This window comes from Bifidobacterium indicum, assembly GCF_036987015.1.
Lineage (GTDB): Bacteria > Actinomycetota > Actinomycetes > Actinomycetales > Bifidobacteriaceae > Bombiscardovia > Bombiscardovia indica.
The window spans coordinates 803,217-1,033,902 of record NZ_BTXM01000001.1; the positions used below are offsets into that span (position 1 = coordinate 803,217).

General features: G+C 62.1%; 186 protein-coding genes, 4 tRNA genes, 3 pseudogenes and 2 riboswitches (2 of these 195 only partly in view). Of the genes and pseudogenes, 68 read left to right on the top strand and 125 right to left on the bottom strand.

Going from position 1 to position 230,686, the window contains the following annotated elements; all coding sequences use genetic code 11:
• The 4 genes and pseudogenes from AACP59_RS09585 to AACP59_RS03485 all read right to left on the bottom strand — a co-directional run.
• Nucleotides 1–423, bottom strand: a pseudogene (locus AACP59_RS09585) (ATP-binding cassette domain-containing protein) (its annotated part extends 501 nt beyond the left edge of the window); the annotation flags it as partial.
• A pseudogene (locus AACP59_RS09495) lies at nucleotides 397–1,005 on the bottom strand (ABC transporter ATP-binding protein); the annotation flags it as partial. The pseudogenes AACP59_RS09495 and AACP59_RS09585, both read right to left, overlap by 27 nt.
• Nucleotides 1,002–1,685 (bottom strand): ECF transporter S component, encoded by a 684-nt coding sequence (locus tag AACP59_RS03480; protein WP_339349874.1) that lies wholly within the window; start codon nucleotides 1,683–1,685, stop codon nucleotides 1,002–1,004. The pseudogene AACP59_RS09495 and the gene AACP59_RS03480, both read right to left, overlap by 4 nt.
• Before the next feature lie 185 nt (nucleotides 1,686–1,870).
• Entirely contained in the window at nucleotides 1,871–3,238 is a 1,368-nt protein-coding gene (locus AACP59_RS03485; RefSeq protein ID WP_339349875.1) for a dipeptidase, read from the bottom strand.
• A 53-nt stretch (nucleotides 3,239–3,291) separates the two neighbouring features.
• On the opposite strand from AACP59_RS03485, the gene AACP59_RS03490 reads away from it, so the two are divergent.
• From AACP59_RS03490 to AACP59_RS03510, 5 genes are all read left to right on the top strand, one after another.
• Entirely contained in the window at nucleotides 3,292–3,930 is a 639-nt protein-coding gene (locus AACP59_RS03490) for a DUF3043 domain-containing protein (protein WP_297316736.1), read from the top strand.
• Nucleotides 3,931–4,109: 179 nt separating this feature from the next.
• Nucleotides 4,110–5,597, top strand: a complete 1,488-nt coding sequence (locus tag AACP59_RS03495; RefSeq protein ID WP_339349877.1) for a dihydrolipoyl dehydrogenase family protein — start codon at nucleotides 4,110–4,112, stop codon at nucleotides 5,595–5,597.
• A gap of 37 nt (nucleotides 5,598–5,634) precedes the next feature.
• Nucleotides 5,635–6,366 (top strand): DUF4191 domain-containing protein, encoded by a 732-nt coding sequence (locus AACP59_RS03500; RefSeq protein WP_339349879.1) that lies wholly within the window; start codon nucleotides 5,635–5,637, stop codon nucleotides 6,364–6,366.
• A gap of 192 nt (nucleotides 6,367–6,558) precedes the next feature.
• Nucleotides 6,559–7,995: a type I glutamate--ammonia ligase gene (gene glnA / locus AACP59_RS03505; protein WP_339349880.1), complete on the top strand. Its 1,437-nt coding sequence runs from the start codon at nucleotides 6,559–6,561 to the stop codon at nucleotides 7,993–7,995.
• A 189-nt stretch (nucleotides 7,996–8,184) separates the two neighbouring features.
• Entirely contained in the window at nucleotides 8,185–9,483 is a 1,299-nt protein-coding gene (locus AACP59_RS03510; protein WP_339349882.1) for an MFS transporter, read from the top strand.
• Nucleotides 9,484–9,522: 39 nt separating this feature from the next.
• On the opposite strand, the gene AACP59_RS03515 is transcribed toward AACP59_RS03510, so the two are convergent.
• The 5 genes from AACP59_RS03515 to AACP59_RS03535 all read right to left on the bottom strand — a co-directional run bounded on the left by AACP59_RS03515 (nucleotide 9,523) and on the right by AACP59_RS03535 (nucleotide 19,191).
• Nucleotides 9,523–10,209, bottom strand: coding sequence for an ABC transporter ATP-binding protein (locus AACP59_RS03515; RefSeq protein ID WP_297317428.1), 687 nt, complete (start codon nucleotides 10,207–10,209; stop codon nucleotides 9,523–9,525).
• Between the two features lie 8 nt (nucleotides 10,210–10,217).
• On the bottom strand, nucleotides 10,218–11,591 hold the full coding sequence (locus tag AACP59_RS03520; protein WP_339349885.1) for an ABC transporter permease: 1,374 nt from the start codon (nucleotides 11,589–11,591) through the stop codon (nucleotides 10,218–10,220).
• A 232-nt stretch (nucleotides 11,592–11,823) separates the two neighbouring features.
• On the bottom strand, nucleotides 11,824–12,990 hold the full coding sequence (locus AACP59_RS03525) for an Mrp/NBP35 family ATP-binding protein (RefSeq protein ID WP_339351185.1): 1,167 nt from the start codon (nucleotides 12,988–12,990) through the stop codon (nucleotides 11,824–11,826).
• A gap of 104 nt (nucleotides 12,991–13,094) precedes the next feature.
• Nucleotides 13,095–15,680, bottom strand: coding sequence for an NAD-dependent DNA ligase LigA (gene ligA, locus AACP59_RS03530; RefSeq protein ID WP_339349887.1), 2,586 nt, complete (start codon nucleotides 15,678–15,680; stop codon nucleotides 13,095–13,097).
• Entirely contained in the window at nucleotides 15,673–19,191 is a 3,519-nt protein-coding gene (locus AACP59_RS03535) for a tetratricopeptide repeat protein (protein ID WP_339349889.1), read from the bottom strand. The genes ligA and AACP59_RS03535 overlap by 8 nt, the downstream gene beginning before the upstream one ends.
• 77 nt (nucleotides 19,192–19,268) lie before the next feature.
• Here AACP59_RS03535 and AACP59_RS03540 point away from each other — a divergent pair, with 77 nt between their 5' ends.
• Nucleotides 19,269–21,545 (top strand): hypothetical protein, encoded by a 2,277-nt coding sequence (locus AACP59_RS03540; RefSeq protein ID WP_339349891.1) that lies wholly within the window; start codon nucleotides 19,269–19,271, stop codon nucleotides 21,543–21,545.
• Between the two features lie 173 nt (nucleotides 21,546–21,718).
• Here the strand turns inward: AACP59_RS03540 and AACP59_RS03545 are convergent, their stop codons facing one another.
• From AACP59_RS03545 to ppgK, 4 genes are all read right to left on the bottom strand, one after another.
• Nucleotides 21,719–23,974, bottom strand: a complete 2,256-nt coding sequence (locus AACP59_RS03545) for an exo-alpha-(1->6)-L-arabinopyranosidase (protein WP_339349893.1) — start codon at nucleotides 23,972–23,974, stop codon at nucleotides 21,719–21,721.
• 72 nt (nucleotides 23,975–24,046) lie between these two features.
• A complete protein-coding gene (locus AACP59_RS03550; protein ID WP_339352921.1) occupies nucleotides 24,047–25,417 on the bottom strand; it encodes an MFS transporter in 1,371 nt (456 codons plus the stop codon).
• Between the two features lie 129 nt (nucleotides 25,418–25,546).
• A complete protein-coding gene (locus AACP59_RS03555) occupies nucleotides 25,547–26,719 on the bottom strand; it encodes a pyridoxal phosphate-dependent aminotransferase (protein WP_339349895.1) in 1,173 nt (390 codons plus the stop codon).
• 68 nt (nucleotides 26,720–26,787) lie between these two features.
• Nucleotides 26,788–27,558 (bottom strand): polyphosphate--glucose phosphotransferase, encoded by a 771-nt coding sequence (ppgK, locus tag AACP59_RS03560; protein WP_339349896.1) that lies wholly within the window; start codon nucleotides 27,556–27,558, stop codon nucleotides 26,788–26,790.
• Between the two features lie 181 nt (nucleotides 27,559–27,739).
• On the opposite strand from ppgK, the gene AACP59_RS03565 reads away from it, so the two are divergent.
• Together AACP59_RS03565 and AACP59_RS03570 are read left to right on the top strand one after the other, a co-directional pair.
• Nucleotides 27,740–28,519 (top strand): nitroreductase family protein, encoded by a 780-nt coding sequence (locus tag AACP59_RS03565; protein WP_339349898.1) that lies wholly within the window; start codon nucleotides 27,740–27,742, stop codon nucleotides 28,517–28,519.
• A gap of 63 nt (nucleotides 28,520–28,582) precedes the next feature.
• Nucleotides 28,583–29,350 (top strand): histidine phosphatase family protein, encoded by a 768-nt coding sequence (locus tag AACP59_RS03570; RefSeq protein ID WP_339349899.1) that lies wholly within the window; start codon nucleotides 28,583–28,585, stop codon nucleotides 29,348–29,350.
• Nucleotides 29,351–29,445: 95 nt separating this feature from the next.
• Here AACP59_RS03570 and AACP59_RS03575 read toward each other — a convergent pair whose 3' ends face one another.
• From AACP59_RS03575 to AACP59_RS03605, 7 genes are all read right to left on the bottom strand, one after another.
• Nucleotides 29,446–30,444 (bottom strand): glycosyltransferase, encoded by a 999-nt coding sequence (locus tag AACP59_RS03575; protein ID WP_339349900.1) that lies wholly within the window; start codon nucleotides 30,442–30,444, stop codon nucleotides 29,446–29,448.
• Nucleotides 30,445–30,534: 90 nt separating this feature from the next.
• Nucleotides 30,535–32,634: an FtsX-like permease family protein gene (locus tag AACP59_RS03580; RefSeq protein WP_339349901.1), complete on the bottom strand. Its 2,100-nt coding sequence runs from the start codon at nucleotides 32,632–32,634 to the stop codon at nucleotides 30,535–30,537.
• Nucleotides 32,631–33,368 carry an ABC transporter ATP-binding protein gene (locus AACP59_RS03585; RefSeq protein ID WP_297316230.1) on the bottom strand — a complete coding sequence of 246 codons (738 nt, stop codon included), beginning with the start codon at nucleotides 33,366–33,368 and terminating at the stop codon, nucleotides 32,631–32,633. Before AACP59_RS03585 ends, AACP59_RS03580 begins: the two co-directional genes overlap by 4 nt.
• Nucleotides 33,369–33,423: 55 nt before the next feature.
• A complete protein-coding gene (locus AACP59_RS03590; RefSeq protein WP_339349902.1) occupies nucleotides 33,424–34,668 on the bottom strand; it encodes a hypothetical protein in 1,245 nt (414 codons plus the stop codon).
• 223 nt (nucleotides 34,669–34,891) lie between these two features.
• Nucleotides 34,892–35,743, bottom strand: coding sequence for an ABC transporter ATP-binding protein (locus AACP59_RS03595; protein ID WP_339349904.1), 852 nt, complete (start codon nucleotides 35,741–35,743; stop codon nucleotides 34,892–34,894).
• Nucleotides 35,744–35,786: 43 nt separating this feature from the next.
• Nucleotides 35,787–36,674, bottom strand: a complete 888-nt coding sequence (locus AACP59_RS03600; protein WP_297316227.1) for a hypothetical protein — start codon at nucleotides 36,672–36,674, stop codon at nucleotides 35,787–35,789.
• Complete coding sequence (locus AACP59_RS03605; protein WP_339349905.1) at nucleotides 36,661–37,347, bottom strand: RNA polymerase sigma factor; 687 nt, start codon at nucleotides 37,345–37,347, stop codon at nucleotides 36,661–36,663. Before AACP59_RS03605 ends, AACP59_RS03600 begins: the two co-directional genes overlap by 14 nt.
• Nucleotides 37,348–37,641: 294 nt before the next feature.
• Nucleotides 37,642–37,776, top strand: a riboswitch (FMN riboswitch).
• Between the two features lie 4 nt (nucleotides 37,777–37,780).
• On the opposite strand from AACP59_RS03605, the gene AACP59_RS03610 reads away from it, so the two are divergent.
• Nucleotides 37,781–38,392 (top strand): ECF transporter S component, encoded by a 612-nt coding sequence (locus AACP59_RS03610; RefSeq protein WP_370465960.1) that lies wholly within the window; start codon nucleotides 37,781–37,783, stop codon nucleotides 38,390–38,392.
• A 48-nt stretch (nucleotides 38,393–38,440) separates the two neighbouring features.
• Nucleotides 38,441–40,909 (top strand): energy-coupling factor transporter ATPase, encoded by a 2,469-nt coding sequence (locus tag AACP59_RS03615; RefSeq protein WP_339352922.1) that lies wholly within the window; start codon nucleotides 38,441–38,443, stop codon nucleotides 40,907–40,909.
• A 188-nt stretch (nucleotides 40,910–41,097) separates the two neighbouring features.
• On the opposite strand, the gene AACP59_RS03620 is transcribed toward AACP59_RS03615, so the two are convergent.
• The 6 genes from AACP59_RS03620 to AACP59_RS03645 form a co-directional block, all read right to left on the bottom strand.
• Nucleotides 41,098–43,746, bottom strand: coding sequence for an ATP-dependent Clp protease ATP-binding subunit (locus AACP59_RS03620; protein WP_297316223.1), 2,649 nt, complete (start codon nucleotides 43,744–43,746; stop codon nucleotides 41,098–41,100).
• A gap of 136 nt (nucleotides 43,747–43,882) precedes the next feature.
• A complete protein-coding gene (locus tag AACP59_RS03625) occupies nucleotides 43,883–44,932 on the bottom strand; it encodes a DUF3027 domain-containing protein (RefSeq protein WP_339349911.1) in 1,050 nt (349 codons plus the stop codon).
• A gap of 71 nt (nucleotides 44,933–45,003) precedes the next feature.
• Nucleotides 45,004–45,393, bottom strand: coding sequence for a cold-shock protein (locus AACP59_RS03630; RefSeq protein ID WP_297316221.1), 390 nt, complete (start codon nucleotides 45,391–45,393; stop codon nucleotides 45,004–45,006).
• Nucleotides 45,394–45,490: 97 nt separating this feature from the next.
• The gene (locus tag AACP59_RS03635) at nucleotides 45,491–47,536 is read right to left on the bottom strand and encodes a sensor histidine kinase (protein ID WP_339349912.1); all 2,046 of its coding nucleotides are present in this window, start codon (nucleotides 47,534–47,536) and stop codon (nucleotides 45,491–45,493) included.
• A gap of 19 nt (nucleotides 47,537–47,555) precedes the next feature.
• Nucleotides 47,556–48,311 carry a response regulator transcription factor gene (locus AACP59_RS03640; RefSeq protein ID WP_297316219.1) on the bottom strand — a complete coding sequence of 252 codons (756 nt, stop codon included), beginning with the start codon at nucleotides 48,309–48,311 and terminating at the stop codon, nucleotides 47,556–47,558.
• 162 nt (nucleotides 48,312–48,473) lie between these two features.
• Complete coding sequence (locus AACP59_RS03645) at nucleotides 48,474–49,325, bottom strand: TPM domain-containing protein (RefSeq protein ID WP_339349913.1); 852 nt, start codon at nucleotides 49,323–49,325, stop codon at nucleotides 48,474–48,476.
• Between the two features lie 71 nt (nucleotides 49,326–49,396).
• On the opposite strand from AACP59_RS03645, the gene AACP59_RS03650 reads away from it, so the two are divergent.
• Entirely contained in the window at nucleotides 49,397–49,690 is a 294-nt protein-coding gene (locus tag AACP59_RS03650) for a WXG100 family type VII secretion target (RefSeq protein WP_339349914.1), read from the top strand.
• Nucleotides 49,691–49,895: 205 nt separating this feature from the next.
• Here AACP59_RS03650 and groL read toward each other — a convergent pair whose 3' ends face one another.
• From groL to AACP59_RS03665, 3 genes are all read right to left on the bottom strand, one after another.
• On the bottom strand, nucleotides 49,896–51,512 hold the full coding sequence (gene groL / locus AACP59_RS03655; protein ID WP_297316216.1) for a chaperonin GroEL: 1,617 nt from the start codon (nucleotides 51,510–51,512) through the stop codon (nucleotides 49,896–49,898).
• A gap of 363 nt (nucleotides 51,513–51,875) precedes the next feature.
• Complete coding sequence (locus AACP59_RS03660; RefSeq protein WP_297316215.1) at nucleotides 51,876–52,079, bottom strand: cold-shock protein; 204 nt, start codon at nucleotides 52,077–52,079, stop codon at nucleotides 51,876–51,878.
• A gap of 165 nt (nucleotides 52,080–52,244) precedes the next feature.
• Nucleotides 52,245–52,871, bottom strand: a complete 627-nt coding sequence (locus tag AACP59_RS03665) for a LytR C-terminal domain-containing protein (protein ID WP_339349916.1) — start codon at nucleotides 52,869–52,871, stop codon at nucleotides 52,245–52,247.
• Nucleotides 52,872–52,993: 122 nt separating this feature from the next.
• Between AACP59_RS03665 and AACP59_RS03670 the strand changes: the two genes are divergently transcribed.
• The 12 genes from AACP59_RS03670 to AACP59_RS03725 all read left to right on the top strand — a co-directional run bounded on the left by AACP59_RS03670 (nucleotide 52,994) and on the right by AACP59_RS03725 (nucleotide 65,492).
• Nucleotides 52,994–53,782, top strand: a complete 789-nt coding sequence (locus AACP59_RS03670) for a uracil-DNA glycosylase (protein ID WP_339349917.1) — start codon at nucleotides 52,994–52,996, stop codon at nucleotides 53,780–53,782.
• Between the two features lie 79 nt (nucleotides 53,783–53,861).
• Nucleotides 53,862–54,917 carry an AAA family ATPase gene (locus AACP59_RS03675; RefSeq protein WP_339349918.1) on the top strand — a complete coding sequence of 352 codons (1,056 nt, stop codon included), beginning with the start codon at nucleotides 53,862–53,864 and terminating at the stop codon, nucleotides 54,915–54,917.
• The gene (locus AACP59_RS03680) at nucleotides 54,914–55,891 is read left to right on the top strand and encodes a DUF58 domain-containing protein (protein WP_297316211.1); all 978 of its coding nucleotides are present in this window, start codon (nucleotides 54,914–54,916) and stop codon (nucleotides 55,889–55,891) included. Before AACP59_RS03675 ends, AACP59_RS03680 begins: the two co-directional genes overlap by 4 nt.
• Nucleotides 55,888–56,418 (top strand): hypothetical protein, encoded by a 531-nt coding sequence (locus AACP59_RS03685; RefSeq protein ID WP_339349920.1) that lies wholly within the window; start codon nucleotides 55,888–55,890, stop codon nucleotides 56,416–56,418. The genes AACP59_RS03680 and AACP59_RS03685 overlap by 4 nt, the downstream gene beginning before the upstream one ends.
• On the top strand, nucleotides 56,418–57,512 hold the full coding sequence (locus AACP59_RS03690) for a vWA domain-containing protein (RefSeq protein ID WP_297316209.1): 1,095 nt from the start codon (nucleotides 56,418–56,420) through the stop codon (nucleotides 57,510–57,512). Before AACP59_RS03685 ends, AACP59_RS03690 begins: the two co-directional genes overlap by 1 nt.
• A gap of 5 nt (nucleotides 57,513–57,517) precedes the next feature.
• A complete protein-coding gene (locus AACP59_RS03695) occupies nucleotides 57,518–58,558 on the top strand; it encodes a vWA domain-containing protein (protein ID WP_297316245.1) in 1,041 nt (346 codons plus the stop codon).
• Complete coding sequence (locus tag AACP59_RS03700) at nucleotides 58,555–59,139, top strand: DUF6466 family protein (protein ID WP_297316208.1); 585 nt, start codon at nucleotides 58,555–58,557, stop codon at nucleotides 59,137–59,139. Before AACP59_RS03695 ends, AACP59_RS03700 begins: the two co-directional genes overlap by 4 nt.
• 100 nt (nucleotides 59,140–59,239) lie before the next feature.
• Nucleotides 59,240–59,566 carry a hypothetical protein gene (locus AACP59_RS03705; RefSeq protein ID WP_297316207.1) on the top strand — a complete coding sequence of 109 codons (327 nt, stop codon included), beginning with the start codon at nucleotides 59,240–59,242 and terminating at the stop codon, nucleotides 59,564–59,566.
• Entirely contained in the window at nucleotides 59,563–60,984 is a 1,422-nt protein-coding gene (locus tag AACP59_RS03710; RefSeq protein ID WP_339349924.1) for an alpha/beta fold hydrolase, read from the top strand. Before AACP59_RS03705 ends, AACP59_RS03710 begins: the two co-directional genes overlap by 4 nt.
• Before the next feature lie 79 nt (nucleotides 60,985–61,063).
• Entirely contained in the window at nucleotides 61,064–62,509 is a 1,446-nt protein-coding gene (gene purB, locus AACP59_RS03715) for an adenylosuccinate lyase (RefSeq protein ID WP_339349926.1), read from the top strand.
• Nucleotides 62,510–62,511: 2 nt separating this feature from the next.
• On the top strand, nucleotides 62,512–64,980 hold the full coding sequence (locus AACP59_RS03720; protein WP_339349928.1) for a lysylphosphatidylglycerol synthase transmembrane domain-containing protein: 2,469 nt from the start codon (nucleotides 62,512–62,514) through the stop codon (nucleotides 64,978–64,980).
• A 224-nt stretch (nucleotides 64,981–65,204) separates the two neighbouring features.
• Nucleotides 65,205–65,492 (top strand): HU family DNA-binding protein, encoded by a 288-nt coding sequence (locus AACP59_RS03725; RefSeq protein WP_297316203.1) that lies wholly within the window; start codon nucleotides 65,205–65,207, stop codon nucleotides 65,490–65,492.
• Between the two features lie 108 nt (nucleotides 65,493–65,600).
• Here the strand turns inward: AACP59_RS03725 and AACP59_RS03730 are convergent, their stop codons facing one another.
• The 11 genes from AACP59_RS03730 to rpoZ form a co-directional block, all read right to left on the bottom strand.
• Complete coding sequence (locus AACP59_RS03730; protein ID WP_339349931.1) at nucleotides 65,601–67,022, bottom strand: proteasome accessory factor PafA2 family protein; 1,422 nt, start codon at nucleotides 67,020–67,022, stop codon at nucleotides 65,601–65,603.
• 3 nt (nucleotides 67,023–67,025) lie between these two features.
• The gene (locus AACP59_RS03735; protein WP_339349933.1) at nucleotides 67,026–67,229 is read right to left on the bottom strand and encodes a ubiquitin-like protein Pup; all 204 of its coding nucleotides are present in this window, start codon (nucleotides 67,227–67,229) and stop codon (nucleotides 67,026–67,028) included.
• 80 nt (nucleotides 67,230–67,309) lie between these two features.
• Entirely contained in the window at nucleotides 67,310–68,146 is an 837-nt protein-coding gene (locus AACP59_RS03740) for an inositol monophosphatase family protein (RefSeq protein WP_297316200.1), read from the bottom strand.
• Between the two features lie 76 nt (nucleotides 68,147–68,222).
• Complete coding sequence (gene dop, locus AACP59_RS03745; RefSeq protein WP_339349935.1) at nucleotides 68,223–69,818, bottom strand: depupylase/deamidase Dop; 1,596 nt, start codon at nucleotides 69,816–69,818, stop codon at nucleotides 68,223–68,225.
• The gene (arc, locus tag AACP59_RS03750; protein ID WP_370465961.1) at nucleotides 69,815–71,449 is read right to left on the bottom strand and encodes a proteasome ATPase; all 1,635 of its coding nucleotides are present in this window, start codon (nucleotides 71,447–71,449) and stop codon (nucleotides 69,815–69,817) included. Before arc ends, dop begins: the two co-directional genes overlap by 4 nt.
• Nucleotides 71,450–71,581: 132 nt before the next feature.
• Entirely contained in the window at nucleotides 71,582–72,553 is a 972-nt protein-coding gene (gene fmt, locus AACP59_RS03755) for a methionyl-tRNA formyltransferase (RefSeq protein WP_297316243.1), read from the bottom strand.
• Between the two features lie 73 nt (nucleotides 72,554–72,626).
• Entirely contained in the window at nucleotides 72,627–73,331 is a 705-nt protein-coding gene (locus AACP59_RS03760) for an HAD family hydrolase (RefSeq protein WP_339349936.1), read from the bottom strand.
• A 73-nt stretch (nucleotides 73,332–73,404) separates the two neighbouring features.
• A complete protein-coding gene (locus tag AACP59_RS03765) occupies nucleotides 73,405–75,708 on the bottom strand; it encodes a primosomal protein N' family DNA-binding protein (protein WP_339349937.1) in 2,304 nt (767 codons plus the stop codon).
• Nucleotides 75,705–75,935 (bottom strand): hypothetical protein, encoded by a 231-nt coding sequence (locus tag AACP59_RS03770; protein ID WP_339349938.1) that lies wholly within the window; start codon nucleotides 75,933–75,935, stop codon nucleotides 75,705–75,707. The genes AACP59_RS03765 and AACP59_RS03770 overlap by 4 nt, the downstream gene beginning before the upstream one ends.
• Nucleotides 75,936–75,977: 42 nt before the next feature.
• Nucleotides 75,978–77,198, bottom strand: a complete 1,221-nt coding sequence (metK, locus tag AACP59_RS03775; protein WP_339349939.1) for a methionine adenosyltransferase — start codon at nucleotides 77,196–77,198, stop codon at nucleotides 75,978–75,980.
• 99 nt (nucleotides 77,199–77,297) lie between these two features.
• Complete coding sequence (gene rpoZ, locus AACP59_RS03780) at nucleotides 77,298–77,582, bottom strand: DNA-directed RNA polymerase subunit omega (RefSeq protein WP_297316195.1); 285 nt, start codon at nucleotides 77,580–77,582, stop codon at nucleotides 77,298–77,300.
• 166 nt (nucleotides 77,583–77,748) lie between these two features.
• On the opposite strand from rpoZ, the gene ilvD reads away from it, so the two are divergent.
• Entirely contained in the window at nucleotides 77,749–79,608 is a 1,860-nt protein-coding gene (gene ilvD / locus AACP59_RS03785; protein ID WP_339349940.1) for a dihydroxy-acid dehydratase, read from the top strand.
• Between the two features lie 220 nt (nucleotides 79,609–79,828).
• Here ilvD and gmk read toward each other — a convergent pair whose 3' ends face one another.
• The 10 genes from gmk to AACP59_RS03835 all read right to left on the bottom strand — a co-directional run bounded on the left by gmk (nucleotide 79,829) and on the right by AACP59_RS03835 (nucleotide 92,159).
• On the bottom strand, nucleotides 79,829–80,470 hold the full coding sequence (gmk, locus tag AACP59_RS03790; protein WP_297316193.1) for a guanylate kinase: 642 nt from the start codon (nucleotides 80,468–80,470) through the stop codon (nucleotides 79,829–79,831).
• Between the two features lie 191 nt (nucleotides 80,471–80,661).
• On the bottom strand, nucleotides 80,662–84,042 hold the full coding sequence (carB, locus tag AACP59_RS03795) for a carbamoyl-phosphate synthase large subunit (RefSeq protein ID WP_297316192.1): 3,381 nt from the start codon (nucleotides 84,040–84,042) through the stop codon (nucleotides 80,662–80,664).
• A complete protein-coding gene (carA, locus tag AACP59_RS03800) occupies nucleotides 84,035–85,264 on the bottom strand; it encodes a glutamine-hydrolyzing carbamoyl-phosphate synthase small subunit (protein ID WP_297316191.1) in 1,230 nt (409 codons plus the stop codon). Before carA ends, carB begins: the two co-directional genes overlap by 8 nt.
• A gap of 274 nt (nucleotides 85,265–85,538) precedes the next feature.
• Nucleotides 85,539–86,228 (bottom strand): transcription antitermination factor NusB, encoded by a 690-nt coding sequence (gene nusB, locus AACP59_RS03805; RefSeq protein WP_339349942.1) that lies wholly within the window; start codon nucleotides 86,226–86,228, stop codon nucleotides 85,539–85,541.
• 15 nt (nucleotides 86,229–86,243) lie between these two features.
• The gene (efp, locus tag AACP59_RS03810) at nucleotides 86,244–86,807 is read right to left on the bottom strand and encodes an elongation factor P (RefSeq protein WP_297316189.1); all 564 of its coding nucleotides are present in this window, start codon (nucleotides 86,805–86,807) and stop codon (nucleotides 86,244–86,246) included.
• 281 nt (nucleotides 86,808–87,088) lie between these two features.
• Entirely contained in the window at nucleotides 87,089–88,288 is a 1,200-nt protein-coding gene (tuf, locus tag AACP59_RS03815) for an elongation factor Tu (RefSeq protein ID WP_297316188.1), read from the bottom strand.
• A gap of 194 nt (nucleotides 88,289–88,482) precedes the next feature.
• Nucleotides 88,483–90,609, bottom strand: coding sequence for an elongation factor G (gene fusA / locus AACP59_RS03820; protein ID WP_339349945.1), 2,127 nt, complete (start codon nucleotides 90,607–90,609; stop codon nucleotides 88,483–88,485).
• A 26-nt stretch (nucleotides 90,610–90,635) separates the two neighbouring features.
• Complete coding sequence (gene rpsG, locus AACP59_RS03825) at nucleotides 90,636–91,106, bottom strand: 30S ribosomal protein S7 (protein ID WP_297316186.1); 471 nt, start codon at nucleotides 91,104–91,106, stop codon at nucleotides 90,636–90,638.
• A gap of 3 nt (nucleotides 91,107–91,109) precedes the next feature.
• Entirely contained in the window at nucleotides 91,110–91,481 is a 372-nt protein-coding gene (gene rpsL, locus AACP59_RS03830; protein WP_033490416.1) for a 30S ribosomal protein S12, read from the bottom strand.
• A 324-nt stretch (nucleotides 91,482–91,805) separates the two neighbouring features.
• The gene (locus tag AACP59_RS03835) at nucleotides 91,806–92,159 is read right to left on the bottom strand and encodes a DUF488 domain-containing protein (RefSeq protein WP_339349949.1); all 354 of its coding nucleotides are present in this window, start codon (nucleotides 92,157–92,159) and stop codon (nucleotides 91,806–91,808) included.
• 169 nt (nucleotides 92,160–92,328) lie between these two features.
• Here AACP59_RS03835 and AACP59_RS03840 point away from each other — a divergent pair, with 169 nt between their 5' ends.
• From AACP59_RS03840 to AACP59_RS03855, 4 genes are all read left to right on the top strand, one after another.
• Entirely contained in the window at nucleotides 92,329–93,303 is a 975-nt protein-coding gene (locus AACP59_RS03840) for a YwiC-like family protein (RefSeq protein ID WP_339349951.1), read from the top strand.
• Between the two features lie 140 nt (nucleotides 93,304–93,443).
• Nucleotides 93,444–93,962: a DNA-deoxyinosine glycosylase gene (locus AACP59_RS03845; RefSeq protein ID WP_339349952.1), complete on the top strand. Its 519-nt coding sequence runs from the start codon at nucleotides 93,444–93,446 to the stop codon at nucleotides 93,960–93,962.
• 167 nt (nucleotides 93,963–94,129) lie between these two features.
• Nucleotides 94,130–94,205 (top strand) — tRNA-His (locus tag AACP59_RS03850).
• 339 nt (nucleotides 94,206–94,544) lie between these two features.
• On the top strand, nucleotides 94,545–95,798 hold the full coding sequence (locus AACP59_RS03855; protein ID WP_339349953.1) for a hypothetical protein: 1,254 nt from the start codon (nucleotides 94,545–94,547) through the stop codon (nucleotides 95,796–95,798).
• Nucleotides 95,799–96,275: 477 nt separating this feature from the next.
• Here AACP59_RS03855 and AACP59_RS03860 read toward each other — a convergent pair whose 3' ends face one another.
• Both AACP59_RS03860 and AACP59_RS03865 read right to left on the bottom strand, forming a co-directional pair.
• Nucleotides 96,276–96,728, bottom strand: coding sequence for a MarR family winged helix-turn-helix transcriptional regulator (locus AACP59_RS03860; RefSeq protein ID WP_339349954.1), 453 nt, complete (start codon nucleotides 96,726–96,728; stop codon nucleotides 96,276–96,278).
• Nucleotides 96,721–97,140, bottom strand: coding sequence for an SRPBCC family protein (locus AACP59_RS03865; protein ID WP_339349955.1), 420 nt, complete (start codon nucleotides 97,138–97,140; stop codon nucleotides 96,721–96,723). Before AACP59_RS03865 ends, AACP59_RS03860 begins: the two co-directional genes overlap by 8 nt.
• Before the next feature lie 300 nt (nucleotides 97,141–97,440).
• Between AACP59_RS03865 and AACP59_RS03870 the strand changes: the two genes are divergently transcribed.
• The 9 genes from AACP59_RS03870 (at nucleotide 97,441) to AACP59_RS03910 (ending at nucleotide 107,818) form a co-directional block, all read left to right on the top strand.
• The gene (locus tag AACP59_RS03870) at nucleotides 97,441–99,585 is read left to right on the top strand and encodes a KAP family P-loop NTPase fold protein (protein ID WP_339349956.1); all 2,145 of its coding nucleotides are present in this window, start codon (nucleotides 97,441–97,443) and stop codon (nucleotides 99,583–99,585) included.
• Nucleotides 99,586–100,154: 569 nt separating this feature from the next.
• Complete coding sequence (locus AACP59_RS03875) at nucleotides 100,155–100,559, top strand: hypothetical protein (protein WP_339349958.1); 405 nt, start codon at nucleotides 100,155–100,157, stop codon at nucleotides 100,557–100,559.
• A 509-nt stretch (nucleotides 100,560–101,068) separates the two neighbouring features.
• Nucleotides 101,069–101,911, top strand: coding sequence for a hypothetical protein (locus AACP59_RS03880; protein ID WP_339349960.1), 843 nt, complete (start codon nucleotides 101,069–101,071; stop codon nucleotides 101,909–101,911).
• 176 nt (nucleotides 101,912–102,087) lie between these two features.
• Nucleotides 102,088–103,296, top strand: coding sequence for an NAD(P) transhydrogenase subunit alpha (locus tag AACP59_RS03885; RefSeq protein WP_339349962.1), 1,209 nt, complete (start codon nucleotides 102,088–102,090; stop codon nucleotides 103,294–103,296).
• The gene (locus AACP59_RS03890; RefSeq protein WP_339349964.1) at nucleotides 103,293–103,622 is read left to right on the top strand and encodes an NAD(P) transhydrogenase subunit alpha part 2; all 330 of its coding nucleotides are present in this window, start codon (nucleotides 103,293–103,295) and stop codon (nucleotides 103,620–103,622) included. Before AACP59_RS03885 ends, AACP59_RS03890 begins: the two co-directional genes overlap by 4 nt.
• On the top strand, nucleotides 103,619–105,028 hold the full coding sequence (locus AACP59_RS03895) for an NAD(P)(+) transhydrogenase (Re/Si-specific) subunit beta (protein ID WP_339349966.1): 1,410 nt from the start codon (nucleotides 103,619–103,621) through the stop codon (nucleotides 105,026–105,028). The genes AACP59_RS03890 and AACP59_RS03895 overlap by 4 nt, the downstream gene beginning before the upstream one ends.
• Nucleotides 105,029–105,288: 260 nt before the next feature.
• Nucleotides 105,289–106,314 (top strand): threonine aldolase family protein, encoded by a 1,026-nt coding sequence (locus AACP59_RS03900; protein WP_339349968.1) that lies wholly within the window; start codon nucleotides 105,289–105,291, stop codon nucleotides 106,312–106,314.
• Nucleotides 106,315–106,570: 256 nt separating this feature from the next.
• Nucleotides 106,571–107,620 carry an NAD(P)-dependent alcohol dehydrogenase gene (locus AACP59_RS03905; RefSeq protein WP_297316967.1) on the top strand — a complete coding sequence of 350 codons (1,050 nt, stop codon included), beginning with the start codon at nucleotides 106,571–106,573 and terminating at the stop codon, nucleotides 107,618–107,620.
• 122 nt (nucleotides 107,621–107,742) lie between these two features.
• Nucleotides 107,743–107,818, top strand: a tRNA-Gly gene (locus AACP59_RS03910).
• 4 nt (nucleotides 107,819–107,822) lie between these two features.
• Here AACP59_RS03910 and AACP59_RS03915 read toward each other — a convergent pair.
• Entirely contained in the window at nucleotides 107,823–108,779 is a 957-nt protein-coding gene (locus tag AACP59_RS03915; protein WP_339352923.1) for a sensor histidine kinase, read from the bottom strand.
• Between the two features lie 11 nt (nucleotides 108,780–108,790).
• On the bottom strand, nucleotides 108,791–109,483 hold the full coding sequence (locus AACP59_RS03920; RefSeq protein WP_297316969.1) for a response regulator transcription factor: 693 nt from the start codon (nucleotides 109,481–109,483) through the stop codon (nucleotides 108,791–108,793).
• A gap of 154 nt (nucleotides 109,484–109,637) precedes the next feature.
• On the opposite strand from AACP59_RS03920, the gene AACP59_RS03925 reads away from it, so the two are divergent.
• The gene (locus AACP59_RS03925; RefSeq protein WP_297316970.1) at nucleotides 109,638–110,603 is read left to right on the top strand and encodes an ABC transporter ATP-binding protein; all 966 of its coding nucleotides are present in this window, start codon (nucleotides 109,638–109,640) and stop codon (nucleotides 110,601–110,603) included.
• A complete protein-coding gene (locus AACP59_RS03930) occupies nucleotides 110,596–111,372 on the top strand; it encodes an ABC-2 transporter permease family protein (RefSeq protein ID WP_297316971.1) in 777 nt (258 codons plus the stop codon). Before AACP59_RS03925 ends, AACP59_RS03930 begins: the two co-directional genes overlap by 8 nt.
• Nucleotides 111,373–111,517: 145 nt before the next feature.
• Here AACP59_RS03930 and AACP59_RS03935 read toward each other — a convergent pair whose 3' ends face one another.
• The 5 genes from AACP59_RS03935 to AACP59_RS03955 all read right to left on the bottom strand — a co-directional run bounded on the left by AACP59_RS03935 (nucleotide 111,518) and on the right by AACP59_RS03955 (nucleotide 116,454).
• On the bottom strand, nucleotides 111,518–112,720 hold the full coding sequence (locus AACP59_RS03935) for a glycosyltransferase (RefSeq protein ID WP_297316972.1): 1,203 nt from the start codon (nucleotides 112,718–112,720) through the stop codon (nucleotides 111,518–111,520).
• Nucleotides 112,721–112,909: 189 nt separating this feature from the next.
• Complete coding sequence (locus AACP59_RS03940) at nucleotides 112,910–113,773, bottom strand: MetQ/NlpA family ABC transporter substrate-binding protein (RefSeq protein ID WP_297316973.1); 864 nt, start codon at nucleotides 113,771–113,773, stop codon at nucleotides 112,910–112,912.
• A 47-nt stretch (nucleotides 113,774–113,820) separates the two neighbouring features.
• Nucleotides 113,821–114,699, bottom strand: coding sequence for a MetQ/NlpA family ABC transporter substrate-binding protein (locus tag AACP59_RS03945; protein WP_297316974.1), 879 nt, complete (start codon nucleotides 114,697–114,699; stop codon nucleotides 113,821–113,823).
• Nucleotides 114,700–114,724: 25 nt separating this feature from the next.
• Nucleotides 114,725–115,405, bottom strand: a complete 681-nt coding sequence (locus AACP59_RS03950; RefSeq protein WP_297316975.1) for a methionine ABC transporter permease — start codon at nucleotides 115,403–115,405, stop codon at nucleotides 114,725–114,727.
• Nucleotides 115,402–116,454 carry a methionine ABC transporter ATP-binding protein gene (locus tag AACP59_RS03955; RefSeq protein ID WP_297316976.1) on the bottom strand — a complete coding sequence of 351 codons (1,053 nt, stop codon included), beginning with the start codon at nucleotides 116,452–116,454 and terminating at the stop codon, nucleotides 115,402–115,404. The genes AACP59_RS03950 and AACP59_RS03955 overlap by 4 nt, the downstream gene beginning before the upstream one ends.
• A gap of 185 nt (nucleotides 116,455–116,639) precedes the next feature.
• Between AACP59_RS03955 and purT the strand changes: the two genes are divergently transcribed.
• The 6 genes from purT to purD all read left to right on the top strand — a co-directional run bounded on the left by purT (nucleotide 116,640) and on the right by purD (nucleotide 126,772).
• Nucleotides 116,640–117,926, top strand: a complete 1,287-nt coding sequence (purT, locus tag AACP59_RS03960; RefSeq protein WP_297316977.1) for a formate-dependent phosphoribosylglycinamide formyltransferase — start codon at nucleotides 116,640–116,642, stop codon at nucleotides 117,924–117,926.
• A 181-nt stretch (nucleotides 117,927–118,107) separates the two neighbouring features.
• Entirely contained in the window at nucleotides 118,108–118,857 is a 750-nt protein-coding gene (purC, locus tag AACP59_RS03965; RefSeq protein WP_339349976.1) for a phosphoribosylaminoimidazolesuccinocarboxamide synthase, read from the top strand.
• Nucleotides 118,858–118,972: 115 nt separating this feature from the next.
• Nucleotides 118,973–122,821, top strand: coding sequence for a phosphoribosylformylglycinamidine synthase (locus tag AACP59_RS03970; protein ID WP_339349977.1), 3,849 nt, complete (start codon nucleotides 118,973–118,975; stop codon nucleotides 122,819–122,821).
• Between the two features lie 53 nt (nucleotides 122,822–122,874).
• Entirely contained in the window at nucleotides 122,875–124,446 is a 1,572-nt protein-coding gene (gene purF / locus AACP59_RS03975) for an amidophosphoribosyltransferase (RefSeq protein ID WP_339349979.1), read from the top strand.
• Nucleotides 124,430–125,470, top strand: coding sequence for a phosphoribosylformylglycinamidine cyclo-ligase (gene purM / locus AACP59_RS03980; protein WP_339349980.1), 1,041 nt, complete (start codon nucleotides 124,430–124,432; stop codon nucleotides 125,468–125,470). The genes purF and purM overlap by 17 nt, the downstream gene beginning before the upstream one ends.
• A 27-nt stretch (nucleotides 125,471–125,497) precedes the next feature.
• On the top strand, nucleotides 125,498–126,772 hold the full coding sequence (gene purD / locus AACP59_RS03985) for a phosphoribosylamine--glycine ligase (protein WP_339349982.1): 1,275 nt from the start codon (nucleotides 125,498–125,500) through the stop codon (nucleotides 126,770–126,772).
• An 81-nt stretch (nucleotides 126,773–126,853) separates the two neighbouring features.
• On the opposite strand, the gene AACP59_RS03990 is transcribed toward purD, so the two are convergent.
• Both AACP59_RS03990 and AACP59_RS03995 read right to left on the bottom strand, forming a co-directional pair.
• Complete coding sequence (locus AACP59_RS03990; RefSeq protein ID WP_297316983.1) at nucleotides 126,854–129,064, bottom strand: LTA synthase family protein; 2,211 nt, start codon at nucleotides 129,062–129,064, stop codon at nucleotides 126,854–126,856.
• A 154-nt stretch (nucleotides 129,065–129,218) separates the two neighbouring features.
• On the bottom strand, nucleotides 129,219–130,127 hold the full coding sequence (locus AACP59_RS03995) for a metal ABC transporter solute-binding protein, Zn/Mn family (protein ID WP_339349984.1): 909 nt from the start codon (nucleotides 130,125–130,127) through the stop codon (nucleotides 129,219–129,221).
• Between the two features lie 330 nt (nucleotides 130,128–130,457).
• Here AACP59_RS03995 and AACP59_RS04000 point away from each other — a divergent pair, with 330 nt between their 5' ends.
• The gene (locus tag AACP59_RS04000; RefSeq protein ID WP_339349985.1) at nucleotides 130,458–131,846 is read left to right on the top strand and encodes an alpha/beta hydrolase; all 1,389 of its coding nucleotides are present in this window, start codon (nucleotides 130,458–130,460) and stop codon (nucleotides 131,844–131,846) included.
• A 67-nt stretch (nucleotides 131,847–131,913) separates the two neighbouring features.
• Nucleotides 131,914–134,607 (top strand): bifunctional lysylphosphatidylglycerol flippase/synthetase MprF, encoded by a 2,694-nt coding sequence (locus tag AACP59_RS04005; protein ID WP_297316986.1) that lies wholly within the window; start codon nucleotides 131,914–131,916, stop codon nucleotides 134,605–134,607.
• 9 nt (nucleotides 134,608–134,616) lie between these two features.
• Here AACP59_RS04005 and AACP59_RS04010 read toward each other — a convergent pair whose 3' ends face one another.
• The 3 genes from AACP59_RS04010 to purE all read right to left on the bottom strand — a co-directional run bounded on the left by AACP59_RS04010 (nucleotide 134,617) and on the right by purE (nucleotide 136,763).
• Nucleotides 134,617–135,024 carry a Fur family transcriptional regulator gene (locus AACP59_RS04010; RefSeq protein WP_297316987.1) on the bottom strand — a complete coding sequence of 136 codons (408 nt, stop codon included), beginning with the start codon at nucleotides 135,022–135,024 and terminating at the stop codon, nucleotides 134,617–134,619.
• Between the two features lie 67 nt (nucleotides 135,025–135,091).
• Entirely contained in the window at nucleotides 135,092–136,273 is a 1,182-nt protein-coding gene (gene purK / locus AACP59_RS04015) for a 5-(carboxyamino)imidazole ribonucleotide synthase (protein ID WP_297316988.1), read from the bottom strand.
• Nucleotides 136,257–136,763 carry a 5-(carboxyamino)imidazole ribonucleotide mutase gene (gene purE, locus AACP59_RS04020; RefSeq protein WP_339349987.1) on the bottom strand — a complete coding sequence of 169 codons (507 nt, stop codon included), beginning with the start codon at nucleotides 136,761–136,763 and terminating at the stop codon, nucleotides 136,257–136,259. Before purE ends, purK begins: the two co-directional genes overlap by 17 nt.
• A gap of 254 nt (nucleotides 136,764–137,017) precedes the next feature.
• On the opposite strand from purE, the gene AACP59_RS04025 reads away from it, so the two are divergent.
• The 3 genes from AACP59_RS04025 to AACP59_RS04035 all read left to right on the top strand — a co-directional run bounded on the left by AACP59_RS04025 (nucleotide 137,018) and on the right by AACP59_RS04035 (nucleotide 140,863).
• Nucleotides 137,018–138,967, top strand: coding sequence for a 1-deoxy-D-xylulose-5-phosphate synthase (locus tag AACP59_RS04025; RefSeq protein ID WP_339349988.1), 1,950 nt, complete (start codon nucleotides 137,018–137,020; stop codon nucleotides 138,965–138,967).
• 108 nt (nucleotides 138,968–139,075) lie between these two features.
• Nucleotides 139,076–139,152, top strand: a tRNA-Arg gene (locus AACP59_RS04030).
• A 433-nt stretch (nucleotides 139,153–139,585) separates the two neighbouring features.
• Nucleotides 139,586–140,863 (top strand): AbiH family protein, encoded by a 1,278-nt coding sequence (locus tag AACP59_RS04035; RefSeq protein ID WP_339349989.1) that lies wholly within the window; start codon nucleotides 139,586–139,588, stop codon nucleotides 140,861–140,863.
• Between the two features lie 50 nt (nucleotides 140,864–140,913).
• Here the strand turns inward: AACP59_RS04035 and AACP59_RS04040 are convergent, their stop codons facing one another.
• From AACP59_RS04040 to AACP59_RS04060, 5 genes are all read right to left on the bottom strand, one after another.
• Nucleotides 140,914–143,613, bottom strand: a complete 2,700-nt coding sequence (locus AACP59_RS04040) for a DUF8744 domain-containing protein (protein ID WP_339349991.1) — start codon at nucleotides 143,611–143,613, stop codon at nucleotides 140,914–140,916.
• An 896-nt stretch (nucleotides 143,614–144,509) separates the two neighbouring features.
• Entirely contained in the window at nucleotides 144,510–145,757 is a 1,248-nt protein-coding gene (locus tag AACP59_RS04045; protein ID WP_297317378.1) for an MFS transporter, read from the bottom strand.
• A gap of 32 nt (nucleotides 145,758–145,789) precedes the next feature.
• Nucleotides 145,790–146,971 carry an SLC13 family permease gene (locus AACP59_RS04050; RefSeq protein ID WP_339349992.1) on the bottom strand — a complete coding sequence of 394 codons (1,182 nt, stop codon included), beginning with the start codon at nucleotides 146,969–146,971 and terminating at the stop codon, nucleotides 145,790–145,792.
• Between the two features lie 201 nt (nucleotides 146,972–147,172).
• Nucleotides 147,173–147,865, bottom strand: a complete 693-nt coding sequence (locus AACP59_RS04055; RefSeq protein ID WP_339349993.1) for an HAD family hydrolase — start codon at nucleotides 147,863–147,865, stop codon at nucleotides 147,173–147,175.
• A gap of 154 nt (nucleotides 147,866–148,019) precedes the next feature.
• A complete protein-coding gene (locus tag AACP59_RS04060; protein WP_297317360.1) occupies nucleotides 148,020–148,244 on the bottom strand; it encodes a helix-turn-helix transcriptional regulator in 225 nt (74 codons plus the stop codon).
• A 309-nt stretch (nucleotides 148,245–148,553) separates the two neighbouring features.
• Between AACP59_RS04060 and AACP59_RS04065 the strand changes: the two genes are divergently transcribed.
• Entirely contained in the window at nucleotides 148,554–148,913 is a 360-nt protein-coding gene (locus tag AACP59_RS04065; protein WP_339349995.1) for an alpha/beta hydrolase family protein, read from the top strand.
• Nucleotides 148,910–150,472, top strand: a complete 1,563-nt coding sequence (locus AACP59_RS04070; protein ID WP_339349997.1) for an alpha/beta hydrolase — start codon at nucleotides 148,910–148,912, stop codon at nucleotides 150,470–150,472. The genes AACP59_RS04065 and AACP59_RS04070 overlap by 4 nt, the downstream gene beginning before the upstream one ends.
• Nucleotides 150,473–150,660: 188 nt before the next feature.
• On the opposite strand, the gene dnaG is transcribed toward AACP59_RS04070, so the two are convergent.
• The 7 genes from dnaG to AACP59_RS04105 all read right to left on the bottom strand — a co-directional run bounded on the left by dnaG (nucleotide 150,661) and on the right by AACP59_RS04105 (nucleotide 160,139).
• Nucleotides 150,661–152,757 carry a DNA primase gene (dnaG, locus tag AACP59_RS04075; protein WP_339349999.1) on the bottom strand — a complete coding sequence of 699 codons (2,097 nt, stop codon included), beginning with the start codon at nucleotides 152,755–152,757 and terminating at the stop codon, nucleotides 150,661–150,663.
• 76 nt (nucleotides 152,758–152,833) lie between these two features.
• On the bottom strand, nucleotides 152,834–154,117 hold the full coding sequence (locus tag AACP59_RS04080) for a deoxyguanosinetriphosphate triphosphohydrolase (protein WP_297317357.1): 1,284 nt from the start codon (nucleotides 154,115–154,117) through the stop codon (nucleotides 152,834–152,836).
• Between the two features lie 198 nt (nucleotides 154,118–154,315).
• Nucleotides 154,316–154,774 carry an Ohr family peroxiredoxin gene (locus tag AACP59_RS04085; protein ID WP_297317356.1) on the bottom strand — a complete coding sequence of 153 codons (459 nt, stop codon included), beginning with the start codon at nucleotides 154,772–154,774 and terminating at the stop codon, nucleotides 154,316–154,318.
• A gap of 203 nt (nucleotides 154,775–154,977) precedes the next feature.
• The gene (alr, locus tag AACP59_RS04090) at nucleotides 154,978–156,336 is read right to left on the bottom strand and encodes an alanine racemase (RefSeq protein WP_297317245.1); all 1,359 of its coding nucleotides are present in this window, start codon (nucleotides 156,334–156,336) and stop codon (nucleotides 154,978–154,980) included.
• Between the two features lie 189 nt (nucleotides 156,337–156,525).
• Nucleotides 156,526–157,179 carry an N-acetyltransferase gene (locus AACP59_RS04095; RefSeq protein ID WP_370465962.1) on the bottom strand — a complete coding sequence of 218 codons (654 nt, stop codon included), beginning with the start codon at nucleotides 157,177–157,179 and terminating at the stop codon, nucleotides 156,526–156,528.
• A gap of 327 nt (nucleotides 157,180–157,506) precedes the next feature.
• Nucleotides 157,507–157,989 (bottom strand): S-ribosylhomocysteine lyase, encoded by a 483-nt coding sequence (locus AACP59_RS04100; protein ID WP_297317243.1) that lies wholly within the window; start codon nucleotides 157,987–157,989, stop codon nucleotides 157,507–157,509.
• A gap of 113 nt (nucleotides 157,990–158,102) precedes the next feature.
• Entirely contained in the window at nucleotides 158,103–160,139 is a 2,037-nt protein-coding gene (locus AACP59_RS04105; RefSeq protein ID WP_339350000.1) for a RecQ family ATP-dependent DNA helicase, read from the bottom strand.
• A gap of 36 nt (nucleotides 160,140–160,175) precedes the next feature.
• Between AACP59_RS04105 and AACP59_RS04110 the strand changes: the two genes are divergently transcribed.
• Complete coding sequence (locus tag AACP59_RS04110) at nucleotides 160,176–160,766, top strand: hypothetical protein (protein WP_339352924.1); 591 nt, start codon at nucleotides 160,176–160,178, stop codon at nucleotides 160,764–160,766.
• Between the two features lie 36 nt (nucleotides 160,767–160,802).
• Here AACP59_RS04110 and AACP59_RS09500 read toward each other — a convergent pair whose 3' ends face one another.
• The 7 genes and pseudogenes from AACP59_RS09500 to AACP59_RS04140 form a co-directional block, all read right to left on the bottom strand.
• The gene (locus AACP59_RS09500) at nucleotides 160,803–161,126 is read right to left on the bottom strand and encodes an ATP-binding cassette domain-containing protein (protein ID WP_370465963.1); all 324 of its coding nucleotides are present in this window, start codon (nucleotides 161,124–161,126) and stop codon (nucleotides 160,803–160,805) included.
• On the bottom strand, nucleotides 161,089–161,466 hold the full coding sequence (locus tag AACP59_RS04115; RefSeq protein WP_339350003.1) for a GntR family transcriptional regulator: 378 nt from the start codon (nucleotides 161,464–161,466) through the stop codon (nucleotides 161,089–161,091). The genes AACP59_RS09500 and AACP59_RS04115 overlap by 38 nt, the downstream gene beginning before the upstream one ends.
• A gap of 283 nt (nucleotides 161,467–161,749) precedes the next feature.
• Nucleotides 161,750–162,655, bottom strand: coding sequence for an ATP-binding cassette domain-containing protein (locus AACP59_RS04120; RefSeq protein WP_339350004.1), 906 nt, complete (start codon nucleotides 162,653–162,655; stop codon nucleotides 161,750–161,752).
• Nucleotides 162,646–163,509, bottom strand: coding sequence for an ABC transporter ATP-binding protein (locus AACP59_RS04125; RefSeq protein WP_339350006.1), 864 nt, complete (start codon nucleotides 163,507–163,509; stop codon nucleotides 162,646–162,648). Before AACP59_RS04125 ends, AACP59_RS04120 begins: the two co-directional genes overlap by 10 nt.
• A 212-nt stretch (nucleotides 163,510–163,721) precedes the next feature.
• Nucleotides 163,722–164,543 (bottom strand): annotated as a pseudogene (locus AACP59_RS04130) (ABC transporter permease); the annotation flags it as partial.
• A 98-nt stretch (nucleotides 164,544–164,641) separates the two neighbouring features.
• The gene (locus tag AACP59_RS04135; protein WP_339350084.1) at nucleotides 164,642–165,619 is read right to left on the bottom strand and encodes an ABC transporter permease; all 978 of its coding nucleotides are present in this window, start codon (nucleotides 165,617–165,619) and stop codon (nucleotides 164,642–164,644) included.
• A 2-nt stretch (nucleotides 165,620–165,621) separates the two neighbouring features.
• Nucleotides 165,622–167,295, bottom strand: a complete 1,674-nt coding sequence (locus AACP59_RS04140) for an ABC transporter substrate-binding protein (RefSeq protein WP_297317237.1) — start codon at nucleotides 167,293–167,295, stop codon at nucleotides 165,622–165,624.
• Nucleotides 167,296–167,500: 205 nt separating this feature from the next.
• Between AACP59_RS04140 and AACP59_RS04145 the strand changes: the two genes are divergently transcribed.
• Nucleotides 167,501–168,271 carry a type III pantothenate kinase gene (locus tag AACP59_RS04145; protein WP_297317247.1) on the top strand — a complete coding sequence of 257 codons (771 nt, stop codon included), beginning with the start codon at nucleotides 167,501–167,503 and terminating at the stop codon, nucleotides 168,269–168,271.
• Here the strand turns inward: AACP59_RS04145 and AACP59_RS04150 are convergent.
• The 3 genes from AACP59_RS04150 to glmS all read right to left on the bottom strand — a co-directional run bounded on the left by AACP59_RS04150 (nucleotide 168,255) and on the right by glmS (nucleotide 173,168).
• The gene (locus AACP59_RS04150; RefSeq protein WP_339350008.1) at nucleotides 168,255–170,363 is read right to left on the bottom strand and encodes a beta-galactosidase; all 2,109 of its coding nucleotides are present in this window, start codon (nucleotides 170,361–170,363) and stop codon (nucleotides 168,255–168,257) included. The two genes, AACP59_RS04145 and AACP59_RS04150, sit on opposite strands and share 17 nt — an antisense overlap.
• Nucleotides 170,364–170,467: 104 nt before the next feature.
• Nucleotides 170,468–171,199 (bottom strand): pseudouridine synthase, encoded by a 732-nt coding sequence (locus AACP59_RS04155; RefSeq protein WP_339350085.1) that lies wholly within the window; start codon nucleotides 171,197–171,199, stop codon nucleotides 170,468–170,470.
• 76 nt (nucleotides 171,200–171,275) lie between these two features.
• Nucleotides 171,276–173,168: a glutamine--fructose-6-phosphate transaminase (isomerizing) gene (gene glmS / locus AACP59_RS04160; protein ID WP_339350010.1), complete on the bottom strand. Its 1,893-nt coding sequence runs from the start codon at nucleotides 173,166–173,168 to the stop codon at nucleotides 171,276–171,278.
• Between the two features lie 217 nt (nucleotides 173,169–173,385).
• Here glmS and AACP59_RS04165 point away from each other — a divergent pair, with 217 nt between their 5' ends.
• The 4 genes from AACP59_RS04165 to AACP59_RS04180 all read left to right on the top strand — a co-directional run bounded on the left by AACP59_RS04165 (nucleotide 173,386) and on the right by AACP59_RS04180 (nucleotide 177,620).
• On the top strand, nucleotides 173,386–174,453 hold the full coding sequence (locus AACP59_RS04165; protein WP_422614027.1) for an IS1595 family transposase: 1,068 nt from the start codon (nucleotides 173,386–173,388) through the stop codon (nucleotides 174,451–174,453).
• Nucleotides 174,411–174,593 carry a type II toxin-antitoxin system RelB/DinJ family antitoxin gene (locus AACP59_RS04170; protein WP_339350011.1) on the top strand — a complete coding sequence of 61 codons (183 nt, stop codon included), beginning with the start codon at nucleotides 174,411–174,413 and terminating at the stop codon, nucleotides 174,591–174,593. The genes AACP59_RS04165 and AACP59_RS04170 overlap by 43 nt, the downstream gene beginning before the upstream one ends.
• An 89-nt stretch (nucleotides 174,594–174,682) precedes the next feature.
• Nucleotides 174,683–176,578, top strand: a complete 1,896-nt coding sequence (locus AACP59_RS04175) for an HsdM family class I SAM-dependent methyltransferase (RefSeq protein WP_339350013.1) — start codon at nucleotides 174,683–174,685, stop codon at nucleotides 176,576–176,578.
• Nucleotides 176,568–177,620 carry a restriction endonuclease subunit S gene (locus tag AACP59_RS04180; protein WP_339350015.1) on the top strand — a complete coding sequence of 351 codons (1,053 nt, stop codon included), beginning with the start codon at nucleotides 176,568–176,570 and terminating at the stop codon, nucleotides 177,618–177,620. Before AACP59_RS04175 ends, AACP59_RS04180 begins: the two co-directional genes overlap by 11 nt.
• Nucleotides 177,621–177,795: 175 nt before the next feature.
• Here the strand turns inward: AACP59_RS04180 and AACP59_RS04185 are convergent, their stop codons facing one another.
• The 9 genes from AACP59_RS04185 to AACP59_RS04225 all read right to left on the bottom strand — a co-directional run bounded on the left by AACP59_RS04185 (nucleotide 177,796) and on the right by AACP59_RS04225 (nucleotide 187,367).
• Nucleotides 177,796–178,608 carry an amino acid ABC transporter ATP-binding protein gene (locus AACP59_RS04185; protein WP_370465964.1) on the bottom strand — a complete coding sequence of 271 codons (813 nt, stop codon included), beginning with the start codon at nucleotides 178,606–178,608 and terminating at the stop codon, nucleotides 177,796–177,798.
• Between the two features lie 56 nt (nucleotides 178,609–178,664).
• On the bottom strand, nucleotides 178,665–179,642 hold the full coding sequence (locus AACP59_RS04190) for an amino acid ABC transporter permease (RefSeq protein ID WP_297316875.1): 978 nt from the start codon (nucleotides 179,640–179,642) through the stop codon (nucleotides 178,665–178,667).
• Between the two features lie 171 nt (nucleotides 179,643–179,813).
• Nucleotides 179,814–180,758 (bottom strand): ABC transporter substrate-binding protein, encoded by a 945-nt coding sequence (locus tag AACP59_RS04195; protein WP_339350017.1) that lies wholly within the window; start codon nucleotides 180,756–180,758, stop codon nucleotides 179,814–179,816.
• Nucleotides 180,759–181,249: 491 nt separating this feature from the next.
• On the bottom strand, nucleotides 181,250–181,726 hold the full coding sequence (gene smpB / locus AACP59_RS04200; protein WP_297316877.1) for an SsrA-binding protein SmpB: 477 nt from the start codon (nucleotides 181,724–181,726) through the stop codon (nucleotides 181,250–181,252).
• Nucleotides 181,727–181,852: 126 nt separating this feature from the next.
• On the bottom strand, nucleotides 181,853–183,259 hold the full coding sequence (locus AACP59_RS04205) for a CHAP domain-containing protein (protein WP_370465965.1): 1,407 nt from the start codon (nucleotides 183,257–183,259) through the stop codon (nucleotides 181,853–181,855).
• Between the two features lie 92 nt (nucleotides 183,260–183,351).
• Nucleotides 183,352–184,275: a permease-like cell division protein FtsX gene (ftsX, locus tag AACP59_RS04210; protein ID WP_339350021.1), complete on the bottom strand. Its 924-nt coding sequence runs from the start codon at nucleotides 184,273–184,275 to the stop codon at nucleotides 183,352–183,354.
• Nucleotides 184,272–185,783, bottom strand: coding sequence for a cell division ATP-binding protein FtsE (gene ftsE / locus AACP59_RS04215; RefSeq protein WP_339350088.1), 1,512 nt, complete (start codon nucleotides 185,781–185,783; stop codon nucleotides 184,272–184,274). Before ftsE ends, ftsX begins: the two co-directional genes overlap by 4 nt.
• 127 nt (nucleotides 185,784–185,910) lie before the next feature.
• Complete coding sequence (prfB, locus tag AACP59_RS04220) at nucleotides 185,911–187,050, bottom strand: peptide chain release factor 2 (protein ID WP_297316880.1); 1,140 nt, start codon at nucleotides 187,048–187,050, stop codon at nucleotides 185,911–185,913.
• Between the two features lie 185 nt (nucleotides 187,051–187,235).
• Nucleotides 187,236–187,367: a hypothetical protein gene (locus AACP59_RS04225; RefSeq protein ID WP_297316881.1), complete on the bottom strand. Its 132-nt coding sequence runs from the start codon at nucleotides 187,365–187,367 to the stop codon at nucleotides 187,236–187,238.
• A gap of 128 nt (nucleotides 187,368–187,495) precedes the next feature.
• On the opposite strand from AACP59_RS04225, the gene dapD reads away from it, so the two are divergent.
• Entirely contained in the window at nucleotides 187,496–188,491 is a 996-nt protein-coding gene (gene dapD / locus AACP59_RS04230) for a 2,3,4,5-tetrahydropyridine-2,6-dicarboxylate N-succinyltransferase (RefSeq protein WP_339350023.1), read from the top strand.
• Between the two features lie 142 nt (nucleotides 188,492–188,633).
• Here dapD and AACP59_RS04235 read toward each other — a convergent pair whose 3' ends face one another.
• The 3 genes from AACP59_RS04235 to AACP59_RS04245 form a co-directional block, all read right to left on the bottom strand.
• On the bottom strand, nucleotides 188,634–189,926 hold the full coding sequence (locus AACP59_RS04235) for a citrate synthase (RefSeq protein WP_297316883.1): 1,293 nt from the start codon (nucleotides 189,924–189,926) through the stop codon (nucleotides 188,634–188,636).
• A 193-nt stretch (nucleotides 189,927–190,119) separates the two neighbouring features.
• The gene (gene map / locus AACP59_RS04240; RefSeq protein ID WP_297316884.1) at nucleotides 190,120–190,896 is read right to left on the bottom strand and encodes a type I methionyl aminopeptidase; all 777 of its coding nucleotides are present in this window, start codon (nucleotides 190,894–190,896) and stop codon (nucleotides 190,120–190,122) included.
• Nucleotides 190,897–191,034: 138 nt separating this feature from the next.
• Nucleotides 191,035–191,703 carry an HdeD family acid-resistance protein gene (locus tag AACP59_RS04245; protein WP_297316885.1) on the bottom strand — a complete coding sequence of 223 codons (669 nt, stop codon included), beginning with the start codon at nucleotides 191,701–191,703 and terminating at the stop codon, nucleotides 191,035–191,037.
• 201 nt (nucleotides 191,704–191,904) lie between these two features.
• Between AACP59_RS04245 and AACP59_RS04250 the strand changes: the two genes are divergently transcribed.
• Entirely contained in the window at nucleotides 191,905–193,998 is a 2,094-nt protein-coding gene (locus AACP59_RS04250) for a M13 family metallopeptidase (RefSeq protein WP_297316886.1), read from the top strand.
• A 71-nt stretch (nucleotides 193,999–194,069) separates the two neighbouring features.
• On the opposite strand, the gene AACP59_RS04255 is transcribed toward AACP59_RS04250, so the two are convergent.
• Nucleotides 194,070–194,630 carry a single-stranded DNA-binding protein gene (locus tag AACP59_RS04255; RefSeq protein ID WP_297316887.1) on the bottom strand — a complete coding sequence of 187 codons (561 nt, stop codon included), beginning with the start codon at nucleotides 194,628–194,630 and terminating at the stop codon, nucleotides 194,070–194,072.
• A 296-nt stretch (nucleotides 194,631–194,926) separates the two neighbouring features.
• On the opposite strand from AACP59_RS04255, the gene AACP59_RS04260 reads away from it, so the two are divergent.
• Nucleotides 194,927–195,781 (top strand): exodeoxyribonuclease III, encoded by an 855-nt coding sequence (locus AACP59_RS04260; protein ID WP_339350025.1) that lies wholly within the window; start codon nucleotides 194,927–194,929, stop codon nucleotides 195,779–195,781.
• A gap of 236 nt (nucleotides 195,782–196,017) precedes the next feature.
• Here AACP59_RS04260 and AACP59_RS04265 read toward each other — a convergent pair whose 3' ends face one another.
• Nucleotides 196,018–197,832, bottom strand: coding sequence for a proline--tRNA ligase (locus tag AACP59_RS04265; protein WP_339351132.1), 1,815 nt, complete (start codon nucleotides 197,830–197,832; stop codon nucleotides 196,018–196,020).
• Between the two features lie 426 nt (nucleotides 197,833–198,258).
• Here AACP59_RS04265 and AACP59_RS04270 point away from each other — a divergent pair, with 426 nt between their 5' ends.
• Both AACP59_RS04270 and AACP59_RS04275 read left to right on the top strand, forming a co-directional pair.
• Nucleotides 198,259–198,507, top strand: a complete 249-nt coding sequence (locus tag AACP59_RS04270; RefSeq protein WP_339350028.1) for a hypothetical protein — start codon at nucleotides 198,259–198,261, stop codon at nucleotides 198,505–198,507.
• Between the two features lie 19 nt (nucleotides 198,508–198,526).
• Entirely contained in the window at nucleotides 198,527–198,721 is a 195-nt protein-coding gene (locus AACP59_RS04275; RefSeq protein WP_339350029.1) for a hypothetical protein, read from the top strand.
• Between the two features lie 43 nt (nucleotides 198,722–198,764).
• Here AACP59_RS04275 and AACP59_RS04280 read toward each other — a convergent pair whose 3' ends face one another.
• The 9 genes from AACP59_RS04280 to rpmE form a co-directional block, all read right to left on the bottom strand.
• Entirely contained in the window at nucleotides 198,765–200,171 is a 1,407-nt protein-coding gene (locus tag AACP59_RS04280; protein ID WP_339350031.1) for an ATP-dependent DNA helicase, read from the bottom strand.
• Between the two features lie 63 nt (nucleotides 200,172–200,234).
• Nucleotides 200,235–200,936 carry an oligoribonuclease gene (gene orn / locus AACP59_RS04285; RefSeq protein WP_297316892.1) on the bottom strand — a complete coding sequence of 234 codons (702 nt, stop codon included), beginning with the start codon at nucleotides 200,934–200,936 and terminating at the stop codon, nucleotides 200,235–200,237.
• 139 nt (nucleotides 200,937–201,075) lie between these two features.
• Nucleotides 201,076–202,077: a zinc-binding dehydrogenase gene (locus tag AACP59_RS04290; protein ID WP_297316893.1), complete on the bottom strand. Its 1,002-nt coding sequence runs from the start codon at nucleotides 202,075–202,077 to the stop codon at nucleotides 201,076–201,078.
• A gap of 330 nt (nucleotides 202,078–202,407) precedes the next feature.
• Nucleotides 202,408–203,955, bottom strand: coding sequence for an IMP dehydrogenase (gene guaB / locus AACP59_RS04295; protein ID WP_339350032.1), 1,548 nt, complete (start codon nucleotides 203,953–203,955; stop codon nucleotides 202,408–202,410).
• Between the two features lie 37 nt (nucleotides 203,956–203,992).
• Nucleotides 203,993–205,171, bottom strand: a complete 1,179-nt coding sequence (locus AACP59_RS04300; protein ID WP_297316895.1) for an MraY family glycosyltransferase — start codon at nucleotides 205,169–205,171, stop codon at nucleotides 203,993–203,995.
• Entirely contained in the window at nucleotides 205,168–205,827 is a 660-nt protein-coding gene (locus AACP59_RS04305) for an L-threonylcarbamoyladenylate synthase (RefSeq protein WP_297316896.1), read from the bottom strand. The genes AACP59_RS04300 and AACP59_RS04305 overlap by 4 nt, the downstream gene beginning before the upstream one ends.
• An 88-nt stretch (nucleotides 205,828–205,915) precedes the next feature.
• Nucleotides 205,916–206,866: a peptide chain release factor N(5)-glutamine methyltransferase gene (prmC, locus tag AACP59_RS04310; protein ID WP_339350089.1), complete on the bottom strand. Its 951-nt coding sequence runs from the start codon at nucleotides 206,864–206,866 to the stop codon at nucleotides 205,916–205,918.
• A 20-nt stretch (nucleotides 206,867–206,886) separates the two neighbouring features.
• On the bottom strand, nucleotides 206,887–207,975 hold the full coding sequence (gene prfA / locus AACP59_RS04315; protein WP_297316897.1) for a peptide chain release factor 1: 1,089 nt from the start codon (nucleotides 207,973–207,975) through the stop codon (nucleotides 206,887–206,889).
• 93 nt (nucleotides 207,976–208,068) lie between these two features.
• On the bottom strand, nucleotides 208,069–208,281 hold the full coding sequence (rpmE, locus tag AACP59_RS04320; protein WP_297316898.1) for a 50S ribosomal protein L31: 213 nt from the start codon (nucleotides 208,279–208,281) through the stop codon (nucleotides 208,069–208,071).
• A 209-nt stretch (nucleotides 208,282–208,490) separates the two neighbouring features.
• Here rpmE and AACP59_RS04325 point away from each other — a divergent pair, with 209 nt between their 5' ends.
• Nucleotides 208,491–209,264 carry a (S)-acetoin forming diacetyl reductase gene (locus AACP59_RS04325; RefSeq protein WP_339350034.1) on the top strand — a complete coding sequence of 258 codons (774 nt, stop codon included), beginning with the start codon at nucleotides 208,491–208,493 and terminating at the stop codon, nucleotides 209,262–209,264.
• A 95-nt stretch (nucleotides 209,265–209,359) separates the two neighbouring features.
• On the opposite strand, the gene AACP59_RS04330 is transcribed toward AACP59_RS04325, so the two are convergent.
• Together AACP59_RS04330 and AACP59_RS04335 are read right to left on the bottom strand one after the other, a co-directional pair.
• Nucleotides 209,360–210,571, bottom strand: a complete 1,212-nt coding sequence (locus AACP59_RS04330; RefSeq protein WP_297316900.1) for a MalY/PatB family protein — start codon at nucleotides 210,569–210,571, stop codon at nucleotides 209,360–209,362.
• Between the two features lie 74 nt (nucleotides 210,572–210,645).
• A complete protein-coding gene (locus AACP59_RS04335) occupies nucleotides 210,646–212,070 on the bottom strand; it encodes an amino acid permease (protein WP_297316909.1) in 1,425 nt (474 codons plus the stop codon).
• Nucleotides 212,071–212,311: 241 nt separating this feature from the next.
• On the opposite strand from AACP59_RS04335, the gene AACP59_RS04340 reads away from it, so the two are divergent.
• The gene (locus tag AACP59_RS04340) at nucleotides 212,312–213,133 is read left to right on the top strand and encodes a helix-turn-helix transcriptional regulator (RefSeq protein WP_297316901.1); all 822 of its coding nucleotides are present in this window, start codon (nucleotides 212,312–212,314) and stop codon (nucleotides 213,131–213,133) included.
• A 483-nt stretch (nucleotides 213,134–213,616) separates the two neighbouring features.
• On the opposite strand, the gene AACP59_RS04345 is transcribed toward AACP59_RS04340, so the two are convergent.
• Nucleotides 213,617–214,165, bottom strand: coding sequence for a VOC family protein (locus AACP59_RS04345; protein ID WP_297316902.1), 549 nt, complete (start codon nucleotides 214,163–214,165; stop codon nucleotides 213,617–213,619).
• A 55-nt stretch (nucleotides 214,166–214,220) separates the two neighbouring features.
• Complete coding sequence (locus AACP59_RS04350; protein ID WP_339350036.1) at nucleotides 214,221–215,054, bottom strand: MerR family transcriptional regulator; 834 nt, start codon at nucleotides 215,052–215,054, stop codon at nucleotides 214,221–214,223.
• A gap of 144 nt (nucleotides 215,055–215,198) precedes the next feature.
• A riboswitch (guanidine-III (ykkC-III) riboswitch) is annotated at nucleotides 215,199–215,260 on the top strand.
• 34 nt (nucleotides 215,261–215,294) lie between these two features.
• On the opposite strand from AACP59_RS04350, the gene AACP59_RS04355 reads away from it, so the two are divergent.
• Nucleotides 215,295–215,975, top strand: coding sequence for an ACT domain-containing protein (locus AACP59_RS04355; protein WP_339350037.1), 681 nt, complete (start codon nucleotides 215,295–215,297; stop codon nucleotides 215,973–215,975).
• A 345-nt stretch (nucleotides 215,976–216,320) separates the two neighbouring features.
• On the opposite strand, the gene AACP59_RS04360 is transcribed toward AACP59_RS04355, so the two are convergent.
• Nucleotides 216,321–218,597 carry a DUF2207 family protein gene (locus AACP59_RS04360; protein WP_339350039.1) on the bottom strand — a complete coding sequence of 759 codons (2,277 nt, stop codon included), beginning with the start codon at nucleotides 218,595–218,597 and terminating at the stop codon, nucleotides 216,321–216,323.
• An 827-nt stretch (nucleotides 218,598–219,424) separates the two neighbouring features.
• Between AACP59_RS04360 and AACP59_RS04365 the strand changes: the two genes are divergently transcribed.
• Entirely contained in the window at nucleotides 219,425–219,682 is a 258-nt protein-coding gene (locus AACP59_RS04365; protein ID WP_339350041.1) for a hypothetical protein, read from the top strand.
• A gap of 201 nt (nucleotides 219,683–219,883) precedes the next feature.
• Here the strand turns inward: AACP59_RS04365 and AACP59_RS04370 are convergent.
• A tRNA-Ile gene (locus AACP59_RS04370) sits at nucleotides 219,884–219,996 on the bottom strand.
• 86 nt (nucleotides 219,997–220,082) lie between these two features.
• On the opposite strand from AACP59_RS04370, the gene AACP59_RS04375 reads away from it, so the two are divergent.
• Nucleotides 220,083–221,390 carry a tyrosine-type recombinase/integrase gene (locus AACP59_RS04375; protein WP_339351005.1) on the top strand — a complete coding sequence of 436 codons (1,308 nt, stop codon included), beginning with the start codon at nucleotides 220,083–220,085 and terminating at the stop codon, nucleotides 221,388–221,390.
• A 2-nt stretch (nucleotides 221,391–221,392) separates the two neighbouring features.
• Here the strand turns inward: AACP59_RS04375 and AACP59_RS04380 are convergent, their stop codons facing one another.
• The 10 genes from AACP59_RS04380 to AACP59_RS04425 form a co-directional block, all read right to left on the bottom strand.
• Nucleotides 221,393–221,659 carry a hypothetical protein gene (locus tag AACP59_RS04380; protein WP_339351004.1) on the bottom strand — a complete coding sequence of 89 codons (267 nt, stop codon included), beginning with the start codon at nucleotides 221,657–221,659 and terminating at the stop codon, nucleotides 221,393–221,395.
• A 147-nt stretch (nucleotides 221,660–221,806) separates the two neighbouring features.
• Nucleotides 221,807–222,487, bottom strand: coding sequence for a PIN domain-containing protein (locus AACP59_RS04385; protein ID WP_339351003.1), 681 nt, complete (start codon nucleotides 222,485–222,487; stop codon nucleotides 221,807–221,809).
• Between the two features lie 280 nt (nucleotides 222,488–222,767).
• Entirely contained in the window at nucleotides 222,768–223,007 is a 240-nt protein-coding gene (locus AACP59_RS04390) for a phage holin (RefSeq protein WP_339351002.1), read from the bottom strand.
• 13 nt (nucleotides 223,008–223,020) lie between these two features.
• The gene (locus tag AACP59_RS04395) at nucleotides 223,021–224,274 is read right to left on the bottom strand and encodes a GH25 family lysozyme (protein ID WP_339351000.1); all 1,254 of its coding nucleotides are present in this window, start codon (nucleotides 224,272–224,274) and stop codon (nucleotides 223,021–223,023) included.
• A 65-nt stretch (nucleotides 224,275–224,339) separates the two neighbouring features.
• Nucleotides 224,340–224,654, bottom strand: a complete 315-nt coding sequence (locus AACP59_RS04400) for a hypothetical protein (RefSeq protein ID WP_339350998.1) — start codon at nucleotides 224,652–224,654, stop codon at nucleotides 224,340–224,342.
• A gap of 3 nt (nucleotides 224,655–224,657) precedes the next feature.
• Complete coding sequence (locus AACP59_RS04405; RefSeq protein WP_339350997.1) at nucleotides 224,658–226,652, bottom strand: hypothetical protein; 1,995 nt, start codon at nucleotides 226,650–226,652, stop codon at nucleotides 224,658–224,660.
• Nucleotides 226,653–226,671: 19 nt separating this feature from the next.
• The gene (locus AACP59_RS04410) at nucleotides 226,672–227,883 is read right to left on the bottom strand and encodes a hypothetical protein (protein WP_339350996.1); all 1,212 of its coding nucleotides are present in this window, start codon (nucleotides 227,881–227,883) and stop codon (nucleotides 226,672–226,674) included.
• Nucleotides 227,880–228,797, bottom strand: a complete 918-nt coding sequence (locus AACP59_RS04415; protein WP_339350995.1) for a hypothetical protein — start codon at nucleotides 228,795–228,797, stop codon at nucleotides 227,880–227,882. The genes AACP59_RS04410 and AACP59_RS04415 overlap by 4 nt, the downstream gene beginning before the upstream one ends.
• A 14-nt stretch (nucleotides 228,798–228,811) precedes the next feature.
• The gene (locus AACP59_RS04420) at nucleotides 228,812–229,678 is read right to left on the bottom strand and encodes a hypothetical protein (RefSeq protein WP_339350993.1); all 867 of its coding nucleotides are present in this window, start codon (nucleotides 229,676–229,678) and stop codon (nucleotides 228,812–228,814) included.
• Nucleotides 229,675–230,686, bottom strand: partial view of a phage tail tape measure protein gene (locus AACP59_RS04425; RefSeq protein WP_339350991.1) — the end only. Its footprint extends 2,741 nt past the window's final position; only the last 1,012 of its 3,753 coding nucleotides appear in the window; the start codon falls outside the window, past its right edge; the stop codon is at nucleotides 229,675–229,677. Before AACP59_RS04425 ends, AACP59_RS04420 begins: the two co-directional genes overlap by 4 nt.

Here is a 230,686-nt window from a genome sequence, read left to right on the forward strand (position 1 = left end):
TTCATCCGTCTCCAGGATCGGGTCGCCAAGGCCGGAACCAGGGCCACCACCCGACCGGGCATGCGGGGAGATCGGTCCTACCTGATCCGCGGCACCCTTGTAGGGGTCGGGCACCCAGATGCCCAGGGACGCCAGATCCAGATCCCGGTCGGAGAAGACCTGGTCCGGGGTGCCATCGGCCATGATGACGGTCCGGCGGAAATCGCGCTTCCCTGTCCGGCCCTGGTCGGATTCCACAGGCCCCAGACCCAGGACGATGACCCTGTCGATCATGTCCATCCAGGGCTGTGCCCGGTGCTCCACCAGGACCATCGTGGAATCACGTCGATCAAGGACCTCACGGACCGCTCCGACGATTTGCCGCACCCCGTCCGGATCCAGGTTGGCGGTCGGTTCGTCCAGGAGAAGCAGGCCCGGCTCCATGGCCAGGGCTCCGGCCAGGGCCAGGCGCTGCATCTGACCTCCGCTCAGATGCATGGTGGACCGGGTCAGCTGCAGGTCCTGCAGACCCACTGCCCGTAAGGACTCGCGGACACGTTGCCAGATCTCCTCCCTGGGGACCCCCATGTTCTCCGGCCCGAAGGCGACGTTATCGCCGAGCCTCTGGAAGATCGCCTGGGCATCAGGGTCCTGCATGACCAGGCCCACCCGGCCACCGACCCCGCCGGCAGGGTGGCCGTCAATCAGTATCCTTCCCTGGGTCACCCCGCCGTCGGCGTCCTCCACTTCGACGATCTGCTCGTTCTGGCCCTCGGGGACGTCCAGCCCCTGGGCACCCATCTGTTCCCCAAGGAGCCCCGCGATGCCTTCCAGGATCGTCGACTTGCCGATGCCCGAGGCACCCAGCAGGAGGACCCGTTGCCCAGCGGGAATGGTCAGGGAGAGGTCACGGACCGCGAAGTGGCTCCGATAGGCATGACGGTACCCCCAGTGGACCAGGTCCAGCCCGGCCGGCCTGGTCAGGTCCGAATCATTCCCATATGGTGCTGGGTCGGTTTGTGTCACTCGACGGTTCCTTCTTCCTTGTCCGCCCTGGGGAGGCGTCCGGACTCGAACCGGTCAAGGGCACCGGTCCGGGCGATGGCCAGGTAGAGGTACCAGACCAGGACGCCTGCCAGGAGGGCGCCGGAGATCATGGTGGTCACCAGATAAACCAGTCCATAGGGGCCGGCCAGGCTGATGGCCTGGAGGTGGGTGCAGAAGGTGTAGAGCCAGCAGCCGAAACCGGCGGCCATCCCCGACAGGGTGACCGTGGGCAGGTTCCAGCGGCGGTACCGACAGAGGGCAAAGACCAGCTCGGCCATGGCGCCCTGGAGGAGGCCGATCAGGAAGACCTCGACAGGGACCCACTGGCTGCCCAGGAGGGACTCCAGGACAGCGGCGACCACCTCGGCATAGATGGCCGCCCCGGGGCGACGCACAATGACGATGGCCAGGGGGGCGGCGAAGAGATAGAGCCCGTTGAGGATGCCGGCCAGGCCTGGGATGATCCCGTCCAGGAGGGACCAGGGCACCGTGGTGACGATGGCCACCACCCAGTAGATGACCGCGCTGGCCACGCCGATGACCGATGCCACGGCGATGTCGACCACCCGCCAGCGGTTGGAATGATGGATGCGAATGGTCCCCTGAGCCCCGTCGGTCCTGCCTTCGGTACCCTTGGTTGGGGTTTGTTGCTGATTCATGATCTGTGCCTTTCCGTAGGCACACCCGTGGGTGTGCGTCCTGTTCAGGCACGGGCCGAGTGACATCCGTGCGCCGGCATTGCCCGGTAAACGTTCGTCCGGTTGAGGCTGAGCCTCCTCTCAGCCACACGCTGCTTTGCGGCATGCGGCCCCCGTGTCATCAGCCATCCTAGGACCTGCCTTGGTCAAGCCCCCAGGCGGTCCAGGAGGAGGGCTTCGGCGATGACATTGCGCTCGAGACCGTAGAGGGATATGGACTCGTTGGGACTGTGGGCATTGGCCTGGGGGTCCTCCGGGCCGGTGACCAGGACCTGGGCCCGGGGGAAGAGACGTTTGAGTTCGGGAATGAAGGGGATGGAACCACCCTCCCCCTTGTTGACCGGATCGCATCCGAAGGCCTGGCGCATGGACTCCTCGGCATCCCGGACCACACGGCTGTCCGGATCCATGGCCCATCCCATCCCGTTCTCCCCGTAGGAAACCTCGACCTGGGCACCCAGGGGGGCATGCGAGCGCAGGAAATCGGCCAGGGCCTTCTGTGCCTCCTCTGGGCGCTGGGTGGGGGCCGTCCTCAGGGAGATACGGAAGCGGGTGCTGTCGGCCAGGACGTTGAAGGATCCCTCGACCGGATGGGCGTCGAACCCGATGATCGATGCCGAGGGCTTGGTCCAGAGCCTGGATGCCAGGGAACCGGTGCCGGCCAGACGGTAGGAAGCCACCACCCCGGCGTCGCTGCGCACCTGGTCGGGGTCCAGGTCGCGTTGGAGGCCACCGATGGGTTGCCCGCCCTCGAGACCCGGGACCTCCAGCTCGCCCTGGTCGTTGTACATGGAGGCGATCAGCATGGCCGCCAGGGTGTTGGAATCCAGGATGGGGCCGCCGAACTGACCCGAATGGACCGGGTGCTCCAGGACCTTGACCGTGACGTCCAGATCGGAGTTGCCCCGCAGGGAGGTGGTCAGGCTGGGGATGCGGTCGGACCAGTTACCCGAATCGGCCACGATGATCAGGTCGGAGTCGAACTCCTCCCTATGGGCCTCGATGAAGGGGATGAAGCTGGGGGACCCCATCTCCTCCTCCCCTTCGATGAAGACCCTGATGTTGACCTTGAGGTCATCGCCCAGGGCATGAAGGGCTCCGGAATGGATGGCGATGCCGCCACCGTCGTCGGCCGAGCCGCGCCCGTAGAGCCTGTCGTCGCGCTCCACCCCGACGAAGGGGTCCGTGTCCCAGACGGTCGGATCGGGAACGGGCTGAACATCGTGGTGGGCGTAGAGGAGGACCGTGGGGGCTTCGGGGTCGACGATCCTGGAGCCGACCACCTCGTATGCACCCGGGGTGCCATCCCTGTTGGTGGATTGGACCACTTCGGCCTCGATGCCCACCCTGATCAGCTCCTCGGCCACGAATTCGGCAGAACGGCGCATGTGGTCACCGGTGATGCCCTTCGCGGAGACAGACCCCAGGGCGATCTTGTCCCTGAGCAGGTCGGTGATCCTGGTCCAGTCGGACCCCACCCTTCTGCCAATCTCCTCCAACCGTGGATCCGTCATGTCCAACCTCCTGAAAACGCTGATGAGTCTAGGCGTCACCGTAACCTGTTCGCATGACATGGAACCCCTTCACAGGCAAGGACAAGAAGGCCCAGGGCCAGGAATCAGACACCGGGGAGACCCGGGACCGTACCGAGGGCAAGGGGCGACCGACTCCCAAACGTAAGGTGGCGGAAGCCCAGACACTGCGCCCTCTGGTTCCCAAGGACCGCAAGGCCAGCCGCAAGGCCGCCAAGGCACGCATCCGGGCCAGGGAGGACGCCCAGTACGAGGCCATGAAAACGGGGGACGTGGTCCACATGCCCAAGGCGGAACGCCTGCCCTGGAGGGTCTACATCCGCGATTACGTGGATGCTCGGTTCAACCTGCTCGAGTGGTCCTTCCCGGCCATCATGGTCCTTATAGTGGGTATGTTTATATCCTTGTTCACCAGCTCCGTCACGAGCCCGGCCACCGCGACCACCATCAACCTGATCGTGACCATCGCCATCTACGTCTACATCATCATCGGCATCCTCGATACCTGGCTGATGTGGCGCAGGCTCAAGACCAAACTCATCGGGAAGTTCGGGGAGCGCTCCGTGGCCAGAGGGTCCCGTTCAGCCAGCTATGCCTGGCAGCGGGCCATGATGGTACGCCGTTGGCGGGTCCCCAAACCGACCTCACCCAAACGCGGCAACTGGCCAAAGTAGAACGGGACCGGCACACAACCGGCTGATTGCGGGGAATCACAGACCGCCCTCCCCGACCGGGGCCGGGCGGTTTTGATATTTCTCCGGGAACCGGGGCTAAGTGACCGGGTTGGCGGGAAGTGCCCACAGTGTGCAAACCACATGGCCCTGCACCGCCTTCCCCACTAGCATGGGCAACTATGAACCAAGCAGAAGATGGCATTGATTCCGTTTCGTCGGACCCTTTGAACAGTTCCAAACGTCAGTACGACGTCATCATCATCGGGTCAGGGCCAGGCGGGTATTCCGCGGCCCTGCGTTCTGCGGAGCTCGGGGCCCGGGTGGCCCTGATCGAGCGCGACCCCATACCGGGCGGAACCTGCCTGAACCGGGGGTGCATCCCGACCAAGGCCCTCCTGACCGCCACACAGGTCTTGGAGCAGGCGGCCCTGGGCGCATCCATGGGCATCCGGGTCCGGGCCCAGGGCATCGATTACCAGCGCCTGGCCGCCTACCAGGACGAGATGGTCGGAGCCATGACCGGCGGACTTGCCCAGCTCCTCGCCCAACGGAAGGTGGACCTGATCCGGGGAGAGGGGTCCATCGTCGGTGACGGCCTTGTTGCGGTCGAGACACCCGATGGTTCCACCCGCCGACTGACCACCTGCGACACGGTCCTGGCCATGGGCTCCAGGTCGCGCCCCCTGCCGGGCATCCCCTTCGGCAACCGGGTCATCGACTCCGACAGGGCCCTGCAGCTCAAGCCCTTCCCCAAACGCGTCCTGGTGGTCGGTGCAGGGGACGTGGCCCTGGAATTCGCCACCATCTGGCACCAGGCCGGTGCCGAGGTCACCTTGATGATCCGTCGCGACCGGGTCCTCTCCCACTGGGGGCGGCGGACCGGTCTGGTCATGACCCGGGAACTGAAACGTCAGGGCTTCATCATCATCCCCGGCTCCACCTGCAGGTCAATCTCCGATTCCGGCGCCGACAAACCCCTGACCGTCACCTACGGTCCCACCCAAGGCGAAGGGGATGCGGCACGGTTGGAGACCGACCTGGTCCTGGCCGCCATCGGCAGGGACCCCCAGACCGATCAGGACTGGATGAAGGGTCTGGGTATCGACACCGACGAATCCGGGCAGATTCTGACCGATTCCCAGGGCAGAACCAGCCGTGAACGCGTCTGGGCCCTGGGCGATATCACCCCGGGCCACCACCTGGCCCACCGGGCCTTCCAGCAGGGCATCACCCTGGCCGAGGCCGCGGCCGGCCTTGACCCCGAGCCGGTCAGGGAATCCACCATCCCCCAGGTGGTCTATTCGTCCCCCCAGGCGGCCTCGGTGGGCTACACCAGGCAGGAGGCCCAGGACGACCCCACCCTGAATCAGGTCGAGGAGACCATATACCCCATGCAGGCCAACTCGCGCATGCGGATGAGCGGGTACCAGGGCACCCTGAGCCTGGTCACGGCCTGCCCCTCCTCCGATCTGGACACCCGGATCGTTGTCGGCCTGGAGGTGGTCTCCCCCCAGGCCTCGGAGAACATCGCCGAAATTCAGCAGCTGGTGGGCAACCGGGTCCCCCTGGACCGGGCGGCGGGTCTGATCCATCCCCATCCGACCTTCAGCGAAGCCATAGGCGAAGCTCTGCTCAAAGCCGACGAACGACCCCTGAACATGCGGTAGACTGGTCAACCAGTGAATGTTTCCAAGTGAGGATGGTATGGCACAAGAGGATAGGGCCAAGAAGCCGAAAAAGAAGAAGGGCACGATTTCCCAGATCAGAAAGATCTTCCAATTCACCTATGCCGAGGACAAGGCCCTGCCCTGGCTCCTCCTGGGGGCCATCCTGGTGCCTACCGCGGTGGCCGTCACGGTCTGCTTCATCTTCCACGTCGGCTGGTTGAGCTGGATCCTCTTTGTCCTTCTGGGCATCATGGTGGGTCTCCTCCTGGCCACGATGACCCTGACCCGCCGCTCCGACAGGGTGGGCTATGCCAAGATGGAGGGCCGCCCAGGTGCGGCGGCCGCGGTACTGGGCAACATCTCCAGGGCCGGCTTCAGGTTCCCCCAGGACCCCGTCTGGATCGACGCCAAGACCAAGGACGCCATCTGGCGCGGCACCGGCCGTACCGGCGTCTACCTGGTTGGTGAGGGCGACTACGCCAGGGTGACCAAGGCCATGAGGCGCGAGGAGGAGAAGATCCGACGCATCACCCAGGGTTCCGACATTCCCATCTATATGATCAGTGTCGGTCAGGGCCCCAAGCAGGTGCCGTTGAACAAGCTGCAGCGAGAGGTCATCAGGAAGAAGGCCAGAATGACGTCCGACGAGCTGGCGATCCTGAACGAGCGTCTGATCACCCTCCAGAAGCGCCAGAGCGCACTGGGCATGCCAAAGGGCATCGACCCCACCAAGGTTCATGTCAGCCGCAAGGCCATGCGCGGCCGCTGACCGAGCCCATGCATCCACCCCCGACACCGACCCTCAGTGTTCAGTGTCGGGTTTTTCCGTATCAGAGCCTGTCACGCCGGTGTTACCGTTTCGCGGGTACGAAACAACCCCGTAACCTAAGTTGCGGATTGGCGAAAACTCGGGTCTCTTAGACTGTATGACTATAACGGATTTCATGAAAGGAGCAGTTCAGTGACAGAACTGAAGTCAAAGGCCGACTGTGAAGCTGTGATCAATCAGGAGGGCGTGGAGTACGTCTCCGTCAGGTTCACCGACCTGATCGGTGTCCAGCAACACTTCACCGTTCCCGCCAGCGAGTTCCTCAAGGACGCCTTCACGGACGGCATGGCCTTCGACGGCTCCTCCGTCCAGGGTTTCCAGGCCATCAACGAATCGGACATGAAGCTGATTCCTGATCCGGAAACCGCCTACCTGGATCCCTTCCGCAAGCACAAGACCCTGGATGTGGCCTTCTCGATCGTCGACCCGCTGACCGACGAGCCCTACTCCCGCGACCCCAGGCAGATCGCCTCCAAGGCCGAGGCCTACCTGAAGTCGACCGGCATCGCCGACACAGCCTCCTTCGCCCCCGAGGCGGAGTTCTTCATCTTCGACAAGGTGCGCTTCGAGAACAGCATGCAGCGGTCCTTCTACGAGGTCGACTCCATCGAGGCCCCCTGGAACTCGGGTGCCGAAATCGAGGACGACGGGTCCGAGAACATCGGCTTCAAGAACCGCGTAAAGAAAGGGTACTTCCCCGTTCCCCCGATTGACCACTACCAGGACCTGCGCGACGACATGGTCGCCAACCTGCAGAAGGTAGGTCTGATCCTGGAACGTGCCCACCACGAGGTGGGCGGAGCCGGTCAGCAGGAGATCAACTACCGGTTCAACACCCTCCTGCACGCCGGTGACGACCTGATGAAGTACAAGTACGTGGTCCACGAGACCGCGGCCCTGGCCGGCAAGGCGGCCACCTTCATGCCCAAGCCCATCGCCGGCGACAACGGGACCGGGATGCACTGCCACCAGTCCCTCTGGAAGGATGGCAAGCCCCTCTTCTACGACGAGAGGGGCTACGGCGGCCTCTCCGACATCGCCCGCTGGTATGTGGGCGGACTGATCAGGCACGCCTCCTCGGTCCTGGCCTTCACCAACCCCTCGATGAACTCCTACAAGCGGCTGGTCCCCGGCTACGAGGCCCCGGTCAATCTGGTCTATTCGGCCAGGAACCGTTCCGCCGCCATCCGCATCCCCCTGGCCGGCACCTCCCCCGCCGCCAAGCGCATCGAGTTCCGGGCGCCCGACCCCTCCTGCAACCCCTTCCTGGCCTTCTCGGCCCAGCTCATGGCCGGCCTGGACGGCATCCTCAACCACACCGAGCCCCCGGCACCCGTGGACAAGGACCTCTACGAGCTGCCCCCGGAGGAGCACGACCAGATCAAGCAGGTTCCCGGCTCCCTGGAGGAGGCCCTGAACGCCCTGGAGGAGGACCATGACTTCCTGAGTGAGGGCGACGTCTTCTCCGATGACCTGATCGAGACCTGGCTGGATCTGAAGCGGGGTGAACTCGACCAGGCCCGCCTGGCCCCCACCCCCCTGGAGTACGAACTCTACTTCCACATCTGAAACGCACCCGGGCCGACTGGACCCGGATGAGACCGACCCCCGGCGGAGACCCGCCGGGGGTCTTTGCCTTCCCCGGCGCAAGGACGCCCCCCCCCCCTGGCGCGCCCCGTCCAGCCCCTCCTGAATGCTTGACACGTAGTGGGGCTATGGAGCCGGTCACGACATGCACGCATACAATGGAGGTGGCCTGTGCTCTGGCTGCGGGAATTCATGAATCTACCCGTCTATCTGAGAACCATGTTGATGGTCGATATGGTGTGCAACTTCGGCATCGGCCTGGTCATGCCGATCGAACTCCTCTTCGCCACCCAGGCCCTGGGGGCCACCATGAGCGAGGCCACCCTCCTGGTCACCGTCAGCTCGATCGGCACCCTCATCTCCAACCCGATCATCGGATGGGTCTCAGACCGCCGGTCCTCCTGGCTGGCCATGCACACGGCCATGATCTTCTCCGTCATCGGCCCCCTGATCTTCGTTCTGGCCCACGACTACACCATGGGCGTGATCGGGGCCTTGATCTCCGGCCTGGGCATGGGAATGGAAACCTCCTGGGAGAGCATCCTGACGCAGATATCGACCAGCGATCAGCGACGGATCGTCTACGGCATCAACCAGGCCGAGCTCAACCTGGGCATCGGGCTGGGGGCCGCGGTCGGCGGACTCCTGGCGGCCGGCGGGCAGGACCACCTCTACCGGTGGGGATTCGGGGTGCGCGCCCTGGGCTTCGCCCTGGTCAGTCTCTCCCTCCTCCTGATCGAACGCCACTATGGCCTGCGGCGGCTGACCGCCCGTCTCAAGATCGAGGTCCAGGAGGAGGGAACGAAGGAAGCCCGCGCACGGAACGGCGACAAGAAGGAGGAGGCTGCACCAGGCGGTACCTGCGGCGGCAGCACCCGGTCCCTGACCTACATCGTGGCGATCATGGGACTGCTCTGTTGCGGAACCTTCTTCATGGATCTGTTCGGATACTCCCAGTTCGATGCGGGGTTGGTGACCACGCTGATTTCTAACCCCCACATCCCCCGGTGGTCACTCTCCGTGGTGGATGTGGTCAACACCTTCTCCGTGGTCATCATGAACGTCATCCTCCTGCCCAGGTTGAAGAACGTCAACCATGTCCGCCTCCTGCGCACGGTGCCGATCTTCTGGGCAGCCGCATGGGTCATCATCGTCCTGGGGCTTCGACTGTCGACCTCTGCCGGGGCCCTGGCCGCGGCCTCCCTGGGAATCATGATCTTCGGACTGGGTGAGGTACTGATGGGGATCTCCCAGCCCGTCGTGGTGGCCGAACTGGCGGGACCGGCCTACAGCGGTCGGCTCTTCGGCATGCTCAACACGGCCACATCCCTGGGATACATCGTGGGCCCCATGTTCGCCTCCTATGTGCTGAACGGGCGTGAGACCATCCCCCTCCTGTACATGTGCGCCATAGGACTGGTGGTCCTGAGCCTGCCCTGGTTCCTCTTCATCCCCTCCCGCAACCGATAGCTGCAGGGGCGGAACCAGGGCAGGCAGGGGACCCACGGCTCAGCCCGTGCCGCCGGCCGGGGCCTCGGCCCGTTTCAGGGTGCCCCAGTTCAGGTTCCACAACTCGTCGGCCCGCTTGGCCACGGACTTCGAGTGGGTGACCACAATCACGCACTTGTCGTCATTGTGGGCCAGATCCACCAGTATGTCCATGATCTTGGTGCGCGTTTCCCCGTCCAGGCTGCCGGTCGGCTCGTCGGCGATGATCACAACCGGATCGTGGGCCAGGGCACGGGCTATCCCCACACGCTGCTGCTCCCCTCCCGACAGGTTGGAGACCTGACGCCGGGCTGTCGTCCCGTCGATGCCCACCCGTTCGAGCAGGGCCAGAGCCGATTCGGTCTTTCGCCGATCCTTCACCCCGCTGATCTGCATGGACAGGACGATGTTCTCGACCGCGCTGGCCCTGTTGAGCAGGTTGTACCCCTGGAAGACCGTACCGATCTGCCTGGCGCGGTACCGGTCCCTGTCCATGTCGGCCAGGTCCGCACCCATGTAGAGCACCCGTCCGCCCGAGGCCGTGTCCAGCCCCGCCAGGAGGGAGAGGAGGGTGGTCTTACCCGCCCCTGACCTGCCCATAATGCAGGTCAGGTCACCCTTACGGAATCCTGCATTGATCCCGCCGAGGACCATCCTGCTCTGCTTGCTGTACCTGTAGGAGACGTTCTCCAAAGCAATGATGTCCATTGTTTTCCTCACTTCCCTTCCGAGAGGAGTTTTCTGGGCTGGCAACGATTGACCGAGACCATCCCCACCAAACCGGACAGGACCACCATGCCCATGGATACCCCGGAGATCTGGGCCAGGGTTGATGCGTCCATCCCCGGATTGATTGTGGCCGGTTTCAGATCCGGCTGGCTGGTGGGCTGCCCGGCCATGACGATGTTGGTCGGTCCACCGTTCCCATCCGTCTTCTCCGCCTGGGCGCTGGATTCCTGCTGCCCGGTCAGGAGGGAGTCGGCCAGGGGTTGGGCCGCGGCCGTGCCGATGCCCAATCCAAGGACCAGGCAGACGGCCACCATGGCGACTGTCTCGCTGATCAAGCCCAGGGAGACCTTCCACCCCTTCATCCCTACGGCACGCAGGACACCGATCTCATAGGCCCTGGAACGCATGGCCATCAGGCAGAGGAAGAGCAGGACCAACCCGCCAAGGACCAGGACCAGGGCCAGGAAAATGGTCGCCAGCCTGCGCAGGCTCTCCACCGGTGCCACCACCTTCCGGTAGGCTGCCTCATCGGTGCTGACCTTGAAATCGTCCGGCAGTCCCTTGGCCTTCAGCTCCTTGCGGAAGGCATCGAGCTGGTCCGGGTTCTTCAGGTAGAACCTGGGATCCAGGTAGCCCTGCTTGGCGAAGGCCGGCATCTTCTCGGCGGTCTGCCGGGAGGTGATGACCTCGTTGCCCCGGTTGAGCATGGGGGTCTTGAACTGCTGCTGGGCCTGGCCACTCATGACGGAATCGGAGTAGATGCCCGCAATGCGCAGAGGGAAGCCCTTGTCACTCGAATCCAGGCTGGTGAAGGTGACGGTGTCACCCACCTTGAGGTGGTTGAGTCTGGCCAGCTCCTGACTGATCAGGCAGTCATGGTCGCCCGAGTACCTGTGCCCCTCCACGATGTGGCGCTTGCCGTTGGCAAAGTCCTCGCTGATGGAGGGGTCGCTGTACCCCACCAGGCTGGATTTGGGCATCTCGGTCATGCCCGCCGGGCCGCCCATGGGGATCCCCTGGTCCTGGTCCTGCTCTTCATCGAGCATGGTCAGCCCCTTGACGTTTCCCGACATGTGGGCCGTATAGACGACCTTCCGGAGAAGCCGGGACCTGCCGAACTCCAGGTACTGGGCGGTGGTGGGTTGCCTGACCTTGCCCTGGGTGGCCTTGGCCATGTCCGGTGCCAGGGTCACCTTGGACCCGAACTGCCCGTGGTACCCCTGGATGAGGGAGCCCGAGGCATTCCTGATCAGCACGCCCATGGTGCAGATGACGATGATGGAGAGGGCAGTGCCGGCGAAAAGGAGGCCGCGCCCCCGGTACCTCCGGATATTCTTCATTGCATTGGTGATGATGTACAAATCAGGTCCCTTTCGGTAGGATCCGCTGCCCGTATTCGGCAGGTTCCGACGCTATATGAGAAGGGACTGGAATTTGCTTTAAGCAAACTGGACGTTTTCTGAGAGGTGGTCATTTTCAGCTCAAATTCAGGGATAATAAGAAATTCTCACCACTCCCGAGTGCCCAATAATCGAGCATGAGGACCTGCCGGCCGCATCACCCCGATACCTGCCGGGAAGTCGGCCAGACCGATTACACACCGCCACCCATGAGTGACCTGGCCAGGTTCACGAACCTCCTGGACAGGTCAGACCCGTCCAGGGACCCGTCCTCCTTGAGGACCACAGGCCGTCCCGACTCCCCTACCGTGCGCACCTCCGGCTGGAGGGGAAGCTGCTCCAGGAGGGGCACCTGGTACCCCAGGGCCTCGGTCAGCTGGTCGGAGACACGCTGACCGCCCCCCTCCCCGAAGATGTGCAGACGCTCGCCTTTGTGCTCATACCAGGACATGTTCTCCACCACGCCACGGACCCGGGTCGGGATCTGGAGTGCCACCAGGCCGGAACGGACAGCCACGTCGGATGCGGAGGGCTGGGGAGTGGTGACCACCACCAGCTCACTGTTGGGCAGGGCCTGGGCCACCGACAGGGCCATGTCTCCGGTGCCCGGCGCAAGATCGAGCAGGAGGACGTCAGGATCGCCCCACCATACGTCCGCTAGGAACTGTTCCAGGGAACGCTGCAGGCGGGGCCCCCTCCAGAGGATGGCCCGGTCGGCCCCGGCGAACATGCCGATGGAGATCAGTTTGACCCCCCAGGAGGTCACCGGCATCAGCATCCCGTTCAGGTTCGTGGGCTGGGTGTCCACCCCGAACAGACCCGGAAGGGAGAACCCGTATATGTCCGCATCGATCACGGCCGTGTCATAGCCCAGTGCGGCCAGGGTGGCCGCCAGGTTGACGGTGACCGACGACTTGCCCACTCCCCCCTTGCCCGAGGCGATGGCGAAGATGCGGGTCTTGACACCGGGCCTGTTGAAGGGGTTGCTTCGCCTGGCGGCCTTCAGATCGGCAACCAGGTTGTTCAGTTTCTCCTCGCTCATGGACGACACATCGATGTGCGAACTCAGCCGGGCCCGGGGGTAGGACGAGACCGCCCCGTTGATCTGGTTGGTGATGGTCTGGGAGAGCGGACACCCCTTGATGGTCAGCTCCACCCTGACCGTCACGTCATAGTCGGCATCGGCGTTGTCCCGACGCGGCACCACGACGATGTCGGTGATCATGCCCAGGTCGGTTATGGACCGGCCCAGCTCCGGATCGATCACCTTGCTCAGGCGCTCGAAGACCTCGCCCTTGATCCGACGGGGGAAATCCTCCCAATCCGTTTGGTCGTCCACCGCACTACCACCGTTTTCCATTCCAGACTGCTCTTGAACCATGCCGCCCACCATAGCCTGATACCAGTGCGCACTTCCAGACCGGGACTGGTCGGATATTGCGAAGAGCCGGTTCAATCCTTGTTCTACTCGCCCTGCCCCTCAGGATTTCCCGTGTCCAGAAGACGGTGGAAGGCCGCCTCGTCCAGGATGGGCAGACCCAGGCTCTCGGCCTTCTCGGCCTTGGATCCCGGATTGGCACCAATGACCACATAGGTGGTCTTCTTGCTGACCGACCCTGAGGCCTTGCCCCCGCGCTCGACGATGGCCTCCTTGGCCGAATCCCGGGAGAAGTCCTCCAGGCTGCCGGTGACCACGACGGTCATCCCCTTCAGGGCCTGGGGCTTGGTGCTGCGCTCCACGTGGGAGCCCACGCCATCTGCCTGCCAGGCATCCAGGATCCTGCCGCGCCAGTCACCCGGCCGGCGGGCACCGGCGAACCAGTCGGCTATCGAGGAGGCGATCTCAGGGCCCACCCCGTCCAGTTCGGAGAGCTCCTCCACCCCGGCATGCTCAACAGCATCCAGCGACGGGAAACGGGTGGCGATGGCCCGGGCCGAGGTCGGCCCGAGGTGCCGTATGGACAGGGCCACCAGGACCCTCCACAGGTCGGCATGCCTGGCCTTGTCGATCTCCTGGAGCATCTGCAGGGTGTTCCTGGAGGGTTCGGCATCGACCTTGCCCAGGGCCGCGTCCTGGGCCTGGGCCTCATGGTTGTTCATGGCCCGGTCGCCCTGGGCGGCCTGGTCACCCTTGGGAAGGTTGTAGAAGGCGGGCACCCGGTACCAGAGGCCGCTGCCACCGGCCCGGCGCTTCGTGGTGGTGCGGCCCTCCCTGCCCTCGACCTCCGTCTGCTCCATCAGGGGAACCTCGCGCCAGACGTAGACATGACGCAGGTCCTCCACCTTCAGATCGAAGAGGCCGGCCTCGCTGGTCAGGACGGGATCCTGCCGGGGCGGCAGCTCAAGGTCGGGGGCCGGTTGGTAGGGGGCCGCCTGGCCCCCCTGGTCCACCAGGACCTCACGCAGGCCGGGGGCGTAGACATCGACCGAGTCGGGACGGTTCTCGTCGGGATTGGTCAGGGCTATGGCGCTCTGCTCCCCCAGATGCTCGATATCCAGGGCCTTCCGGGAGGCCATGTGGATGACCCGCTCGGTCAGCTGGGCCGGGCAGGATTCCACGTTGGGACAGCGGATGTCCACGTCCCCCTCCTTGGCCGGGGCCAGGCGGGCACCGCAGCTGGGGCAGGTCTGGGGCATGACGAAGGGTTTCAGGTCCTTTTCCCGACCCTTCCGGGCCTCCATGACGGGGCCCACCAGCTCGGGAATCACGTCGCCAGCCTTGCGGACCACGACCGTGTCGCCGATCAGGATGCCCTTGCGCTTGACCTCCGAGGCGTTGTGGAGGGTGGTGCGTGAGACCGTGGATCCGGCCACGGTGACCGGGGTCAGGATGGCCACGGGGGTGATACGCCCGGTCCTGCCCACCTGGACGGTGATGTCCAGGAGCCGGGTGTTGACCTCCTCGGGCGGGTACTTGTAGGCGATGGCCCAACGGGGAGCACGGGAGGTGGCACCCAGCCTGCGTTGCAGGTCCCTGTCCTGGAGCTTGACCACGATCCCGTCCAGGGCGTGCTCGATGTCGTTGCGGTGCTGGCCATAGTGGTCGATCATGTCCAGGATCTGATCGAAGGAGGTGACGACCCTGTTGTGGGGGGAGACCGGAATCCCCCACTGCTGGTAGAGGTCATACGCCTGGGACTGGTCGATGACCTCGTCGTGGGACCCCTTGGGATGGGCCGACCCCCACCGCAGGGAACCCAGACCATGGGCGTAGAAGCTCAACCGGCGGCTGGCCGTGATACGTGGATCCTTCTGCCTGAGGGAGCCGGCGGCGGCATTGCGCGGATTGGCGAAGGGGGCCTTGCCCTCCTTCTCCTGCTGTTCGTTCAGGGCATTGAAGTCGTCGAACCGCATGAAGACCTCACCGCGGACCTCCACGAATTCGGGGATGTCCCTGGCCGGACCCGACAGGTTCTGCGGGATGGTCTGGATGGTCCTGACATTCAGGGTGATGTCCTCGCCGGTCACCCCGTCACCCCTGGTCAGCCCCTGCTCCAGTACCCCGTTATGGTAGAGGAGGTTGAGGGCCAGACCGTCGATCTTGACCTCACTGGTCATGGGAAGGGGCTTGCCCTCGGGCCAGTCCAGATCCTTACGGAGCCCGTCGTACCATTGCCGGAGCTCGGCGATGCTGAAGACGTCATCCAGGCTGAGCATCTGGGAGGGGTGGCGCACGGAGGTGAAGTCGTTGGAGAAGGTCCCGCCGACCCGGTGGGTGGGTGACTGGGGGGTGTCCAGGCTCGGGAAGCTCGATTCCAGCTCCTGGAGGCAGCGAATCCTGGCATCATAGGCCGCATCGGAGGAGACGGGGGCATCGTCGATGTAGTAGGCGATCTGGTCGGACTCCACCCAGGCGGCCAACCTGGACCAAAGACGCTGGGCCTGCTCGGCGCTCAGGGAGGCGGTATCCAGTTCACCCAGCCGCATGGCATCGGCGTCATCCGGTCGGAGGGATGATATCCAACGGTCGCTGCCTATCGCCGGTCGTTCTTCGGACGCGGCCCCCGCCTGTCTGCCGCCGGCTGTCTGTTCGTCTTCTTCGTCATGCATTGAGTGACCTCATGAATTGTGCCTGTACCACGTCAACACCTTCATTATCGTCATCGTTCATCCTCGCGGCCGCCATTGACAGGGTCCGGGCCGGGACGAACATGCCTCCATCCACGCAGACCCGTGCCGCATCGCGCACGATGGCGGCGACCTCGGTATGGGGCCAGACCGGCAGGCCGTGTTCGGCCAGGACCGCGCGGGCCGAGTCGAAATCCTCCGGCAGGACCATGCACTGGGAGTGCGCCCGGCCCCTCAGCTCGGCCAGCTCCCCCTTCAGGGCCGGGATCCTGTCGGGACTGATGTGCTCGCTCATGATATAGGCGGCCGCAGCCACGTCGAACTCATCACGCATCCATGAGGCATAGGCCAGGCGGTAGTAGGCGAAGGAGGCGTCATCCCTGTCCAGGGCCACCCGCAGGGCGTTCAAGGTGGCTGCCCGGGCCGAATCCCAGTCCTCCCGGTTGGCCAGGAGGACGGCCAGTTTCAGGTGGGAGAGCGGATACGCGGGGGCATATGCCACCATGGCGTTCAGATGCTGCAGGGCGGCCTGGTCCTCCTTGAGCTGGGAGAGGACATCGGCTATCTCCAGGTGGGCATAGAAGAGGTTGTCCGGAATCAGGAGGGTCTGCTCCCCCGGCGTGGCGAAAAGCCGGTTGTAGACCACACGTTCCGCATAGGAGTTGAAGTAGCGCGGCACGCGGTTGCCGGTCGAGAAGAAGGCATCCATCCGGTCGATGGCGGCCTGCTCCACCTGGATGGCCTGGGAGGTGGCTCCGGAGAAGAGGAGATCCCTGGCCTGGATCCTCTCCTTGTCGAGCCGGGAGGAGAGGGCGAAATCGAAGTCGGGAACCTTGGTCTCGTCGATCATGGCGGAGGCCACCAGGGGGGCCAGCTGGTCCAGCTCCGGATCGGCGATCTCCTTGATGATCCGCGTGGCCTCCTGGGCCTTGACGGCCGAGGACATGTGCTGGTTGCCACTGAGCTCGTGGAAGAGCCCCAGGGCCCGCTGCAGGAGGTCGGCCCGCTGGATGGACAGGCCCACGGCATGGTCGACCCCGAGGACCTGGGCCGCCTGGGGGGTGAAGTTGGTTTCGGAGAATTCGGGTTCCTCCTGGGAGGCCCGTGGCGAGAACCGCTCGTCCCGCATGTCGAAATCCGCATCGACCGGTGCCAGGCCCCCTTCGTGGGTGACCTCCATGGCCGCATCGAAGAAGCTGAAGACGGACTTGGGGTCGGTGATGCCCGACTGTCTGATCCGGGAGAGGAAGAGTTCCCGGCTGAAGGTGACGGTGACCAGGTTGCGGACCGTCGGATTGCTCTGGAGGGTGCTCATCGGATTCTGATCGGCGGCCTCATCCCGGGAATGGTCAGGCAAGACACCCGTGGGTGCCATGTCGGCGTCACCGTCAGAACCCTGGGTGGGGTTCTGGCTGGAGGGCCGGGCAAAGGCCGTCTCGTCCAGGTCCACCCCCTGGATCAGGTCCTTGAACTCCCTGTTGACCTCTCCCTCATCCTCGGTGTTGATGGGCCTATCGCCCTGGGAATCATCGGAGGTCTGCCCATGATCCTGGTCCTGCTGTGGCTCCTGGGCCTCATCGCCCTCTGCCGGAGGCTCCTCACCGGCCCGGGCGCGGGTTCCAGGGGCCCTCTCCTGGGGGGGCACGGCCTCGGAGACGATCGGATGGGTGGGGTCACCATGAACATCGCCATCCTTGGGATCCGCCTTGGACCCCGTGGACCCCATGTCACCGGACCGCATCCGCTCGAAGGCCTCCAGGGCCTGGCCCATCATGGCGCGGATGGCGGAGTTCTGCTCGTCCACCGCCTCCTCCAGGCCGATGGAATCGATCTGCAGGCTGACCTGACGGATGGAGGGATCCACGCCGAAGGCCAGAGCGGCCATGATCAGACCCACCCGTAGGTTGTAGTCGGCGCTCATGGCGGCCCTGTGGTCATCGTCCAGATTCACCCAGGCATGCCTGTCATCGTCATATCTGCTGGTGGGCATCATGGCCCGTCCGGCGGATGTGAAGGCGATGGCCACCTGCCCCTCCTCCAGGTTGGAACGGAACTCCACATCGAAGCGGAAGGGGAGACGAAGGCTGCGGATCAGCATGGAGAAGGTCTGTCGGTAGACCCACTCCGAGGAGGTGACCTGCCCATCCCCCTGGTCGGCCCGGACCGGAAGGGCCTGCGGAGCCTCCTGACGGACCTTGGCGGCGGTGGCCGCCGCCTTGGACAGAATGCCGTTCAGGGCCGTCCGCCCGTCATCGTGTACAGGGTCGAAGTCCCTGTCCAGGTCACCCGACCGCAACAGGGCCGCAATGGCCGGATCGTCCATGAGGGCCTGGTCCAGCCGGGCGGCCTGGACCCTGGTCACCGTGTCCTCGTTGGGATAGATGCCCAGGCTTGCATTACGCTCCAGCCAGGCGCTGACGGAGGCGAATCTGTTCAGATTCCCCTCGATCTGCAGGGCCCGGAGGGCGGCGGAGAACTCCAAGCCGTTGTCCCAGGTCAGGAAGTAGGCCCCGGAATAGGAGGAGGCATACAGGTGGAGGGGTTCGGCCCCGTGGACGGCCTCAAGTCCCGGAACCTCGTTCAGGGCGCCGGCCTCCCGCATCAGATCGGAGAAGAGATCCTCCAGACCCGATACACGCTGCCCGCTGGAACGGGCCCGAACCGTGTCCTGGACGCTGCGGCGGATGGCCCCCATGGGCGCCTCGCGGTTGAGGCGGTGGAAGATGTTCCCGGAGCCGAACCCGGTGAAGACCCCCTGGATGTGGGGCAGCAGGTATGCCGTGAAGAACGAGATGGCCACCGCATCCCGGTATTCCAGATTGAAGCGCAGGTCGGGAGGCAGCTGCGGACGGAGTTGTTCCAGGGTGTAGCAACCGTCATAACGGAGCCAGGAAGCCAACCAGCAGAGGTTTCCCCCCTGGTCCCTGCCCACGATGCCGCCCTGGAGGGCGTGGACGGCAGGGGCCTGCCGATCTCCTTCCCGGCGCCCGAAACGACTGCCGTAGGGCAGGGATATCTCCTGCTCCCTGCCCAGCATGAAGGCCGGTTCCTGGTTCTGCACGTCCATCTGCACCTGCTGACCGACGAAGACCCTACCGTGGTCGTCGGCCAGGGCAACCTGGACGAAGTGGGAACGATCCGTAAAGACCCCGAGCGAGAAGAACCTCCCCCTGGTCCTGGGCCATTGGACCCATCCCAGGGTCAATCCCTCGGGCACCCCTTGAATCTCGGGGAAAAGGTGGCGCTTGACCATGGGTCCCAATTGGTGGCTGCTCGAAGTCAGGAGATCATGCATGAAGGCTTCGTCGGGGCGCCCGCCGTTCTGAGCGTATGCCCGGGCGGCCTTCCTGACCGTAGCACTCAAGGGCTGGTTGTTATCCGGGTTTTCCCCGTCCAGGAAGTCCTCGACCTTCCCCGCCAGGGCCGACCACAGGGAACGTGCCTTCCTCGAAAAATCCCCCAGGCCGTCGGACTTGTTCACGCTCTTGGACATGTTCACAATTGTCCCAATTCATCCAGACATGTCGCTTATAGAATAAAGGGGTGATACGAACCCCCGTCATGCCCCGAATGCGGGCTCCAGGCCGCCTGGCCTTCTGCCTGGGCATCCTCCTGGTCCTGGCCATGGAGCTCGGTGTGTTCAACCTGGCCCACTGGCAGTCCATGGGGGCCGGCTCCCTGATAGGGGCCGGACAGGCCCAGGCGGATCCTGAGCTGGGACCGGGTCTGAAAGCCCTCCAGGGAGGGGGCCTGCTGGTAACGGACCCGGCCGGGGCTTGGATCCAGGTCGGCTCCCCCTCCCATCGGTCAGGGTTCATCCGGGTGGAGACGTCCAATCCGGCCGGGGGTGACAAACCAGACGAAATCCCAGAACGAATCCATGTCCGTCTGGATGCCCGGTACTCCCATCCAAGGGGGTGGGTCAGAGGTGGCAGCGGCCTGGTCGTGGACCGGCTGGACAGGACGCACTACCTGCGCAACTCGGCCCGTCCAACCCAGGAGGGGTCCTCCCTGACGGCCCTGCGCCTATGGATACAGGAACCGGAGGGATCCCGTCTGCCCATCGGGACCTTCACCCCTGACGTCCAAGTTCCCCTGAGCATCAACCCGGTCCGCCTGATTGCCATGGTGGCCCTGATCCTCATGATCGCCGCCTTCCTGCCCGGCTCCCGCCTCTGGCGGATACCGTTGGATGCAAAATCCGGGAGACAACGGCTGGCCCTGACCCTGGCCCTGACCCCCCTCCTGGCCTGGGCCGCCTGGTCCATACTGCACGAAATGGCGACCTTCGTGCCCGGCGACTTCCACCACCCCAACTCCTACGTCTATGACTTCAACCAGTACGACCATGTTGCCCAGGCCCTCCTCCAGGGCAGACCCTGGCTGAACATGGACCAGGCACCCGGCCTTGCCCAGGCGCACAACCCCTACGACATCGCCACCAGGAACGCCCTCCTGGCACAGGACCAGAAACCCATCTACTGGGACTATGTCTATTGGCAGGGGCACTGGTACTCGTACTTCGGGGTCCTCCCCGCCGTCCTGTTCTTCATGCCCTATCGGGCCCTGACCTCCCTCTTCCACCCCGGCGGGTACGCCTTGTCCACGGCTGCGGCGGCCTCCTTCCTGGTGACCCTGGCCACGGTCATGACGATTCTTATGGTCATCCGCCTCCTGGCCCGTCACTTCCCGGGAATCAGTCTGGCCACGACTGCCCTGGCCCTGGTGACGATCCTGACCGGATCGAACATGGCCCATCTCTGGTGCAGGAAGAACTTCTACACGCTGCCCTTCGACGCGGCCCTCCTGACCCTGATGACCGGGCTCTGGATCTGGCTGGGAGCGCGGAGGGTCCGGGCTGAGGGGGGGCACACCCGCATGTGGACCCTGGCGGACGGGGGTGCCTGGCTCCCTGATTCCCGGGATCAGGGTCGGGGTTGGCACCTGTCGAAATGGCGCATCTTCCTGGGTTCGCTCTGCGTGGCCGCCACCCTGGGATGCCGACCCACCTTCCTGGTGGCCGGGCTCCTGGCCATTCCCATATTCTCCCAGGAAATCAAGGCCATGACAGGCTCCCTCCGCCACGGTTCCGAGAAGACCGCGGACAGGGGAACCAGGCCCTCGGGTGGAACCCCGGCAGGCATATTGGGGGTCGCCCTCCTCCCCCTGCCCATCGTGGCAGCCCCACTGCTCTGGTACAACCACTGGCGGTTCGGGTCCATCCTGAACTTCGGCAACAGGTACCAGATGACCGTCGTGGACCTGACCCACTACCACCCCGATCTGGGCAGCCTGCCAGGGATCTTCGGCTACTACCTCTTCCAACCGCTGACCACCAGGACCGCATTCCCCTACCTGCAGAACTCCCCCGCGCCCTTGAGCATCTGGCATTACACCGAACCGGGCATCGGCGGCCTCCTGGTCATCGCACCGGTGATCCTGGTCTGTCTGACCCTCCTCTGCTCAGCCAGGGTGCGTCGGGACCTGAACGACCGCAACCTGTCGGGACTGGTCATCGTGCCCCTGCCTCTGGCTCTCATACTCATGGCCCTTGATTCCTATTTGGGTGGGTTCTCCGACCGGTACATGCTCGACTTCGCCTGGCTCCTGGCCCTGGTGTCGGTCCTGGTCCTGGCCACCCGTGACCGGCTCGGCCAGGGAATCCCGGACCGGCCTCAGAAGGATCCGGACGAGGGAGGCAGCAAGGCCGAGAGGGCTGTGTCAATCCTCCTGGTCCTGTCCTGCCTGGTATCGGTGGTCCTCATGGTGGGATATGCCCTGGTCCTCTTCTCCCACTTCGAGACCTCGCTGTTCACCACCATCGAGGTCTGGTTCACCCTCCTGTAAACAACCGAGGGACATCAGGATCGGCAACCGGCATCGACAGTGCGCGGACCAAACCGGATCGGAACGGCGAAAGCCGGGCCAGCAGCAATGAAGAGGGTCGGTGCCCACCATCCGAACAGTGGACGCCGACCCTTGCCGAATCGTCGGGAAATCAGCCCGGCAAGACCGTTGCCTTACTCATGGCCCTTGGAGGCCCCGATCAGCCCCTTCTGCTCAAGCGCCTGCTGATAGTCGGTTATCATGTCGGCAACCACGCGGCGTCCGTCCCCACCCGAGATGGTGATGACCGAGACCAGCGGCATGCTGTCGAAGAGCTTGGCCGTGTTGGGATCGTTGGGCATGGGGACCTTGCCCCCCTCGACATGGGACTTCATGATCGGCCCGCCGATGGGGTCCTCCCGCCATTCCTCCATGGTGGAGTCCGAGTTGAGCCTGATGAAGAGCCCGTCCCCGTCCAGGTCCACGTCCAGCCTGGCCACCAGGTCCCGGGAGGAGGTACCGACCTCGATCCCGTAGGTGCCGGCCTCGACGTGCCACCCGTCCATGGCGGTCGACCAGTAGGCGAAGTCACGCTGGTCCAGGTCCATCCTGACCTCCCGGGACTGACCGGCCTTGAGGAAGACCTTGGCAAAAGCCTTGAGCTCATGCGAAGGACGACCCACCTTGGAGGCGCAGGGAGCCACATAGACCTGAACGGTCTGGGCCCCGTCGACACGGGAGGTGTTGGCCACGGTCATGCTGACCTGTACGGCGTTGGGGCCGGTCTTCTCCAGGCGCACATCCGAAATCTCGAAGGTCGAGTAGGACAGACCGAAACCGAAGGGGAAGGCGACCCGCCTCTTGAAGGTGTCGTAGTAGCGGTAACCCACATAGACACCTTCACCGTAGCGGGAGTGCCCCTCCTCGCCCGGGAAGGAGGTGATCGTGGGGTTGTCCTCCAGGTGCTCGGGAATGGTCTCGGGCAGTCTGCCGGAGGGGTTGGCCTGGCCGGTCAGGATGTCGACGACGGCCTGGCCTCCGGCCTGGCCCAGGAGCCAGGACTCCAGAACGGCCTTGGCCTGGGGGATCCAGTCCGTCACGGAGACCACGGATCCATTGGATAGGACCACGATCACCTGGTCGTTGGCCTGGCCGACCGCCTTGAGGAGGTCGAGCTGCTTTGCGGGCAGGTCCATGCTGGTCCGGTCGAACCCTTCGGACTCCGCATCCTCGGGCAGACCGAGGAAGAGGACCACCTTGTCGGCACCGGCGGCGGCCTTGAGGGCCTGATCGGTCAGCGCGGCATCCTGGGGGGCGTCGTCCAGGGTGAACCCGGGAGCGAAGTCCACATCCATGCCGGTCTCCTTGAAGGAGTCCAGGGCCGTGGTGACCTTGGTGGGGGTGATGTGGGAGGAGCCACCACCCTGGTAGCGCGGGGTCCGCGCGAATTCACCGATCAGGGCGATCTTCTCGCCAGCCGAGAGGGGAAGGACCCCGTCCTCGTTCTTGAGCATGACGATGGATTCCTGGGCGGCCTGACGGGCCACCTGGTTGTGGGCCCCCACATCATAGCGGTAACCCTTCTGCGACATGGCCGGACGTGCTTTCGCGATCAGGTCCAGGACCCCCTGGGCCATCCTGTCCAGCTGGTCCTTGTCCAGGTTCCCCGCCTGGACGGCCTGAACCACCTCCTGGTCGCTGTCGGAGGGAGGCATCTCCAGATTCAGTCCGGCCCGCAGGGCGGCAGCCCTGTCGTGGACAGCACCCCAATCCGACATGACCAGTCCCTCATACCCCCACTCACCGCGCAGCACGTCGGTCAGAAGCCAGCGGTTCTCCGACCCATAGACCCCGTTGAGCTTGTTGTATGCGCACATGATGGTCCAGGGCTTGGCATGCTTGACCACATACTCGAAGGCAGGCAGGTAGATCTCTCGCAGGGTGCGCTGATCGACGTCCGAGCTGACCCTGAGCCGATCGGTCTCCTGGTTGTTGGCGGCGAAGTGCTTCAGGGAGGTGCCCACCCCCTTGGACTGGACCCCCTCGACCAGACCGGCGGCCTGGTGCCCGGCCAGGACCGGATCCTCCGAGTAGTACTCGAAGTTGCGGCCACCCAGGGGGCTGCGCTTGATGTTGATGCCAGGCCCCAGGATGACGGCAACCTCTTCCTGGATGCACTCCTCGCCCATGGCCTGGCCCACCCGGTAGGTCAGATCCGGATTCCAGGAGGAGGCCAGTCCGGCGGTCGGCGGGAAGCAGGTGGCGGGAACCGATCCGTAGACGTCCGACCCGGTTGCCTTGCGCAGTCCGTAAGGGCCGTCGGTGATCATGTACCCCTCGTAGCCCTGTTCTGGCACCCCCTGCAGGTGCCAGGAATCCGACCCCGAGGTCAGGGACGCCTCCTGCCTGAGGTCCAACTCGCCGGCCTTGATGTTTCTGTCTTGACTCATGGTATGTAATTCCTTCCTGTTATGGAAAAACATGACGCAAGCGGAACCCTTCACGGATTCAAGCTGCTTCGGTTACTTGACCTTGCGAATCATCATGATGAAGAAGGTCCCGACCAACAGGCAGACGATGGCCACGGGGAAAACCATCCGGTAGCCTCCGAACATGCCGATGACCAGGGTGGTGCAACCAGGGGCCAGGACCTGGCCGATCGTGTTGGCCAGGTTGAGGATGCCCAGGTCTTTGCCGGCCTCCTCGGCATTTGGCAGTACGTCGACATTCAGAGCCTGATCCACGGACATGTAGCAACCGTTGCCGATACCCGCCAAGGCCGCATAAATGAACATGCCTGTTGGGTTGGGCATGAAGAAGGGGAAGACCATACCGACGGCGATCACCACACAACTGACCGCCACGATGATCTTCCTCCTCTGAAGAAAGTCGGACAGTGGTCCTGACACGACAGCCGCCAATATGGTTGTGACCACGGAGATGAGAGCCATGACCTGGAGTGTGGAGGCAGCTGCGGAATCACTCAGATGACAGTACTTCTGCAGGATGTACAACTGGTATCCCGAAATCATGAAGCATCCGATGACAAAGGTGAACCGTCCCAGCAGGGCGAGATAGAAATCGCGAGCGTTTCTGGTCGGCGGAACGAAGGACCTCCCTACATCAGCCCAGGTACGCTCCACAACGGTATTGGCAGCCGAGCGCTCCCGGGGCCAGATCAGTACGGTCAGGATCCCCGAGAAGAGGAAGATGACCATGCCCACCAGCAGGCCCGCCTGGATTTTGTTGATGAAGAAGCTGCCGATGATGGTACCGAGCTCTTGGCCCACGATCATGCTGGCACCGTACAGCGCAGAATAGGTGCCTCTGATGGCCTCGGGAATCCTGTCCGAGAGGACAGCAACTGCGGGCGCAATCAGACAGTTGATGCCCACCTGGACGATGCACCATCCGAAGATGATCATGAACAGGGTGTGGGACTGCGTGACGACCAGGAATCCAACCGCCCCGATGATTCCACCCAGGACGATCCACGGCGTCCGTTTGCCGATCCGGAATCGTGACATGTCTGACAGGGCGCCAAAAACGATATTGGCCACCAGAGCGAAGACACAGCCGATGGAGTTCATCGTACCCAGGGCCGTTTCTGCGCTCACCCCATGCAGGGAGTTGAAGATCTGCGGCAGCAGAACACCGGAGCCCATCGTGAATGGGGCCGCCCACAGGAGGGAGACCATGATGAAGCCGACGGCAAAACGCACCTTTTCCGTCGTGTTCAAACGGCGTCCGCTGTCGGGGGCGAGGGAAACATCCATCGTCGGGGATGTCACGGCACCTGAGGCCTCCCCGGCCGTGGCCATGACAGCGATATCCTCATCCATCCGAGAACCGACACCATGCTGTGCCTGACTCTTGTGTTCATCATTTTCCATCTTCTACCCTCCTTGGTAGTGCAACCCTGCAGACTATGGCCCCATTGAGCCGAATCAACTTCCTTCCCTTCGAAAACCAAACACCAAAACCCACTTTATCCGTAATCTACAGTAATTCCGGGGCGATTATCATATCAAATCGTTCACAGCAGAAAGTAACGCACTGACCTTGTGTTGGAATTCCGGGAGTTCGGGCAGGAGTGACAATGCAAGATACCCGTTGGTCGGCATGTCGAAGAAGTATCCCGGTTGTCCTGTGAGCCCATACCGACGAATCAGATGAACGACCAGATCATCCTCCTCGATCACGGCCGGAAATCTCAGGAGGGTATTCCATCCGGCCTCGGCCCTCAGACAGGAGACGCAGGCGCTCTCCTCTGCCAGCATCGTCTTGAGGACGGTCAGATTCTCTCGTATCCTGGCAGCGACCCTGGCTGTCTGTCCGGGCACTTCCTGAAGCATGGAGGAAATGCCATCTGCGATGATCTGACTCATGGGCAGGTAATCGTCGGCAATCAGATCCAGACGTCGTCTGGCCTCAAGGACCTGGGGGGCGGGCCCGGAGACCTGGATCCAGCCAACCTTTGCCTGAGGTGCGGCAAGGATCTTGGAAAAACCATCCAGACCGAAGGTCAACACCTCATTGTCACCTGCCAACCTCTTCCTACCCGGTAGCGGGTCCAGCGGATAATCGAAGAATACCTCATCGGCGATGATGGCGATATCGTGCCTTGCGCAGAGATCCATCACCTCCTGCCGCTCCACAGGATGCAGATAGGATCCGGTGGGATTATTGGGATTAATCAGGACCAGAGCACGGATCCTGTCTGCTTCCGGCTCTTCGAGGGCCTCCCGGATGGTCGCCAGATCCAGGAACCAGGAACCGTCATACTCCAATCCATAGGGAAAAGCACGGACTGATTCCAGACCGGCGATGGACTCGATCAGAGGATAACCAGGGCGGGGTTCCAGAATGATGTCACCTGGATCACACAGCAGCTTCATCAACCATGAGTAGGCCTGTGAGGTGGACGAGAGTAAGTAGAGATCATCAGGGCCCACAAGGACCGACGACCCTCCTGCACGGTTGCGCTCCGTCAGGAAGGCGGCCAAAGACCGTCGGGCCTGGATGGGGCCTTGCGGTTCGGCACCATAGATACCAGGCAGAGATTCCGGCCCCAATCCGAATCTGGTCGGATTGGAGTCGTTCAATCTTCCTAACCTGATTCCCCGGTCCAGGGCCTCTGCCTGGGCTCGGGATATACGGTTGGGCTGTTCGGAACCGATACGATGGGAAAACATCCTGCCCTCCTGTTCGGATTCCTGGCCGTACCCGGTTCAATGCCCATGCGCCAAGGACCGGTTCAGACTCACCCGAGGTGCTTCTGCTGGAGGTCGGCCTGGTAGGCAGCGCCGACGATGCCGGCCTGGTTGCGCAGCTTGGCGGCCACGATGGGGGTATCGATCTTGATGTGGGGCAGGAACTTCTCGCTCATCCTGCTCACGCCGCCACCCACGACGAAGAAGTCGGGACTGAAATAATGCTCGAGCAGCCGGTAGTACTTGGTCAGACGACCGGCCCACTTCTTGTAGCTGAGCTTCTTCCGGTCACGGACCGAGGAGGCGGCATACTTCTCGGCGTCCTTTCCGTCCAGGATCAGGTGGCCCAGCTCACTGTTGGGAATGAGCACCCCGTTGTAGATGAGGGCCGTACCGATACCGGTGCCCAGGGTGGTGGCGATGACCAGTCCCTTCTGCCCCTTGGCTGCACCGTACTGGACCTCTGCCAGTCCGGCCGCATCCGCGTCGTTGACCACGCTGACGGGCCTTCCGCAGGCATCGGAAAGAACGTCCTGAACGTTGGTCCCCACCCAGGCCTGGTCCAGGTTGGCCATGAAACTCAGGGGCCGGTCGGGCTTGACCGGGGCCGGGAAAGCCACGCCCACGGGAACATCATCGGAAACCTCGAACCGGTCGAGGAGCTGCTTGACCACGGTGCCCACCGCCTCGGGGGTGGAATGCTCGGGAGTGAGGATTTTCTTCCGGGGCTCGGCAAAATCGCCGATGGTCAGATCGACCGGGGCAGCCTTGATGCCGGATCCACCGATATCCACTCCAAAAGCCTGCGCTGTATCAATCATTGCTGCTCCTTCGGTGCTGACTACATAGTTGATGACGAACCGGCACGTAGGAATTGTACCCCATGGCATGGCCGGATTCTCCCTGATTCGACCGGGTCGGTCAGGAAGGAGGAGGCTGGTGGGCAGGACCACCGGCCCTCGTCTACTCGTCTTGTTCATCCACGGGTGGGATAATGACACCATGACCGAACATACCCAACTCATCGACGCACTGAATGTGCGCATCACCACCCGTCACTACGACCCCTCCCCCATGGCCCCTGGCACCATCCGCCAGCTCTCCAGCACTCTGAACGCCATCAATATGCTGAGCGGATTGGACATCCAGCTGGTAACCGGGAAACCTGATGTTTTCGAGGCCGGCAACACGTCGGGTCACCTGTCCAATGCGGCCAACTACCTGGCCCTGGTTGGCCCCAAGGATGACCCGGAAAGTATGGAAAAAGCCGGCTTCTATGGCCAACGCCTGGTCCTGACCGCCACCCTGTACGGACTGGGGACCGGTTGGGTGGCCGGCAGTTGGAACAGGGAGGCCGCCCAAAGGCACTGTCGCGTCACGCCAAGCCAGGCCCTATATCTGGGCATCACCATCGGCTACTCTGCTTCAGAGGCCAACTACGGCAACCAGGAATTCGACCAGCTCTGCCGGCGTCAGGCAGAGCACAGGCCGTCCAAATCCTATGACGAACTGACCGCCCCCATGAGCGAGGACGACAGGGAGGCGGCCCCCGACTGGTTCAAGGCCGGGTTAGCCGCGGCAGCCAAGGCCCCCTCGGCCATGAACGGCCAGCCCGTCCTCTTCACCTTGGACCGGAAGACCGGCGATGCCGCCGCCAGCCTGGACAAGAACTCGGGGACGGGCTCCATCATCGACCTGGGCATCGCCAAGATGAACTTCCAGATCGGCGCCGGAGGCGGGACCTGGGTCTGGGGCGACGGAGGCCACTTCATCAGGTCCTGATCCTCCCGGCTCCACGCCCCGGATTGGAAGCCCTGGTAAGGGGCTCGTGTAGGGTGATGAACCATGACCAATGGCGCATTTTCAACAAGAATCGAACATCACCAGAACCCCCCGAGGAGGGTGACCCTTTTCCTGACCCGTCACGGCAGGACCACAGCCAACCGCATGCACCTGATGCAGGGCTGGTCCGACTTCCCACTGACCGGGGAAGGCAGGGAGGATGTCCGACAATTCGGCCGGGGTCTTCGGGGTATCCGCTTCGTTTCCGCCTGGTGCGGCAACCTGACCCGTCAGTATGACACCGCCCGTGAGGCCCTTGACGCTTCAGGACAGGGGGATCTCCCCATCCAAGTGGATCCCGATCTGCGTGAGGACAACTTCGGCAGCTTTGAGGGCCGTGACGAGGCCGAGACCATCAAGGCCGTCTGCTCCCATATGGGTTATGAGAACCATGACCAGGTGCGTCAGGCCACAGGCCGGTTGATTTCCGCCGCCATGCAGGACGCCTTCCATGAATTGGACCTGGAGAACCCCTTGGGCACCGACCTGGCCTCCGAGGACCGGGCCGAAACCACCGAACAGGTTCGTGTTCGCATGATGAGGGTCCTGACCAAGATCGCCGAAAACGCCGTCACCCTTGGTGGCGGAGAGGTGCTGGTGGTCAGCTCCGGCATGTGCCTCCAACAGTTCCTGGTCACCATGGGCGATGATATCGACGTCCCGGACATGGACAACACCGCGGTCACCAAGGTCACCTATGCCGATGGCAGGTTCAGCCTGGACGGCCCACTGGCCTCCATGGAGTACTTCCTTGCCGGAGCCGAGCGCTAGTCCTTGGGCTTCGAGCCGAATAAACCAAGAAACCGCCCCGCCGAAGCCACCGGAGATGATGATCGGCAGGGCGGTCCGCCATGTATGGGGATAATTCAGTTTTTCAAGGGTGCCATGGGCTTCCAGTCGGGATCATGGAGGAGCTTGCGTGAATCCACCCACCCCTGGATGATCTTGGGGATTCCCGTCATGATATGTCCACGGTCCACGGCCAGGAGTCGGATGATCTCCTTGGCGGCAGTGGCCAGGGTGCCCAGGGCGAAGACCAGGGGGCGGTAATCCCCGTGGGCCATAAAGTACCGGGCCATGTAACCCCGATTGCGCATGATGTGGTATCGGTTGACATCCGAGGTGGAGTTGAGCTGCCGGATTCCGCCCATGTCCCAGTTCCCGATCTCGCGGGTTCGGCGCATGACCACGTCCTCGACCTCGACGGCCCTGGTCACCTTGCTGGCCAGGTACCCATAGATCGTATCGTCCCAGTAGATGAAGAACCTGGGATCGGGCAGGCCTATCTTCTCCACCACCTGACGCGAAAAGAAGCCCCCCTCGAAGCACATGGTGTTCATGGGCCTGAAACCGGAGGAATCGAACGCGGAGGGGGCCACGGGATCCGGGATGCCCATGGGGACGATGAAATGATACTGCCAGTAGAAGGGGCCTCCATCGTAGTCCAGGCGCGATCCCTGGATGACCTGGAAGCGGTCGGTCCACTTGGCAAGCAGCTCAAGCCCCCGGGGCTCCACGGCCACATCGTCGTCCATGACCCAGAACCACCGGGCACCCAGCTGGTAGGCCTTGCCCACTCCGGCCGAGTACCCGCCGGCCCCGCCACCGTTGGTCTCCTGGGGGGCGTAGACGACACGATGTTCCTGACCGTCTCCGTCCACGACCGTGGTACCCCAGAGTCCGTCCACCTTATCGGAAAACTCGCTGACCAGCCGACGGGTCTGCTCCGAGTTTTCATTATCAACCACGACAATCCGCCAGGGGGCGACGGTCAGGTTGAGGATGGACCCAAAGAGGTTGGCCAGGAGCTCCTGCCGCTTGTAGGTCACGATGACCATGGCGGCCTTGTCTATCGATCGTTTCATGTCTCCATTGTGACACCCCGCCTGCCCGAGGAGCGAACCCGCTCGGAACTTGCACAGGATGCATGCCCGGGCCGGGTCATCCAGGCAATTTCAGGTCATATGATCGCTGGACGAGTTGCAGAGGACGGTGGTCAGGGTGGCCACAATCAGGAGGACAGCCGTCACCACGAGGAAGGGAAGGACCGGCACAGGGGTCAGGAAGGCCGACATTCCTGACCGCGTGAAGCCCAGAGCCAGGCAACCCTCTACCATGGCAACCGCCAAAAGGGCCATCACCGCCCCACCAACCACATCGGTCAGGGTCTCCATGACCGCCGACCAGACTATGGAGGCCCGAGAAACCCCGTTCTGATGGAGCCGACGATTCCGACCTCGTCGTTCCCCCGCCGCGATGGCGATGGATTGCATCATGAAGATCAAGGCGAGAACCGTTCCTCCGACCACCATGACGGTCAGGGCCACCTGCCCGGTAAGACCACGTTGAATGAAGTCATCAATGTACTCCTGCCTGGTCTGCACCTTGAGTCCGTCCAAGTTCTCATTACGCAGACGGGAGACGATGCGGTCCTTTCCGGCACGGTCTGAAGCAAGGATGGGCATCATCACGATTCCGTCTTCCCCAAGTCTGGGCAGGGCATCATCAACCGTCAGGAACAGTGGGGTGGAACTGAGCGGCGTCAGCTCGGGAATTCCCTGGGGAGGCTGCACCACAGCCACAATCCGGGCCTCATGCTCCCGGTCTTGACGGTCAAGGAGACGGACCCTGTCCCCCAGGGAATACCCTGAATCCTCGCTGACCGCGATCCGGCCCGGCCCCAGGTCGGACAGATTCCCCAAAACCCGAGTGAAACGGCTGATATCAGAATTCCTTTCCTGTGTCTGTTCGGAGGATTCCCAGACCACGATGGCGGATTGGTCTTCCGATCCACCCAACATCCAGTTCTGGAAATAGTAGGTGTTCGATGCCCGGACTCCCGCCATCCCCCTGATCAGGTCCGTCGGATCCTGATATCCATCACCCGCCTTGGTCGAGGAAACGATGACATCCGCCTTCAGCGGCTCCAGTTGCAGGACCGCACCCCCTATGGAACCTGCCTGCATGACTGCGACGAAGGAGATGAGAATGGTCAGAATCATCATGGCCGGCAGGGCGATGGCGGTCGAACCGGCACTCTCCCTGCGGGCGCGTTGACGGGCCAGAAGACCCGGACCTCCGGCGACCTTCGCAGGGATCAGGCCGATGATCGAGACGGACAGCGCCACCAGGAAGGGGGCACCCAGGTAGACCGTGGTGATGACCAGGATAACCTCCAGCATGCTCCGCATGTCCAGGGTCAGGGAGGGCAGGGGGGCGAACCCGACCACCAGTGTCAGGGCCAGAAGAACCAGGAAGGCCAGGGAGCGGATCCAGCCAATCCGACCGCCCCTGACCGTGGCCTCCTGCATCAGTTGGAGCGGGGAGGCCTTGGCCACCTTGCGCATGGCCATCCAGACACCCAGGAGACAGGTGCCCATCATCAGGATGAGGGTCTCCACCCCCACGGAGAATCGGATCCTCGGGGTAAAGACCATCCCCGCCTTGTCGAATTCCACAGAACCGGCATAGAACCGCCCGACAGGAAGGGTCAGGAGGGATCCGACCAGGCAACCCAGCAGGTTCGACACAGCCAGGGGGGCCGAAAACTCCAGAAGCCCCAAGGCTGTGATCCTTGAGCGGGAAGCGCCGTTCAACCGCATCATCCCGTACTCACGTCTCCGTTCCTGGACCAGGAAGGAAACCGAAGAGAGGACCAGGAAGACCGAAACCAGCAGGCAGCATGCGAGCGCCGGGATGGTCACAATGGAAATGCCCCGATAGGGAACCCGGGACAGGTACCGGTGGTAGGTGTTCAATCCGGTCAGATCACCCATGCCGTCCTCCGCCTTCCCGGCCCGATAGACCTGCATGGTCGACGAGGTCAGGAGCGATGCCAGGAAGGTGGTCAGGCCCATGACCAGGTAGGAAGACCGGTGTTCCCTGACCAGGGACCGCACCAGGGAAAAGAAGGTCGGTCCGCCACCCGAGGAGCGGCCATGAATCGATGCGTGTCCACCCCCTCCGGCCAGGAAGGCTCCGGAAGGGACGTCATGCCGGAAACCGCCAAACGGCTCGTCATGTCCGGCTTGGGGGCCGGCACCTGCCGGTCTCATCCTGTCACCACCTCATCCGTCAGTGTCATTCCGGTCAGGTGTGTGGCAATCTCTTCGGCCGTATACCCCTGGCAGACCGAGTGGACGGCGCCATCGACCAGGAAAACCACCCGCTGGGCCCGGGCGGCCACGTTGGGATCATGGGTCACCATGAGCACCGTTGCCCCCTCCTCCGCGATGGTCGAAAAGGCATCAAGGACCATCCCGGAACTTCGCGTATCCAATGCTCCGGTGGGTTCGTCGGCGAAGACCATGTCCGGTTGAAGGGCCAATGCCCTGGCAATGGCCACACGCTGCCGCTGGCCGCCGGATATGTCGGCGGGATACTGCCCTGCATACCCATCCAGGCCCAGGACCCGCAAGGCCTCCAGGGCCCGGGCGGAACCAATCCCCCGGCCACCGAAGAGCTGTGGCAGCATGACGTTCTGCAGGCAGGTGAAAGCCTCGACCAGGTTGTAGTCCTGGAAGATGAACCCGATATGGTCACGCCGCATCCGGGTCAGGGCCGAGTCCTTCATTCCGGCGATATCACGGCCCGCGATCTTGACCGATCCTTCCTGGACCGGCAAGAGTCCCGAGGCGCAGTAGAGCAGGGTGGATTTCCCGGCCCCGGATGGCCCCATGACCGCCGTCCAGGACCCTGCCGGACACTGCAGGTCGATCCGGTCTATTCCCGAGCTCCCCGCCCGGTAGTGGTAGGAGACCCTTTCCATCTTCAACGGTGGTTCAAACATGATGAATGTACCTTTCATTGTCGCCGCGGATACGGCAGGTTGTCGATGATCCATTTCAGAGGCCGATGGTTGATTGCCTGTGGATTCTTCGAGCCGAACACCAGCAGAGAAGGCCGGCCATGACGAAGAGACCCAGGCAGACAACGCATTCGATACCCGGAATGGGCAGGAACCGGCTCAGTGGATTGCCGATGCAGTACGGATCGACCAGGAGTCGGTCGATGGACCAGAAGGAGATTGCCACCACCAGGGGAACCGAAATCAGCACCAGACGGGTGTCGGTACGGCAGTGCATGGAAATCCAGATGACCAGAAGCGTGTCCGTCAGGGCCGATATGAGGCAGAGCGGGATGAACGCAGCCAGATATCCTCCCAGAGACCAGGTGAACCAGGGCAGTCTGCTCCCATCGAAAACGGGGAGGCCGTCGAGGCCATGGATCTTGGGGAGCCACATCAGGAAGGATCCCGCTGTCACCATGAGCATCATCAGGAGGGCGGCACCAACCAGGGTGACCACCTGCAGCCCGGGCAGGAGTCTACCGGTCCGTGTTGTCCATTGGGTCTGGCGAACCTTCCGGACCCGGTCCCTGGTCAGACGGGGAGCCGTGATGGCCAGGGCCGCCAGGAGGGGGACCAGATACATCGAAACACGGAAGTTGCTCTGGGTGTAGCTCAGGAGTCTGGGAGCGGCCAGACCCATGCCCGCCTTGCATTGTCCGGCCAGGTCATCGACCCGCCCCTCCACGGTTCCGGGCAGGATTGCCCTTCCCTGTCCGGCCCCTCCCCCACCTGTGGATCCTTGGCCCCCCTCCCTGCCCGTCTGGTTCACGGCCGCCAGTATCAGGGTATGACGATTACACCGCAGGTACGCATCCATGGCGTCATGGCAGTCGGCAAGCCGGCTGTAAGCAGGCTGGGATACTATGCGCTCCACCAATCTGCCTCTTGCGGGATCGGGGAGGGAGGGATCGGCCTGCTTCTCGCCCCGTACCGAGTCGACCAGCTCCCTGGCAGACGGGTAATCCACCACCCCCAGTTCACGGGCCTGGGGGTTAAGGGACTCCATCTCCCGGGAAACCATCGGCTCAAGTCCCCGGGCCTCCCCCTCCTTCTCGGCCATGAAGGCCCGGGTGGCCGTGGGGCCATGCTCCGCCACCTCATGCCGGGCATCCCCTGTGGGAACCTGGTCGTACATGGCCAGATTCAGACAGGCCACAAAGGCGAGGGACAGGACCAGGGTCATCCAGAAGGACGGCCCCAGAAGATGGCGCATCTCGTTTCTGACCGTCGTCCATCTCATCAGAGACACCCTCCCCAGGAAGGCGACAGCCTGGCCTCTCTTCGCGGCCCGTGCGCATCCGCACGCCCTCCTGGGTCCGCGAAGACGCGGGGGAAGTCATTCCCGAACGGGAACATGACCCATCCGCCCCGCCGGGCGGGTGCCGGACCTGTGGATGCCGGGGCGGGATTGCGGAGGAATCGGTTGGCATCCCCGTCATGGACTTCGAGGGACCGGAAGACCATCATGACCTCTCATCCCCGTAGACCACCAAAAAGGCATCCTCCAGGTTAGGTGTCATGACCTGTCCCTGATCCGGAGGCCAGGGTGAGTAGATTCTGAGGCTGGTCTCCCCGCCCTCGTGTTCCTCCTCCAGAAGGGCTTGGCCTTCTTCCAGGCGGTAGCCGGTGGGGACCAGGAATATTTTTCCCTCCAGCCTGCCGCTGATCCGGCCCGGCGAAAGGTTGCAGCGGACCCTCCCATCCTTGAGCATGATGACCCGATCGGCGATGGTCTCCAGATCGGAGACGATATGGGTGGATAGGATGATGATCCGATCCTGGGCCAAAGAATGAACGAGACCACGGAAACGGACCCGCTCCCCGGGGTCGAGTCCGGCCGTCGGCTCATCGAGGACGATCAGGTCGGGGTCGTTGATCATGGTCTGGGCCAACCCCACTCGCTGGATCATGCCGCCCGAGAAGGTCTTCATCCGTTGTCCCGCCCGGTCACCCAGCCCCACCATCTCCAGGAGGTCGGCCACCAGGGGTTTGGCCTGTCTGCGTCCGATCCCCTGGAGGGCGGCGATGTAGATCAGGAATTCCGTGGCACTGTAGTCCGGATAGAACCCGAACTTCTGGGGTAGGTATCCCAGCAGGCCGCGGTAATCCTCATCCATGGCCAGGATGTCCTGCCCCTGCCATGTGATGCTGCCCGAATCTGGATGGATCAGGGTGGCGATCATCTGCATCAGGGTGGTCTTGCCCGCGCCGTTGGGCGCCAGAAGCCCATGGACCCCCAGGTCGAAGGTCAGACTCAGATCGTCAATGACCCGATGGCCCCCGAAACTCTTCGATATATGGTCAAGGTTCAGCACGATGCCCTTTCCCCCTTCATCTTGCGGATAGGTAAACCGACCTTCATGCCATCACCGGCCTTCCAAGGTTTTCCACCCTTTTCTCCAGTCGGTCTCCGGTGCAGTATCGGTGCAGGACCACCAGGAAGACCGCCAGCAGGGTCAGGCCTGTCGCCAGACTGAGGATGGGTGGAATGGCCATCAGGTAGGGGGCGATTTCGGATCGCATCAGTTGGATGACCAGACCGGCGAGAATCCAGAGGGCGGGAACCAGGACCATTGCCGGAACGGTATGCAGATGCCCCTCCGCCCACATCTGCAGCAGGGAGAAGAGAAAAAGGGAGGAGAAGCAGATTCCCAGAATGATCATGGTCGGCAGTCCCGGATTGGCCGTCCGCACCAGGAGGACCGTGGCCAGGGAGGAGACCATCATGCTGACCATACCGAAGAGGAACATCCTCACCGTGGCTATCTGACGGAAGGACCACCTGCAGGTCCTGATCAGGTTCAGGGTATTCAGGTTGCGCTCCTTGACCACCACCAGGAAATGCACGACCAGGAAAAGGGCCGGGGAGCAGACGAAGACCGGTACGACCAGGCCGAAGAGCCTATCGGTCCTGTTGAGCCAGTGGGTCTGACTGACCCCGCCGATGATGGCCGCCCAAATCACGATGGAGGCGATCAGACCGATGAAGACGCAGTCCCAGAGTCCGAACAGGAGGTTCCGCAACCCCAGGGAACGGATCACGCCCACCAAGGTTCTGACCAGACCTGGCCTTTTCTCCAGACCCTTCCGCCTGATCATCCTGATGGACCGTTCCCGTTGCCCGTATTCCGCTTCGTCCCACACGGGCATTCGCTCCCCTGCGGCCACCGCGCCCGTATCCGGTTCGGCATCGGCCCCCCTCATGGCCATCAGGATGGGACGTACATCCGGTTCAAAGTCGTTCATGGCCAAATTCCTTTCTCAGCCCCTCTACGAGGCGGTAATAACGCGCTTTGACCGTTCCTTCGGGTTCTCCATTCATCCGGGCTATCCGGGCGAACCCATACCCTCCGTAGAGGTGCAGACGGAAGACCTCCTGGGTCTGGATCGGGGCGACGGAGACACGGTTCTCGATCCGCCGAACCAGATCCTCATCCAGGGCCCTGTCCGACGGATCGGTCGTCTCCGCAGCGAGCGGACCCCGTTCTTCCCAGGTATTCCGGCGGAACCGTCGACGACGGGCTCGCCAGTAGTCGATCACCTTGTAGGTGGCGATGCGATGGAGCCAGGTCCTGAAGCCGGACCTGCCCGGGTCGTAATTCCCCAACGACCGCAAGGCGGCGATGAAGGTCTCCTGGGTCAGGTTCATGGTCTCCTCACGCTCGCCCACCTGGACCCGGATGTAAGCGAGGATGTCATCGTAGTACTTCCGAACCAGGTCGTCGGCCGCCCGCGAGGAACGCGCTGCCAGAATCCTGCCGATCCACTCCTCATCCTCCTGTCGGGAATCGCCAAGGTCGGGATCATCCCCGTCCGCATTTGAGAAGGAAATGGACGGTGTGGGGATGTCGAGCGATTCCCCGGGCGACCCCGGGGCGGCATCGGCTGCAGGCAGCGGGTGCTCTTCCCTCGTCTCCATGGTCCGGCCTCCTTGCGGCATCCAGCATCTTTTACCATCTACATATTCGTCAGGGAGACTGCAATGGTTGCACAGGTCCGGTCGACCTCTCCGCCGGCGTGTCACCCGCAAGGCGGGACACCCGTGTTCGGTTCCTCCCTCCACGGCCCACCCGGCATGGTGCACTGCAGGCAGGAGTCGAAGGTTCGATGCCCTGCCGTTTGTTGCACCTCCCGCATTCGGCAGGCGGCATGGATCGGATGCGCCTTCATGACAGGGGTTTGACCTGCCCATGGACCGCTGCTAGATTGTAATCGTCAGTTTCAGGGAAGGTGAAAGTCCTTACTGGCGGTATCCGGTTGCATGCCGGGAGCCCGCGACCCGCCCAGGCGGTTGATATCGGTGAGAGTCCGAAGCCAACGGTTACAGTCCGGATGGAAGAAACGAGGCCCATATGGGCATGCTTTCGCATACCGAAAATCACCAGAACCAGGAAACCTCCGGGACGGAACCCTTTGACGCCCACTCCACGGCGGGCGGTGTCTCAGGTCGATGGTCGACCCGTCGCATCGCCATGTACGCCCTGTTCGTGGCCCTGACCATCGTCCTGAGTTATGTGTCCATCCCCATCTTCCCGGCCGCCCCCTTCCTGAAGTACGACCCTTCGGGAATCGTGGTCCTGGTCGCCGGGTTCGCTTTCGGCCCCATGGCGGCCGCCATCGTCGGGGTCCTGGGATTCCTCCCCCATATATTCGGCAATCCCTTCGGCGCCCTGATCGCCATCATTGTGGCCCTGGCCCTGGGCCTTCCGGCCTCCCTCATCTACAAGCGGATCCACTCCCGCAAGGGTGCCGTCATCGGCATCCTGGTCGGGGCCGTGACGGGACTGGTGGCCGCACTCCTCTGCAACCTGGTCATCACCCCGATTTACGCGCACATGGGCTTCCACCAGGTCCTGGGCATGATCATCCCCGTCCTTCTGCCCTTCAACCTGCTCAAGTTCACCATCCACGGCATAATCACCTTCCTGATATACAAGCCCATCTCGAACCTGGTCAAGGACTGAAACCCAAAGGACCGGGGCAGGATTATTCCCTTTGGAAATGGACAAGTTGTGAGCGAAGGTGCGATGAAAGCCGCTGACGGCAGAGAACCCCTGGCCGTCCTGGACAGGGTCTCCTTCAGCTATGACCAGGGCAGGACGTGGGCCCTTGACGAGGTCAGCCTGACGATCCGGCGCGGTCAGCAGACCTGCATCATCGGTGCCAACGGGTCGGGCAAGTCCACCCTGGCCCGGCTCCTGAGCGGGAGCCTGGCTCCGGATCGTGGGCGCATCGAACTGATGGGGCGGGTGGTCTTCGACTCGGCACGGCCGCCCGGTCAACGGGTTGATACCGAAGCCTACCGCCAGGCCAGGGAACACATTGGCATGGTCTTCCAAAGTCCGGAGGACCAGATAGTAACCACCGTCGCCGAGGATGATGTGGCCTTTGGACCGGAGAATCGGGGTATGTCCCGGCCCTGCATGCAGGCGGCCGTCAGCCAGGCCCTGCGGTATGTGAATCTGGCCGGTCGTCGCAGGTCCGACCCGACCAGGATGTCGGGAGGCCAGCAGCAACGGGTTGCCATCGCCGGGGCCCTGGCCATGCACCCGGACATGATGGTCATGGACGAGCCCGGTGCCATGCTGGATTCTGCAGGGCGCCGGAAAATTGCCACGATCATGGCCGACATGGCCGCCCATGGTAAGGCGGTGGTCAATATCACCCACCTCCTGGACGAAGCCAGGGCCGCCGATAGGGTGATTGTGCTCGACCGGGGCAGAATCGTCACCGTCGGGTCGCCGGAGGAGTCGCTGTCCCGCTTGCAGGAGGAACTGCACGGGGATATGTTCGATGCCGACATGCCTGTATCACATGGCGATGCCCCCAGGTCCGGTACCCCCGACACCTGGACGGATGCATCCGACAGTGGTCGGACCGGTTCCCCAGGCGGGGAGGAAGCGGCCGTAACAGCCAAGAACCTGTCTTTCAGCTTCGATAAGAAGCACCGTAACGTGGTTGACCACCTCGACCTCAGCCTGGAAGAGGGAAAGACCCTGGCGGTTCTCGGTCCCAATGGCTCTGGCAAGTCCACCCTGGCCCGGCTGATCTGCGCCCTGGTCTCCCCCAAGGAGGGTGACCTCTCCGTGGCCGGAATCACCCTGGCCGGCGAGGGAGCGGCCACCAGTCGCCGGGTGGCCAAGGAACGGCTGCGGATGCTGCGACACCGGGTGGGGTATGTGATGCAGAAACCCGAACACCAGCTCTTTGCCGAAACCGTCGCCCAGGATGTGGCCTACGGTCCCAGGAATCTCGGCTTCGACAAAGAGGATGTGACGCGCCGCGTCAACCGTGCCCTCTCCATGCTGGGACTGGGGGACCTGTCGGACAGGTCCCCCTTCGACCTTTCCGGAGGCCAGCAGCGCCTGGTCGCCATAGCAGGGGTCCTGGCCTCCTCTCCACGGATCCTGGTTCTGGACGAGGTCACGGCAAGCCTGGATGCCCGGGCCGCACAGACCATCGTAACCATGCTGGAAGGCCTGCACCAGCAGGGCGTGACCGTCATCCTCATCACCCACGACGAGGAGGAGGTATGCCGGCTCGCCGACCAGGCCATACTCATGGACCGGGGCCATCTGGTTTCCCGTGGCGGGGTGGATGAGGTGCTCCGGGATTACCGTGGACTTCAGACCCAGGGCGCTCCCATGGCAAGCGAAGAGACGACCGTTCCGGCTGATTCGGCGCTTTCGGCCACCGGGGGCGAAAACCAGGTGGGACGGCCCTCCCTGGTTGAGCGACTGGACCCGCGGGCCAAGATGGTCTGCTTCCTCATGCTCATGGTTACCTCCTTCTGCATCGGCACCGGACCTCAGCTGATTCTGGGCGCCCTGACCACCCTGGCCATCATCCTCGCCGCCCGGATCTCTCCCCTGAAACTGCTCAAATCGGTCAGTGGTCTCCTGGCCCTCATGGCGGTGGTCGCCCTCCTCAACCTCCTGGTGACCAGGGAGGGTACCATCCTGGCCCGATGGGGCCCCCTGATCGTCACCGACCAGGGACTCAGGACCGCCTTGGTCTACTCCTGCCGGTTCGGTCTGGTCCTCCTCCTGGGGGCCCTCCTCCTGATGACCACCACCCCGACCCGGATGACCGATGCCTTCGAATCCCTCCTCTCCCCCCTAAGCCGTCTGGGTATCCACACCAGCGAGATATCGCTGGTCCTCTCCCTGGCCCTGCGGTTCATCCCCACCCTGGTCGGTGAAATGCAGGCCATCCGGGAGGCCCAGGCGGCCAGGGGCGGCAGCGTCGAAAGCGGCAACCTGTCCAGCCGGACCCGCGCCATGGTGTCCATCGTGGTCCCGGTCTTCGCCGCCGCCCTCCGCCATGCCGACAACCTTGGACAGGCATTGGACGCCCGGGCCTACCGGGGGGGCCAGGGCCGCACACACTATCGGGAATCGCACCTGCAGGGCACCGACTATGGGTTCATGGGTCTGGTCGTGATCTACTTCGTCCTCCTTGTGGTCCTGATCGTCATCTGACCACAGGGGCCGGTGCTCCCTCTTGTCCGCAGACGTAGCGAAAGAAGCCGACGGCTTCCGGTGCCAAGGAGAAAACCAGGGTCTCCTATGCAAAAAGAGGGCAGAACCTTTCGGTTCCGCCCTCTTTGCCGACTCCTGCCCTTCCTTACGAATGCAGGGAAACCATGGTGGTCAGCAGATGGCTACCATCACTCCCGGGTCGGGCTCCCAACAGCATCATCACCCGAATCATCCGGGGAGTCCACGTCGGGCTGCTCGGTCCTCCGGGCACCGGCCTTGTCAGGGGTGTCAGGGGCCGAGGAAGCCAAGGGGGCTCCGACCAGTTCAGGCTCGTTCCGCTCGGAGCCGTCCTCGTCCTTGTCCTCGAAGGGCACACCCTGGAAAGTGAACTCGCCCAGGATACCCTCGCCTTCGGCATCGACTCGAACGGACTCGTTGTCCTTGAGTTCGCCCATGAGAATCTTCTCCGAGATGGCATCCTCGATGTCACGCTGGATGACACGACGCAGGGGCCTGGCTCCCAGGAGGGGATCGAAGCCCTTCTCAGCCAGAAGATCCTTGGCCTTGTCGCTCAGCTCCAGGGACATGTGACGCTCGAACAGGCGGTCATTGAGCTGGCTGACATCGAGATCCACGATCTGCCGGACCTGGGGCTCGGTCAGCTGCTGGAAGACGATGATGTCATCCAGACGGTTCAGGAACTCCGGTCGGAACTGCTGCTTGAGCTCGCTCGTCACCTGGTCCTTCATCCGCTGGTAGGAGGTCTCCGTATCACCCGATGCATTGAAGCCCGTGTTTGCGGACTTGGCGATGTCCCGAGTACCCAGGTTGGTGGTCAGGATGATGATGGTGTTCTTGAAGTCCACCGTCCGTCCCTGTCCATCGGTCAGATGTCCATCATCAAGGACCTGCAGGAGGGTGTTGAAGATGTCCGGGTGGGCCTTCTCGATCTCATCGAAAAGAACCACGGAGAAAGGCTTGCGGCGGACCTTCTCCGTCAGTTCGCCACCCTCCTCATATCCGACATACCCCGGAGGGGCCCCGAAGAGTCTGGAGGCCGCGTACTTCTCGGAGAACTCCGACATGTCGACGCGAATCAAGGCATCCTCATCATCAAAGAGGAACTGTGCCAGCGCCTTGGCCAGCTCGGTCTTGCCCACACCGGTGGGACCTGCGAAGATGAAGGAACCGGCAGGACGCTTGGGATCCTTCAATCCCACACGGGTACGACGAATGGAACGTGAGAGGGCGGAAACGGCCTCATCCTGACCGATGATCCGCTTATGCAGTTCCTTCTCCATGCCGAGAAGCTTCTTGGACTCCGCCTGGGTAAGCTTGAAGACCGGGATACCGGTGGTCGAGGAGACCACCTCGGCGATCACGTCCTCATCCACGACCATCTTGACGTCGGACTCCCCCTGACGCCAGGCCTCTTCCTTCTCCTTGCGCTCGGACTCCAGCTTCTCCTGCCTGTCGCGCAGTTCGGCCGCCTTCTCGAAGTCCTGGTCCTTGATGGCCTGGTCCTTCTGGGCCGACACCTTGTCGACCTTGACGTCCAGCTCCTTGAGTTCGGGCGGTGCGGTCAGACGCTTGATGCGCAGGCGGGCGCCCGCTTCATCGATCAGGTCGATGGCCTTGTCGGGCAGGTTCCTGTCCTGGATGTAACGGGCGGAAAGCTCCGCGGCCGACTGGAGGGCCTTGTCCGTGATGGTGACGTGATGATGGTGCTCATAGCGTCCACGCAGCCCTTTGAGGATCTCGATGGTCTGGGCAATCGTGGGCTCGGAGACCTGGATGGGCTGGAAGCGCCGCTCCAGGGCCGCGTCCTTCTCGATGTACTTGCGGTACTCGTCGGTGGTGGTGGCACCGATGGTCTGGAGTTCACCACGGGCCAGGAGGGGCTTGAGCATGTCGGAGGCACCCAGGGCGCCGTCTGCCGAACCGGCCCCGACGATGGTGTGGATCTCATCGATGAACAGAATGATGTCGCCGCGGGTCTTGATCTCCTTGAGGACCTTCTTCAGGCGCTCCTCGAAGTCGCCACGGTAACGCGAACCGGCCACCATGGACCCCAGGTCCAGCGAATAGACCTGCTTGCCCTTGAGCGTCTCGGGGACATCACCCTCATGGATCTTCTGGGCCAGGCCCTCGACCACGGCCGTCTTGCCCACGCCGGGCTCGCCGATCAGGACCGGGTTGTTCTTGGTGCGCCTGGACAGGACCACCATGACCCGTTCGATCTCATTGGAGCGTCCGATGACAGGGTCGAGCTTGCCCTCGGCCGCCTCCTGGGTCAGGTTGCGACCGAACTGGTCCAGGATGGCGGAACCCGTCTGGCCACCCTTGTTCTGGACGCCGCCGGCGTTGGCCAGGTCGCCCTTGCCGGCCTCTCCACCCTCATGGTTGCCGCGGATCATATCGATGGTGGCGGTACGCAGGTCGCCCAGATCCACACCCATCTTGATCAGGACCTGGGTGCCGACACCCTCGCCCTCACGGATAAGCCCCAGGAGGATGTGCTCGGTGCCAATGTAGGAGTGCCCCAGCTGCAGGGCCTCCCTCAGCGAGAGCTCCAGCACCTGCTTGGCGTGCGGCGTGAAGGGTATATGCCCATTGGGGGCGGCATTGCCCTTGCCGATCATCTCCTCGACCTGCTTGCGGGTTGCATCCAGTTCAACACCCTTGGATGCCAGGGCCTTGGCGGCAACGCCGTCGCCCTCCCGAATCAGGCCCAGCAGGAGGTGCTCTGTGCCGATGTAATTGTGCTGAAGGGTGCGGGCCTCTTCCTGTGCCAGCACAATCACCCGCCGCGCACGGTCGGTAAACCGTTCGAACATACTTGTCCTTCCCTTTGATCTGTACCTCACTCTACAGATTTGCGGTGACGTTTATTCACGGCCCGCCCTTGATTGCGCTCTGAACGCAAAACGTTGCAATATCAAGCCTTGGCAGGGTCTACCACACGGAGCCTCGTCAGTCCTGATCGAGGTCCGCCTCATCCTCATCGGAGGTCAGCTCCTCCATCAGCTCCACCTCGGGGCGTTCCTCCCAGGGCTTCTGACGGACCACGTCGATATGAAGGTCATCGAAGGCCGGCTGGGACTGGACCCAGAGATGGGTCTCCTCCTGGGGCTGGATCTCCGAGTGCTCACCACATCCATGGTCAAGGGAGACCACCCGGCCGTCATCGGGGCTCCATCGGTTGGCGCAGACCGCGAACATGGTGCCCAGTTCCCCCTTGAGGGGAACCATGAACCCGCAGGTCCCACAGGCGTTGCCCTTGGCCGTGCGGGTGGACAGGGACTTGGGACCGTGCTGCCCCTCGTACCAGCGCTTGGCGGTCGCCGCACGGGCCTCGGCGGTCATGACGTGGCGGCGGCTCAGGGCCAACTCGTCAACGACCTCATCCAGGTCCTCCTCCGAGGTCCGGGAATTCTCGTCCGCTTCCTGCTCCGATGCCGTATCCTGATCCGACCGGGCGGCATCGGACTCGTCTACAATCCGGAAGATGGCACCGGATTCCTGGTCGCCATCGCGTTCGTCCCCGGCATCGGACTCCCAACCAGCTTCCGACTCCGTATCCTGACCCGCAATCTCCTGCGAATCCGGTGCGGCCTCACCATCCGACGGCTTTTGCTTGGCCGGCTGGTCGACCTTCGGCGCCACATACCCCTTGACCAGGCGCGGATCATCGGGGTCGGTCCCCATGGCATCGGTCACGCTCAGGTCCGAAGGGAGAAGGCGGTCCTTCCATGGAATCCACCTGGGTGGCTGGAGGGCCTCAGCCGACGGGACCAGGGAGGACTCGTCGACGGTCCAGATCCCGGCATCCTGGTCATGGTAGAGGGTTACGGACCACTGCCAGCCCTCGTACCCCTTGATATGGGAGTCAAACCGGTAGTCGTACACCTCATCCTCAAGCTTGAGGCTGACGATGAAATCGCCCACCTCAGAACTCCTGGAGGCCACACTCAAGGCCACATTCCTAGCCAATTCCTCGGGATTGAGGTCCGCTTCTGCCATGTATCACACCTTCATAATCTGGTGGGTCCGGCATCGAGCCGGCCCCAGGTCCCTTGTCGCCCTGCCACGGTTCAGGCGGGCACGTCGAAGTCGTCCGCCACGGCCCTCAGGAGGGTGGCCAGCTTCTTCGACTCCGCCGGGGCGGGATAATGATGTCGCCGCAGACCGTTGCCCGCGGAATCCAGCAGCTTGATGAGATCCTCGACAATGGCTGCCATGTCATCCGGGGTGGGCCGGGTGGCCTTGACGATCGAGGGGGCGGAACCCACCAGTTTCAGGTCTAGAGCCTGGGGACCCTTGCGTCCTTCTGCAACGGAAAAGTCAACCTGGGCACCCTTGCGGATCGTGGAGACACCGGCGGGCAGTGCGGAAGCGGGCAGGAAGACGTCCTGACCCTGATCGTCCGTAATGAAACCGAACCCTCGATTGGCATCAAACCAACGCACTCTCCCACTGGGCATAAGTCTGGCACTTCCTCACTGGATGACTCCGGACCGTGTTACCGGCCTTGCTGCATACCCATCCAGTCTATCCCAATGGCCCGCGCAAGTGGGGCCATCACGTCAAAGGCGTATCGTCCCGGGCCGGAACGCCGGACCGGACCTGGGACTCAGACTGAGCAGAGGACTCAGACCGGGCCTGGGATTCAGACTGAGCAGGAGACTCAGGCCGAGTCGTAGCCTCAGGCCGGAATGGCCGGATCTGGGTGGGATGGGCCGACCCATTCGGTGCGGAATGCTCCTGCCCGACAAGGGTCTTCCCCGGAGACTCTGTGGTCTGCCGACCGACCCGGACCTGCCCCTGCGGGATGGCCATGGTGAAGGTCAATCCGCCACCGGGTGTCTCCTCCGCGCAGATCATGCCGTGATGGGCCTTGACGATGGATTGGACGATGGCCAGCCCCAGTCCCGTTCCTCCCTTTTCACGTGCCCTGGAGGGATCGGCTGTGTAGAAACGTTCAAACAGCCTGGCCCGAGCCTCCTTCGGTACCCCAGGGCCGTGGTCGACAAAGCGCAGAACAAGATAGGGTGTACCCAAATGGCTGTTCTGCGCCACTTGGACGGCATCCAGGAAGTGGGACATGGCCTTCTGGTCGGATCCCAACCTGGTCATGGCCTCCGGGGTGATGACCGCGTGGAGCAGCCCCATGGAGACCTGGACCGGGGAATCGGCCGGGGTATACCGGTGGATGTTCCCCACGATGTTGGTCACCACCTGACGCAGGCGGTTGGGGTCCCCTTGAATCTCGATTGCGGGCAGGGGACCTTCCTGAAGGGAGAGAACGGTGACCGACCCGACATGGTTGACGGGCCTGGACCAGGCGTGTCCCCTGCCTGCGGCCTTTCCCTGGGTATCCTGCAGCGGTTGGGACGAATCCGCGGACACCTCGGTGCCCACCATGATGGAACCGCAGGTGACCCGACGTTCCGGGTCCAGGGCGTGGAGGTCATCCATGGAATCCCTGACCAGCCCGGTCACGTCGACCAGCAGGGTGGTGTTGATCCCCCTCCCCTCGTCCAGCCTGGCCAGGGAAAGGAGATCGGAGACCAGGTCGGCCATGCGGCTGCTGGAATCCTCGATGTGCTTGATCGACTCGTCGGCCCGTTCCAGGGCCCCCGGATAGGCGCGCTGCATCCGGTACAGTTCGGCGTACCCGTGGATGGCGGCCAGGGGGGTCCTCAGTTCGTGGCTGGCATCGGAGACGAACCGTTTCATCTTCTCCGTGGTCTGCTTCTGTTCGTCGAAGGACTGCTCGATGCGTGCCAGCATGACGTTCAGGGAGGCGGCCAGGGAGCCGACCTCGGTGTTCTCCGGGAAACTGGGGATCCGCTGGTGGAGGTTGCCGGCGGCAACCATGGCAGCCGTCTTTTCTATCCGCTTCAGGGGAACCAGTGTGGATTGGATCAGGAGGGCCGATATGACCCCGCCAAGGAGGACCACGATCACGGAAATGACCAGGCAGAAGGTGGTCAGGGCATGGACGGCCTCATCCTGGTCGCTCATGGACAGGCCGATGTAGAGGACCCCGCTGATGTCGGAGTCGTCTATGTCGCTGTGGAGGCTCCACTGCATGGCCACGACCCGCCAGGAGGCCCGGGCCCGCTTAAGCGAATCCCGGTCGGGTGAGGATTTCCCATCCACCCGTACATAGGCGGGAACCGTGGTCGGCTGCCCCAGGGGAATGGACCCCATGGTACCGTCATCGGGCAGTTTGGGTCTGGAGATGGCCCCATTGAACTGCATGGGGTTCAGATCGTCCGAGATGATCCGCAACTGGTCATCGCGGATCTGCAGGAAGTAATCCGTCGGCCCAAGCCCACTCTTGCTCAGGTCCTCCTGCTTGAGGAGGGTTGCATTCCTGATGCCCAGTTTGGCCTGACGGATCAGCTGGGTATCGGTCTTTTTCATAAGGTAGTCATCGGCCATCTGGCAGATGGCCACCGAGATGCCTACCGTACCCACGATGAGGAGAATCAGCATGGAGGCCACCAGCTTGGTGCTCAGGGGGATGCCGGCCAGGGGCGAATTGGGATGCGCTTGTCCGCCACCCCGCTTTGTGTCCCCGGTTTTGGTGGATGACCCGTCATATGCCGATGCCGTCATGTCCTGCCGCCGTTCGGGCTCAGTCTCCGGCCTGGGATGATGCGGCGTTTCTGGGGCCGCGAATCATGTACCCGATGCCGCGCTTGGTCTCGATCAGGGGGGTTACCTTGCGGCTGTGGCCATCCTGGTCCTTGAACCTGATGCCGTCCACCTTCTTGCGCAGGTAGGAGATGTACGACTCGACGATGGCCGCATCCCCTCCCCAGTCATACTGCCAGACGTGGTCCAGGATCTGCGCCTTGCTCAGGACCCTGCCCTCGTTGTCCATCAGGTAACGCAGGAGCTTGTACTCGGTCGGACTCAGGTCGATGGACTGACCCGCCCGGGTCACATCGTGGGAGTCCTCATTGATTTCGAGGTCACCTACCCGAATCACGGGGTCATCCTCCTCATGCTCCCGGGTACGGCGGAGGATGGCCTTGATCCTGGCGACCACTTCCTCCAGGCTGAAAGGCTTGGTGACGTAGTCGTCCCCGCCCACGGTCAGCCCCATGACCTTGTCCTGGGTATCGTCCCGGGCGGTCAAAAAGAGGACCGGCGCATCGATCCCGTCCTGACGGATGCGGGAGGTGACCGTAAAGCCGTCGATATCAGGCAGCATCACGTCCAGGACGATAAGATCCGGCCTGGTCTTCTCGATGACCTGAATGGCCTGGGAACCCGAGGCTGCGGTAGCGACCTCGAACCCGGCGAAATGAAGTGAGGCCACCAGAAGATCCCTGATGGAGGGCTCGTCATCGACCACGACCAGTTGTGCTTCGGGTGTTTTGCTCATGTCCTAAGACTGCCGCCCTTTCCTGAATATTATCTGAGAGTCTACTGGGACCTCATGGAGATGTGTGGGAACCAAGCAGCCACCCGGCGATCCGGCGCCGGGTCCAGTCCCGACGTCGACCGCAGCCCCAAGGCAGGAGTGCCATCGACATGGATCCTCGATTCATGCAGTCTCAGCGCCCGGCTTATCGCCGGGGTCATCCCCGGCCACCGGACCCGACCTGGTTTCAGAATCCCTGCCGGTACTGCTCCCAGACCTCTTGCCGGTATCCGGGTCACCTGAATCGTCGGCTGCGCTCTCGGCCTTCCTGTTCTTCCGCCTCAGCCACCAGACGAGCCCGGCCATGGTAAGGGCCAGAACCACAACCACCACAGCAATCAGGACAATCAGGATGATTCGGCGATGCTGTTTGCGCTCCCTGTCGATCCGTGAGATACCGTCCATCAAGGCCTTGGCGGAACCGACCCAGTCCGGATTGCCGGCCTTGCTGATCGGCCCGAGGGCATCCTGGGAGAGCTGGTCGACGGTCTTCTGATCCTTCAGCCAGTCGTCGGAGTTGCTGGAGACGGCCACTACCATCTTGCCATCCTGGGAGGCGACTGCCAGGAGAACCGTATTGGGGGCTGGCTTCATGGACCTCAAAACCTGCTTGGCCCAGGCCTCGGGCTTCATTTTCTGATAGAAGCTAGGCAGATACAGAAGACGGACCGAAACACCGGTCTCCTCCTTGGTGGACTCGACGGCATCGGCGACCGACCCGGCGTCGGACCCCAGGAGATTCTGGGTATCGGTGATCTGGTCCGAGATGGTTCCCTCCTCGGAGGCCTGCCGGTCTTCCGCCGCGACGGCTTCAACACCGCCGGCCAGAGGGAAGACAAGCGCCACCAGGGTAAGGAGGGAGGTGACCAGACGGACCAACCCCTCCCTGCGACCACCCGGGAAACCCGTCATGGTGATAGTGCCACGTTCGACCACATGGCTCCGTGAAAGAAAACCGTCATGCTGAACTGCCATATGGTCCAGAGTAGTGGTTCTTCCCTGCCGTGTCGCGCAGGCATCACCACTTACCTACAGAAAGGACCATCATGCCACAGTTTCAAGTCGACTCGGAGGAGATTCAATCGGCCGCCGGGGCAGTCAGCTCATCTGTTGCCTCCATCCGCGACGCCGTGTCGGGTATGTACACCAATCTCGACAACCTGCAGGGGGTCTGGACGGGTGGCGCCGCCACGCAATTCGGAACGGTCGCCGAGCGGTGGAGAACCTCCCAGCAGCAGATGGAGGAGGCTCTGGAGGGTATCCAGTCGGCCCTTACCCAAGCGTCCACCCTTTACTCGGATACCGAGGACCAAGCCACCAGACTCTTCTCCGGCTCCTGACCGGGCGCAGGCCTGAACATAGCCCGGGATCCTCCCCGGCAGACCCCGTCACATCCCCCAGGGGCGCAAAGCAATCAGATCCTCTGCTGGGACACAATGTACAACAGACCGCCACTCCCCCGAACGGGGAAATGGCGGTCTGTGCATACAACCGGGATGAGAACCGGGTCCCGACACAGGTCAGGTCCGGCACATCACAGGGCTATCAGTAGCCCATGTCGGCCTGAGGCTGGGCAGCGGGTGCCGGGGGCTCAGGCTTGTTGGCGACAACAGCCTCGGTGGTCAGGAAGAGCCCGGCGATCGAGGCGGCGTTCTGCAGGGCGGAACGGGTCACCTTGACGGGGTCGGCCACACCGGCCTCCAGGAGGTCCTGGTACTCGTTGTTGGCCGCGTTGAAGCCCTGGCCAGCAGGCAGGGAACGAACCTTGTTGATGACAACGTCACCGGAGACACCGCTGTTCTCAGCGATCTGCTTGATGGGGGCTTCGATGGCGCGGAAGACGATGGAGGCACCAGTGGCCTCGTCATCCTCGAGCTTGACGGACTCCTCGGCCTTGGCAGCGGCCTGGACCAGGGCGACACCACCGCCGGGCAGCAGGCCCTCCTCTATTGCGGCCTTGGCGTTGCGGACGGCATCCTCGATGCGGTGCTTGCGCTCCTTGGCCTCGACCTCGGTGGCCGCGCCGACCTTGATGACGGCCACGCCACCGGCCAGCTTGGCAAGACGCTCCTGGAGCTTCTCGCGGTCATAGTCGGAATCGGTGTTCTCGATCTCGGCGCGGATCTGGGCCACGCGGGCGGAGACCTCGTCCTTGGAACCGCCACCCGAGACGATGGTGGTCTCATCCTTGGAGACGATGACCTTCTTGGCTGTACCCAGGACGCTCATATCGATGGAGTCCAGCTTCAGGCCCAGCTCATCGGAAACGACCTGTGCACCGGTCAGGATGGCCATATCCTGCAGCATGGCCTTGCGGCGATCGCCGAAGCCAGGGGCCTTGACGGCGCAGGAGTTGAAGGTGCCGCGGATCTTGTTGAGGATCAGGGTGGGCAGTGCCTCACCGTCGACGTCCTCAGCCACGATCAGCAGGGGCTTGCCGGTCTTCATGACCAGCTCGGCGATATGGACCACGTCCTGCTGGCTGGAGACCTTGCCCGAGGTCAGCAGAATGTACGGGTCATCCAGAACGGCGGACTGCTCATCGTTGTTGGTGACGAAGTAAGGGGCGATGTAGCCCTTGTCGAAGCGCATGCCCTCGGTGAACTCCAGGTCCAGGCCGAAGCGGTTGTTGTCCTCGACGGTGACCACGCCATCCTGGCCGACCTTGTCCAGGGCCTCGGCGATTTCGGCGCCGATCTCGGGATCTCCGGCGGATATGGTGGCTGTGGCAGCAATTTGGTCCTTGGTCTCAACGTCCTTGGACTGGGCGATCAGTTCCTTGACGATGGCGTCAGCGGCCTTCTCGATGCCGCGACGCAGGGCGATGGGGTTGGAGCCGGCGGCCACGTTCTTCAGACCCTCGTGGACCAGGGACTGGGCCAGGACCGTTGCGGTCGTGGTGCCGTCGCCTGCAACGTCATCGGTCTTCTTGGCGACTTCCTTGACCAGCTCGGCGCCGATGCGCTCGTAAGGATCCTCCAGGTCGATCTCCTTGGCGATGGAGACACCATCGTTGGTGATGGTCGGTGCCCCGTAGGACTTGTCCAGGACCACGTTGCGGCCCTTGGGCCCCAGAGTGACCTTGACCGTGTCGGCCAGCTTGTCCAGGCCGGCCAGCATTCCCTGACGAGCTTCCTCGTCATACTCAATGATTTTTGCCATCGTTGCTTCCTCCGTAATGGCTTGAGGTATATGACCCACCGTCGATGCGGAATGGGCGAAGCCGTCAGCTGCCTCGTTATCACTCCAACACCTCGAGTGCTAATTCAGCAGATTAGCACTCGAACCCCCAGAGTGCCAACATGGATGGGTAAATATGCTTCTGGCTAGAAACTTCAGCAAAGGGAATATTGGAATGGGGCGGCAGGAATCGGACAATTCCGCGGCCTGGCGCGGCAATATCAAGCAGACGCGCAGATTGCCGTCTGCGGCCCACGGATACGAGCGGATGGAAAGGACGGACCATGGCATAAAAAAGACCCCGGTCAGACCAGGGCCTTAGGAAAGACGAATTCAGAACGACAATCAGATCTTGGTGACCTCGGTTGCCTGAAGACCCTTGGGGCCCTGCTCAACCTGATATTCGACCTTATCTCCCTCATCAAGGGTCTTGAACCCATCCGACTGAATAGCCGAATAGTGAACGAAGACATCCTCCCCGCCATCGTCGGGGTTGATGAATCCGTAACCCTTGCCAGCGCTGAAGAATTTCACAGTGCCTTGTGCCATAACTAACTTCCTTAACATAGGTGCCGCGTCACAGCAGATACGAGACTGACCGTATCTGTCTGGTCGGCACGCCCAGTATATGACAACCAATGGAAGAAACGCCAATTCAAAATATCAGACTGTGAGACCCGTACCGCCCATCTATGGGTATTCGAGACAGGGCCACTACTGGACAAGGACGACCTCAATGGGGCTTCCGGCAGCGGCGGACTGCTCCACCTGGGCGATGCCGAGCTGGTTGGCCACATCCTGAGCGGTGGCCTTGTCGGCCTCATTCTGATACCGGACCACATTGGCGGCAGGCAGGTTCCCGGTCGGATTGCTGGCAGTGACAGCCCCATAGCCGGCATTGACCAGGACCTGGCGTTTGCTGGCCGCATATCCACTGGTTCGGGTGCCGTTGACGACCAGGACCTGGGTGTTCCTGTTGACCACCGGAGCCGGCGTGGGAGACGTTTGACTTGGCGTCTGGGCGGGCGGCGTGGACGGGGCCGTGGTGGCCTCGTTCCTCTCGCTCGGCGTGGATGTGGAGTCCTTGCTGGCGGAAGGCTTCCTGATGACCTGGGTGGTGGATGTCGGCTTCTGCTGCTGCCAGGGAAGGATCCCGCTGACACCGGCCCAAACACCGATACCACACACTACCGCGAGAAGAACCACAATCAGGTACGGCAGGGCCCGGACACCCAAGGACTTGGGACCACGATGCACACCGACCGGCCCTCTGGGAGGATTGTCGAATTCATCCTGGCCCTGGGGCGACTTGTCGGCCTGATCGACCTGATTGCTAGCCATAAAACACTCCTCTGCTCACCTGAACCCGGCACTATTATATGTAAAGCCTAGCGGGCAGTCAGGTCATGACCGGATGGAACCCGACCGGTCCTCACGATTCCCCGACGCGTTATAGTGGCCACATGAACACAGACCAGCCATTCCACTTCCCCTCGGGCGAGTCACGGTCAGGTTCGGAGACCACCCATCAGACCATCCCCCGGGAACAGGGGCACACCTCCCGCAAACCCCTGGCCGAACTGGTCGATCCAGGCTGGGCCACGGCACTGGCCCCGGTGGAACCGAACATCCACCGCATGGGTGATTTCCTGCGCCAGGAGCTGGCCCAAGGGCACCCCTACCTGCCCGCCAGCAAGAACATCCTCCGGGCCTTCACCATCCCCTTCGATTCCATCAAGGTCCTGATCGTCGGCCAGGACCCCTACCCCACCCCCGGCAACCCGGTCGGTCTCAGCTTCTGCGTGGATCCGGCAGTCAGCCCCATCCCGGGTTCCCTGCGCAACATCTACACGGAACTGAACGATGACCTGGGCCTGCCCACCCCCTCCAACGGTGACCTGACACCCTGGACCCGACGTGGTGTCATGCTCCTCAACAGGTGCCTGACCGTGCGCGTGGGCAAACCCGCCAGCCACCGCGGCAGGGGGTGGGAGGAGATCACCGACGAGGCCATCCGGGCCCTGAACGACCGGCAGGATGCACAAGGCCGACCCCTCCCCCTGGTGGCCATCCTCTGGGGACGGCAGGCGCAGAGCCTGGAGCCCCTGCTGACCAGGGCCGCCATCATCAAGTCCCCCCATCCCAGCCCCATGTCGGCCAGGTATGGTTTCTTCGGGTCCAAGCCTTTCTCCAAGGCCAACCAGGCCCTGGAAAGCATGGGGGCAGAGCCAATCGACTGGTCCCTGACCTGAGTCCGGCCCCTCCCCGGCAGGGGGCCATCCAAGGTGGCCTTCGCCCTCCTCGTCAGGAAAGACCATTACCATGGCACCTATGGCTTTATTCCCACCAAGACCAAGTGCACAGCAACCGGTCCAGCCCCATCGGGGCCAGGCCACGACCCTGGTCAGCAGCGACGACCTGCAACGTTCCCGACAGCTGGTCGACCGGATTCGAACCCGGTTCGCCAAAAACCTGGTTGGCCAGGAGGGACTGCGCGAGGCGCTGATCGTGACCCTGGTGGCCTCGGGGCACATCCTGATCGAGTCCGTGCCGGGCCTGGCCAAGACCACTGCCGCCCAGACCCTGGCCACATCGGTCTCAGGCAGCTTCAAGCGGGTCCAGTGCACCCCAGACCTGATGCCCTCCGACCTGGTGGGCACCCAGGTCTATGACTTCTCCAACCAACGTTTCTCCACCAAGCTGGGACCCATCCACGCCAACTTCGTCCTCCTTGACGAGATCAACCGCTCCAACGCCAAGACCCAGTCGGCCATGTTGGAGGCCATGGCGGAGGGGGCCACCACCATCGGCGGGCAGCGGATCGACCTTCCCCAGCCCTTCATGGTCATCGCCACCCAGAACCCCATCGAGGAGGAGGGCACCTACAACCTGCCCGAGGCCCAGATGGACAGGTTCATGCTCAAGGCCGTCATGACCTACCCGGACACGGACCAGGAAACCCGGATGCTCCAGCTCCTGGCCAGCCGGGGCACCGACATGCCCCTGGCCGACGACCAGGGCAGGCTGACCATCGCCGACGTGGAGTTCCTCCGTCGCAGCGCACGTCGGGTCCACGTGGCCGAGCCGATCATGCGGTATGCGGTCGATCTGGCGGCCACCAGCCGCGGCGACGGCCCCAAACCCATTCAGGGTCTTTCCTCACAGGTCCGTCTCGGTGCCAGCCCCAGGGCCTCGATCGCCCTGATTCGCATCGGTCAGGCCCACGCCCTGATCAGCGGCCGTGACTTCGTGGTTCCCGAAGACCTGAAAGGATTCGCCCACCAGGTCCTCCGCCACCGCATCCTGCTCACCTTCGAGGCCATGGCCGACGGGGTCAGCAGCGACGACATCGTCGATACAATCCTGGAAACGGTACCCGTACCATGATCCATGACCTTGGGCACCGGGACCCGGTCCGGAGGCGAATCGAAGCGCTGGGGTCCAGCATGAGCCTGCCGACCGTGCGCAAGGCCATGGGTATCCTCGAGGGAGAACACCCCTCGGTAATGCGGGGAAACGGCTACGACATCGCCGGAATCCGAACCTACGAACCCGGCGACGAGACCCGGCTGATCGACTGGAAATCCAGCGCCAAGACCGGTAGGCCCATGGTGGTCGACAAGGATCGACAGCTGACCAGCAAGGTCTGGCTCCTCCTCGACGTGGGACGCGAGATGACCGGAAACTGCCCCAGCGGGGAAGAGGCCATCCAGGTGGCGGCCAATGCCCTCTGCATGTTCGCAGCCCTCTCCCTGAGACGTTCCGACGAGGTCTGTCTGGTTTTGGCCGACAGTTCCACCATCACCCGCATACCCTGCCGCGGAGGATTCGCCCGGTTCGAACAGACCTTGGATCGTGCCGTCATGAACCGCCGGAGTGATTCCAGAAACATCGGGGCCCTCCTGGATTTTGCCCTCAAGATCCGGGATCGACACGCCCTCCTGGTCCTGGCCACGGACGAGACCGCCCTGCACGAGGACCATCTGGCCACGATTCGTCGACTGACCCAGACCCACCCACTGAGCCTGGCCTCGGTCCGCCTACTCAACCCTCTCCGTCCGGAGGAAGACCTGGGCCCCATCCTTGAGGCACAGTCGGGACGCAAGGTTCCGGCCTTCCTCCGGACCGAACGGACCGGCCAGGAAGTGGCGGTCCACCGTGGGTATGTGGCGGCGGCCCTGCGGCATGAACTGGCGCGGAGCGGTTCCACCCTGGTCCGTGCCGAATCCAGTCAGGCCATGTTCGAACAGTTCATCCACCTCCTGTCGATCACCCTCCCCACGGTTTCCGCCGGATATTCGGCCAGGCGTTCCGCGGCGGGTCCGACCACCGCTCCCATATCCGGGAGGTCGGGTCGGTGACAAGCATGCAGAACCAACCGATACTCGCCCAGCAGATGCAGCCGCTTCCCTTCATGGAGGAACCCAGGTGGCTTCTCAGCCTTACCCTGACCTGCATTTTCCTGACCGTCCTGACCATCGCCCTGGCCATCTTCCTACCCAGGTTCCACAGAAGGGGCCAGGACCAGAGGGGGAACCATACATCGGTCAGCCCCAAAAAAGACTGGCTGCGACAAATCGACCAGGTGGTGGCCGACCATGGGGACGGCAGACTGACCCGGGACCAGGCCATGAAGGACCTGGCGGGAATAGCCCGACGATTCGCCTCCCAGTCCTGGAACCAGGACATGAGCACGAAGACCCTGACCGAAATCAAGACCCAGCCCAGGACCAACAGCACCTCACAGGGCCTGGACCTCCTCCGTCAGACCATCGATGCCCTCTACCCCCCTGAATTCGCCTCTCCGGCAAGCGTTACCGCCAGCGACACCGTCGGCGTGGATGAGGCCGCCAACTGGGTGCGGTCCCTGATCGAAAGGTGGCGCTGATGAACATCGGTCGGGTGACCTGGCGTTGGCCCTGGATCATGGCCCTGGGCCTGGTTCTTGCAATAGGGGTGGTCCTGGCGGTCCTCTGGATGGAGGCCAGACGGAACCGGGCCAGGCAGTCCGGTCAAGACGAGCGATCCCGCATCGAGGTCTGGAGCCTGGATGAGGACCTCAACACCGAGGCCGGCATCCGTCTCTTCCACCAGTGGCGCAACCTGGGCCGGTTGGCCTGTCTCCTTCTGGTCCTGACCCTCCTGGCCGGCATCTGTCTGGCAGGGCGCCCCTCAACCGTAGATACGACCGAGGAAACCGGGCACAGCCGGGATATCGTCCTCTGCCTGGACGTCTCCGGATCCACCCTCCCCTACGACCGGGAGGTCCTGGTCTCCTACCTGGACCTGGTCGGAAGGTTCAAGGGGGAACGAATCGCCCTGAGCATCTTCAACTCCACATCACGGACCGTCTTCCCCCTGACCGACGACTACGACATGGTCACCAAGGAACTGCGCAGGGCCAACCGGATCCTCAAGGGGGTCCAGTCCCAGGACCAGATCGACAAGATGAGCGATAAACAGTACCAGGACATCAGCGATTGGCTGGAGGGCACCCAGAACCGGAAGGATGTCACCTCCCTGATCGGTGATGGTCTGGTCGGCTGTGCCGCCCTCCTGCCCGGCTTCACCACCAAGGAGTCAGGAAGGGGCGAGGAGGCCGAGGACCGCGCCGCCTCGGTGGTTCTGGCCACCGACAACGTAACCTCGGGCAAACCCACCTACACCCTGGAGGAGGCGCTCAAACTGACCGCCAGGACCGGGATTGCCGTGGATGGTCTCTACTCGGGCCCCAAGGAGAGCCTCTCGGACGAGAGCACCCAGGAGATGCGTCGCCTGATCGAATCGCATCAGGGCATCTTCCTGGTCCAGCAGAACGGTGACTCCATCGCCTCCCTGGTCCGGCAGATCGAGCGACGACACGGGGGCGACCCGGGTACCGTCAGACAGTCCAGCCTGGTGGACTCCCCCGGCTGGTGGGTCCTGGCCATGAGCCTGGCCCTGGGTGGATACCTGATTCTGGTCTGGAGGCTGAAGCGGTGAACATACTGAACGGTCTGACCCTGGACCCCTCCCTGGGATGGACGGGCGGGGGAATACTGACTGCCCTCCTCCTGCTCCTGGCCGCGGCCATCCCCATTACGCACCACCGCGCCAAGGGGCACACGGATGCGGGGACCCTGGCCACGGTTCGACGGACGGTCATGGTCCTGGTGCTGGCCCTCATGGTCCTGACCCCCAGCGTGGTCAGCCAGACCACCAACCGGGCCATCAACGCCACCGATGTCTATATCGCCGTCGACGTAACCGGCTCCATGGCCGTCAAGGACGCCGCCTACGGGGACCACAGCGACATCTCGCGCCTGGAGGCCGCCCGTCTGGCCGTGGACGACCTGACCAAGGCCTACCCCGATGCCTCCTTTGCGGCCCTCCGTTTCGGAATGTCGGGCACCCTGGACCTCCCCCTGACACCGGATGACCGGGCCATCGGAAACTGGAGCCGGGGTCTGCGGACCGAACCCACCTCCCAGTCTGCCGGGTCCAACCTGGACGCCCCCCTGGATCAGCTGGTCATCTCCATGAAGGAGACCAGGCAGCAGCATCCCGACGACCGGATCCTCCTCTACCTGATCACCGATGGCGAACAGACGAGCAGCCATCCGCGGCGGTCCTTCTCGACCCTGCGCGCCTACCTGGATGACGCCTTCGTGCTGGGAACCGGATCCGCGACGGGCGGCCGGATCCCCGTCAGCCAGGACACCCTGGAGGGCACTGAGGGCACCCACCCCGAGGGCGATGATCAATGGGTCAAGGACCCCCAGACCGGTCAGCCCGGCATCTCCACCATGGATCAGAAGAACCTGAAGGCCCTGGCCGACGAGATGAGCGGTTCGTTCGAACATCTTGACAAGGGCCGCACCCTTGATTCGGGAACCACGGCCAAGGCCTCGAAGCAATATCGGGTGACCACGGTGACCAAGATCCGCCGACACGTCACCCCGCTGATCTGGCCCCTGGCCCTGGTGGAGGTGATTCTCCTGATCTGGGAGCTGGCCGACTGGATCAGGACCTCAAGGAGGCTCCTATGAACTCGGCAGCGCACAATTCGTCAGAGACGACCGGAACGGAGACCGTGAGCGGGAAGAGGATGCTGGGAGCGAGAATAATCCTGGCCTTCCTGGGGCTGATCATGGCTCTGATCGCGGCCTGGGGCCTGACCAACATCAACGCCATCAGCACCTACAACCAAGCCACCCACTCCCTGAACACCAGCATCGCCGAGGCCAACCGGTCCGATGCCGACCCGGCCAAGATCAAGGCCATCCAGGAGCAGACCGACCAGCTCTTTCACCAGGCGGAATCCATGGGCCCGATTCTTCTGCCGGGTACCAGGCAGACCATACAGCAGAGCCGGGCCGTCAGCGACAGGCTGACCCGGCGGGCGACCAGACAGCTCCGCAGCCAGGAGGCCTCCAAGGGGGGCGCGGGGCGGTTCGCAGGCTCCCCGGGGCAATCCGGCACAGGCAAGCAGGGACAGCAGGGGCTGACCAAGGACCAACAGGAGAAGGTGGATGAAATCCTGAAGCAGAGCCAGCAGACCCACGATCCATCGGGGGGCACCCAGACCGACCATGCAAAGGAAGACCAGAAGACGGACAAACCCTGGTAGGTAAAGCAGACCGTCAAGGCAGGCCTGACCTCCGACGCACATTTGACCACATCCACCCCGGATGGTGCTCCTCTCCTTTCGGCCCTGGTGAGATGGGCATATGATCAATTCCCCCTTCATCCCACCCACCCTCTTCGGTCAGCCCGCGGGAGGGACGACCGGGGCGGACCTTGACCAGGCATCCACCTGCGACTGTCATCGGAGCGTGGCCCGTTGCTCCCGGATGATGACCGCACTGATCGACCAGACCGAACAGGTTCTCAATGATGCCCATGCCCTGATCGACCAGGCCGGGGCCATCGACTGGGAGGGCCAGTCCGCCCGGGCCTTCAGGGAGAATCTGATCCGGGCCTCCGACCTGGCCGATGACCAGGCATCTTCACTGATGCAGGCCAGACAGCTCCTGGATGAAGAGACCCGGCCATGATGCGGCAGGTGTCCTCGCAGGTCGGATCCAATGGATACACCCGGGTTCAACTCGAACAGCTGACCCGGATGGCCGACCAGCTCAACCAGTTCGCCACCAGCATCGCATCCCTCCAGGAGGGATGGAGCCTGACCAATTTAGGATTGGCGAGGAGCAGGAGCCTGACCCTGACCTGTCCCTCCCTGAACGGAAGCCGGGTCCAGGATGGCGGGCACGCGGTCTTCCCCTTCGACTTCGCCATCAGAACCTGCGATTCCCAATGCGATGACTGCCAGGACCTGACCACCCTCCTATCGGATCAGGCGGAAGCCCTGACCGGGGCCTATTCCCTATATTCCGAGGCGGAATCGCGCATGTCCGGCATACTGGCGACCGTTCTTGTCGGTCCGGTCAGATTCAACCCCCTGGAAAACATAAGGACCCTGGCGGTCATGACTCTCTGCACGTATCTGGGGGACTCCCTGGTCAAAGGCCACATGGTCAGTCTGGCGGAATTCCTGGAAACGACCTCACCCCTCCATCAGGACACGATCCTGGCCCTGTCTGAGCGACTCGTCCCCTTTTCCAGATCCCCCATAGGTCATTTCTCGGAGTGGCTGAGCCGGGCCATGCCCACTTCTCAACGCAGGTTGGAGGTGACCCCGGTCAGGCCGGGCGGTGACGGGTTGGAAAGCGCCCACTGCATTGACCAGGCCCTGGACAACCTGCAACGCCTGGGCTCCCGTGACCAGGGCTTCTCCTATGACACCATCGCCGTGCAGAAATACAGGGATGCTGATGGAGATATCCGTTGGGTGGTCTACATACCTGGAACTAGTTCCCACCCCGACTCGGCCATCGGCTGGGGGCAGAATCTCCAGCTCATGAGCGACAGGCCAGGCACCCGCACGCAGGCCGCCTCCACCCGCCTGGTGACCGAGGCGATGGGCATGGCCGGGGTGGCGCCTGTAGACCGGGTCAGTCTGGTCGGGCACTCCCAGGGCGGAATCGTGGCAGCCACCCTGGCCAGCGACATGGCGGACCGGTACCGATTCGAACATGTGGTGACGGCCGGCTCCCCCATCGGCAACCACCCCATAGCCCCGCTGACCTGGACCACCAGTGTTGAGATGCAGGAGGAGCTGGTCTCCAGCCTGGATGCCAGGGACAACACCGAGCGGGACCATCGGCTGACGGTCCGGGGCCGGGATGCAGGCACCACACCGGCCCAGGCGAACGCCCCCTACTCCAGGCAACCGGTCCCATTCACCAAGGGGACCGTGGAGTCGACCCACGGCATGAACTATCAGAGGGCGGCCTGGCAGAATGCCCTGGCCAAAGGGTCACCAAAAATCATCGAGCAGGATGAGCACTTCGCCCGGTCAACCCGTGGCGACCTGGTGGAGACCACCTACTATCAGGGCAGGTTACGGGATTGACGGATGACAGGTCAGGCCGGAGAACACGGGCCCGGGAGCGAATGTCGTCCGGTTGGCGGTTTCGCCTAGACTGGGGGGCATGAACCTGAGCCGAGTCACACCTGCCATTGCCCTCAATCCTCTGGATGGGCGTTACCGCATGCAGACCTCACCCTTGGTGGACCACCTCAGCGAGCCGGCCCTGAACCGCGAGCGCATGCGGGTCGAGGTCGAATGGATGATTCTCCTCGCCAATGGGTACCCCGACCAGGGCAACCAGCCCATCCTTCCGGGCATCGAACCCCTGACCGCCGATGAGCAGGCCTACCTGCGCGCCATCCCCGAGGATTTCGACGACCAGGGTATCGAGGACCTGGCGGAAATCGAAGCACGGACCCACCACGACGTCAAGGCGGTGGAATATTACCTGGACCGCCGACTGGAGAAGGCCGAGGGAAGCCTGGGCGCCGGTACGCAACTGCCCCGGTTGAAGGCGCTGGTCCATTTCGCCTGCACCAGCGAAGACATCAACAACCTCTCCTACGCCCGGTGCATCCGTGGCGCGGTCGAGCAGGTCTGGCTCCCTGCGGCCCAGGCCATTGTGGACCGTCTGGCCGAGATGGCCACCACCCATCGTGGCCTACCCATGCTGGCCCTGACCCATGGACAGCCGGCCACCCCCACCACCCTGGGCAAGGAGATGGCCGTCTATGTCCACCGGCTCAGCCGACAGCTGGACCGGGTCCGCCATCAGGAGTACCTGGGCAAGATCAACGGGGCCACCGGAACCTTCGGCGCCCACCTGGCCGCCGCCCCTGACGTGGATTGGGTCCGTCTCTCCAGGGAATTCGTCACCGGACGCATGGGACTGGTCTGGAATCCCCTGACGACCCAGATCGAATCCCATGACTGGCAGGCCGAGCTCTACTCGACCATCAGCCACACCGGACGGATTCTGCACAACCTTGCCGTTGATGTCTGGATGTACATCTCCCGGGGCGTCTTCGCCCAGGAACCGGTCAAAGGGGCCACCGGCTCCAGCACCATGCCCCACAAGGTCAATCCGATCCGTTTCGAGAACGCCGAGGCCAACCTGGAGATCTCCTGCGCCCTCCTGGACACCCTGGCAGCCACCCTGACCGAGACCAGGTGGCAGCGCGATCTGACCGATTCCACCACCCAGCGCAACATCGGTTCCGCCTTGGGATACAGCCTTTTGGCCCTGGATAACCTCAAGGGGGGCCTGGCGGCCATCCACCCCAACACCCAGGTCATGCAGGAGGAGCTGGACAACAACTGGGAGGTCCTGGGTGAACCCATCCAGACCGCCATGCGGGCCGCTGGCCTTGCCGGCCGGGCCGGGATGGAGGACCCCTATGAGCGGGTCAAAGAGCTGATGCGAGGCCACCGGATCGGCAGGGGGGATGTCGAGCGCTTCATCGACACCCTGGACCTGGATCCGGAAACGGCCCGGAGGCTCAAGTCCCTGACTCCGTCCTCCTACACCGGGGCCGCCGATACATTGGTGGACTTCGATCGCGACTGACCATGACCGAGGTTCCCAACCAAAAGCAGGAGAAGTCCGGGGAGGGCCAATCCCCGGTGACCGACGAACCCACCATCGTGGATACCCCACCCCAGCGGGTCCATGATGCCGAGGATCTGCTTCGGGCCCTGGCTTCGCTGATCATGGCCCTGCTGATAGCCCTGGCTGCCGTCTACCTGAAAGGGACGGCGGCCGGCGTCGAGTCGGATATGCGGCAGGCGGGCAACGCCATGGATTGGCTCATGGATGTGCCCACCAACTTCCTCCAGCAGGCCGTTACCGTGACCGTGGTTCTGGCGGTTCTGATCAATCTTCTGATCAACCGTGAATGGGTCCAATCCATCACCGCCCCCCTGGCCATGTTCATGGGGTACGGGCTGATCCTGGTCATCTCCAATCTGATCATCTCCACCCACAACCCCACCCTGATCGCCTCCTTCAGCTCCCAGAACGCCTTTGGCTCACCCGTCCTCCTGCCCGACATCTACGCCGGCCTGGCCGCCTTCCTGAGCGCGGCAGGACCCCGTCGCCTGCGCAGCACGGTCAAGTGGGGGTGGAACGCCCTGTATGTGGTGGCCGTCATCATGGTCATCATCTCGTCCAATTCGGCCAGCGGGGTCCTGGTATCCCTCCTCCTGGGCCGGATGACCGGCATGGTCATCCGCTACATCGCAGGCACCCAGAGCAAGGGCGCCTGGGGGGATGGGGTGGTCCAGGCCGTGGCCTCCATCGGCATCGACCTGGCCGAGCTTACCCGCGTGGATGCCACCATGGACGCGGATGGACAACCCATCCCCTGCCTGGATGACGACCTGATCGAGGCCTCGAGAATCTACAGGGCCAGGGACAAGGCAGGCACTGCCTACACGATTTCAGTCATGGACGGCCAGCTCCACACGGCCGGATACCTGATGCAGATCTGGCAGTGGATCAAGCTCTCCGGTGTCTCCATGCGTCGGGACAGGTCCGTCAGGGACTCCATGCAGCATCACATGGCCGTCCTGTTCGAGCTGCGTGACCTGGGGCTTCCCGCCCTCCACCCCTACGGCCTGGCCGAGAACGCCGAGTCCTCCATCCTGGTCTTCCATGACGACATCCACCTGACCCCCATCGACCTGGACCACCTGGATGCGGACCAGGCCCGTCAGCTCATGGACTTCCTGGACAAGGCCAACGGTCGCGGCTACACCCATCGGCGCATCACTCCGAGCACCTTGGCCATGGACAGGGAGGGCCATGCGGTCATCGCCGGCTGGGAAAACGGCGACAGCGCCAGCTCCTCGGCCAATACGGCCCTGGACCGGGTCCAGCTCCTCAGCCTGATGACCGCCGCCCTGAGCGCCGAGGAGGCAGTCCGGATCGGCTTGGAATCCTGGGGCGAGACGACCATGGTCGCCCTGACCCCCTTTGTGCAGATGGTGGCCATCCCCGCACAGACCCAGGCCCTGCCCGGATGGGACAGGCAGGTCATGTCGGACCTGCGTGCACGGCTACGGGCCATGGCGCCACCGGAGTCCGTCGGGTCCATGGACCAGGTCAGCCTGTCCAGGTTCAGCCTGCGCAGCTTCCTGGCCCTTGCCCTCCTGGTTGTGGCGGCCATCGTCATCCTCACCCAGTTCAACCTCCAACAGGTCATCCAGGCCGTCCGCAACGCCAACCCCTGGGTGGTCGGCCTTTCCTTCATACTGGGGTCATTCTCCTGGGTGGGATGCGCCGTCACCCTGGGTGTCTTCATCGACAAGAGGAAACGCAACCTGCGCGGCATCTTCCTTTCCCAAGTGGCCTCGTCCTTCACCTCGGTCTCCATGCCAGCCGGCGTGGGGCCGGCCTTTGTCAATCTCCAGTTCCTGCGCAGGAGCGGGTACGACAACACCATGGCCACAGCCATCATGAGCGCCGTGGTGGCGGTCCAGTTCGCCACCACTTTCGTGCTCCTGGTGGTCATCGGCCTCTTCACGGGCCGCAACACCCTCTCGGGGATGATTCCCACCAACACCCTGGTCATCGTGATCGGGGTGGTGGCCATCGTCGCCGCCCTGGCCATGGCCATCCCCTACACCAGGCGGCTGGTCGTGGACCGCCTCATGCCCATCGTGGCCTCCTACGCGCGCCATTTGGTCGACATCCTGACCCAACCCCGTCAGCTCCTGATGGCCGCCTCGGGGGCCGTACTCCAGTCCGCCGCCCTGGGCCTGAGCTTCTGGGCCGCCCTGATGGCCTTCGGGTGCAGGACGAACATCTTCGAGACCACCTTCGTCTTCCTCCTGGCCAACACCCTGGGATCGGCCGTGCCCACCCCCGGCGGATTGGGTGCCATAGAGGCGGTGCTCTTCTCGGCCTTCCGACTGGCCGGGGTTCCCTCCGGTGTCGCCATATCGGCCACCCTGGTCTTCCGTGTGGCCAACTACTGGCTACGCATCCCACTTGGTGCCCTGGCCATGCGCTGGCTCAGCCGACGCAATCTGATCTGAGCATTGGGGTTTAGCCTTATCCTGGGCCGAATCCGAGTCCCGAATGGTCATTTGGAGGTCTGAAATGGTCCGAAACGTGAAACTTGGAAAGAAAATGAAGCGGAAATACCGGGAAACCCCCGGAAAATGCGGTGCTTGACCCCCATCTGCGCTAATATCAGTCATTGACCGTTGGGCTTTCCACAACAAAGGAAGCAGGGGAGCCCCCGAAAGAAGGATGCTCTATGGCATACAACAAATCTGATCTTGTCTCGAAGATTGCTCAGAAGTCGAATCTGACCAAGGCCCAGGCCGAAGCGGCCGTCAACGCCTTCCAGGATGTCTTCGTTGAGGCCATGAAGTCCGGAGAGGGCCTGAAACTCACCGGTCTCTTCTCTGCCGAGCGCGTCAAGCGTGCCGCTCGTACCGGCCGCAACCCCCGCACGGGCGAGACCATCAAGATTCCCGCGAGCTACGGCGTCCGTATCTCCGCTGGTTCCCTGTTGAAGAAGGCTGTTTCCAACAAGAAGTGAGCTGACGACCTCACCGGTTTTCAACAGGCCCGGCCCCTATGGGCCGGGCCTGTTTGCGTATCCCCGCCCGGACCTCCCAGTGGGCGGCCAGTGAACCGGCAGCGGCATTCAGACGGGATCGGACACCGCCCGGTCCTGGGCCAGCTCTCCCATCATGGCCAGATAAGCCTCGTCAGACTCGTGGGCAAAGGGGTCCATCAGCCTCACCTCATGTCGGTGGTTGCCCTGGAGGACCAGGCGGGTCCAGTCGCAGGACCACTGGAGGGGCGTCGTCTCCGCCCTGGCCACGAAGTTTCCCCGCAGCCGCGCCCTGGTGGTCTGTGGGGGCGTCCGCAGGGCCTCCCCTATGCGATGGTCGTCCACCAGGGTGCGCATCATCCCATGCCGGACCAGGGCCCCATAGGACCGGCCGGAGGCGATGTCGTGGTAGTCCAGGTCCAGACGCCTGGCTTTGAGGGCATCGGCCCCGCGTGCCTCCTCCCCCTTGAGAAGCCTGAGTTTGGCGGCCCAATCGACCCAGTCGGCCAGATCCTCCCAGCGACCGGCATCCAGGGCATCCAGGGCCGCACGCCACAGGACCAGGACCTTTCCGACCATGGGAATGCCCACCCCGGTCTGATCGCCGGAATCATCGATATAGGCCCTGCAGGCCTCCCAGTACCGGTTCTGCAGATCCAGGGCTGATACGGTCCCGCCACCCTCCAGGTCCAGGGGAACCCTGCCGTTCCTGTCCCTGCTGACCGACCTCATGGCTGCACCCGGATCGGCCAGGGCACAGTCACCGAAGGGGATGGACCTCCCGGCCAGGACTTCCTCCTCGATCAGGCCCAGGACCAGATGGGTGGTGGCCAGCTTGAGCCAAGTGACCGTCTGGGAACGGTTGGAATCCCCGAGGATGACGTGCAGGCGCCGATACCGGTCGGGGTCGGCATGGGGCTCGTCGCGGGTATTGACCATGGGGCGGGCACGGGTCGTGGCCGAGGAAACGGCCTCATCCAGGAAATCCGCCCGCTGACTGAGCTGGAAACCATCCTCGCCCAACCGTCCGGCCCCGGTGAAGAGCTGCCGGGTCACCAGGAAGGGCACCAGCTGCCCGCGGACCATCTCCAGGGGGACCTGACGGCGCAGGAGGTAGTTCTCGTGGCATCCGAAGGAGTGCCCCCGGGCATCGACGTTGTTCTTGAATACGTGCACCCGGGCGCCCGGCCCCAACCGGTCCGCCAGGATGGATCCGGCCTGACGGGCCAGATTCGCCATGATCCGCTCCCCCGCCAGGTCCTGGATCAGGGCATCCATGGGAGTCAGGGCCTCTGCCGTGGCGTATTCGGGATGGGAACCGACGTCCAGATACAGCCGGGCCCCGTTGGAAAGGTAGATATTGGTGGACCGGTTCCGTTCCACCAGGCTCCGGAACATGGCCATGGCCACCTGCCCGGCGCTGCAGTCCCCGTCGCCACCGGTCAGGCTGACCCCGTATTCGGTCTCGATGCCGAAGATACGACGGTGATCGATGCCTGGAGCCCGGTCCATCAGTTACTCACCGCCCTTTTGCACGAACCCCTTGACGTACTCTTCGGCGTTGTCCTCCAAGGTGGATTCGATGTCGTCCAGGACGGAATCCAGGGAAGTGTCCTGGGTCCGGGCCCGGGCCGAAGCACTGGCGGTCCCGGTATCCTCCTCCGTCTGCTTCTGCCCCGACCGGGCTGAAGACGAAAGCCGGCTGAACTCCTGTGGCATGATCCTGACCTCCTATCGTGGCGACCTGGTTATTTCCGGGTACGCCCACCATCCCTTATACCGCTTTCGACCGCCCGGGACTAGTCGGATACCAGATAGGAACCCAGTTCCTTGTCCATCAGGCCATTGGTCGCCACGACGTCGTTGCTGCCCTCCCAGCGGACGTGGCCGCCGTCCCACCGCCAGAGGGTCCCCTTGGCTTCGCGGACCACCACTGCGGCCGCGGAGACGGCGGGGATGTCCCAGGAATGAAGGGCAGGCTCGAAGTAGGCGTCGTAGCTGCCGTCAGCCACCCGGCAGAGGTCCAGGGAAACAGGCCCCACACGCTTGATATCGGCAGGTTTACCGGCCATACGGGAGACGATCTGAAGGACCTGCTCGGATTCATTGGGGAAGTATGACATTCCGAAGCTGATGACCGACCCCTTGAGGGTATCCATGGTGGAGGGGATGATCTTCTCCCGTTTGTCGCCCACGATGGTCCGCCTGATGCGGATGGCCCCCTCGCCCTTGGCGGCGAGGTAGGTCAGCCCCAGGACCGGGGCGTGGACAATGCCCATGACCGGCGACGCGTGCCCGGTCCCGTCAACCGCGAAGAGGGAGATGGTGACGGTCCACTCGGCCATGTTCCTGACATAGTTGACCGGCCCATCAATGTGGCCCAAGCACCAGTACCGACCGCCTGGCCTGCGGTTGCCGGCCTCCTCCTCCCAGAACCCGTCGAAGGGCTCCAGGTTGGCGATCTTGGTCCGGCAGTAGCGAATCAGGCGGGTGTCGATACCGGAGGAGAACTGGGTGCCCCGGTCGATGGCCGAGGTGCTTCGAGGATCGTGGGGGTTGATCTGGTCCTGGAGGGCATGACGACCGGCCTCGACCGCTATGGTGGCGACCTGCATGGCCAATTCACGCAATTCCATATTTCTCTCTTTCACATCGGCCCGGCAGAAGTACCAGGACGAATCCATCCATTGGCTTGACCCCGCTCATCCGATATCAGCAGTATAGGTCGCGTCCCTCCCCCTTGAGGAGCCACCGGCCAATATTCCCAGAATGTTCCAATAGTCCCCGGCAATCGGCTTCGGTGTGGCCTGTCGGGTCGGTCAAGTCCATGTCCAGGGCCTGCCCTTCATCCCCATCCGGGTCGGCCAGGACCACCCGGCTCCAGGACATGGACCGGATGACTTCGGGGCAGTCGTGCAGGAGGCGGGATCTGAACCAGGCCCTGGTGCCGGCGGGCGCCTGGTCGGTGGCGGCCTCGACCGCTTCCGGAGATACCGCTGACTGGATGCGGGTTGCAAGGCGGGAAGGCAGGTCATGCCCCGGGTCAAGGCGGGCCCATTCGATGTCCAGGGCAGCCAGGCGGGGGTCGGCCCAATCCCGAATGGAACGACGACGGCGCAGGCCCTCCAGGAGCTGCCACTTCAAGAGCCACTCCAAACGACCGGCCTGGGCGGTCATGCCCATCCGCCCATCCGCATCGGCCCCGCGGACCTGGTCCAGATCCTCCAGGGCCCCTCTCCAGAGTTCCATGACCCTCCCGGTGGCCTCACCGGGCCAGGCGGGTTGCCCCTCCCCGTCCCTTCCATAGAGGGCCGCACCCGCCTGGCAGACCCCTTCGAGGAGGTCATACTGAATCTCCAGGGCGGATTCCCGCCTGCCCGATTCCAGGGCCAGAGGCTCCTTGAGGCTCAGATCCCGGGAGACGACCCGCACGGCCGCCACCGGATCGTCCATGGCCAGACGCCCCAGGAGGGCATCAAGGTCGAACCCGGCGGTCTCGGCATCCTCCAGGAGGGCCAGGAGCATACTGGTCGTCCCCACCTTGAGGACCTGGGGCAGGTCCATCCGGTTGGCATCCCCGGCAATGACATGGAACCGCCGGGTGGAGGCGGTGCTGTGAGATTCGTCCCTGGTGTTGATGATGGGCCGGTCGAAGGTGGTCTGCAGACCAATTCTGGATTGGAGGTAGTCGGCCCGCTGCCCTATCTGGTAGCCGGACCCCCTCCCCTCGGATCCCAGGCCCACCCTGCCGGAACCGGTGAAGATCTGGCGGGTCACGAAGTGGATGGTCATCAGGGCCGCCACCCGGGCAAAGGGCACGGAACGGTCCATCAGGTAGTTCTCATGGGTCCCCCAGCAGGCCCCCTTCCCGTCCACGTTGTTCTTGTAGAGTCGCAGGCCGTGGCCCTCGCCCCCCTGACCGGCACGTGCTGCCGCCTGGGCCATGAGGAGGTCGCCGGCCCGGTCATAGGTCAGCGCCTGGAAGGGGTCCGTGGTTTCGGGAGAGGAATACTCTGGGTGGGCGTGATCGACGTAGATACGGCCCCCGTTGGGGGCCAGGACGTTGATCAGGGCGGCCTGGGGCGAATCCGTCAGCATGCTCGGTCTGGCCATGGCCCTGGGCAGACGTCCGGTGCGGGCATCGTTGACCGGGTCCTCCCGGCCATAATCCCAGTGGATGCGCGAGCGCGCTGGGTCGGCAGCCGCCCGGACCAGCTCCAGGGAGAGAGCCACCGGGTTGGCCCGTGACCCGTCCCCGGTCGCAATGGCGTACTCGGTTTCGGTGCCGACCACGCGCTCCACCCTCATGACTCGGCCCCGGCCCTGTCGACCAGACGGATGTCACTCACCCGCCCTGCGGTCAGCCCGGCGGTACGGGCCCATTGCTCGGGATTCTGGTCGCCCACGGAGTCGAGCATGTCCAGGTATTCCTCCTGGACGGCCTTCAGGCACCGGTCGGCATCCAGACCGACCTCCCTGTCCTGACGGATGGAGTCCTTGACGGCCATGGTCTTGGCCCTGTCCACGATGTTGCGCAACATGGCGCCCGAGATCAGCTGGCTCATGTACAGCGGGTTCCACCGGCCATCCTGGTCAAGCAGATCGCAGACCTTCCGGCCCGGGTCCTGGCGGTAGACATCCCTGACCAGGACCTGGACCAGGTCACCCCCGCTCGTTCCGGCCGCCAGGGGAAGGTCAGAGGTCACGTACCGGGAGAGTATGGAGGCGGCCGCCTCCCGACCAGGCCGGTCGATACGGACTTTCACATCCAACCGGCCCGGCCGCAACACGGCGGGGTCGATCATGTCGATCCTGTTGGAGGCTCCGATGACCATGACATTATCCAGGGCTTCGACCCCATCCAGTTCGGCCAGGAACTGGGGGACGATTGTGGTTTCCACGTCCGATGAGATGCCCGACCCCCTGGTGCGCAGGAGGGAGTCCATCTCGTCGATGAAGACGATGACCGGCCCACCCTGGCCGGCGCGCTGGCGTGCCCGCTCGAAGATCCGCCGCATGAGCCGTTCCGACTCCCCGACGAACTTGTTGAGCAGCTCCGGCCCCTTGACCGAAAGGAAGACGCCCCGGGTGCCCGACCCCCTGGCCAGGCTGTTGGCCACGGCCTTGGCGATCATGGTCTTCCCGTTGCCGGGGGGACCGTAGAGGAGGAGGCCCTTGGGTGGGTTGAGGGCGAAACGGCGGAAGAGGTCCTTGTGGAGGAAGGGAAGCTGGATGGCGTCACGGATCCGGTCGATCTGCCGGTCCAGGCCGCCGATGTCGGCAAAGGTGACATCCGGCACCTCCTCCAGGACCAGGTCGTTCCGGTCCTCCTCGGGAACCCGGGCCAGGGCCATCTGCCCGGAGGGATCGACCATGACCTGGTTGCCCACGCTCAGGTCCGTGTCCATCAGGGCACCGGATCGTTCGACCAGGCTGGAGGCACCCGAGGTGTCCTGGACGACCAGGGCACCGGAATCCATGATCCGGCTGACCTGGCGGAGTGGTCCGCTTCCTGCCTGGTCGCGCACCTGGACGACCACCATGTTCTCGTCCAGCAGCAGGGTCTGCCCCGGCCTGACCCTGTCGGCCCTCACCCCGGGCGCCAGGGCCAGAACCATCCTGCGGGACCCATAGAGGACCTCCAGGTTGGCATGCTGGACACCCATCTCATCGAAGGAAACCGAATCCACCCCCAGGGCCAGGGCAAGGTTCATGGGTGGTGAGGCCATCTGAGCCAACTGGGTCTTGGCCTTGGTCAGTTCCTTACCGGCCCGGTTCAGAGCCTGGACCAGGGCATGGTTACGCTCCCTGAGGGCATCCATGGCGGCCGCCTGGTCCTGGGGAAAGCCTTCTTCCTGGGCATCCGTGGGTCCGGTCAGGGGCGAGCCATCCGGGTGCAGACCCCCATCGGGAACCCCGTGATCTTGTCCACTCACCATATCCTCCTCGACCTGGTCGGAACCTACAGGAACCGACCTTCCTCTTCCCCGATGCTAACCGCGTCCAGGCCCCGCCGGTGGTCGGGGGCCCGCATGCTGGTGGCCGGGATTCCCCGGCAGGACCTGGGTCCATCAGTCGCAGTAGGCCCCGTTTTCCAACCGCGCACCCCTGGCCCAGTCGATGGCCCGCATGGCCTTCTTCCCGGCGGCCTTGACCTGGAGGAGCTCCAGGGGGGCCGAAGAGGTCCCCACCCAGATGTGTTTCTTGGTCATATACAGACAACCCGGTCTCAGCCCCTCCGGCAATCCGGACTGGTCGGGGCGGGCAGGCGCGGCCTCCAGGACCTTGACCTGAGTGACCCGGCTCCCGCCTTTCCCGTCCTCATGCACCTGGCACCAGGCCCCTGGGTTGGGTGTGCAGGCCCGGATCTGCCGGTCTGGGGCGAAGACGGGCAGGTCGAACCTGATGTGGGCATCCTGGCTGGTGACCTTTCTGGCCACCTCATAGGCACCGTGGGGCTGGTCGACAGGGAGGACCCTCCCCTCCGCCAGTGCCTCCAGGGAGGCCGCCAGGAGGTGGGATCCATCCTCGGCCAGGCGGTTCAGGAGCTGACCGGAGGTCTCATGTGGTCCGATCTCCACGGTGGACTGGGCCAGGATGGGCCCCTCATCCATACCTGGGGTCAGGCGGAAGACCGTGGCCCCGGTAATCGTCTCCCCCGACCAGATGGCCCGTTGCACAGGAGCAGCCCCCCTCCACTGGGGCAGGAGGGAGAAGTGGAGGTTATACCAGCCCCCCGGCATGGCGTCCAGGACGGGCTTCTTCAGAATCTGCCCATAGGCCACGACGGCGGCGTATTCGGCCCCGGTCCGCCTAAGTCGGTCGACGAAGTCAACCCCCTTGGGGTCGGCCTCGATGACGGGAATACCCAGGTCCAGGGCCGCCGCCTTGACCGGACTGGGCTCCAGCCTTCGACCCCTCCCCTTGGGGGCGTCCGGCCTGGTCAGGACAGCTACAACATGGAAGTGCTCCTGGTCACCTGCCAGGAGCCTCAGGGAGGGCAGGGCCACATCCGGTGTACCCGCAAACAAGATCTTCATCACCATATGGATTCACTCCTCCGCATTCCGCCGTCGGCCGGGAAGGCAAGCCGCCCAGGCCAATCATCGGCATCCTTCATTTGACCTGGGGTATGTCCAAACCAGATTCGATCAGGAGGGTCCTGAGTTTATAGGGATCCTTCAGGCAGACGCTCCTGATGCCCGCCTGGTTGGCAGCCACCACGTTCATCCCCTTGTCATCGATGAAGAGGGCATCCTCGGCCCTGATGCCGAACTTCTGCAGGGCGTACTGGTAGATGTCCTGGTGGGGCTTGCGCATATGGACGGGGCCGGAGACCACCAGGTCGTCCAGGTCATGCAGGATGGGGTACTGCTCCCAGGCGTAGGGGAAGAGCTCGGTGCCCCAGTTCGACAGGCCCCAGACCCCGACCCCCAGGGCCTTCAGGTCCTTGACCAGGACCCGCGCCCCCGGCACAGGACCGGTCAGGGAGTCCACGAAATTCTCGCAATAATAGGTGAACATGCGATCCCAGGGGGCACCGTGCCGCTCGTGGACCCAGGCCTGGGCCTCCCGGCAGGAAGCGCCACCATCCATCATGTTATTGGCATCGAAGAACCCCGACTTGTCGTTGTCCAGCATCTCCCTGATGGATTCGGGACCGTACCGGGAAACCATGGCCATTTCCGGTTTCCAGTAGATCAGGACGTTGCCGAAGTCGAAGATGACCTGCCTGATGGGCCGTCCCTGAGACGACCGGGCCTGGTCATCGGCCAGTATGACATCAGTGGGGACCTCGACCTCTCCGGGCCATCCAATCATCGTTCTCGACACCTTTCCTCGCGTTGCATCGTCCCCTCCATGCAAGCATGCCTCATAGACCCCCGAGGGCCGCCTAGGTCAGGTCCTTGGGGTCCATCTGGAACTTCAGTTCCTCCCGTCCCCGCTTGGCCAGGTATTCGGACAGGCCCCGCCTGAGCAGGTCCGCCAGGAGGTCACGCTGCTCCGTGGTGACCCTGACCAGGGCCCTGACCCGATCCTGGGTTCCTTCCAACTGACGGGCCACAAGGGTCCTAGGGGGCGGTATGGGCACCGGACCCAGGGTGGCGGGCACCTCCCCCTCCTCGGTCTTGAGCAGGGCCAGGTCACCGGTGGCGGCTCCGATCCTGTCGAGAATCCATGTCACGGCCCTCCGCCCTCCCCAGATGGTGGCCAGGGAGTAGGCGGGCGGCATGCCGGTCACCCGTCGATCGTCCAGCTCGGCCCCGGCCAGGAGGGGACTCCTCCAGGTAATCAGGGCCTGGGCCAACTGCGGATCCGTCTCGCCCAGGAGGAATACCTGGCCGCCCTGATCCCGAGGTCGGCAGAGGGAGGCGGTTCGCATCCAGTCGGAGAGGGTGTCGATACGGGCATCCACCCCCTGGGCGTACAGGCTGGTCCAGGCATCCAGGATGGCGATGGCCGCATATCCGGGCCTGTGATCCAGGGAATCGGAATGCACGCCGTCGACAGCACCCTGGTCGTCGGCCCCGCGCCGCGGAACCACGATCGGCTCGGCTCCCGGTGTGGCGATGACCAGACGGGACTTCTGGTCCACCTCGGAAACCGGACCCCGGGGTTGGCTGGGTGATGAAATAAGGATGGGGACATTCCTGAAGAGCATCCTCAGCTCCTGGGCGGTGCCTGCCGCCCCGACCCTGACCACCCGCAGCCGTTCCCCGCCGCAGACCGGGCAGGTCCAGTTGGTGGCGGCAACACCGCACCAGGCACAGCGAGGCACGGCTTCGCGGGTGGACTGGAGGGGTCCGGTACACCTGGGGCACCGTGCCTGGCGGTGGCAACGGGCGCAACTCAAGGCCTGGCTGAAGCCATCCTGGGGTATGGAGAGGAGGACGGGTCCTGCGTCCAGGGCCTTGCGAAGAGCGGAAACAGCCGTATGGGGAACCCTGGCGCCGATGGTGGGGTCGGCCAGACGGGTCAGTTCCTCACGGTTCAGCCATCTGACCCAGGGCAGGCGCGCCCTGCCCGGGGTGTCCGAGGAATGCAGGGGACGAATCGGACCGGTGACGCCGGAATCGACCTCTTTGGCCAAGGGCCCGCTCTCCCACTGGGATCGGACGCTCCTGGACCGGGCCAAGACCAGGAAGACACCGCCATGGGTCTTGGCCCGCAACCTCAGAACCCCCCGGGCGTTGGCATAGGGCATCATCCCATCCGCACTCTGGTAGGCGGCATCATCCATCAGGGCGAAGAGGGCCGGGCCCTCGACCGGGGCATACATGGCCGCACGGAGTCCGATGACGCACCGCACCTGCCCTGAGGCCAGGGCCAGGTAGGACCGGTATCGCTCGGCCGGGGCCATCGAGGAATCCAGAATGGCGTAATCGCCCGCCCAGCCCGGCCCGCCCGGATCGCCGATGCCACCGGTCCGTGGTCCAAAGGGCGCCAGCCCCAAGGCCTGAAGGGTGGAGGAAAGGTGCTCGACCGCCCGCATATCAGGCAGGACCATGACGGCCGACCTTCCGGCCAGAAGGGCCTCGACCAGGGACCAGGCCGCCAGGAGTTCGGCACGCCCCGGACCGGGACCGATATCCGCCAGGAAGGAGGCAAAGGTCTGCGATTGCAGGGCCTGGGCGAATTCCCCCAGCCGGTCGTAATCCCGATTCAGGTCCTCCCTGACCCCGGCCGTGACGCGGTCCAGCCGGGCCACCCCGTCCATGTCGGAGGCCAGGCGGGGCTGTCCGGGGACCAGTTGCTGCTCCTTGTCGATCCGGGCAACCCGGGGCGGTACGGCCAGACGGAGGATGTTGGCCTCGGTCCCCCCGTAAGCCCGGGCTATCCCGGTGATGTCCTCACGCAGGGAGGCCGAGACCAGGGCATGGGGAATGATGACCCGTTCCAGATACCGGAGGGATGAGGCCGGGACCTGGCTGGTCCCTTGCCTTCCCCAGATCACTCCGTTGATCAGTTGACGGCCGAAGCGCACCCTGACCAGGGATCCGGGCTGGGCACCCTGGTCCTGATCCCGGTCGACCAGGTAGTCAAAAGTACCGCCCAGGTGGGTGGCCTGGACGTTCAGGACCACCTGGGCCACCGGATCCCGATCGGCCGGTACATGCTGCTTGGTGGCACGTGTCCGGCGCGGTTTCCTCGGGGCCAGACCATCCAGGGCCAGCTGCTGAGCCTCCTCCGGATTCATCGGCTCAACCTCCTGACGTGATGATGGGCACCCCTTGCCATGTCGGGTTCATGATTCGGCGCGCAGATCTCCTCCAGCATATCCGCAAGAGCTTGGACACGGTCGCTCCCGCACTGACCCTGCTCGAACAGAACAACCACCCCCGACCGGTCCACCGCACCCATCCGTACCGACATGAAGGGACCACGACCACCCCCGAATCCTTCCAGGAGTGTGCCGTGGCCCATGAAAACCTCTATGGCCCGCCCTATCCGCGCGGCCCCTTTGCCTTACTCGGCCATGCCGACGGCGGCCTTGAGCTCGCCCACCTTGTCGACGCCCTCCCAGGTGAAGTCGGGATCGTTGCGGCCGAAGTGTCCGTAAGCAGCGGTCTTGGAGTAGATGGGGCGCAGGAGGTCCAGCTCGTCGATGATGGCGGCGGGCCTCAGATCGAAGACCTTGCGGACGGCCTCCTGGATCTGGTCGCGGGTCACACCCTCCTCGGTCCCGTAGGTCTCCACGTTGACGCTGACCGGATCGGCCACACCGATGGCGTAGGCCACCTGCACCTCAACCCGGTGCGCCAGACCGGCGGCGACGATGTTCTTGGCCACCCAGCGGGCTGCGTAGGCCGCGGAACGGTCCACCTTGCTGGGATCCTTGCCGGAGAAGGCGCCACCACCATGATGGGCAGCCCCACCATAGGTGTCGACGATGATCTTGCGTCCGGTCAGGCCGGCATCGGCTGCAGGGCCGCCCAGGATGAAGGAACCCGTCGGGTTGACCAGGACACGGTAGCCCTGATGTTCGATCGAATCCCCGCAGACCTCATCGAGGACGGGGGTGATGACATGCTCCACCAGCTGCTCCTGAAGCCAATCATGGTCGGCCTCGGGATCGTGCTGGGTAGAGATCAGAACCGTATCCACACGGACAGGCCGGTCATCCTCGTCATATTCGATGGTGACCTGGGTCTTCCCGTCAGGACGCAGGTGGGGGACGATACCCTCCTTACGGACCCGGGCCAGGCGGTAGGCCAGCTTATGGGCCAGGTGGATGGGCAGAGGCATCAGGGTGTCGGTCTCGTCGCAGGCGTACCCGAACATGACGCCCTGGTCGCCGGCCCCCTGGGATTCGTACCGCTCCTCGCGGGTGGCGGCGCTCTCCCGGGTCTCGGTCAGGCGATCCACGCCCTGGTTGATCTCCTGACTCTGCTCGCTCAAGGAGACCGTGACCCCGCACGAATCGGCATCCAGACCTATGTCGGAAGATGTGTACCCGATCCGGCGCAGGACGGAACGGACCTGGCTCTGGATGTCCGTGTACCCCTGGGAGGAGACCTCACCAAAGACCAGGAAGAGACCGGTGGCGGCCGAGGTCTCCACAGCCACATGGGAGTGCGGATCCTGGGCGATCAGATCGTCGAGGATGGCATCCGAGATCTGGTCACAGACCTTGTCGGGATGCCCCTCCGTCACGGACTCAGCCGAAATCAGCCGTCGTTCTGCCATTACAACCACCTCTTGTTTCTACATGACCGACTGGTTCAGCCGTGGGAGGCGTCGATTCCCCAGACATTGCTTGGTGTATACGGACGTATACGAGACGGATTAGTTGCCTTCGCTCAGGTCGTCCTCGCCCAGGGTCTCCTCCAGAAGGCCTTCGTTGATCTCACGGAAGGCGATGGAGAGGGGCTTCTCCTGGTTCTGGTACTCGACCAGGGGGCCGACGTTCTGCAGGAGGCCCTCGTTGAGCTGGGTGAAGTAGGAATTGATCTGGCGAGCACGTTTGGCCGCAAAGATGGACAGGGCATACTTCGAATCGGCGTGCTGCATCAGATCGTCGATGGGAGGATCCGCAAATCCCTGCGGGTGGGGCTCAGTGCCAAATGCCATAGGTTCATGCTCCAATTCACGTGGATGAACAATCGTTCAATCAGACTCGAGTCTACCGCCCAGGATGGATTTTAGGAACGTCTGTTCTCACCGGGACGAAGAATGCGGTATTCCACAATGCGACCATGCCCCGTCATGGGCCCGGCCCGGTCACTTGAATAAAAATATGCAGATGAGATCAGCCAAACTAATGAAGGAACGTGAGTTCGCGGGCGCCCGTGCTCTCTATCGTGCCGCAGGCGTCAAGGGTGAGGATTTCGGCAAACCCATTGTGGCCATCGCCAATTCATTCTCCGAGTTCGTACCTGGTCACGTCCATCTGAACAAGGTGGGCCGTCTGGTCTCCCAGGCCGTCCAGGAGGCCGGCGGCATCCCGCGCGAGTTCAACACCATCGCCGTCGATGACGGCATCGCCATGGGCCACACCGGCATGCTCTACTCACTGCCCTCCCGCGACATCATCGCGGACGCGGTCGAGTACTCGGTCAACGCCCACTGCGCCGATGCCCTGATCTGCATCTCCAACTGTGACAAGATCACCCCGGGCATGCTCATGGCCGCCCTGAGGCTGAACATCCCCACCGTCTTCGTCTCGGGCGGCCCCATGGAGTCAGGTCGTACGGTCATGCCTGACGGAACCGTCGAGGAGAACACCGACCTGATCGACGTCATGTACGCCTCTGCCGATGATTCCGTCGACGATGCCGGACTCCTGGCCCTGGAGAAGACCGTCTGCCCCACCTGCGGCTCCTGTGCCGGGATGTTCACGGCCAACTCCATGAACTGCCTGACCGAGGCCATGGGCCTGGCCCTCCCCGGCAACGGCACCACCCTGGCCTCCCATACCTCTCGCCGGATGCTCTTCGAAAAGGCGGGCAGGATGGTGGTCGAGATCGCCAACCGTTACTACCAGGACGACGACGAGTCGGTCCTTCCCCGGTCCATAGCCACCAAGGACGCCTTCGAAAACGCCATGACCATGGATGTGGCCATGGGTGGTTCCACCAACACGGTCCTCCACATCCTGGCTGCGGCCCAGTCCGCCGACGTGGACTTCACCCTGGACGACATCGAGCACATCTCCCACACGGTTCCCTGCATCTGCAAGGCCTCCCCCTCCGGCGACTGGGAAATCTCCGACGTCCACCGTGCCGGCGGCATCTGCGGCATCCTGGGTGAACTGGATCGTGGCGGGGTCCTCCACAAGGACACTCACTCCATCGACTATCCCGACCTGGAATCGAAGCTCAACGACTGGGACATCATGCGCCCAACCTGCCTGGATGAGGCCAAGGAGCTCTATCATGCGGCCCCCGGCCACATCACCTCCCCCGAACCCTTCAACCAGTCCAGCGAATGGGACGATCTGGACACGGACAGGGTCAACGGGGCCATCCACGACCTGGACCATCCGGCCGTGACCGAGGGCGGCCTGGCCATCCTCCGCGGCAACCTCGCACCTGACGGGTGCGTGGTCAAGACGGCCGGGGTTCCCAAGGAGATCTGGAACTTCCGCGGGCCGGCCCTGGTGGTCGAGTCCCAGGAGCAGGCCGTCGAGGTCATTCTGAACGGGACCCTGAAGAAAGGGCAGGCACTGGTCATCAGGTACGAGGGTCCCAAGGGCGGCCCCGGCATGCAGGAGATGCTCTACCCGACCTCATTCGTCAAGGGCAAGGGGATCGGCAAGGATGTGGCCCTCCTGACCGACGGCCGCTATTCCGGCGGTTCCTCCGGTCTCTCCATCGGACACATCGCCCCTGAAGCGGCCAACAAGGGGCCCATCGCCTTCATCCGCACCGGCGACATGATTCGCATCGACATTCCCAACCGGAGGGTGGATGTGGAACTGAGCGACGAGGAACTGGCCCGGCGTCGCGACGAGCTGGAGGCCGGCGACGGATACGTGGCCCACCGCGATCGCAAGGTCTCCCTGGCCCTCAAGGCATACGCCGCCTTCGCCCGCTCAGCCGACAAGGGCGCCACCAGGGATCCCGACCTGATCAACAGGCTCTCCGGCCTGAACTGATTCCTTCCGGTCTGGCTCAATACCACGAGTGCCGCCTTCGGTCTTCGACCAGACCCAGGCGGCACTTCTTATTCCTCTTCAGAAACCCGTTCGCATCCTTCTTCCTGAATGGCCATAGACCTGCACGGCTTCCCGAGATTCGTGTTCCGGAAGTCTGGTTTTCGGAACTCAAGTCTCGCGGAGACCAGTTCTCCGAAGTTCGGCGACGAATCGATTCCCCTCAGGCCGGTAGGTCATACTCCCGGCGAATCACCTGCCAAAGCGCATCCGCGGCCTTTTCAACCGAGTCATTGACGATGACCACGTCGAACTGGCTCTCCGAGGCCAGTTCCACCTTGGCTGTCTCCAGACGCTTCCTGCGCTGCTCCTCGTTCTCGGTTCCCCGCTTGTTCAGCCGGGTGATCAAATCATCGAAGGTGGGGGGAGCCAGGAAGACGTACACCACATCCAACCCCAGTTCACCGGCTCTCTGACGAACCCGCTGCGCCCCCTGGAGGTCGATTTCAAGAATGGTGGGCACCCCGGCCTCCATATGCTCCAATACCGGCTTGAGCGGGGTGGCATAGTGCGACATTCCGTGCACCAGGGCACTTTCGAGGAACTCCCCAGCCGCATCCTTACGGGCGAACTCCTCCTCGTCCATGAACCAGTAGGTGATGCCGTTGCTTTCGCCGGGGCGGGGAGCACGCGTCGTGGCCGATACGGAAACCCAGATCTGGGGATGCGCCTTGCGCAGGGCGGCCTCCACTGTCCCCTTGCCGACGGCCGTGGGACCGGTCATGACGATCAGTCTCCTACGCCCCTCCCCCTGGTGTCGAATCGCTTCTCCCGACTCCGTGACGGCATCACTACTGGCTGACATGGATCATCCTTTCCGCATTCGGCCCGAACGGGCACCTACACAGCCAGAATAGCGGGGGCCGGGAACGGAGCCAGGCTATGCCCGTTCCTCCTTCCCGGCCCTCCCGGTCCACACAACCTCTTGTTCACTTCCTGTAACTTGAGCAGGAACCAGTTGCCGGTCCAGGCCCCTGCGGAAGGGCCCGATCCGGTCTACCGGTTTTGCCCTTCAAGCTCCAGCAGCCGTTGGGCATGCTCCTGGATGCTCAGCACCTCGTAGTCGTCGGTCTTGACCGCGTCAATGGCCATCAGGGCGGCCGAGAACTCGGTGATGGTCGTGAACTGGGGTATGTCCGCCGCGATGGCAGCCACACGGATCAGGTATCCATCGGAGCGGGAGTCCCGGGAGCTGGGGGTATTGAGGATCATATCGATTCTCCCCTCCTCGATCAGCTGGACGGGATTCCGATCCATCCGCCTGATGCCGTCTTCGACATCCCGTCCGGCCACCTGATCGGAGACTCCACCGGTTATCTTGTCGACCACCGCCACATCGATGCCGTACCGGCGCAGGACGGAAGCCGTACCTTCGGTGGCGCAGATCCTGAAGCCCTGCTCCTGAAGGCGTAGGGCCAACATGGGGAGCTGACGCTTGTCCGTGTCATTGACCGAGAGGAAGACCACGCCCGAAGTGGGCAGCCCACCCTCGTAGGCGGCCAGCTGACTCTTGGCGAAGGCGTGCGGGAAGTCCTTGTCGAAGCCCATGACCTCGCCCGTGGAGCGCATCTCCGGCCCCAGGAGGATATCGACGGTCCGGCCAACCGGGGTTCTGAACCGTTTGAAAGGCAGGACCGATTCCTTGACGGCCACGGGCTGTCCAACCCTGACGATTCCCCCGTCCTGGACGGGAAGAAGGAGACCGTTGGCCCGCTGCTGGGCGATGGTCTCCCCCACCATGATCCTGGCAGCGGCCTTGGCCAGGGCCGTGCCTGTGGCCTTGGAGGCGAAGGGAACGGTCCGGGAGGCACGGGGGTTGGCCTCAATCACATAGAGGGTGTTGGCCATGAAGGCATATTGGACGTTGATCAGGCCGCGGACCCCGCACCCCTCGGCGATGGCCCGGGTGGCCTTGCGCAGACGCTCGATCTGATTATCCGACAGGGTGGATGGGGGCAGGGTGCAGGCCGCATCACCGGAATGGACCCCGGCCTCCTCGACATGCTCCATGATGCCGCCGATGTAGAGGTCCTTGCCGTCGTAGAGGGCATCGACGTCGATCTCGATGGCATCCTGGAGGAACTTGTCGATCAGGAGGGGCGACGGCAGGCGCCCGGAGACGACCGTGTCGGCCTTGGCCTCGTTCAGGGCACGGTCGACGTACTTCTCCAGCTGGGCATCGTCGTAGACGATCTCCATGCCGCGGCCACCCAGGACGTAGGAGGGCCTGACCAGGACCGGGTAACCGATGCCGCGGGCTGCCTCCTGGGCCTCCTCCAGGGAGAGGGCCGTACCGTACCGGGGGGCGTTCAGCCCCTCCTTCTTCAGGACCTCCCCGAAGAGCTCCCGGTTCTCCGCCAGGTCGATCGACTCCGGACTGGTGCCCAGTATGGGGACCCCGGCTTCCTTGAGCCTGGCAGCCAAGGAGAGCGGGGTCTGACCGCCCAGCTGGACGATGACGCCCTTGACCGGTCCCATCCTCTTCTCGGCCTGGTAGATCTCCAGGACGTCCTCGAAGGTCAGGGGCTCGAAATACAGCCTGTCCGACATGTCATAGTCGGTGGAGACGGTCTCCGGGTTGCAGTTGACCATGATGGTGTCATAGTCCTTACCCAGCTCCTGGACCGCATGGACGCAGGTGTAGTCGAACTCGACCCCCTGCCCGATCCTGTTGGGGCCGGAGCCCAGGATGATGACCGCCTCGCGCTCCCTGGGCCTCAGCTCCGACTCGTCGGCATAGCAGGAATAATAGTAGGGCGTGGCCGCGTCGAACTCGGCCGCGCAGGTGTCAACGGTCTTGTAGACCGGGCGGATGCCGAAGGCCCAGCGCAGCTCCCGCACGACGGCCTCACCCTGGTCGCCCATGCCGCGCAGGTGGGCGATCTGCAGGTCGCTCAGTCCGGCCTTCTTGGCACGGCGCAGGAGGTCGTCATCCAGTACCTCGCTCTCTCTCACCTCCATGGCCAGCTGATTGATCAGGCTGAGCTGCTCCAGGAACCAGCGGTCGATCCTGGTGGCCTCGAAAATCCGCTCAAGGCTGGCACCACCCCAGAGGGCCCGCTGGATCTGGAGGTAACGGTGCTCGGTGGGGGTGTGCATGAGCTCCAGGAGGTGGTCCACCTCGGCCTGGTCGGGCCGGGGCCCATCCCAGTCGAAGGTCATGTGCCGTTTGTCAATGGACCGCATGGCCTTGCCCAGGGACTCCTGGAAGTTGCCCGCCAGGGCCATGGCCTCCCCCACCGACTTCATGGAGGTGGTCAGGGTGGTGTCCGCCCCGGGGAACTTCTCGAAGGCGAACCGGGGAATCTTGGTCACCACATAGTCGATGGTGGGCTCGAAGGAGGCAGGGGTGGACCTGGTGATGTCGTTCTCGATCTCGTCCAGGGTGTAGCCCAGGGCCAGCTCGGTGGCGATCTTGGCGATGGGGAACCCGGTGGCCTTGGAGGCCAGGGCGGAGGACCTCGAAACACGGGGGTTCATCTCGATGACGATGATCCTCCCATTGTCCGGGTTTATGGCGAACTGGATGTTGCAACCGCCCGTATCCACACCGACCCCACGGATGATGGCGATGCCGATGTCACGCATCTGCTGGTACTCCCGGTCGGTCAGGGTGAAGACCGGGGCCACGGTGATGGAGTCGCCCGTGTGGACCCCGACCGGATCCACATTCTCGATCGGGCAGACCACGACCACGTTGTCCCTGCGGTCGCGCATGAGCTCCAGCTCATACTCCTTCCAGCCCTCGATCCCCTCCTCCAGGAGGACCTCGTTGGTGGGTGAATAGTGGATGCCGGCCCCGGCTATCCGGTGGAGCTCCTCCTGGTCGTGGGCGATGCCCGACCCCAGGCCGCCCATGGTGAAGGAGGGACGCACCACCAGGGGGTAACCCAGCTCCCGGGCCACGGCATCGGCCTCATCCAGGGAGTGGGCCACGCGGGAACGTGCCGATTCGGCGCCCGCCTGGGCCACGACCTTCTTGAAGAGTTCCCGGTCCTCGCCACGGTCGATGGCCTCCAGGGAGGCACCGATCAACTCCACCTGGTACTTGTCCAGCACACCGGCCTTGCCCAGGGCCACGGCCGCATTCAAAGCCGTCTGTCCGCCCAGGGTGGGGAGGAGGGCATCGGGGCGCTCCTTGGCGATGATGCGTTCCAGGAAGGGGACGGAGATGGGCTCGATGTAGGTGGCATCGGCCATCTCGGGGTCCGTCATGATCGTGGCCGGATTGGAGTTTACCAGGATCACCCTGATCCCCTCCTCCCTGAGGACCCTGCAGGCCTGGGTCCCGGAGTAATCGAACTCGGCCGCCTGCCCGATGACGATGGGTCCCGAGCCGATGACCATGACCGAATGGATGTCCTGCCGTTTAGGCATGTGCCTTCCCTCCCTTGGCGTTCCTCATCAAATCGATGAACCGATCGAACAGGTAGGAGGCATCGTGCGGACCGGCTGCGGCCTCCGGATGGTACTGGACCGAGAAGGCGGGGATGTCCAGGCATTCCAGCCCCTCCACCACCTCATCGTTCAGATCGACATGCGAGACGCGGACGCGACCGTATCGACCACCCGCATAGGGCGCCTGCACCGGCTTCCCCTTGGGGGCATCCACGGCGAACCCGTGATTGTGGGCCGTGATTTCGACCTTGCCTGTGTTCAGGTCCATGACCGGCTGGTTGATGCCCCGGTGACCGAACTTGAGCTTGTAGGTATCGAATCCCAGGGCCCGGCCCAGGAGCTGATTGCCCAGGCAGATGCCGAAGAAGGGCAGTCCGGCGGCCAGGACCTGCCTGAGGAGGGCCACCTCGTCGTCGGCGGTCGAGGGGTCGCCCGGACCGTTGGAGAAGAAGACCCCATCCGGGTTCAGGGCATGGATCTTCTCGATGGTGGTATCCACCGGGAGCACATGGACCCGGCATCCACGCTCGGCCAGCCGGTGCGGGGTCATAGACTTGATGCCCAGGTCAAGGGCCGCCACGGTGCAAAGGGGTTCCTTACCAAGGAAGTCCCCGGCCGGTTCGACCGTATAGGACCCGTCCGTACTGACCTCTCCGGTCAGGTGGGAACCACTCATACGAGGTGCCGAGCGGACCTGGTCCAGGAAATCCTGCATGATCCTGGGTCTGCCTTCCCCATCGAGTGCCGCGGAGGGGCCGGAAAAAATACCGGCCCGCATGACACCTGCCGAACGCAGGTGCCGTACGAGCCGGCGGGTGTCTATGTGACTGATCCCGACGATGCCCTGATCGACCAGCTGATCCTGGAGACTGCCCCGGGCCCGCCAGCTGCTGACATTGGGACTTGGTTCCCGGACCACATATCCGGCCACCCAGATCCTGGCGGACTCCCCGTCCTGGTCGTTGACACCGGTATTGCCGATGTGCGGGAAGGTCTGTACGACGATCTGCCGGTCATAACTGGGATCTGTCAGGGTTTCCTGATACCCGGTCATCCCGGTCGCAAACACAATCTCACCTATGGTGGTGCCCGCCGCGCCGAAGGCCATCCCCGTATACACTTCCCCATCCTCGAGGACGAGCATGGCGCGGTCGGAGAAATAGCTGTCGGAATCAATGGTCTTGGCGTTCTTCAGGTTCATCGAACCCCCTTGATTGCCGTGATTGTTCGTGATTACCTTAGTCACACCCGTGGATTTCCTCAGACCCGCAGCCTCGTGGTCCGTACCGGATAGGGGAAGGGGCGCGTGTCTCGCCAATGACCCTGCCGCCAAGCGGAGACACCGATTGTCGAAATCCAGCACAATCGCGAGCTTCCCGAATATGCAATGAGAGGAAACGAAAATGCGGCGTCCCTGAAGTATCTGCGGGGACACCGCACACTCGTTCGAAGAACCTCAACGATTAATGTTGGACCTATTCGAGCGAATCATCCCTATTGGAAAGCTCGTCGGGTACCGAAAGGGTCAAATCGGCCAGAAAGACCCCATCCGTATCGGTGTCATCCGTCTGTGCACCATCACCGGTCGCCTCTTCGGCCTTGCCTGCCTCGCTGCTGTCAGCCAGGTGCTCGACCTCCGGACGGTCATTGTCTTCATCCGGGGAGGTTTCCCCCTCAGCCCTGTCAGCCTCGGTCAGCGCCAGGCTGGCGATCCTGGACGCCTCCTGCAGGCGTGCGGTCTCGGCCTCGTTATGCTCGGATCCCTGGTCCTTCTCCTTCCGGACCGCACTGAGCAGGCCGTGGATGAAGGAGGGTGCATCGGAATCCGACAGGGTCTTCGCCAGGGAGAGCGCCTCGTCGATGGCCACCTTGTCGGGCACATCAGGGTTGTAGAGCATCTCCCAGGCGGCAATGCGCAAGAGGTTCCTGTCGATGACATGCATGCGGCTCAGGGACCACCTGGTCGAATGGGCATCAAGGATGCCGTCGATGCTCCTCTGGTGTCCGGCCACGCCGCGAACAATCTGTATGGCATAGTCGGGCAGGGGCGTCTGGGCCCCGGGATGGGCTATGCGCTCATCCAGAAGGGACAGGATGTCCTGCCCCTTCTCATCCGCCTCATACAGGGTGTTCAGCGCCCGCTTACGGGCTGTGGAACGTGCCATCTGATCGCGCCGGCCTCAGTTCTCGCGGCCCAGGTAGGACCCATCGCGGGTATCCACCTTGACCTTCTCGCCCTGACCCACGAAGAGGGGTACCTGAATCTCTGCCCCGGTCTCGACTGTGGCGGGCTTGGTACCTGCATTGGAGCGGTTGCCCTGGACACCGGGCTCGGTCTCGGTCACGGTCAGGACCACCGAGGCGGGCAGCTCCACCGACAGGGGGTTCCCGTCATGGAAGCTGATGATGCAGTCGGTGCCCTCCAGGAGGTAGTTCTCCTGGTCGCCGATCAGGCTGGCCGGGATGTTGACCTGGTCATAGGTGTTCATATCCATGAAGACGAAGGAGTCACCGTCACGGTAGGAGTACTGCATGGTCCTGTTGTCGACGGTCTCGAACTCCATCTTCATGCCGGCGTTGAAGGTACGGTCAACGATCTTGCCCGAAAGAACGTCCTTGATGGTCGTACGCACGAAGGCCGGACCCTTGCCGGGCTTGACATGCTGGAACTTGATGACGGTCCAGAGTTTACCGTCCAGGTTGATGACCGATCCGTTCTTGATGTCGTTTGAAGTCTGTGCCACCTTGATACCACCTATCTCATGAATGATTGGGCCGTGATCCACACAGGCCGACCTCTCGACCCGTTTACCAAGGCCCATCCGGCCTGCCCTACGGGAATGACCTGCTCGCAATGAATCCTCGCCCATTATGCCACGGTGCATGAACACGGGAGCCCGGGGAGTCGCCCCTCCCGGCCGAGGTCCATGCGCCTCTGTCGTTACAAGGCGAAGGGTCCGGAACGCCTAAACGCACCGGACCCTTTCCCATCGGGCGGGAAATCAATCCCGCCCAGGTACAGCTACTACTCGATGATCTTGGTCACACGACCTGAACCGACGGTGTGGCCGCCTTCACGAACAGCGAAGGTCAGGCCCTCCTCCATGGCGACGGGCTGGATCAGCTCGACGGAGAAGGTTGCGTGATCGCCGGGCTGGACCATCTCGACACCGTCAGGCAGGGTGATGACACCGGTGACGTCGGTGGTGCGGAAGTAGAACTGCGGACGGTAGTTGGAGAAGAACGGCGAGTGACGGCCACCCTCGTCCTTGGTCAGCACGTAGACCTCTCCCTCAAACTTGTGGTGGGGGGTCACGGTGCCGGGGGCAGCCACAACCTGGCCACGCTCGACGTCCTCACGGCCGATGCCACGCAGAAGCAGACCGGTGTTGTCGCCAGCCTCGGCCTCATCCATCTGCTTGTGGAAGGTCTCGATGGAGGTGACGGTGGTGGTCTGGGTGTCGCGGATGCCGACAATCTCCACGTTGGAGTTCACGGGCAGCTTGCCACGCTCGACACGGCCGGTCACCACGGTGCCACGGCCCGAGATGGTGAAGACATCCTCGATGGGCATCAGGAAAGGCTTGTCCAGGTCATGGACAGGGGTGGGGATGTAGTCATCAACGGCATCCATCAGATCCTTGATGGTCTGAACCCACTTGTCGTGATCGGGTGCGTCATCATGGAGAGCACCATAGGCCGAGGTGCGAATGACTGGGCAATCACGATCGAACCCGTTCTCGTCGAGCAGGTCACGGACCTCCTCCTCGACCAGCTCGATGAGCTCCTCGTCATCGACCATGTCGCACTTGTTCAGGGCGACCAGGATCTTCGGCACGCCGACCTGGCGGGCCAGCAGAACGTGCTCACGGGTCTGGGCCATGGGTCCGTCGGTGGCGGCTACCACCAGGATGGCTCCATCCATCTGGGCCGCACCCGTGATCATGTTCTTGACGAAGTCGGCGTGACCGGGGCAGTCGACGTGGGCATAGTGACGCTTCGCGGTCTGATACTCGATGTGCGCGATGTTGATGGTGATGCCGCGCTCCTTCTCCTCAGGAGCAGCGTCGATCGAAGCGAAATCGTACTCGGGGTTCACATCCGGGTACTCCTCGTGCAGCACCTTGGAGATGGCCGCGGTCAGTGTGGTCTTACCGTGATCGACGTGGCCGATGGTGCCGATGTTAACGTGCGGCTTGGTCCGCTCGTACTTTTCCTTTGCCATTGTGTTTTGTCCTCCTGGACGTTCGTAGTTTGCCTGCACGAACCACGCACAGAGCACTCGCTACATATTACTGGGTAATTGGGTTCTTTGCCAGTTATGCCCTCCGCCCAGTCAGCGCTACAAGAGTGTAGCGCCGACTGGTGACAGAAAGCGGCCGGCGAGGCGGCCCGCCGTGTCGGCGGGCCGGTGCGTGTTCACTCGCCGCGCTGGGCCTTGATGATCTCGTCGCTGACGGCCTTGGGGACCTCGGCGTAGGAGTCCATCTGCATGGTGAACATGGCGCGGCCCTGGGTCCTGGACCTCAGGTCGCCGATGTATCCGAACATCTCCGACAGGGGCACCTTGGCGTCGATGACCTTGACACCGGTGGCGTCGGTCATGGACTGGATGGAGCCACGACGGGAGTTGATGTCGCCCATGACATCGCCCATGTACTCCTCGGGAGTACGGACCTCGACGGCCATGATGGGCTCGAGGATGACGGGCTTGGCCTTGGGTGCGGCCTCCTTGAAGCACATGGAGCCGGCGATCTTGAAGGCCATCTCCGAAGAGTCGACCTCGTGGATCTGGCCATCGGTCAGGGTCGCCTTGACGCCCACGACGGGGAAGCCCGCCAGGATGCCGGACTCCATGGCCTCCTGTACACCGGCATCGACCGAGGGGATGAACTCCTTCGTGATGTGGCCGCCTGTGACCTTGTTTTCGAAGAGATAGGTCTCGCCCTCGGTCGTGTCCAGGGGCTCGAAGTTCATGAGCACCTTGGCGAACTGACCGGAACCACCGGTCTGCTTCTTATGCGTGTATTCCTGGTTCATGACGGGCCTGCGGATGGTCTCACGGTAGGCGACCTGGGGCTTGCCCACGTTGCACTCCACATGGAACTCACGACGCATGCGGTCCACCAGGATGTCCAGCTGAAGCTCGCCCATGCCGGAGATCAGGGTCTGGCCCGACTCCTCGTCGGTCTTGACCTGGAAGGTGGGATCCTCCTCGGAAAGCTTCTGCAGAGCGATGCCCATCTTCTCCTGGTCGGCCTTGGTCTTGGGCTCAACGGCAACCTCGATCACGGGATCGGGGAAGGTCATGGATTCCAGCACCACCGGCTCCTTCTCATCGCACAGGGTGTCACCGGTGGTGACGCTCTTGAGACCGACGAAGGCGTAGATGTTGCCGGCGATGGCCTCATCAACCGGATTCTCCTTGTTGGAGTGCATCTGGAAGAGCTTGCCGACGCGCTCCTTCTTGCCCTTGGTGGAGTCCAGGATGGTGTCACCCTGGGCCACCTTGCCGGAGTATACCCTGACGTAGATCAGTTTGCCGTAGAAGGGATGGGTGGCGACCTTGAAGGCCAGAGCCGAGAAGGGTTCATCCACTGTGGGCTTGCGATCTATCTCGACGGACTCATCACCGACCTTGTACCCCTTGATTGCGGGGATGTCCTCGGGGCTGGGCAGGTAGTCTACCACGGCATCCAGCATGGGCTGCACGCCTTTGTCCTTGAAGGCCGAACCGCAGAAGACCGGGAAGGCGGTCTGATCGATCGTCATCTTACGAACGGCCTTGCGAATCTCCTCCTGGGAGATCTCCTCCCCTCCCAGATACTTCTCCAGCAGAGACTCGTCGCTCTCGGCCACGGCCTCGATGAGCTCGGTGTGGTACTGCTCTGCCCGGTCCTTGAGATCGTCGGGGATGTCGATGGTTTCGTACTTGGCGCCCAGGTCGGCCTCGTCCTTCCAGTAGTAGGCGACCATGCGAACCAGGTCGACCACGCCGTGGAAGTCGTTCTCGGCTCCGATGGGGAGCTGCATGACCAGGGGCTTGACCCCCAGCTTGTCCTTGATGGTGTCGACCGAATAGTAGAAGTCGGCACCCAGCTTGTCCATCTTGTTGATGAAGCAGATGCGGGGCACGCCGTACTTGTCGGCCTGACGCCAGACCGTCTCGGACTGGGGCTCGACGCCCTCCTTGCCATCGAAGACGGCGACGGCGCCATCGAGCACGCGCAGGGAACGCTCCACCTCGGCCGTGAAGTCCACGTGGCCGGGGGTGTCGATGATGTTGATCTGGTAGGTGTCCTCGGGATCATGGGACTGACGGTTCCAGAAGGCCGTGATGGCGGCGGAGGTGATCGTGATGCCACGTTCCTTCTCCTGGTCCATCCAGTCCATGGTGGAGGCGCCGTCGTGGGTCTCACCGATCTTGTAGTTGACACCGGTGTAGTAGAGGATACGCTCGGTCGTCGTGGTCTTGCCGGCATCGATGTGGGCCATGATGCCGATGTTGCGGACCTTGGTCAGGTCCGTGAGCACGTCTTGTGCCATAATTCCTTGTTCTCGCTCTCTTCTGATTACCAGCGATAGTGGGCGAAGGCCTTGTTGGCCTCGGCCATCTTGTGGGTATCCTCGCGACGCTTGACCGCTGCACCCAGGCCGTTGGAGGCGTCGAGGATCTCATTGGCCAGACGCTCGGCCATGGTCTTCTCACGGCGGGCACGGCTGTAGTCGGTCAGCCAGCGCAGGGAGAGCGTGTTCGCGCGGTTGGGCTTGACCTCGACGGGGACCTGGTAGGTGGCGCCGCCGACACGACGGCTGCGGACCTCCAGGCTGGGACGGATGTTGTCCAGGGCGCGCTTGAGCACGGCCACAGGCTCCTGGTCGGTCTTTTCCTTGACCTGTTCCAGGGCCGTGTAGACGATGTCCTCGGCGATGGACTTCTTGCCGTCGAGCAGGATCTTGTTGATCAGCTGGGCCACCACGGTCGAACCGTAGATGGGATCGGGCAGGAGCTGATGCTTTTTGGCTGGTCCTTTACGTGACATGGTTTACTTGGCCTTCTTTGCTCCGTACAGGGAACGTCCCTGCTTGCGATCCTTGACTCCCTGGGTATCCAGCGCGCCGCGCACGATGTGGTAGCGCACGCCGGGCAGATCCTTGACACGTCCGCCGCGCACCAGCACAATGGAGTGCTCCTGGAGGTTGTGACCCTCGCCAGGAATGTAGGCGCTGACCTCAACGCCGGAGCTCAGGCGGACACGGGCCACCTTACGCAGTGCCGAATTCGGCTTCTTGGGGGTTGTGGTGTACACACGGGTGCAGACGCCACGACGCAGCGGGCTGCCCTTCAACGCCAAGGTCTTCGACTTGCGAGGCTTGGCCTTCCGTCCTTTGCGGACGAGCTGTTCAATTGTTGGCAACTGATTCTCTCCGATTCAGTAGGTTGCTTCTTGTTCGTTCACTCCGTGGGGCCGCCGCACCGCAGCCGCAATCACCCGAACAACCGAGAGAAATCAGCCATTGTCCACCGGCCCGATGGCCCCTTGCCCTCCTGCCGGGCATTACTGCCCGCATTCGTCGAACTCGGGGATATCCCGGTCACACACCTGTGACATAAGGCATGCTACCGGCACACACGAGTTTCAGTATACCATCATGCCGGACAGCCGCCACGCCTATGCCAAGGGCTATAGGGGCGGCATGAAGGTCCCAGACTTCCTGGCTGCCACCCTCAGCGATGCCCCTTACAAGGCATCACGAAGGTAATCACGCAGGACCAGGGCATGGTTGACCTGCGGGTCTTTGGCCGCATAGACCAGGGTGGTGAGGTCGTGCTTCCTGACGATGTTCAGCAGATCGACCACGGCAGGGTTCTCATCCAGCTCGGTCCGGTATCGGTCCGTGAATTCCCGGAAACGCTCCGGATCATGATTCCACCACTTCCGTAGGGTAGGGCTCGGCGCCACATCCTTGAGCCAACCATCCAGGGAGGCAGCTGCCTTGCTGACCCCTCGCGGCCAGAGGCGATCCACCAGAATCCGGACCCCATCTTCCTCGCCGGCCTCGTCATAGGCCCGCTTGATGGTGACAACTCCCATGATCCACTCCCTCCGAGCCGGGCTGATCGACGCCATCCGGGCTGTATCCTGCTGATTTGGTCCCTGCCGATTCCATACGGTTCCAGCCTAGGCAGAAGAGTGCACACATGGAAGCATTTCGCCCGGTTTTCCCTTGTTCGTTGGCCGGCAAAGGCATAGGGTTGAAACCATGAGTCAGAGACCAGACACCGAAGTCGCTGCCGACGGTGACCGTCAGGAACCTGCCGAGAAGGCTGCCGATGTCAGGCCTTCCCGGTCCAGGTCCAAGCCCGTCAGCGCCCGTTCAAGGATGATGCATCAGTGGGTGCCCAACCAGCCGGGAGCCTGGGCCATGGCACTCATGCCTCCCCTGGCCGGTGCCTTCATCGGAGGCCTTTCATGGCGCAACCTGCTCTTGATCCTTGCCTGGGTACTCTGCTATTGCACCGAATTCACCACCGCCCGGTGGCTGGTCTCCCACATGGCCAGGCGCTTCCTGCCGCCGGTCGCCACCTACGCTGCCCTGACCGCCGTTTTCGGACTCGCCCTGATACTCACCACCCCCGGCCTCTTGCGTTGGGTGCCGTTGTACGTGGTTCTGGCGGCCCTGACCTTCCTGGCCGCCTGGAAACGCGTGGAACGTTCCTGGTGGAACAACGTGGTCTCCATCGTCGCTGCCAGTATGCTATGCCTGATTGCCTATTCCCTCGGTACCGGCCCCCAATCCCAGGCGGCCTCCTCCCCTGCCGGGTACTTCGGGTGCCGGTCGGACCCGGCCGTCAACTGTTTTAGCCAGGGTTTCCTCCCCGCACGGGCCCTTCCCCTGACCGGACTGGCGGCGGCGCTTATCTTCGCCTATACGGAATTCGGATCGGTCCTGTATGTGAAATCACTGGTCCGCGAGCGCCAGCACCTGTGGTGTGCGATTGCTTCCGTCGCCTGGAATCTGATCCTGATGATCGGGGCCGTCCTTATCCTGCCCAAGGTCGGATTCTGGCCCCTGCTCGTGGCCTTGGTCCTGGTGATTCGTGCCGCCGCCCTGCCGGTGATTGCCCGAAAGCGCCGCATCCCCATCAACCAGGTCGGCATGGTGGAGAGCGCGGCCAGCCTTCTGGTCTTCCTGGTGACCATCGGAACCGCAACGTCCATCGCCGCACTTCCATAGGTGCAGGCCGGTCATTCGATGACCAGTGAGGTCCGTATACCGGTGTTCCTTCTTCGGGGTAAAACTACCGTATGGCTTCTTCACGGCGCGCTACAAGCGGACGGTCACCGGCACACCTCGCTCCTCGCCAGGGAGGGACGATGCAGCATGTCGCTCATGGTTTCGGACCTGTCTGGAATCCTCAGTCACGAGTACTGATCCTCGGGTCCATGCCCAGCACGGAATCACGCCGGGCCGGCTTCTACTACATGTTCCCCCGCAACCGGTTCTGGCCGGTCTTGGCCGCCCTCTTCGACACTCCGGTGCCAGAGCCGGATCCCATGATCCGCCGGCAATTTGCGCTCGACCACCGCATAGCCCTCTGGGACGTCATCCAGGAGTGCGACATCCATGGAGCCAGCGATGCCAGCATCACCAACGTCGTCCCCACCGACATCAGCAGCATCCTGACCAACGCACCCATCCGCACCGTATTCACCACAGGTCGAAAGGCCGGCCAGCTCTACTCCCACTATTGTCAGCCCATTCTCGATGCAGCCGGACTCCATCTGCCCATGGTGAATCTCCCCTCGACCAGTCCCGCCAACGCAGCCAAAAGCCTGGACGATCTCATCGCTGCCTATGCACCCATACAGGCAGCATTAAGCGACGACATTTGATGGGGGGAAACAGCCCGGATAGACAGTGTTTCCGGTCAACCATTTCATCTCTTGACCTGCGATTCCCCGAGCGATGGAACATAAAACGAATTTCCGGCGTGCCAAAGCAAGACGTCGTGTATAGTGGTCGTTTGTTGTACGGATACGCCCGGCGTATTCGTTCCATGGTGGCTATAGCTCAGTCGGTAGAGCACCTGATTGTGGTTCAGGAGGTCGCGCGTTCGAGCCGCGTTAGCCACCCCACCTACGTGCCTATTTTCCTGTTCATATCGTCCTCCATTAGTTAATATCTGCACACCATAGCTTTTTGTTCACCAACCCTGCTCTATAGTGACTTAGTTACTTTAGATACCGCACTCAATAGGTTCAGTTAAGGTCTCAAGCACACTGCTCAAATAGCCTCCCAATAAGTAGCCAAAGAATAGGGTTAAATATATAGTTTCCCTTGAAAGCTCCGGTTGGAGCTTGGTATAAGCCTGGATAGGTTTAGGTAGCGCTCAGTTTTTGTTGCTTCTTCCTGTTCTTTCCCTTATACACACAGCCATTATCCGACAAGATCGGAAAAGGAGAGGAACAAGGGCAATGGAGACTTCACAGGCCCAGTCTGCAATAATAAAGTTCAGTCAATCAGACTGTCAGGGTATCGGGTACATTTCAAGAGTTGTTGGTTATGTCAAAATCAGGAGCTTGATCAATCTCATAAGTGTTCTAGATTTAGATGCAAACCCACGTTCTTCCAAAGTTGGAAACGTCACAAATGACATTCAGGACTCACTGGATGAAACTCCCGACATTTTCCCATACAAAACTAAAGGACTACTGATTGCTTCATCTCATTACGACAATCTTGAGCGTAATCGGTTCCGTTTGTTTTTCGAGGATAGGCAAACGGAAGGCATCCTAGACGGAGGCCATAATGCCTTAGCTATCGGCCTATATGTTCTTCGTCTTGCCTTGGAAGAGCACGGCGACAAAATGCCGCCTTCGATTTGCACATGGAGTGATTTCAAAGACGCCTGGGAAAGCAATAGAACCAAAATTGAGGAGTTCTTACGACATACTCGCAAAGAGGAGAACGATGGAGAGTCTAGAACCCCGCTGGATACTCTCGTTCCTGTTGAGCTCCTACTGCCGCGCGACCAAGATGACCGAAATTGTCTAGACGAATTCAATGCCAATCTCTTAGATATCTGCGCGGCACGCAACAACAACGTTCAGTTGACGACAAGTACCAAAGCAAATAAACACGGCTATTTTGATGCTTTCAGGCAGCTTCTCAAAGAGAAGGATCCCGATCTCGCTGATCGGGTTGAATGGAAAACAAATGCTGGCGGAGATATCAAAGCCGCGGATATCATCTCTTTGGCATGGATCCCACTCTCGCTTCTGCCCTCTGTAACAAATGACAGAGGAAAGACCGTTGAACCTCCTAGTGCGGTACAACTCTATTCAAGCAAAGCTGGATGCCTTTCCAAATTCGAACAGTTCATGAGTTCACCAGAAGTTTCTTCTCGTGGCAAAGGTTATCATCGAGAACTCCGAAATAACGGCGTTTACGAGACCTTTGAAATTGCTGTAGACATACCTGCACTTTATGACTACATATATAAGCAGTTTCCATCTCTCTACAACAAAAACGGTGGAAGCTATGGGCGTATAACTGCGGTGAAATCGCTTAATGCACGTCACTCAAGCCGAGTGACACCATTCGGTCATTACGAAGTTGATTGCCTAAGTCCCGATGGTTTTATCACTCCACCGGTTTTTGGTTTGCAGGCTCTCATGGAAACTCATGTCAATCCACAAAAGAACTATACCTACGTCGAGTGGGTATAGGATCCATTTGAATGGCTAGACAATAATCTAGACCTTGTCGTGAAGCGTTACTCTAATGTACTTGCTCCTTGGGGATATGATCCTCAAAAAGTAGGTAAGTCATCCAGTAGCTATCAAAGTGCTTTGGACGCATACAAGATGGCTCTAGCCGGTATCGACTAGTTAGGATTATGAATCAGAAGTCGTGGTCTGCAGATTCAGTTTTGCGATTCGGCTTCCTGCGGCTTCTGATTCAAGCAATCGAAATATGTGCTATCGCTTAGTCACTTGAAAATTGCATGCCTTGTCTCTAAGACACAGAAACGAATACTGACGAGTATAGAGTTGCATCCTGAATACAGGACAACGTTACTGCACTAAACACGACTCAAGTATTGTTCTTCTAGTGTTCGCCTAGTAGCTACCTCCAAAAATAATGCAAGAAAGTTGGTCTCTTTTACCTAGTTTATCCTTCGATACATTTTAGTGCCTATATGCTTAACATATGCCTGCCAGCCTTAACAGCATCGAGTTGAAGGCGGACTCATCCGTCCCCAAAAGCCCGAAGAAATCAGCGTCGATTCCCTCTACAAGCGGGAGGGCGCGTTTCAGGCTAGACCGGCCCGAAGCCGTCATCTGGACAGTCTTGGCGCGTTGATCATCGGAGGAGGTCCGCCTGGTCACCAGTCCGTCCCGCTCCAGGTTGCGCAGGATGGTGGATACCGTCATCACATCGATGTCGAAGTTCCTGGCGATATCCACCTGGCTGACCTCATCTCCCGACTGGGCCAGATAACCCAGCGATGCGAGCACCACATACTGGGGATGGGTCAGGCCTATGCCCCTCAGGGCCTCCTTGACCTGCTTGTGCCAGAGGTTGTAGACCCTGATGAAGGACAGGCCGACGGAACCCGAGGCATTCTGGCCAAATTCGGACGGGAAATCACTCACACACAGATTCTATCAAAGCGAAGACCGAGTCCGGCACATCGGAAAAGATACCCGCAGCCGCCTTGGCCGCGTCCGGAGTATCCACTCCCCCGACCGGCACCAACTCCACCGAGTGCCTGATCAGCGTACCGCCGTTCCTTTCCTCAAGTTCATGGGCGAAGTAGACATCACCGACCCCGGGAACGGTCGACTTGTCGGTAAATGACCTCCCCTCCCCGACTTCGACCAGTTCATAGGGCATCGGAGGCTGCCCTGTCATGGTCATCCGACCGGTGGTTTCGGTGATGAAATCGCCGTCCAGATCTATGTCCTCCAGGTCGTTCTCCCAGGCGAACCAGCGCTTGACATCCGCATAGTAGGGCCACAGCCTGTCCATCGGAACATCCGTAATCATCTCATAAGTAAACTTCATGATTCCTCCATTTTATAAGTACTTATATTATACAAATACATATCATTTTTGCAAATACTGCCATGACCTCGTCTATTCGAAGCATCTATATGCCCGGGCACAGGTTCATTACCGGGAAACTCGAATATGCGGTAGTTGAACCGACACAGGATTGGCCTCAAATTTGCAAATGCCTATAGAAAGTCGAATAATCGAAGATCACATGGCACAAAGCGCAGGTTGGGAAGTCAATGTGCAGATTGTTGGCTTGAACGCGGCTTGAGTTATGGTACCGCGCGAGACAATCGGTGTTGTGAAACTATGACGAGAGAAAGCCTGGTAAACCAAAACATGTTTGGGTTAAGAAATTTGAGGAATAATTCAGATACGAGTAACGATAATCCGATCACCGATGATCAAGCCCCGTCTGTCGATAAGGCCGGGAAAGAGTCAACCCCCGCCCCAATCTCGGCCGCGACCACCTCGCATTCCTATGAAAACCAACGTTCAGACACTTCAGCCGCTGACACAGAATCAAAGAAGATGACAGCCGATATAATGCAACCAGAAACTTCCGAAAGCCAGTACGGTCGGCCTGAAGCCATTCCATTCATTAACGACAGACCTTCGGACAAGCCATCCGAGGATTTTACAGGTTATGCAGCTGCATTGGCAGCCCTGGTCAATAGCGGCGAAAAGGCCACCGACAACACTCCTCTGACCATCGGCATCTTTGCACCATGGGGCAGCGGAAAATCCACCCTGTTGAAAGCCCTCCGTAACCGCATTCAGGAGTCGGACAAGAAAAACCGGTGCATCATTGTGAACTTCAATGCCTGGCATCAGGAAAACAACCAGCAGCTCGCCGCATCAATGTTGTACAGCATGGGCAATGCTGTCGCGGAAAATGGAAAAGCCACAACAGCCTCTGACGAAGATCCCAGGGACAAGGATTTCCATAATAAGTTGGAAACCCTACTGACCAGCACTGGTCAACTCATTACCAAGTCGGTTATCACTACCCTGAAAAAAGGTAACTTTACCTTCCAGATGCCTTTCTCCTTGGGTGCATTCAGCTTTTCAGCAAACGATTCAGGAAACTCAGGCACGGCTGACGATCAGTCCGTGGACCCTCTCGTCAGGGGATTAAACGTTTCGTCTTCCGATCAGCTGAGCAAGAATCTGGATGCAATCTCATCACTACTCAATGAGAATAATAAACGCCTGATTGTCATGATCGATGATTTGGACAGGTGCAACTCCAAGGAATTGGTACAGGCCGTTGAAACAATCAGTATGCTGTCTGACAGATCCGGCATGGTATTTATCCTGGCCCTTGATCACAGCCAGATCATCAAGGCCTTGAAGCACGAGTATGGCAACCAGATGGATGGGGAAAAGTATCTTGAAAAAATCATCCAGATTCCCTTCTGGATACCTTCCAATGGGTTAGCCAACAAGGATGAAGAGAACAACCCAATCAAAGAACTGATAGGCACAGATTGGGAGAAATTAGAAAAGGACAATTGGATCAACGATAATCTCACCGAGGGTATTCGTTTCATTGTCCAAGGACCGCTACGTTCCAACCCCCGCCAGACCAAACGTTTCCTGAACACCTTCCTTCTGCTCTCTTATATATATTGGGACAAGCTTCATGACCCTAATGATAAAGCGGATACGTTGAAAAACTTCACTTACTTTCTGGGTATGCAGGTCGCCTGGCCGAGTCTTCAATCCAGGCTGATTCGAAATATCGATGATACGGAGGATGATCCGAGTGCATCAACCTTTGCGGATCTACCGCTGGTCACGGAAATTTGCGACGCCAATGCGTCCGAAGATGAGACGTCTCCTATTGAAATGCTCAACCAGAAGTACAACATCGGGTTGACCAGTCAGGATGACCTGAAAAATCTGCAGAATTATCTGACATTCAGCCCGGATAACCCGTATCAGGCGATAGGAAGAATGAAAGCGACCAACGCCCGAGATCTGATCAGATTCGCCGTCACTGGTACGGATGCAGAGGACGATGCAGACAAGATCATCAAGCATGTTGACATGTCAAACAGGGATTCTTCAAAGTGGTATTGGGATGACAACAAAAAGAAATACACCAAGCATCAACTGCTGAGACTCATTGGAAAGAGATATCAGGAAGAGCACAACTTTGCGACAAAGGAAGAGTTCGAAGCTGCCTTCGCAAAAGAGATAACCAAGTGCATGCAAGATACCGGCCATGCGGAACTAATTCCTACCTTCTACCCAGAATTACTCTTGGATGTAGATGATAAACCAGCAGCCGAGCATAAGCTTGACTTCCACATCAATGACTCAGACCAGGCTTATTCCATTGACTGGTGGTGTGGGTTCAAACCCGGACCCAAGGCCGTTGGCGAATGCGTACACAGGCCGTTGATCGAGTACTTCCAAGCACAGGGATATCCGATAAGAATGGCCTAGTAACCCTGATTCATACAGAGTGGCGGGTCTTTCACCTATACGATTTGCTCGCCTCTCTGCCGAGAAGAGAGACAATTAACACGCACGACATTGATTTAGATACATTTTCGAGACTCACCACCACTCCGATTCTGACCGATGAGCAGCGCAACTCGTTCGGAAATTATCCGAGCTTACTGACCAACAGGAATTCGACAACACTTGCCGACAACCTGGATGGGCTCCACCTTTCGGATGTAGGCACCTGGGCCACGTACCTGGGTAAAGACCTGGGGGTCGATCCACCTGGCTCCTTGTCAGAGCAGTGGAAGCATCTGCGAGGAACCATCAACGCCGACTTCATCATTGTCGAGATGAACTGGGCCGGAAAGGCAAGCGAGGACGGGACTGAAATCTGGGTCCCATACGGTGGCGAGTATCCGGTCTGGCACAATTTCCATACGCCTCCCTTTACCACGGACGATGAGTCTTGGGTCGTGGCACATGGTGATGAGCATATAAATCGGGGATCAAACGGTGTATTCCGTCTAGCCAGGGCCGTGGATGGGACTCCCCTACAAGGTGCGTGGGTGACCGATTTTTGGAAGGGCATGGCCACCCAGTCCAGCATCGAACTCAACAAGGCACTCTCCACCCTGAACAAGGAGGAGAGAACCAGACTTGAATCGGGCATGATCAGCATCCTACGCAAGGAGGCTGAAACACTTGGAGCCAGGAAACCAATCTGGCTGGTTGTAGGACATGACTATGACACCGCGATGAGGCATGCAGACGAGCTTACGGATGGCGAGGACTGGAGAATCATACTGATTCCTCATCATTCCGGTCAGAATCAGGGGAAGGGTTCACTGAAGCGGTGGAACTACCTCTCACTGCTAACCATGTATAAGTCCATCCAAGACGCATGTAACCGACTTGGACGCCCTTGGAATGTGGATGCGGAAGCTCAGGCCAGATTTGCCACCATGGCTTGATTCATGGGTCCTTTTCAACACAAGATACTCTCTCCGGACCGGTATACTCCCTCTCCCGGTCCGGCCAATTTCGGACTTGAATTCAAGGACAGCCATACAGTTGATGATGAGACACCGAAGATCAAACTGTCGGTAATCATGCATGTGATGTGCCGGTAAACCCCCCTTGCTGATTGGACAGCCGCCCGATCCCATGGCCACAAAGGAACAATCCTGCTACAGGCTTGACTCCCACTGGCTGTTTTTCCGGTGAGGAAAAGGAATGTCGTGCATCGCTTTTTCCATACTCCTAATTGCAATCGAAATATGCCAAGTCATACGGTTTCCCCCTAAGATATCCAAGATCAGGACTGCAACAAACATTCGGCTGAGTCCATTGCTTCAATGCGCAATTTGCCGTTCACTGCTACATAGAATGAAAGAAAAGGCAGTCACATAGCCCTGAAGATTCGGGCGGGCTTCTTCTTCCCTCGGATTTTTCAGGTGATTATCCAGTGGAGGTCATTACCATGCGCAGCAAGCAGAACAGAGAGAACGACCGGCATCAGAATCGGTACAGGACTCACAGCAGCGACATTGAGGAGCCCAATACAACCGAAACCGATAAGGAATCATCAGACAGGGATAAACCCGGTGATACCGAATCGAACGATTCTGATTCTGAGGAACTCGCCCCTGAAACTACTGAAGCGCATACGGGAGCGGTTGATACAAGTTCGGCCGACAATCAAGAAACCAGCAACGACGGGGCGAAGCGGACAAACCCGCCCGACAAATCGCAATCCAAGAAGGAACAATCCACCGAAGTAAACACCGACAAGACTCAACATAACAGAAGACGTTCAAACAAGGAACAGGCAGGAACCGGGGTTACTGACAGGCACGGCAAGACCAAGAATCTTGGTTCATTCTATCTTGGAGTGGCTGCCGCTTTCCTGGTGGCGGCTTTGGGACTCAGCTTGAGCACCCTGCCAATCTTCTTCTCCATCCCCCTGGCTGCGGTGCTCTTTGGAATCGGTATCTGGGTACTCTCCTACGCAAGCCTTCAACCCCCCGACAAGGCCCCCGAATCAGGCTCCGGGACCGACCGGCATAACACAACCGTTGTGGTGACCGCGGTTCTTCTGGTCCTGCAGACCTTTATTATGGACGTCTTCATCTTCACCAGAATGGGGTCGGTGCAAAAGTATCAGAACCCGGTCATTATTGCCTGGATCCTTGCCACGATGGTTGAAACCATAGCCGCTTTCGCCTTGATTTACCGGCATAAGCCTTCCTCAACCAAAGCCTCGCAATCTCAGGATACGAGGGAGAAGGGCCAGGAAGGAACCCGCTCGCCTCAAAACCAATGATTGATTAGGCAGATGAAAACCACCCTCATTGACGTCGGGACAGTGGTGGCTAAGGCAACCGGCAAGGCAGCCACATCAGGTGCCCGCACCGCCCTAGCGACCGGATCTCATCGCCACAGCCACGTATAATCAAGCATGTTATTCCTCACACATCGAAGTGGTTGGAAAGGAAACCTATGAGCGGACCCAATGACACTGCGGTCGTGCTCGGTGTACTGGATGAAACAGGCCATGATGAGTCACGAGTGGCTCTGACACCGGACATCGTGACACGACTCAGCAAACAAGGCATCACCTGCATGCTGGAATCCGGAGCGGGGATACCGTCACGCTTCCAGGATGATGACTACAGGCAGGCGGGCGCCCGAATCACCGACAGGGCGACGATCCTGGACAAGGCATCAGTACTGGAGTTCGTGGACCGCCCCGATCCTGAACTGATAAGCCAGATCAAGCCAGGGACCTGGGTGATCGGCATGCTGGGGTCATTCACCGACCAGAAGTACCTGGCCGAACTCGACAAGGCCGGCCTGGTCGGCATCGCCATGGAACGACTGCCCCGTCAGCTCAGCTCGGCCCAGTCCATGGACGAGATGACCTCGCAGAATTCGGTCATGGGGTACAAGGCGGCACTGGTGGCCGCCGATGCCTATGGCTCCTTCTTCCCCATGATGACCACGGCGGCAGGCACCATCCGCCCGGCCAAGGTACTGGTGCTCGGTGCCGGCATTGCCGGCCTTCAGGCCATCGGCACGGCCAAGCGCCTGGGTGCGGTCGTCACCGCCTACGATGTGCGCCCGGCCTCCAAGCAGGAGGTTGAATCCCTGGGTGCCGAGTTCCTCGATCTGGGACTTGACTTCTCCAAGGGGCAGGGTGAGGGCGGTTACGCCCGTCAGCTGACCGAGGAGGAGCAGGCCCGGCAGCAGGAGGCCGTGGACACCAAGGCCGCCGGCTTCGACGTGATCATCACCACGGCCAAGGTTCCCGGAGGCAAACCCCCCAGGCTCCTGACGGCCAAGGGTGTGGCCAACCTGCACGCCGGAGCCGTGGTGGTGGATTGCGCAGCCAGCGATCTGGGCGGAAACGTGGAGGGGTCCCAGGTGGGAACCCACACCACCGATGGCGGAGTGATCATGATCGGCGCCCCCTACCTGGCCAGTGGTGTGGCCACAACGGCCTCCAACCTGCTGGCCCGGAACGTGGCCGACGTACTGGTGCACTTCGTACGCAACGGATCCCTCAGCATGGACCCGGACGATGAGATAGACCAGGCGCTGGTGGTGGCCGCGGCTCCCAGGTCCGGCTCAGCCGCAGGGGCGGATGGGGCAGGGTCCGACACGGCTGAAACCCCTACAGCCGCCGAAGCGAAAGGTCAAGACGCATGAACTCCCTGGTCATAGCAATTACCCTCTTCATCCTGGCCCTGCTTATCGGCGTGGAGGTGATCGGCAAGGTTCCGGCCACCCTCCACACCCCTTTGATGTCCGGAGCCAACTCCATTCACGGCATCGTCATCGTCGGTGTGGTCATCATCGCCGCCGAGGCCCACTCCCCGCTCTCCTATGTCCTCATCTTCCTGGCGGCCATCCTAGGCACCATGAACGTGGTCGGCGGGTATGTGGTCACCGACAGGATGCTGGAGATGTTCAAATCATCCAAACCGGACAGGGGTGCCAAGGCATCCAAGGATGACGAGGAGGCAGGCAAGTGAACGCCCTCGACATCATCACCTGGTTCGTCTACCTGCTTTCGGCCGTCATGTTCGTCATGGGGCTGCACTTCATGAACTCGCCCAAGACGGCCCGCAGGGGTAACCGGGTCTCGGCGGTGGGCATGGTCATCGCCGTGGCCATGGCCTTCATCCACCTCTTCGCCACGGGATTCACATCCTCCATGGCCATCATCCTCCTGGTGGCCGGCATCCTGATCGGGGCCCTGGCGGGGGTTTACTCGGCCGAAAAGGTCAAGATGACGGACATGCCCCAGCTGGTATCCATCTTCAACACGGTCGGAGGTGGAGCGGCCGCCCTGGTCGCACTGAACGACATCCTGACCTCCGAGGGCTCCCCCACCCTGGTCGTTCTGATCACGGCCGGTCTGGGCGTGGTCATCGGGTCCATCACCTTCACCGGATCTCTGGTGGCGGCCGGCAAGCTGCAGGGTATCGGCCTGGTCAAGAACCTGAAACTGCCGGCCAAGGCCGTATGGAATGTGGCTTTCGCCCTGCTTACGGTCATCTCCCTGGTCATGCTCTGTCTGAATCCGGAACGGCGGATGCTCTGGGCCCTGCTGACCGCACTCTTCGCCCTGGGATACGGCCTGGTCTTCGTCATCCCCATCGGCGGCGCCGACATGCCGGTGGTCATTTCCGTCCTGAACGCCTGCACTGGTACGGCCGTCGCCATGAACGGCCTGGCCATCGACAATGTGGCCCTGATCGTGGCCGGCGCCCTGGTGGGTGCGGCCGGAGCAACCCTGTCCGTCCTGATGGCCGCGGCCATGAACCGTCCCCTCCTCAGCGTCCTGGCCGGGGGCTTCGGTGGGTCCTCCTCCGCTGATGCCCAGGACCAGGGTGCCCAGGGCACCATGCGGGAAACGACCCCGGATGACGTGGCCGTGCAACTGGTCTATGCCGACAAGGTCATCTTCGTTCCCGGGTTCGGTCTGGCCCAGGCCCAGGCACAGCGTGAGCTGGCCGATCTGGGCGAACTCCTCAAGGGCAGGGGCGTGGAGGTCTCCTACGCCATCCACCCCGTGGCCGGTCGTATGCCCGGACACATGAATGTTCTCCTTGCGGAGGCCAACGTTCCCTATGAGGAGTTGGTGGACCTGGATGAGATCAATCCACAGTTCCCATCGGCCAATGTCTCCTTGGTGGTCGGCGCCAACGATGTGACCAACCCGGCCGCGCGCAGACCGGGAACCGCGGTATCGGGCATGCCCATCCTCGACGTGGACAAGTCCCAGAACGTGGTCGTCCTCAAGCGCGGACGCGGCAAAGGCTATGCCGGCATCGAGAATGAGCTCTACTTCAATCCGAACACGCAGATGCTCTTCAACGACGCCAAGGCCAGCCTCCAGGCCATCATCGCCGCCGTCAAGGAACTGATCGCCTGATCCCCTGAAGAGATTGCGAAGAATGGCCAGGACATCGATTTTCATGCCCTGGCCATTTCATTGAATCCACGAACCTGTCCGCACCAACCGCCGGGCGACCGGAGCGCACGAAACCAGTTCCGAAAACCCGGGCTTTGGCTTGCCCACCCGTAGACCGACCCTCCGCCGACCCCAACGGGAACCCGGAGCCATATGCTGATAGGGATTGAACTCGCATCACCGGCAGGTTCCGGGATGGAGACCAGGCTGAAAGGACAGACATGCTCTCATTCGTCAACGACTATTCCGAAGGCGCCCACCCTGATGTCCTCCAAAGGCTGATCGACACCAATATGGAGCAGCTTCCCGGCTACGGCAAGGACCGGTACTGCAGCTCGGCCGCCCAAAAAATCGCCGAGGCCTGCGCCTGCCCCGGGGCCCAGGTCTTCTTCATGGCGGGCGGGACGCAGACCAACCAGACCATCATCTCCTGCACCCTCAAACCCTGGCAGGGCGTTGTGGCCGCAGACACCGGGCACGTAAACGTTCATGAGGCTGGCGCCATCGAGGCCATCGACCATAAGGTCCTGACGGTGGCGGGAGACCGGGGGAAGATCAGGCCGGACACCCTGGAGACCTACCTGGAGGGCTTCTATGCCGATGGCAACCACGAGCAGATGGTCTTCCCCGGCATGGTCTACATATCCCATCCCACCGAATACGGCACCCTCTACACCAGGCAGGAGCTCCAGGAACTGTCGAAGATCTGCCACAGGTATGAGATTCCCCTCTACCTGGATGGGGCACGGTTGGGATATGGTCTGGTGGCTCCGGGAACCGATGTGGATCTGAAGGACATCGCCGAACTGTGCGACATCTTCTATATCGGCGGCACCAAGGTCGGAGCCCTCTGCGGAGAGGCGGTGGTCTTCCCCACGGGTGATGCCCCAGAGCATATGAGCACCATGATCAAGCGCCGCGGGGCACTCCTGGCCAAGGGGAGGCTCCTGGGCGTCCAGTTCGACGCCCTCTTCACCAATGACCTTTACCGGCGCATCAGCCGCAATGCCATCGAGACGGCCGGCCTGATCAAGGAGGCGCTCAGGGCGAAGGGGTACGAGACCTATATGGACTCCCCCACCAACCAGACCTTCGTCGTCGTGGACAACCAACGGATGGAGGATCTGGCCAGAAGGGTCAAGTTCGACTTCTGGGAGCGCAAGGACGCGGACCATACGGTCATCCGTCTGGCCACCTCATGGGCCACTTCCAAGGAGGACACCCTGGCCCTGATAGATCTGCTCTGAGCCCGACGGCCCTGGGACGGCTGGGCTTGACACGGTCCAGCCCCTCCCTTCACCCCGGCACTACCCCAATCAGGGGTGTGGAGAAGGGAATTGTGGCCAAAATCACAGGGGCTCCGGGTATCTACTTTCTCACAGTCAAACCGGACTGTCGCGCATTCTTTCCTCAATAGAATCGAGGTATTGGCGCTTGGGGAAGAAGGAGACGAAGCAGTCTCCTCCGAAGGTCAATACCGATTCAAGGACGAAAGGAACCCACATGAAGGCAGTCGTATTCGAGGAGTACAACACATTCCCTGTTCTGAAGGACATGCCCAAACCACAGCCGGGCAGCGGCGAGGTCACGCTCAAGGTCGCCGGCGCAGGCTGTTGCCATTCCGATGTCTCCGTCTTCCAGGAATACACCCCGGAAACCGGCACCCACACCAAGCCGCCCTTCATTTTGGGCCATGAGACCACAGGCTGGGTGGATGAGCTGGGCCCCGACGTGCAAGGGATCAAGAAGGGGGACGCCTACCTGGTCTATGGCCCGACCGGTTGCGGCCACTGCCCCCACTGCGTGGCCGGCCAGGAGAACTACTGCTCCAGCGCGGCCACCAACGAATCCCTGGCCCTTGGCCTGGGCCGGAACGGGGGTATGGCCGAGTACATGACCGTCCCGGTGCGGAACCTGGTTCCCCTGGGCGATGCCGATCCCATCGGCGCCGCCCCCCTGGCCGACGCGGCCCTGACCCCCTATCACGCCATCAAGGCCAGCATGCCCCACCTGGGCGGTGGCGGCAAGTACGCCCTGGTCATCGGCCTGGGTGGCCTGGGCCAGATCGCCATCCAGATACTCCACGCCCTGACCGGCGCCACCATCATCGCCACCGACACCAAGCCCGAAGCCCTGGCCAAGGCCGAGGCCAAGGGGGCCATAACCGTTCCCAGTGACGAGAACGAGCTGAAGGAGATCCGCAAGATCACCCATGGCGAGGGGGTGAACGCCGCCTTCGACTTCGTGGGGATCGCCCCCACCATCGCAGCAGCCCAGGCGGCCGGAGCCGCCGGGTCACGGGTCACCGTGGTCGGCATCGCAGGCGGCAAGGCGGAGTACGACTGGTACTCCAAGCCCTGGGAACAGGAACTCATGGGGGTCTACTGGGGGTCCATCCCCGAGCTCTACGATGTGGCCAACATGTACCGCAATGGGCAGATCCAGACCGAGATCGAGACCTATTCCATGGACGATGCCCTGGTGGCCTACCACAATCTGGTCGATAACAAGCTGTCGGCCAGGGCGGTGGTCCTCCCCAACGGGAGGCCCTGACCAGGCTCCTGAGAGGACGGCCCGGGCCGGTCCGAGGTTCGCCCCGCTACCCGACCGGGGCCGTCCACCCCTTCGGTATACTTGGAACATGCCTGAGCGGATTTCTGCCAGGCATCAGTTGTGCGGGCATAGCTTAGTTGGTAAAGCGCGACCTTGCCAAGGTCGAGACCGCGGGTCCGAGTCCCGTTGCCCGCTCCACGGTTCAACCCTCCCTGTGCGGGGTATCCTCCAGGAGCAGATGGACCAGGAAGACTCCCTCTCCGGCCTCCAGGGTCATGGAACCGCCAAGCGAATCCACCAGGGAATCGACGATGCTCAGCCCCAGGCCGGTGCTTCGGGTCACGGTCCGTGACTGGTCGTCGGTCTGGAACCGCTCCATGAGCCTGTTCACATCCACCTGCTTGCCCCCGGTTTTGTTTCCGAAGTCCAGATGGATCCTTCCCTGCTCCTTGTTCAGCTCAATCCAGGCAGAGCCCTGCGCATACTTGAGCCAGTTGCCAATCAGGTTCTGCACGACCCTCCGCATCATGGTCTGGTCCGTGGTCACTTCCACCCCGGCCTGGATCCCGGGTTCCACGGTGACGGACCGTTCGGTCAGGGCGTCAAAGACGTTGAAGAGCTCCTCCTGGACCAGGGCGGACAGGTTCACCCGGCTCAGGTCGAGGGCCACCTTCTTCTCCTGGATCAGGTTGAAATCCATCAGATAATGAAGGTAATGGTCCACCGACTCCAGGTTGTTCAGGATCCGATCCAGCTGATCCCGGTCGGTCGGTCCCTCCTTGAGCAGCTGGGCGTACCCCCTGGCCACGGTCAGCGGGGTCTTGATGTCATGGGTCAGGTTGGTCAGCATCTGCCGTACCTGCCTGGCCTGCTCGGCCTGGGCGACCTGCAGTCGTCGGGTCTTGTCCAGACCGGTGTTGATCCGACCGGCCAGGGTACGGATGGACCCACAGTTGGAGTCGACGGTCACCGATGCGTTCGTATCACGATGATTGATGTAGTCCAGGTCGGCGCTGATCCTTCTCAGGTCCGCAACCAGCAATCCGAGGACAACCACCAGAACGAGGACAATCAGTCCCAGGGCAAGCACTGCCAGGCTCACAGCCCCACCTCCACAGGTCCCGTCTTCGCGGTCCTCCTTCCCGTCGTCATATGCCATCCCGCCTGACCTCAGACCAGGCGGACACCAATGCCCCAGATCGACACGATGTAGCGCTGGTCCCCAGCATACCTGTTCAGGCTGGTCCGCAGGGTGCTCAGGTGGACGTTCAGGGTGTTCTCAGCATTGATATAGGGCTGGTTCCACACCTCGCGGTAGAGGGCTTCCTTTGCAAAGACCTGGTGGGGATGGTCCATGAGGAGCTCCAGGATGGCGAACTCCTTCCGGGCCAGATCGACCTGGTGCCCATCCACACTGACCGTATGCTCCATGCGGTCGAGTTCGATTCCCTCGAAGCTGACCTTGGGATCAGGCAGTTCAGCGGCATCCTTCCCGACCACGATGGCTCCGGACTGACGCAGCTGCACCTGGACGCGAGCGCGGAGCTCGTCGATGTCGAAGGGCTTGGTCACATAGTCGTTGGCTCCCTGGTCCAGGAGAGCGACGGTTCTAGTCTTGTCCTGGACGGCCGTGAGGACGACGACCGGAACGGATGACCTACGACGGATGGCCTTGAGCACGCTGTCGCCTGTCACCACCGGGAGCATCAGGTCCAGGAGGACCAGGTCCGGTTCCTCCTCCTGGAAACGGGTCAGGGCCTGCGCCCCGGTCCTGGCCTGGACAACCCTGTAGGTCCCGCCCAACACATCCTTGAGCAGGGCCTGGATATCCTCCTGATCCTCCACCACCAGAATCGTCGGCATGCCTCTCCTTTCCCCACTCACCCCCATGCTACCGAAATCGTCAGGCCAGACCGGCCGATGGGAGGAGGATTTATGTTATCCTTAATGATTCCTTGACTCGGGGGTAAGAAAGCCATCCTAAGGTCGTAGGTAGTCCCAAGCAGAAAGGAACCCCATGGCCAATACCATTCTGGACATCAGCCATGTCAGCAAACGGTTCGGTCGTTTCCAGGCCCTGGATGATGTCAGCATCACCATAGCCAGGGGCGACATCTATGGTCTGATCGGCGAGAACGGGGCCGGCAAAACCACCCTGATGCGCTTGATTACCGGGCTCTCCCCCATGCAGGAGGGCAGGATAAGCCTGATGGGAAGCACCCTGGGCCAGAACAGCCGCATCCTGGGCAGAATCGGCTCGGTCATCGAAACCCCGGCTGCCTTCACCAGGCTTACCGTCGGACAGAACATGAAACTGGTCGCCATCCAGCACGGGTTGATCGACGAGGGCGCCATCGACGAAACCCTGGGCTTCGTTGGTCTGAGCGAAAAGACCAGGACCCGCGCCGGTCAACTCTCACTAGGCCAGCGGCAACGTCTGGGGCTGGCCATGGCCATTCTTCCCCACCCCGATCTCCTCATTCTGGACGAGCCCATCAATGGCTTGGACCCGGCAGGAATCATGGAGTTCAGACAGCTGCTGGCCAGACTCAGCAAGGAAAGGCGGACGACCCTCCTCATATCCAGCCACATCCTGAGCGAGCTCTACCTGGTCTCCTCCAGGTTCGGATTCATCAGCCATGGCCGACTCATCAAGGAGGTGACCAGAGAGGAACTCGACAGAGTCAATCAGGCCGGCATCCTGCTGGATGTGGATCAGAGCGCCAGGGCCGCCATGATCCTGGACCGCGAGGGCATCACCCCCTTCCAGGTCATGGATGATCACCGGATCCTGATCAGACGTCAGCATCTGGAACCAGGCCCCCTCAACCGGCTCCTGGTGGAGGAAGGTGTTCTGGTCAATCACATCAACGACCAGAAAGGATCGCTGGAGGACTATTTCATGGACCTGCTCAATCACGACCCGGAACAGCGGGGACCCGCCACTCAGGACCACCGGAACCAGGGAGGCGATAATGATTAATCAGATCAGAGCCGATTTCTATAGACAGCGACACTCCTTCGGCATGATGCTTCTTTTGGTGTGCACCGTGGCCCTGGGCATCTGGTCCACCTGGTCGAAGACCACTATTGGAATCAGCACGGGTGGCCCGGAATACAGCCACCGACTCCTGGAAATCACCAACGGAACCTGGACCGTCAAAACGGGCATGCAGTTAGGTGCCGACTCCGCCACCACGCTGATCTACCTGTACATCGCGGTCTTCGTCATCGTCATCGGCTGTGAATACAGCCAGCACACCCTGAAGAACACTTTGACATCGGGGATCTCACGCATCCAGTTCATCCTGGGCAAGTACGTGACCATCCTGGCGGATATCCTCCTCCTGACCCTGTGCTACTTCATCTCCATCCTGGCCACAGGCCTGGCCCTGGGAAGGAAGCCGGGCGCAACCTGGGCCGTCCTGTGTCGGGATACGGCAACCATGACGGTATCGGTCGGCTTCTGCATTTCCGTCATCATCAGCCTGGGTATCGTCCTGCTGGTCCTGACCCAATCCACGGTCCTTCCGGCGGTCCTGATCGTGGTGTGGCCGATACTGATCGGCCTACTGGTCACGAACCTGAACTGGAAGTGGCTGAAATACCTCGACTTCGTCGGGTTCGCTGAACAGATCGCCATCGGCACCCTCAAGGTCTACCAGGCCTGGATCTACACCGGGGTATCCCTGGGAGTGGTCCTGGCGTCCGTCATCGGATCGGCCCTGATCTTGTCCAGGAAAGAAATCTGAGGGGCAGCCCCGCCATGAGGATGCGAGACAATCTCGACTGCACGGTTACGGCAACCAGGCTCAGCCAGAACAGGGAACCGGCTTGTGGAGTAGGCCCAGAAAGGATCTGACACCGACGAGGGGAAACCGCACGAGAGTGTGCCGTTCAGCGGTAATCGCGAATAGCCTGTCGAGCCATACCGACGAATTGCCGCACGCATGCCCGGACGGAGTAGACGGTCCTGGTATGCTCCGCGTACTCCCTGGACCAGTGGTCGAGAAGGTCGGGATGCTCGAACCACCAATCAATCCGGTCGGCCAGGACCTGATCCTGGCGGGCGGGGAAGAGTGAGTTGGGGGTCAGGGCGAACTGTCCTGCAGCGCTGAGGTCCGATTGGGCGATGACCGGCACCGCCCCGCAGGCCATACCCTCGAGCACACTTACCGATTCCAGATCGGCGATGGAGGGATGGACGAGGAGATCGGCCTGGCGGAGAAGATCAGGCATGTTCCCGTTGGGGTGGAAACCGATGGAGACCGCACCCTCACCAAGCAGTTCGGCGGCCTCCGCCTTGAGCCGGTGTTCCAAGGGCCCTGTGCCGGCGATGGTCAAGGTGATCTCATCCCTGTGACGGCACCGGGACAGGGCCCGGATCAGGGTGGCGTGGTCCTTCTCCCCGGCAAGCCTTCCCGAGGCCACGATATGGAAGGTCCGGCCCCGACAAGACCTGTCGTAGCGCGTTCCGGGGTTGAACCTGGCCTGGTAACCGTTCGAAATCACATGGAGATGCGCCTCATACCCGTGTGACCGCAGAAGATCGGCCGTCAGCCGTGTGGGCACGTGGATATGGTCCACATGCCCATAGAGCCAGTGCCGGAACAGCTGGTATATGGCTGAATCAACCCCCGGCAGAAAGCGGATGGGACCACTGGAATAGGTGATGTTCTCGGGCTGGATGTGGAAGCCGGCCGTCACCGGGATGCCCATCCTCCGCGCCTGGCCAAGGGCGGCGCGGCCGAAGGCGAAGGGGGTGTAGATGTGCACCAGGTCGACCCCGGCGAAGGCCCTCCTGAAGAGCTCGGGATCCGCCCGGGCGAAACTCATCTGCTGCTTGGCGGCGACCCATGACACCAGGGGGATCCGATGGACCCGGGCTCCGTAGGAGGGGGCACCCAGACCGATCAGGCGGACCTCATGCCCCTGGGCGCGGAGCTCCTGGGCATATTGAAGCGCGGAGTTCGAAGTGCCGTTGCCCTGGTTGCCGAAGGAATCAAGGACCAGCGCCAGTGTCAGGGCCCCGCCCCGGCCTCGTTCATCATTGCCATCGCCGCCCGTGGCAGGCGGGTCGGCGGCAGGGATCTTCATCATGATGGCCTCCGGCCCCATATCACCAGCCATACTGGACACCGCACAGTGGGCGCAAACCCGGCCAATGCCCGGCCCGGCAGTGGAGTTCCCCCGGTCGAATCCGCCGGGCCGGTTTCCGGCACCCTACCCTATTCCGTCAATCCTGGTTGCAGCACCGCTCAACCCGGGCCTTTCCACCACCACGATCCTTCAGGGTCGGAAGGCCGGAACAGCCGCACCCTTGTAGTAGCGGGTGATGGCATCGGCCACATACGTGCTGTGATAGGCGGAGACCAGGGTTGCATAGGTGGGGTTGCCCCTGTCTGCCGCCCTGGCCACGATGATGTTCACATAGGGGTGGTTGGCCGGCGATTCGAGACCTCCCGGCACCTGGTAGATGGCATCATCGACCTTCATGCCTGCATCGATGATGAAGTTGGTGTTGGTGATGCCGGCGGCATAGTCGGGAAGGACGTTCACGATGCCGGTCGGGTCCACCTGGTCCAGGACCAGGCCCAGCGGGTTGTCGACCACATCCTCCGGGACGGGCGTGGTGGCCTTGGGGTCGCGCAACCCGATCAGTCCGGCGCTGTCCAGGACCTTCAGGGCCCGACCAAGGTCTATCGGATCGTTGGGGATGGCCAGGCGATCCCCCTGCCTGATCTGGTCAGGGCTGGAGTACCGCTTGGAATAGAGGTTGAGCGGCGAGATATAGGTGTCGCCGATGGCGGCGAAACGGTAGCCGTTCTTCCGGGACTCCTGCTCCATGAAGGCGTAATGCTGGAAGGCGTTCAGATCGATCTCCCTGTTGGCCAGGGCCTGGTTGGCGTAGCGGCCGTACTGGAAGGACTTCAGCCGCACCCTGAGCCCGGTATCGCGGGCGTCAAGCTCGTGTTGGACAGCCTTCCATATCTCCTCGTCGGCGTTGCCCACCACACCGATGCTGATCTCCCGCTCCCCCAGGGCGGGCCGGTTGATGCGCACATAGGCCAATCCCATCAGGACCGCCACAATCACCATGACCGCGGACACGGCCGCCAGTTCCCTCTTGGCCCGGGTTCTCCTGTTAGCCATACTCCACCCCTCTTCTCTTGGGTCTTTCTCCGCCCGCTACCGGTGCATCAGACCTTGAAGGCGGGCACGCAGGCCCCCTTGTAGACCCTGGTGATCGTGTCGGCGACATGTTTGGAATGGTAGGCGCTGACCACCTTGGCGTAGATGGGGTTGTCCTTCTGATCCCTGGTGGTGACGATGATGTTGATGTAGGGTTTGTTGGCCGGGTTCTCCAGGTCGTAGGGGACCTCGTGGATGGCGTCATGTACGCTCTTACCAGCATCCACAACGAAGTTGGCGTTGGTCACCCCACCGGCGTAGTCGGGCAGGAGGTTGAGGATACCGGCCGGGTCGACCTGTTCGATCTGCAGGTGCTTGGGGTTCTCGACCACATCCTCGGGCAGGGGGTTGGTGGCCTTGGGGTCGCGCAGACCAATCAGTTCGGCATCGGCCAGGACCTTCAGGGCACGTCCCATGTTGGTGGCGTTGTTGGGTATGGCCACCTTGTCGCCGTCCTGGAACTGGGAGGGTTTGGAGTACCGCTTGGAGTAGAGGTTCATCGGGGATATGTAGGTGTCACCGATGACGGAGAGCCTGTAGTGGTTGGTCTTGACGTCATCCTCCAGGTAGGCGTAATGCTGGGCGGCGTTGAAGTCCACCTCCCGGTTGGCCGTGGCCTGGTTGACGTAGATGGCATCCTGGAAGGGCTTGAGCACGATCCTGATGTGTTCGTTGCGGCGGTCCAACTCCTCCTGGACCGCCTTCCAGATCTGGTCGTCCGAGCTGCCGATGACCCCCACCGTGACGGTCCTGGTTCCCGCACTGGCCCGGTTGAGCCGGAAATCAGCCCCGACGACCGCCGCCAGGAGCAGGATCATGACCAGGCCCAGGGCCACCAGTTCCCTCCTGGCGCGACTCTTCCTGCCTGCACGTCTGCGATCTGCCACCTTGCTCAACCTTCCGCTTGGGTGCTCAATGCTCGATGACCTCGGCCAGGAGCCGACCGAAGAGCTCGATCAGGGCGATGAAAATGACCAGGACGATGATCGTGGCGATGGTCACGTCGTACATGTACCGCTGGTAGCCCAGCCTGATGGCGAAGTCGCCCAGTCCGCCACCACCGACAATACCCACCGTGGCCGTCTCCCCCACCAGGCTGACGATCGTGATCGTGGTCACCCGGATGATGGCGGGGATGCCCTCGCGCAGGTAGACATGCCAGATGATCTGCCAGGTGGACATTCCCATGGATTCCGCGGCCTCGATGTATCCCGGGTCCAGTCCCGCCAGAGCGGACTCGATCTGCCGGGAGAAAAAGGGGGTGATGCCCACGACCAGGGGGAAGATGGCACCCTTGGGGCCGATGGCGGTACCCATAAGCAACCTGGTCACCGGCACCAGGGCGGCAGCCAGGATGATGAAGGGGATGGACCTGAAGAGGTCGATCAGCTTGTCCAGGATGTTGAAGACGACCCCGTTGCGACGGATGCCATTGCGACGGGTCACGATCAGCCCCACCCCGATGATCAGGGAAAGGAAGAAGGAGATGACCCCGGAGACACCGACCATGACCAGGGTCTGGACCAGACTGTTGAAGAACTCGGGGAGCCGGCTCATCACATTGGGGAACCAGGCGTTCAGCAAAGACGTCATGACTTGAGTATCTCGATTCCGATATTGCGCGACTTCAGGTATTCCAGCGCACCTTTGATATGGTCATCGGTCCCGGCGATCTTTACCACCAGGCCGCCCAGGGGGGATCCGTCGACCACGTCGATGTCTCCGAAAATTATATTGACATCCAGGTCGAAGGCGCGTGAGATATACGAGACCAGGGCCTCGGAGACCTCCTTGGATACGTAGGACATACGCAGGATGACCTGACCGGGTTCCAGGGCCACCAGAGGCGAATCCTGCGCCAGGAGGTCGGTGATCTTATCCAGGTTGGATGTAGTGGCTATGAAGGATTTGGTCAGCTGGGCCTGGGGGTCGGCGAAGACATCGAAGACCTTCCCCTGTTCGACGATGGTTCCGTGATCGATGACCGCAATCTTGTTGCAGATCTGCCTGATGACGGACATCTCGTGGGTGATCAGGACCACCGTAATACCAAGGCTGTCGTGGAGATCACGCAAAAGCTGGAGGATGGACTTTGTCGTGTTGGGATCCAAGGCGCTGGTGGCTTCATCACTCAGTAGAATATCCGGCTCATTGGCCAGGGCCCTGGCGATGGCAACACGCTGTTGCTGACCGCCGGACAGCTCTGCGGGGTAGTGGTCGGCGAGGTCCGACAAACCTACCAGTTCCAGCAGTTCCGCTACCCTGGCTGCCCGCTGGTGCTTCCACACACTCCCCTCGAGGAGAGGAAGCTCCACATTACCCGCTACCGTGCGGGAGGGCATCAGGTTGAAGTGCTGGAAGATCATACCGGTACGTTGCCTCAGGGAGCGCAGATCTGCGGGAGTCAGATCCTGCACCTCCCGGCCCCGCACCTTGACGCTGCCTGAGTCATAACCTTCCAAGCCATTGATGCACCGCACCAGAGTGGATTTGCCAGCCCCACTCAGGCCGATAACGCCGAAGATGTCACCAGCATCGATATCCAGAGAGACATCAGCCAGGGCTGTCTTGTCTTCTTCCTCACCGCTTCGATAAATCTTGGTGAGATTGCGAATCTCCACCACAGGTATCCGATGGTTCACCTTCCCGCCTTCCATGTCGACTGAGTGTCATAGTAATATCCGCCACGTCACTGGACCAGGCCCACCCCTATAGGTCTTATTTATGAGCGCTTATCGGTCGATGGAAAAACGCGCCGGAAGGCACGCACGGAAACGACACCCTGCCGTGCCATCCCTCCTGTGGGAACCCATGGCAGAATGGGACCATGACCGATTCCGTCGTGCCCAACGAATTCTCGTCCATCAATGATCGTCCCCTCGGCAACCCCCTCGGCAGTCGTCCCACCAGGGTTCTGCTCCTCGGGGCCGGCGAACTGGGACGGGAAATCTGCATCAGCCTGATCCGTCTGGGTGCCTGGGTCTGCGCCGTCGACTCCTACCCGAGCGCCCCGGCAACACAGGTGGCTCACTCCTTCAGGGTCTTGCCCATGTCCGATCCAAAGGCTTTACGGGACCTGATCGCACAGATCGAACCGGACCTGATCGTGCCCGAGGTGGAGGCCATAGCCACCGACCAGCTGGCCTGGGCCGCCGACCGGGGCATCCAGGTGGTCCCGGCCTCCGGAATGGCCGCCATGTGCATGGACAGGCAGGCGTTGCGCACCTTCGCCCACGACACGGTGGGGCTGGATACGACACCCTACCGATTCGCCCAGAACCTGGATCACCTCCGACAGGGGGCTGAAGCGGTGGGCTTCCCCTGCATGATCAAACCGGTCATGAGCTCATCCGGGCATGGGCAGAGTCTGGTCCGCGATCCCGGAGACCTGGAGGAGGCCTGGCGGACAGCCCAGACAGGCGGGCGCGCCCGTGGCCGGAAGGACCAGCCCAGCAGGGTCATCGTCGAGGCCCTGGCCCCCCTCGAACACGAACTGACCGTCCTGACCATCTCCTCCAGCGCAGGAATCGCCACCTGCGAACCCATCGGACAGTGCCAGGAGGACGGCGACTATCGCCAGTCCTGGCAGCCCTCCGGTCTGGACAGGCCCATCCTGGAGAAGGCATCGAACATGGCGGAAAAACTGATCCGGGCCATGACCGACCTGGCCAGGAAGCAGGGCGAGACCGGTTGGGGGGTCTACGGTGTGGAGGTCTTCGTCCTCAAGGACGGCCGTGTCCTTTTCAATGAGGTCTCCCCCCGGCCACACGACACGGGCATGGTCACGATGATCTCCCAGCGGCTCTCGGAATTCGACCTGCATGCCAGAGCCATCCTGGGCATCCCCGTTCACCGGGAGGATCTAGAGCTCACCCTGCCCCCTGGCTGGTCCGCGGCAAGCCAGGCGGTCCTGGTCCGGGGCCATGGACAGGTCACCTTCACCGGAGTCCCCCAGGCACTGGCATACCCGGGAACCGATCTGCGCATCTTCTCCAAGCCCCTGGTGGAAGGCAGCAGAAGGATGGCCGTGGCCCTGGCCCAGGGGGCAGACCAGACCCAGGCCAGGGCAAGAGCCGACCAGGTGGTCCGGGCCCTTCGGGCACAGGTGGAGTAAGGCTATGATTCCCTCGGATTGTCCAGGCGGGAAGACTTGGTACCACTGTGATCAGGGGGTCATTCCACCGCCACGCCGACCCCTCCTGAAAGACCCGTGTTTGTAACTTGCCCTTGCTATTCTGGCCTCGTCCGTAGTCCGGTTATTTCCAATTCGCGAGCGCAGCTCAGGAAGGCGAACCATGGAAAAGTTGGGAATGCTCTACCAAGGCAAGGCCAAGAAGCTCTACGAAACAGATGATCCAGACCTGCTCTGGGTCGAATACACCGACCAGGCAACGGCCGGCAACGGGGCCAAGAAGGAAAACATCGCAGGCAAGGCCCATCTCAACAACCAGATCACCTCGGTGATCTTCAACCTGCTCGGGCGACGCGGGATTCCCAGCCACTTCATCCGTCGGATCTCAGATACCGAACAGCTCAACCGCCGCATGGCCATGTTCCCCCTGGAGATCGTCATGAGGAACAAGGCGGCCGGCTCCTTCGCCCAGCGGTACGGGGTCGAGGAGGGGACCGCCCTCAAGCAGCCCGTCCTGGAGTTCTTCTACAAGTCGGACGCCCTGAACGACCCCTTCATCAACCGCGATGACATCCTGGCCCTGGGTCTGGCCTCCGAACAGGACCTGGACGTCATCGCCGCCAAAACCCGTGAGATCAACCAGGCCCTGATCGCCATCTTCAAGGCCATCGACGTGGAACTGGTGGACTTCAAAATCGAAATGGGGCGGTCCTCGCAGGGGATCATCCTCCTGGCCGATGAGATCACCCCCGATACCTGCCGCCTCTGGTCGACCAGGAACCAGGACCAGGGCATCACCCACCTGGACAAGGACATCTTCCGCAGGGACCTGGGAAGCATCATCCCCGCCTATCAGACCATTCTGGACGGTCTGGCCAGGCTGGACCAGGCGGAAGCACCCAAACAGGTCTGAGACCACCCAGGGGATCCGGTACGGGATAAGCCCCCCCCCCCGGAACCTCTCAAGGCCATTTCCTCACCCATCTTCTTTCTGACTACCTATCACCGCACTCAGAGAGGTGCCTTCCTTGGTCTTCCGTGTCTATACAGAAAAACAACCCGGCTTCGACGTGGAGTCCCGCCAACTGACCGAACAGATCCATACCGTCCTGGGCATACCCCAACTCCAGTCCGTCCGTCTCATCAACCGGTACGACCTGGAAGGGATCAGTCCGGAGCTATTCGAGGAGAGTCTGCCCACGGTGTTCAGCCAACCGCAGACCGACCGGGTCTCCAGAACCCTGGATCGGGCGCTGGCCGCAGAAGACCCTGAGGGGGTCGCCCATGGCGATTCTCCCAGGGTCTTCGCAGTTTCAGCCCTGCCGGGCCAGTTCGACCAGCGGGCCGATTCGGCCGCCCAGTGCATCCAGCTGATCGGTCAGGGGCAAAGGCCCACCGTGGCCACGGCCGTCGTCTACGTCCTCCAGGGTGATCTCAGTGACGAACAGGTGGAGACCATCCAGGATTATGTCATCAATCCCGTCGAATCCCGCCTGACCGGTCTGGACAGGCCCCAGACCCTGCAGCTGGACCTGGGCCATCCGGGTGAGGTGCCGGTCCTTACGGGCTTCCGCGACATGGATGAGCAGGCCCTGCGCGACCTGATGGCCAGCCAGGACCTGGCCATGGACCTGGCCGACATCCGCTTCTGCCGGGACCACTACCGCCAGGAGGACAGGGACCCCACCCTGACGGAGCTCAAGGTGATTGACACCTACTGGTCCGACCATTGCCGCCACACCACCTTCGGCACCGAACTGACCAGGATCGACATCGATGACAGGGTGGTCCGGCAGGCCTTTGACCGGTATCTGGAGATCAGGAAGGACCTGGGTCGACAGGACCGCCGCCTCTGCCTGATGGACATGGGCACGATCGGTGCCCGCTACCTGAAGGATCAGGGAATCCTGCAGGACCTGGACGAGTCCGAGGAGGTCAACGCCTGCACGGTGCGCACCACCGTCGACGTGGACGGCCAGGACCAGGATTGGCTCTTCCTCTTCAAGAACGAAACCCACAACCACCCCACCGAGATCGAGCCCTTCGGAGGGGCCGCCACCTGCATCGGCGGGGCCATCCGCGATCCCCTGTCCGGACGCAGCTACGTCTACCAGGCCATGAGGGTGACCGGGGCCGCCGACCCCAGGACCCCGCTCGAGCAGACCCTGCCGGGCAAGCTCCCCCAGCGCCGCATCGTCCAGTCGGCGGCCGAGGGGTATTCATCCTACGGAAACCAGATCGGCCTGGCCACCGGTCAGGTTCACGAACTCTATCATCCCGGTTACCAGGCCAAGAGGATGGAGGTCGGCGCGGTCGTGGCCGCCACTCCGGCAGACCATGTTCTCCGCGAGGAACCCGCTCCTGGCGACCTGGTCATCCTGGTCGGCGGACGGACCGGCCGTGACGGGATAGGCGGGGCCACGGGGGCCTCCAAGTCGCAGAACGCCGAGAGTCTGGACCAGTGCGGGGCCGAGGTCCAGAAGGGCAATGCACCCGAGGAACGGAAACTGCAACGGCTCTTCCGCCGAAAGGATGCCTGCCGTCTCATCAAGCGCTGCAACGATTTCGGTGCAGGCGGCGTGGCCGTGGCCGTGGGCGAGCTGGCCGACGGCCTCAGGATCGACCTGGACCGGGTGCCCCTGAAGTACCAGGGGCTCAACGGAACGGAGATCGCCATCTCCGAAAGCCAGGAGCGCATGGCCGTGGCCGTGGACGCCCAGGATGCCGGGACCTTCATCAGGTACGCCGGAGAGGAGAACCTGGAAGCCACCGTCATCGCCGAGGTGACCGAAGAACCCAGCCTGCGCATGACCTGGCGGTCCAAGACCATCGTCGACATCCCCAGGGATTTCCTGGGTTCCAATGGCGCCCCCCATCAGGCCGGCGCCCATGTCGCCGCCGGCTCTGCCTACCGGACCCCCTGGGACCACCAGGGAACCCTGGAATCACGTTTCGAGGAGCTCCTGGCCGACATCAACGTCTGCTCCAACAAGGGCCTGGCCGAGCGCTTCGACTCGACCATCGGGGCCGCCACGGTCCTCATGCCCTTCGGCGGGGCCAGGCAGCTGACACCCGCCCAGGCCATGGTGGCCAAGCTGCCGGTGGACGGGGCCACCTCGACAGCCTCGGCCATGGCCTGGGGCTTCAACCCTTGCATCAGCCAGTGCAACCCCTACGCCGGGGCCTACCTGGCCGTTGTGGAGAGCCTGGCCAGGCTGGTGGCGACCGGTTTCAGCCGCTCTCGGGCCTACCTGAGTCTCCAGGAGTACTACCCCAAACCAGGGCAGGACCCGGACCGTTGGGGTCTGCCGGTGGCCGGTGTCCTGGGTGCCCTCCAGGCCCAGCTGGACCTGGGGGTAGGGGCCATCGGAGGCAAGGACTCCATGTCCGGCAGCTTCGAGGACCTGGACGTTCCCCCCACCCTGATCAGCTTCGCGGTCAGCCTGGGCAAGGCGCAATCGGCCGTCTCGCCGGAATTCAAGCGGGCCGGCGACCCGGTCTACCTCCTGACCCCCGACCTGTCCGGGAATGGGCCCCTACCCCGAGCCCAGGGTCTCAGGGACGTCATGGACCTGGTTGAGGACCTGACAGGCAAAGGTCTGGTCCGAGCGGCGGCCACGCCCGGATATGGGGGCCTGGCCCAGTCCCTCTTCGAAATGTGCCTGGGCAACCGGCTGGGAGTGAAGTTGGACTCCTCCATGGATTCGGACTCCCTCTTCCGCCCGTCATATGGCAGCTTCATCCTGGAAATGGGCCGGGATACCCCGGTACCCGAATGCCCTGCGGGAGCCACCCTGATCAGGCTGGGAACGGTTGAGGAACGCTACCACCTGGTCAGCGGCCAGGAGGACCTGGATCTGGAACACCTGGAGGAGGTCTGGTCCCAGGGTCTGGAGGAGATCTTCCCCTATCGGGGCAAGGGAGAGAGTCTTGAAGTCATCGGTCAGGCCGACCGGCAAGAGGATGCCGACCAGACCACGACCGGCAGGCTGACAGCAGATGCCGACCAGGGGAACGCCCCCGACCGGACTGGAGCCAGGCCGGCATCAACCGGTCCGGTCCCGGGCAGCCCGGCCAGGCCCCGGGTCGTCATCCCGGTCTTCCCCGGCACCAACTGCGAGTATGACTCCCAGCGGGCCTTCCAGGGGGCCGGGGCCCAGGTGGAGACCCTGGTCATCAGGAACCTGACCCCGCAGGACGTGGCCGAAAGCAGCCGTGCCCTGGCCGAAGCCATCAAGTCCAGCCAGATCGTCATGCTCCCCGGCGGTTTCTCGGGTGGAGACGAGCCGGACGGATCGGCCAAGTTCATCGCATCCTTCCTCCGTTCCGACCGGGTGGCGGATGCGGTCCGAGACCTCCTGAAGAACAGGGACGGCCTCATGCTGGGCATCTGCAACGGATTCCAGGCCCTGATCAAGCTGGGGCTTGTTCCCTACGGCGACATCGTGTCCACGGAGCCCACCGCCCCCACCCTGACCTACAACACCATCGGCCGTCATCAAAGCAGGCTGGTCCGCACACGGATCAGCTCCAACCGCTCCCCCTGGCTCTCCGCCTGCCATGTGGGAGACATCCACACCATGGCCATCAGCCACGGCGAGGGGCGGTTCGTCGCCGATCAGGCCGCCCTGCAGACCCTGGTCGAACAGGATCAGGTGGCGGCCCAGTACGTGGATGCCGAGGGCCGGCCTTCGATGGACCTGGACGTCAACCCCAACGGGTCCTCCCTGGCCATCGAGGCCATCACCAGCCCCGACGGGAGGGTCCTGGGCAAGATGGGCCATACGGAACGCAGCGGCCCCGACCTCTACCTGAACATTCCCGACAGGTCCTTCCAGCCGCTCTTCCGTTCGGGGGTGACCTACTTTGCCGACTAGCACTTCAACGGCAGCCGTTGCAACCATGTCCAATCCTGAAAGGGATGCAAGCCATGTCACTGGAGCTTGAAAACATCCACGAGGAATGCGGGATCTTCGGTGTCTGGGGCCACCCGGACGCGGCCAGGCTGACCTACTTCGGCCTGCATGCCCTCCAGCACCGGGGTCAGGAGGGGGCGGGCATCGTCTCCAACGACCAGGGCCACCTGATAGGGCGGCGGGGACTGGGCCTCCTGACCCGGGTCTTCCCCGACGAGGCCAGCATCTCGGAGCTGACCGGGAACAGGGCCATCGGCCATGTACGCTATGCCACCGCCGGGTCCGCCTCCATCGACAACATCCAGCCCTTCGTCTTCCGTTTCAGGGATGGTGACCTGGCCCTGGCCCACAACGGGAACCTGACCAACTGCCAGAGCCTCAAGACCCGACTGGAGGAGGAGGGGGCCATCTTCCGATCCAACTCCGACACCGAGGTGCTCATGCACCTGATCCGCCGGTCCCGGCACAAGGACTTCATGGCGGCCCTGAAAGAGGCACTGACCCAGGTGCACGGCGGCTTCGCCTACCTCCTGATGACCGAGGATGCCATGATCGGTGCCCTGGACCCCAACGGGTTCCGCCCCCTCTCCCTGGGTCAGCTGAGCAACGGGGCCTACGTCCTGGCCTCCGAAACCTGCGCCCTGGACGTGGTCGGGGCCAGGCTGATCCGCGATATCCGCCCGGGGGAGATCGTCCGTGTGGACGACTCAGGCTACGGGATCGAGTCCTACACCGACCACACCCAGCTGGCCATCTGCTCCATGGAGTTCATCTACTTCGCCAGGCCCGACTCCAACATCTACGGGGTCAACGTCCACTCGGCCAGGAAGCGGATGGGGGCCAGGCTGGCCCAGGAGTCCCCGGTCGACGCCGATATGGTCATCGGGGTGCCCAACTCATCCCTCTCCGCGGCCTCCGGGTACGCCGAGGCCTCGGGACTGCCCAACGAGATGGGTCTGATCAAGAACCAGTACGTGGCCCGGACCTTCATCCAGCCCAGCCAGGAACTGCGCGAACAGGGCGTGCGGATGAAACTGGCCGCCGTCCGCGGCGTCGTGGCCGGCAAGCGGGTCATCGTCATCGACGACTCCATCGTCCGGGGAACCACATCCCACCGAATCGTCCAGCTCCTGCGCGAGGCCGGGGCCAGCGAGGTCCACATGCGGATCGCCTCCCCTCCCCTGCGCTACCCCTGCTATTACGGAATCGACATCCAGCGCACCTCGGAACTGATCGCCGCCAAGAAGTCGATCGACGAGATCAGGGACTACATCGGCGCGGACTCCCTGGCCTACCTGAGCCTGGACGGGCTGGTGGACTCCATAGGCCTTCACGAGGATGGCCCCTACCAGGGCCTTTGCGTGGCCTACTTCAACGGGGACTATCCGACCGACCTGGATGACTACGAGGAATCCTTCCTGGCCTCCCTGACCGAACAGGACAAGGAGGGCCTGTCCAGGACCAAGGGGTCCTACGGGCTGACCATGCCGGTAGAGAGGAAGGACCACCGGGCCGCAAACCACACTTCCACGTCCATGAGTCCTTCCGGAAAGACAGGAGAGCAGAACCATGCCAGGAGCATATGAGCAGGCGGGCGTCAAGGTCGAGGCGGGCTATGAGCTGATCGAGCGGATCAAGTCCCATACCGCCAGGACGGCCAGGCCAGGTGCAGGCCAGATCGGCGGATTCGGCGGCCTCTTCGACCTCTCCTCCCTGGGATACCACCAGCCGGTCCTGGTCTCGGGCACCGACGGGGTGGGTACCAAGCTCATGGTGGCCAAGGCCGCCGGGAGGCATGACACCATCGGCATCGACTGCGTGGCCATGTGCGTCAACGACATCATCGCCCAGGGTGCCGAGCCCCTCTTCTTTCTGGACTACATCGCCTGCGGCCGCAACGACCCGGCCCTCCTGGAAGAGGTGGTCAAGGGGGTGGCCGACGGGTGCGTCCAGGCCGGGGCGGCCCTGGTCGGGGGCGAAACTGCCGAGATGCCCGACATGTACCAGACCGACGAGTACGACCTGGCCGGATTCACGGTCGGCGTGGTCGAAAAGGAGAGGATCATCGACGGGAGCGCCATCCGGCCCGGGGACCTCCTGGTGGGTCTGCCCTCCTCCGGGGTCCACTCGAACGGATTCTCCCTGATCCGCAAGGCCCTCTTCGACCAGGGTGGACTGAGCCTGGATGTCCGTCCTGACGGACTGGGCGGCCTGACCCTGTCCCAGGAGCTCCTCAAGCCCACACGGATTTACGTATCGGCCCTGAAGCCGCTCTTCGACCGGGGTCTCCTGCATGGCGTCGCCCACATCACCGGAGGCGGATTCGTGGAGAAGGTCCCCCGGATCATGCCCCAGGGTACAGCGGCCGAGTTCAACATCGACTCCTGGAAGGTGCCGCCCATCTTCGACCTGATCGAACGGTGCGGCCAGGTGGACCACATGGAGATGTACAACATCTTCAACATGGGGGTGGGCATGGTCCTGGTGGTCGACCCGGCCAGGCTGGATGCCGTCAAGTCCGTGCTGGACCAGGAGCATGAGGCCTTCCATCTGGTCGGACGGGTGGTCGAGGGCCGGGGCGAACGGGTCATCCTGACCCGGGGCGACTGAAGCAGCAAGCTTGAAAAGGAGACGAAGATGTCGGATAGGATTCTGGTCATCGGTTCCGGAGCCAGGGAGCACACCATCGGTGCCACCCTCCTGGCCGGGCGGAGCGTGGACGAGGTCTTCTGCGCCCCGGGCAATCCGGGCATGGTCCTGGACGGTATCCGCCTGGCCGATCTGAACCCGGCCGACCCGGCCGCAGTGGTGGATTTTGTCCATCGAAACACCATTGATTGGGTCTTTGTCGGCCCAGAGCAGCCCCTGATCGACGGCCTGGTCGACCAATTGACCGCGGCCGGCATCCCCGCCTTCGGCCCCACCAAGGCCGCCGCACGGATCGAGGGCTCCAAGGACTTCGCCAAAGCCCTGATGAGGCGGCATGGGATTCCAACGGCCGCCTATGCCACCTTCGACAACCTGGAATCGGCCCGGCAGCATGTGCGGGCGCACGGGGCACCCATCGTCATCAAGGCCGACGGCCTGGCTGCCGGCAAGGGGGTGACCGTGGCCCTGAGTCTGGACCAGGCCCTGGAGGCCCTGGAACAGATCTTCGTCGACAGACGCTTCGGCCAGGCCGGGGCCAGGGTGGTCATCGAGGAGTACATGAGCGGCCAGGAATGCTCCCTGATGTGCTTCGTCAGTGGCGACCGGGTCTGGCCCATGCCCCTGGCCCAGGACCATAAACCCGCCCATGACGGCGACAAGGGCCCCAACACGGGGGGCATGGGCGCCTACAGCCCCCTCCCCCAATTCGGACCGGATCTGGCCGCCACAGCCCTGGAGACCATCGTCAGACCCACGGTCAGGGCCATGGTCGAGGAGGGCACGCCCTTCACCGGCATCCTCTATGCGGGGCTCATGGTCACCGACCAGGGCCCCAAGGTGGTCGAGTTCAACGCCAGGATGGGAGACCCGGAGACCGAGGTGGTCCTCCCCCTCCTGACCAGCGACCTGGCCGCAGGCATCAGGACCCTGATGGATGGAGGGGAGCCGAACTTCACCTGGTGTCAGGACCGGAGCGAGATCTGCGTGGTCCTGGCGGCCGACGGCTACCCCGGTTACCCGGAGAAGGGTGCCAGGGTCCCCCTGATTGGGCCCGGAAAGGACCTCCAGGCCTACTATGCCGGGGTGGCTGGCTCCGTTCAGGACGGACTCACCGCATCCTCGGGTCGAACCGCCGTGGTCCGGGCCGGTGCCCCCGATCTCCGGATGGCCCAGGAGAGGATCTACACCCTCCTGGACGGTCTGGACACCACCGGGCTCTTCTACCGTCACGACATCGGGCACAAGGCTCTGGAAACCACCTGAGCCTGATCTCCCTGAACGCGGCAGGAGCCGCCTGCCCCCATCGGATCGGCGGCTCCTCCTGAAGCGTGCAGGAGGAGAATCCTACTGGCCGGATGAGGATTTCTTCCCCTCCCGGTCTTCGTGCCCATCCAGTCCCGGCTTGGTGGCCTGGGCCGCGGCATCACGCCTGGCCGCTTTCTCCTGCCTGGCCTTGGCGGCCCTGGCGTCGGACTTCCGGGTGGGCGTGGACATGAAGCCAGTCTTCTTGAGGTACTGCTTGCCGGCGACGATGTCATACTGGATCAACCGGTAATCCTCCATGAGCTGTCTGGTCTTCTTGTCGAATTTCCTGGCATCCATGGGCCTGCCATCGGCATCCAGGTAGTTGGTCTGGCCCTCGGGTATTCTGTCCCAACCCTGTATCTGATTGGCCACAGGGGGCTCCAGGGCGGAGATCCGCTCGTGCAGACGCGTCAGGAAGGCCGTATAGGGCGAAACCTTGGTGTCCATGTGCTCGGCCGCCTGGGCCTGGAAGAAGTTGGGCGATGTGTAGCGGCTGTTGGGGTTCTGCCGACCGGCGGAGGTCGATGCCGCATTGGACCAGATGAAGTAGTCGGTCAGGTGAAGGGCCAGGGAATTCTTCTTATCCCAGCTTGCCGTACCGTAGATTCCGGGCAGGTGATCCCCGTAGAAGACCACGGTCACCGGTTTCCTCTGCTGTTCCAGGGAGTCCAGGAAGTCCTTGGTGGCCTGGTCGGTCAGGCTGACCCCCTTGGCATAGGTCCTGATCGAATCCATCTCGTCCTCACCCAGGGGCCGGTCGGGATCGGAGGTGGCCACCGTGAACTGGTTATTGTCGTACCAGTCGGTGTAAGGCATGTGGTTCTGCATGGTGATGATCTCGATGAACTGGTTGCCCTGATCATCACCCATCTTCTCCAGGGCACTTTCATAGGAGGCCTTGTCCGAGGCATACTGGCTCCGGTCGATCCTCTCCTGATGGGTGATGTAGTCAGGCCCTGTCAGGGAGTAGAAGTGGGAGAAGCCGAACTTCTTGTAATTGTCGGCCCGGGAGTACATGGAGGACTCGTAGGGGTGGAAGGCCTGGGACTGGGAGGGCTTGGGCCAGGCGCGGTTGACGGTCGGAATCCACTGCAGGTGGGGGATCACCTGCTGGTAGGGCGAGGTCAGCGAGGGATCGAAGTTGGCCATGCTCAGGCCGGTCATGGCCTGGAACTCCAGGTTGGCCGTACCCCCGCCATACCCCGAGGAGAGCATGAGACCGCTGGTGGTCTCCTCCTTGATCTGCCGGATGTTGGGCATGGGATCCTCGTTCAGGCGGACACCGGGCACCCTGGTCGGGTCAGAGTAGGACTCGGAAAGAATGTAGACCAGGGTGGACTCGTCGGTGTAGGCCGACCTGTCCCGGTTGATCTTCTCCGCCTCCGACCCGTAACGTTTGGCCAGGGACTTCATGGTGGCCTGGCTGTAGCCGGCCGGCATCTCCATGACCTTGGGCTTGAGCTGCCGGGAGAAGGAGACGAAGACCCCGTTGCGTTGGGCGTCATAGACCGAATCCCACATGGAGGGCATGTCACCCATCCACTGGGAGACATGGTAGGCGGGGCTGCCATAGGTGCCGACCGTCGACATGAAGACGGCCACCACCAGGGCGGGAACCAGAACACCGACCAGCCGGATCGAGGCCCCCAGGGGCTTGTTGCCTGTGCGGACCCAACGGCCACGTTTGGAGTCCATCCGGGTCAGCAGCCAGCAGACCAGAACCAGCAGGACCAGGGCCACCAGACCGAACAGGATCATGGTCAGGGCCCCGGAGGGAATGAAGGAGACCAGGCTGCCCGCATCGGCTTGAAGGAAGTTCAGGTCTGAGGGAAGCACGGTCTCGTATCTGGATTGCACCTTGAACCGCTCGATGATCGCAATGACGGTGACCGCGGCCAGCATGAGACCGGAGGAGATCCAGAACCGGTTGGTCATGAAGATCATGGCGGCGTAGACCAGGCCGATGGCCAGCATGTTGAGGATAAGAACGAAGCGTTGGGCGGTCCACATGGCCGAGATGAACCCCCAGAACCCGATCAGGGGGTTGGAGAGCTCCACCCGGGAACTGGCCAGGGAGACCCCCCATTGCAGGATGCCCACCAAAACGAAATCCATGCAGATGAAAATCAGTGCGTAGACCCACCACTTCGGTGAGAAGCGGTCCTTCAAGCCCCCCAACCTCGAATGTGTACGCTCCTGCCCGGTCCGAGACCCTTGGGCGGACTCAGGACCGGCATCTGTTTCACTCACGAAAACTCCTGACCTCAGATATACATTTCAAATTCTGCGAGATGGGGAAACCATCGAGAACACCATACCAGTGCAAGTCTTCACAGCCGACCAGACAATCCAGAGGCGAAAACCGGCATCACCCATTGCCGCCGACCGACCAGGACATGAGGGATCAGCCGGCCGCCGTGGCGAATTCCTTGATCAGTGCATCGATCCAATCCTCCAGGCTGTTGTACTTGGAGGGCATCTGCTCACTGATCTGGACGATGGGGACCTTGGAGGTCCTGGCCGTTCCGGTGATTTGGTCGGTGAGGCTGTTGGCCTCCTGGGTGTTGTAGACGAGCAGGTCCACCTTGGCCTCCCTGAGGAGTTCCCGGAACCGACGGATGTCATCGGGAGAGGGCTCGCTCTCGTTGGCCACGGCACGAAGGTACCCCTGGGGTGTCAGATCCTCCATGCCCAGGTCCTCGGTCAGGTAGCTGGCCACGGATTCGGTGGCGGCGAACCGCTTGCCCCGGGTGCTCTCCTTCACCTTGGCGATCCGCTCGTTGAGCCTGGTCTGATCCCGGTTCCAGGCCTGGTTGAGCCGGTCGAACCGGTCAGCTTCCCGGGGTCGCAGCTTCTTGTAGGTCTGGGTGAGGGTCTTGGCGGCAGAGGACCTGGTCTGTGACGAGAACCAGATGTGCGGATTATCGCCGGTCCGGTGCCCAGATCGGGCGGCCAGGTCGACCAGCTCAACACCATTGGTCTGGGCGGCCTTGGCGGCCCATTCGTCCACTCCGGCTCCGTTGACGATGACCAGGTCGGCCTTGCTGATCATGGCTATATCCGCCGTGGTGGGTTCATAGTCGTGGGCATCTGTGGAGGTGTTCCGAAGGACCGTCTTCACCTCGACCTGGTCTCCACCCAGCCGCGTGGCCAGGGAGGACCACTGGTTGATGCTGGTGACCACGGAGATCGGCCCCGATTCCGACCCATCCTGCTTGGAAGCGCCACACCCGGCCGAGGTGGCCAGAAGGACCAGGCAGACCAGGGCCGAAATGATGGCAGGGAGGGATGACGACAGACTGCGTTTGGGCATGATTCCGTGGAACTCCTTCTCCGGACCTGATGCTTCCGGACGTCTTTACTGAGATTGATTATCAATAAGGTCAGCATCGTCCATCCCATGGACAGTCACCTGCGCCGCTCCCACCTTCACGGGTCGGATGATAGGCACCGACACGCCGGAACCCCGGACTGGCACCGCCTTTCGATTCGATCAGGTTCAGAAGAGGCATCTCCTGTTGGGAGGATTGGATAGTATTGAGGTTTGCAAAAACGAAACAGCCTGTAGGGTACACGAGAATAAGCAGTCACTGTTGGCGGCGAGGGAATTCCATCCATTACGGATGCTCCCCCACCGCCCCGGATGAAATCCGTATGGAAGGATCCTATGCTCAAGTGGTTGGCTCAGATTCGTCTGACATCAGGGGGGCTGCCCATCGCCCTGTTCGCCTTGACCGCCCTGGCCCTGGTGGTCCTGGTCGTCATTGCACTCCTGGACCGTCGCTTCAAGGACCTGCTCCGCCAAGTGGGGATGGGAATCATCTGCGGTGCCGTCGGTCTCCTCCTGGCCTGGCTCCTCTCGGACGTCTTCATGGTCTTCGGAGTCTCCCTGGGCTGGATGGTCATCCTGGCCGTGGGCCTGGGTTTCCTGGCCGCCGGATTCTCGGTCATGGCCCTGATCCACAACCATGGTTGGCGGAGGGTCCTGGCCGCCCTCGCCATCCTTCTCACGGTGCTCTCCACCGCCCTGCGCATCGACATCATCTACGGCGAGTTCACGACGGTCGGGTCCATCTTCAGCGTGCCCATCTATCCGAACCTGACCAGGACACCCCCCGAACGGGCCACCATGTCGGTGGAGGAATGGCGGAACCTGTCCAGTGAGGGGAGGACCCCCAGTCATCCTGCCCAGGGGCGGACCTATACGACCAGAATCGTGGGCACGGAATCGAACTTCCACGCCCGTCCCGCCGACATCTACCTTCCACCGGCCGCCCTGAGCACCAAGCCGCCGGCACTCCCGGTCTTCGTGCTCCTGGCCGGCCAGCCCGGCAGCCCGGACCGGCTCTTCACGGCCGGTGGCATCCAGGACCTGATGGACTCCTACGCCGCCCGCCACAATGGCCTGGCTCCGATCGTCGTCTCCCCGGACCAGAACGGTTCCTCCACCCACAACACCCTATGCGTGGATTCACCTGTCTACGGGAATGCAGAAACCTACCTCAGCAGAGACGTGCCTGCCTGGATTCGGCAACACCTTCCCGTGGCGGCACAGCCTTCCATGTGGGCCATCGGCGGATTCTCCCAAGGCGGCACCTGCTCCACCCAGCTGGGGCCACGCCATCCAAAAATCTATGGAAACATGCTCCCCGCCGACGGGGAATTGGAACCCACACAGGGCAATCAGGACCAGATGATCAAGGACTACTTCGGCGGTGACCGTGCCAAGTTCCTGGCCCAGGTCCCCACCCGGGCCATCGCCGCCAAGGCACCCTCCGGGCAGGCCCTCTTCACGGCCGCAGGCTCCATGGATCCCCACTCCCAGAAGAACATGATGGCCATCGCCAAGGCCGCCAAGAGCGCAGGAATGACGGTCGAAGTTGTGGTGGCCCAAGGTTCCGGGCATGACTGGCACACGGTCAGGACAGCCTGGAAACCCGGATTGGAATGGCTGGGGGAACGTATGGGGTTGGGCCCCATGGACCGGGCAATAGAAGACCATCCCAACATCACCCGACTTCAAGTACGGTGATTCCTCCCGACCACCGACAACAACAGGAATCGAAGCGAACATGGAAACAATGCAAAAGGGCCCGAACATGATGGAGAAGTCAGCCCGGGCCGCTCTGGCCCAGGACCTGGTCCGGTGGTTGCAACGACATGTCCTGGCAATCAGCTTCACCCTGGTCCTGGTGGCGGTCAACCTCTTCTCGTGGCTGATCATCTGGTTCCTGCGCCTGCCCCGGACGAACAGGATCGGTACCCCCTTGGCCGACCTGATCACCCATAAGAACACGGCCCCCCTGCCCGGGTCGCATGAACCGGATCTCCCCCTTCAGTTCGCCAGACTCCTGGTCACGCTCTTCATCACGAGCGGACCCATGCAGCTGATCGTCGACTCCCTCCTGGTCCTGGTCGTGCTTTGCATCGCCGAAACCCGTCTCGGCAAGCGCAGAACGGTTCTGGCCTGCCTGTTCAGCGCCGTGGGCGGCGCGGTCATCGGCCTGCTGATTTGCGCGGCCATCAACACCCTCCAGGACCACTGGTCATGGTTCCTGCGGATTCCCATGACATTGAACCCGATCACCCTGGTCATCGGCGCCCTGATGGCCTCCATTCCCTTCAGCGACTTCCTCTGGCGCAGACGTATCGGCCTGGTCGGCTACACGTCCCTGATTCTCCTGGTCCTCTACACCGGCAACCCGGGCATCTACTGCGCCTTGGGTGCCGCCCTGATCGGCCATCTGGTCGGCCGCATCTGGCACGGCCCCGTCAAGGATGCCAACCTGACGGGCAAGAGCGGATCCTATGAGACCAGACACCTCCTTGGGGCCGTCTCGACGGTCCTGGCCCTGGGCCCCCTGGTCACGGCCTCGTCCAAGGTCAAGGCGGGATTCTTCACCCCCCTGGGCATGTTCCTGAGTCCTGACCACGCCACCAGCGCCAGTCTGGCCCGCTGCCTGGCCAGGAACAACAAGGCCAGCTGTTACGCCCAGTACGGGTTCACCCCCGGCCACACCGTCGGCGGGGCCATCCTGACCCTGCTCATGCCCACCCTGGTCATGCTGGCCATCTCCTGGGGCATCTATCACGGCCGCAGGGTGGCGGCTGCCGCAAGCCTGGTCCTGAACGGCCTGACCGTGGTGCTCGCCCTGCTCTATTACCTGGTCTTCCCGATGACCATCGGCGACGGTCTCACGCGTGCCATCCGACACGGAGCCATCCCCTCCCTCCTGGTCATATCCCTGCCGCCCTTGATCTTCTGCCTCTTCCTCATCCATAACATGCGTATCTTCCTGGTACGCACCATATCCTCCCGCCTGCGCATCGGCTGGGGGGCCATCCTGATCGGTTTCGTGGCCACGGCGGCCGGATACATCTTCTACGCCTCGGCAAGCCCCACCTCCTTCCGGCCCTCGGCCACCATGAGCACAATCCTGTCCGAACTGCCGGAGCTCTACCTGCCCAACGGGATCGCCGGCCGGTTCCACCCATCCATGGTGCCCCGGACCCTGACGGGCGTCATCGTCAGCGATGCCGTCGGTTTCATCTTCTGGATGGTCTTCCTGGTGGTCCTCCTCGACTGGATGCGCTCCTCGGTCATCCGGAACGAAAGCGAGCACCTCAGGGCCGGGACCCTGGTCCAGTCGGGTGGCGAAAGCATGTCCTTCATGACCACCTGGGAGGGGAACAGCTACTGGTTCTCCCCCACGGGACGCTCGGCGATCGCCTACCGGGTTCTGCACGGCATCGCCCTGACCACCACCGGCCCCTTCGGGGATTCTGATGAATTCATGACCGACCTCGATGATTTCACCCGGTACTGTTCCCAGCACTCCTGGTCGCCGGTCTTCTACAGCGTCCACAAGCCCCAACGCGACCAGCTGGCCCTCCGGGGCTGGTCCACCCTGAAGGTGGGATCCGAGATGGTCATCACCCCCAGCCAGTGGCAGACCCGGGGTAAGAAGTGGCAGGACATCCGCACCGCCATCAACAAGGCCAAGCGAGACGGAATCACCGACGTGCTGACCACCTTCAACGACGCACCCTGGGACGTCCAGTCCCAGATCGTAGACATCTCCGAACAGTGGGCCGAGCTCAAGGCCTTGCCCGAGATGAAGTTCACCCTGGGTGGTCTGGACGAGCTGCGAGATCCCCGCATGATCATCCTCTACGCAATCGACGCCGGGGGGACCGTCCTGGGGGTTACCAGCTGGATGCCCACCTACCGTCAGGGACGGGTCATCGGATGGACCCTCGACTTCATGCGGCACCGGACCGACAGCCCCAACGGGATCATGGAGTTTCTGATAGCCCGCATGGCCGAACGTCTGCGCGACCAGGGCACCGTCGACTTCATGAGTCTGTCAGCCGCTCCCCTGGCCGGAATGGACCCCGACCAGGACGAGACCCCCGCCAATACCGAGTTCCTCCAGCACGCCCTGCAGATGGTGGCCGATCTGATGGAGCCGGCCTACGGGTTCCGCTCCCTCTTCTTCTTCAAGAGGAAATTCCAACCCACCGAACACCCCGTCTACATCTGCTACCCCGATCCCGCACAGCTCGTACAGATCGGACTGGCCGTGGTCCAGGCCTATCTGCCCAACCTGACGGCTTCCCAGGCACTGGATGCCCTGAAGGCCATCATGCCCAGCGGCTCCTCCAAGGAGAAGTCCAAGGAACAGGGCCCGGAGGCCGGGGACCATGGGGGTGAACCGGGAAACACCCCGAAGAAACCCGATAAGCATGAAGGTGAATCTCGGACTTCCCGGAAAGGTGAGCCCCAGACCTGAGCGGCCCGTTTATTCGTCGGTCTGGGTTGCCTGGCAGTCACCGCAAAGACCATATACCTCAAGGGTGTGGGATGAGACCGTGAACCCATGCGCACTCGCCACCGACTGGAGCCACCCATCATCCGGAGGCGTGATCTCGATTGTCCTTCCGCAGGACTCACAGACCAGATGATGGTGGTGGTGACGTTGGGCCGTGCAGATCCGATACAGGCGCAACCCACCATGCTCTATGCAATCCAGGTTCCCCGACAGGTGGAGGGCGTTGAGCCGACGGTAGACGGTGGCCAGACCGATCCGGCACCCCGAGTCGTTCAGGACCTTGTGCAGGTCCTGGGCCGAGACGAAATCATCCTGTGCATGCAGGGCCTGCCAGACGGCATCCTTCTGTCTGGTCTTCCTGGAAGCACTGGCAGTCATCGTTCGGCACCCTCCTTGAGCTCTTTCACCCTACAGCACAGGGGCAAGGAGGGTAAGGTGTTTCGGCTCAGCGCAAGTCATCCCAGCAGCCGGTGGCCTCCAGATCCCGGGCCGTGGCCTGGGGGTCATCGGTCAGGACGGTCAGATGGCCCATCTTCCGGTTGGTCCGCACCTCGGCCTTGCCGTAGTCGTGCAGATTCCACTCCGGGTGGGCGGTGAGCTCTTTCAAGACCGGCTTCACATGCTGGCCCAGTACGTTGACCATGACGGCCGGGCTGAGCAGGCGGGGCTGGTCCAGGGGCCATCCGGCGATGCCGCGGATATGGGCATCGAACTGGTCCATGGAACAGGCCTCAATGGTGTAATGGCCGGAGTTGTGCGGGCGTGGGGCCAGTTCATTGACCACCAGGCTCCCGTCCTGCATCAGGAAAAGCTCAATGGCCAGGGTTCCGGCCAGTTCGAACCCCTCGGCCAGCCTCAGGGCCAGCTGCCTGGCCTCCTCCTCGACCTCGTGCCCGACCCCTGCCGGTGCCAGGGTCATGTGCAGGATGTTGTGACGGTGATCGTTGCGGACCAGCGGGAAGGCCACGTACCGGTCCCCGTTGCCGGTCACCAGGATCGAGGCCTCACAGGCAAAATCAACGAACCCCTCCAGAATCGATGGCGGGAATCCCTGGCCATCGGCCTCATCCCTCCTGGTCCGTTCAACCACCTGATCCAGGTCCTCCTGCGAACGCAGGACCACCTGTCCGTGACCGTCGTAGCCGCCGGTGCGGGTCTTGAGCACAGCCGGGTAACCGAGTTCGTCCAAGGCCTTCTCCAGGTCGTCCATTCCGTCGACCTGCCGCCAGCGTGCCGTGGCGGCACCATGTTTATTGATAAAGGTCTTTTCATGGACCCGGTCCTGGGTGGTCCTCAGGAGATCCGTCCCCTGGGGTATGGCCACCTGATCCCTGACCTTGTCCAGGGCATCGGCATCCACATTTTCAAACTCATAGGTCAGCACGTCACTGCGCTCCGCCAGCTGACGGATGGCGTCCTGGTCATCGTAATCGGCCACGATCTGGAAATCGGCCACCTGGTCGACCGGGCAGTCCGGCGTGGGGTCCAATACGCCGATTCTGAACCCGTGGTACCGGGCGCTCAGAGCCATCATCCTCCCCAGTTGGCCACCCCCGACGATGCCGATGACCGCACCGGGCTCCAGGTGGTCGATGCGCCCCCCGGTTTCCTCAGACAAGCTCGGCATTGGATTCCTCGACCTTCTTGGCCAGATCCTGACGGTAGTCCTCCAGGGCCTTGGCCAGACCCTGATCCGTGGCGGACAGGATGCCAACGGCCAGGAGACCCGCATTGGCGGCACCCGCCTTGCCGATGGCCGTCGTGGCCACGGGGATGCCGGAGGGCATCTGGACGATGGAAAGCAGCGAGTCCACGCCGCTCAGGGCGTGGGAGCGGACAGGTACACCGATGACCGGAAGGGTGGTCTGGGCGGCGAGCATGCCAGGCAGGTGGGCGGCCCCTCCGGCCCCGGCGATGATGACCATGATGCCCCTGGACCTGGCCTCATGGGCGAAGTCGGCCATGAGGCCGGGAGTCCGATGCGCCGAAATAACCTGCTTCAGGTAGGGAACATGGAACTCGTCCAGGATCATGCAGGATTCCCGCATCGTCTCCCAATCGCTGGACGACCCCATAACAACTGCAACCAGGGGCTTTTCGCTGACCTTGTCAACCATTTGGACCTCCCTCGCTTGGCACTCCCGATAGTACCCAGCCCCGCAGAGATTCCCGGACGGGAAACCGGTCGAAACCGTGCCGATTGTAAATTCCTGGAACCCTGGGCATCCGAATCGTGTCAGTCTGATGGATGTTAGGGCCAGGCATCGTGAACAAATGGTGCTCTCGATATCACCGTATCGGCCAGCCGATAGAATCGTTGCCACACGTATGGTCATGATCCACAGACCGGAAGGACGGAAAACGGACGGGCATGGGTACACTTCTCGATCGAATCGACTCCCCTCAGGACCTGAAAGGTCTGACCGAGGATGAGTTGGACCGCCTGGCACAGGAAATCCGTACCCTCCTGATCCGATTCTGCAGGCGGTACGGGGGGCATCTCGGCTCGAACCTGGCCGTCGTGGAAGCCACCATCGCCATCCACCGGGTCTTCGACCTGCCCCATGACCATTTGGTTTTCGACGTTTCCCATCAGGCCTACACCCACAAGATCCTGACCGGACGGCGGCTGGCTTTCTCCGACCCGGAGCACTTCGGGAAGGTGTCCGGTTTCACCTCCCCCAAGGAAAGCGCGTACGACGACTTCGTCCTCGGGCACACCGGCACCTCGATCTCCTTGGCCTGCGGGTTGGCCAGGACACGCGACCTGACCAGCGGCACCGGCAATGTCATCGCCCTGATAGGCGACGGTGCCCTGAGCAGCGGACCGGCCTTCGAAGGGCTGGATTGGGCGGCCGAGCAGGGCGGCAACCTGATTATCGTCGTCAATGACAACGAAATGTCCATCGCCGAAAACCATGGCGGGCTCTATCGGACCCTGGCTGGGCTCAGGGAGACCGGCGGCCGATCCGACCAGAACCCCTTCCGCGACCTGGGGCTGGATTACCGCTATGTGGAGGAGGGCAACTCGATCGAGCCGCTGGTGCGGACCTTCGCGGAGGTGAAGGACACCGACCACCCGGTGGTGGTCCACATCCATACCCGCAAGGGACTGGGACTCGGCCAGGGAAGGGGCGAGGAAACCGGGACCGGTTCCGGTGAACCGACCCTGCCGGCCCTCCCCGCCGAGGGACGGGTGGAGGCCAACCACTGGCAGAACGGCATTGCATCCAACGGCAAAGCACCCAATTCCCGCAAGGTCTACGGGAGAATGGCCATGCAGGCGCTTCAGAGCCGCTTCCCCCAGGAGCCCGGACTGGTGGTCATATCCCCTGCCACCCCCTTATCGAACGGCATCGATCCTGATTTCCGTCGGCTTGCCGGCCGCCACTACATGGACGTGGGCATAGCCGAATCGCACGCCGTGGCCTTTGCGGCAGGGCTTGCCAAGGCCGGAGGCACCCCGGTGGTGGCCACATCGTCCACCTTCTTCCAACGTGCCTACGACCAAATCGAACAGGAAATGGCCATCAACGGCAGCGCTGTGACCCTCCTGACCTTCTCCAATGGACTGTCGGGAACCGATGCCACCCATTCCGGGGTCAGCGACATCGCCATGATGAACTCCATCCCCGGTCTGACCTGTCTGGCGCCCGGAAACGGGGCCGACTTCCTGCAGATGCTGGCCTGGGCCACCGGACCAGCCCGTCGACCTGTCGTCATCCGCGTACCCGGCGAGCGCACCCTCGCCTCGGAACGTGCCGCCGGCCTGCCCGATACCATGGAATCCAGAATCGCCGGGGGATCCAGAATCAACCTGGATTCCGGATCGGCTGTGGGATCCACAACCGCTCCCCAATCCCAGCCGGCTTCCCTGTCCAGCCTTTCCGATGCCTCCCCCGACCAGACCGACCCATGGGAGTCCTATAGAATCGTCAGAAAGGGCCGTACCGTAGCTCTCCTGGGCCTGGGCGACATGCTTCCCCTGGCATTCCAGGCGGCCGATTCCCTCCAGGCCCAGGCCGGCATCAATGCGACGGTTGTGGACCCACGGCAATATTCCCACCCCGATAAGGACACCCTGGAAACCTTGGGCAAGGACCACAACCTGATCGTCACCATGGAAGACGGTCAACTCCCGGGTGGTTGGGGGCAGGGAATCGCGGCTTTCTTCGGATCCGACAGCACTCGGGTCCTGACCTTCGGAGCCGACAAGGAATTCAACGACAGGGTACCACTCACGGATCTCAGCCAGCGGTACCGTCTGAGGACTGAGGATATGACCACTGCCATCCTGTCCGCGCTCGAGGGCAAAAACTAGATTTCTTCAGCGTATGTCCAACGCCTCGCCCCGCAGCCTCCGGGCTCAAGTCAACGACATCGCTCGGTGACTCGCTGGACCGGCCCTGTGAGTACAATATAGGAGTTCGGCCCCGTAGCTCAGCTGGATAGAGCAACTGACTTCTAATCTGTAGGTCGCGAGTTCGAGTCTCGCCGGGGTCACCAACCAAGGTCTTACTCCTCATTGAGGGGTAAGACTGTTTTGGTGACTCCATGCAGCATGCGGGAACCTACCTGTGCGACCCTTGTGCGACCCATAACTGGCAAAACAAAAAATCAACGGCACACCTTGTACCTACCTTCCTGGTCTCTGCCGTCTCCTCCGTGGCCTGTACCGAATGGCGGCCAGGTCGGTCCTGATCCGCTGATGGATCGCCACCTGTCTCTCCCTCTCCTGTCGGTCTATTGCCTGGTTTCCGCTCCTGATCTTTGAACTCATCAAGTCGCTTGAAAAAAGACAGCGAGACACTCGCAACGGTCCGCCGGTGCGGGGATGCGCCTTGGGCGGTTGCCGGGTATCTGGACGGCCACCCCCCAGTACCATGGAAGAGAGGCTCGATGCCCGGCAAGCTGCCGACAGGGCCCCAGGAGGCTACACATGAGTGCTTTCCATCAGTTGCTGGTTCTGGGTAACGGCTTTGACCTCGAATGCGGATTGGCGTCCACCTTCGCCGACTTCGAGCTTCCTCGCCTGGGTTCGCTCGAACACGCGGGGGGGAACCCGGGATTGCCTGAGCAGGAGGGACAGGGGCAATCCCAGGCGACCCCATCGGGCCAGGACGATGCCACGTTTTACCTCGATGCTCGGGGCATCACCGTCTGGGACCTGATCCTTAGGGAGTACAGGAAGGAACGCTCATGGTTTGATGTCGAATCGACCATGGGAGATTGGCTCGAACCCTCGTCGCCCCACTTGGGTCCGCTCTTCCAGGCAGCCCAGGAGTGTTCAACCGCCAAGGAGGGGGCAAGGGCCGCGGTCAACTTGGACCGCACGAGGAACCTGTCGGAATTCCTAAGCCTGGACATTGACGAACAGGTCGCCATCATGCTGGTGGACACCGACGGTTGGGATGGGAAAAGCCGCCCTGCGCTCTTCGACTGCCTGATGGACCAGACCCACCGCTTCGAGCAGGAATTCACCAGGTACCTGATGGACCAGGTCAAGTCCAATAATCGCTACCTGAAGAAATGCCGCAGGCTGATCACCAACCTGGTCAATGATCGGCTGCCCGACCCCGACTCGCTCCGCCCCTGGGAGGACAAGCCGGAGAAGATCGAATATGACGAGAACGGGAAACAGTTCAAGGGGCACCCTGAGGACGTTTCGATCCTGGACTTCAACTACACCAGTCCCCTGGCAGGCCTGCGCGATTGCCCGTCCATCACGAACATCCACGGCAACCTGCTGGACCGGAACATCATCTTCGGCATCGACGGCTCGGATCTGAGGGCCACGGACCCCGACTACACCGATACGGTCAAGTTCACGAAGACCTTCCGCCTCATGGCCCTGAGGCAGAACAACAACACCACCATCATCCACCCGCACATCGATGGACAGCCCGGTGAAGAGACGGCGATCATCAAGTTCTACGGCCACTCACTGGGACCTGCCGACTACTCCTACTTCCAGTCCCTCTTCGACACCGTCGACCTCTACGCCAGTCAGACCAGGCTCATCTTCTACTACAACGAACTCCAGGGAGGGAATTCCGATCCCGAGCGGGGACACATGATAGCCGAGGAAATGTATGAGAAGGTCAATCAACTCATGACCAGGTACGGGGAGACCCTTGACAACGAGAACCACGGACGGAACCTTCTCCATAAACTCCTCCTGGAGGGCCGACTGAGCGTGGCACCATCTCCTCGCTGAGCAGATCCATCGGACCCCTTCCCAGCCGGGTCTATCCGCATCCGGCCTGATCAGGAGACCCGCAGGAGCCCGTGCGCACCCTTTTCGGCCAGACTCATGACATGGTTGACCATGGGGTAATCCCCCGGCTGGTCGACACTGAACTCCACGAAGCCTCCCTGGGCCGGCAGGAGGGGCAGAACCTGCGCCCCGGCCTGGACCGATACGGACGGATCCGAACCGGCCGTCCCGCCGATCAGATAGCGCCCTTCGGTCCAGACCGTATCGAACTGGGTGCCGACCACATGGAAGGCCAGCGACTGGTTGGGCCCGGCATCCAAGACCCAGATGCGAACCCGGCCGCCGACCTTGAGTCCAAGCGGGTGGGCGTCATACTGGAACGCCCGTCCGTTGAAGGTCATGATGTCCGGCTTCATGGCCGACACCTTGTCCGGGTCCGCCGTTCCCCCCTTGGCGCCCAGGTAGATCTCGGACTGGACCAGGACGTACTCGGCGGCGACGGCCGGCAGGGTGCCGTCATCCACGACCACCGCCCCGTACATGCCGTTGGCTATGTGATTCGACATGGGGTCGCTGCTGCAGTGATACATCCAGATACCCGTGTGTTCGGCCTTGAAGGTGTAGTGGAGGTCCTTGCCGGGCTCGATGTTGCGCATCATGGTCTGGGGCACGGCCGGACCGGCGTGGAAGTCGATGGAATGGCTCATGCTGCCCTTGTTCCTGACCGTGACCTCGAAGGTGTCTCCCAGCCGCCCCCTGAGCACCGGCCCCTGCGCCAGGGGACGCGATCCGGAATCGCGGGAATCGTCGGCATCATCGAAGCTCCAGACGGTTCGGTCCAGTCCGGGAGCCACTTTCTCCTTGCGCTCCTTGACGTCCAGGGTGTACCGCCTGACCCCCGCCTGACCCCCGCCCTTCAGCGGCGGAAGGGCCGCCTTGGCCGGGTCCGATCTATCGGCCTGTGACTTGAGTTTGACCGTCGTTGGGACGGCAGGGGCCGGATCGTCGCCCGAATCCATTCCCGGCATACCTTCCGTGGTGTGGGACCCGGCCGTGGAGGCGGCCCCCTTGACCATGACCCTCAGTTCCATACCCATCTGTCGATGCCCGGCCAGGGAGCACCATCCCAGGGTATTTGCCCCGATCACACCGACATCGACCTTGGCGGTCCGGGTGACCGGAACCGACCCTGTTTCCCTGCCGTTGGCGAAGACCAGGTCATGGCGTTGGTCACCGGTGTTGTGGAAGTCCACGACCAGGCGGTCGCCTGCCGGCACGGTGATTTCGTCAGGGACAAAGGCCATCCCCTTCACGTTCACGGAAACCCGGGTGGTGTGGCCGGTCGGCTTGACCCCATGTGCCGGGTCCTGGACCAGGGACGCCTTGTCAGCCGAACCGCTCCGCATGACCGAAGTATCACCCACTGGCCTGGCCAGACCTGGACGCACCACCATCAGGACCATCCCGACCACCAGAAGCAGGACGGTGAGGGCGGTCAGGACCAGGTCGATGCGGAGCACCGTGGTCCCGGACCTCGCGGACCGCGAATCCGCACCCTCTTGCCGGTGCCCCCTCTTGGATGCCAGGATCCGCTTCCCCGAGACGGCCAGATAGACCACGGTCACCATCATGGCCAACATGCCCAGGACGTTCAGGGCGTTCCCCACCTTCCACATGGGCGTGAAGAGTCGAAGGGTACCCAGAAGTCGGATCAGGAGCCCGACCTGCATGAGCCCCCAGGCCACCCAGAGCAGGTGGTGGAAGGGCAGCGGCCTGCGGATGACCGAGGGGACGATCATGCAGACGTGGGCGATGACCATGGTCATGATGAATCCGATGGCAAGGGCGTGCAGGGCCATGTCGCCCCAGTAGGTCCGAGAATCCAGAGGGGCCACCATCCATATCAGGGCCGCCAGCAGACCCCAGGCATAGGCGGACAACATGCAGGTCCCCATGAACCCCGGCAGGCCCCCATGGCGGAAGGTGGCCTTGGCCACGTCATGGCTGACCATGACCAGGAGGAGCACGGCCAGCGACAAACCCAACAACGGGTATCCGACCCGTGGTGTCAGCGATTGGACGGGAAGCATCAGGACCAGAAGCAGACACAGTCCCAGGATGCAGGATTCCAGGCGTATATCGGAAAAGACGACCCTGGCCAGCTCGACCCGCTCCCCCACAACGGTCAGCACCAGGAAGAGCAACCAGGCCGGGGCCAGGACGGCGGAATCCAATCCACCCACCCAGCCAGCCGCCCCGACCAGACCAACCAGGGAGCCCAGGACCTGTATCAGGACCTCGGTCGATGCCTGCCTCTGCCAGATCGCCACATACACCGCGGTCAGGGCCAGCATGGACAGGGTCCAGGGAGTTCCGGCCAGAAGCTCGATTCTGGCCAAGCCCGGGGCAAACCCGAAGGCTGAAGCCACCAGGACCAGGACACCCAGCAGAGCCCCGACCAGACCCAGGGCCGGTGCCAGAAACCCCCAACGCGGTTTATCCGACCCGCCGCTTCGGTAGGCCACCGCCCGTTCCAGCCCTATGGCCGAACCCAGGAATCCATAGACCATGAGGCCACCGTGCAGATCGGCCAGGGGAACCCTGCCCGAGGGGTGGATCAGATCTGCACGAATCAGTGCCGCCGCCAGGCCGAGCAGGGCGGCCAGACCCGCTCCGACAAGGAGGACCACCCTGGATTTGGGCAGGGTGAATCTGTCTCCTGTCCTGCGCGTCGTCTTGCCATCCTGCATGGATATCGACCACCTTGTGCTGGTTTGATATTTAAATGGATAGTTATACAATTTAATGGATGACCCCGGAAATTCAACCCCCACACCACCAACCCACGAGCCCCGCAACACGTCGGAACGGGGAACAGATACGCTCCGCAATCCTGGAGTACCTGCGCGGGGACACCGGTCATGGCGGTGAGGGCCTCTCCTCACACCAGATCGGAGTGATCTTCGGCATTCATCCGACAACCGCCCGGTTTCATCTCGAGCGTCTGGTAGGCCAGGGCAAGCTGATCCGCCAAGAGGCCGGAGACTCCGCGGCAGGTTCCCCGGGCGGCCATAGAGCCAGGCGAGGCAGACCGACCATCGTCTATATACCCATAGACCATGAACGAGCCCGAGGGAACTTGATTGCCTCGCTCTGCATGGCCCTCGAATCAGCCACAGCCGTTTCCGAGGACAGGACCGATTCGGCCCTGAAGGCAGGACGGGCCTGGGGGCTGGAACTTGCCAGTCAAGAAGACCGGAGAAATGACGAACGGGCACCCACCAGTCCATCAGAACTGCCACTTGGCATCCTGGAAGGTCTTGGATTCGCACCGGAGCCGACGGGAGAAGGAAACGGAAGCTACTGCCTGACCACCTGCCCATTTATGGATAATGTCATCGACCACCCCATCATCTGCTCCATCCATCTGGGCATGATTCAGGGATTCCTGACCGGCAGGGGCCATCAGATAAGGGTGCGTCTCGAACCCCTGTCTTCCCCGCGGGGGTGTCTTTTGGAAATATCCGAACCAGGAAGACATCAACCGAACCCGACATAAAGCCCACCTCATAAAAAGCCGGGCCGGTCCAGGTTTTCGCGGCAATCGCAGGCAAGACATCGACACCTGGAACCACCCGGCCCCGACTCATCCCTTGATGAAGCGGGCTTCGATTCGCTTCTGGAATTGTGCGGCAGCAAGGCAGACCGCTGCAACCAGGGTGATTGCCAGCATTCCTACGAAACTACCGATCACCGGATCCACTCCGAGAAGGCCGGACAGGCTCTTGAAGACCCATGTCGAGGCGGTGAATCCCAGGCTGGTGGTGGCCGAGAAGATGCCCATAACCAGTGGATAGCGCCTGGGGAGGCACAACTTGGAAAGAAGGAAGGGGCAGGTGGCCATGTTGATGGCACTGCCCGACCCCACCAGGAAGGCCGACAGGCACACCAGGGGGAAGGACCGGGTGATCAGGAAGAAAAGGGCACCCACAGCCATCAGGACAAAAGCTGCGGGTATCGTCCACTCCCGGCACAGGTCTCGGATTCGGTTGATGCTGAGACCGACCACAATCGATGATCCCGTATTGAACATCAGGGCCAGACCAGCCGCACCGGTATCTCCCAGACTGTATCCGGCTATGTAGACCGCCAGTTTGTTGTAGAGAACAGCCACCAGGAAGATGCTGAGGAAGCCGACCAGGATGCAGGAAACGATGGCCCACCAGGACTGTCGCCCCGCGCCGGACACCGACGAATCCGCCCCTTCGACCTCCTCCTCGCCCTCCTCGACGGTACCGGCACCGGGAACCAGGAAGAAGACCACAACCAGGGCGGGCAGGGCCAGGAAATAGAGCCAGTAGTTGCGGAGCCAGCCACCCCTCGCCAGAAAACCGCCCAGGGCCAGAATGAGCATGGAGGAACCATCCTGAACCGCCAGGGTCACCCCCATGAGTCCTGCCAACCGTTTCCCCCGGAAGAACCTGGCGGAAAGACTGGGAAGGATCGTGGTTGTGATGCCTACACCGAATCCCACCACCAGGGCGAAGACGAGGAGCTGACTGACATTCCCGTGGAACAGGAGGGGAAGCAGGCCGCCCAGGGCAATGCAGATGCAACTGATGCAACCGGCCGTCCTCGACTTCATCCAGGACAGGAGCTGCCCGAAGAGCAGGGCGGAAACGATGGCGGCGGACGACCCGATCGACACCACCGATTCCACGATGGAAGGATCGGTATGGGGAAAGGAGGCCTGGATGGCCGCCACCGAGGGAGAGATGATGGAGTCGAACCGCGACATCACGGCCAGGACCATGATCCCTGCGAGAATACCGATATTCTGTCTGGTCAGCACCCTAGTTGTCATGTCCTCGGATGGCGGTTCAATCTCAACCATCACCCTCCCCTTTCGCTTTACGTCGGGATGGTCTATTCCATAATCAGGGCCAAGCCCGTCAGGACAATCAGGAAGAGCAGATTGAAGAGGGTATAGACCTTCAGATAATGCCCCTTCTTATGGGGGTAGCGCTTGACAACGGCCTTGTAGGAGACAAGGGAGGCCATGGATGCGATCAGGGTTCCCATGCCACCCAGATTGGTGCCCAGGATAATCGCTTTCCAGGCCGTCGAGAAGCCCGAAACCAGAAGGGATGTGGGGACGTTGCTGATCACCTGGCTGCACAGGATGGAGGCGAGTAAGGGGTGGATGTTGACCAGCCCCGAGACCATGCCGTAAAACTGCGGCATGCGCCTGGCATTGCCGATGAAGATGAAGAAGGCCACAAAGGTCAGCAGCAGGCCCCAGTCCACGTGGAGGAATACCCGCCGGTCGCAGATCAGGAAGACAAGTATCACAACCAGGACCATGGCCGCCTGGGGAATGACCCTGGCCACACCGAGCAGACAGACCAGGAAGAGGAGGAGGTAGACGACGATCCGCCACCGTCCGCTGTCCTGCATCTCCTCCACCTGGGGCTGGATCCCGTCCGGCTTGGGTGCCAGGACGCTGTGCTGGATGTCCTTGGCCTTCATCCCCTCGAGCTGGTCGACTCGTTGGCGACCGAAAGCGAACCAACAAACCAGAACCAGCATCAGGGCCGCCACCAGGGTGTAGGGAGCCATCAGGAGGAGGAATTCGCCGGTAGGCATGTCCGAGCGCGCTTTGAGGTAGAGATTGTGGGCATTGCCGATCGGTGTCAGCATGCTCCCCACATTCGCACCCAGGGTCATCAGGGTCACGACCAGGAAGACGTGCTTCTCAAGCCCGGCCATGATCAGGACGGCCATGGCAAAGGGGACGAAGGTGACCAGGGCCACGTCATTGGTGATGAACATGCTGGAGAAGAAGGTCAGGGACACCAAAACCAGGGCCAGGCCACGCACGGAGTGGACCCGGGCAAGGAGGTTGGCGCCGATGGCATGAAAGACCCCGATGCGCTGGAACCCGCAGACCACCACCATGAGCGAACCCAGCTGGGTGATGGTATTGACGTGGATATACCCCAGGTACTGACCGTCGGGATGAACGAATATACAGGAGACCAGAGCGATGACTGCCGCGACAACCAGTACGGTTTCGCCTTTGAGCAGCCTGGTCAGCCAATGTCGCATCGTCACCTCCGGGGCCACAATTCCCCACCCAGTTTACGCGATGGCAGAGGGACCGAATGACCGAAAGCACAAGGATTTTCCGCGCCTGCTCCCCAGGTCGGGAACCCGAAACCTAACTGGCAAAAGGGCTATGGGAACCCGACCAAATGGCCGGGTCGGGCAACTCTTCCGCGCACCTTCGAACTCAACAGGCAACCGCGGTCAGGATTGCTTCGTCGAATCCCTAGCCGCGATGAATCCGCCCAGGTCCAGAGGCGACAGACCGACATAGGTGTCAATCGCTGCGAACTGGGGACCGTTGCCGACAGCATTGGGTGTAGCCCCGGTGAAGGCTATGGTGGTGGCACCGGAAGCAACCGCCGAACGAATGCCCGTCGTGGAATCCTCGAAGGCGATGCAGGCAGCCAAACGGTCAGGCTTCTCTATACCCACCAACTTCGCAGCGTACAGATAGGGTGCGGGATCCGGTTTCTGAGCCAGCCCATCGTCACCGCAGACATAATCCACGAACGCACCCTGAGGTGCCTGGTCCACCACAACCTGAGCCATGCGCCGGGGCGAGGTCGTGACCAGAACAGAGGGAACCCCGGATTGGGACAAGGCCTTCAGGAGGTCGAATACCCCGCTGATCCAAGGCATGTGCTCCTGCTCCTTGCGGGCGACACCGTCGATGAGCATACCCGGGATATCCTCCTCGGGCAGCTGCAATCCCTGCTCCCTGAGGAGTCTGGCAACCCGGGGAAGGGGACTCCCCGAGACCCGCCAACCCATATCATCGGTCCAGTATCCGCCATACTCCTGCGTCAGCTCGATCTCCACCTGATGCCAGTAGGGTTCCGAATCGATCAGGGTACCGTCCATATCCCAGAAGACGGCCAGCGGAAACTCGCCCACCTTGGGACCATCGGAACGGCCTGAACAGGCACCCGTCCGGTCTATCGGTCTTCCGGTTCCTTTGGGAACTCCGCCGGAGGTGCGATCATCTTCTTGCCAGTAGGAATCCATACCAATAGCCTATCGGCAGGGCTCGCCACCGATTCCGCGGCCTTCAACGGGCACGAAGGTCGGGCCACGGTCTCGGCAGGAGATCGTTCAGGTCCACATCCAGGACCTGGGCCACTGCCATCACGTTCAGCAGGCTGGGATTGGATGGGGACCCCGGCCGTGACTGACCGTGTTCCAGTTGCTGATATGAGAACCGTGACAGATTGGCATTGTAAGCCACATACTCCTGGCTCAGGTTCAATGCCAATCGACGCTTTTGAATGTTCATCCCTAATTCCCTGACGAAGTCAGGCCACGGGTCGGGTATCTGCGAATGAGGCACATAGATAAGTTAAAAGACACAATCACTTTGTCTAGCCTTACCGGTAATACATTACAAGTAAGGCCATGCGGGTTATATCTCACAGGAGGAGGTGCCCTGCATGCGAACTCCGGTGACGAACATAGACGTGACCTCATCTGCGGACACGGACACCAGGCGATACGGTCTACGGACCGACCGCCACGCACTGAACATGAAATCAGGAATCCCACGATCGCCGGACGTAGAGAAGATCCACGAAGAAAGGGCCGATCAATGAAACAACATACAGCCATAGGAGGAGCAGGCCTGGGACTCATCATCTCACTGGTCCTATGCCTCCTTTGCGGTCTCATGTCCAACCTGGCACAGACGGATGCGGGGCACGTAACCAAGGAGACCCTGTCAATCGAATCACCATCCGGCCACCGGCTCAGCATGGACATGCTCCAGCCCAAGTCGGCCACCCCGAGCCATCCCGCCCCGGCCATCGTCTTCGCCCACGGAGGCAACACCAACAAGGAAAAGAGCGATGACTTCCAGATCGAGTGGCCCGCAGGGGCTTCGTCGTCGTCTCCTTCGACCTTTACGGCCACGGGGAATCCGAGGTTCTCAATAATCAGGAATGGCTGGTGAACGGGCGAGGGCTGTATGACACCGTCGAATATTTGACCACCATCCCCTTCGTTGACACCAACCGAATCGCGGTCTCGGGACATTCCCGGGGTGGCAACACCGTCCACGAATCCATACTGATCGACAACAAGCGCACCAAGCCCCTGATCAAGGCTGTTCTCTATGTGAGCAGGGATCCTGTCTATAAGGACAATGAAACGGCTGCCTTCGGTTATGTGCCCGGCAAGACCAACGTCGTAGAAGCCGCCAAAAAGAACGACAACGGCAAGTATTTCAACTATTACAAAGGACGCACGGTAGGAGTACTGGCAGGCAAGTACGATGACTACTCCTTCAAGGAGAAGGATTCGAAGACGGGGCGGATCAAGCCCAATCCCCAATATCTGAAATCAAACAACGCCCGTTCCTTCCTCAACTTCGGCAAGACCCCGACGCCCCAGACCCCGAATGGCATCAGCGGCCGTTGGTACACCCGCCAGATAAGCGGACGGAAGGCCTCCCATGTGATTTATATGGAGAACGGGACCCACGGCACGGTCCTCTTCCTCTCCCAGCCATGTACGGATGCCGTCCAGTTCATGGTTCGGGCATTCAACATCAGGACCGACCTGGCGGACACCGATCATATATACCCGGTCAAGATGATCGGCGGCCTGCTGGGGCTCATCGGTCTCTTCCTCTTCATGGTCTACGGCACGCTCTGCATGGTCAGGCTCAACCCCTTCCAGGAGGCCGGGTCCGATACCCCCGCACTGATGCGCCAGGCCGACACCAAGCACGGGGGCTCCGCCTGGCTCCGGGGATGCCTGGTGGCCTCAACCGTCTTCTCCGTGGCCAGCTCCCTGGCTCTCTTCGGCTTCAAGGTCGATAAGCACATCGGAACCTACTTCCGACAGGGGATGCCCCTCTTCTACGGAATCTGGGGATGCCTCAATGCCGTATTCATGATCTTCCTCACCTTGCTCTGGTACCGTATGTTCGCCAACAAGAACGGGGCGACTCCTCAGAGCTTCGATATCACCATCAAGGGCAGAAGACTCCAGCAGACCATCACCCTCTCCCTGACGGTCTCCCTGATGGCCATCCTGCTCATCTTCGCCTACAAGTACTTCTTCAACTCGGACTATCGATTCTGGTACTGGGCGGCCAGGCCCTTCACCGCAGACAAGATTCCTGAGATGCTCAAGCTCTTCCCCTTCTTCCTGCTGGCTTATGGTGCCATGTCGGTCTTCACCAACTGCCTGAACTACAACACCTCCTTCGGAAAGAGCAACTGGGGGAACATCACCCTACTGGCGTGCTTCAACCTCCTGCCGGCGCTTCTGATAGCCCTGGCCGGATACGGTTACTTCTTCACGACCGGTGTCAATGGGTCGTTCGGCAACAACACACAGATAGCGGACTGGATGCTCACCCCCCTGGTTCCACTGGCAGTCATGCCCCTTGTTTCAAGGGCCATCTACCGGCACACCCGCAACCCTTACCTGGGAGGTATCATCACGGCAGTCATCGTAACCGTCATGACCTGCATAAACTCGCAGATATCCTTCCCGGCCTGACCCACCCCTGCGTTGCGGGGGGCCGCAACGCAGAAGGACATAAGAGTCGTGATGGCATTGCGCACGGCGCAGGCAGTTCCCCGTAATCCCCCCATTACTTCATGGAGGAATACGGGAAATGGTATTTGGTGGGTTCACGGTCGGGTGCAGTGGTGACCCGACCTTGACGAAATTGCACAACCTCGATCTCAGTCGACGTTGCCGAATACCTGGTTGTTGAGTTCCTTGCGACGGGTTTCGTACTCGGTGATCTTCCCCAGAAGGTCGAACTTCTCCTGGCCGTCAGGCAGACGGTTCATCTGGTGGCGGGCCGCGGAAATCAACCGCATATAGGTGGCGTCGAGGAGCCGCGCCAGGAGCTCCGAAGCGTACTGCCGCTCCTCTGCGGTGGCCGGCCTCAGTTGGATGGCCGCGGCGTTCACAGCAGGCCCCGTCTCCTGGCCGCCACCCGTACCACCTGCAGGCCCGACCCGCCCCGACCCCTGAGCCTGGCTGTCCTTATCAGAAGCGGCCAGCGGCAGGGGCATGACGGCGAGCTCATTGATGGCGGATTCCAGCAATGGACCCGCCTCCTTGCTCAGATTATGCATCCACAGACCCTGGGGGGTGTCTGCGGCGGGCAGCCCACCAGCGGCCTCCACAGCCTGGAAGAGAGTGCGAAAGATAGGGACCTCGAAGCTGTTGGTACTCAGTTGGCTGTATACATCACGGTTGACGGCCCGTGGTATCTGGATCAACAGCCCCATGAACTGCTGCTCACAGATGAAGACCGAATCATCGATCCTGTAATAGCCCTGGTCGACCGCGTCCTTCTTTTCCAGTTCACGACGACGCGCGGACTCTTCATAGGGATTATGGTTGGCGGGTTCCCCACCACCGTTACCATACCTGGGCTGTCTGACCGCGTAGGCGCTCTGGTCGCGCACATTCAGGCTCCGCCGGGCATGACTTACCTCCTGCCGGAGCAGGTCCAGATCCACACCTATCCGGCGGGCGGTCTTCCTGGTGTAGATGCCCACCAGGGACCGGTCTCTGATCTGCGCGATGATCGGTGCCACAGCCTTGACCGCCCCCATCTGGCCGGTCGTGTACTGGGTATCGAACATGTCCACCGCTGAATCGATGACGAAATCGTAGAGGGGCCTTGCATCCTCGACCAGCGAACGGACCGCCTGGTCGCCGTGCTGGATGCGGAGGTCACAGGGGTCCAGGTTGTCACGGGCCACGGCCACGAAGGTCTGGGTGAGGAAGTTGCCATCCAACCCGAAGGCATGGAGGGCGGCCTTCTGCCCGGCGGCATCCCCGTCGAAGGTGAAGACAACCCGGGAACCCCGAACCGGTCCGACCAGCTGGATGGCCCCCAGGGCGTCATCCGAGATGAGGCGGCGGACGATTTTGGCGTGGTCCTCGCCGAAGGCCGTTCCGCAGGTGGCCACGGCCGTATCGACACCGGCCAAGTGGCAGGCCATGACATCGGTGTATCCCTCGACGATGACCACCTGACGCTTCTTGACGATGGCATCCTTGGCCAGGTCGATGCCGTACAGAACCTGGTTCTTCCTGTAGAGCTGGGTGTCCGGGGTGTTGATGTACTTGGCGCTGATGCCGTCGTCCTCGAAGAGTTTGCGGGCGCCGAACCCCAGGGTGCGGCCGGTCGAGTCCCGAATGGGCCAGGTCACCCTGCCACGGAAGTAGTCGTAGACACCGCGCTGGCCCTGCCTTGCCAGACCGGCATCCAGCATCTCCTGCTGGGTGAACCCCTTGGCGGAGAGGTGGCGGACCAGATTATCCCAGCCGCGGGGGGCATATCCGCACCCGAAGTGGGCGCTGTCGGACTGGGAAAAGGTCCTGCCGGCCAGGAGCTTGCGGGCGGCCAGGGCCTCCTTCGTCATGATCTGGGAGACGAAGAACCGCTGGGCCTCCTCGTTGGCCTCGAGCAGGCGGGTCCTTTTGGAGCCCTTCCGCTGTTCCCTGCGGTCGTTGTCGTAATGCAGCTCGATGTGGTACTTATCGGCCAGAATCTCGACGGCATCACCGAACTCGACATTCTCCTCCTTCTCCACATAGGTGAAGACGTCGCCGCCCAACCCGCAACCGAAGCAGTGCCAGACACCCATGGAGGGACGGACCGAAAAGGAGGGCGACTTCTCATCGTGGAAGGGGCACAACCCGACATAGGTACCCGAACCAGAGGCTTTCAGGGTCACGCTCTCGGATACGATCTCATACAGGTCGGCCTTGGCCCGTACCTTCTCGATGTCGTCTTTCTTGATCAGTCCTGGCATATACCCCAGCCTAGCCTTGATTCGGGAACTGGATTGAGCCGTGCAGGAAACCAGGGCCCCCCTCGGCCTGTCGAATCTACTGGCAGATGATGGAGTGGAGGGACAGGGCCGACCCGTCCGTCAAAGAAGCCACCTGGTCGATGGCCACACGGAGGCGTTCCTCGTCGGACCCGGCCTGGACCCAATCCTCCAGGAAGACGGTTTCCAAGGCGTCCGAGGGGCTGGGGGAATCCGCCATCATCACCTCCACCAGATCGGTGACGATTTTCAGCTGTTCCTCATGGAAGGGTTCGAGTTCCCTGGGGGCCATGACGAAATAGACGGCGATGCCCTTCAAGGCCACAATCTCGTATGAGGTCTCCTCAGGAATGACCACTGTGGCGGAATAGCGCGTCAGTGGGCCTTGACCGTACCTTTGGCGGGTGGCGGCTTCGACCGAACCCGCGAACCGCCCGATCAGGGCACTGGTCATGTTCTTCAGCTGGGCCAGGGACCGACGTGAACCGTTGAAGTGCAAGGGCAACATGGTCTTCATCCTGTCCAGGGCCTCCAGGAGCAGGTCGGCATCCCACCGCTGGCCATACCAGTTCCGGGCGGCGAGCACCACCCCGTCCATGACCTTTGGATCGGCCAGGGCAACCGGATCAAAGGAACCGACGACGATGGCATCCTCGACGTCATGCACGCTGTAGGCTATGTCATCCGAAAGGTCCATGACCTGGCATTCCATCGGCGTCGTGTTGGCAGGTACACCCTGCTTCAGCCAGTCGAACACCTCTACATCGTCCGGATACACGCAATACTTGGCCGACCTCTCCCCTTTCGGATGCCTGCCCGCTTCGGCCAGGGTCCAGGGATATTTGATGGAGGCATCCAGGGCGGCCCTGGTCAGGTTGACGCCGGCACTGCGGCCATCGGGGTGAAAGACCTTGGGCTCCAGCCTGGTCAGCAGGCGCATGGTCTGGGCATTCCCCTCGAAGCCACCGATGGAGGAGGCGATGGTGGACAGGGCCCGCTCGCCGTTGTGCCCAAAGGGAGGGTGTCCCAGATCGTGCGCCAGACAGGCACAATCGACCACATCAGGGTCGCATCCCAGCATGGTGCCGATCTGGCGGCCTATCTGGGCCACTTCCAGGGTGTGGGTCAGCCTGGTACGGGCGAAATCGTCGGTCCCTGCCACCAGGATCTGGGTCTTGGCACCAAGACGACGCAAGGCGGAGGAATGGACCAGTCGGGCACGGTCACGCTCGAAGGCAGTGCGTGAGTTGGATTTGGGAGGCTCGGGAGCCCAGCGTTCCTCATCGAAGGCCGTGTACCCCTCGTCGCTGAGACGTTGTCGTCCACTAATTTCAGTCTGCATAGGCCACCTTTCCCAACCAGATGCAACCGGCATCCCCGCTCAGAACATACAGGAATCATCCATCGATCCTGAGCCTGTCCGAGCCGACACTGCAATTGTCCATCATTAGGCACAGAAATCGTATTCCCCGGTCAAATGGCATACCGCCAACGGATTCAATGGCAGGAGGCGGGATTTACAGGCCTCAAGATGGTGGACTCAGTCCAGGGAGTCCACGACCACCAGTTCGGTGGGAACATTGCCGGCTGTTGCCTTGGAATACGGGCAGAGTTCCTGGGTCCTGTCGACAAGACGCCGGGCGGTCTCCTCGTCAATGCCGGGCAGGGCCACCTCGATCCTGGCTTTGATGCCGAAGGACTCCCCTTCGTCACCCAGTGAGACGTGGACCCTGACCCTGCTCTGGGCCAGTTTGGTGGCGGCCACCCTCAGTTCCTTGCCGGCCAACCCCATGGCCCCTTGGAAGCATGCGCCCCAACCGATGGCGAAGAGTTGCTCGGGGTTGGTCCCCTTCTCCTCGCCACCCATGGCCTTGGGTGTATCCAGATCCAGGGAAAGGTCGGGATTGTGACTGACCGCGTGACCATTGCGGCCCCCGGTGACGTCGGCCACAGCCGTGTAGGAGATATTGCTTGGTTCCTTACCTGTATATGTGCTCATGCCCTCATCTCATCACGTACGCGGGTGCTTTGCAAGGATATACGGCCACAATTCGCCCGTCCGGGGAACCATTGTGGGGCATATCACCAAACCGCTGGCCATAGTTCCGCCACCGAGGGATGATACATACACTTCCTCAGGCCTGTTGCCCTTGATCCTCCTGACCGGTCGAGTCGATTTCGGCACGGATCAGCAGGCGGAGCTCAGAGAATGGAGGCCGGGTCAAGGAGGTGCATGTCCTCAGGGTTGATGACCTCCGGGACATGCAGGTAGAGCCTGGGTATCCGGTTACGCAGACAGGTGAAGATCTCATAGCTGATGGTTCCGGCGGCCCTGGCCCAGTCATCGGCCGTGGGCTCGCAGAAGCCTTCACCACGACCGGGACCGAAGAGGACCACGGTATCACCCTCCTGAACGCCCATGGTCGAGGCCTTCCCCTCCAGATCCAGGATGCACTGGTCCATGCAGACCCGGCCGGATACACGGACCAGGCGCGGACCCTGTTTGGTCATCAGGCGGACAGGACCCCCACGGTGGGTGGTTCCGGTGGAGCCCTGGGCATCGAACCCGGATGCCGATCTGTGGATGCCATCCGCGTAGCCCAAGGGCATGATGGCCGTGGAGGTATCGGCACTGGTCAGGTAGGTGCGACCGTAGGAGATGCCGTGACCGGCCTCCAGGTCCTTGACCGTGCTCAGCTGGGCCTGGAGGGTCATGGCGGGCGTCAGCCCGTAGTCGGCGGACCGGCCCATGGAGGGATCCGGCTCGTACCCGTACAGGGCGATCCCGGGACGGGTCAGTTCATAGTGAATCTCGGGACGGTTCAGAGTGGCAGCGGTGTTGGCCAGGTGACGGATCCTTGGCTTCATGCCTGCGTCGGTCATCCGGCGGTCGAAATCCTCGAAGCAGGCGATCTGAGCATCGGTCGAGGCCACGAAATCGGGAACATCGGGCATGTCCGCCACCGCCAGGTGGCTGAAGAGCCCGACCACATCCAAAGTCCCCTCCGCAGCCAGGGGACCGAGCACATCCAGAGCGGAATCGAAGGACTGAGGCGTGAACCCGTTGCGACCGAAACCCGTGTCCACCTTGACATGGACCCTGGCGGGCACACCGACTCGCCTGGCGGCCTCCCCCACCCGGTCGACGATATGGAGGGATCCGACCGCCAGGTCAATATCGGCACGAATCAGGTCATCCAGGGGTGCCTTGTCAACGTTGTAGATCCAGGTCAGTATCCGGCACCGGTCCGGCCCGATGCCCTCCCTGCGCAAGCGCAGGGCCTCCCGGGGCTGGGCCGTACCCAACCATGTGGCACCTCCGGCGAGCGCGGCAAGGGCGGCGGGAATCAGACCATGACCGTAGGCATCCGCCTTGACCACACCCATGACCTGGGCGCCGGACCCGGATTCGCCCACACGTCTGACCATCTCCTCCATATTGCCCTTGAGGGCCGCCAGATCGACAATGGCCTGTCCTGGATAATCCTCCAGGGCCTTCTCATAATTGTCACGGCCGCTGGCCGAGGAGAATTCCCAGGAGGGTGCTGCATTCAAACTCATGGAACCATTGTGCGACAGACCGGAGTCAAAAAACACCGGTATGGTCCAACCGTGACCATACCGGCACCTTGCATTGATGAATCGATCGACGAACCATCCAGGAGGCCAAACCAGCGGCCCATCCCGGGTTCAGGTTGTCGGCAGTCCATACGGTCATCGTTTCATGCGGCCATCAGCACATGGCCACAGTCACACGGTCACCAGCTGCCTGACCGTGGACCCGACCTTACCGACGGAGCTCCCCAGGCTGTCGTGATGCTGGTAGGCCACCCTCACCGGGTCGATATCCTTGTTCTGCGGCATGATGATGTTGCCGCACCTGGTGAATCCATGGGTCTCCAGGATGTGCTGCATGGCGTAGTTCTTCAACCCGGTATCGGCACGGACATTCTCGAAATGACGCATGCTCCAGTTCAGGAGGTCACTGGCTGCATGCCGGGCCAGACCGGAGGAGGCCACCCGGTGGATGGTGGTATAGGGCTGGTCGTCGAGCCAGGCACCATCGATGACCCGGTAGTCCGGGTCATCGTCGTGGAAGAGGGCGAAGACACCGATGATGCGCTCATGTTCGCCGCGGTGCTCGTCCAGTTCAGGCTCCGGATAGTCGGGATCCTGGGGCGGATTGGCCGCGGCCGCCGCATCGTCCACCAGGAGCAGGGTGTGACCGCCCTCGATGTCCGCCTGGATACGTTCGGGCAGCGGATACTTGTCGCCCCACTGACGCGGGTTGCCCGTCTCGGCCATCTTCTTCCGGGCATAGGCATAGACCGACATGATGGCCTCGAAATCATCCATGGTGGCATGACGAATCCAACGTGCCGTTTCCATCTCGTACCTGCGCACTCTTGGCACCTCTTTCCTGACCTGAGAGGCAGGGGGTTTCCGCACCCCTTGCGATTGCCGAAGTACGAGTGTAACCAATGGCAGGTCAGGCGGAAGGGACTACGCATTGAGCGAATCGGGGAATAGATCGGGCTATTGTGTGTTCCTTTCATCCGCGCGGGAACCCGGATAGCGCCCCCCTGCCCGATACGTCCAGGGAGGTTTCCATCAACGCAACACACCAGGGAAGCGGCATCTTCCTCATAGCCGCATTTCGGTTGGCGCCAACACGAATGAGCCCGGAACGATTGACCGTTCCGGGCTCTCCACCACAAGTCCACGAGGGAATCAGACCAGCTTGCGCTCGTAAGGGTCGGAGCTGATGCCGGCGTCGACGATGTCGCGGCTCCACTGCTTGGCGGAGAAGAGGGAGTGGTCGCGGTAGTTGCCGCAGGAGGTGATCTCGGTACCGGGCACATCGTCCCAGGTGGCCTTCTCGGCGATGAACTCCAGGGACTCCTTCAGGGCCTTGGCGACTTCCTCGGTGGAGTGGCGGCCCCAGGTCAGGAGGTGGAAACCTGTACGGCAACCGAAGGGCGAACAGTCGATGTAGCCCGGGATGCGCTCGCGGAGAAGGACGGCGATGGTGTGCTCGATGGTGTGTAGGCCACCCGTGGGGATGGCGTTCTCGTTGGGCTGGACCAGGCGCAGATCATAGTTGGAGATGATGTCGCCCTTGGGGCCCTCCTCCTCGTCAATCAGACGGACATACGGGGCCTTGACCTTGGTGTGATCCAGTTCGAAGCTTTCGACTACGGGCTTGTCTGCCATGTTCGTTTCCTTTCCTACCGGGCGCCCTGGATGTAAGGCGACCCTGACGAAGTCATGTATGTCCCATGGTAGGCCGACCGGCCTATCTGACCCGGCCCGGCCACGCAGACGGCTTACCCCTCCTGAGCTTCGGTGCCGCTCTTGGAGGAGAACCCGGCGACGACCTCCATGAACCGGGTCCCGTACTGCTCCAGCTTGTGCTGCCCCACCCCGTTGACGGCCAGGAAGGTGGAGTCGTCGGTGGGGCGGAGCCGGCACATATCGCGTAGGGTCTTGTCGGAGAAGACGATGTAGGGGGGTTTGCCGATCTCGCGTGCGATGCTGGTTCGCAGATCGCGCAACTTCTGGAAGAGTTCCTCATCCTCTGGGCCGGCCTCACTGGCACCGGCCTGGTCGAGGCCGTCCTCCTCCGCCACCGAAGAGGCTGCGCCCCCATAGACCTTGCCGGAAGCCTGGTCCTCCACGGCGACAAGGGCCCGTGGCCGTTCCACCCGCTTGATCTCATAGTGGAAGTCCGGACTGACCGTCTGGGCGGCCTTGGGCCCGAAATGGACCATGGGGAGTCGCCCCTCGGTGATGGACAGGTACCCGTCCGAGGCCAGCTGGTTGAGCACATCGCGAATTCGCGCCTCGGGAATATCGGAGAGGGAACCGTAACTGGGGCAACGGTCCAGACCGCGCCGCAGGAGATCCTGTGATCGTGAGCCCCTGAGGATCTGGGCGATCTTCCCGGAGCCGAACCCCTGGTTCACGTCATGCACGCACCGGCTGATGGCACGGGCCACTTCACTCACATCGATGGTCTCGAACGTGCTCAGACAGTTGGAACAGTTCCGGCAGCCGACATGGTCATCACCCTCGCCCTTCCCCTCCTTGTTCATGTCATGGTGCCCGACCGGGATGGACTCGCCCTTGCCGGCTTCGGCAGGCGAAAGACCGGCGGCGGCCTGATCGACCTCTTCGCCGAAGTAACGCAGCATGTACCGGTGAAGACAGCCGGTGGTCCGGCAGTAGCCGATCATGACATTGAGCAGACGCCGATGCTCGGCCCTGACCGCCTCCGCCTGATCACCGGTCAACCGTTCGTTGCCGTTGTCCATATCGAGGAGGCGTCGGCGCGTAACGATGTCGCTCTCGTTCCAGAGCAAGGAACACCGGGCCGGCTCCCCGTCACGGCCTGCCCTGCCAGCCTCCTGGTAGTAGGCCTCGATGCTCTCGGGCATGTTGTGGTGGATCACATACCGCACATTGGACTTGTCGATGCCCATGCCGAAGGCATTGGTGGCTACAACCACCTGCACCTTGTCGTTGACGAAGTCCCGCTGCGCCCGCTCCCGGGCCTGGGCATCCATACCGGCGTGGTAGCTGACGGCACTGACCCCGACCTTGGTCAGGTCATCGGCCAGGGCCTCGGTCTCCTTGCGGGTGGCGCAGTAGACGATGCCCGAGTCATCCTGGTGTTTCAAGGCGTACCGGGCCACCCAGCGGTTCTTGTCCTTGGTCTCCAGCTTGATCACATCGAAGAAGAGGTTGGGTCTGTCGAAACCGGTCACGGCCACATAAGGATCGTTCAGTCCCAGCATGTACACGATGTCACGACGGACCTTCTCCGTGGCCGTGGCGGTGAAGCCCGCCACGACGGGCCGCTCCGGCAGGGACCTGATGAAGTCGCCGATGCCCAGGTAGGAGGGGCGGAAGTCCTGCCCCCACTGGGATACGCAGTGGGCCTCGTCCACAGCCAGGAGGGAGATTCGCGTCCGCTGGGCAAAGTCCCTGAACCTGGGGGCATCCAGGCGTTCAGGAGCCACGTACAGGATCTTGCTCCGCCCCTGGGCCGCCTGTGCAAGGGACAGGGCCTGCTCATCCATGTCCTGGGTCGAGTTGACGAAAGAGGCCTGGATGCCGGCATCCTCCAACCCATCCACCTGGTCCTTCATCAAGGAAACCAGGGGCGAAATAACGACGGTCAGACCGTCCAGGAGGGTGGCGGGAATCTGATAGCAGATGGACTTGCCTGCTCCAGTGGGCATGACACCCAGGCAGTCCCGCCCTCCCAGGACGGCCTTGACCAGATCCTCCTGACCAGGCCGGAAGGCCCCATACCCGAAATACCGCTTCAGCGCCAGCCCTGCATCCTCGATGTCCACCATGATTCCCCAGTCTATTGCCTGACCGGAAGTGACGCAGTGGGTGAAATTACCATGTGGTCGATCATCGGCGGGCTTCTGGCCGAATCAGGAGGTGATACCCTGCAGTGTCGGCAGCTGCCTGCGGCTGATAAGCCGGTGACCGGCCAGGACATATGCGACAGTCAGGACCAGGGTGGGGACCGGCTGGGACGGATTAAGCAAATGGTGACATACCCCATGAATCATCCATGGGAGGTGGTTGTGAATGCCATGGAACGATTGCGAATGATCTGGGGTCAGGTGGTTGTGGAACGGGTCACGGCGTTGGAGATCGGTGAACGGAAGGCCATCGGGGCACAGACGAAGGCCACGATCAGAAGAGGCAGGTCAGTGAGCAGACCGGTGAAACCGACACACGGGTGGATGAGGCCGAACATTCCCATGACGAAGAGGCCGGACCAGGAAAACCACCGGCCGCGGAATCGTCTGCACCTCTGGATCCATGCCGGTCTGACCTGCCTGCGGCAGAAATCCCTGACCCTGGTCAGGTACCCAACCGGCCCCGACCCCATCACAGAAACCCCCGGCCCGGATTCGGTTCCGATCCTCATTACCTGTCTGATCTTCGTCGTGCCGCACCTTCCGTAACCTGAACGAAGCACGTCTGCAGATCCATAGGGGCGACTATAAGTCCCCCTGGGCTGCTCTTCGGGCACCGGACCCCGATGCTGACGCGCACCCAATCGCCGATGCGTTGCCGACTCCGCAAGGACGGATTGGCCTCGTACAGGAAGACGTCCACATCTCGCGGACGTCCGGTGAGTCGTCTACCGGATTGCTCCCGTCCAGCCGGATCAGACCCTTGTCGGGGAGTATCCTGCCTCTTATCAGATTGCAGATGGTGGATTCGCGGGCCCCGCTCCTCCCGAAGAGCCCATAGATGATGCCCGGTTCAAAGCAGAGCGATATCTCATCCAGGGCCTTCAGACCACAGCATGTGTCGTCCATTTGGAAACCAGACTCGTTGACAGACCGTTTCCATGATGGCTTCACGATTTTTACGGGATACGCCCAGGGCCTTGGCCTCTTCGACCAGGTCCTGGAACCTCCCTGCCAGAAGTTCCTTCCTGCACTGATCACGAATCCGCCGCCCGGCACCGTCGGTGGCGAACATGCCCAGACCACGCCACTTCTCCAAACCACGGCCGGCCAGCAGGTTCATCCCCTTGAGCACCGTGGCCGGATTGATCTGGTAGGTGGTCGCGATTCCCGTGGTGCTGGGCACCCGCTCACCCTCGACGATCAGACCCTCGGCTATGGCTTCGGTCAGTCGATCCGCCACCGTCATGGATGTCGATTGCCATCGCTTGACCGCCTTGTCTGCCTGGGTCCGGTCTCTCGGACACCTGCATCCGAAACGCCGGTTGTGTATCTCACCACTCTGTACCGCTTAGTTACTTGAGTAACTGACCAACAGTGCAGGACTCGGGGTCCCATCCATCAAGCCGAATCTGAATTCCGTCCGTGCACCATCCCCTTCCGGCAGTGCCGAATTCGATTCCACTGGACGGACTGCCGGGAAGGCCCTGATCAGATTCAGACGAACCTGGAATCAGGCAAGGCCGTATCAGCTACAGGGTCGCTGCCGCCAGCAGCTGCCTGGTATAGGATTCTCTGGGATGGTTGAGGATGGCCCGCACCGGCCCCGTCTCCACGACCTTCCCCTGATCGAGCACCAGGACCCGGTCCGCTACGTGCTGCACTACGCCCAGGTCATGGGAGACGATAACCATGGCCATGCCACCGGCCGAATCGGTCTGCTGCCTGGATTCAGCCATGATGGATTGAAGGGTATGGAGAATTCCCACCCTGGCGGAGACGTCGATGGCGCTCATGGGCTCATCGGCCAGGAGGATTCGAGGCTGCACGATCAGCGCCCTGGCTATGGCGGCACGCTGGGCCTGGCCGCCTGACAGATCCGACGGGTAAGCCGCCATGACCCGGGCGGGGTCCAAGTGAACCCGGTTCAGCATCCCGGCCACACCATCGGCCAGGTCTCCTTCATCCCGGTGCCGGTGCCAACCATGCCCGGCATCCCTCCTCCTCGCGGCCAGAAGCGGTTCGGCAATCGACCGGCCGATGGTCCATCTGGGGTCAAGCGAGGTGAAGGGATTCTGAAAGACCAGGGCGGAGTCCCTGGTCAGGGATCTGGCTGCGGATGACCCGGGCAGGACGGGCACACCCCGGTATGACAACTCTCCGGCATCCGGTCTCAACTGCCCCAGAAGCAGACGGGAAAGGGTGGTCTTCCCGGAACCGGATGATCCGATGATCGCCAGGCACTCCCCCTCGAAGAGGGCCAGGTCAACTTCCTCAACCGCCGCTTTCCGATCCGCGTCCCGACCCCTTCCTGGGTAGACCTTGGTCAATCCCCTCCCAACCAGGATCGGCTCGGCATGAGCGCGGCCTCCATCCATGGGGCCCGCAAGCACAGGGTCGGCCATGTCCGACGTCGCCACTCCTTCAGTCACGCCCATGGCTCCCCCCCATCCCGGCCAAGTTCCGATTCGGGCTGAGCGCCCTGCACCCATTCTGTGCCATCATCGCCAGGGTCCTGCCCCTCTGCGCTCAAGGTCAGTTCCCTGGCGGCCCTGACCAGGATCCTGCCCTGGGTGCTGGAGGGATCACGCAGGATGCTCTGCCTCCCCCCCTCTTCGACAACCCGCCCGGCATCGAGGACGTAACAGTAATCAGCGACCCTGACCAGGACGGAGAAGTCGTGGGTGATGAAGAGGAGGGAGGCGCCGCTGTTATCGACCAGGGAGACCAGGAGGTCCACGATCTGCCGCTGGGTGATGGCATCCAGGGCCGTGGTCGGCTCGTCCGCCAGAATCAGCCTGGGTTTGGCGACCAGGGCCGTGGCGATGGCCACCCGCTGCTGCTGGCCGCCGGAAAGCTCATGCGGGTACGAGGTGGCCAGATTCCCATCCAAACCGACCTCCGTCAACATCTCCATGACCCGCTGTCGTCTTTGCCCGGCGTTCAGGCGATAATGATGACGGAGGGGAAGCTCGATCTGGTCGTAGACCTTCCGTACCGGGTTCAGGGCCGTGGAGGGGTTCTGAAAGATCATGCCCATCCGTGATCCGCGCAGGTCCGCCAGGGACCGGTCATCCGAACCGACGATCTGAAGACCGTCGACCAGGATGGAACCGGAGATGGAGGCCGTCAGCGGTGCGGTTCCCAGAACACTCCGGGCGATCATCGACTTCCCCGAGCCTGAGGAGCCGATAAGACCGACCCGTTGGCCATCCGCCACAGTGAGGTTCACCCCGTCAAGGATGGTGCGGCCATTGATGGACATGGTCAGGTCGTTAATCATCAAAGACATGATCGGCCTCCTTGGCCGGGATGATCGGCATCCATCCGAACGGAACGGTTGTCGCCGTTGGCCTGGTCATCACCGTCGGCAGGGCCAGGGCGGTCAGCGCATTCAGCATGAGCAGTAAGGCCACAACGGCTGATCGAATGAGCGGAACCAGCGGAATCAGCAGGACCATCCATGCCCTTGGACCGGGGTACCGCCCGACCGGCACCAGCAACGGCGGCCCTGAGTTCGGGATTGGTGACCGGGTCGATGGCGTCCCGCAGGGCATCTCCGAAAAGGTTCAGGGCCACCACGACCATGGTGACCACCAGCCCGGGCCAGAGCACGGTCAGGGGGAAGACATTGATGAACTTGACCGAGGTGGTCAACGAATGCCCCCAGGAGGGCAGACCCGAGGGGACACCCACGCCCAGGTAGGTCAGTCCCGACTCGGCCAGGACCGAGGTGCCCGCCGACATGGAAAGCTGGACGCACAGGACCGGGATGATGTTCGGCACCAGATGGGTGAAGAAGATCCTGAAGGCACCGACACCGCTGTGTCGGGCCGACTGCACATAGTCCGACCCGGCCACCAGGAGCGCCTGGGGCCGTACGATCCGGGCCAGGTTGAGTCCGTAACCGAACCCGCAGGCAACGATGACGACGGCCATGCTGGGCCCCAGGGGAACCGCCAGAATCAGGGCCAGGAGAACCGTGGGCAGGGAGATCAGGGCATCAACCAGAACCACGACCGTCTGGGAGATTCCGGCATGTGGCGAGACCATGGCCATGACCAGGCCAAGCCCCAGAATCGCGGACAGGAGGACGGCCAGGAGGGATATGACCAGGTTGGTGGCGGAGCCTGCCATCAACCATGAGAGGATGTCGGCCCCGGTCCCGTCCGTACCGAGAAGATGGCCGCGACGGGGGGTCTGCCAGATTTGGTAACCGTCGGTGGACCAGATGGAGACCGGGGTCCAGAACCTTGAAACCAACGAAACCAGCACCCAGAGCGCCAGGACAATCAGCGAGTAGCGCCCCGCGGCCCTGTGCCACATGCTGCCCAGCACCACCCGGGTACGCCCCCAGAAACCCAAACGACCGGGAAGAGGGGGTCTCGACCCCAGGCGGCGACCACCTTGTTCTCCAGGATTCATCAGGCCGCCACCTCCCGCCTGGTCCCGTCGCGCAAGCGAGGATCAATCAATCTGTGGACAATATCCACTAAAAGTCCCAGGAGGAGGAAGAAGGCCGCCAGAAGAAGGAGCTCCGACTGGACAGCGAGGAGGTCACGGTTGCCGACATCGGCGATCAGCATGGATCCCAGTCCCGGCAGGGCGAAGAGGTTCTCACTGACCATGACCCCGGTGATCATCTCGGCCATGGTCAGCCCCACCACGGAGACCAGTTGGGGGGAGGCCACCCGCAGGCCGATGCGCAGGGCGGCCTGGGTCCTGGTCATCCCGCAGGACATGCCCATGTCCACGTACCCCGAGGAGAGCATATCGCCCAAGAGGGAGCGGGTGTACCGCATGATGCCGGCACCCACGATGATGCCTGTCGACAAGGCCGGCAGGAGGAGGGACTGCAGGGCCTGTCCGGGTTGGTCCCAGCCCTGGACCGGGAACCCCTGTGAGGGCAGGAGGCCTATCAGACCGGCCCCCTTGGAGAAGAGCATGATGAAGAGGAGCCCCGACCAGAGGGCCGGAACGGCGCCTCCCACAATGGCGGCCATGTGGCTGAAGGCCTGCATCCTCGGGCTCCGGGCCAGGGCCGAGGCACACCCCAGCGGTATGCCCAGGACCAGGGCGATGGCCAGACCGCACAGAATCAGGGGGAAGGTGACCTGGGCCCGCTCCCCCACCTGGGCGGCGACCGGACGGTCGGTCAGGAGGGACCGCCCCAGGTCGCCATGCATCAGGCCATTGGCCCAGTCCAGGTACTGCCGTGGATAGGAACGATCCAGCCCCAGCCGCTGCCGCAGGGCCGTCACCCGCTCGGGTGGGGCGTTCAGGCCGGCCATGACCGAGGCCACGTCACCCGGCAGGATGCGCAGGGCCGCGAAGACCAGGACGGAGACCGCCACCAGGGCCAGGATAAAAAGCGCCAGACGTCTGAGCAGGAATCGCGCCATGGTCATGCCTTCCGGTAGGTCAGGTCGGCCAGGGGCAGGAGGGACTGGTTCAGGTTGACCGGGAACCCTTCCAGTCCCTGGTGCCAGGCCGTGGTGATCCGGTAGTTGAAGAGCCAGTCGGCTGCCGCATCCTCGCTGACCTGGCGGGCCGCCTTGGCCAAAAGGTCCCGCGAGCGCTCCCGGGAGACCGTGTCCATGGCCTGGTCGTAGAGCTGGCGCACCTTGGCGGAGTCGTAGTTGTAGTAGTAGGTGGGGGTGGCCCACTGGTAGAAGTCGTGGCTTTCGCCGTGGTCGACCAGGGAGAGGTCGTAATCCTTGTTGGCATGGACGTCCTGAAGCCAGACCGAGAACTCGACCATCCTGATGTCCAGGTCGATTCCCACGGCCTTGAGTTGCGAGCGCAGCTGGTCCCCCAACTCGGCCCCGTAGGTGTTGGCATAGGTCAGCCGCAACCGCAGAGGACGCCCCGGCCCATATCCCGCCTGGGCCAGGAGCCGACGGGCCCTGCCCGGATCATGGGGGAAGAGACCGGTCAGGTCCTCATATCCCGGGTCCAGGGGAGGGATGGGTCCCCCCAGGGCCTTGTCGGCCCCGCCCCGGGAGGCGATCAGCTGCTTGTGGTCTATGGCGTACCGGATGGCCTGACGCACCCTGATGTCCGATGTCGCACCCCCCTTGCCGTTCATGGCCAGGACGAACTTGTCCGTATCATCCCCGGCCTGGACATGGAAGGAGGGATCGGACCGGAAGGGCCCGGCCAGGTTGGCGGTGATGGGTGCCAAAACCTGCACATCCCCGCTGCGCAGGGCGTTGACGGCGGCGTTGTCATCGGCCAGGTAGCGGATCCGAATGGTTCCGGTCTTAGCTTTCCTCGGCCCCCAGTAGTGGGGGTCGGCCTTGAGGATGACCGAGTCGTTGGGGCGGAAGGTCTCGACCAGGTAGGGCCCCGAGCCCTGGGCCTGGGTCTTCATGTCGTAGCTGGCGCGATGGTCGAAGACCAACCCGGCACGGCCGCTCAGCTCCCAGAGCAGGTGCTGGTATGGCCTGGTCAACCGCAGCCTGACCGTCGTGGCACCTACCTGATCGATCGACCGGTAGTTCCTGAGCATCTCGCTGCCCTGGTAGTGACGGTCCATCAGTTCCCGGAGGGACCAGACCACATCCGCCGCGTCAAGGGGGTGTCCGTTGGAGAAACGCATCCCCCGGTTCAGGTGGAAGGTGTATTCCAAGCCGTCAGCGGAGACCTCCCAGTCCTTGGCCAGGCCGGGGATCACCTTGTTGTCTGAGTCGCGGGCGACAAGACCCTCATAGACGTTTCCGATCAGCAACTGGTCCAGGGCGGTTCCCGATTGGTTGCGAATATCCAGGTTGCCGGGCGGCAGTTTCAGTCCGATGCTGATTGAACCGGCCAGACCCCCCTGGGTCCGGTCCGTCTGACCTCCCCTGTGGCCGGTCCAGAGCGAAACCACCAGGGCCAGGGCCAGCGTCAGGCTGAGCAGCTTCCAGGGCAAGGAGTTGCCTCGGGACGACATGGGCCTATAGGCCTCATTCAGGGTCGGGTCGGTGCTGGGGCCCGGCCGGTCGTCGGCACCCGCCCTCGGGCCCGGCCGGTCATGGCCTCTTCCTGCTTCGGTCGCGCTGCCCGGGGCATGCACGCCGGGTTCATCTGGTCTCATACCTATGTTCCCTCGTGAATTCGGTTGACCGCCATAATGGTCGATCACCTTCATCCAGCATAGACCCGGAGACCACCAGAGACGGGTTTCGGCGGTGTCCACCCGGGCGGCCCCCTAAGATGGAACCAAGGCAATGGGCGTGAACCGTCCCCCAAGGGTCGGCACCCGTTTTCAGGAACCATACCGGATGGCAAGGGAGACAAGCATGCTGGTGGCCGTGGATATTGGCAACACGAACATCGAGGTCGGCTTCATGGAGGGTGGCCAGGTCAGGGGGTCCTACCGGCTGACCACCAGGACGGACCATACGTCCGACGAGTTCGGCCTCATCCTCACCGAGTTCCTGGCCATGGCAGGATACCGGCCCGAGGACGTGGACGATGCCATCATCTCCTCGGTGGCCCCTGAGGTCATGCACCCCATCAAGGCCTGCCTGGTCAAGTTCTTCGAAGTGGAACCCGTGGTGGTCGGCCCCGGAATCAGAACCGGTATGAATATCAGACTGGATGACCCCCGCTCCCTGGGTGCCGACTGCCTGGCCGATTGTGTCGGAGCCTACCGCGTCTATGGCGGGCCGGTCCTGGTTGTGGATTTCGGCACGGCCACCACTTTCAACTACGTCGACGACAGGGGGTCGATCAGGTCCGGGCTGATCACCGTGGGCATCCGTTCCGGAGCGCAGGCCCTCTCCGGGCAGACCGCCCAGCTCCCCCAGATCGAGATAACCCGCCCGGATACCATCATGTCCACGGGGACCAGGACGGCCATGCAGGCGGGTCTCTACTACAACTTCCTTGGTGGTCTGGAACGGATCATCACCCAGTTCCAGGCCGAAATCGCCGAGGACTTCCAGGTGGTGGCCACCGGTGGCATGGGCCGCATCTTCTCCCAGGACACGGATCTGATCGACATCTACGACCCGGAGCTGATCTTCAAGGGCATGGCCTACATCCACGACCTCAATGCCGGCGGGTGACAACCTTCTCCACCAGGACTCCGTTCACATCCAGGGTGACCGTCTTCCCGTCCTCGTCCTCCCAGGCCAGGGAGGCCACCAGGATGCTCCCCTCCCTGTCGACCCGCACCTGATGGTGGGTGCGGTTGAAGAGGAAGACGAACCGGTTCCGGCCGTCCTCGCTGACCCGCTCCACACACAGGCAGTCGCCCCGGGACTCGTCGGGCGGCTGCAGACCCTCCACCTTCATGGCCTCCAGGAGCTCGGGCAGGGTCTTTCTCAGCCCCTCCCGCCCCAGCCTGCACCCGAGATAGGCCGCCTTGCCCCGCTTCCAATCGTGCAGGGTCAAGGCCGGGATACCGTCCATCCCCGTCCAGGAATCAGCCTGGTAGCTGGCCAGAACATGGGTATCGTCGGCAAGTGAGGTGATGACATCCGCCCAGTCGTGGGCGACGGTCCCGTTGGTCAGATCAAGGTGGTCCATGGAACCCTCGAGACTCCGGTCCATGGGGGCGAACTCCTCGATCCTGATGCCCAGAAGGTCACGGATGGCGCCGGGATACCCGCCCAACCAGATACGGTCATGGGCATCGCTTATCCCGCTCAGGTAGGTGACGATGACCCTGCCGCCCTTGGACACGTAGTCATGCAGCCGTTCCGAGGTCTTCCTGCTGAGCAGATAGAGGGAGGGCAGAACAACCAGCGCATAGGTATCCCAATCAGAACGCACCGGGACCACATCGGCCCTGACACCCAGATCCAGGAGGGCCCTGTACCAGTCCAGGGGCTCGGTACCGTGCTGGACGTTCCTGCTGGGAACCGAGCTGTGCGCGCTGGCCCACTGACTCTCATAGTCGAAGACCACGGCCACCGGGGACTTGTCAAGCACGGTTCCGGCCAAACCGGCATCGGAGAGGCCGTCCAGGTCGTTGCCCAGCTCGCAGACATCCCGGAAGACCTGTGAGTCCTCACCGGCATGTGGCAGCATGGCCGAATGGAACTTCTCGGCACCGGCCTGTGACTGACGCCACTGGAAGTAGCAGATGGCGTCCGCCCCCAGGGAGAGGTGGGCCAGGGCATCCCTGACCAGCTGACCCGGTTCCTTCCGGAGGTTGACCGGCCGCCAATTGACCGCTGAGGTGGAATGCTCCATCAGCCACCAGGGCCTGCGTCTGGCTATGGAGTCCACCAGGCCGGAAGAGTAAGTGAGTTCATCCAGATGGGACTCACCCGGCGTGAAGTAATGGTCGTTGGAAACGAAATCGACCTGACTCCCCCAGTCGTCATAGTCCAGGGTGAACCCTTGGGAACTGACCATGAAGTTCGTGGTCAGGGGGATGCCCGGGGTGATCCTGGCCAGGGTGTCGCGCTCGGCCATGAAGAAATCCTTGAGGGCATCGGAGCTGAACCGCTCAAAGTCCAGGAGCCTGCCGGGGTTCTGGAAGTTCCCGGCACCGATGTACCTTGGAGGGAGGATCTGCGAAAAATCGTTGAGACTCTGGGACCAGAAGGAGGTGCCCCAGGCCTCATTGACTGCATCGATGGTGCCGTAGCGCTGCTTGCACCACCGCTGGAAGGCGCGCATGGCATCATCCGAGTAGTCGAAACGGTTGTGGCAACCGTACTCGTTGCCCACATGCCAGGCCACCACATAGGGGTTGTCCTGATAATGCTCGGCCATGGCTTTGCAGAGCTTCAGGGCATAGGTGCGGAAGACCGGCGAAGTGGGCCGCCAGTGCTGACGGGCCCCGGGCCAGACCGTATCGCCCCGTTCGTCCTTCCAGAGGATCTCCGGATGGGACTGGGTCAGCCAGGCGGGCGGCGAGGCGGTGGCGGAGGCCAGGTTCACCCCGATACCGACCTTTCCCAACCTGGTGATGATCCGGTCCAACCAGTCGAAGTCGAAGACGCCCTCACTGGGTTCGATCCGCGACCAGGAGAAGACCGCCAGGGCAACCACGTTGACTCCGGCCTGGTTCATGAGACGGATGTCCTCGTCCCAGACCTCCTCGGGCCACTGGTCCGGGTTGTAGTCACAGCCGTACCAGAGTTTGGACGTCTGCTTCTTCAGGTGGCTGGGCCAGCGGTAGGGACGAAGCTTGGATCTGCTCATGGAACGAAACCTCCTGGATACTCTTCAGTACTGCCTTGCCTGGGCCTCTGACAGCCAGCCCACCGCCCCATCTTCGGGGCGCGGCTTGGTCACGACCTCGTATCTTATGCCATCACCCCATTATGGCCTGGGTCGGTGACGAAATCGAAGGATACCCGGGAGAAGAATGTCCGTTCCCGCCCCGAATAGGGATCGGTGAAGGTCAGGGAACGAGCGACCAGTTGGAGGGGGTGGCCGAAATCGTCGTAGGAACGCTCGACGACACGGGGATACAGGTCATCTCCGGCTATGGGGAGGCCCAGGGAGTTCATATGGACCCTGAGCTGGTGGGTCTTCCCCGTTCTGGGGTGAAGTTCATAAACCGACATCAGCCCGGATGAGGACCGGACCACCCGCCCTCCTCCGGCGGCGAGTTCGATCCGGGTCTCGGCATTGACCGGTCCGGTAACCTCGAAGGCCTGAAGGCGCCCACGGTCCTTGATGATGCGAGAACGACGCAACAGGGGAAAGGGTCGTGGCGGTTCCAGCCCGATGGCGGTTCCGGTCGCGGGGCGATGAATGGGCCTGACCGGTGCCAGGCACTCATAGGTCTTCCTGACCCGGTGCCCCTGGAAGAGCATCTGATAGGCACCCCGTGCCGAGGGGGCACGGACGAAGACCAGGACACCGGCGGTGGCCCGGTCGAGACGATGGGCAGGGATGATGTCAGGCTCACCGGTCATCTCGCGAAGCCGGATCAGGGCCGTACTCCGGTACCACATCCCCCGCGGGGTGGTGGCCAGGAAGTGGGGCTTGTCCACCACGATGATCCTGGAATCCTCATAGAGGATGGGCATATCGAAGGGAATGTCAGGCTCGTCCAGAACCCAACGGTGGGGCCGCTCCACCCGCCGATCGGACACCAGCCCGCCGCTACTCTACGGTGACGGATTTGGCCAGGTTGCGGGGCTTGTCCACATCCAGCCCCTTGAGGCGGGCAATATCCAGGGCGAAGAGCTGGAGGGGGACCACGTCCACCAGAGGGCTCATCAAGGTCGGGCACTGGGGCCTGCGGAAGACCACATCCGCATACCTGGCGGCATCCTCATCCTTTTCTTCGGCCACGGCGATGGTGAAGGCACCCCGGGCCTTGACCTCCTCGATGGAGGAGATGACCTTGCTGTGGAGGACGTCCCTCCCGCGGGGGCTGGGTACGATCACCACGACCGGCTCCCCCGGTTCGACCAGGGCGATGGGGCCGTGCTTCAGTTCCCCGGCCGCAAACCCCTCGGTAAAGGTGTAGGCGATTTCCTTGAGCTTCAGGGCACCCTCCAGGGCGACCGGATAACCCACGTGACGTCCCAGGAAGAGGAAGGAACGGGCATCGAACATCCGCTCGGCCGTCTCCTGGACCTTGCGCGACTGGGTGTCCAGAACCCACTGGATCTTGGAGGGCATGGCCTTGAGGCTGTCGATGGTCTGATGGATCTCGTCGCGGTACATGGTCCCCTTAACCTGGGCCAGGTAGAGCCCCAGGAGGTAGGCGGCGACAATCTGGGCCAGGAAGGCCTTGGTGGAGGCCACAGCCACCTCCGGCCCGGCGTGGGTGTAGAGGACGGCATCGGATTCGCGCGGAATCGTGGACCCCTGGGTGTTGCAGATGGCCAGGACCCGGGAACCCTGCTCCCTTGCGTGACGCAGGGCCATCAAGGTATCCATGGTCTCCCCCGACTGGGATATGGCCACCACCAGGGTCCGTGAGGTCAAAATCGGATCCCGGTACCGGAACTCGTGGGCCAGCTCCACCTCCACGGGGATTCTGACCCAGTGCTCGATGGCGTACTTGGCCACCAGGCCGGCATAGGAGGCTGTGCCGCAGGCCACCACGATGATCTTATCGATCTGGCGGAAGACGTCTGCATCAACCTGGACCTCATCCAGGTCCAGGTTGCCCCTGTCGTCGTACCGTCCCAGGAGGGTGTTGGCCACGGAGGCCGGGTCTTCGTGGATCTCCTTGTCCATATAGGAGTCCCACCCGCCCTTCTCGGCGGCCGAGGCATCCCAGTCGACCGTGTAACGTCGGGGCTCGGGGATGGGCTGCCCCATGAAGTCGGTGACGGTGACCGAGTCGGCGCTGATGCAGACCGCCTGGTCCTGCCCCAGTTCCAGGGCCTCCTTGGTGTAGGCGACGAAGGCGGCCACGTCGGACCCCAGGAAGTTCTCCCCATCGCCCAAACCCACGACCAGGGGTGAGTCGTGCCGGATACCCACGACCAGGTCGGGCTGACGGCTGTCGACGGCCAGGATGGTAAAGGCTCCCTTGAGCATCCGGGCCACACGACGGACGGCCTTGAAGATATCGGGGGTCCCCTCCTCGTCGACGATCTCCTGGGCCGCCTTGCCGATGAGCTTGGCGGCCACCTCGGTATCGGTGGAGGAGACGAAGGTGTATCCCTCGGTCTGCAGATCCAGACGCAGTTGGGTGGCGTTTTCGATGATCCCGTTATGGATGATGGCCACCTTCCCGTCCTGACTCTGGTGGGGGTGGGCGTTCAGGTCGGTCGGCTCGCCGTTGGTGGCCCAGCGGGTGTGGCCGATGCCCACGGTCGCATCCGGCAAGGGGTTGGTTTCGATGTCGGCGAGGAGGTTCTTCAAGCGACCGGCCTTCTTGCGGACGGCTACCTTCTCCATGCCGGGGGCCGCCAGGGCCACACCGGTGGAGTCGTAACCACGGTATTCAAGGCGCCCGAGACCATTCAGGCAGACTTCAAGAGGCCTTCCACAAGCCGCATGGACAGATCCGGCATATCCAACGATTCCGCACATGATCCACCAGTGTAGCCAGGATGCCAGGGCAGCCCTGCCGACCGGGCGTATTCTTGCCTGAATATCTACAAGACATTAGGCTCTGTTAAACCAGTTTTGACATGGGTTAGGTTAATCCGTCCATGCTTGTAGCTACGATGGTGTTACTGCTTAAGGTTGGGTGAGGGCGATGAGGCTGACGGACCCGGTACGCAGGCAACTGGACGGGATGGGCGCGATGGAGCGTCGCCAGACTGTGTCGGAGTTGAGGCAATTGGTGTACGAGCTGACGTATGAGCCGCCCGCGGATGATGAACTCGCGTGCCCGTGGTGCGGGTCAATCTCCTACGTCAGGAAAGGCCATGACCGGAACAAGGCGCAACGCTACCAGTGCCGTGACTGCCGTCGCACGTTCACCGCCAAGAGGGACACGCTGATAGGGCGTAGCAAGCTGCCGGTAGGCAAGTGGATGCTGTACGTGGAGTGCTTCATTGACATGCTGCCTCTGAGGGAGTGCGCGAGAAGGTGCCGGGTGTCGCTGAGGACGGCGTGGCTCATGAGGGTTCGTCTCATCACCTGCATGGAACAATATCTGCCCGCGTTCCAAGCGCGTGCTGGCGAGTCGGTGGAGTTGGATGAGACATATGTGCGGGAGAGTTTCACCGGCAACCACAAACGGGGGAAGTTCAAGCTGCCCAGACCTGCACGGCATCGCGGGAAAAGCCTCAAAAAGCGCGGCCTGTCGAAGGAGCAGATCTGCATAATGACAGGCATGGCGGATGACGGGGGCGCGTTCGCCACGTTGTGCGGGCGGGGCGTACTCTCCGTTGACCGTGCGTTGGAATCGCTTTCGCACCGTATCAGCAAAGGTTCGCATGTGGTCATGGATGACGCGCTGGCGTATCCGAAGGTGTTGGAGGCGTTGGGTGCGGAGCATGAGGCGACTGACGCGAAACAGCACCGGATCAACCGTGTGAACGCCCTGCACTCGTCGTTGAAGGGTTTCATGTCCGGGTTCCGGGGAGTGAGTACGAAGCACCTGCAAACCTACCTCTCACATGGTTCCTATGGAGGCGCACTCACACAAGCGGTTCGGCGCGTAGCCTGGTGCGGGAGTCGGACGCGCAGCCATGCTCCGGCACCACACGGGATTGGAACGGCGTCACACCACCCTACATGGACTATTGGGGCATGGAGGCCGCGTAGCATGGTCGCGGATGAGCTACAATGTGCTTATACGAATCGAGCACAGGAGGTGCGATCATGGGTACTCCGACGACGACGATGCGGCTCGACCCGCAGTTGAAACACGAGGCGAACAAGGTGCTCGAACCCCTTGGTTTGAGCATGACTGGCGCGGTCACCATCTTTTTGAAGGCGGTCGTCCGCGAGCAGGGCATGCCATTCAACATCAGCCTCAACAATGTGAAGGAGCAGGACAAGTGAGCCATATCCACGAACCGCAATCGAAGCGGGGGGGGGGGGGGGCGAGGCCAATAGCCCCCGCATGACCAATGCGCATGGCGAGGTGAGCCATGCAACGCTCTGACATAATACAGACGGTCGGACGTGAATACCTGGCAGAGGGGTTCGCGGCAACCGAAGGCCAGGAGTTCAGTTACGTTCGCGCCTTCAAACAGGCAGGCAAGAACATCCGAGACTATCAGCGCTCCCGTAAAGGTAATCATGTACGCCCGGATCTGCGCTTCTCAAATGACCGTCTCGTCATATTGGTAGAAACGAAGGATTATTTCTCAAAATGGAGCACAAATCAGATATACGAGCAGTTGCAGGAATATGTGAGGTTTGAGAAGGAACTCTCCGACAAACGAATCGTGGCGATACTCGCAGAGACGGACGGCAATCAGGTCTGGCTGTGGTACGGACAATCCGTCATCATCAGCGATGGCAACCGTCATGAGGAACACACGATACGCAAGTTCGAGGAATATGAGGAACTATGCTTCGGGCGGGTGAATGACCGCATCAAAGTCGTGGACAGCATAAAAAACCTTAACGACCTGTTGCACTCCAACAATATCGACGAGCACCTGAGGAGCCAATTCGTCGGGACCTGCCTGCTCGCATTGAAATACAACTTGGTATACAAGGGCGTCAAAGAGACGATTGACGGGAACGGGAACACCCTTTCACCGACCAGCGTAGTCATCGAGAAAATCAAGGAGACGCTTACCGGCCTGCTCTCCAAGGACTTCTCGGAAGACTCCGACACGGATACCGACGGGCAGATCAACAAGGCGGATAAGATAGCCACCCTGAGCCGTCACATCCTCGAAGACCAGGACATAGCGGGGCTTCCATATCCCGATCTCGCTCAAATCCTCGAATACATCGAGACGAACGTCCTTCCCTATATCAACGACAAGAACACCGCAGGCCAGGATCTTCTGAACCTGTTCTTCACGACGTTCAACAAGTACGTCGGCAAATCAGACAAGAATCAGGCGTTCACTCCCGACCATATCTGCGATTTCATGTCGAAGGCCGTAGGCGTCAACCGGAACTCACGGGTTCTCGACCCATGCTGCGGATCTGGGGCTTTCCTCGTCCGGGCCATGACCGACGCGATGGACGACTGCGATGATGATAAGGAACGCACGAAGGTGATGAAGCACCAGATATTCGGTATCGAACGTGAGGACGGAGCTTTCGGCCTCGCATCCACTAACATGCTCATACACGGTGACGGAAACAGCAACATTGTCAAGGACTCCATGTTCAATCGTGGCGAATGGATCAACGGCAAAAACATCAACATCGTGCTTATGAACCCACCCTATAACGCGACCAAAAACCAGTGCGACCCCGAGTTCGTCAAGACATGGGACTCCAAGAAGAAGGAGGATCCCTCGAAGGGACTGCACTATGTCGAATGGGTTGCAAGGCACGTCCCGACCTCATGCAGGATGGCGGTTCTTCTTCCGTTGCAATGCGCCATTGGCAACAGTTCGGTCCTGAAAAGATTCAAGAGGAAAATGCTGGACAACTACACGTTGGACGCCGTATTCTCCCTACCCAACGAGATGTTCTATCCCGGCGCGTCTGCCGTAGCGTGCTGCATGGTGTTCGACCTGTCGCAACGGCATGAGAAAGCCAGACGAGACACGTTCTTCGGCTACTTCAAAGATGACAAGTTCATAAAGCGCAAGGGATTGGGGCGCGTCGAGAAAACAGACGAGGGCGGCAACAGCCTGTGGAACAGGACCGAGGAGCATTGGCTTGACCTCTACCGCAACAGGAAAGCGGAACCCGGACTTTCCGTACTCAAAAAGGTCACCGCAGAAGATGAGTGGCTGGCGGAAGCCTACATGGAAACCGATTACACCACACTCACCGAGAACGACTTCCAGCAGACCCTCAATGACTATCTTTCCTACCTCGTCAAGGAAGGCAAGGTCTATGAAAGCTGACACTTCGACATGGAAGACGTTCTACCTGCATAGGCTGTTCAACGCGGGAATGGGCAACAAGTTCGACATGATAGCCATGACGAGCGCCGACCCGTCAGTGAACTTCGTGACTAGGACCAGCGACGATAACGGCATCGGCGGCGAAGTCGATCCGGTCGAAGGCGTGGCACCATACCCGGCAGGCTGTTTGACACTCGCATTGGGCGGAAGCCTAGGCTCCTGTTTTCTGCAAACCGCGCCGTTCTACACCGCACAGAACGTAGCCGTCCTACAAGAAAAGGAACCCTTGAGCATGGAATGCAAGCTCTTCATAGCGACCATCATCCAACATGAATGTAAACTTAGGTTCCAAGCATTCGGACGCGAGTTGAATGCGCACTACAAGACGGACCTTTGCATAAGGCTCCCCGCACTCGGGAACAATCAAAGGGGATATGTCATAGATGCCACACACAAGTACTCCGACCAAGGCTATATCCCCGATTGGCTTCGGATGGAAGACCATATGGGGAGTCTGCACCACTTGCCTGTCAGCACGCGGGTGGCATCATCCTCCCCATGTCTTGACACGAATACATGGGGAACATTCCGGATCGGTGGCCTTTTCTCGTTGGAAAACGGCAAAAGCAAGAACGCGTCCGAACTCGAAGACGGTGAAGGCACCGTGTACGTCGGAGCCAAAAAGAACGATAACGGCATCATCAAACATGTTGCCGCGAACCCAGATCTTATGAGCAGGGGTAACTGCATCGTCTTCATCTGCAACGGACAAGGATCCGTCGGCTACGCGAACTACATGGATCAGGATTTCATAGGCACGATGGATATTGTCACCGGGCACAGCCAGCACCTCAACAAGTACAGTGGGCTATTCATAGCGACAGTGTACTGTCTTGAACGCCGACGCTACTCCTTTGGACGCAAGATGAAGACCACTCTGGCCGACAACACGATCAAACTGCCCCAAACACTGGCAGGTGAACCAGATTGGACGTGGATGGAGGGTTACATGAAAAGTCTCCCATACTCGGATCGAATCTGACCTATCATCAAAACCCAAGGGTTCCAGTAGGCAACAATCTGCTGGAACCTTTCGTTTTCTGTTTCTCATGTCAATTCTGGTTTAACAGAGCCAGACATTATCTACAAGACCACGACCGGACCGGCTTGTAACCAGTACGGGCACCACGGAAGGCCCGTACCCGGCTTGGTTGCCCTTACAGGACGGTATCGAGAAACCCCCTGAAACGATCGGTGGTGGGGTGGTCGATGATCTTGGGACCACCCTGCTCGACGACCACACCCTCATCCATGAAGACGATCTGCTCGGCCACCTCACGGGCGAACCCCATCTCATGGGTGACCACGACCATGGTCATGCCCTGGCCGGCGACCTGACGCATGACGCCAAGGACATCCCCGACCAGCTCCGGATCCAAGGCGCTGGTGGGCTCGTCGAAGAGCATGATGTCGGGGTGCATGGCCAGGGCCCGGGCGATGGCCACCCGCTGCTGCTGTCCACCGGAAAGCTGGGAGGGATAATAATCCATCCGGTCACCCAGGCCAACCCGTTCCAGCTGGGCCTGGGCCTCCTCCCTGGCCTTGGCCTTGGGCACCCGGCCGACATGGACCGGTGCCTCCATGACGTTCTCGAGGGCGGTCATATGGGGGAAGAGGTTGAACCGCTGGAAGACCATGCCGATCCTGGCCCGCTGACGGGCGATGGCCTTCTCATCCAGGGTCTGCAGGACCGCGCCATGAGAGGTCTCCACCTGCCTGTACCCGGTCAGTTCCCCATTGACGTAGATCTCCCCGGCAGTCCTGGTCTCCAGCTGGTTGATCAGGCGCAGAAGGGTGGACTTGCCCGAACCGGACGGTCCCAGGATGGCGGTCACCGTGCCCGGCATGACCTCCAGACTGATCCCCTTGAGGACATGCAGGTCACCAAAGACCTTGTGCACATCCCTGATGATGATGGCCGGTCTGGAGGAGCCCGACTGCTGCCTGACCTCGCCCAGGTCCCTCTTCACGCCCGGTCCTCCCGCTTCCTCTGCGCCAGTGTTCATGTTCGGTTTCGCTCCCCTGCTCATGCGTTCAACCCCGCCATCAGGACCTGGTTGACCTTATCGACATCCTGCTTGGACTGGGTCTTGTCGCTCTCGCCATCAGAACCCTGTGAGGACTTGCTCACCAAGGGTCGCGAATCGAATCCCTTGCCATAGTGCTTTTCGAGCTGGGCCTGGATGACCATGAGGATGGAGGTGATGACCAGATACCAGATGCAGGCCACGATCAGAAGTGGAATGGTCTTGTAGATGCGGTTGGCGATGGCGTTGGTGGCGAACTGCAGCTCCAGGGTGAAGGGAACGGCCAGGGCCAGGGAGGTGGTCTTGAGCATGCCGATGGTCTCGTTGCCGGTGGGCGGCACGATGATGCGCATGGCCTGGGGCAGGACGATTCTCCGCATGATCATCGAGGGGGGCATGCCCAGGGCCTTGGCGGCCTCGCTCTGACCCGGATCGACGGCCTCGATCCCGGCACGGACGATCTCGGAAAGGTAGGCGGCCTCGTTGAGTCCAAGACCCAGAACCGTGGCCACGGTGGCGTTCAGCAGGGTCTTGGTGTCGATGCTCCAGAACTCCGGTCCGAAGGGGATGCCTATGGCCAGCTTGGGAATCAGGACCGAGAGCAAGCCCCAGAAGACAAGCTGGGTGTATACGGGCGTGCCGCGGAAGAACCAGATGAAGAACCAGCTGACCCAACGCAGGACCGGGTTGGACGACTTGCGCATGACTGCCAGGATGATGGCCAGGACCGTGGCCAGAACCATGGCATAGACGGTGAGGAGGAGGGTCCACTTGATGCCGTCCAGGACGTGCTCATTGAAGAGATACTTCCAGACGGTGGGCCAATCGAAGTTGGGATTGGTCACCATGCCGTGGATCAGCATGGCCACGAAGACGGCCACGATGACGGCAGCCACGATCGGCCCCGGCTTGCGCACCGGTCTGGCCTGTATCCTGCCGGGGATATGAACCGAATCCGTCCCCTTCTTGGTATGCATCTCCTGCTTCCTTCCGATTCGCTGGCATGTAATCAGGTCCAGCCTACCGCCCCGTGTCACCGGGTTCTCGGCCGCCCCTTGCCCTCGAAGGTCCGGCCTTGGTTGCTTTGAACCTACGGCCGGACCGCTTGCCTGTATCGGGGCCAGTCAGGACCGTCCCCTGGTTATCTCTCAGTCGGCGACCGCCGGGTTGATCTCCGCCTTGTCGATGGCACCGCTCTGCACACCCCAGTTCTTGAGGATCTTGGCATAGGTGCCATCGTCGATCAGCTTCTGCAGGGCTGCCTGGGTGGCCTCGGCCATACCGCTCCCCTTCTTCAGGGCAGCCCCCTGAAGGACGATATCGGTGTCCTTGCCCAGCTGCTCCAGCTGGCCCTCGGTCTGCTTGATGGCGTACCCGGTCACCTGGGAGTCCGCATAGAGGACATCGATCTTGCCGTTGACCACCGCCGTGGCGGCATCGGTCTGCTGCTTGTAGGACTGAACATCCACGGGCTTCTTGCCCTTGGCCTTGCACTCGGCCGAGATCTTGTCGCTGGCCTGCTGCTCCTCGATGGTGCCTGTCTGCACACCGACCTTGACCCCGCAGATGTCATCGGGATCGATCTTGGAGGGGTTGCCCTTCTTGACGGCGAAAGCGGTACCGGCCTTGAAGGTGGTGACGAAATCGACCGACTGCATCCGTTCCTTGGTGATGGTGAAGCTGGAGATGCCCGCATCGTACTTGCTCCCGATGGCGGGGATGATGGTGTCGAAGGAGGCGCTGACCATATTGCCCTTGAGTCCCATGACCTTGGCGATGGCATTGGACAGATCCACGTCGTATCCGATGGGGGTCTTCCCGTCCTCGTCCATGAACTCACCGGGGGCGTAGGAGGTCTCCATGCCGACAGTCAGCTTTCCTCCCTTGGCCACCGACTCGGGCACCTTGGCCGCAATGGCGGGGTCCTTCTTGATGCCGCTCACATCGAAGGCCGCGGGGTGGGAACTGCCTTCGGACTTGCCCCCCTGGCTGGCCTTGTCCGCTCCGTCCGTTGTACCGCATGCGCCGACCGCTGCCAGAAGGACCACACTCAGTGCGGCTGCCGCCGCCGTCTTCATCTTCCCCATCATCATTCAGCTCCATCTCCAGAGACCGCCCTCGTACAACGGCCTCCACGACTTTTCTTGATTGGTATGTACTATTATGCACTCTTTTGCATTTTTATGCAGTTATGCATGTCCGCTACCTGACGACCCCATTCGGAAGGGTCCACATTCTCCTTGTGATTGCAATGGTTATCGATGTCAGTAATCAGCCAACCACCATGAAGAACTCGGGCGTGTCGTTATGCATAAAACATATCCCGCATTCACGATTGTTGGAGACAATCCAATTGATCGAACTCAGATCCGTCAGGGCGGTGATACCAATCGAAGATGGTTCGGTTGCGCTGTTCCCCTGGTGGTGGGACCCAACCCGCCCACCACCACAACCAGGCGGGCTGCGGCAACAACCCACCACCCCATAATCATGGCCGGACTGCACTACCGGGAGGGGGGGGGGGACGGGTGAAAGCGGAGGCAGACCAGGCCTTGGACCCCGGGCAAGACCCGGCTTCACCCCGTCAGCGGCGTCTGTTCTTATAGCGCATGGCCCGCAGGGCCTCACGTTTGTCCTGCTCCTCGCGCAGGGTCTGGCGCTTGTCGTACTCGCGCTTCCCCTTGGCCACGGCTATCTCGACCTTGACCCTGCCGTCCTTGAAGTACAGGCTGAGGGGAACGATGGTGTAGCCCTTGGCCTGAATCTGGCGCTCCAGGTGAACGATCTGCCGGGAGTGGAGCAGGAGCTTCCTCTTGCGCTTGGGGGCGTGGTTGTTCCAGGTTCCATTCAGGTATTCGGGTATGTTCGCATTCTCCAGCCAGACCTCATGGTGCCTGTCGATGCTGACGAAGGCCTCGACCAGGGAGGCCCTCCCCTCACGCAGGGATTTGACCTCGGTCCCGGTCAGGGCGATGCCGGCCTCAACCCTGTCTTCGATCTGGTAATCGTGACGGGCCCGCCTGTTCTGGGCAATCAAAGTCGTTCCGGTCTCCTTGGCCATGGCATCCCCCTTTCATCCGGGTCATCCTTCCGGGTTGTGCTGCACCGACGATAGCACACAGGCACCGTCCGTCAAGGATGGCGCCTGTGTCGAAGCCGGATCCCGGTCTCGAACCGGGACCGCGAATCAGTAGTGCACGTACTGGTAGTTGCCTGCCCCGTAGACCGTCTCGTAGGCCGGGAAGGAGGCGAAGCCGGTGCCACCCTCGGAAATCAGCACCGAACCGTCCGAATTGACACGTTCAACGACAGCCACGTGCCCATAGGTCCAATCGGCATTCCAGTACCCCACGCGCTGCCCCCGGGCGAAGACCATGGCGGCACCCACGTGCGGGGTGTTGTTGACCAGGTAACCCAGACTACGCCCGGTGTTCGCCCAATCGGCTCCATTGCCCATGTAGGATCCGACAGGCAGACTCAACTGCGAGCGACGGATGTAGGCCCAGAGTGTGCACTGACGTGCCGGATATGCAGCACCACCGACGGAGTTACCGGTGGGATGGCCGTAGCAGAAACCGGAGCCCTCGGGGCAATTGCCGGGAACGCCATAGTTCATGCCGCTGGCTCCACCACCGTTGCCGCCACCACCGCCACCACTGGGCGGAGTCACCGGACCTGATGGCGGCGCGCCGCCGCCACCGGTCTGCTGGGAGCCGCCGGATGAAGGATCGACGGTGCCGCCCCCACCGGGCTGGTTCAGGGACTGAATCATCGATTCGGTGGCCACGATGTCGGCCGCTTCACGGGCGGCCTGGGTGGTAAGAGAGCTCTTCTGACTCTCCAGACTGGCCCGGGCCTGGGCACCCTGGTCGCGCAGGGCCTGGAGACTGTCCTGCTTGGCCTGGGCCTGGGCCGCGGCCTGCTGGGCATCAGCGGCCTGCTGGTCCGCCTTGGTCTTCAGACTGGTGATCTGCTTCTCGATGGCTTCCAGGCGCTGTTTGCGATTCATCGATGAGTTCAGGGTGTTGGCCGCATCGTTGGCGGTGTTGGCCTCGGATCTGGTCACTGCCGCATCGGACTGCATCTTGTCGACGAAGTCCTGGGTGCTGGACGACTTGGTCACGATGTCCATGACCTGGGAGGCATCAGACCCGTGGAACCCCTTACGGGCCATCTGGGCCACGCCGTCCTTGGCATCGTCGTAGTCGATGCCGGTCTGCTTGATCTTCTCCTCCAGGTCGGCCTTGTCGCGCTTGGCCGCCTCCAGGCGGTCATTGGTGGCCTGGGCCAGGCTATTGGCCTGCTCCGCATTCTGCTGGGCTTCCTGGGCATCCTTCTGAGCTGTGGGAATCTGGTTGGAGTTCAGATCGTCCAGGCTGAGAATCTGGTTTGCCAGATCGGCATCCACCCCGGCCAGCTTGCCCTTCAGGGCCTCATTGTTCTGCACCTTCTGCTGAAGATCATACCAGGTCGGAGCGGCCTGGGCCTGAGGCACCTTATCGACGTACCCGAAAGCCAAGGTTCCCACCAGGGTTGTCAGGGTCAGCACGAGGCCAAGCGCAGCGTTCGTCCGTTTCGTACGCTTCATGTTCATGGCCTTTCATTCACTTCCAAATGGACTGTAGTCATTATGACAGATTTCGCTTCCTGGTTGCCGATTTCGGAGCACCCTCATTACATCACCTCTCAAGCCTTGAGATACCTGCGCAGGGAGATGGAGGATGCCAGGGCGGAGAGGACCATGGCACCCAGGATCAGGGCCGGTGCCATGACCAGGACCGTCGTCTGATTGATGTAAGGCATCCACTGCACGGTCTTGGCCAGCCAATCGGTGATGAAGAGTTTGACGATGGCGCTCAGGGCCCCCACAGCGAGGAGGGAACCCAGGAAGGAGGCCACGACGCCCTCCAGGATGAAGGGGAGGCGGATGGTCCAGTTCGAGGCACCCACCAGACGCATGATCTCCGTCTCGTTCTTTCTGGAGGCGGCGCTCATCCTGATGGTGGTACCCGTCAGGAGGATGGCCACCACCACCATGACCACGGCCAGGACCAGGGTGACCACGGTCGCCCTGTTCAGAATCTTGAAGACGGGATCGAAGATCTGCCGCTGATCGGAAACCTCCTCGACCCCGTCCCTTCCACTCAAGACCTCGGTGACCACCTGGTACTTGGTGGGGTCCTTGAGTTTCAGACGGAGGGAATCCTGCATGTCGGCGGCGGTCAGGGTACGCCCCTCATAGGTCCCGTTGGGGTACTGCTTGAGGAAGGTGCCCTTGAAAAAGTCCTCACGGCTCTGGTAGGTGATCTTGGCCACCGAATCCCTGAGTTCGCTGTGGATCGTGGATTCCAGTTTGACGATCTCGTCCTTGGTGGGGGCCTTGCCGGTGGCGCATGAGGTGGCCTGGCTGGTGCCGTCCGGGCAGAGCCAGACGACCACCTCCACCTGGTCGTACCAGTCCCCCTTGGCCTTGGTTATCTGGGCCTGCATCAGACCCGATGCCCCGATGAAGAGGAAGGATATGAAAGTGACCAGCATGACGGAGAGGATCATGGACCCGTTCCGGCGGAGATTATCCCAGGTGCTGGAAAGAATGAACCGCAGTCTCATCGCCTATCGTCCTCCTGAACGCTCTCCTTGGCCGCCCCTCCCCGCACAGGCGGAGTCGGAGGGGCCGGCGGGGCCTGGGCGGGGGCCTTGTCCGCCCGATATGAAGACTGCACCTTTTGGCCGTTTGCCTGGGCCGGGTTTCCTGTTGGCCGTTCCGAAGCATCGGCCGACCGACCGGCCTGAACCGGGGGCTCAACCGCCCGGGCCGGAACCTGACCACCTTGCGCGGAAAACTGTCCGGCCCGGTGCCGGGCACTGCCGGCCGCTCCCGTCTGCGCCGAGGAGGGCTTGAAACGGTCATACCCGGCATCGGCATCCGCACCGACCCGGGAAGGACCGGACTCCGGCGTCTCGGTGGCGGCCTGACCGGCCCCGACATCGGACTCCTGGGGGCCTTCAACCTCACTATCAGTCTGGTCGGCCTCCTGCTGCGACCCGGAAGCCTGGTCTGCGGCCCTGTTCCTTCCGGCCTCTTCCAGATTCTTGATTCCCTTGCCCCAGGTGAGGGTGGTCTCAACGGGGGTGAAGACCTCACCGTACCGGCCGGTTCGACCGGAATGGACCGAATTGGCCAAGCGGGCTATTCCCTCGTCCCCATACTGGGAATCGTGAATGGCCTCGGCCACTGCCTCGACCACCTCGACAGCCCCCTTGGTCCCGTCGCTGATGGCCTTGTTCCTGGAGGCCTCAATCGTGGTCACACGGATCTTGGGCCTGGGGGCATCGCCCTGCTGGGCCTGGTCAAGGGCATCCCCGTCCCCGGGGTCGCGGATGGCGTGATGGGCCTTGGCCTCCACCTCGGCATCGGGGAAGAACTTGGAGGAGTCGTAGGAACCGTGTTCCTGGTCACGCATGATCTTACCGGTGTGGAGCTCCACCACCCGCTTGCGCATGGAGTTGACGATCTCCTCGTTGTGGGTGGCCATGACCACCGTTGTCCCGGTGCGGTTGATGGCGTCAAGGACCTCCATGATGCCCAGGGATGTGGTCGGGTCCAGATTGCCTGTGGGCTCGTCGGCCAGGAGAATCTGCGGATGGTTCACATAGGCTCGGGCCAGGGCCACACGCTGGGCCTCGCCGCCGGAAAGCTCGTGGGGATAGTTGTCTTCCTTGCCGGTCAGGCCCACCGTCTTCAGAACCTGGGGGACCAGGGTCTTGATGGTGGAACGGCGGGCTCCGATGACCTCCAGGGTGAAGGCCACGTTCTGCCAGACCGTCTTGTTGGTCAGCAGCTTGTAATCCTGGAAGACGAAGCCGATGGAGCGTCGGTAGCCGGGGACCTCGCTGTCGCGCAACCTGCGCAGGTCGTTGCCCGCCACACGAATCTCACCCTCGGTGGCCTCCTCCTCGTGCAGGAGCAGACGGAGCAAAGTGGTCTTGCCAGAGCCGCTGGCCCCCACCAGGAAGACGAAATCCCCCCGGTCGATGGCCAGGCTGATGTTGTCCAGGGCAGGGCGGGACCCCTTCGGGTAGATCTTGGTCACGCCCTTGAGTGAAATCAGCGCCATGGACCCTCCGTTCATCGGTAACCTCACCGACATTAGCAACAAATACGACCTTACTCACCCTCACCACACCCCGACAGGTCAGAAGGCCGAAATCATGGCATCATCTCCACGCCAGCAGACCGTAGAGTCACTTTCCGGCCGCTTCGCGCTCCTCCTGTTGTTCGCGACGCTGCTGGTGGCGCCAGCGGATGCCGGCCTCTATGAAGGCGTCGATGTTCCCGTCGAAGACCCCCTGGGTATCGGATGTCTCATGACCCGTACGCAGATCCTTGACCATCTGATAGGGGTGGAGCACATAGGAGCGCATCTGGTCACCCCAGCTGGCCTTGATATCGCCGGCCAGCTCCTTCTTCTTCTTGGCCTCCTCTTCATGGCGCAGGACCAGGAGTCGGGACTGGAGGACCGCCATGGCGGCCGCCCTGTTCTGGATCTGACTGCGTTCATCCTGCATGGTGACCACGATGTTGGTGGGCAGATGGGTGATGCGGACGGCTGAATAGGTGGTGTTGACACCCTGCCCACCAGGGCCGGACGAGCAGTAGGTATCCACGCGGATGTCCGAATCGGGGATGTCGATGTGGTCCGTGGGCTCCACCAGGGGGATGACCTCGACCGCCGCGAAGGAGGTCTGCCTGCGGCCCTGGTTGTCGAAGGGGGAGATACGGACCAGGCGGTGGGTGCCGCCCTCGACCGAAAGCCTGCCGTAGGCATAGGGGGCGTCCACCTGGAAGGTGGCCGACTTGATACCGGCCTCCTCGGCATAGGAGGTGTCCAGAACCTTGGTCTTGAAGCCGTGGCGCTCCGCCCACCGCATGTACATGCGCAGGAGCATCTGGGCCCAGTCGGCCGCATCCACACCGCCGGCCCCGGACCGGATGGTCACCACGGCCGCACGCTCGTCGTACTCGCCGTCCAGGAGGGTCTGGATCTCCATGTCGGCCAGGTCGGAATTCAGGGACTCGACCTCCTTGCGGGCCTCGGCCATGGTGTCCTGGTCATCCTCCTCGCGCCCCAGTTCTTCCAGGGTCTCCACGTCATCCAGCCTGCTGGAGGCGGACTCCAGGTGCTTGAGCTGGGACTGGAGGGAAGAGAGCTTGCTGGTCACCTTCTGGGCGTTCTCCTGATCGTCCCAGAGACCCGGGGCGCTGGCCTCCTTCTCCAGGTCGGCTATCCGCGAGCGCAGACCTTCCGGGTCCAGCGCCTTGGCGATCATCTCGTACTTGGCCCGGGCCTGTGCAAGAGCCTGGGAAAAATCAACTTCTGCCATCTTGTTTCACCATTCCATACGCCGGCCTCGAAACCTGCCGGACTGCATACGCACACATCTGTCTGTATTCCTCGAATGACGGTCATACCAACCGCTCGTTCACCTGTAGGGGTTCAGCATCCTCCCGGATTCCCACACTCACCGGCTGTCGGCCACGGACGAGGACCGGCACCGCAGGGCCAACGTCAAAGCCCACTGAAGATGGCAGGGACAATCAGACTGCCCAGGAGGGCGACAGCGATGACAAGGCAGACCACCCGGGCCACATTCCTACGCCTACGCTCACGACGCTCGCGTTCATCACTGTAATCACTCACAGGGCAATATCCTAGCCATGCCCGGTCCCAACCACCAAGACCGGACGAAGCCCCGCCCCTAACCTGTTCTATTCTGATTGGAAGCGGAAGGACCAAGCGGCCCACCCGGACGATAGGAAGGAGTCGAGATGACAAGTGCAGGTACAGGATGGGGCTGGGGTCTGGCCAGCATCGACGCCCAGGGCAGGACTCTGGATGTCTGGTATCCTCATGCGGAGATATCGACCCCACCCGGTCCGGCGGACAGGCCGGCACATGGGTTCGATGCCCTGGTGCATGACCAACCCGATGCCCGCGGGGTCCGCAGGCAGCCCGTCTTCACGGTGGCCGACCTTGATGCGCCCATCAGGGATGCGGCCGATGCCTACCTGCGTCTCCACCTGCTCAGCCTGCGTCTGGCCAGACCAAACACGATGAACCTCGACGGGATCTTCGATCATCTGAACAATGCGGTCTGGACCAACTACGGCCCCTTCGCCCCGGAGGACTTCGCCCTGCGCAAGACCGACCTGTTGGGGGCTGCGGGCCGATCCATGCCCGGAATCCCAGTGGTGGACGTGACCGTGCTCAGCATCGACAAACTGCCCAGAATGGTGGACTACGTGATCCCTTTAGGCGTCCGCATCGGCAATGCCGACCGGATCCGCCTGGGCGCCTACCTCTCCCCCGGTACCACGGTCATGCATGAGGGGTTCGTCAACTTCAACGCCGGCACCCTGGGCACCTCCATGATCGAAGGGCGAATCTCCCAGGGGGTCGTGGTGGGAGACGGCTCGGACATCGGCGGCGGGGCCTCCATCATGGGCACCCTGTCGGGCGGCGGCAAGCACAGGGTCTCCATCGGTGAACATTCCCTCCTGGGGGCCAACGCCGGCATCGGCATCTCCCTGGGCGACAACTGTGTGGTGGAGGCCGGACTCTACGTGACCGCCGGAACCAAAATCGTCCTGGGTGCCGACAGCGAAACGGCCAAGTACCTGGGCATCAAGAAGGATACGGTCAAGGGCTCCGAGCTCAGCGGCCGGAATCACCTGCTCTTCATCCGCAACTCCCAGACCGGACAGGTCCAGGTAAGGCTACGGACCAAGGGGATAGAACTGAACGGAAGCCTCCATAAGAACTGACCCCGCCACAACGAGGCCCAGCCGGCATCAGCCGACGAACTCCCGTCGCTCCCACGTGCTATAGAACCCGCAAAAACGGAGTCGGCATGCTGAATCGGCAGAGGCGACCCGGTCCCCTACGGATTCGCTCGGCTGCTTCCCGTCAACGGCGCCGATCGATGGGGGTGAAGGTTCGCTTGCCATGTCCGGTGTAGACCTGCCGGGGCCGTCCGATCTTCGAGGCGGGATCGTTCATCATCTCACGGTACTGGGCGATCCATCCCGGAATACGGCCCAGGGCGAAGAGGGTCGTGAACATCTGAGGGTCGAAACCGATTGCCCGATAGACCAATCCCGTGTAGAAGTCCACGTTGGGGTAGAGGTGCCGGTCTACGAAGTAGTCGTCATGGAGGGCCATGTCCTCCAATTCCAGAGCCACATCGAAGAGGGACCTGTCGGCGGAGCCAAAGTGGTTCACCTCATCTTCCATGATGGCGTAGAGCCATTTCTTGGCGATGGCCGCCCGGGGGTCATAGGACTTATAGACCCGGTGCCCCAGCCCTGAAATCCTGCCTCCCTCCTTCTTGGTCTCCTCAACATAGGCCCGCACACCCAGGCCGGAATCCCGTATCTCCTCGAGCTGACGGAGCACCTGTTCGTTGGCTCCTCCGTGCAGGGGACCGGAAAGGGCGTTGATGCCGGCCGCCACGGCGGAATAGAGGTTGGCATGGGCCGACCCCGCCACCCGGACGACCGAGGTGGAGCAGTTCTGCTCATGGTCGGCGTGGATGATCAGGAGCTTGTCAAGCGCCTGGACCATGAGCGGATTGGCCTGGTATGGCTCATAAGGAATGGCGAAGCTCATCCTCAAAAAGTCCTCCACATAGCCCCTGGTCTCGTCAGGGTAGAGCAGCGGTTCGTTCCTGCGGCGTCGGTGAATCAGGGAGACGACGGTACGAACCTTGGCCATGATGATGGCGCAGGCCTCGTCGAACTGGTCGGGGTCGCCGAACTCACAGGTGTCAGGGTGGAAAGTGGCCAGGGCGTTGACTGCCGAGGCCAGGACGCTCATCGGGTGGGCGCCCCTGGGGAAGGACGAGAGGAGGTTGCGGAAGTCCTCCCCCACGAAGGTGTGGTGGAGGATCCGTTCACGGAAGTCATCGTACTGCCTCTGGTCGGGCAGGTCCCCATGAATCAGGAGCCAGGCCACCTCCAGGAAGTTCGAACCCTGGCAGAGTTCCTCGATCGGATACCCCCGGTAGCGGAGGATGGACCGGCTGCCGTCAATGAAGGTGATGGCCGACTCGCACTGGGCGGTGGTCAGGAAACCTGGGTCCAGCGTGACCCATCCGTCGTTGCGCAGGGAGGAGACCAGGATGCCGTCGGGCCCCTGGGTGGACTTGACCAGCGGAAGATCGAACTCTGTGGCATCGACAACCAACCGTGCTGTTGTCATCCGACACCTCCATCTGTACCTGACGGACCGTCCGGCCAGTACGGTCACCAGGGTCGTGAGACGATGGAGCATCCCGATACCGGCGCGGAATTGCGGTCAGACTACCAGACGAAATCGTTCCTTCCGTTACCGGAAGATGATGTCAAATCACCCTGTAAACACCGGGGTTACATGCGCAGGGAACCTGCACGGATCAATCCCGCCGGGTCAGGATGACCGGTCCGTTCTCGGTGATGGCGATGGTGTGCTCGCTGTGGGCACCACGGGAGCCGTCGGACGATCGCAGGGTCCAGCCGTCCTTGGGATCCTGGAAGATCTCGTCCGTGGTGGCCAGGAACCAGGGTTCGATGGCGATGACCAGGCCAGGACGGAGCTTGTATCCATGGTGGGGAGTGCCGTCATTGGGAACATGCGGATCGCCATGCATGATCCGACCGACGCCATGACCGCCGAATTCCAGATTGACGCTGTAGCCGTTACGGTGGGCCACCTCACCCACTGCGGCGGAGATGTCTCCCAGACGGTTGCCGGGATAGGCCTGGGCGATACCGGCCGCCAGGGCATCCTCCGTGGTCTTGATCAGACGCAGATCCTCGGGATCGGCATCGTCTCCCACTACGAAGCTGATGGCCGAATCACCGACCCACCCGTCCACGTTGATGGCCAGGTCCAGGGAGAGCAGGTCGCCGTCCTTAAGGTCATAGTCGAAGGGGACCCCGTGCAGGACCGCATCATTGACCGACAAGCAGATGTAATGGGCGAAGGGGCCGGTGCCGAAGTCCGGCGCATAGTCCACATAACAGGACGTGGCCCCCTTGCGGGACTGAATCTGCTGCTTGACATAGTCGTCAAGATCGAGGAGGTTGACCCCGGGTTTGCTCATGGCCTCGAGCTCTTTGAGGATGCGACCGACGAACCTGCCCGCCGGCTTCATCTCCTCTATCTCCTGCTTGGTCTTCAACTCGATCATGCCTGTTCCGTCCTTTCAGATTCTCCGCGTATCCCCAGCGGCTGCACCATGCGTCGGTTTGGCGTTCAGCCGGATGCACGGCCTCACCCAGGTTCTGGTATCAGTCTTATCCGGTAATCAGGACCGACAATCCCCAGATCAGCGCCTGCCGAAGGAGAAAGCCCTGATGATGGAGACGATGCCCAGAACCAGAAGGGCGCATCCACTGAAGATGACCAGGAAGATGACCGAACCCAAAGGGTAGATCATGACGCAGATACCGGCCAGGATCGACACAACGCCGGAGAAGATGGTCCAGCCCGAATGCGGCAGCCCCCAGGAGGCCACCAGGCTCATGATCCCCTCCATGATCCAGGCGATGCCGACAATCATGGTGACAAGAATGGTCAGGGCCGAAGCGGACAGGGCCGTGTTCCTGACAATGACGATGCCACCGATGGCAATCAGGGCACCGAAGAGAACACCCAGAACGCGCCATCCGGCCGGCAATCCCTGTGCCACGATGGAGGTGGCCAACCTGACCACGCCGGAGATGATGAAGTAGATTCCCAGGATGACGGTCAGCACGATCAGGGTCTTATCGGGCCACAGCAGGAGGGCGAGTCCCAGGACGACCGCAAGTGCGCCCATGGTCCCCAAGAGGACGCGGATGGTCTTCACGGTCCCCCCGGCCATACCCTCCACAATCAGTCTGAAGGGATCCATGGTCGGAATGGGGCCACCCTGGGGATTCCCGTTCCCATAGGGACCCTGGTTCCGCCCTTCCCTGTACCAATCCGGATCTTGACCTTGGTTGGAATCTGACATAGTGCCCCTCTTTCACATGGTGCCGACGGCATCCACATGGGTGCCGCTTCTAATGTTCAGTCTAAACGAGGCCGGGAATTCGACTGTCTTTTTCCTCCCTCCGCTCACCCTGGTCATGACCGGCTTTCTTTGGTTTCCAGCAGGCTCCAGCCCCGTTACCCTGATGGCCCATGTCATCAAAAACGGTTAGGCTTGCTAGGTATGACACACCCAACAGAATCATCCGCCAGGTCCGGTCTGGACCCCGCCTCCTTTTCTTCCGTCATCAGGCCTCAGGACGACCTCTTCCGCTTCGTGAACGGACCCTGGATCGACACCTACGCACTCCCCGAAGACCGCTCCCGGTTCGGGTCCTTCGACAAGTTGGCCGAGGACGCCGAGGGCCAGATCAGGGACATCCTGGAAGATCCGGACAACCCGGCCACCAAATCGACCATCCTCTACCGGAGCTTCCTCGATTCCCGGGCCATCGAAGCGGCCGGCCTGAATCCGATTCGCCCGGACCTGGCGGCCATCGACGCCGTCGAGGACAAGGCGGCCCTGACCTCGCTCCTGGGGCGGCTCAACCCCACAGGCGGCCCCGATCTCTTTGGCATCGCCATCTACGGCGACCCGGGCAACCCCGGCACCAATGTGGCCCACATCGAACAGGCCGGACTGGGTTTACCCGATGAGGCCTACTACCGTGAATCCCACTACCAGCCCGTCCGCCAGGCCTATAAGGAGATGGTCGCCAGACTCCTGAGACTTGCCGGCTACGCACCGGACCAGGACCAGGCGATGGAACAGGCCGACAGAGTCCTGAATCTGGAGACCCGAATCGCCTCCAACCACTGGGACAACGTCTCTACCAGGGATGAGGACAGGACCTACAACCCCACCGACATGCACCAGCTGCAGCAGACCTTGGCCGATTTCGACCTGGCCGCCTGGATCAGGGCCTGGCAGGATGCCTATGATGCCAACCCAGCCGCCGCCGACCAGCCGGTCGACCTGACCGCCGCCCTGACTCACACCATCGTCCACGAACCCTCCTTCCTGAAGGGACTCAACGGATTCTGGAGAGACAGCGACCTGGAGGACCTGAAACTCTGGGCCCGGGTGCACACCCTGATCGAGTGGGCAGGATTCCTGACCGAGGACTTCGACCAGGCCCGCTTCGACTTCTACGGAAAGGTGCTATCGGGTACCACTCAGATGCGCGACCGCTGGAAGCGTGCCGTCTCCCTGGTCAACGGAATAAGTGGTGAAGAGGTGGGACAGGAGTATGTCAGGCGCCACTTCCCACAGTCCAGCAAGGATCATATGGAGGATCTGGTCGGCAACCTGATCGAAGCCTACCGCGTCTCGATCTCCGCCAGCGACTGGCTGGGCGACGAGACCAAGGTCAAGGCCCTGGCCAAGCTCGACAAATTCTCTCCCAAGATCGGATATACCGATAAGTGGCGGGATTACTCGGCCCTGCGGGTTCGTGAAGATGCGGGTCTGGTGAACAACGTCCGCCAGGCCAACCTGTACGAGTCCGGGTACCAGTTCGGCAAGGCCGGCAAGCCAGTCGACAAGGACGAGTGGCTGATGAACCCGCAGACCGTCAACGCCTACTACGAACCGACCCTGAACGTCATTGTCTTCCCTGCCGCCATCCTCCAACCCCCCTTCTTCGATCCCGAAGCCGATGATGCGGCCAACTACGGAGGCATCGGCGCCGTGATCGGACATGAGATCGGACATGGCTTCGACGACCAGGGCAGCAAGTACGACGGAGATGGCAGGCTCAACGACTGGTGGACACCCCAGGACCGTGTCAACTTCGAGGAACGGACCAAGGCCCTGATCGAACAGTACAACGGGTTCGTCCCCCGGCAGCTGGCCGAGAAGTACGCGGACGATCCCGACAAGGCACCTCATGTCAATGGCGCCTTGACCATCGGTGAGAACATCGGTGACCTGGGAGGCGTCAATATCGCCATCAAGGCCTATGCCCTGGCCCTGCAAGACAAGGCCGGCAAGGACATCGACACCAGCGCCCTGGCCATGGATGAGGCCCTGGATCAGGCACCGACCATGGACGGATACACCGGTCTTCAACGCTTCTTCCTGTCCTACGCATCCATCTGGCGGACCAAGAACCGAGACCAGCTGGCCGAGCAGTACCTCCAGATCGACCCCCACTCCCCTGCCGAGTTCCGGACCAATGGTATCGCCAGGAACGTCGATAAGTTCTATGATGCCTTCAGGGTGCAAACCTCGGATGGCATGTGGTTGGATCCGGCGGACAGGGTCCACATCTGGTAGACATGCGCCTCCGGCCGCGGCACCGCGGCCGGAGGCGCAAAAACCCCTACCGACAACCCATCAAAATGGATTCAGAAGGCATCCGCTGACTGCTCGGATGCCTTCTCCGTATCATCCGTTGGATCCGGAGCCCCTACGTGCTGGTCGGAGGCATCCTCACCCTCGGCATCCGATTCGAGACCTCCGGCCTCTTCGGAATTTCCCCCCGCCCCCGCTTCCGCCTTACCATCCCACGGGTCCCTGAATCCCTGCGAGTCAGGGTCATCAGGTTTGATCCTGATGAAGGATCCCTGCCCCAGATTCAGATCATGGCCCACCCCGTCCGCTTCCAGGACCATGGTGGAGTGCGGCTGCCCACCACTGGTCCATTCCTCGGTCACCAGACCGCCGGACACCATGACCGGGTCCCCCTTATGGAGTGATTGCAGAAGGTTCATGGCCAGGCTCCTGAAGGCCTTGACCGTTATCCATGTTGTAGGCCTTCTGGTCCATACGCCCCTGGCCGTGTCATAGTAGGCCGGCGTTGACCCCAGTCTGAAGGAACACACCGGGGTGGACCCCGGCTGGCCGATCCGTGTGGGGTCCTTTCCCACGAACCCGAACATGAGAACCCTGGATTCATTGGCTGCCATCGGTTACCTCTTTCATCGTGATCGAACATCCTTGTTGAAGGCCACCCGAAGGGACCCTGATCGGGAGAACCGACTGCCAGAGCGGGGGAAGGGGACTTGGCCTCCGTTCCAGGCGTTTCCCATCGAGTGGTGAGGTCCATCATGGGCCAGATGGGCTCAGATTCCCCCTGCTGACGGGCAATGTGGTCGAACATCGCCCCGAACCCGACCCTGTGCAGGGGAGCCACCTGCTGGCCCGGAGGAGGATAGACTGAAGAAGCAGACAGAGGCATGCCGGCACGGAAGGATCATCACTCATGGTGCACACACTGGTCAGTTGGAACATCGACTCCCTCAACGCCGCCCTCCTGGGCAGCAGCGCCCGCGGATCCCTCTCCCTGAATGTGGTGGATTCAATCAGGGACCTGAACCCCGACGTCCTGGCCATCCAGGAGACCAAACTCAATGACGACCAGAAGAAGACCGACAAGATCCTCAGAGCCCTGATGCAGTACTTCCCTGATTATCAAGAGGTCCATCGCATCTCCGAGCCACCCGCCCGCCGCGGATATGCCGGCACCCTGATGCTGTACCGGAACGATCTGCCCACACCCGAGGTCACCTATCCAAAGATCGGTGCCCCGGACACCATGGATGACGAGGGACGGATGATCACCCTGGAGTTCCCCGACTGCTTCGTCACCACGGTCTACACCCCCAATGCCGGCTCGGGACTGGTACGGCTTGAACCACGCGGACACTGGGATGACCGCTACCGCGCCTACCTGAAGAAGCTGGATGCCAGCAAGCCGGTCCTGGCCTGTGGCGACTTCAACGTGGCCCATGAGGAGATCGACATAGCCAACCCCCGGTCCAACCACCATTCCGCAGGCTTCACCGACCAGGAACGCAACAAGTTCGGTCAGTTGCTGGATGCCGGCTTCACCGACACCTTCCGAAAGGTCCACGGACAGGCGGCGGGATACTTCGATGGCCAACGCAGCGTATACACCTGGTTCGCCCAGCGCGCCCTCACCAGCAAGGCCAACAACTCCGGCTGGAGGATCGACTACTGGCTGACCTCCGATCGCCTGGCCGACAAGGTCACGGTTTCCGAACCCGTTGACACCGGCACGAGAAGGGACCACCTGCCCATCCTGTTGCGAATCTGATCCAGGCAACCGTCATCTGAACCAGCCGGACGAACCTATTCAGCCAACCGGACAGAATCTGGGATGACCGCAGGGCCATCCTGCTCAAAAGGCGAATCCCAAGGTCAATCACCACGATTGCGCACATCCGCCCGCAGCATCCTGGCAGGGATATGGAGCGCCCAGGTCGGACCACAAGAGTCGACCGGGCCGCTTTCCTTTCGCATCAATACCGGTGGGACCATCCGCGAATCAAGTCAGTCCAGGGCCACGATCCGATCAAGGATGACCTTGGCGGCCTGGTTGACGGGGACCGAGACCGAGTCGGACCCGTCACGGTTACGGATCTCGATGGTCCCATTCTCGATGGTGTCACGCCCTGCGATGGCGACCAGGGGCACGCCGATCAGCTCCGCGTCCTTGAACTTGACGCCGGGGGAAACCTTGGGACGATCATCGTAGAGGACCTCGACACCCTGCTCCTCCAGCTGGGAGACAAGGCCCTCGGCGGCTTGGAAGGCCTCCTCCTTCTTGCCTGTGGCCAGCACATGGACCATGGCCGGCGCCACGGCCTTGGGCCAGGCCAGACCCCTCTCATCGTGGTGCATCTCGGCGATGCAGGCCAGGACACGGGAGATTCCGATGCCGTAGCAACCCATCCAGACGGGGACTGCCTTGCCGTTCTGATCCAGCACCTTCAGGTCCAGGGCCTGGGAGTATTTGAGACCCAACTGGAAGACCTGCCCGATCTCCACTCCCCGCTCGAAGCTCAGAGGCCCCGACCCGTCCGGACTCATGTCGCCATGACGGACCTCGGCAGCCTCGACCACCCCATCAGCCTTGAAGTCGCGCCCATAGACCGCATGGGCCAGGTGCTTCCCATCGGCATCCGCTCCGGTGACCCACTCAGAACCGGGGGCCACATGGGCATCAACCAGGTAGCGCACATGGTCGGCGGACTCGATGTCGCCACGCTGCGGTCCCAGGACCCTGGGCCCGATGTATCCCTTGACGAATTCAGGGTGGGATGCCAGGTCGGCCTCGTTGGCCTCCTCGATCTCGGCAGGGGCGAATTGGGCCTCAAGCCTCTTCATATCGACCTTGCGGTCTCCGGGAAGGCCGACCGCCACCAGCTCACGCCACCCGTCGGGGTGGTCCTCGTCAGCTGGATGCTTGACGGCGACGACCATGTTCTTCAAGGTGTCCTCAGCCGTCCACTCGCGTCCGTCCTGACGCGGATGGAGGTCATTCAACCTCCCCACCAGGTTCTCGATGGTCTTGGAGTCGGGCGTATCCACCTCGGTCATATCCGGGGTGCCGGAGCGGTCGATCGCCTCAGGCTCAGGCGTGGTCAGGGCCTCGACGTTCCAGGCCTTGCCGGAGGGGGCCAGGGCGAAGGTATCCTCGCCGATGGGCAGGGGGGCCAGGAATTCCTCGGACTGGGACCCACCCATGGGTCCGGAAACGGCATGGACGATGACATAGTTGACTCCCAGACGCTTGAAGATCCGCTCGTAGGCCCCGCGCTCGTCCTGATAGGCCTTCTGCAGCCCCTCCTCATCAATCGTGAAGGAGTAGGCATCCTTCATGACGAACTCACGACCACGAATCAGTCCTGCACGGGGACGGAACTCGTCACGGTACTTGGTCTGGATCTGGTAGAGGGCCACGGGCAGGTCCTTGTATGAGGAGTACATGTCCTTGACCAGGAGGGTGAACATCTCCTCGTGGGTGGGGGCCAAAAGGTAGTCAGCCCCGTGCCTGTCCTGGAGCCGGAAGAGATTCTCGCCGTACTCCTCCCAGCGGTGGGTGGCCTCGTAAGGCTCACGTGGCAGGAGGGCCGGGAAGTGGACCTCCTGCGCCCCGATGCCGTTGATCTCCTCGCGGACCACATCCTGGACCTTGTCCAGAACCTTCAGGCCCAGTGGGAGCCAGGTGAAGATGCCGGGCGCCACCTTGCGCACATACCCCGCCCTCTGCAGGAGTTTCGCCGAGTCCACATCGGCATCGGCAGGATCCTCTCGCAGGGTCCTCAGGAACAGTGTTGACATGCGCATGGCTTTGGTACTCATACCTCCCAAAGATATTCGCGCAAAGGGACATACCGGCTTGGGGACCATCATGGAACCCCTCAACGGAATGGAACCTCGGACCGCCAAATGAGTGGGGCTGGACAGGAGTCTCACGTCTGGGTCCACCGACAAGGTTGCCATCGTCACCGTTGAAGCCTTGGGCATGGCTTCACCGGTGTTCCCCTCGTCCCTCACGTTGGCGGTGTCCTTATCAATGCCGACGGCGGCCATGCGGCACGGTAATCCGGATTGACATGGCAGAAGACGGGTCGGTCGGCATCGGTCCGGTCGGACTTCCCTAGGCAATTGCACCTGAAGCGGATCGGCTCCACATCAGGGCGAACCCTTCTCCACCGACCGGTAGACACCGGTATAGTGGTGAATTGAACAGATTCCACGGATTACATAGTGACAAGGCAGGCACCCATGTCACCGACCCAGGCCATAACCATCCAGCCCTTCGCCAGCCTTGATGCGGAACACATGGAGCTCCTTCTGGAGGCAGACCCCTCAGTCCGGATGGTTCATACGGTTTTCGCCCGGGCGGATGCCTATGAAATCCGGGTGGGAGACGACCTGGCAGGTGTCATGCTACTTGTCGGACCAGGTCCGGAGATCATGGAAATCGCCAATATCAGTGTGGCCCGGTCTCATCGCAGGCAGGAGACTGATTGAACGTGCCCAGAAGGAGACGGTGGAGCTGGGGTACGGAAGATTGGAAGTCGGCACTGGTTCGACCAGTACGGAAGCCCTCCTCTTCTACCAGATATGTGGTTTCCGCATGGACAGCATCGAGCGGGATTACTTCGCAGGCCGTTACGACCAGCCGGTTGTAGAGAACGGAATCATCCTTAAGGATATGGTCCGCCTGTCATGGATGCCCGACTGACCCGCATCCGCCCTCCCAGGTCCAACCGAACAGACACACCTGGTCAGAAGAGCTGGTCCTGGGCGAATTCATCTTCGGGTTCCTGACCGACAGCCCGCTTGGTGAAGGACCCTGGGCCCTCATCGTCCAGCCGGGCGCAGGCCGACTTGGAGTTGGCCCTCAGATCCGAATCCAGGATGACGGCATCGGGAGAGACCAGGAAGGCGTGCTCGTTGATGCCGGTCAAATAGAGCCCGCCCAGGCTTTCCACACGGGAGAGGGCCACGTACCCCATGCCAGGCGCGAAGGTCCTTCTCAGATCCATGACGGCCCGGTCCAGGGTCATACCCTGGGACTTGTGGATGGTGATTCCCCAGGCGCACCTCAGGGGGACCTGGTTGACGGCGGCCAGGACAATGTCCCCGTCCATGGTCTCCCAGGAGGCCGGTTTCATCGTGACCACGTTTCCGTTCTGGAATGAGACGATCGGCCAGCCGCCCTTGGCCGTGCTGGTGAACCCCTTGACCGTACCGATGGATCCGTTGACATACTGGTGGTCCTGATCGTTACGCAGGGCCATGACCGCCGCGCCGGTCTTCAGGGCCAGATCGTCCGGGGCAAGCATGTTCTTCTTCAGCCGTTCCACCAACCTGGCCTCGCCACGGGATGTGGCCTCGTAGTGGTGGGCCTCCTCGTCGATGGCTGCCAGGCGCTGGTCGTTCAAGGTGTCGGCCTGCCTGTTGACCGGGAAGAGGTGGACCGCCACCAGACCCGGGGCCGGGACCGTCCCGACGCGGGTGGCCAGGACATCGTGGTCCTCCTGGGTCACACCACCCTCCCTGATATCGGTCAGGACGGTCAGCAACTGCCCGTCATCCTGGCGATGCTGCTCGGTCAGGTAGCAGACCACCGGATCCAGATCCTGCCAGACCAGGGATTCCGTAACGAATCCATCCGGGTCCTTTCCCGCCTCAGCGTAGCGTTCCCGTGATGCCTGGCACTCGGGCCCAGGCATCATGCCGCCCGCGTGGTTGGGTCGGGTGACCGGCGGGAGTTGGAAGAAGTCCCCCGAGAGAACCACCTGAATACCACCAAATGGTTCAGGACTGTGCCGAACGGCCCGGCAGGCCTGGTCCACCATGTCGAAGAGCCAGGCATGCATCATCGAGACCTCATCGATGACCAGGATGTCGGTTCCCGCGATCTGCCGACGCCGCCTGGTCTTGATCCTCCGCATCAGGGATTCGGTCATGCAGGTGGAGATGCCCACCCCGCTCCAGGAGTGGATGGTCTGACCGTTGATATGGGTGGCGGCTATGCCGGTGGAGGCGGTTACGGCCACGACCGCCCCGTCCTTACGGGCCTGGTCGACGAACTCGTTCAGCACGAAGGTCTTGCCCGACCCGGGAGCACCGGTGATGAAGGCGTTGGCCCCCGCGTTCAGTATGGTCAGGGCTTCGGATTGCTGCATGTCTCCATGGTGCCACGCCTGAGGTACATGGGCCTTGCCCCCAGCTCAGGTCGGCCGCCACAATCAGTAGTCGGTCTTCTCGGGCTTGTTGGCATCCTCGACCGGGTTGCCGGACTCCTCATAGTGGCGCAGGAGACTGGTCCGCTCGATTTCCTCGGCTCCCGCCTTGGACCGGGCCTCGTCGGGGCCAGGGGCCGCCGTGAAGAACATGGAGCGGTAGTAGCGGAGCTCATCCATGGACTCGATGATGTCGGCCAGGGCCCGGTGACCGCCATGCTTGGCCGGCTTGTTCCTGTAGACGTCCGGGTACCAGCGGCGGGAGAGCTCCTTCAGGGTGCTCACGTCGATGACCCGGTAGTGCAGGAGGTTCATCAGGTCGGGCATGTACCGGTCCAGGAACTTCTTGTCGGACCCGACGGAGTTGCCGGCCAGGTGGGCCTTGCCGTGCTCGGGAAGGAAGGGCCTGATGTATTCGATGACCTGACGCTGGGCCTCGGCCAGATCCAGACCGGTCTTCATCTCCTCGATCAGGCCGGAGGAGGTGTGCATATGCCGGACGAAGTCATCCATGTGGTCCAGGGCGGCCTGGGAGGGCTTGATGACCAGGTCGATGCCCTTGTCCAGGACCTTCATGTTGAAGTCGGTGGGTACCACGGAAACCTCGCACAGCTCGTCGTGGAAGATATCCAGGCCGGTCATCTCGCAATCGATCCAGATCATGCGGGATTCCTCCGCGCTGAAGGTCAGATCATTCTTGTCGCTCATCTGCTCACCTTTCAGACCCGGGTCGCTCCCCGGATCGCTCCTTCCGCCACCTTGGACGGAACATTACAAGATACCGCCAGGACATGACCGACCGGGGATTCCCCTTCCGGCGATTCCGACCCTGTCCGCGATGCGGTCGTCAGTCCCCGCCCACCGTGAGGATGACCTTTCCGAACACTCCACCTTCGCTGAAGTGCCGGAAGGCCTGAGGGGCCTGGTCAAGGGTGTAGGTGGAATCAATCACCGGATGCAGGTCGGCCAGCTCGACGAACCTGAGCAGGCGCCTGAAATCCTCCAGGGAGCCCATGGTGTTGCCGTGGACGCGGATGTCCTGGAAGAAGACCCGGGTCAGTTCGGCACCCGGCTGGTCTCCTGAAGTGGCCCCACAGACGACGATGGTGCCGCCCGGGCGGACGGACCTGACCGAGTGGGACCAGGTGGCCGTCCCGACCGATTCCAGGACTGCATCCACCTTGTGGGGAAGCCGTTCCCCGCTGGCCACAACACCATCCGCGCCCAGCTGACGGGCCCTGTCCAATTTGTCCTGTCGACGCGAAGTCACGAAGACCTCCAGCCCTGCCGCATGGGCCAGCTGCAGGGAGGCGGTCGAGACGCCCCCACCCGCCCCCTGGATCAGGATGCTGTCCCCGGGCTTGACCCCGGCAGCCGTGAATATCATCGAGTAGGCGGTCAGCCAGCTCGTCCCCAGAGCCGATGCCTCCTGGAAGGTCAGGTTGCCGGGCATGGGCAGGACGTGGGCCGAGGGAACGGCCACCTTGGCCGCCATGGTCCCCTGATGGCGTTCCGAGAGGATGCTGCGCCCCTCCCCCGGACCAACCCCGGCGCCATCCCCGCCGACCACCGTGTAGGGAATGACCCTGCTCCCGGCCTTGGGACCGCCCTTGGTCCCCGGGATGTCGTCTTCCAGTATTCCCGCCGCATCGGTCCCCAGGATCATGGGCGTGGCCTGCGGGGAAAGACCCACCCCCTGGAGACTCCAGAGGTCGTGATGGTTCAGGCTGACAGCCCTGACAGCAATGGTCGACCAGAACTCATGCCTGTCAGGTTCGGGCCGCTCCCCGACCTCAAGCATGGAAAGTGGGTCCTCCCCGCAGACACCTTTCGCGTATACCGCCTTCATCGGCCTTCCTTCCTCGACGCAGGGGCCGCAGACCACCGTCATCGGCGGCCATGGCCGAACGGAATCCGGACCGCGCGGCCAGGGCAACCCCACTTCGATGAGAGCCTGTACGGCCCCTCACCTGCCACGAGGGTATCACCCAAGACAAGGCGACAAGTCCGGGCCCATGTCATCATCCCCAATTGCCGCCTTACCGGATAGGATTCGAGGCCATACCGTGCGGAACCCATGCGAATCGACACTGGTGCGAACGTGGTCACCCGAAACAAGCGAAGGGCGCGTGGCCAAAACGGTCCTGCGCCCTTCACCCGCCCAAAAGGGCCGAATCACTCAGTCATGGAAGCCGGAGTAGTTGGGGGCCTCCTTGGTCATGACGATGTCATGCGGATGGGACTCGCGCAGACCCGCGTCGGTGATGCGGATGAAGCGACCCTTCTCCTGGAGTTCGGGAATGGTGCGCGCTCCCGTGTAGAACATGGTCTGGTGGAGTCCGCCGACCAGCTCGTAGAGCACATAGTTGAGCGGCCCGCGGTAAGGAACCTCCCCCTCGACCCCCTCAGGGACCACCTTGTCGCTGCTGGTCACATCGGCCTGGAAGTAGCGGTCCTTGGAGTAGGACTTCTTGCCCCTGGGTGCCATGGCGCCCAGGGAGCCCATGCCACGATAGACCTTGTACTGCTTGCCACGCAGGAGGACCTTCTCGCCCGGAGCCTCCTCGGTTCCGGCCAGGAGACCGCCCAGCATGACCGTATCGGCACCGGCCACGATGGCCTTGGCGATGTCACCGGAGTAGTGGATGCCACCGTCGGCCACCAGAGGAACACCGGCGGCCTTGCAGGCCTGGGCGGCATCGTAGACGGCGGTCAGCTGGGGTACGCCCACACCGGCCACCACCCGGGTGGTGCAGATGGAGCCGGGGCCTACCCCGACCTTGACGGCGTCCACACCGGCATCGATCAGGGCCTGGGCACCCTCCTTGGTGGCGATGTTGCCACCGATGATGTCAACATGGTCGAATGCGTGGTCGGACTTGATCCTACGGATCATGTCCAGCATGAGCTTGGCATGACCATGGGCCGTATCGACCACGAGCACGTCCACACCGGCGTCGGTCAGGGCTGTGATGCGCTGCCAGGCATCGCCGAAGAAACCGACGGCCGCAGCCACACGCAGGCGGCCACGCTCGTCCTTGGTGGCTTCGGGATACTGCTCGGTCTTGACGAAGTCCTTCACGGTGATCAGACCGGCCAGCTTGCCCTGGTCATCCACCAGGGGGAGCTTCTCGACCTTGTACTTGGCCAGGAGATCGTGGGCGTCTTCCTTGGTGATGTCGGCCGGACCGGTGATCAGATGGTCCTTGGTCATGACGTCACTGACCTTGAGCTTGTCGAAGTCGGCAGGGTTGACGAATCTCATGTCACGGTTGGTGATGATGCCGACCAGGCGCTGCTCGCGGTCGACAACCGGCAGACCGGACACCTTGTAGACCGAGCAGAGCTTGTCCAGGTCGGTCAGGGTGGCATCGGGGGTGACCGTCAGGGGGTCGGAGATCATACCGGACTCGGACCGCTTGACGATGTCGACCTGGTTGGCCTGGTCCTCGATGCTCAGGTTGCGGTGGAGGACGCCGATGCCGCCGTTCCGCGCCATGGCGACGGCCATGGTGGCTTCGGTGACGGTATCCATGGCCGCGGAGAGCACCGGGGACCTCATGGTGATGTTCCTGGTCAGGTGGGTGGTGGTATCCACCTCGGAGGGGATCACATCGGACTCGTTGGGCAGGAGAAGCACGTCGTCATAGGCAAGTCCGAGCTTCTGGAACATTGGGGGAAGAGGAGAGTAAGGGGCGGAATCGATATGTGAATTATCTAGGACCATGGCACTATTCTACAGACCCTGGTTGACCTGGATGCGCTCATTGGCCGAGCCCGGAACCATCGTGGTGGTCATCTCCCCTGGCATGCTCGGCCCGTTGCGCGGAAAGCCGGGCATTCTCCTGCCGAATCTCGGGGATACGCCGCCGATAATAGGGATAGAGGGTGGCGAAGGTCAGAAGGAGGGTGGCGATCAGGAAACCGATACCCACATAGAGCGGCCGGTAGAAGAGGATGAAGAGGGACCCGAAGGAGATCAGGGCCGCCCAACCCCACAGAATCAGGACGGCCGAGCGGACGGAATGACCGATACGGAGCATCCTGTGGTGAAGGTGCATCCGGTCAGGATGCATGGGTGACTGCCCGTGGCTGAGCCGCCGAATGATGGCCAGGCACATGTCGAGGACCGGGATGAAAAGGACCAGGATGGGCAGGAGGATGGGCATGAAGGCGGGCAGGTAGATGCTGGCATGGATGGTGGCCGGATCCAGACGCCCGGTGACCACGATGGAGGCGCAGGTGATCAGGTAACCCAGGAGCATGGACCCCGAGTCTCCCATGAAGAGCTTGGCGGGGTGCCAGTTGTGCAGGAGGAATCCCACACAGGTCCCCACCATGGCCACGTCGATGAGGGTGGCCAGAGAGGCGTAGTCCGGCGAGATGCGGGCGATGATATAGGAGTAGATGGCGAAGGCGATGCCCCCGATGGCCACGATGCCCGATGCCAGGCCGTCCAGACCGTCCACGAAGTTGACGGCATTGATGGAGGCCACGATCAGGAAGGCCGTGATGGCCATGGAAAGACTGGGCGAGGCGGCGACCAGGGAGCCCAGGGGCAGGGAGATGATCTGCACCCCTCCCCAGGAGACGAAGACCGATATGAGCAGCTGACCGGCCAGCTTCAGCATCCAGTCCAGATCCCAGAGGTCGTCGGCCATGCCCAGGAGGCAGATGGCCACGGCCCCGCCCAGGATGACCCAGGCCTGGTGACCCGACTGGAAGAGGCCGGTGATGAAGGGGATGCGGGAGGCGAAGAACATGGAGACGGCGAACCCGATCAGCATGCCCAACCCACCAAACCGGGGGGTCGGAACGGTGTGGACGTCGCGGGCCCGAACCTCACCCACCGCACCGATCCTGATGGCTATATGCCGCACCATGGGCATGACCAGCCAGGTGGCCCCACCGGCGATGGCCGCGATGAACAGGTAGACCCTCATGCCCGGCCGCCTTCCTTCACGACTTCCCTGATGGCCTGGCGCAGGTCCTCCTGGCCGACCACACCCTGGCGGAGGATGCGGATGCCCTCGGGATCATCGGCATCGGCCGCGACGACCGAGCTGGCCACCGAACCGGGGGTCGGACCGCCATCCAGATAGCAGCCGACCGAATCACCCAATTGCTGACGGGCCTCGGCAGCCGTGCGAACACTGGGATTGCCTGACCTGTTGGCACTGGATGCCGCCAGCGGCCCGGTCACCGCAAGGAGGGCACGGCATATGTCGGAGTCGGGCACCCTCACCGCCTGGGTCCTGCAGCCTGCCTCCTGACGGGGGGTGCAGAGTCCGCATCCCTCTTCGACCCGGCAAATCGGCGAAAAGGGTCCGGGCAGGAAACGGTCGGCCAGGATATCCAAGGGAGCGGGCAGGCTCAGGCTCAAGGCGGGTATGGCCCCGACGGAATCCAGAAGGACCTGGATGGACTTGGTGCGGGGCCGGTGCTTGGCGGCGAAGAGCCTGGCGATGGCCAGATCGTTGAAGGGGTCACAGACGATACCGTAGACCGTATCGGTGGGGATGACCGCCAGCCCCCCACTGTCGATCACCTCGGCCAGACGCAGCAAGGAATCTTGACTGCAATCCAGCACCTGACTCATCCGATTCACCGCCTTTCCTGCTCCTGCCGACCAACCAGCAAGCTGGGTCCATCGCCTGTCTGCCATGGGCGACCATGGTTTTACTCCCCTATTGTGCCCCATGGGCAGGTCTGCTGCCAGTCGGACCATCCGACCTGACCGCCATGAGGTAGCGATCCCGACCGGCAAGGTCCTGCCCGGTTTCAACCTTCCCGAATCCCTCCTGCCGGGCCAGTCGGCGCAGGGCCTCCCCCTGACTGCAATCATGCTCCATGACCAGGGCTCCCCCTGGGCGGAGCAGGTCTGCGGACCGTCTGATAATTCCCTGGGGTATCAGGCACCCGTCAGGGGAACCGCCATACAGGGCCATTTCAGGATCCCAATTCCTGACCTCGGGCTGGGTGGGCATCCGGTCCTGAGGGATGTATGGAGGGTTGCTGATGACCAGGTCGACGCGGCCATTCAACTCGGCAAGGACCTTCCCACTGGTGGCATCGCCGAGGACCAGCCGGTAAGCGGAACCCTGTTCGACCAGCATTTCCGACTGTGCATCCATATTCCTCCGGGTCCAGGTGGCCGCCTCCTCCGAGGCCTCCACCGCCCAGACCCTGGCACCGTGGACCTCGGTGGCCACCGAAAGGCCCACCGCCCCGCTTCCGGCACAGAGATCGACCACCAGGGGGGTCGGCAATCCCCGGTCGGTCAGCCAATCCAGCCCCGCCTGGACCACGGTCTCGGTCTCCGGCCTGGGAATGAAAACCCCGGGCCCCACGTCCAGGTCGAGCATTCTGAAGGCCGCATGGCCAAGGATGTACTGCAATGGCTCACGGTCGGACCGCCTTTGCAGGCAGTCGTGGTAGTCCTGCAAGACCTGGTCGGCCGCTCTGCCCGGGGCCGCGAACCGGTCGAGCCCCCATCCGAGCAGGAGTCCCCTGTCCAGGTCGTGCAGGTCGGACCCTGCTGTCTCGGCAAGGAGGACCCGGGCATCATGTTCGGGGGTGTCCAGGCCCGACCCGCGGAGTACCTGGCGCCCCTCATCCACCAGGAGGTGCAGACCCATACGGTCATTGTCTGCGGAGGTCACTCCTGGGCAGCCATTCTCTGGGCCTCGTCGGCCTGGATGTCCGAGTCGATGATGGCCTGCAGGTCCCCGTCCAGCACCTGCTCCAGGTTGTAGGCCTTGTACCCGGTGCGGTGGTCGACGATCCTGCTCTCCGGGAAGTTGTAGGTCCTGATCCGCTCGGAACGGTCGAGGGAACGTACCTGCGAATGGCGCATATCGGCGGCCTGGGCGGCCTCCTCCTCATGCTTCATGGCCAGCAACCGGGACTTGAGCACCCGCAGGGCCGCCTGCCGGTTCTGGATCTGCGACTTCTCGTCCTGCATGGAGACCACGATTCCCGTGGGGATATGGGTCATGCGAACGGCCGAATAGGTGGTGTTGACCGACTGCCCGCCAGGCCCGGAACTCATGAAGATGTCGATCTTCAGATCCTTGGGGTCGATCTGGATCTCGTCGTCATCCTCGTCGGCCTCGGGGAAGACGATCACACCCGCCGCCGAGGTCTGTATCCTGCCCTGGGACTCCGTGACGGGAATCCTCTGGACCCGGTGCACGCCACCCTCATACTTCAGCGAGGCCCACACCCCCTCATCAGGGGACACCTGTCCCCTGGCCCTGATCGCCATCTGGGCGTCCTTGATCCCGCCCAGTTCGGTACGGTTCTCGCTCATGATCTCGGTGGACCAGCCGCGCTTCTCCGCGTAACGGGTGTACATGCGCATCAGGTCACCGGCGAAGAGGGCGGCCTCCTCGCCACCGGTGCCGGCCTTGATCTCCATGATGGTGTCGCGGGAATCATCCGGATCCCTGGGAATCAAGGCGGTCCGCAACCGTTCTCGGGCATCGGGAACCCGTTCGGCCAGCTCCTTGGCCTCCAGGGCGAACTCCTTGTCCTCTGCGGCCATGGCTTGGGCGGCCTCGCAATCCTCGATGAGGCTGGTGTATCGGCGATAGGCATCGACGATGGGGGCGAGTTCGGCATGGCGGCGGCCCAGCTTGCGGATCTGGGCCGGGTCGGATGCCGATTCAGGCTGGCTCATCTGGTGTTCCAGGCGCTGGTATTCCTCCAAGGCGACCCTGGCTGCCGGGAACTCTTCCTCACTCATCGAATCTCGCCCTCTCTGGCCGATTTACATAGAAAAACGCCAGTTCCGAACCGGGCATAGCAGACGACCCGGGTCGGGACTGGCGTTGAAATGCTACTTGTTCTTCTTGCCGTAACGGGCTTCGAACCGTGCCACACGCCCACCGGTGTCGAGAATCTTCTGCTTGCCGGTGTAGAAGGGGTGGCAGTGCGAGCAGACATCAACCGTCATATGATCGCCGGGGGCGGTCGAACGGGTGATGAAGGTGTTGCCGCACGAGCACGTGACCTCTACGGGATGATAATCAGGATGAATTCCCTGCTTCATGATGAACTCCTAGGAGACAAACGGCACCGGGTCGCCAACCCCTGTGGCCAGCGTGAACCGGAACCGCGATTATTGTAGCTCACTCTCGGGAGAACCGCCCCGATTGCGCCACGCGCCGAATGGATTTGCCCCGGAATTCTCGCATTCCAAGCCTATAATCAAACCACCAGGCCATATGACTGGCCTTCCACCCAATGAAGGAGGAGAGCATGGCACAGGAAGTAGCATTCGTCACCGGAGCTGCCCAGGGCATCGGAGAGGCCATATCTCGTCGTCTGGCATCGGACGGGTTCGCCGTGGCCGTGGCCGACATGAAAGCGGACAAGGCCCAGGAGGTCGCCGATTCCATCAACCAGGACGGAGGCAGGGCGATCGCCGTCACCCTGGACGTGACCGACAAGGTCCAGGTCCGCTCGGCCGTCGAGAAGGCCGCCACCCAGCTGGGTGACTTCAACGTCATCGTCAACAACGCCGGGCTCGGCCCCACCACCCCCATCGAATCCATCACCCCGGACATGTTCGACAAGGTCTACCACGTGAATGTGGCCGGCACCATCTGGGGTATCCAGGCTGCGGTCGAGCAGTTCCGCGCCCGTCACCACGGCGGCAAGATCATCAACGCCACCAGCCAGGCCGGAGTGGTGGGCAACCCCAACCTGATGCTTTATTCCTCCACCAAATTCGCCGTCCGCGGCCTGACCCAGGTCGCCGCACGTGACCTGGCCAAGGAGGGAATCACGGCCAACGCCTACGCGCCCGGCATCGTCAAGACCCCGATGATGATGGACATCGCCCACGAGGTCGGAAAAAACGCCGGCAAGGATGACGAGTGGGGCATGTCGACCTTCTCGGACGGCATCGCCATGGGACGTCTCTCAGAGCCCAGCGATGTCGCCAACGCTGTCTCCTTCCTGGCTGGACACGACTCCGACTACATGACTGGTCAGACCCTGATCGTCGATGGCGGCATGCAGTTCCAGTGATGCCCTGGGCTCCTTGCCCACTGGCCCTTGAACACGAGGACCCCCGCCGGTTGGGCGTGAACCCAATCGGCGGGGGTCCTCATCGACTCTGGCACTCAGGCGTTGAAGACGTACTTGTCCAGACGGTCCATGGCCTCCTTGACCCGACTCAGGGGCAGGGCCAGGTTCATGCGGATGGCGCACGGCGCCTTGAACTGTCGTCCGTCCTGAACGGCCACGCCGACATCCCAGGCACGCTTTTCCAGCTGATCCAGGGTGAGGTTATGGTTCCTGCACCAGTCCGTGCAATCAAGGAAGAGCATGTAGGTGCCCTGGGGCTTGGAGACATCGACCCCGTCGAAATGCCGGTCGATGTAGTCGCAGGCATAGTCCACGTTCCCGGTCAGGACCTGACGGAGTTCATCCACCCACTCCTGTCCCTCCGGCTTGTAGGCCCCGATCAGGGCATGCATGGACAGGACGTTCATGTCGTTGTAGTGGGCCTTGGAGCCCTTGGCCACGATCCGGTCGCGCAGATACCTGCTGTAGATGATGTGGTAGGAGCCAACCAGCCCGGCCAGGTTGAAGGTCTTGCTGGGCGCATAGAAGGCGGCCGTCCTGTTGCGGGCGTCATCGCTGACCGACTGGGTGGGGGTGTGCTTGTTGCCCGCCAGGATCAGATCGGACCAGATCTCGTCGGAGATGACCACGCATTCGTTCTCCTTGTAGACTTCCATGGCCTTCTCGACCTCCCACTTCTCCCAGACACGGCCACAGGGGTTGTGGGGGTTGCAGAAGACCGCCACATGGATGTTGTTCTCCTTGAGCTTGCGGTCCATGTCCTCGAAGTCCATCCTCCAGACACCCTGCTCGTCCTTCTTCAGCGGGCTGTGCACAATGTGGTAGCCGTTGTTCTCGATGCACATCGTAAAACCGACGTAGGTGGGGCTGTGAAGCAATACCGCATCGCCTGGAGCAGCAAAAGCCGTCAAGGTGGAGACGACCCCTCCCAGGACCCCGTTCTCATAACCGATGTCCACGGGTGTCAGTCCCTCCACACCATTGCGGGTGCGCTGCCAGTTGATGATGGCATCGTAGTACTCGTCAGTAGGGCTGAAGTAGCCGAATGCCGGGTGCTTGGCGCGCTCGATGATGGCCTCGGGAATGGTAGGCACCGTCGGGAAGTTCATATCCGCCACCCACATGGGGATGACATCGAATCCCTCCTTGGGAGGGTCGGGCGCGAACCCTGGGTTGGCGCCCAAACCGTCAACCGCGATGGCATCCTTGCCATGCCTATCCATGATGGACGTAAAATCGTAGGTCATTGTGTTCCTTTCTCAATCCTGACCGGGCGAGCCGGCCGACTGCAACAATTCACCAGCGGACCATGGCGATGCGTTCAGGAATCCGCATTGGACGCATCACCCTCGTCTGAAAGTGTATCCTTCAAGGCGTCCTCGCCGTTGACCGGTGTCGAATTCCCCGAGTCTCCACCAGAGACCGGTTCCGTCTTCCCCCCGTTTCTTCTACGTTGGAGAACGAAAAGCACAGCAAGAAGAATCATCCAAGGAATTGTCACCAGATAGCTGATTCTGTACTCGGGCATGATGGCCATCATGACCATGATCAGCATCATGAAGGCGAGCGCATAGAAATTGCTGAAGGGATAGAGCGGGAGCTTGAAGGTCAGCTCGTTCTCCTTACCCTCCCGACGTTTGATGCCGCGGAAACGATATTCACTCACCAGCTCGGCCACCCAGCTGAAGACCAGCATAAAGACCGTAATCGAAGAGAAGAGGGCGAAGGCCCGCTCAGGCAGGACGGCCATGAGGGCAATGCCCAGGAGCTGCATGAGTACAACCGTCAGCACACTGACATAAGGGATCTTCTTCTTCGACACTCTTGACAGAATCGAAGGAGCGCTGCCTTGGAGGGAGAGGTTGTAAAGCTGACGACTGTATATGAATATGCCGCTGCTTACTGCACTCAAGGAGGCGGTGATGATGACGAAGTTGATGATGGAGGCCGCGGCAGGAATGCCCAGTGACGCGAAGACACGGACAAAAGGAGACCCCACGCCCTTCATCCTGTCCCAGGGCCACATGCACAGAATCACGAAGGTGGACCCGAGGTAGAAGAGGATGATGCTCCAGAACACCCCATTGACGGCACGGGGCATGGTCTTCTTGACATCCTTGGCCTCACCTGCCGTGTAAGCCACCGATTCCGAACCGCCGAAAGCGAAGGCCACCATGACGACGGAGAACAGGAGCCCCGTCAGGCCGTTGGGCATAAAGCCATCGACCGTCAGGTTCCTGAACATGACGGGATCGCCTCCGTTGCCGATACCGGTGAAGATGATGATCAGACCACCGACGACCATGACGAGAATGGTGACCACCTTCACGGCAGAGAGCCAGAACTGTGACTCACCATAGAAGCTGACGGATATCAGGTTGATGACGGCCATCAGCACCATGCCGATCAAGCCGCTCGCCCATATGGGGAAGGAGGGGAACCAGAACTGAACGTACTTGCCCAGTGCCGTGAACTCCGCTCCTGACCCGGCCACACAACCGAGCAGGCTGGTCCAACCGATGGCATACCCGACGAATGGATGTATGTACCGGCTGGCATAGGACACGGTCGCACCCGATACGGGTTCGGCAGTAGCCATTTCCCCGACCGCCCGGCAAACGACGAAAATGGCTGCACCGGCCAGTGCATATGCCAGTAGGACGGATGGACCCGCATAGGATATTGCGCCGGAGGATCCGTAAAACAGGCCGACACCAATGGCCCCACCGATGGCCATCATCCCCATCTGCCGGGTGTTGAGGCTACGGTTCAGGTCCTCTTCCTCATATTTCTCCGACGGACTGGACAATGAATCAAACGTACTCACTGGGACACCTCCTCTTTGAGCTGTTTGTAGTTATTTTATCACAACAATAATATTTTGTCTTCTTAATGATAGATTTTTTTGCATTGTGCTAGTATTTCCTGTACATACCGTTCCTGTTTCCAATCAATCGGCACCTGCCGTCGGCGGGAAGGAGTGCAGAATGGGCGACGCTGATACCATCTCCCCAGCCTTGCGGCCTTTCGTCCCCTTGGTTGATTTTCTTGGGGAGCTATTGGGACATGACACCGAGGTCGTCCTGCAGGATGTCCAGGACTTCTCGCACTCAGTGGTCGCCATAGCCAACGGACATGTCAGCGGACGCAGCGTGGGCAGTCCTGCCACCGATCTGGTGCTGAGGATCTGGCAGAACCATGAGTTCGACCACCGGAACTATCTGGTCCACTATGCCGGGTACACCCGTGAAGGCCGCCCCATTGTTTCTTCCACATTCTTCCTGAGGAACACTCAGGACCAGGTCATCGGTTTCCTGTGCATCAACTTCGACAATTCCATATTCAAGGAGACCAGCAAGGCCCTGCGCACAGCCAGCGACTATCTGGATTCCATCAGCGCCAGCGGAACCCCCTTCCCCACGCACCGGGCGGATCAGAACCCTTCCGGCCGGGACAATACCGATGTGGATCGGCATGGTGCTGAACAACTCCACACCCCTACGGGTCAACAGCCGGTGGTCACCGACGGAACGCAGGAAATACTGTCGGTCAACGCAGAGGACCTCACCAAGCAACACATCCAGACCTTTGTCAAGGAACGCGGGGTCCAGCCCGAGCGAATGAACAAGTCGGAACGATTGAAGATGATCGCCGACCTCGACGAGTCCGGCGTCTTCCTGATCAAAGGAGCCGTCGACACGGTGGCGGGCGCCCTCGGCATCTCCTCTCCGACCGTGTACCGATACCTGCACTCGGTCAGGAAGGGTGAAGAGGAAACGCCCGAGCAAGTCGCCGAAAGCGGCAAGTAGGGCCGCCTTGACAAGTTGCGGCGACACGCGGCCCAACCCTAACGAGACCGTTGACAGCAAGGTTGACGGGTGTATGCTGTCCAATAGAGGTTATCTCTATACGGGGGAAACGTATACACGATAATTCGTTGAGGTTCTGATGATGAACCTCGGTATGGAGAGCATAATGCGTGGGTTCCCCCTGACAACGACTTCGATTCGTTATTCCATTCCGATTACGTTCTGGCCTTCCCGGCATCATTCCTGTCTGAACACGTAATCCGACGCTTCTTGGCCAATGGCCAATCTCCGAACCTTGCCCAGACCCGTCCGTATGGCAGCCGCCGGCCGGGGTGCAGGCAGAGGTCCGATTAAAAAACGCGCCTAGCTCTTTTCCCCCGGCTGCCATGCATATCGCCCCCTAGGGAGTGGTACATAGCATGGTGCTAGAGCTAGGCTGCGAAAGGACGGGCCCGAGCAGTTCGGGCCCGTCCTTCTTATAGCCTAGCAAGAACCACCAGTCTCCGGGACCCCCTCCCCATACATACCCCGGCCGAGCACCTGCAGGTAGCGACGGGCCTGATCCTGATCAGCCGGAAGGGCTGCGGTCAGGGTCACCTTCAGCCCCTCCGGAGTCCGTATAGCAGCCTCCAGGGAATTCCAGGGAACCCTCCGGGGCTTCCTGGTTGACCCGGGCAGTAACCGTTCGCAGGCTTCGACCATCCCTCCGATCTGATCCCTCGTCACGGCGATGCTCAGTTTGCCGATCGAATCAGCAGGCACCGTTCCTGGTTTACGGACCAGCAGTACATCCTGAAAGGCCCACCGCCGCAGATGCGTCATGGTGCCCGGCATGGTGTAGATGACGCCAAAGCCCAATCCCCGGGTCCAGAAATCCACCGAATCCTCAAGGTCATTGCTGGGCAGGGTCATGAACAAGGGCATCGCGTATATGCCCTCATACGGCTCGTCAGGCAGGTCGCCGGAACCAGGTGCCGGAACCGGGCTGACCTCCGCCGCATCGAAATGACCTCCTCGTTTCCTTGTATTCATGCGAGGACCTTTCTTTCGTCCATTCCGGGCCGGGGTTTCCCCATGCCCCTCTCTCCTACCGCCAAATCGTCTTGGCTGGATCCAGACCATGCCTGCGCGCGTTGCAATCGATGGCCTCCACCAGCCAATTCGTCAGACCGGGTTCAAGTTCCTCATAATGATGCCTGAACCGTCCATCCGCCTCATACATCCGAGCCAGGCAACAGTGCATGGAGGGCGTTACCCGGTACCAGTACAGGGCACCTCGGTGCCTCTCCGCCAGATCCATGGCTACCTCGCCACGAGGATCCACCCCACCCCTGCATGCCTCGGCCAAATCCGATTCCACCTCAACCAGGTGGGACCCTGCCTCCTTCCGGTCATGCCGGCTCATGGTCACCACCCGCTCGCTGTATTCCAGCCATTCCCTGCTACCAGCCCACCGGGTCCGGGCCTGTCGCGACCAGTCCCCATCATCTTCACCCGCACCCTGATTGCAATCCTCGGATACGGGAGTCGAATCGGAGGCTTCAAATCCTTCCTCAGCCTGGTTCAGGGATATCAACTTGTTCAGGGTCTTCAGGATCTCCTGCAGTTCAACGATTTTCCCTTCCAGGGCGACCCGGGAATCCTCCATCTCACCCATGACCGCCGCAACCGGGGCGTCCAGGACCTCTCTGATCCGGTCGGAGTCGAATCCCAACTCCCGATAGACCATGACCCGCCTGAGCCTCTCCAGGTCGTCAGGACCATACTCCCTGTACCCGGACCAGGTACGCGATGGCGATACCAGGCCGATTTCGTCCCAACGTCTGAGTACACGCCTGCTGACGCCCGTGGCCTCAGCCACCTCACCGATTCTGCAGTATCGCTCCTCGACGAGTTCCTCACCTGTCCGTTTCCCGTTCATACTCAGACAGTAGACCCTCACCGGTGGTGAAGGTCAAGGCGGATGCATGGGTTGGCCGGGAATGGAAGGGCGGGGTATGCGAATGACCGGAAGGATCACCCAAGGGAGGGGCTCCCGACTCTCGGCAGCCAAAGTGATACAGTGTTTCCGGAAGGTTTTCTTCCCCGGACGAGATGCGCCGTACCCGGCCTTGACGACGACGCTGCATTGCATCATGGTTCGCGGAAGGACGTGGTTATTGTGGTTGTTCTACCCCTGTGGATACAGATTGTCGGATCCCTGTTCATACTGTCGGCCTTCGCCTGGGGTCAGATGACCGACATCCCCTCATCCGACATCGCCTATCCAGGCGTGAACCTCCTGGGTTCGGGTCTGCTGGCCCTGGATGCCCTCTCAGGCCGTCAGTGGGGGTTCCTCCTCCTTGAAGTCGGTTGGATCCTTGTCTCGGCGATCGGCCTGGTCCGAGCGCTCCGGAGTCGGACCCATAGGGCTGACAAGGCAATTCAGGCGGACGAATCCGACCATGAATCAGGACCGACCATGCGCACCGGTGATATTCAGATACATGCCATCGATGAGAACCTGACCGTCTGCAAGGTGGCAGACTACTCCGGAGTGGACCTGGACGCCCCCTTCCGCTTCACTGGCAACACCGATGAGGAACACTCCCTGGTCTGCCCAACCGATCGCCTTCCCCCGCAACTGATTTCACGCAGTGATGGATGGCGCGCCTTCCGCATCCAGGGGGTTCTCGACTTCTCCCTGATCGGCATCCTTGCTCCGATCGCCACCTTGCTGGCCCAGGCCGGAATCGGCATTTTCGCCCTGTCCACCTACAACACGGACTATGTGCTGACACAATCCTCCGATTTCGACAGGGCGATGCGGATCCTCGCAGAATCCGGATACCGAATCGTGTGAGGTCTTGCGCTGGGACCGCGTACGGTCAACCGGAAAACGGTACCGTACTCGGAGGATGAGACGGCCCTGCGCCGTTCGTCGGACCGTCACTCTCCCATTTCTTCCAAGAGACCTTTACCCAGGTCGGAAACGGTCTTCACTATCCACAGCTACAGGGTCCACCGCTTTCGGCCCGAGTCGGCGATAATCCCGTTCCTGTCAGCGACTGCGCAATCCAGGTGCCCTTTCCTGGCCTTGGTCACATCTGCGATCGGAGAAAGCGGCGGATTCGCCATCGCCTTCCCGCCTTGGCAATCCAAGATACAGCTTCACGAGCTGCATTGACCGAAATCCGGGAAGCCAAAGTCACGATCCCCCGAAGGATCCACCACCAGAACCACCTGAGGAACCACCGAAGGAACCGCCACCCGAACCACCGTCCGAACCGCCAGAGAACCCGTCCGAAGAAACGCCGGGCGAAGACACCTCTGATATCGCATTACCGAACGTGGTGAATGCATCCGAAACTTCGCTGCCCAGATCGTTAACGGAGGACACGGCGATATTATGGTTGCCATCAACCAATGAGCTCCAACCGGATGCAGATGTTTGAGTCGGGTAAATATCGGAGATGTTGTTGTTCACATTGCCAGATGCATCGAAGGTCAACCGCAGCAGGGATTTCTCGGACTTGCTTGCCAACCATGTGGCATCCGTGAGCTGCGGGCATTCCGCGGCGATCTGATGAACTACCTCTTCGCTGATACCGAAGGCTGTTGCGTAGACCAGATATGAGTCAAAGAGTTTAAGGTTTACCTTGGTTTCATCACCGATATCTATGGGGTGAAGCAGATGCTGACGGTAACCCACAACCTTTCCGGCCGTTTCCCTGCCGAAATCAGTCAGGACCTCGCTTGCCCCATAGGACATTGAGAAACTGGCGACGGCTATCAACGCCAGGGCCAAATACAAGCGAACATAAAAGGAGCCGTTAGGGAAGTCAATAAATATGATTGCCGCTGCCATCACCAACATCACGAACCCCAGAAGATAATGGGAAAGTCGGATATCGGTTATGTGAGAATCCGTAAGCTCGGAATTCACTGCTTGCGTATATTGTCCGATCAACTTGAGACTGTCGGGATGGTTGGTCAGTGCCTCATTCAGCTGGTCCATATCACAAGTGTTTGGAGCATCCCCATCCACCGGAATGGCAGCTCGAAGGATATTAACGACCGCCTGCTCGCTTTTCGTCAGGCCCATTGCTTCCATTCTGCGTTGCCCAAGCGGGCGCGTAGTAATCCTCAGAGACCTGACTCTATTCGAAGTTGTCCCCTCGTGAAGTGAGGGAGACGACCCTTGTTGGCCGTCTTCAACCGAGTCATGCGAACTGATGGAAATGGCCTTCTTCTTGGCAAGGGAGAGAATCGTGGCAGCGAAGAGATCGGATGCCTCGCTTTGCTTATCAAGCAGGGTGTTGCAAATGGTGCCGGCGGCGGCAGGAGAAAGGTCCGATAGATCTTTGCAGTCAATCGGACCACCGTAATAATCCGTATCCCGATATGAGCGGAAAGCCGACCAGAGCTCGTAGCCGATGGCACAAATCGCCAGGAGAGGAACCAGGATGACGGCCAGTAACAGACGTATGGCATAGAGCAGTTTCTTGATTCTCCAAGACCGGGCTTGAGACTGTTCGCTATCTGTTATGCGTTTTTCAGCCGATCCCTGTCGTACCCGGGCAACCCCCTTCGTGCTGGACACGTCAAAGGTCGTGACCAGGTCCAAGTACTGCGCAGGGCGCACCTTCCTGGCGAAGAACCGTATGGTTCCGTCCTTATCGATATCGACCCTTCCGTTTCCTTCGAAATGGAGCCAGGCCCGGGGATTGGCAGCAGCGGTCCCACCCGGCATATGGATGACTCCCGTCACGGAATCCACCGGAGTCGTGTTTTCCTCACCAATAGGTTCCCACTGAAAAGTTCCAACGTCATCATAGGCAGTCGTCACCCCATGGAAGGTCATATCGACCTGGAAGACCTCATGGTCGGCGGAGGGGGTTTCCGGCATATTCCAACCGACCTCAACCTTGCACTCCTTCTTGGCCCCGCATGGATCCGCCGGTTCTCCACCGACTGATTCCCCCTGCCCATCCTTTGTGGAAGAATGATACTGCCGAAGCAATCCCGCCCCATCCACCTTGGCCAAATACCAAGTATCCTGCATCTCATGTTCCCAGCCGTCCTGCGAATAATGACCTGAGGGGTCAATTGTCTTATCATCGGAATCAGTGGTCAGCTCCTTGTAGGCCGTATGGTCCGTCAGGTTTTTGACTGATACGTCACTGATACCCGTGAGGTTGCCGGACTTGATAGTGTAACGCTGGCACAACCGACGCCAGGGTCCGTTCCCTTTCGGCTTCAGATGGACATCAAGGATCTGGCTGATACGTAAATCACCGTTCTGCTCTATCCGCACATCATAATGCAGGCTGTTATAAGACAGATCGGATTGAGTCTGCGACAACTCTTGGGTGGCAACGACATATACGAGGAAAGCCAAGAAGAGGGCCAGGATCATGCCTCTGAGGAACCGTGATGTACTCCAGCAATCAGAAAACTTGGATGGTTGAGTATCCGATGCCATATGTTCACCTCCGCCGACGAGTTATCCCCCCCCCCCGGCCAACTAACCCCATCACTATAAAGCACCAACCACTGAATTAACCAGCAGAAGTGATCGATACCCAAGCTCATGGGCGAGGTGGATCTCCTTGGCTCGAACAATCGAACCAGGCAGTCCGGATAGGTGGTGCTATAGAGATGCGACTATCCGGTTGATGTTCTTTCAATGGCATGACAATAGGCGTCGGGTCCTGCCAACAGACCTTTATTATCGAGGCCGAGGGCAGGATTCCCGATCCGACGACTGGCCATTCGACCAGATGGTCGAAGTCCGCATACACCTATCGTCCGTCCTCTACCGCAGGAGTTTCGTCATACAGACGACTCTTCCATCCCGCAGCCATTTCCGTTTCGATGCGAACGGTCTTCCATGCCATCCCCATGCGCGGGCAACAGCACCTGTTCGGTGATGACTATGGAGCCAAAACAATACATCTGGCAAAACCGACATTCCAGAGCCAATCTTGTCCGACCTTTCATCCCGTTTGGGACAGATCACATGGCACTGACAGACCCCACGAGGCGATGTTTGACAACTCCGAAACCCGGACGATTCCAAAATCGGCATAGCCTCCGGTAGGCTGACTCAGGTCACAGCAAACGAAGAGCGAAATGAAGAGGGCATTGTCGCATTGGCGGCCGTTACGACCATGGTGATGGGTTTGTCGGCATGTGGAGAAGACGCCTCGAACGGTGCCGACACCGGGAAGAAGCAGACCAGTTCCCAGGAGAAGACCGGGAAGGGAACGGAAGCCCCAGGCCGGCCGACCCCACGGGCACAAGGAGCAGGTGAACGGGTCCGACAAGGACCACTACCAGCAGGCCGCCGTCACCACCGACACCATCGGAATCAACCCGGATCAGCCCCGACACCACCAGTCCGTACCGGCCCGGCTGCATCACCCCCCCCCCACCGCCTTCGGCGACTACCCATGGACCAGCCAAGACGACAAGGACAAGATGGCGCAGAGCCTGCTCTCCTCGCAGGGTGCCACCAAGGACTTCAGCACGCGAACGGGGAGATCACCTACTCCTTTAGCACGATGAGCACCACGGCCACCGTCCATATCAAGAAACAATGATGACCACGTCTTGTCATGGCTCCGCCTCGTCGGGGCTTTTCGTTTGTGCGGGGTGATCCGGTTTGCGATTTACCGTACACGTACCGCACACGCGGGGCATACGTCACATGGTCCGAAGCTACGAGATAACCCTGCAACCGTTGTGGCTGTAGGGGTTCCGAACCTGTGGGGCCTCAGGGGCTTGAACCCTGGACCGAACGATTATGAGTCGTTTGCTATACTTGATTCCGATGACAGTATTCTGGGGGGTGAGGTTCCGTAAACCATTGGAATAACGCCATTCTCGATTTCTTCGGTACCCAATCGGATACCGATTGGTATACGATTGGATACCGTACACATACCGTACACGGCGGGAGCAAACGATGGGCAGAAGCGCCACTGGGAAATACCGGGCACGCGCATACAAAGCAAGAGGCGGCGTCACCAGATACCGGGGGGTCATACCAGTCGGATACCTCCCCAACGGTAAGCAGAAGTGCAAAACCGTCACCGCCGCCACATACCGCGAATGCCAGTCAAAGATCGCAGCCCTGCTCCGGGAAGTCAGGGATCACGGAGCCCCACTGGACCGGAGGGCCACCCTTTACGGCTATGCTTCAAGGTGGCTCGAACACCGCAAACTCGAGGTCAAGCCAACTACGTATATCATGTACAGGGCCATCGTCAACAGGCACCTTGGAGACTATGCGGGCTATCCCCTCTCGAAGATAACCCCGAGCGAGATCCGCAGCATCATCAACCATGCCCGCGCGCATGACAAGCACGGCAACCCCGCGGGGGAAGCCAGCATCAGCGTAAAGAAGCAGATATACTCCTGCCTCAACCAGATCATGACGGACGCGCTGGCAGACGGGCTCATCCCCACAAACCCCGTGGCCGGCGTCAAACCTCCCAAAAGAACTGATGCCATCGTCAAACGCCAATCCTTCAGCGTCCCCGAAATGCAGGCCATGCTACGAGTAGCAAGCGACCCGAACCTGACCGACCCCAAGACCGGGGCACGCATGTGGTGGCGTCTCCTCACGGGCATGCGCCAAGGGGAGATACTCGGAGCGGAATGGGACTCCTACGACAAGACCAAAGGCCTGTACACGGTGGACTGGAAACTCCAGACGGTGCCACGGGACCACGGGTGCGGCAGCCCGGTAGACGGGGAATACCCATGCGGGAAGCACAAGGGTGGACTATGCCCGAAAGCCGAGTGGCGTATACCGACAGGGTACGACCTACGGCCACTCGGGGGCCAATACGCGCTCACCAGGCCCAAGTCTCAGACCGGAAGGATCATACCCATCATCCCTCCCCTGCAAGCCGTGCTCGACTTCCACCGCAAGAACACAGCCAAAGACGCCAACCCCCATGGTCTCATCTTCCACCATGATGACGGACGCCCCTTCGACGCCCGTGAGGACAGCGACGACTTCCGAGCCCTTATGATCAACTCACAGATAGACCCTGACGCGCACACTGGGCATGAGACCAGACACAGTGTCGTCACTCTCCTGGCGAGCCAGGGCGTGGACTTCCAGCTCATCCGCGAGATCGTCGGACACTCCTCCGATGCGATGGTGGAGCACTACCGGCATGCGGATGATGCTGAGCGTCTGAAGGCCATGGAGACGCTGGATGAGAGCCTGGGCCTGGAGCAGATCGGGTGGAGCGGCGAGTAGGCCTACTTGTATTTGCGCTCCAGGTCTCTCACAGTCTCCTCTGTGGCTCCATACCTGATGGCGGTCATGTCCTCCCGGATCTGCTGGTGGAGTCCTGCGAGCCTTTCCCTTTCCTGTGTGCTGATGCCTGACTGCCGCTCCTGGTCTATGATCTGGTCGAGTCGCTTGTGCAGGAGGATGGTGAGGCGCTCGCGGCGGTCCTTGGGTGCGGGGATGTAATCGGGGTGGTTGTCGGGTATCTGGCTAATGTCATCAGGGATGTAGGGCATAAGGGGGATGATAGGACAACCGGCGTTGGTTATCCGGCAGTGAAACGTGCCATACGGGAAATCGAGGAAGATCCGCACGGCACGACAAGACCAGACTAACCTAAAAACAACACAAAATGCACAGGCACAGCCTTACAGACGTTGGCTTTAGTCGTACTGTTTCAGGTCTCTACTCGTCTGGAATTCGTTCTCGCCCATTGATGTGGTCCACAGTTTCCAGCCCTCTACTTTAAAGCTGCCCCTGGTTTCAGGGTTATCCTTCAAATACCACTTGGCAGCCTCCACCCTGATGTTGGAATCATGAGCCTCCTCCAAGGCCGGCACCAGGTCGGTGTCTCGGGATGCGAGGACGACACAACCGTACTTGCCGGAACGCGCCAGCCGCGTCAATGCCAGTGCACACAGTACATCAACACCCTTCTCCTCAGGAGGGAACTGCGGGTCTATGCACTGATGTCCATTACTGGATGAATACCGGTATTTCAGAGGACGATAGGTGACCTGTAGATCCACATTGCAAAGGTAAGCCTCTTTCATCCAGGCCGCTTTCTGTTTAAGATTGCGCCTGTACCCGTCCGGGTCAGCTTTAGGGCTGGGGAGTCCTCGATATACCTCGACCCTGCCAAGTTCACTATCCGGGAGTTGGAGGCCCTTCCGTTCAAATGTAATTTGAGCATCCTCGTTCTTGAGGCTGATAACTGTCTTCGCAAATCGTACAGGATCTATCAGCGCCTCATGGATTGGAAAGTTAGGGCGGAATACGTCATGCGCCGTCATATGCACATTCTGGTAGTCCATCACGATGGCAACTTGTTGTTTCTCGGCCATATGTCCCCCAAGAAATTAATAACCCCATCAGTCCCGTAGGACGATGGGGAGCTATGCGACATAATTTAGCACGATACTGCGCGCAAATGCAACCTTATCCGTTATTTATGCTACAAATGTCGCGATAATTGCATCTTTTGCGCTCACCGTCAAGAGGCCCCGCCGAGTGGGCTTCCATGAGAGGCAGGGCGGGGGACGATCACCAATATCATATCAGTCCAGAACGCGAAAATCGCCCCCGCTCCGGTCTCCCGGAACAGGGGCGAAATTGATATGCGGGCTACTTGTCTGTGGTTGCCTTGGCCTGGCTGACGCCGATGCAAGCCGCGATGAGCAGCCCCAAGGCGTTGAGCGTGGTCACGATCGCGTCCACATGGGGCAGGCCCAATGCGGGGCCGACCGTGTTGGTGAAGACCGCCAGTGCGGGCAGGAGGACCAGGGCCGCCCATTTGAGCGTCTGGTACACCTTGTCCGGCAGCAGGTAGCCATCAGCGTGCTTTGGCTGTGTCCTGTCGGTCATGGTTGTCACCTCCTTAATATGAGAGGACCTCACCCGGGTGGATGAGGTTGGGGTTGCCGGACCGGTAGCCGTGGAGCTGTCCCTGCGGTATGCCGAGCCTGGCCGCGATGCCGGAGAGCGTATCCCCCGGACGCACGATCACGGTACGGCCACCGCCATTGCCACCACCGTTGCCGGTTACGAGCCGCTGTCCGGGTCGGATCACATACGGGGCCGGGATGCCGTTGAGTCTGGCAACGGTGGGCCAGGAGCCTCCGAAGACGGAGCTCAGGCAGTCGCCCGGGCGCACCACGTACACGCCGGAGCCCGTACCGCCGCCCGAGCCGCCTCTTAGCCGCTCGTTGACCACGGCCATGACCTCGTCGTACCGGTTGCCCAGGAGGGCATGCCGTTGCGGATCGTTGCCGTAGTCGCCGCGGATGACCGCAGTGGCGATGGTGTTGGCGTCACCGACCGGCGCACCCTGCTGGGGTGTGGGCGACGGGGTGACCGGGTTGGGTTGCGTCCCCACGGGCGCATTGGCGTACCGCGCCCAGGTGCCCGCGTCACCGTAGAACCAGTTGACATCCACGGCGGTACCCACGCCGGGCACGTTGCCCGAGGAGGAGTACTGCCAGGCGGCTGCGAAAGCCCAGGGTGCCACCGAGTAGGGAGGCGCACCCGGGTCGCGCAGCCGCTCCCCCGCGTATCCGCGAGGATAGCCGGCCACCCACAGCCCGTAATCCGCCCCGGCAACGTTACGCCAGTCGCCGGCGCTGATCGTGGATGCGGACATGTAGATGATGGGCTTGGTGCCCCAGTAGGAGGCCGCCCGGTCCAGCCACCGTTTCGCCCACTCGGTGTTGCCCCGCTGGGATGCGGGCGGCTCCCAGTCCAGGAAGGGGATGACCCCCGCATGGACCAGGCCACGCGCGTTCGCCTGGGCGTTGAAGAAGTCGGCCTCGGCCTCCGGGCTGTTGCCGTACTCGGGGCGCGCGTACCCGTAGGCACCGATACGCAGACCGGCGGCACGGTTGGCCTGGAGCTGGCAGTCGGCGGCCGGGTTCACGTAATCCGTGCCCTCGGTGATCTTGGTGATGCTGAAGCTGGCCCCGGAGTCCTTGGCGGCCTGGGCGTTGTAGCAGCCCTGCCAGCTCGAGTTGTCGAAGCCGACGTCCGCGTAGGCGGCACCGGGGACGAGCATGGCCAGTGCGGCCAGCACCCCCACGCCGATACGACCGTACCGGGGCTTGGCACGCGCATGGCGGCCATGGTGTGAATACCACATACACCCTCCTTCAGGGTATGAAAAAAGCCACCCGGGATGGGTGGCAAAACAGATGATGGTGCAGGTCAGCCCACGGTGGGCAGGGCCTTGAGCTCCTCGTAGATCTTGGTGCCGGTCCCATTGCCGCCCAGCCCGTGGTAGGCGCGGTAGACGCGCTCAGCCTCCTCCATGACATCCACGGGGATGTGGCCGAGGGGCGCGTACTTGGTGTGTATCTCCAGGAGCTCGGCCCGCAGGAGCGTGCGCAATCCGGCCTCCATGGCCTGGTCCTTGGCTTCCTCCCGCTTGTGGCTTTTCAGCAGCCAGCCGCAGGCCCCGCCGATGCCGGTCAGGAGCATGGGGATCACGGCCTCCACCAGGGTCATCACCACGTCGGTCACTCCTCATGCCTTTCTCGGGTCGGACCAGAACATCTGGCCGGAGAAGAAGTCCGCGCTCGTGTCCCTGGTGCCGATGCTGATCGTGCCTTGCGGCTGGCTCTCACCGAGGCCGAAAACGTGGAAGCGCCCCACCGAGTAGTTGGAGCCGTAGGCGAGCACGTCCAGACGATGGTCCGGCATGATCGACGAGGCCAGGCGCACCACAGGGATCGTCCGCATCGAAGGGATCACGCCTTTCTTGATCTGGATGTTCAGCTCCAGGAAGTACACGCCCGCCCGCTTGTACAGCCGGGTCGCGTGATTGTAGTCCTGGTAGCTGTCAGACCAGCCCAGCCAGGCCGCAGGGTCATAGTCCGCGCAGCCGGCATCCACGCCCTGCACGAGCACGGTTCTGGCGTCCACGGACACGCTGCTGCCGGTCTTCTGCCGTCCGGCACCGATCTCCACGTCCTGACCGGTCAGGACCAGCATGTCCGAGTCGGGCGCAGCCGGGGAGGATACCGCGATGTTCGGAAGGTGCCCGTTGGCGGACAGCTGCACCTCGGTTTTCGCGGCGTCGTAGAAGCCGGTCAGCGCCCACCTGCTGGCATCGTCATGCAGTCCCTCCAAAGCGCCGACAGTGCGTCCCAGGGACGGCAGATACCGGCGGCTGACACGCAGTCGGTCGCCGCCGCTGGCGGTCTCCAGGCTGCCAGTCATGCTCACGCCACCCGCCCCGGCCTGGAAGACCAGGCTGCCGGACGTGTCACGCACCCAGAAGCCCGAAGCGTCGAAGCCGACCAGGCCGTCGTCCGTGACGAAGGTGCCGGACCGGATGATCCCCGCGGCAAGCATGCCGACCACGGCCTCGTCCACCTGCACGTCCCTGGCCGCGAGCTGGTCCAGGTAGATGGCGACGGGGATGGGCACCCACTGGGACCCGTCCCACCACCATTCCGCTTCCAGGGCGGACGGCATGACCCGGGAGACCGAAATGCCCTTGCACAGGACGACCGTATTGGTGTTGCCGCTGGTGTTGTTCACCGAGAAGTCAAGGGTATAGTCGTCGGTCTTCGCATTGGCGGGTATCGCTATGCTCACCGTGTCGGTGACCCACTTCCCGTATCCGACAGGGGCCAGCCTCTTCTGCCGGTCCGTGCCCTTGCCGTCCTTCACGCCCAGGTACATGGCGATATCGTCCTGCGGGGTCTCGCACTGGCGGGTGACACTGACCCGCACCTCGTCGCCAGGGGCGAGGCGGACGGAGCCCGTGTTGTCGAGACGGCTCCACCCCGTACTGGGGCGCATCCTGAAGTAGGTGCCGCTCGGGTCGGTGACCCTGCCCAGTCCGAGCCCGGTCCATGTCCACGCGTCCGTGGACTCCATCCCGGGATCAGTGATGACGTTGGTCGACAGTGCGACAGGGTATTTGAGCCACAGGTCGCCCGTATGCTCGCCCCGGCCCTGCGGGTCCTTGTCGCTCTTGGTGACCGTGATGCCCAGCCGCCCAGGGTCGATGTCCGCCCCCGTGACGGTCACCCGTATGGGGGCGCACGCGGGGGAAGCGTTTGGGGCAGGGCTGCCGTCCTCCGCGTGCGCGTCATCCCACGCGACCGCAGTCACCGTGTGCCCGGTGCCCGGCTCGTACGGCCCGCACGCCAGGGTGCCCTTGGCGGTCAGCCTGCCCGCATCCGTCCCGTCCACCAGGATCTGCACATGGTCGAAGTCCGGCGGCACCCCACCGTCCAGGCTCCCATCCCATACGGCAAGCACGAGCCCGTTACCCGACTGGGCGGTGACGCCGGTGGGCGTGCCCGGGGGCGTGGTGTCCCCCACCCACTGGGCGATGCCCTGCCCTGCGGCATCCGCCCCCATCATGGTCTTGGTGCCGTCCGGGTTATGGTAGGTGGCGCTGCCCGCCGTGCGGGTCTGCTGCCTGGACGCCGCGTCCAAGGCACCGGCCGCGAGGGCGGCCAGTTGCTCACTCTCCGACTGTGGGGTTATCAGGGAATGCTGCACGATAGCGGCTCCTTATCATCTACTGGAATGGGTCGGGCATGACATCGAAGGTGACCTTGGCGGTGCCGGTCTGGTCTCCCGTCAGGAGCATGACGCTGGTCCGGTAGTCCCCGTCAGGCAGGGTCGGATACCCCTGGACGGAGAGGATGACCGGCATGCCCGGGCGCAGGGTCGCCGGTGACAGGACCGTGTCGTCCGCGCCCATGTCACCGAAATGCACCTGGCCGGTGATCTGGATGAGCTTGCTGCGCGAGGAGTCGAGCTGCGCCTGCACATGGGACCTGAGCACGTCGAGGGCGTCGGTGTCGGTGTCCGAGTAGACGCCCTCGCGCAGGATCTGCGGATCGTTCGTCGCCTCGATGCCGGACATGTCGCCGCGCATGGCGGTCAGCACGCTCTCGTCCTGGCCGGCACCGGTCCCGTACCAGCGCTGCACCGGGGCGGCGTGCGACACCTGGAGGTCCTCCACCATGCTCGCCCCCGGATGGTACGACAGGCACACCGGCCTGGCCTTGGCGAAGAGCCGGCGGTCGCCGTCCGACCCGGCCTCCAGGCGCACCCGCACATGCCCGCCGTCCTCCGTCACGTAGGGGATGAAGGCGAAGTCCGGACCGTCCTTCAGGTTCGCGATATCTGTCATGAGCTTCTTCGCGGCGTTGTTCTGGATGTTCCAAGCCTTCCAGCTTGTCTTCTGCCTGGTGTCTTTCTCCCCCTTGTAAGGCCAGTCGAAGGGCAGGGTGCCTCCCTTCTTGCGCCCGGTCGCGTACAGGCCCGCCTCGCATATGATTCCCCTGTAGGAAAGGCCGGACAAGCTTATCGTGTCCGGGCTTTTCCCATCCTTGAAAGCCCCCTCGCGGACGACCAGGCGCGAGTCCAGCAGCTCCAGCGGGGATGAGAGCGGGAAGCTGGTGTCCTGCTGCGTGTCCTGCCGCTCCCCGACCACGCCCCAGATGACGGGAGTGCCGAAGTCGTCGCCCTCGTACGAGTCGGCCCAGGTCAGGCACATGGCCCTGCGCGTCGAGTCCAGGAGCAGGCTCCTCTCTGCCGGGGTGGACGCGGGCAGGGCCGACCATGGCAGGGACAGGCCGCTGGCGGTCCTGTCCCCAGGCTCCCGGGTCGTGGTCGTGAAGGACGAGTCGCGTATGCTCATCTGCCATTGGAAGGATGGCACGTCGATGGGGGCGACGATCCGCCCGTCCCGGGCGTCCACGATCCACATGCGCCACGTCACTGGGCAGTCCCCCTGTCCCACACCTCGACCGTGCGCCCCGGATACGTCAGGCCGTTGCTCTCCCCGTAGTGGAAGTGGGGCCGTCCGTTGCCGGTCTTGAGGGCGATGCCGTAGCGGATGCACACCGTATGGTCGCCCTTGCCGACCTGGAGGACGCGGCTGTTGTGGTGGTGCACCCACACCGAGTTCATGCACAGCGTCTCCCTCGAGGAGCACGGCACGTCCTGCCCGTCAAGCATGAAGGTGCTCGCCCAGCTCATCCAGTCACCCGCGCCAGCCCCCAGGTAGGAGACGTCCGAGTCGTGGACCAGCTCGACGATCCGGTCCGTCGGCACGTAGAAACGCACAAAACAGTTCTGGAACCACTTGCGCACGGTGGGATCACCGTCGACATCGGTGCGCGTGTCCTCGTACAGGCCCAGACGCCCCAGGCCGGCCCCGTAGGGAATCGCGTAATCGATGTCACCCACACGGGAGGCGGACGCCATGCTCGTCGCCCCTGCGGGCAGACGCATGTCGGCCAGCCGAAGACACCCGGCAGGCAACCCCGGGGGCGTCGGGGACGCTGCGGGCACACCCGCCAGGACATCCACATGCACCCGGTTGTCCGTCGGGGTCGTGCCCACACGCAGGAACACCCTGTCGATCCGGTCATAGGCGGAGTCGCCAACGGTGACCGTGGACTCCGTGCTGGTGTCGTCCAGATACAGCTCGGTCGCGCCGTCCGCACCACCATCCACCACGGCAGCGCCCCGCCACACCACGTACTTGCCCGGCAGGGACGGATGCCCACGCACCTGCAAGCCCGTGATCACACCCGGGCTGGCCCACCTGCTCGCGATGATCCGCCTATGCGTCAAAGGGTCCAGGCCCACGCCGGACGAGTCCGGGGGCACCCCCAAAGCAGTCACCATGATGTACTCCTCCTTTATATGTACGTATCCCGTGATTCCACGGTCAGCCACCCGTCACCGGCCTCAACCAGCCGCACCAGCACCGACCCTCCCGGCGGGACGGACGGGAAGGCACGCGACACCAAGCCACGGCTCTGATCCACACCACCCAGACTCACCGTCTGCGTCCGGCAGTCGAAGACCACCGGGCCACCCACACCACCAGACCACTCCAGGCTCCGGCCATCCCACACCAGCAGCAACCTGCCCTTATGGTCCCCATCCAGCGTCAGCACCGGATAGGCGGTGGCCGAGCCGGCATTGCGCAGCAGCAGCGTGTCCCTCGACGCAGGCAGCACCCCATACGAGAGCGGATAGGCAAGACCAGCGGCGGACGAGCCATACGACAAGCCACCCGACATGCCCCCACCAGGCCACACCTGGTCACGCCGAACCAACCACGACAACCGCTCAGGACGGCGGAAAAGGAGCGTGACCGCACCGGTCTCCGTCTGAGTTGCAAGATTCTGTGGTGCCTTGTCGGGCAGCACCTGAAGGACCTCACCCACCTGGAAGGTGTCCTCATCCCCGTCCACCACACGCATCCTCACCAGCCGGTGGGTCAACCCATCCAGCAGTCCGCGCAGCCCCTGAAGTCTGCGCCTGTCCCCGGCCAGCAGCCGGTAGGACAAGGACACGGTGCGAGACCCGTAGGCGATATCCGCCTGACTGATGTCGTGGTCCCCGTCACCCCACTTGCGTGGCGTGGTCTCCGTCTTGGACTCCGGCGTGGCCGACCAGCCGTCGATCTCGCGCAGGATCATCTCCCGGTCACCGTCATCCCCGTACAGGCGGCACAATTCCCGGTCGGCATCCTGCTCGTAGAAGATCACCGTGCTCACAGCATCCCTCCCTTCCTCAGCAGACCAGCGGTCAGGTGGCGCACCTTGGCCGCGTCCAAAGCCGACTGGGCGTTGGGATCACGGACCACATGCTGATTGAAGGTCACCGGCTGCTCATACACGATCCGCGCCTCCGGCTGGGCGGACACCGGGTTCGGTGTCACCGGAGTGGCCGCATACTTCTGCACGTAACCGCCAGTCGCATACCGCTGCCAGGCACCGCCATAGTTGATCGCATCGAAGAAATCGACTCCGAGCGCCCGCACCCTGTCGGCTGTGATGACATACTCGCCGTTACTCAACCTGGCCGTGATGTCGTCACTCGTACCAGTCCCCGGACCAGTAATGAGTCCACCGGTCGCCTTGCCCTGCGTGGCACCGATATTGATGTGGAAAGTCCTACCCAGGATGCCATTGATCGTGTCCCAGAAGCTGCTTGTTTCTGCCCCCACCTCGACTTTCTTACCTTTGATGGTGGCATTGTCCACAGCCTTCTTGGTCGCCTGGAAAGGACCGTCGTTGCCTGATATCACGCCGGTCTTGGGGTCGATCTTCCACCCGTTGGACTGAGCTATCTTCCTCCAATGGTCGGAATTGTCACCCTTGAGCTGACCGGTCTTAGGATCGATCTTCGCACCATTCGCCAGGGCCAGCGCCATATCATACTGGTGCTTGTCCATCGTCAGCTTCGAGTGCTTGTCATCGATTTTCGCGCCGGTCACCTCATGGATGGCGAGCATCGCGTCCTTGTTCTCACCGGTGATTCTCATGGTCTTCCCGTTTGGCATGGTCTGGACTTTGAGCTTCACCCGCTCCAGCGTCTTGCTCGCATCGTCGGTGATCTTGATGGACTTCGTGGCAGGCTCCCACTTGTCCACCTTGTCGGCCTCCACCTTGAAAGGCTTGCCGTCAGCCGAAATGACACAGTTCTTCGGGTTGATTTTCCACCCGTTCGCCTCGGCCAGCTTCTTCCAGAAATCGCTATTGTTGCCCTCGATCTCTCCAGTC

What these genes read in the sequence shown, in the direction of transcription:
- purF (WP_339349979.1), top strand. Translation starts at nt 122,875, where the DNA reads ATGTCACTGGAGCTTGAAAACATCCACGAGGAATGCGGGATCTTCGGT.
- AACP59_RS04125 (WP_339350006.1), bottom strand. Translation starts at nt 163,509, where the DNA reads ATGTCTTTGATGATTAACGACCTGACCATGTCCATCAATGGCCGCACC.
- smpB (WP_297316877.1), bottom strand. Translation starts at nt 181,726, where the DNA reads ATGGCCAAGGAGACCGGAACGACTTTGATTGCCCAGAACAGGCGGGCC.
- AACP59_RS03540 (WP_339349891.1), top strand. Translation starts at nt 19,269, where the DNA reads ATGCGGGCTCCAGGCCGCCTGGCCTTCTGCCTGGGCATCCTCCTGGTC.
- AACP59_RS03590 (WP_339349902.1), bottom strand. Translation starts at nt 34,668, where the DNA reads ATGAGATGGACGACGGTCAGAAACGAGATGCGCCATCTTCTGGGGCCG.
- AACP59_RS03660 (WP_297316215.1), bottom strand. Translation starts at nt 52,079, where the DNA reads ATGGCACAAGGCACTGTGAAATTCTTCAGCGCTGGCAAGGGTTACGGA.
- AACP59_RS03995 (WP_339349984.1), bottom strand. Translation starts at nt 130,127, where the DNA reads ATGCCCAAACGCAGTCTGTCGTCATCCCTCCCTGCCATCATTTCGGCC.
- AACP59_RS03580 (WP_339349901.1), bottom strand. Translation starts at nt 32,634, where the DNA reads ATGAGACCGGCAGGTGCCGGCCCCCAAGCCGGACATGACGAGCCGTTT.
- AACP59_RS03585 (WP_297316230.1), bottom strand. Translation starts at nt 33,368, where the DNA reads ATGTTTGAACCACCGTTGAAGATGGAAAGGGTCTCCTACCACTACCGG.
- prfB (WP_297316880.1), bottom strand. Translation starts at nt 187,050, where the DNA reads ATGGCAGAAGTTGATTTTTCCCAGGCTCTTGCACAGGCCCGGGCCAAG.
- groL (WP_297316216.1), bottom strand. Translation starts at nt 51,512, where the DNA reads ATGGCAAAAATCATTGAGTATGACGAGGAAGCTCGTCAGGGAATGCTG.
- AACP59_RS04035 (WP_339349989.1), top strand. Translation starts at nt 139,586, where the DNA reads ATGAGTGCTTTCCATCAGTTGCTGGTTCTGGGTAACGGCTTTGACCTC.
- AACP59_RS03535 (WP_339349889.1), bottom strand. Translation starts at nt 19,191, where the DNA reads ATGTCCAAGAGCGTGAACAAGTCCGACGGCCTGGGGGATTTTTCGAGG.
- AACP59_RS04045 (WP_297317378.1), bottom strand. Translation starts at nt 145,757, where the DNA reads ATGGTTGAGATTGAACCGCCATCCGAGGACATGACAACTAGGGTGCTG.
- rpsG (WP_297316186.1), bottom strand. Translation starts at nt 91,106, where the DNA reads ATGTCACGTAAAGGACCAGCCAAAAAGCATCAGCTCCTGCCCGATCCC.
- dop (WP_339349935.1), bottom strand. Translation starts at nt 69,818, where the DNA reads ATGAGGGTGGAGCGCGTGGTCGGCACCGAAACCGAGTACGCCATTGCG.
- dapD (WP_339350023.1), top strand. Translation starts at nt 187,496, where the DNA reads ATGACAAGTGCAGGTACAGGATGGGGCTGGGGTCTGGCCAGCATCGAC.
- AACP59_RS04325 (WP_339350034.1), top strand. Translation starts at nt 208,491, where the DNA reads ATGGCACAGGAAGTAGCATTCGTCACCGGAGCTGCCCAGGGCATCGGA.
- AACP59_RS04175 (WP_339350013.1), top strand. Translation starts at nt 174,683, where the DNA reads ATGCAACGCTCTGACATAATACAGACGGTCGGACGTGAATACCTGGCA.
- dnaG (WP_339349999.1), bottom strand. Translation starts at nt 152,757, where the DNA reads ATGCCAGGACTGATCAAGAAAGACGACATCGAGAAGGTACGGGCCAAG.
- AACP59_RS03835 (WP_339349949.1), bottom strand. Translation starts at nt 92,159, where the DNA reads ATGGGAGTTGTCACCATCAAGCGGGCCTATGACGAGGCCGGCGAGGAA.
- alr (WP_297317245.1), bottom strand. Translation starts at nt 156,336, where the DNA reads ATGAGTTTGAATGCAGCACCCTCCTGGGAATTCTCCTCGGCCAGCGGC.
- AACP59_RS03555 (WP_339349895.1), bottom strand. Translation starts at nt 26,719, where the DNA reads ATGTTTTCCCATCGTATCGGTTCCGAACAGCCCAACCGTATATCCCGA.
- AACP59_RS04390 (WP_339351002.1), bottom strand. Translation starts at nt 223,007, where the DNA reads ATGACCGACAGGACACAGCCAAAGCACGCTGATGGCTACCTGCTGCCG.
- AACP59_RS03725 (WP_297316203.1), top strand. Translation starts at nt 65,205, where the DNA reads ATGGCATACAACAAATCTGATCTTGTCTCGAAGATTGCTCAGAAGTCG.
- AACP59_RS03840 (WP_339349951.1), top strand. Translation starts at nt 92,329, where the DNA reads ATGAGTCAGAGACCAGACACCGAAGTCGCTGCCGACGGTGACCGTCAG.
- arc (WP_370465961.1), bottom strand. Translation starts at nt 71,449, where the DNA reads ATGGTGAGTGGACAAGATCACGGGGTTCCCGATGGGGGTCTGCACCCG.
- purB (WP_339349926.1), top strand. Translation starts at nt 61,064, where the DNA reads ATGAACCTGAGCCGAGTCACACCTGCCATTGCCCTCAATCCTCTGGAT.
- AACP59_RS04260 (WP_339350025.1), top strand. Translation starts at nt 194,927, where the DNA reads ATGGTGCACACACTGGTCAGTTGGAACATCGACTCCCTCAACGCCGCC.
- AACP59_RS03760 (WP_339349936.1), bottom strand. Translation starts at nt 73,331, where the DNA reads ATGATTGGATGGCCCGGAGAGGTCGAGGTCCCCACTGATGTCATACTG.
- AACP59_RS04050 (WP_339349992.1), bottom strand. Translation starts at nt 146,971, where the DNA reads ATGCGACATTGGCTGACCAGGCTGCTCAAAGGCGAAACCGTACTGGTT.
- ppgK (WP_339349896.1), bottom strand. Translation starts at nt 27,558, where the DNA reads ATGATTGATACAGCGCAGGCTTTTGGAGTGGATATCGGTGGATCCGGC.
- AACP59_RS04145 (WP_297317247.1), top strand. Translation starts at nt 167,501, where the DNA reads ATGCTGGTGGCCGTGGATATTGGCAACACGAACATCGAGGTCGGCTTC.
- AACP59_RS04115 (WP_339350003.1), bottom strand. Translation starts at nt 161,466, where the DNA reads ATGACGGTGGCGGATCGACTGACCGAAGCCATAGCCGAGGGTCTGATC.
- AACP59_RS03545 (WP_339349893.1), bottom strand. Translation starts at nt 23,974, where the DNA reads ATGAGTCAAGACAGAAACATCAAGGCCGGCGAGTTGGACCTCAGGCAG.
- AACP59_RS03485 (WP_339349875.1), bottom strand. Translation starts at nt 3,238, where the DNA reads ATGACGGATCCACGGTTGGAGGAGATTGGCAGAAGGGTGGGGTCCGAC.
- AACP59_RS03680 (WP_297316211.1), top strand. Translation starts at nt 54,914, where the DNA reads ATGATCCATGACCTTGGGCACCGGGACCCGGTCCGGAGGCGAATCGAA.
- ftsE (WP_339350088.1), bottom strand. Translation starts at nt 185,783, where the DNA reads ATGGCGCTGATTTCACTCAAGGGCGTGACCAAGATCTACCCGAAGGGG.
- AACP59_RS03565 (WP_339349898.1), top strand. Translation starts at nt 27,740, where the DNA reads ATGACCGAACATACCCAACTCATCGACGCACTGAATGTGCGCATCACC.
- AACP59_RS03675 (WP_339349918.1), top strand. Translation starts at nt 53,862, where the DNA reads ATGGCTTTATTCCCACCAAGACCAAGTGCACAGCAACCGGTCCAGCCC.
- AACP59_RS03480 (WP_339349874.1), bottom strand. Translation starts at nt 1,685, where the DNA reads ATGAATCAGCAACAAACCCCAACCAAGGGTACCGAAGGCAGGACCGAC.
- AACP59_RS03665 (WP_339349916.1), bottom strand. Translation starts at nt 52,871, where the DNA reads ATGGCTAGCAATCAGGTCGATCAGGCCGACAAGTCGCCCCAGGGCCAG.
- AACP59_RS04000 (WP_339349985.1), top strand. Translation starts at nt 130,458, where the DNA reads ATGAAATCCGTATGGAAGGATCCTATGCTCAAGTGGTTGGCTCAGATT.
- AACP59_RS04335 (WP_297316909.1), bottom strand. Translation starts at nt 212,070, where the DNA reads ATGGGGATGATGGCCATCGGTGGGGCCATTGGTGTCGGCCTGTTTTAC.
- AACP59_RS03770 (WP_339349938.1), bottom strand. Translation starts at nt 75,935, where the DNA reads ATGGGCCACGGCACACTCCTGGAAGGATTCGGGGGTGGTCGTGGTCCC.
- AACP59_RS04100 (WP_297317243.1), bottom strand. Translation starts at nt 157,989, where the DNA reads ATGGCAGACAAGCCCGTAGTCGAAAGCTTCGAACTGGATCACACCAAG.
- AACP59_RS04255 (WP_297316887.1), bottom strand. Translation starts at nt 194,630, where the DNA reads ATGGCAGCCAATGAATCCAGGGTTCTCATGTTCGGGTTCGTGGGAAAG.
- AACP59_RS04150 (WP_339350008.1), bottom strand. Translation starts at nt 170,363, where the DNA reads ATGAGCAGATCCAAGCTTCGTCCCTACCGCTGGCCCAGCCACCTGAAG.
- AACP59_RS04085 (WP_297317356.1), bottom strand. Translation starts at nt 154,774, where the DNA reads ATGAGCACATATACAGGTAAGGAACCAAGCAATATCTCCTACACGGCT.
- carA (WP_297316191.1), bottom strand. Translation starts at nt 85,264, where the DNA reads ATGAACCTGAAGAACGCCAAGACCATTGATTCCGACAGCTATTTCTCC.
- AACP59_RS03515 (WP_297317428.1), bottom strand. Translation starts at nt 10,209, where the DNA reads ATGGACATCATTGCTTTGGAGAACGTCTCCTACAGGTACAGCAAGCAG.
- purD (WP_339349982.1), top strand. Translation starts at nt 125,498, where the DNA reads ATGTCGGATAGGATTCTGGTCATCGGTTCCGGAGCCAGGGAGCACACC.
- AACP59_RS03905 (WP_297316967.1), top strand. Translation starts at nt 106,571, where the DNA reads ATGAAGGCAGTCGTATTCGAGGAGTACAACACATTCCCTGTTCTGAAG.
- rpoZ (WP_297316195.1), bottom strand. Translation starts at nt 77,582, where the DNA reads ATGGCATTTGGCACTGAGCCCCACCCGCAGGGATTTGCGGATCCTCCC.
- AACP59_RS03915 (WP_339352923.1), bottom strand. Translation starts at nt 108,779, where the DNA reads ATGGCATATGACGACGGGAAGGAGGACCGCGAAGACGGGACCTGTGGA.
- AACP59_RS04345 (WP_297316902.1), bottom strand. Translation starts at nt 214,165, where the DNA reads ATGAATACAAGGAAACGAGGAGGTCATTTCGATGCGGCGGAGGTCAGC.
- AACP59_RS04395 (WP_339351000.1), bottom strand. Translation starts at nt 224,274, where the DNA reads ATGTGGTATTCACACCATGGCCGCCATGCGCGTGCCAAGCCCCGGTAC.
- AACP59_RS04385 (WP_339351003.1), bottom strand. Translation starts at nt 222,487, where the DNA reads ATGGCCGAGAAACAACAAGTTGCCATCGTGATGGACTACCAGAATGTG.
- purM (WP_339349980.1), top strand. Translation starts at nt 124,430, where the DNA reads ATGCCAGGAGCATATGAGCAGGCGGGCGTCAAGGTCGAGGCGGGCTAT.
- AACP59_RS03710 (WP_339349924.1), top strand. Translation starts at nt 59,563, where the DNA reads ATGATGCGGCAGGTGTCCTCGCAGGTCGGATCCAATGGATACACCCGG.
- AACP59_RS03935 (WP_297316972.1), bottom strand. Translation starts at nt 112,720, where the DNA reads ATGATGAAGATCCCTGCCGCCGACCCGCCTGCCACGGGCGGCGATGGC.
- AACP59_RS04250 (WP_297316886.1), top strand. Translation starts at nt 191,905, where the DNA reads ATGACACACCCAACAGAATCATCCGCCAGGTCCGGTCTGGACCCCGCC.
- purE (WP_339349987.1), bottom strand. Translation starts at nt 136,763, where the DNA reads ATGGTTGACAAGGTCAGCGAAAAGCCCCTGGTTGCAGTTGTTATGGGG.
- glmS (WP_339350010.1), bottom strand. Translation starts at nt 173,168, where the DNA reads ATGTGCGGAATCGTTGGATATGCCGGATCTGTCCATGCGGCTTGTGGA.
- AACP59_RS04080 (WP_297317357.1), bottom strand. Translation starts at nt 154,117, where the DNA reads ATGCAGACTGAAATTAGTGGACGACAACGTCTCAGCGACGAGGGGTAC.
- AACP59_RS04280 (WP_339350031.1), bottom strand. Translation starts at nt 200,171, where the DNA reads ATGCAGCAATCCGAAGCCCTGACCATACTGAACGCGGGGGCCAACGCC.
- AACP59_RS04235 (WP_297316883.1), bottom strand. Translation starts at nt 189,926, where the DNA reads ATGACAACAGCACGGTTGGTTGTCGATGCCACAGAGTTCGATCTTCCG.
- AACP59_RS03765 (WP_339349937.1), bottom strand. Translation starts at nt 75,708, where the DNA reads ATGAATCCGGAGGAGGCTCAGCAGCTGGCCCTGGATGGTCTGGCCCCG.
- AACP59_RS04195 (WP_339350017.1), bottom strand. Translation starts at nt 180,758, where the DNA reads ATGATGATGGGGAAGATGAAGACGGCGGCGGCAGCCGCACTGAGTGTG.
- carB (WP_297316192.1), bottom strand. Translation starts at nt 84,042, where the DNA reads ATGCCTAAACGGCAGGACATCCATTCGGTCATGGTCATCGGCTCGGGA.
- AACP59_RS04170 (WP_339350011.1), top strand. Translation starts at nt 174,411, where the DNA reads ATGGGTACTCCGACGACGACGATGCGGCTCGACCCGCAGTTGAAACAC.
- metK (WP_339349939.1), bottom strand. Translation starts at nt 77,198, where the DNA reads ATGGCAGAACGACGGCTGATTTCGGCTGAGTCCGTGACGGAGGGGCAT.
- AACP59_RS03880 (WP_339349960.1), top strand. Translation starts at nt 101,069, where the DNA reads ATGCGCAGCAAGCAGAACAGAGAGAACGACCGGCATCAGAATCGGTAC.
- AACP59_RS03740 (WP_297316200.1), bottom strand. Translation starts at nt 68,146, where the DNA reads ATGGAATTGCGTGAATTGGCCATGCAGGTCGCCACCATAGCGGTCGAG.
- AACP59_RS04040 (WP_339349991.1), bottom strand. Translation starts at nt 143,613, where the DNA reads ATGCAGGATGGCAAGACGACGCGCAGGACAGGAGACAGATTCACCCTG.
- AACP59_RS03930 (WP_297316971.1), top strand. Translation starts at nt 110,596, where the DNA reads ATGATTAATCAGATCAGAGCCGATTTCTATAGACAGCGACACTCCTTC.
- ftsX (WP_339350021.1), bottom strand. Translation starts at nt 184,275, where the DNA reads ATGAGACTGCGGTTCATTCTTTCCAGCACCTGGGATAATCTCCGCCGG.
- AACP59_RS03670 (WP_339349917.1), top strand. Translation starts at nt 52,994, where the DNA reads ATGAACACAGACCAGCCATTCCACTTCCCCTCGGGCGAGTCACGGTCA.
- AACP59_RS04105 (WP_339350000.1), bottom strand. Translation starts at nt 160,139, where the DNA reads ATGGTGGACATCGAGGATGCAGGGCTGGCGCTGAAGCGGTATTTCGGG.
- prmC (WP_339350089.1), bottom strand. Translation starts at nt 206,866, where the DNA reads ATGGGTCTGCACCTCCTGGTGGATGAGGGGCGCCAGGTACTCCGCGGG.
- AACP59_RS03650 (WP_339349914.1), top strand. Translation starts at nt 49,397, where the DNA reads ATGCCACAGTTTCAAGTCGACTCGGAGGAGATTCAATCGGCCGCCGGG.
- purT (WP_297316977.1), top strand. Translation starts at nt 116,640, where the DNA reads ATGACCGATTCCGTCGTGCCCAACGAATTCTCGTCCATCAATGATCGT.
- prfA (WP_297316897.1), bottom strand. Translation starts at nt 207,975, where the DNA reads ATGAGTGAGGAAGAGTTCCCGGCAGCCAGGGTCGCCTTGGAGGAATAC.
- nusB (WP_339349942.1), bottom strand. Translation starts at nt 86,228, where the DNA reads ATGGCACGTTCCACAGCCCGTAAGCGGGCGCTGAACACCCTGTATGAG.
- AACP59_RS04305 (WP_297316896.1), bottom strand. Translation starts at nt 205,827, where the DNA reads ATGAGTCAGGTGCTGGATTGCAGTCAAGATTCCTTGCTGCGTCTGGCC.
- purC (WP_339349976.1), top strand. Translation starts at nt 118,108, where the DNA reads ATGGAAAAGTTGGGAATGCTCTACCAAGGCAAGGCCAAGAAGCTCTAC.
- AACP59_RS03610 (WP_370465960.1), top strand. Translation starts at nt 37,781, where the DNA reads ATGGGCATGCTTTCGCATACCGAAAATCACCAGAACCAGGAAACCTCC.
- AACP59_RS04120 (WP_339350004.1), bottom strand. Translation starts at nt 162,655, where the DNA reads ATGGGCGTGACTGAAGGAGTGGCGACGTCGGACATGGCCGACCCTGTG.
- AACP59_RS04010 (WP_297316987.1), bottom strand. Translation starts at nt 135,024, where the DNA reads ATGACTGCCAGTGCTTCCAGGAAGACCAGACAGAAGGATGCCGTCTGG.
- orn (WP_297316892.1), bottom strand. Translation starts at nt 200,936, where the DNA reads ATGAGCGACAAGAATGATCTGACCTTCAGCGCGGAGGAATCCCGCATG.
- purK (WP_297316988.1), bottom strand. Translation starts at nt 136,273, where the DNA reads ATGCCGAGCTTGTCTGAGGAAACCGGGGGGCGCATCGACCACCTGGAG.
- AACP59_RS04360 (WP_339350039.1), bottom strand. Translation starts at nt 218,597, where the DNA reads ATGGCATCGGATACTCAACCATCCAAGTTTTCTGATTGCTGGAGTACA.
- AACP59_RS03865 (WP_339349955.1), bottom strand. Translation starts at nt 97,140, where the DNA reads ATGAAGTTTACTTATGAGATGATTACGGATGTTCCGATGGACAGGCTG.
- AACP59_RS04155 (WP_339350085.1), bottom strand. Translation starts at nt 171,199, where the DNA reads ATGCCCATCCTCTATGAGGATTCCAGGATCATCGTGGTGGACAAGCCC.
- AACP59_RS04270 (WP_339350028.1), top strand. Translation starts at nt 198,259, where the DNA reads ATGTCACCGACCCAGGCCATAACCATCCAGCCCTTCGCCAGCCTTGAT.
- AACP59_RS03730 (WP_339349931.1), bottom strand. Translation starts at nt 67,022, where the DNA reads ATGGACCGGGCTCCAGGCATCGATCACCGTCGTATCTTCGGCATCGAG.
- AACP59_RS03735 (WP_339349933.1), bottom strand. Translation starts at nt 67,229, where the DNA reads ATGCCACAGGAGTTCAGCCGGCTTTCGTCTTCAGCCCGGTCGGGGCAG.
- AACP59_RS04190 (WP_297316875.1), bottom strand. Translation starts at nt 179,642, where the DNA reads ATGCATACCAAGAAGGGGACGGATTCGGTTCATATCCCCGGCAGGATA.
- AACP59_RS04135 (WP_339350084.1), bottom strand. Translation starts at nt 165,619, where the DNA reads ATGGCGCGATTCCTGCTCAGACGTCTGGCGCTTTTTATCCTGGCCCTG.
- fusA (WP_339349945.1), bottom strand. Translation starts at nt 90,609, where the DNA reads ATGGCACAAGACGTGCTCACGGACCTGACCAAGGTCCGCAACATCGGC.
- AACP59_RS04025 (WP_339349988.1), top strand. Translation starts at nt 137,018, where the DNA reads ATGGGTACACTTCTCGATCGAATCGACTCCCCTCAGGACCTGAAAGGT.
- AACP59_RS03925 (WP_297316970.1), top strand. Translation starts at nt 109,638, where the DNA reads ATGGCCAATACCATTCTGGACATCAGCCATGTCAGCAAACGGTTCGGT.
- rpmE (WP_297316898.1), bottom strand. Translation starts at nt 208,281, where the DNA reads ATGAAGCAGGGAATTCATCCTGATTATCATCCCGTAGAGGTCACGTGC.
- AACP59_RS04205 (WP_370465965.1), bottom strand. Translation starts at nt 183,259, where the DNA reads ATGAACATGAAGCGTACGAAACGGACGAACGCTGCGCTTGGCCTCGTG.
- AACP59_RS03855 (WP_339349953.1), top strand. Translation starts at nt 94,545, where the DNA reads ATGGAGACTTCACAGGCCCAGTCTGCAATAATAAAGTTCAGTCAATCA.
- tuf (WP_297316188.1), bottom strand. Translation starts at nt 88,288, where the DNA reads ATGGCAAAGGAAAAGTACGAGCGGACCAAGCCGCACGTTAACATCGGC.
- AACP59_RS09500 (WP_370465963.1), bottom strand. Translation starts at nt 161,126, where the DNA reads ATGGACGACACATGCTGTGGTCTGAAGGCCCTGGATGAGATATCGCTC.
- AACP59_RS04165 (WP_422614027.1), top strand. Translation starts at nt 173,386, where the DNA reads ATGGAGCGTCGCCAGACTGTGTCGGAGTTGAGGCAATTGGTGTACGAG.
- AACP59_RS03620 (WP_297316223.1), bottom strand. Translation starts at nt 43,746, where the DNA reads ATGTTCGAACGGTTTACCGACCGTGCGCGGCGGGTGATTGTGCTGGCA.
- AACP59_RS04340 (WP_297316901.1), top strand. Translation starts at nt 212,312, where the DNA reads ATGGGCGACGCTGATACCATCTCCCCAGCCTTGCGGCCTTTCGTCCCC.
- AACP59_RS04350 (WP_339350036.1), bottom strand. Translation starts at nt 215,054, where the DNA reads ATGAACGGGAAACGGACAGGTGAGGAACTCGTCGAGGAGCGATACTGC.
- AACP59_RS04060 (WP_297317360.1), bottom strand. Translation starts at nt 148,244, where the DNA reads ATGAACATTCAAAAGCGTCGATTGGCATTGAACCTGAGCCAGGAGTAT.
- ligA (WP_339349887.1), bottom strand. Translation starts at nt 15,680, where the DNA reads ATGCATGACGAAGAAGACGAACAGACAGCCGGCGGCAGACAGGCGGGG.
- AACP59_RS03630 (WP_297316221.1), bottom strand. Translation starts at nt 45,393, where the DNA reads ATGCCCAGTGGGAGAGTGCGTTGGTTTGATGCCAATCGAGGGTTCGGT.
- map (WP_297316884.1), bottom strand. Translation starts at nt 190,896, where the DNA reads ATGATCGAGTTGAAGACCAAGCAGGAGATAGAGGAGATGAAGCCGGCG.
- AACP59_RS03635 (WP_339349912.1), bottom strand. Translation starts at nt 47,536, where the DNA reads ATGACGGCATCGGCATATGACGGGTCATCCACCAAAACCGGGGACACA.
- AACP59_RS03870 (WP_339349956.1), top strand. Translation starts at nt 97,441, where the DNA reads ATGACGAGAGAAAGCCTGGTAAACCAAAACATGTTTGGGTTAAGAAAT.
- AACP59_RS03890 (WP_339349964.1), top strand. Translation starts at nt 103,293, where the DNA reads ATGAACTCCCTGGTCATAGCAATTACCCTCTTCATCCTGGCCCTGCTT.
- AACP59_RS03940 (WP_297316973.1), bottom strand. Translation starts at nt 113,773, where the DNA reads ATGGCTAACAGGAGAACCCGGGCCAAGAGGGAACTGGCGGCCGTGTCC.
- AACP59_RS03640 (WP_297316219.1), bottom strand. Translation starts at nt 48,311, where the DNA reads ATGAGCAAAACACCCGAAGCACAACTGGTCGTGGTCGATGACGAGCCC.
- AACP59_RS03495 (WP_339349877.1), top strand. Translation starts at nt 4,110, where the DNA reads ATGAACCAAGCAGAAGATGGCATTGATTCCGTTTCGTCGGACCCTTTG.
- AACP59_RS03720 (WP_339349928.1), top strand. Translation starts at nt 62,512, where the DNA reads ATGACCGAGGTTCCCAACCAAAAGCAGGAGAAGTCCGGGGAGGGCCAA.
- AACP59_RS03645 (WP_339349913.1), bottom strand. Translation starts at nt 49,325, where the DNA reads ATGGCAGTTCAGCATGACGGTTTTCTTTCACGGAGCCATGTGGTCGAA.
- AACP59_RS04415 (WP_339350995.1), bottom strand. Translation starts at nt 228,797, where the DNA reads ATGGTGACTGCTTTGGGGGTGCCCCCGGACTCGTCCGGCGTGGGCCTG.
- AACP59_RS03550 (WP_339352921.1), bottom strand. Translation starts at nt 25,417, where the DNA reads ATGGAAAATGATGAACACAAGAGTCAGGCACAGCATGGTGTCGGTTCT.
- AACP59_RS03690 (WP_297316209.1), top strand. Translation starts at nt 56,418, where the DNA reads ATGAACATCGGTCGGGTGACCTGGCGTTGGCCCTGGATCATGGCCCTG.
- AACP59_RS03950 (WP_297316975.1), bottom strand. Translation starts at nt 115,405, where the DNA reads ATGACGTCTTTGCTGAACGCCTGGTTCCCCAATGTGATGAGCCGGCTC.
- AACP59_RS03700 (WP_297316208.1), top strand. Translation starts at nt 58,555, where the DNA reads ATGAACTCGGCAGCGCACAATTCGTCAGAGACGACCGGAACGGAGACC.
- AACP59_RS03900 (WP_339349968.1), top strand. Translation starts at nt 105,289, where the DNA reads ATGCTCTCATTCGTCAACGACTATTCCGAAGGCGCCCACCCTGATGTC.
- AACP59_RS03705 (WP_297316207.1), top strand. Translation starts at nt 59,240, where the DNA reads ATGATCAATTCCCCCTTCATCCCACCCACCCTCTTCGGTCAGCCCGCG.
- AACP59_RS04265 (WP_339351132.1), bottom strand. Translation starts at nt 197,832, where the DNA reads ATGAGTACCAAAGCCATGCGCATGTCAACACTGTTCCTGAGGACCCTG.
- AACP59_RS04375 (WP_339351005.1), top strand. Translation starts at nt 220,083, where the DNA reads ATGGGCAGAAGCGCCACTGGGAAATACCGGGCACGCGCATACAAAGCA.
- AACP59_RS03605 (WP_339349905.1), bottom strand. Translation starts at nt 37,347, where the DNA reads ATGGAGACGAGGGAAGAGCACCCGCTGCCTGCAGCCGATGCCGCCCCG.
- AACP59_RS04005 (WP_297316986.1), top strand. Translation starts at nt 131,914, where the DNA reads ATGATGGAGAAGTCAGCCCGGGCCGCTCTGGCCCAGGACCTGGTCCGG.
- AACP59_RS03600 (WP_297316227.1), bottom strand. Translation starts at nt 36,674, where the DNA reads ATGAACGACTTTGAACCGGATGTACGTCCCATCCTGATGGCCATGAGG.
- AACP59_RS03920 (WP_297316969.1), bottom strand. Translation starts at nt 109,483, where the DNA reads ATGCCGACGATTCTGGTGGTGGAGGATCAGGAGGATATCCAGGCCCTG.
- gmk (WP_297316193.1), bottom strand. Translation starts at nt 80,470, where the DNA reads ATGTCAGCCAGTAGTGATGCCGTCACGGAGTCGGGAGAAGCGATTCGA.
- AACP59_RS04330 (WP_297316900.1), bottom strand. Translation starts at nt 210,571, where the DNA reads ATGACCTACGATTTTACGTCCATCATGGATAGGCATGGCAAGGATGCC.
- AACP59_RS04245 (WP_297316885.1), bottom strand. Translation starts at nt 191,703, where the DNA reads ATGTCAGATTCCAACCAAGGTCAAGATCCGGATTGGTACAGGGAAGGG.
- AACP59_RS03845 (WP_339349952.1), top strand. Translation starts at nt 93,444, where the DNA reads ATGCAGCATGTCGCTCATGGTTTCGGACCTGTCTGGAATCCTCAGTCA.
- ilvD (WP_339349940.1), top strand. Translation starts at nt 77,749, where the DNA reads ATGCAGATGAGATCAGCCAAACTAATGAAGGAACGTGAGTTCGCGGGC.
- AACP59_RS03490 (WP_297316736.1), top strand. Translation starts at nt 3,292, where the DNA reads ATGACATGGAACCCCTTCACAGGCAAGGACAAGAAGGCCCAGGGCCAG.
- AACP59_RS04380 (WP_339351004.1), bottom strand. Translation starts at nt 221,659, where the DNA reads ATGCCCTACATCCCTGATGACATTAGCCAGATACCCGACAACCACCCC.
- AACP59_RS03500 (WP_339349879.1), top strand. Translation starts at nt 5,635, where the DNA reads ATGGCACAAGAGGATAGGGCCAAGAAGCCGAAAAAGAAGAAGGGCACG.
- AACP59_RS04290 (WP_297316893.1), bottom strand. Translation starts at nt 202,077, where the DNA reads ATGAAGGCGGTATACGCGAAAGGTGTCTGCGGGGAGGACCCACTTTCC.
- AACP59_RS04180 (WP_339350015.1), top strand. Translation starts at nt 176,568, where the DNA reads ATGAAAGCTGACACTTCGACATGGAAGACGTTCTACCTGCATAGGCTG.
- AACP59_RS03885 (WP_339349962.1), top strand. Translation starts at nt 102,088, where the DNA reads ATGAGCGGACCCAATGACACTGCGGTCGTGCTCGGTGTACTGGATGAA.
- AACP59_RS03525 (WP_339351185.1), bottom strand. Translation starts at nt 12,990, where the DNA reads ATGGAAAACGGTGGTAGTGCGGTGGACGACCAAACGGATTGGGAGGAT.
- AACP59_RS04065 (WP_339349995.1), top strand. Translation starts at nt 148,554, where the DNA reads ATGAAACAACATACAGCCATAGGAGGAGCAGGCCTGGGACTCATCATC.
- guaB (WP_339350032.1), bottom strand. Translation starts at nt 203,955, where the DNA reads ATGGTCCTAGATAATTCACATATCGATTCCGCCCCTTACTCTCCTCTT.
- AACP59_RS04300 (WP_297316895.1), bottom strand. Translation starts at nt 205,171, where the DNA reads ATGAGGGTCTACCTGTTCATCGCGGCCATCGCCGGTGGGGCCACCTGG.
- AACP59_RS03570 (WP_339349899.1), top strand. Translation starts at nt 28,583, where the DNA reads ATGACCAATGGCGCATTTTCAACAAGAATCGAACATCACCAGAACCCC.
- AACP59_RS03575 (WP_339349900.1), bottom strand. Translation starts at nt 30,444, where the DNA reads ATGAAACGATCGATAGACAAGGCCGCCATGGTCATCGTGACCTACAAG.
- AACP59_RS04140 (WP_297317237.1), bottom strand. Translation starts at nt 167,295, where the DNA reads ATGAGACCAGATGAACCCGGCGTGCATGCCCCGGGCAGCGCGACCGAA.
- AACP59_RS03625 (WP_339349911.1), bottom strand. Translation starts at nt 44,932, where the DNA reads ATGGCAGAAGCGGACCTCAATCCCGAGGAATTGGCTAGGAATGTGGCC.